Annotated in this window: 242 protein-coding genes, 16 pseudogenes, 2 riboswitches and 2 other annotated features (1 of these 262 cut by a window edge); of the genes and pseudogenes, 155 read left to right on the forward strand and 103 right to left on the reverse strand. The window is 32.5% G+C overall.

Going from position 1 to position 230,686, the window contains the following annotated elements:
• Positions 1-11: 11 nt before the first annotated feature.
• A pseudogene (locus tag NLJ82_RS11895) lies at positions 12-212 on the reverse strand (hypothetical protein); the annotation flags it as partial.
• 22 nt (positions 213-234) lie between these two features.
• On the opposite strand from NLJ82_RS11895, the gene NLJ82_RS11900 reads away from it, so the two are divergent.
• The 3 genes from NLJ82_RS11900 to NLJ82_RS11910 all read left to right on the forward strand — a co-directional run bounded on the left by NLJ82_RS11900 (position 235) and on the right by NLJ82_RS11910 (position 2,383).
• Positions 235-504 (forward strand): hypothetical protein, encoded by a 270-nt coding sequence (locus NLJ82_RS11900; protein WP_000054541.1) that lies wholly within the window; start codon positions 235-237, stop codon positions 502-504.
• 73 nt (positions 505-577) lie between these two features.
• On the forward strand, positions 578-1,942 hold the full coding sequence (locus NLJ82_RS11905; RefSeq protein WP_041185176.1) for a DEAD/DEAH box helicase: 1,365 nt from the start codon (positions 578-580) through the stop codon (positions 1,940-1,942).
• Positions 1,943-2,122: 180 nt separating this feature from the next.
• Positions 2,123-2,383, forward strand: coding sequence for a hypothetical protein (locus tag NLJ82_RS11910; protein WP_001177682.1), 261 nt, complete (start codon positions 2,123-2,125; stop codon positions 2,381-2,383).
• Positions 2,384-3,260: 877 nt separating this feature from the next.
• Here the strand turns inward: NLJ82_RS11910 and exsF are convergent.
• Both exsF and NLJ82_RS11920 read right to left on the reverse strand, forming a co-directional pair.
• Entirely contained in the window at positions 3,261-3,764 is a 504-nt protein-coding gene (exsF, locus tag NLJ82_RS11915) for an exosporium protein ExsF (protein ID WP_001257912.1), read from the reverse strand.
• 586 nt (positions 3,765-4,350) lie between these two features.
• Positions 4,351-4,563: a hypothetical protein gene (locus tag NLJ82_RS11920; protein ID WP_000033168.1), complete on the reverse strand. Its 213-nt coding sequence runs from the start codon at positions 4,561-4,563 to the stop codon at positions 4,351-4,353.
• Positions 4,564-5,048: 485 nt separating this feature from the next.
• Here NLJ82_RS11920 and NLJ82_RS11925 point away from each other — a divergent pair, with 485 nt between their 5' ends.
• From NLJ82_RS11925 to NLJ82_RS11950, 6 genes are all read left to right on the forward strand, one after another.
• On the forward strand, positions 5,049-5,684 hold the full coding sequence (locus tag NLJ82_RS11925; RefSeq protein WP_001223569.1) for a TetR/AcrR family transcriptional regulator: 636 nt from the start codon (positions 5,049-5,051) through the stop codon (positions 5,682-5,684).
• Positions 5,685-5,745: 61 nt separating this feature from the next.
• Positions 5,746-6,993: an MFS transporter gene (locus tag NLJ82_RS11930; protein ID WP_000623648.1), complete on the forward strand. Its 1,248-nt coding sequence runs from the start codon at positions 5,746-5,748 to the stop codon at positions 6,991-6,993.
• A 6-nt stretch (positions 6,994-6,999) separates the two neighbouring features.
• Positions 7,000-9,339 (forward strand): FtsX-like permease family protein, encoded by a 2,340-nt coding sequence (locus NLJ82_RS11935; protein ID WP_041185177.1) that lies wholly within the window; start codon positions 7,000-7,002, stop codon positions 9,337-9,339.
• 11 nt (positions 9,340-9,350) lie between these two features.
• Positions 9,351-10,112 (forward strand): ABC transporter ATP-binding protein, encoded by a 762-nt coding sequence (locus NLJ82_RS11940; protein WP_000721676.1) that lies wholly within the window; start codon positions 9,351-9,353, stop codon positions 10,110-10,112.
• Between the two features lie 97 nt (positions 10,113-10,209).
• Positions 10,210-10,920, forward strand: a complete 711-nt coding sequence (locus tag NLJ82_RS11945; protein ID WP_000787475.1) for a class I SAM-dependent methyltransferase — start codon at positions 10,210-10,212, stop codon at positions 10,918-10,920.
• Between the two features lie 119 nt (positions 10,921-11,039).
• Entirely contained in the window at positions 11,040-11,447 is a 408-nt protein-coding gene (locus NLJ82_RS11950; RefSeq protein ID WP_000072484.1) for a VOC family protein, read from the forward strand.
• 319 nt (positions 11,448-11,766) lie between these two features.
• Here NLJ82_RS11950 and NLJ82_RS11960 read toward each other — a convergent pair whose 3' ends face one another.
• Complete coding sequence (locus NLJ82_RS11960) at positions 11,767-13,452, reverse strand: alpha-keto acid decarboxylase family protein (RefSeq protein WP_002027713.1); 1,686 nt, start codon at positions 13,450-13,452, stop codon at positions 11,767-11,769.
• A 106-nt stretch (positions 13,453-13,558) separates the two neighbouring features.
• On the opposite strand from NLJ82_RS11960, the gene NLJ82_RS11965 reads away from it, so the two are divergent.
• From NLJ82_RS11965 to pepD, 6 genes are all read left to right on the forward strand, one after another.
• Positions 13,559-14,041 (forward strand): MarR family winged helix-turn-helix transcriptional regulator, encoded by a 483-nt coding sequence (locus tag NLJ82_RS11965; RefSeq protein WP_000191904.1) that lies wholly within the window; start codon positions 13,559-13,561, stop codon positions 14,039-14,041.
• Between the two features lie 167 nt (positions 14,042-14,208).
• Entirely contained in the window at positions 14,209-14,946 is a 738-nt protein-coding gene (gene gpmA / locus NLJ82_RS11970) for a 2,3-diphosphoglycerate-dependent phosphoglycerate mutase (protein ID WP_000594123.1), read from the forward strand.
• A 188-nt stretch (positions 14,947-15,134) separates the two neighbouring features.
• Positions 15,135-15,872: a type II toxin-antitoxin system SpoIISA family toxin gene (locus NLJ82_RS11975; RefSeq protein WP_002027714.1), complete on the forward strand. Its 738-nt coding sequence runs from the start codon at positions 15,135-15,137 to the stop codon at positions 15,870-15,872.
• A 112-nt stretch (positions 15,873-15,984) separates the two neighbouring features.
• A complete protein-coding gene (locus tag NLJ82_RS11980; RefSeq protein WP_000588712.1) occupies positions 15,985-16,110 on the forward strand; it encodes a hypothetical protein in 126 nt (41 codons plus the stop codon).
• Between the two features lie 75 nt (positions 16,111-16,185).
• The gene (spoIISB, locus tag NLJ82_RS11985; RefSeq protein WP_000852623.1) at positions 16,186-16,362 is read left to right on the forward strand and encodes a stage II sporulation protein SB; all 177 of its coding nucleotides are present in this window, start codon (positions 16,186-16,188) and stop codon (positions 16,360-16,362) included.
• 143 nt (positions 16,363-16,505) lie between these two features.
• Entirely contained in the window at positions 16,506-17,975 is a 1,470-nt protein-coding gene (pepD, locus tag NLJ82_RS11990; RefSeq protein ID WP_000287524.1) for a beta-Ala-His dipeptidase, read from the forward strand.
• A 76-nt stretch (positions 17,976-18,051) separates the two neighbouring features.
• Here the strand turns inward: pepD and NLJ82_RS11995 are convergent, their stop codons facing one another.
• Positions 18,052-18,423, reverse strand: a complete 372-nt coding sequence (locus tag NLJ82_RS11995) for a DUF5065 family protein (protein ID WP_000670601.1) — start codon at positions 18,421-18,423, stop codon at positions 18,052-18,054.
• Positions 18,424-18,565: 142 nt separating this feature from the next.
• On the opposite strand from NLJ82_RS11995, the gene NLJ82_RS12000 reads away from it, so the two are divergent.
• From NLJ82_RS12000 to NLJ82_RS12010, 3 genes are all read left to right on the forward strand, one after another.
• Entirely contained in the window at positions 18,566-19,159 is a 594-nt protein-coding gene (locus NLJ82_RS12000) for an SGNH/GDSL hydrolase family protein (RefSeq protein WP_000265892.1), read from the forward strand.
• A gap of 221 nt (positions 19,160-19,380) precedes the next feature.
• Positions 19,381-19,914, forward strand: a complete 534-nt coding sequence (locus tag NLJ82_RS12005) for an RNA polymerase sigma factor (protein WP_000438320.1) — start codon at positions 19,381-19,383, stop codon at positions 19,912-19,914.
• Positions 19,904-20,731 (forward strand): hypothetical protein, encoded by an 828-nt coding sequence (locus NLJ82_RS12010; RefSeq protein WP_001060777.1) that lies wholly within the window; start codon positions 19,904-19,906, stop codon positions 20,729-20,731. The genes NLJ82_RS12005 and NLJ82_RS12010 overlap by 11 nt, the downstream gene beginning before the upstream one ends.
• Before the next feature lie 11 nt (positions 20,732-20,742).
• Here NLJ82_RS12010 and NLJ82_RS12015 read toward each other — a convergent pair whose 3' ends face one another.
• Positions 20,743-22,509: a peptidoglycan D,D-transpeptidase FtsI family protein gene (locus NLJ82_RS12015; protein ID WP_000903318.1), complete on the reverse strand. Its 1,767-nt coding sequence runs from the start codon at positions 22,507-22,509 to the stop codon at positions 20,743-20,745.
• Between the two features lie 364 nt (positions 22,510-22,873).
• Between NLJ82_RS12015 and NLJ82_RS12020 the strand changes: the two genes are divergently transcribed.
• The 7 genes from NLJ82_RS12020 to NLJ82_RS12050 all read left to right on the forward strand — a co-directional run bounded on the left by NLJ82_RS12020 (position 22,874) and on the right by NLJ82_RS12050 (position 30,326).
• Positions 22,874-25,006 carry a peptidoglycan D,D-transpeptidase FtsI family protein gene (locus NLJ82_RS12020; RefSeq protein ID WP_000662963.1) on the forward strand — a complete coding sequence of 711 codons (2,133 nt, stop codon included), beginning with the start codon at positions 22,874-22,876 and terminating at the stop codon, positions 25,004-25,006.
• Between the two features lie 228 nt (positions 25,007-25,234).
• A complete protein-coding gene (gene bla / locus NLJ82_RS12025) occupies positions 25,235-26,164 on the forward strand; it encodes a class A beta-lactamase Bla1 (protein WP_041185218.1) in 930 nt (309 codons plus the stop codon).
• Positions 26,165-26,412: 248 nt separating this feature from the next.
• Positions 26,413-27,255, forward strand: coding sequence for a metallophosphoesterase (locus NLJ82_RS12030; RefSeq protein ID WP_000827832.1), 843 nt, complete (start codon positions 26,413-26,415; stop codon positions 27,253-27,255).
• A gap of 215 nt (positions 27,256-27,470) precedes the next feature.
• Positions 27,471-27,722, forward strand: a complete 252-nt coding sequence (locus tag NLJ82_RS12035; RefSeq protein ID WP_000548624.1) for a hypothetical protein — start codon at positions 27,471-27,473, stop codon at positions 27,720-27,722.
• A 184-nt stretch (positions 27,723-27,906) separates the two neighbouring features.
• On the forward strand, positions 27,907-28,632 hold the full coding sequence (locus tag NLJ82_RS12040; protein ID WP_000812702.1) for an ABC transporter ATP-binding protein: 726 nt from the start codon (positions 27,907-27,909) through the stop codon (positions 28,630-28,632).
• Positions 28,629-29,648 (forward strand): ABC transporter permease, encoded by a 1,020-nt coding sequence (locus tag NLJ82_RS12045; RefSeq protein ID WP_001266738.1) that lies wholly within the window; start codon positions 28,629-28,631, stop codon positions 29,646-29,648. Before NLJ82_RS12040 ends, NLJ82_RS12045 begins: the two co-directional genes overlap by 4 nt.
• Positions 29,649-29,672: 24 nt before the next feature.
• A complete protein-coding gene (locus NLJ82_RS12050; RefSeq protein ID WP_001168200.1) occupies positions 29,673-30,326 on the forward strand; it encodes a TetR/AcrR family transcriptional regulator in 654 nt (217 codons plus the stop codon).
• Between the two features lie 136 nt (positions 30,327-30,462).
• Here NLJ82_RS12050 and NLJ82_RS12055 read toward each other — a convergent pair whose 3' ends face one another.
• Positions 30,463-30,762, reverse strand: a complete 300-nt coding sequence (locus tag NLJ82_RS12055) for a WGxxGxxG family protein (protein ID WP_000728163.1) — start codon at positions 30,760-30,762, stop codon at positions 30,463-30,465.
• A gap of 232 nt (positions 30,763-30,994) precedes the next feature.
• On the opposite strand from NLJ82_RS12055, the gene NLJ82_RS12060 reads away from it, so the two are divergent.
• From NLJ82_RS12060 to NLJ82_RS12120, 13 genes and pseudogenes are all read left to right on the forward strand, one after another.
• Positions 30,995-31,963, forward strand: coding sequence for a YbgA family protein (locus NLJ82_RS12060; protein ID WP_001248653.1), 969 nt, complete (start codon positions 30,995-30,997; stop codon positions 31,961-31,963).
• 216 nt (positions 31,964-32,179) lie between these two features.
• Positions 32,180-33,325 carry an acyl-CoA dehydrogenase gene (locus NLJ82_RS12065; protein WP_000397274.1) on the forward strand — a complete coding sequence of 382 codons (1,146 nt, stop codon included), beginning with the start codon at positions 32,180-32,182 and terminating at the stop codon, positions 33,323-33,325.
• 15 nt (positions 33,326-33,340) lie between these two features.
• Entirely contained in the window at positions 33,341-34,678 is a 1,338-nt protein-coding gene (locus tag NLJ82_RS12070; protein WP_000486740.1) for an acetyl-CoA carboxylase biotin carboxylase subunit, read from the forward strand.
• 26 nt (positions 34,679-34,704) lie between these two features.
• A complete protein-coding gene (locus tag NLJ82_RS12075) occupies positions 34,705-34,920 on the forward strand; it encodes an acetyl-CoA carboxylase biotin carboxyl carrier protein subunit (RefSeq protein WP_001985297.1) in 216 nt (71 codons plus the stop codon).
• 21 nt (positions 34,921-34,941) lie between these two features.
• A complete protein-coding gene (gene mvaB / locus NLJ82_RS12080; protein WP_000775430.1) occupies positions 34,942-35,853 on the forward strand; it encodes a hydroxymethylglutaryl-CoA lyase in 912 nt (303 codons plus the stop codon).
• Positions 35,854-35,857: 4 nt separating this feature from the next.
• A complete protein-coding gene (locus NLJ82_RS12085; protein WP_000939790.1) occupies positions 35,858-36,646 on the forward strand; it encodes an enoyl-CoA hydratase in 789 nt (262 codons plus the stop codon).
• A 2-nt stretch (positions 36,647-36,648) separates the two neighbouring features.
• The gene (locus tag NLJ82_RS12090) at positions 36,649-38,190 is read left to right on the forward strand and encodes an acyl-CoA carboxylase subunit beta (RefSeq protein WP_000886751.1); all 1,542 of its coding nucleotides are present in this window, start codon (positions 36,649-36,651) and stop codon (positions 38,188-38,190) included.
• A 49-nt stretch (positions 38,191-38,239) separates the two neighbouring features.
• The gene (locus NLJ82_RS12095; RefSeq protein ID WP_000806496.1) at positions 38,240-40,180 is read left to right on the forward strand and encodes an AMP-binding protein; all 1,941 of its coding nucleotides are present in this window, start codon (positions 38,240-38,242) and stop codon (positions 40,178-40,180) included.
• A 169-nt stretch (positions 40,181-40,349) separates the two neighbouring features.
• Positions 40,350-40,679, forward strand: a complete 330-nt coding sequence (exsK, locus tag NLJ82_RS12100; RefSeq protein WP_000535714.1) for an exosporium protein ExsK — start codon at positions 40,350-40,352, stop codon at positions 40,677-40,679.
• A gap of 115 nt (positions 40,680-40,794) precedes the next feature.
• Positions 40,795-41,334 carry a GNAT family N-acetyltransferase gene (locus tag NLJ82_RS12105; RefSeq protein WP_000990081.1) on the forward strand — a complete coding sequence of 180 codons (540 nt, stop codon included), beginning with the start codon at positions 40,795-40,797 and terminating at the stop codon, positions 41,332-41,334.
• Between the two features lie 51 nt (positions 41,335-41,385).
• Positions 41,386-41,946 carry a nucleoside/nucleotide kinase family protein gene (locus NLJ82_RS12110; protein ID WP_002092032.1) on the forward strand — a complete coding sequence of 187 codons (561 nt, stop codon included), beginning with the start codon at positions 41,386-41,388 and terminating at the stop codon, positions 41,944-41,946.
• A 49-nt stretch (positions 41,947-41,995) separates the two neighbouring features.
• Positions 41,996-42,064 (forward strand): annotated as a pseudogene (locus NLJ82_RS12115) (alpha/beta hydrolase); the annotation flags it as partial.
• Positions 42,065-42,066: 2 nt separating this feature from the next.
• Entirely contained in the window at positions 42,067-42,525 is a 459-nt protein-coding gene (locus NLJ82_RS12120; protein WP_000288276.1) for a DinB family protein, read from the forward strand.
• Between the two features lie 58 nt (positions 42,526-42,583).
• Here NLJ82_RS12120 and NLJ82_RS12125 read toward each other — a convergent pair whose 3' ends face one another.
• From NLJ82_RS12125 to NLJ82_RS12135, 3 genes are all read right to left on the reverse strand, one after another.
• On the reverse strand, positions 42,584-43,600 hold the full coding sequence (locus NLJ82_RS12125) for a D-alanyl-D-alanine carboxypeptidase family protein (protein WP_001160078.1): 1,017 nt from the start codon (positions 43,598-43,600) through the stop codon (positions 42,584-42,586).
• Between the two features lie 181 nt (positions 43,601-43,781).
• Entirely contained in the window at positions 43,782-44,939 is a 1,158-nt protein-coding gene (locus tag NLJ82_RS12130) for a sensor histidine kinase (protein WP_001243301.1), read from the reverse strand.
• Entirely contained in the window at positions 44,929-45,624 is a 696-nt protein-coding gene (locus tag NLJ82_RS12135) for a response regulator transcription factor (protein ID WP_001038811.1), read from the reverse strand. The genes NLJ82_RS12130 and NLJ82_RS12135 overlap by 11 nt, the downstream gene beginning before the upstream one ends.
• 192 nt (positions 45,625-45,816) lie before the next feature.
• Between NLJ82_RS12135 and yqeK the strand changes: the two genes are divergently transcribed.
• The 14 genes and pseudogenes from yqeK (at position 45,817) to NLJ82_RS12205 (ending at position 58,270) form a co-directional block, all read left to right on the forward strand.
• The gene (gene yqeK / locus NLJ82_RS12140; RefSeq protein ID WP_088296502.1) at positions 45,817-46,425 is read left to right on the forward strand and encodes a bis(5'-nucleosyl)-tetraphosphatase (symmetrical) YqeK; all 609 of its coding nucleotides are present in this window, start codon (positions 45,817-45,819) and stop codon (positions 46,423-46,425) included.
• Between the two features lie 12 nt (positions 46,426-46,437).
• Positions 46,438-46,931, forward strand: a pseudogene (locus tag NLJ82_RS28765) (DUF3885 domain-containing protein).
• Positions 46,928-47,665, forward strand: a complete 738-nt coding sequence (locus tag NLJ82_RS12150) for a phosphorylase family protein (RefSeq protein WP_000218297.1) — start codon at positions 46,928-46,930, stop codon at positions 47,663-47,665. The pseudogene NLJ82_RS28765 and the gene NLJ82_RS12150 overlap by 4 nt, the downstream one beginning before the upstream one ends.
• Positions 47,666-47,680: 15 nt before the next feature.
• Positions 47,681-48,316 (forward strand): SDR family oxidoreductase, encoded by a 636-nt coding sequence (locus tag NLJ82_RS12155; RefSeq protein WP_000446322.1) that lies wholly within the window; start codon positions 47,681-47,683, stop codon positions 48,314-48,316.
• Between the two features lie 93 nt (positions 48,317-48,409).
• Positions 48,410-49,258: a GNAT family N-acetyltransferase gene (locus tag NLJ82_RS12160; protein WP_000617044.1), complete on the forward strand. Its 849-nt coding sequence runs from the start codon at positions 48,410-48,412 to the stop codon at positions 49,256-49,258.
• 251 nt (positions 49,259-49,509) lie between these two features.
• Positions 49,510-50,052 (forward strand): hypothetical protein, encoded by a 543-nt coding sequence (locus NLJ82_RS12165; RefSeq protein ID WP_002163643.1) that lies wholly within the window; start codon positions 49,510-49,512, stop codon positions 50,050-50,052.
• A gap of 442 nt (positions 50,053-50,494) precedes the next feature.
• Positions 50,495-50,869, forward strand: a complete 375-nt coding sequence (locus tag NLJ82_RS12170) for a hypothetical protein (RefSeq protein ID WP_001059029.1) — start codon at positions 50,495-50,497, stop codon at positions 50,867-50,869.
• Positions 50,870-51,039: 170 nt separating this feature from the next.
• Positions 51,040-53,715, forward strand: coding sequence for a M4 family metallopeptidase (locus NLJ82_RS12175; protein WP_000791140.1), 2,676 nt, complete (start codon positions 51,040-51,042; stop codon positions 53,713-53,715).
• A gap of 23 nt (positions 53,716-53,738) precedes the next feature.
• Positions 53,739-54,116 (forward strand): annotated as a pseudogene (locus tag NLJ82_RS12180) (class I SAM-dependent methyltransferase); the annotation flags it as partial.
• Positions 54,117-54,386: 270 nt separating this feature from the next.
• Positions 54,387-54,866, forward strand: coding sequence for an SRPBCC family protein (locus NLJ82_RS12185; protein WP_033693450.1), 480 nt, complete (start codon positions 54,387-54,389; stop codon positions 54,864-54,866).
• A gap of 214 nt (positions 54,867-55,080) precedes the next feature.
• The gene (locus NLJ82_RS12190) at positions 55,081-55,386 is read left to right on the forward strand and encodes a PadR family transcriptional regulator (protein ID WP_001992369.1); all 306 of its coding nucleotides are present in this window, start codon (positions 55,081-55,083) and stop codon (positions 55,384-55,386) included.
• Entirely contained in the window at positions 55,383-55,913 is a 531-nt protein-coding gene (locus tag NLJ82_RS12195; RefSeq protein ID WP_001992340.1) for a hypothetical protein, read from the forward strand. Before NLJ82_RS12190 ends, NLJ82_RS12195 begins: the two co-directional genes overlap by 4 nt.
• Positions 55,894-57,351 carry a serine hydrolase domain-containing protein gene (locus NLJ82_RS12200; RefSeq protein ID WP_012644418.1) on the forward strand — a complete coding sequence of 486 codons (1,458 nt, stop codon included), beginning with the start codon at positions 55,894-55,896 and terminating at the stop codon, positions 57,349-57,351. Before NLJ82_RS12195 ends, NLJ82_RS12200 begins: the two co-directional genes overlap by 20 nt.
• A 109-nt stretch (positions 57,352-57,460) precedes the next feature.
• On the forward strand, positions 57,461-58,270 hold the full coding sequence (locus NLJ82_RS12205; RefSeq protein ID WP_000472614.1) for a MerR family transcriptional regulator: 810 nt from the start codon (positions 57,461-57,463) through the stop codon (positions 58,268-58,270).
• A gap of 90 nt (positions 58,271-58,360) precedes the next feature.
• On the opposite strand, the gene NLJ82_RS12210 is transcribed toward NLJ82_RS12205, so the two are convergent.
• Positions 58,361-59,587 (reverse strand): MFS transporter, encoded by a 1,227-nt coding sequence (locus NLJ82_RS12210; RefSeq protein WP_000772537.1) that lies wholly within the window; start codon positions 59,585-59,587, stop codon positions 58,361-58,363.
• A 419-nt stretch (positions 59,588-60,006) separates the two neighbouring features.
• Here NLJ82_RS12210 and NLJ82_RS12215 point away from each other — a divergent pair, with 419 nt between their 5' ends.
• The 6 genes and pseudogenes from NLJ82_RS12215 to NLJ82_RS12240 form a co-directional block, all read left to right on the forward strand.
• On the forward strand, positions 60,007-60,699 hold the full coding sequence (locus tag NLJ82_RS12215) for a hypothetical protein (RefSeq protein ID WP_002092039.1): 693 nt from the start codon (positions 60,007-60,009) through the stop codon (positions 60,697-60,699).
• Positions 60,693-60,935, forward strand: coding sequence for a hypothetical protein (locus NLJ82_RS28895; protein ID WP_226805551.1), 243 nt, complete (start codon positions 60,693-60,695; stop codon positions 60,933-60,935). The genes NLJ82_RS12215 and NLJ82_RS28895 overlap by 7 nt, the downstream gene beginning before the upstream one ends.
• On the forward strand, positions 60,932-61,684 hold the full coding sequence (locus NLJ82_RS12225) for a class I SAM-dependent methyltransferase (RefSeq protein WP_001003855.1): 753 nt from the start codon (positions 60,932-60,934) through the stop codon (positions 61,682-61,684). Before NLJ82_RS28895 ends, NLJ82_RS12225 begins: the two co-directional genes overlap by 4 nt.
• Positions 61,685-61,971: 287 nt before the next feature.
• Positions 61,972-62,766 (forward strand): VOC family protein, encoded by a 795-nt coding sequence (locus NLJ82_RS12230; protein ID WP_000627955.1) that lies wholly within the window; start codon positions 61,972-61,974, stop codon positions 62,764-62,766.
• Positions 62,767-62,882: 116 nt separating this feature from the next.
• Positions 62,883-63,158: pseudogene (locus NLJ82_RS12235) on the forward strand (protein kinase family protein); the annotation flags it as partial.
• Positions 63,154-63,924: pseudogene (locus NLJ82_RS12240) on the forward strand (AraC family transcriptional regulator); the annotation flags it as partial. The pseudogenes NLJ82_RS12235 and NLJ82_RS12240, both read left to right, overlap by 5 nt.
• A 14-nt stretch (positions 63,925-63,938) precedes the next feature.
• On the opposite strand, the gene NLJ82_RS12245 reads toward NLJ82_RS12240, so the two are convergent.
• On the reverse strand, positions 63,939-65,630 hold the full coding sequence (locus NLJ82_RS12245; RefSeq protein WP_001189370.1) for a M3 family oligoendopeptidase: 1,692 nt from the start codon (positions 65,628-65,630) through the stop codon (positions 63,939-63,941).
• Between the two features lie 169 nt (positions 65,631-65,799).
• On the opposite strand from NLJ82_RS12245, the gene NLJ82_RS12250 reads away from it, so the two are divergent.
• The 3 genes from NLJ82_RS12250 (at position 65,800) to NLJ82_RS12260 (ending at position 68,171) form a co-directional block, all read left to right on the forward strand.
• Positions 65,800-66,393 (forward strand): DUF4030 domain-containing protein, encoded by a 594-nt coding sequence (locus NLJ82_RS12250; RefSeq protein WP_000820256.1) that lies wholly within the window; start codon positions 65,800-65,802, stop codon positions 66,391-66,393.
• Positions 66,394-66,463: 70 nt separating this feature from the next.
• Entirely contained in the window at positions 66,464-67,834 is a 1,371-nt protein-coding gene (locus tag NLJ82_RS12255) for an aminotransferase-like domain-containing protein (RefSeq protein ID WP_000280088.1), read from the forward strand.
• Between the two features lie 133 nt (positions 67,835-67,967).
• Positions 67,968-68,171, forward strand: coding sequence for a hypothetical protein (locus NLJ82_RS12260; RefSeq protein WP_000290885.1), 204 nt, complete (start codon positions 67,968-67,970; stop codon positions 68,169-68,171).
• 27 nt (positions 68,172-68,198) lie between these two features.
• On the opposite strand, the gene NLJ82_RS12265 is transcribed toward NLJ82_RS12260, so the two are convergent.
• Positions 68,199-68,441: a hypothetical protein gene (locus tag NLJ82_RS12265; RefSeq protein WP_000582702.1), complete on the reverse strand. Its 243-nt coding sequence runs from the start codon at positions 68,439-68,441 to the stop codon at positions 68,199-68,201.
• 111 nt (positions 68,442-68,552) lie between these two features.
• Here NLJ82_RS12265 and NLJ82_RS12270 point away from each other — a divergent pair, with 111 nt between their 5' ends.
• From NLJ82_RS12270 to NLJ82_RS12285, 4 genes are all read left to right on the forward strand, one after another.
• Entirely contained in the window at positions 68,553-69,479 is a 927-nt protein-coding gene (locus NLJ82_RS12270; protein ID WP_000437339.1) for an alcohol dehydrogenase catalytic domain-containing protein, read from the forward strand.
• A gap of 223 nt (positions 69,480-69,702) precedes the next feature.
• Positions 69,703-69,870, forward strand: a complete 168-nt coding sequence (locus NLJ82_RS12275) for a hypothetical protein (protein WP_001004886.1) — start codon at positions 69,703-69,705, stop codon at positions 69,868-69,870.
• Positions 69,871-70,083: 213 nt separating this feature from the next.
• Positions 70,084-70,581 carry a DUF421 domain-containing protein gene (locus NLJ82_RS12280; RefSeq protein ID WP_001055960.1) on the forward strand — a complete coding sequence of 166 codons (498 nt, stop codon included), beginning with the start codon at positions 70,084-70,086 and terminating at the stop codon, positions 70,579-70,581.
• A 243-nt stretch (positions 70,582-70,824) separates the two neighbouring features.
• Positions 70,825-71,454 (forward strand): class I SAM-dependent methyltransferase, encoded by a 630-nt coding sequence (locus NLJ82_RS12285; RefSeq protein ID WP_000397618.1) that lies wholly within the window; start codon positions 70,825-70,827, stop codon positions 71,452-71,454.
• 252 nt (positions 71,455-71,706) lie between these two features.
• On the opposite strand, the gene NLJ82_RS12290 is transcribed toward NLJ82_RS12285, so the two are convergent.
• Positions 71,707-72,408 carry a class I SAM-dependent methyltransferase gene (locus NLJ82_RS12290; protein ID WP_001079466.1) on the reverse strand — a complete coding sequence of 234 codons (702 nt, stop codon included), beginning with the start codon at positions 72,406-72,408 and terminating at the stop codon, positions 71,707-71,709.
• Entirely contained in the window at positions 72,405-73,307 is a 903-nt protein-coding gene (locus tag NLJ82_RS12295; RefSeq protein ID WP_000377987.1) for an SMP-30/gluconolactonase/LRE family protein, read from the reverse strand. Before NLJ82_RS12295 ends, NLJ82_RS12290 begins: the two co-directional genes overlap by 4 nt.
• Before the next feature lie 143 nt (positions 73,308-73,450).
• Between NLJ82_RS12295 and NLJ82_RS12300 the strand changes: the two genes are divergently transcribed.
• Positions 73,451-73,666 (forward strand): DUF2197 domain-containing protein, encoded by a 216-nt coding sequence (locus NLJ82_RS12300; RefSeq protein WP_041185178.1) that lies wholly within the window; start codon positions 73,451-73,453, stop codon positions 73,664-73,666.
• 26 nt (positions 73,667-73,692) lie between these two features.
• Positions 73,693-73,949: a binding site (T-box leader), on the forward strand.
• Between the two features lie 83 nt (positions 73,950-74,032).
• Positions 74,033-75,586, forward strand: coding sequence for a lysine--tRNA ligase (gene lysS, locus NLJ82_RS12305; protein ID WP_000558604.1), 1,554 nt, complete (start codon positions 74,033-74,035; stop codon positions 75,584-75,586).
• Positions 75,587-75,633: 47 nt separating this feature from the next.
• Here the strand turns inward: lysS and NLJ82_RS12310 are convergent, their stop codons facing one another.
• Positions 75,634-76,062, reverse strand: coding sequence for a cell wall hydrolase (locus tag NLJ82_RS12310; protein WP_001128419.1), 429 nt, complete (start codon positions 76,060-76,062; stop codon positions 75,634-75,636).
• A gap of 155 nt (positions 76,063-76,217) precedes the next feature.
• On the opposite strand from NLJ82_RS12310, the gene NLJ82_RS12315 reads away from it, so the two are divergent.
• The 3 genes from NLJ82_RS12315 to NLJ82_RS12325 all read left to right on the forward strand — a co-directional run bounded on the left by NLJ82_RS12315 (position 76,218) and on the right by NLJ82_RS12325 (position 78,946).
• Entirely contained in the window at positions 76,218-77,132 is a 915-nt protein-coding gene (locus tag NLJ82_RS12315; RefSeq protein ID WP_000285748.1) for an acetamidase/formamidase family protein, read from the forward strand.
• A gap of 126 nt (positions 77,133-77,258) precedes the next feature.
• Positions 77,259-77,966, forward strand: a complete 708-nt coding sequence (locus NLJ82_RS12320) for a response regulator transcription factor (RefSeq protein ID WP_000238971.1) — start codon at positions 77,259-77,261, stop codon at positions 77,964-77,966.
• Positions 77,963-78,946, forward strand: coding sequence for a sensor histidine kinase (locus NLJ82_RS12325; protein ID WP_001992193.1), 984 nt, complete (start codon positions 77,963-77,965; stop codon positions 78,944-78,946). The genes NLJ82_RS12320 and NLJ82_RS12325 overlap by 4 nt, the downstream gene beginning before the upstream one ends.
• Before the next feature lie 297 nt (positions 78,947-79,243).
• Here NLJ82_RS12325 and NLJ82_RS12330 read toward each other — a convergent pair whose 3' ends face one another.
• Positions 79,244-79,870 carry a DUF6518 family protein gene (locus tag NLJ82_RS12330; RefSeq protein WP_000376253.1) on the reverse strand — a complete coding sequence of 209 codons (627 nt, stop codon included), beginning with the start codon at positions 79,868-79,870 and terminating at the stop codon, positions 79,244-79,246.
• Between the two features lie 532 nt (positions 79,871-80,402).
• On the opposite strand from NLJ82_RS12330, the gene abc-f reads away from it, so the two are divergent.
• The 5 genes and pseudogenes from abc-f (at position 80,403) to NLJ82_RS12350 (ending at position 85,847) form a co-directional block, all read left to right on the forward strand.
• A complete protein-coding gene (gene abc-f, locus NLJ82_RS12335; RefSeq protein WP_000661375.1) occupies positions 80,403-82,031 on the forward strand; it encodes a ribosomal protection-like ABC-F family protein in 1,629 nt (542 codons plus the stop codon).
• A gap of 20 nt (positions 82,032-82,051) precedes the next feature.
• Positions 82,052-82,150 (forward strand): annotated as a pseudogene (locus NLJ82_RS28770) (acetyltransferase); the annotation flags it as partial.
• 282 nt (positions 82,151-82,432) lie between these two features.
• The gene (locus NLJ82_RS12340; RefSeq protein ID WP_000404258.1) at positions 82,433-83,203 is read left to right on the forward strand and encodes an ABC transporter ATP-binding protein; all 771 of its coding nucleotides are present in this window, start codon (positions 82,433-82,435) and stop codon (positions 83,201-83,203) included.
• Positions 83,178-85,109, forward strand: coding sequence for an FtsX-like permease family protein (locus NLJ82_RS12345; protein WP_000144174.1), 1,932 nt, complete (start codon positions 83,178-83,180; stop codon positions 85,107-85,109). Before NLJ82_RS12340 ends, NLJ82_RS12345 begins: the two co-directional genes overlap by 26 nt.
• 66 nt (positions 85,110-85,175) lie before the next feature.
• Entirely contained in the window at positions 85,176-85,847 is a 672-nt protein-coding gene (locus NLJ82_RS12350) for a lipoprotein BA_5634 family protein (RefSeq protein WP_000722813.1), read from the forward strand.
• A gap of 74 nt (positions 85,848-85,921) precedes the next feature.
• Here NLJ82_RS12350 and NLJ82_RS12355 read toward each other — a convergent pair whose 3' ends face one another.
• A complete protein-coding gene (locus NLJ82_RS12355) occupies positions 85,922-86,263 on the reverse strand; it encodes a DUF3914 domain-containing protein (RefSeq protein WP_001167179.1) in 342 nt (113 codons plus the stop codon).
• A gap of 253 nt (positions 86,264-86,516) precedes the next feature.
• Here NLJ82_RS12355 and NLJ82_RS12360 point away from each other — a divergent pair, with 253 nt between their 5' ends.
• The 11 genes and pseudogenes from NLJ82_RS12360 to NLJ82_RS12410 all read left to right on the forward strand — a co-directional run bounded on the left by NLJ82_RS12360 (position 86,517) and on the right by NLJ82_RS12410 (position 97,656).
• On the forward strand, positions 86,517-87,758 hold the full coding sequence (locus NLJ82_RS12360) for an esterase/lipase family protein (RefSeq protein ID WP_000517053.1): 1,242 nt from the start codon (positions 86,517-86,519) through the stop codon (positions 87,756-87,758).
• A gap of 87 nt (positions 87,759-87,845) precedes the next feature.
• Positions 87,846-88,889 carry a homoserine dehydrogenase gene (locus tag NLJ82_RS12365; protein WP_000695915.1) on the forward strand — a complete coding sequence of 348 codons (1,044 nt, stop codon included), beginning with the start codon at positions 87,846-87,848 and terminating at the stop codon, positions 88,887-88,889.
• Positions 88,890-89,010: 121 nt separating this feature from the next.
• Positions 89,011-90,444, forward strand: coding sequence for a MocR-like pyridoxine biosynthesis transcription factor PdxR (gene pdxR, locus NLJ82_RS12370; RefSeq protein WP_000471618.1), 1,434 nt, complete (start codon positions 89,011-89,013; stop codon positions 90,442-90,444).
• 167 nt (positions 90,445-90,611) lie between these two features.
• Positions 90,612-91,526, forward strand: coding sequence for a D-alanine--D-alanine ligase (gene ddlB / locus NLJ82_RS12375; protein WP_001219731.1), 915 nt, complete (start codon positions 90,612-90,614; stop codon positions 91,524-91,526).
• 74 nt (positions 91,527-91,600) lie between these two features.
• Positions 91,601-91,706, forward strand: a riboswitch (TPP riboswitch).
• A gap of 123 nt (positions 91,707-91,829) precedes the next feature.
• Positions 91,830-92,519: a thiaminase II gene (gene tenA / locus NLJ82_RS12380; protein WP_000144496.1), complete on the forward strand. Its 690-nt coding sequence runs from the start codon at positions 91,830-91,832 to the stop codon at positions 92,517-92,519.
• A gap of 213 nt (positions 92,520-92,732) precedes the next feature.
• A pseudogene (locus tag NLJ82_RS12385) lies at positions 92,733-92,903 on the forward strand (helix-turn-helix domain-containing protein); the annotation flags it as partial.
• Positions 92,884-93,003: pseudogene (locus NLJ82_RS12390) on the forward strand (TenA family transcriptional regulator); the annotation flags it as partial. The pseudogenes NLJ82_RS12385 and NLJ82_RS12390, both read left to right, overlap by 20 nt.
• A gap of 393 nt (positions 93,004-93,396) precedes the next feature.
• Entirely contained in the window at positions 93,397-95,784 is a 2,388-nt protein-coding gene (locus NLJ82_RS12395; protein ID WP_000413145.1) for an RNaseH domain-containing protein, read from the forward strand.
• Positions 95,785-95,992: 208 nt separating this feature from the next.
• A complete protein-coding gene (locus NLJ82_RS12400) occupies positions 95,993-96,763 on the forward strand; it encodes a DUF3959 family protein (RefSeq protein WP_000732167.1) in 771 nt (256 codons plus the stop codon).
• Positions 96,764-96,904: 141 nt separating this feature from the next.
• Positions 96,905-97,321 carry a DUF3995 domain-containing protein gene (locus tag NLJ82_RS12405; RefSeq protein WP_000469990.1) on the forward strand — a complete coding sequence of 139 codons (417 nt, stop codon included), beginning with the start codon at positions 96,905-96,907 and terminating at the stop codon, positions 97,319-97,321.
• Between the two features lie 131 nt (positions 97,322-97,452).
• A complete protein-coding gene (locus NLJ82_RS12410) occupies positions 97,453-97,656 on the forward strand; it encodes a hypothetical protein (protein ID WP_000878376.1) in 204 nt (67 codons plus the stop codon).
• A gap of 244 nt (positions 97,657-97,900) precedes the next feature.
• On the opposite strand, the gene NLJ82_RS12415 is transcribed toward NLJ82_RS12410, so the two are convergent.
• Positions 97,901-98,113, reverse strand: a complete 213-nt coding sequence (locus NLJ82_RS12415) for a hypothetical protein (RefSeq protein WP_000416564.1) — start codon at positions 98,111-98,113, stop codon at positions 97,901-97,903.
• A gap of 177 nt (positions 98,114-98,290) precedes the next feature.
• On the opposite strand from NLJ82_RS12415, the gene NLJ82_RS12420 reads away from it, so the two are divergent.
• From NLJ82_RS12420 to NLJ82_RS12445, 6 genes are all read left to right on the forward strand, one after another.
• Positions 98,291-99,295 carry a DUF1835 domain-containing protein gene (locus NLJ82_RS12420; RefSeq protein ID WP_000565678.1) on the forward strand — a complete coding sequence of 335 codons (1,005 nt, stop codon included), beginning with the start codon at positions 98,291-98,293 and terminating at the stop codon, positions 99,293-99,295.
• 148 nt (positions 99,296-99,443) lie between these two features.
• Positions 99,444-99,848 carry a hypothetical protein gene (locus NLJ82_RS12425; RefSeq protein ID WP_000282708.1) on the forward strand — a complete coding sequence of 135 codons (405 nt, stop codon included), beginning with the start codon at positions 99,444-99,446 and terminating at the stop codon, positions 99,846-99,848.
• Positions 99,849-100,007: 159 nt separating this feature from the next.
• Entirely contained in the window at positions 100,008-101,243 is a 1,236-nt protein-coding gene (gene cypA, locus NLJ82_RS12430) for a cytochrome P450 (protein ID WP_002027768.1), read from the forward strand.
• 268 nt (positions 101,244-101,511) lie between these two features.
• Positions 101,512-102,795 (forward strand): MFS transporter, encoded by a 1,284-nt coding sequence (locus tag NLJ82_RS12435; RefSeq protein ID WP_000106379.1) that lies wholly within the window; start codon positions 101,512-101,514, stop codon positions 102,793-102,795.
• Positions 102,785-103,414, forward strand: a complete 630-nt coding sequence (locus tag NLJ82_RS12440) for a Vat family streptogramin A O-acetyltransferase (RefSeq protein ID WP_001069217.1) — start codon at positions 102,785-102,787, stop codon at positions 103,412-103,414. The genes NLJ82_RS12435 and NLJ82_RS12440 overlap by 11 nt, the downstream gene beginning before the upstream one ends.
• 73 nt (positions 103,415-103,487) lie before the next feature.
• Positions 103,488-103,643 carry a DUF1540 domain-containing protein gene (locus NLJ82_RS12445; RefSeq protein ID WP_000046091.1) on the forward strand — a complete coding sequence of 52 codons (156 nt, stop codon included), beginning with the start codon at positions 103,488-103,490 and terminating at the stop codon, positions 103,641-103,643.
• Between the two features lie 102 nt (positions 103,644-103,745).
• On the opposite strand, the pseudogene NLJ82_RS12450 reads toward NLJ82_RS12445, so the two are convergent.
• A pseudogene (locus tag NLJ82_RS12450) lies at positions 103,746-104,197 on the reverse strand (PadR family transcriptional regulator).
• A gap of 92 nt (positions 104,198-104,289) precedes the next feature.
• On the opposite strand from NLJ82_RS12450, the gene NLJ82_RS12455 reads away from it, so the two are divergent.
• The 5 genes and pseudogenes from NLJ82_RS12455 to NLJ82_RS12475 form a co-directional block, all read left to right on the forward strand.
• Positions 104,290-104,868 carry a cysteine dioxygenase family protein gene (locus NLJ82_RS12455; protein WP_000954453.1) on the forward strand — a complete coding sequence of 193 codons (579 nt, stop codon included), beginning with the start codon at positions 104,290-104,292 and terminating at the stop codon, positions 104,866-104,868.
• A 176-nt stretch (positions 104,869-105,044) separates the two neighbouring features.
• A complete protein-coding gene (locus NLJ82_RS12460) occupies positions 105,045-105,896 on the forward strand; it encodes a Cof-type HAD-IIB family hydrolase (RefSeq protein WP_000766401.1) in 852 nt (283 codons plus the stop codon).
• 458 nt (positions 105,897-106,354) lie between these two features.
• Complete coding sequence (locus tag NLJ82_RS12465) at positions 106,355-108,142, forward strand: PAS domain-containing sensor histidine kinase (RefSeq protein ID WP_000994083.1); 1,788 nt, start codon at positions 106,355-106,357, stop codon at positions 108,140-108,142.
• A gap of 214 nt (positions 108,143-108,356) precedes the next feature.
• Positions 108,357-110,450: a peptidoglycan D,D-transpeptidase FtsI family protein gene (locus NLJ82_RS12470; protein ID WP_000744298.1), complete on the forward strand. Its 2,094-nt coding sequence runs from the start codon at positions 108,357-108,359 to the stop codon at positions 110,448-110,450.
• A gap of 371 nt (positions 110,451-110,821) precedes the next feature.
• A pseudogene (locus tag NLJ82_RS12475) lies at positions 110,822-111,082 on the forward strand (glycosyltransferase); the annotation flags it as partial.
• 49 nt (positions 111,083-111,131) lie between these two features.
• Here the strand turns inward: NLJ82_RS12475 and NLJ82_RS12480 are convergent.
• Entirely contained in the window at positions 111,132-111,812 is a 681-nt protein-coding gene (locus NLJ82_RS12480; protein ID WP_000864406.1) for an aspartate/glutamate racemase family protein, read from the reverse strand.
• Positions 111,813-111,965: 153 nt separating this feature from the next.
• Positions 111,966-112,081, forward strand: a riboswitch (SAM riboswitch).
• A gap of 138 nt (positions 112,082-112,219) precedes the next feature.
• On the opposite strand from NLJ82_RS12480, the gene NLJ82_RS12485 reads away from it, so the two are divergent.
• From NLJ82_RS12485 to NLJ82_RS12500, 4 genes are all read left to right on the forward strand, one after another.
• Positions 112,220-112,768 carry an ECF-type riboflavin transporter substrate-binding protein gene (locus tag NLJ82_RS12485; RefSeq protein WP_001038199.1) on the forward strand — a complete coding sequence of 183 codons (549 nt, stop codon included), beginning with the start codon at positions 112,220-112,222 and terminating at the stop codon, positions 112,766-112,768.
• A 10-nt stretch (positions 112,769-112,778) separates the two neighbouring features.
• Positions 112,779-114,479 carry an ABC transporter ATP-binding protein gene (locus tag NLJ82_RS12490; RefSeq protein ID WP_001182473.1) on the forward strand — a complete coding sequence of 567 codons (1,701 nt, stop codon included), beginning with the start codon at positions 112,779-112,781 and terminating at the stop codon, positions 114,477-114,479.
• Positions 114,472-115,272: an energy-coupling factor transporter transmembrane component T family protein gene (locus NLJ82_RS12495; RefSeq protein ID WP_000282912.1), complete on the forward strand. Its 801-nt coding sequence runs from the start codon at positions 114,472-114,474 to the stop codon at positions 115,270-115,272. Before NLJ82_RS12490 ends, NLJ82_RS12495 begins: the two co-directional genes overlap by 8 nt.
• Positions 115,273-115,407: 135 nt before the next feature.
• Complete coding sequence (locus NLJ82_RS12500) at positions 115,408-115,515, forward strand: YjcZ family sporulation protein (RefSeq protein ID WP_000120182.1); 108 nt, start codon at positions 115,408-115,410, stop codon at positions 115,513-115,515.
• A gap of 92 nt (positions 115,516-115,607) precedes the next feature.
• Here NLJ82_RS12500 and NLJ82_RS12505 read toward each other — a convergent pair whose 3' ends face one another.
• Both NLJ82_RS12505 and NLJ82_RS12510 read right to left on the reverse strand, forming a co-directional pair.
• Positions 115,608-116,876, reverse strand: coding sequence for a sensor histidine kinase (locus NLJ82_RS12505; RefSeq protein WP_001012257.1), 1,269 nt, complete (start codon positions 116,874-116,876; stop codon positions 115,608-115,610).
• A gap of 88 nt (positions 116,877-116,964) precedes the next feature.
• The gene (locus NLJ82_RS12510) at positions 116,965-117,846 is read right to left on the reverse strand and encodes a protein kinase family protein (protein ID WP_000651951.1); all 882 of its coding nucleotides are present in this window, start codon (positions 117,844-117,846) and stop codon (positions 116,965-116,967) included.
• A 128-nt stretch (positions 117,847-117,974) separates the two neighbouring features.
• Here NLJ82_RS12510 and NLJ82_RS12515 point away from each other — a divergent pair, with 128 nt between their 5' ends.
• From NLJ82_RS12515 to NLJ82_RS12565, 11 genes are all read left to right on the forward strand, one after another.
• On the forward strand, positions 117,975-118,487 hold the full coding sequence (locus NLJ82_RS12515; RefSeq protein ID WP_000437689.1) for a GrpB family protein: 513 nt from the start codon (positions 117,975-117,977) through the stop codon (positions 118,485-118,487).
• A gap of 167 nt (positions 118,488-118,654) precedes the next feature.
• Positions 118,655-119,644, forward strand: coding sequence for a zinc-binding dehydrogenase (locus NLJ82_RS12520; RefSeq protein WP_000644320.1), 990 nt, complete (start codon positions 118,655-118,657; stop codon positions 119,642-119,644).
• A 261-nt stretch (positions 119,645-119,905) separates the two neighbouring features.
• A complete protein-coding gene (locus tag NLJ82_RS12525) occupies positions 119,906-120,505 on the forward strand; it encodes an undecaprenyl-diphosphatase (RefSeq protein ID WP_001104979.1) in 600 nt (199 codons plus the stop codon).
• 311 nt (positions 120,506-120,816) lie between these two features.
• Positions 120,817-122,955: a penicillin-binding protein gene (locus tag NLJ82_RS12530; RefSeq protein WP_000549343.1), complete on the forward strand. Its 2,139-nt coding sequence runs from the start codon at positions 120,817-120,819 to the stop codon at positions 122,953-122,955.
• 189 nt (positions 122,956-123,144) lie between these two features.
• Positions 123,145-123,741 carry a TetR/AcrR family transcriptional regulator gene (locus NLJ82_RS12535; RefSeq protein WP_001042675.1) on the forward strand — a complete coding sequence of 199 codons (597 nt, stop codon included), beginning with the start codon at positions 123,145-123,147 and terminating at the stop codon, positions 123,739-123,741.
• Between the two features lie 84 nt (positions 123,742-123,825).
• Entirely contained in the window at positions 123,826-124,647 is an 822-nt protein-coding gene (locus NLJ82_RS12540; protein WP_000344379.1) for an SDR family NAD(P)-dependent oxidoreductase, read from the forward strand.
• Positions 124,648-124,701: 54 nt separating this feature from the next.
• Positions 124,702-124,960: a binding site (T-box leader), on the forward strand.
• 65 nt (positions 124,961-125,025) lie between these two features.
• Positions 125,026-126,264, forward strand: a complete 1,239-nt coding sequence (locus tag NLJ82_RS12545) for an MFS transporter (RefSeq protein ID WP_000793385.1) — start codon at positions 125,026-125,028, stop codon at positions 126,262-126,264.
• Between the two features lie 111 nt (positions 126,265-126,375).
• Complete coding sequence (locus NLJ82_RS12550; protein WP_000850784.1) at positions 126,376-127,398, forward strand: serine hydrolase domain-containing protein; 1,023 nt, start codon at positions 126,376-126,378, stop codon at positions 127,396-127,398.
• Between the two features lie 4 nt (positions 127,399-127,402).
• Positions 127,403-127,996, forward strand: a complete 594-nt coding sequence (locus tag NLJ82_RS12555) for a GNAT family N-acetyltransferase (protein WP_000350641.1) — start codon at positions 127,403-127,405, stop codon at positions 127,994-127,996.
• 254 nt (positions 127,997-128,250) lie between these two features.
• Positions 128,251-128,757 carry a DUF3189 family protein gene (locus NLJ82_RS12560; RefSeq protein ID WP_000576331.1) on the forward strand — a complete coding sequence of 169 codons (507 nt, stop codon included), beginning with the start codon at positions 128,251-128,253 and terminating at the stop codon, positions 128,755-128,757.
• Between the two features lie 199 nt (positions 128,758-128,956).
• Entirely contained in the window at positions 128,957-129,763 is an 807-nt protein-coding gene (locus NLJ82_RS12565; RefSeq protein ID WP_000831947.1) for a DegV family protein, read from the forward strand.
• Between the two features lie 125 nt (positions 129,764-129,888).
• Here the strand turns inward: NLJ82_RS12565 and NLJ82_RS12570 are convergent, their stop codons facing one another.
• Complete coding sequence (locus tag NLJ82_RS12570; RefSeq protein ID WP_000684436.1) at positions 129,889-130,461, reverse strand: DJ-1/PfpI family protein; 573 nt, start codon at positions 130,459-130,461, stop codon at positions 129,889-129,891.
• 482 nt (positions 130,462-130,943) lie between these two features.
• Here NLJ82_RS12570 and NLJ82_RS12575 point away from each other — a divergent pair, with 482 nt between their 5' ends.
• Positions 130,944-132,167, forward strand: a complete 1,224-nt coding sequence (locus NLJ82_RS12575) for a MerR family transcriptional regulator (RefSeq protein WP_000690080.1) — start codon at positions 130,944-130,946, stop codon at positions 132,165-132,167.
• Between the two features lie 112 nt (positions 132,168-132,279).
• On the forward strand, positions 132,280-133,584 hold the full coding sequence (locus NLJ82_RS12580) for an MFS transporter (protein WP_000202838.1): 1,305 nt from the start codon (positions 132,280-132,282) through the stop codon (positions 133,582-133,584).
• A 40-nt stretch (positions 133,585-133,624) separates the two neighbouring features.
• On the opposite strand, the gene NLJ82_RS12585 is transcribed toward NLJ82_RS12580, so the two are convergent.
• Positions 133,625-134,323: a hypothetical protein gene (locus NLJ82_RS12585; protein ID WP_000035797.1), complete on the reverse strand. Its 699-nt coding sequence runs from the start codon at positions 134,321-134,323 to the stop codon at positions 133,625-133,627.
• A 506-nt stretch (positions 134,324-134,829) separates the two neighbouring features.
• On the opposite strand from NLJ82_RS12585, the gene NLJ82_RS12590 reads away from it, so the two are divergent.
• Together NLJ82_RS12590 and NLJ82_RS12595 are read left to right on the forward strand one after the other, a co-directional pair.
• On the forward strand, positions 134,830-135,630 hold the full coding sequence (locus NLJ82_RS12590) for a GNAT family N-acetyltransferase (RefSeq protein WP_001009760.1): 801 nt from the start codon (positions 134,830-134,832) through the stop codon (positions 135,628-135,630).
• 45 nt (positions 135,631-135,675) lie between these two features.
• Positions 135,676-136,539 (forward strand): glycerophosphodiester phosphodiesterase, encoded by an 864-nt coding sequence (locus NLJ82_RS12595; RefSeq protein ID WP_000725554.1) that lies wholly within the window; start codon positions 135,676-135,678, stop codon positions 136,537-136,539.
• 185 nt (positions 136,540-136,724) lie between these two features.
• Here NLJ82_RS12595 and NLJ82_RS12600 read toward each other — a convergent pair whose 3' ends face one another.
• Entirely contained in the window at positions 136,725-137,186 is a 462-nt protein-coding gene (locus tag NLJ82_RS12600; RefSeq protein WP_000021740.1) for a DUF2306 domain-containing protein, read from the reverse strand.
• Positions 137,187-137,359: 173 nt separating this feature from the next.
• Here NLJ82_RS12600 and NLJ82_RS12605 point away from each other — a divergent pair, with 173 nt between their 5' ends.
• Complete coding sequence (locus NLJ82_RS12605; protein ID WP_000495178.1) at positions 137,360-137,890, forward strand: DUF4269 domain-containing protein; 531 nt, start codon at positions 137,360-137,362, stop codon at positions 137,888-137,890.
• A gap of 44 nt (positions 137,891-137,934) precedes the next feature.
• Here the strand turns inward: NLJ82_RS12605 and norG are convergent, their stop codons facing one another.
• Positions 137,935-139,371 carry an efflux pump transcription regulator NorG gene (gene norG, locus NLJ82_RS12610; protein WP_439974464.1) on the reverse strand — a complete coding sequence of 479 codons (1,437 nt, stop codon included), beginning with the start codon at positions 139,369-139,371 and terminating at the stop codon, positions 137,935-137,937.
• Between the two features lie 145 nt (positions 139,372-139,516).
• Here norG and NLJ82_RS12615 point away from each other — a divergent pair, with 145 nt between their 5' ends.
• From NLJ82_RS12615 to NLJ82_RS12680, 14 genes are all read left to right on the forward strand, one after another.
• A complete protein-coding gene (locus tag NLJ82_RS12615) occupies positions 139,517-140,428 on the forward strand; it encodes a DMT family transporter (protein ID WP_001107014.1) in 912 nt (303 codons plus the stop codon).
• A 106-nt stretch (positions 140,429-140,534) separates the two neighbouring features.
• Entirely contained in the window at positions 140,535-140,993 is a 459-nt protein-coding gene (locus tag NLJ82_RS12620; RefSeq protein ID WP_001025603.1) for a GNAT family N-acetyltransferase, read from the forward strand.
• Positions 140,994-141,023: 30 nt separating this feature from the next.
• Positions 141,024-141,362: a divalent cation tolerance protein CutA gene (gene cutA / locus NLJ82_RS12625; protein WP_001160783.1), complete on the forward strand. Its 339-nt coding sequence runs from the start codon at positions 141,024-141,026 to the stop codon at positions 141,360-141,362.
• Positions 141,363-141,387: 25 nt separating this feature from the next.
• Positions 141,388-141,834: an NUDIX domain-containing protein gene (locus NLJ82_RS12630; RefSeq protein ID WP_000790757.1), complete on the forward strand. Its 447-nt coding sequence runs from the start codon at positions 141,388-141,390 to the stop codon at positions 141,832-141,834.
• Between the two features lie 203 nt (positions 141,835-142,037).
• Positions 142,038-142,304 (forward strand): heterocycloanthracin/sonorensin family bacteriocin, encoded by a 267-nt coding sequence (locus NLJ82_RS12635; protein ID WP_001071388.1) that lies wholly within the window; start codon positions 142,038-142,040, stop codon positions 142,302-142,304.
• A 101-nt stretch (positions 142,305-142,405) separates the two neighbouring features.
• Positions 142,406-143,422 (forward strand): serine hydrolase domain-containing protein, encoded by a 1,017-nt coding sequence (locus NLJ82_RS12640; protein WP_000288915.1) that lies wholly within the window; start codon positions 142,406-142,408, stop codon positions 143,420-143,422.
• A 31-nt stretch (positions 143,423-143,453) separates the two neighbouring features.
• Entirely contained in the window at positions 143,454-143,597 is a 144-nt protein-coding gene (locus NLJ82_RS12645; RefSeq protein ID WP_000653680.1) for a hypothetical protein, read from the forward strand.
• Between the two features lie 284 nt (positions 143,598-143,881).
• Positions 143,882-145,090 (forward strand): L-lactate MFS transporter, encoded by a 1,209-nt coding sequence (locus tag NLJ82_RS12650; RefSeq protein WP_000815152.1) that lies wholly within the window; start codon positions 143,882-143,884, stop codon positions 145,088-145,090.
• A gap of 253 nt (positions 145,091-145,343) precedes the next feature.
• Positions 145,344-145,970 (forward strand): cadmium resistance transporter, encoded by a 627-nt coding sequence (locus NLJ82_RS12655; RefSeq protein ID WP_000237130.1) that lies wholly within the window; start codon positions 145,344-145,346, stop codon positions 145,968-145,970.
• 189 nt (positions 145,971-146,159) lie between these two features.
• Entirely contained in the window at positions 146,160-146,585 is a 426-nt protein-coding gene (locus NLJ82_RS12660) for a GNAT family N-acetyltransferase (protein WP_000706729.1), read from the forward strand.
• Between the two features lie 214 nt (positions 146,586-146,799).
• Entirely contained in the window at positions 146,800-147,243 is a 444-nt protein-coding gene (locus NLJ82_RS12665; RefSeq protein WP_000757633.1) for an NUDIX hydrolase, read from the forward strand.
• 30 nt (positions 147,244-147,273) lie between these two features.
• Complete coding sequence (dnaN, locus tag NLJ82_RS12670) at positions 147,274-148,404, forward strand: DNA polymerase III subunit beta (protein WP_000394450.1); 1,131 nt, start codon at positions 147,274-147,276, stop codon at positions 148,402-148,404.
• A 22-nt stretch (positions 148,405-148,426) separates the two neighbouring features.
• On the forward strand, positions 148,427-148,948 hold the full coding sequence (locus NLJ82_RS12675) for an NUDIX hydrolase (protein WP_000276539.1): 522 nt from the start codon (positions 148,427-148,429) through the stop codon (positions 148,946-148,948).
• Between the two features lie 45 nt (positions 148,949-148,993).
• On the forward strand, positions 148,994-149,827 hold the full coding sequence (locus tag NLJ82_RS12680) for an alpha/beta fold hydrolase (RefSeq protein ID WP_000269899.1): 834 nt from the start codon (positions 148,994-148,996) through the stop codon (positions 149,825-149,827).
• Positions 149,828-149,881: 54 nt separating this feature from the next.
• Here the strand turns inward: NLJ82_RS12680 and NLJ82_RS12685 are convergent.
• Positions 149,882-150,300: pseudogene (locus tag NLJ82_RS12685) on the reverse strand (MBL fold metallo-hydrolase); the annotation flags it as partial.
• A gap of 249 nt (positions 150,301-150,549) precedes the next feature.
• Here NLJ82_RS12685 and NLJ82_RS12690 point away from each other — a divergent pair.
• The 3 genes from NLJ82_RS12690 to NLJ82_RS12700 all read left to right on the forward strand — a co-directional run bounded on the left by NLJ82_RS12690 (position 150,550) and on the right by NLJ82_RS12700 (position 153,253).
• Positions 150,550-151,527 (forward strand): LAGLIDADG family homing endonuclease, encoded by a 978-nt coding sequence (locus NLJ82_RS12690; RefSeq protein WP_001165403.1) that lies wholly within the window; start codon positions 150,550-150,552, stop codon positions 151,525-151,527.
• 135 nt (positions 151,528-151,662) lie between these two features.
• Positions 151,663-152,748: a hypothetical protein gene (locus NLJ82_RS12695; RefSeq protein WP_001142882.1), complete on the forward strand. Its 1,086-nt coding sequence runs from the start codon at positions 151,663-151,665 to the stop codon at positions 152,746-152,748.
• 109 nt (positions 152,749-152,857) lie between these two features.
• Positions 152,858-153,253: a RidA family protein gene (locus NLJ82_RS12700; protein ID WP_001169713.1), complete on the forward strand. Its 396-nt coding sequence runs from the start codon at positions 152,858-152,860 to the stop codon at positions 153,251-153,253.
• Between the two features lie 644 nt (positions 153,254-153,897).
• Here the strand turns inward: NLJ82_RS12700 and NLJ82_RS12705 are convergent.
• The 5 genes and pseudogenes from NLJ82_RS12705 to NLJ82_RS12730 all read right to left on the reverse strand — a co-directional run bounded on the left by NLJ82_RS12705 (position 153,898) and on the right by NLJ82_RS12730 (position 158,360).
• Positions 153,898-154,713, reverse strand: a complete 816-nt coding sequence (locus tag NLJ82_RS12705; RefSeq protein ID WP_000799820.1) for a YwqG family protein — start codon at positions 154,711-154,713, stop codon at positions 153,898-153,900.
• A 78-nt stretch (positions 154,714-154,791) separates the two neighbouring features.
• A pseudogene (locus NLJ82_RS12715) lies at positions 154,792-156,417 on the reverse strand (DnaJ family domain-containing protein).
• Positions 156,418-156,505: 88 nt separating this feature from the next.
• Positions 156,506-156,871, reverse strand: a complete 366-nt coding sequence (locus tag NLJ82_RS12720; RefSeq protein WP_000428033.1) for a hypothetical protein — start codon at positions 156,869-156,871, stop codon at positions 156,506-156,508.
• A 253-nt stretch (positions 156,872-157,124) separates the two neighbouring features.
• Positions 157,125-157,496: a YxiJ-like family protein gene (locus NLJ82_RS12725; protein WP_000765970.1), complete on the reverse strand. Its 372-nt coding sequence runs from the start codon at positions 157,494-157,496 to the stop codon at positions 157,125-157,127.
• Between the two features lie 12 nt (positions 157,497-157,508).
• Positions 157,509-158,360 carry a patatin-like phospholipase family protein gene (locus NLJ82_RS12730; RefSeq protein ID WP_000789262.1) on the reverse strand — a complete coding sequence of 284 codons (852 nt, stop codon included), beginning with the start codon at positions 158,358-158,360 and terminating at the stop codon, positions 157,509-157,511.
• 179 nt (positions 158,361-158,539) lie between these two features.
• On the opposite strand from NLJ82_RS12730, the gene NLJ82_RS12735 reads away from it, so the two are divergent.
• A complete protein-coding gene (locus NLJ82_RS12735) occupies positions 158,540-158,917 on the forward strand; it encodes a PH domain-containing protein (RefSeq protein WP_000522480.1) in 378 nt (125 codons plus the stop codon).
• A gap of 121 nt (positions 158,918-159,038) precedes the next feature.
• On the opposite strand, the gene NLJ82_RS12740 is transcribed toward NLJ82_RS12735, so the two are convergent.
• From NLJ82_RS12740 to NLJ82_RS12760, 5 genes and pseudogenes are all read right to left on the reverse strand, one after another.
• Positions 159,039-159,512, reverse strand: a complete 474-nt coding sequence (locus NLJ82_RS12740) for a GNAT family N-acetyltransferase (protein WP_000406649.1) — start codon at positions 159,510-159,512, stop codon at positions 159,039-159,041.
• 1 nt (position 159,513) lies between these two features.
• Positions 159,514-160,030, reverse strand: a pseudogene (locus NLJ82_RS12745) (YfiT family bacillithiol transferase).
• Between the two features lie 16 nt (positions 160,031-160,046).
• On the reverse strand, positions 160,047-160,574 hold the full coding sequence (locus tag NLJ82_RS12750) for a GNAT family N-acetyltransferase (protein WP_000708334.1): 528 nt from the start codon (positions 160,572-160,574) through the stop codon (positions 160,047-160,049).
• A 63-nt stretch (positions 160,575-160,637) separates the two neighbouring features.
• Positions 160,638-161,960, reverse strand: coding sequence for an FAD-dependent monooxygenase (locus tag NLJ82_RS12755; RefSeq protein ID WP_000482048.1), 1,323 nt, complete (start codon positions 161,958-161,960; stop codon positions 160,638-160,640).
• Positions 161,961-162,042: 82 nt separating this feature from the next.
• The gene (locus NLJ82_RS12760) at positions 162,043-162,822 is read right to left on the reverse strand and encodes an undecaprenyl-diphosphate phosphatase (RefSeq protein WP_001104267.1); all 780 of its coding nucleotides are present in this window, start codon (positions 162,820-162,822) and stop codon (positions 162,043-162,045) included.
• 132 nt (positions 162,823-162,954) lie between these two features.
• Here NLJ82_RS12760 and NLJ82_RS12765 point away from each other — a divergent pair, with 132 nt between their 5' ends.
• Positions 162,955-163,161, forward strand: coding sequence for a hypothetical protein (locus tag NLJ82_RS12765; RefSeq protein WP_001225587.1), 207 nt, complete (start codon positions 162,955-162,957; stop codon positions 163,159-163,161).
• Positions 163,162-163,214: 53 nt separating this feature from the next.
• Here NLJ82_RS12765 and NLJ82_RS12770 read toward each other — a convergent pair whose 3' ends face one another.
• The 4 genes from NLJ82_RS12770 to NLJ82_RS12785 all read right to left on the reverse strand — a co-directional run bounded on the left by NLJ82_RS12770 (position 163,215) and on the right by NLJ82_RS12785 (position 166,448).
• The gene (locus NLJ82_RS12770) at positions 163,215-163,595 is read right to left on the reverse strand and encodes a nucleotide excision repair endonuclease (protein ID WP_001048949.1); all 381 of its coding nucleotides are present in this window, start codon (positions 163,593-163,595) and stop codon (positions 163,215-163,217) included.
• Between the two features lie 77 nt (positions 163,596-163,672).
• Positions 163,673-164,236, reverse strand: a complete 564-nt coding sequence (locus NLJ82_RS12775; protein ID WP_000282920.1) for a GNAT family N-acetyltransferase — start codon at positions 164,234-164,236, stop codon at positions 163,673-163,675.
• 27 nt (positions 164,237-164,263) lie between these two features.
• A complete protein-coding gene (locus NLJ82_RS12780) occupies positions 164,264-164,836 on the reverse strand; it encodes a YybS family protein (protein ID WP_001079218.1) in 573 nt (190 codons plus the stop codon).
• A gap of 181 nt (positions 164,837-165,017) precedes the next feature.
• The gene (locus tag NLJ82_RS12785; RefSeq protein ID WP_000169981.1) at positions 165,018-166,448 is read right to left on the reverse strand and encodes a PQQ-dependent sugar dehydrogenase; all 1,431 of its coding nucleotides are present in this window, start codon (positions 166,446-166,448) and stop codon (positions 165,018-165,020) included.
• Between the two features lie 136 nt (positions 166,449-166,584).
• Here NLJ82_RS12785 and NLJ82_RS12790 point away from each other — a divergent pair, with 136 nt between their 5' ends.
• Together NLJ82_RS12790 and NLJ82_RS12795 are read left to right on the forward strand one after the other, a co-directional pair.
• Positions 166,585-166,842 (forward strand): hypothetical protein, encoded by a 258-nt coding sequence (locus NLJ82_RS12790; RefSeq protein WP_000173555.1) that lies wholly within the window; start codon positions 166,585-166,587, stop codon positions 166,840-166,842.
• Between the two features lie 90 nt (positions 166,843-166,932).
• Entirely contained in the window at positions 166,933-167,112 is a 180-nt protein-coding gene (locus NLJ82_RS12795) for a hypothetical protein (RefSeq protein WP_000026322.1), read from the forward strand.
• A 113-nt stretch (positions 167,113-167,225) separates the two neighbouring features.
• Here the strand turns inward: NLJ82_RS12795 and NLJ82_RS12800 are convergent, their stop codons facing one another.
• From NLJ82_RS12800 to NLJ82_RS12835, 8 genes are all read right to left on the reverse strand, one after another.
• Positions 167,226-167,885: a protein kinase family protein gene (locus NLJ82_RS12800; RefSeq protein WP_000026513.1), complete on the reverse strand. Its 660-nt coding sequence runs from the start codon at positions 167,883-167,885 to the stop codon at positions 167,226-167,228.
• 340 nt (positions 167,886-168,225) lie between these two features.
• Positions 168,226-168,666 (reverse strand): NUDIX hydrolase, encoded by a 441-nt coding sequence (locus NLJ82_RS12805; RefSeq protein ID WP_001202593.1) that lies wholly within the window; start codon positions 168,664-168,666, stop codon positions 168,226-168,228.
• A gap of 205 nt (positions 168,667-168,871) precedes the next feature.
• Entirely contained in the window at positions 168,872-169,987 is a 1,116-nt protein-coding gene (locus NLJ82_RS12810; protein WP_000844368.1) for an NAD(P)/FAD-dependent oxidoreductase, read from the reverse strand.
• Between the two features lie 125 nt (positions 169,988-170,112).
• Complete coding sequence (locus NLJ82_RS12815) at positions 170,113-170,766, reverse strand: YdeI/OmpD-associated family protein (RefSeq protein ID WP_000022240.1); 654 nt, start codon at positions 170,764-170,766, stop codon at positions 170,113-170,115.
• Between the two features lie 156 nt (positions 170,767-170,922).
• Complete coding sequence (locus NLJ82_RS12820; protein ID WP_000202760.1) at positions 170,923-171,690, reverse strand: arylamine N-acetyltransferase family protein; 768 nt, start codon at positions 171,688-171,690, stop codon at positions 170,923-170,925.
• A gap of 138 nt (positions 171,691-171,828) precedes the next feature.
• The gene (locus NLJ82_RS12825) at positions 171,829-172,332 is read right to left on the reverse strand and encodes a MepB family protein (RefSeq protein WP_001058774.1); all 504 of its coding nucleotides are present in this window, start codon (positions 172,330-172,332) and stop codon (positions 171,829-171,831) included.
• 108 nt (positions 172,333-172,440) lie between these two features.
• Positions 172,441-172,809 (reverse strand): DUF4180 domain-containing protein, encoded by a 369-nt coding sequence (locus NLJ82_RS12830; protein WP_000403460.1) that lies wholly within the window; start codon positions 172,807-172,809, stop codon positions 172,441-172,443.
• A 137-nt stretch (positions 172,810-172,946) separates the two neighbouring features.
• Positions 172,947-173,639 carry an HAD family hydrolase gene (locus tag NLJ82_RS12835; RefSeq protein WP_000540743.1) on the reverse strand — a complete coding sequence of 231 codons (693 nt, stop codon included), beginning with the start codon at positions 173,637-173,639 and terminating at the stop codon, positions 172,947-172,949.
• A gap of 264 nt (positions 173,640-173,903) precedes the next feature.
• On the opposite strand from NLJ82_RS12835, the gene NLJ82_RS12840 reads away from it, so the two are divergent.
• Together NLJ82_RS12840 and NLJ82_RS12845 are read left to right on the forward strand one after the other, a co-directional pair.
• Positions 173,904-174,440: a DinB family protein gene (locus tag NLJ82_RS12840; RefSeq protein ID WP_001167114.1), complete on the forward strand. Its 537-nt coding sequence runs from the start codon at positions 173,904-173,906 to the stop codon at positions 174,438-174,440.
• A 147-nt stretch (positions 174,441-174,587) separates the two neighbouring features.
• Positions 174,588-174,770 carry a hypothetical protein gene (locus NLJ82_RS12845; protein ID WP_000333407.1) on the forward strand — a complete coding sequence of 61 codons (183 nt, stop codon included), beginning with the start codon at positions 174,588-174,590 and terminating at the stop codon, positions 174,768-174,770.
• Between the two features lie 169 nt (positions 174,771-174,939).
• Here NLJ82_RS12845 and NLJ82_RS12850 read toward each other — a convergent pair whose 3' ends face one another.
• The 6 genes from NLJ82_RS12850 to NLJ82_RS12875 form a co-directional block, all read right to left on the reverse strand.
• Complete coding sequence (locus NLJ82_RS12850; RefSeq protein WP_000010587.1) at positions 174,940-175,539, reverse strand: undecaprenyl-diphosphatase; 600 nt, start codon at positions 175,537-175,539, stop codon at positions 174,940-174,942.
• 424 nt (positions 175,540-175,963) lie between these two features.
• Positions 175,964-178,522 (reverse strand): type I pullulanase, encoded by a 2,559-nt coding sequence (gene pulA / locus NLJ82_RS12855; RefSeq protein ID WP_001178493.1) that lies wholly within the window; start codon positions 178,520-178,522, stop codon positions 175,964-175,966.
• A 482-nt stretch (positions 178,523-179,004) separates the two neighbouring features.
• Entirely contained in the window at positions 179,005-180,708 is a 1,704-nt protein-coding gene (locus tag NLJ82_RS12860) for a M4 family metallopeptidase (RefSeq protein ID WP_012644437.1), read from the reverse strand.
• Between the two features lie 454 nt (positions 180,709-181,162).
• Complete coding sequence (locus tag NLJ82_RS12865; RefSeq protein ID WP_000128540.1) at positions 181,163-182,140, reverse strand: DUF4179 domain-containing protein; 978 nt, start codon at positions 182,138-182,140, stop codon at positions 181,163-181,165.
• Positions 182,141-182,671, reverse strand: coding sequence for an RNA polymerase sigma factor SigX (locus NLJ82_RS12870; RefSeq protein WP_001193473.1), 531 nt, complete (start codon positions 182,669-182,671; stop codon positions 182,141-182,143).
• Between the two features lie 250 nt (positions 182,672-182,921).
• Positions 182,922-183,401 (reverse strand): AraC family transcriptional regulator, encoded by a 480-nt coding sequence (locus tag NLJ82_RS12875; protein WP_000864416.1) that lies wholly within the window; start codon positions 183,399-183,401, stop codon positions 182,922-182,924.
• Positions 183,402-183,849: 448 nt separating this feature from the next.
• Between NLJ82_RS12875 and secY the strand changes: the two genes are divergently transcribed.
• Complete coding sequence (gene secY, locus NLJ82_RS12880; protein WP_000490140.1) at positions 183,850-185,154, forward strand: preprotein translocase subunit SecY; 1,305 nt, start codon at positions 183,850-183,852, stop codon at positions 185,152-185,154.
• A gap of 19 nt (positions 185,155-185,173) precedes the next feature.
• Here the strand turns inward: secY and NLJ82_RS12885 are convergent, their stop codons facing one another.
• Positions 185,174-186,205, reverse strand: coding sequence for a DnaA N-terminal domain-containing protein (locus NLJ82_RS12885; RefSeq protein ID WP_000405253.1), 1,032 nt, complete (start codon positions 186,203-186,205; stop codon positions 185,174-185,176).
• A 421-nt stretch (positions 186,206-186,626) separates the two neighbouring features.
• On the opposite strand from NLJ82_RS12885, the gene mleBCA reads away from it, so the two are divergent.
• Complete coding sequence (gene mleBCA / locus NLJ82_RS12890; RefSeq protein WP_000136574.1) at positions 186,627-187,490, forward strand: BCA family alpha/beta fold macrolide esterase; 864 nt, start codon at positions 186,627-186,629, stop codon at positions 187,488-187,490.
• A gap of 110 nt (positions 187,491-187,600) precedes the next feature.
• On the opposite strand, the gene NLJ82_RS12895 is transcribed toward mleBCA, so the two are convergent.
• Both NLJ82_RS12895 and NLJ82_RS12900 read right to left on the reverse strand, forming a co-directional pair.
• Positions 187,601-187,936 carry a hypothetical protein gene (locus NLJ82_RS12895; protein ID WP_001257754.1) on the reverse strand — a complete coding sequence of 112 codons (336 nt, stop codon included), beginning with the start codon at positions 187,934-187,936 and terminating at the stop codon, positions 187,601-187,603.
• A gap of 11 nt (positions 187,937-187,947) precedes the next feature.
• A complete protein-coding gene (locus NLJ82_RS12900) occupies positions 187,948-189,117 on the reverse strand; it encodes a ParM/StbA family protein (RefSeq protein WP_000025610.1) in 1,170 nt (389 codons plus the stop codon).
• A 209-nt stretch (positions 189,118-189,326) separates the two neighbouring features.
• On the opposite strand from NLJ82_RS12900, the gene NLJ82_RS12905 reads away from it, so the two are divergent.
• Entirely contained in the window at positions 189,327-189,731 is a 405-nt protein-coding gene (locus NLJ82_RS12905; RefSeq protein ID WP_001015806.1) for a DUF2178 domain-containing protein, read from the forward strand.
• Between the two features lie 44 nt (positions 189,732-189,775).
• Here the strand turns inward: NLJ82_RS12905 and NLJ82_RS12910 are convergent, their stop codons facing one another.
• The 7 genes from NLJ82_RS12910 to sleB all read right to left on the reverse strand — a co-directional run bounded on the left by NLJ82_RS12910 (position 189,776) and on the right by sleB (position 195,256).
• Entirely contained in the window at positions 189,776-190,312 is a 537-nt protein-coding gene (locus NLJ82_RS12910) for a DUF1697 domain-containing protein (protein ID WP_000158239.1), read from the reverse strand.
• A 16-nt stretch (positions 190,313-190,328) separates the two neighbouring features.
• Positions 190,329-191,396, reverse strand: coding sequence for an aromatic acid exporter family protein (locus NLJ82_RS12915; RefSeq protein WP_001077570.1), 1,068 nt, complete (start codon positions 191,394-191,396; stop codon positions 190,329-190,331).
• A gap of 109 nt (positions 191,397-191,505) precedes the next feature.
• Positions 191,506-192,003 (reverse strand): GNAT family N-acetyltransferase, encoded by a 498-nt coding sequence (locus tag NLJ82_RS12920; protein ID WP_001020864.1) that lies wholly within the window; start codon positions 192,001-192,003, stop codon positions 191,506-191,508.
• A 25-nt stretch (positions 192,004-192,028) separates the two neighbouring features.
• Entirely contained in the window at positions 192,029-192,385 is a 357-nt protein-coding gene (locus NLJ82_RS12925) for a hypothetical protein (RefSeq protein WP_000976537.1), read from the reverse strand.
• 112 nt (positions 192,386-192,497) lie between these two features.
• Positions 192,498-193,094 carry a YhcN/YlaJ family sporulation lipoprotein gene (locus NLJ82_RS12930; RefSeq protein WP_000670280.1) on the reverse strand — a complete coding sequence of 199 codons (597 nt, stop codon included), beginning with the start codon at positions 193,092-193,094 and terminating at the stop codon, positions 192,498-192,500.
• Between the two features lie 26 nt (positions 193,095-193,120).
• The gene (gene ypeB / locus NLJ82_RS12935; RefSeq protein WP_000943713.1) at positions 193,121-194,461 is read right to left on the reverse strand and encodes a germination protein YpeB; all 1,341 of its coding nucleotides are present in this window, start codon (positions 194,459-194,461) and stop codon (positions 193,121-193,123) included.
• 15 nt (positions 194,462-194,476) lie between these two features.
• Positions 194,477-195,256, reverse strand: a complete 780-nt coding sequence (gene sleB, locus NLJ82_RS12940; protein WP_001249040.1) for a spore cortex-lytic enzyme — start codon at positions 195,254-195,256, stop codon at positions 194,477-194,479.
• A gap of 143 nt (positions 195,257-195,399) precedes the next feature.
• Here sleB and NLJ82_RS12945 point away from each other — a divergent pair, with 143 nt between their 5' ends.
• Complete coding sequence (locus NLJ82_RS12945; RefSeq protein ID WP_000734898.1) at positions 195,400-195,732, forward strand: DUF3889 domain-containing protein; 333 nt, start codon at positions 195,400-195,402, stop codon at positions 195,730-195,732.
• Between the two features lie 112 nt (positions 195,733-195,844).
• Here the strand turns inward: NLJ82_RS12945 and NLJ82_RS12950 are convergent, their stop codons facing one another.
• From NLJ82_RS12950 to kynU, 4 genes are all read right to left on the reverse strand, one after another.
• Entirely contained in the window at positions 195,845-196,762 is a 918-nt protein-coding gene (locus NLJ82_RS12950; RefSeq protein WP_000346259.1) for a serine hydrolase domain-containing protein, read from the reverse strand.
• Positions 196,763-196,879: 117 nt separating this feature from the next.
• Entirely contained in the window at positions 196,880-197,719 is an 840-nt protein-coding gene (gene kynA / locus NLJ82_RS12955) for a tryptophan 2,3-dioxygenase (protein ID WP_000661965.1), read from the reverse strand.
• 33 nt (positions 197,720-197,752) lie between these two features.
• Entirely contained in the window at positions 197,753-198,382 is a 630-nt protein-coding gene (kynB, locus tag NLJ82_RS12960) for an arylformamidase (RefSeq protein WP_000858056.1), read from the reverse strand.
• Between the two features lie 2 nt (positions 198,383-198,384).
• Complete coding sequence (gene kynU / locus NLJ82_RS12965; protein WP_000287843.1) at positions 198,385-199,671, reverse strand: kynureninase; 1,287 nt, start codon at positions 199,669-199,671, stop codon at positions 198,385-198,387.
• A gap of 159 nt (positions 199,672-199,830) precedes the next feature.
• Between kynU and NLJ82_RS12970 the strand changes: the two genes are divergently transcribed.
• Complete coding sequence (locus tag NLJ82_RS12970; RefSeq protein WP_000799603.1) at positions 199,831-200,442, forward strand: TetR/AcrR family transcriptional regulator; 612 nt, start codon at positions 199,831-199,833, stop codon at positions 200,440-200,442.
• A gap of 35 nt (positions 200,443-200,477) precedes the next feature.
• Here the strand turns inward: NLJ82_RS12970 and NLJ82_RS12975 are convergent, their stop codons facing one another.
• Positions 200,478-200,915 (reverse strand): NUDIX hydrolase, encoded by a 438-nt coding sequence (locus NLJ82_RS12975; protein ID WP_000062940.1) that lies wholly within the window; start codon positions 200,913-200,915, stop codon positions 200,478-200,480.
• Between the two features lie 96 nt (positions 200,916-201,011).
• Between NLJ82_RS12975 and NLJ82_RS12980 the strand changes: the two genes are divergently transcribed.
• Positions 201,012-201,314, forward strand: coding sequence for a hypothetical protein (locus NLJ82_RS12980; RefSeq protein ID WP_000076719.1), 303 nt, complete (start codon positions 201,012-201,014; stop codon positions 201,312-201,314).
• 27 nt (positions 201,315-201,341) lie between these two features.
• Here NLJ82_RS12980 and NLJ82_RS12985 read toward each other — a convergent pair whose 3' ends face one another.
• From NLJ82_RS12985 to NLJ82_RS13020, 8 genes are all read right to left on the reverse strand, one after another.
• Entirely contained in the window at positions 201,342-201,800 is a 459-nt protein-coding gene (locus NLJ82_RS12985) for an SRPBCC family protein (protein ID WP_000006421.1), read from the reverse strand.
• Between the two features lie 115 nt (positions 201,801-201,915).
• Positions 201,916-202,155, reverse strand: a complete 240-nt coding sequence (locus tag NLJ82_RS12990) for a DUF3953 domain-containing protein (protein WP_001080081.1) — start codon at positions 202,153-202,155, stop codon at positions 201,916-201,918.
• Positions 202,156-202,290: 135 nt separating this feature from the next.
• On the reverse strand, positions 202,291-202,548 hold the full coding sequence (locus NLJ82_RS12995) for a DUF3977 family protein (RefSeq protein WP_000873834.1): 258 nt from the start codon (positions 202,546-202,548) through the stop codon (positions 202,291-202,293).
• 112 nt (positions 202,549-202,660) lie between these two features.
• Complete coding sequence (locus NLJ82_RS13000; protein ID WP_000881418.1) at positions 202,661-204,511, reverse strand: sigma-54-dependent Fis family transcriptional regulator; 1,851 nt, start codon at positions 204,509-204,511, stop codon at positions 202,661-202,663.
• 123 nt (positions 204,512-204,634) lie between these two features.
• Entirely contained in the window at positions 204,635-204,802 is a 168-nt protein-coding gene (locus NLJ82_RS13005) for a hypothetical protein (protein ID WP_163170588.1), read from the reverse strand.
• A 23-nt stretch (positions 204,803-204,825) separates the two neighbouring features.
• Positions 204,826-205,164, reverse strand: a complete 339-nt coding sequence (locus tag NLJ82_RS13010; protein ID WP_000499961.1) for an NIPSNAP family protein — start codon at positions 205,162-205,164, stop codon at positions 204,826-204,828.
• 27 nt (positions 205,165-205,191) lie between these two features.
• Complete coding sequence (locus NLJ82_RS13015; RefSeq protein ID WP_000584346.1) at positions 205,192-205,734, reverse strand: GNAT family N-acetyltransferase; 543 nt, start codon at positions 205,732-205,734, stop codon at positions 205,192-205,194.
• 12 nt (positions 205,735-205,746) lie between these two features.
• Positions 205,747-206,517: a DeoR/GlpR family DNA-binding transcription regulator gene (locus NLJ82_RS13020; protein WP_000493630.1), complete on the reverse strand. Its 771-nt coding sequence runs from the start codon at positions 206,515-206,517 to the stop codon at positions 205,747-205,749.
• 251 nt (positions 206,518-206,768) lie between these two features.
• On the opposite strand from NLJ82_RS13020, the gene NLJ82_RS13025 reads away from it, so the two are divergent.
• Positions 206,769-207,260, forward strand: a complete 492-nt coding sequence (locus NLJ82_RS13025) for a hypothetical protein (protein WP_000838800.1) — start codon at positions 206,769-206,771, stop codon at positions 207,258-207,260.
• 320 nt (positions 207,261-207,580) lie between these two features.
• Positions 207,581-208,177, forward strand: a complete 597-nt coding sequence (locus tag NLJ82_RS13030) for a hypothetical protein (RefSeq protein ID WP_000914456.1) — start codon at positions 207,581-207,583, stop codon at positions 208,175-208,177.
• 82 nt (positions 208,178-208,259) lie between these two features.
• Here the strand turns inward: NLJ82_RS13030 and lpdA are convergent, their stop codons facing one another.
• From lpdA to NLJ82_RS13055, 5 genes are all read right to left on the reverse strand, one after another.
• Positions 208,260-209,639 carry a dihydrolipoyl dehydrogenase gene (lpdA, locus tag NLJ82_RS13035; protein ID WP_000041190.1) on the reverse strand — a complete coding sequence of 460 codons (1,380 nt, stop codon included), beginning with the start codon at positions 209,637-209,639 and terminating at the stop codon, positions 208,260-208,262.
• Between the two features lie 15 nt (positions 209,640-209,654).
• The gene (locus NLJ82_RS13040; RefSeq protein WP_000257753.1) at positions 209,655-210,854 is read right to left on the reverse strand and encodes a dihydrolipoamide acetyltransferase family protein; all 1,200 of its coding nucleotides are present in this window, start codon (positions 210,852-210,854) and stop codon (positions 209,655-209,657) included.
• A gap of 27 nt (positions 210,855-210,881) precedes the next feature.
• Positions 210,882-211,916: an acetoin:2,6-dichlorophenolindophenol oxidoreductase subunit beta gene (gene acoB, locus NLJ82_RS13045; protein ID WP_000198903.1), complete on the reverse strand. Its 1,035-nt coding sequence runs from the start codon at positions 211,914-211,916 to the stop codon at positions 210,882-210,884.
• 17 nt (positions 211,917-211,933) lie between these two features.
• Positions 211,934-212,932, reverse strand: a complete 999-nt coding sequence (acoA, locus tag NLJ82_RS13050; RefSeq protein WP_000921306.1) for an acetoin:2,6-dichlorophenolindophenol oxidoreductase subunit alpha — start codon at positions 212,930-212,932, stop codon at positions 211,934-211,936.
• Positions 212,933-213,101: 169 nt separating this feature from the next.
• A complete protein-coding gene (locus NLJ82_RS13055; RefSeq protein ID WP_000951611.1) occupies positions 213,102-213,581 on the reverse strand; it encodes a DinB family protein in 480 nt (159 codons plus the stop codon).
• Positions 213,582-213,766: 185 nt separating this feature from the next.
• Here NLJ82_RS13055 and NLJ82_RS13060 point away from each other — a divergent pair, with 185 nt between their 5' ends.
• The gene (locus NLJ82_RS13060; RefSeq protein WP_001041244.1) at positions 213,767-214,612 is read left to right on the forward strand and encodes an oxidoreductase; all 846 of its coding nucleotides are present in this window, start codon (positions 213,767-213,769) and stop codon (positions 214,610-214,612) included.
• 41 nt (positions 214,613-214,653) lie between these two features.
• On the forward strand, positions 214,654-215,163 hold the full coding sequence (locus tag NLJ82_RS13065; RefSeq protein ID WP_000901193.1) for a GrpB family protein: 510 nt from the start codon (positions 214,654-214,656) through the stop codon (positions 215,161-215,163).
• Between the two features lie 35 nt (positions 215,164-215,198).
• Here NLJ82_RS13065 and NLJ82_RS13070 read toward each other — a convergent pair.
• The 9 genes and pseudogenes from NLJ82_RS13070 to NLJ82_RS13110 all read right to left on the reverse strand — a co-directional run.
• Positions 215,199-215,294, reverse strand: a pseudogene (locus NLJ82_RS13070) (uridine kinase); the annotation flags it as partial.
• Positions 215,295-215,386: 92 nt separating this feature from the next.
• Positions 215,387-215,767 carry a DUF4181 domain-containing protein gene (locus tag NLJ82_RS13075; protein WP_001260750.1) on the reverse strand — a complete coding sequence of 127 codons (381 nt, stop codon included), beginning with the start codon at positions 215,765-215,767 and terminating at the stop codon, positions 215,387-215,389.
• A 19-nt stretch (positions 215,768-215,786) separates the two neighbouring features.
• Positions 215,787-216,227 carry an NUDIX domain-containing protein gene (locus NLJ82_RS13080; protein ID WP_000828563.1) on the reverse strand — a complete coding sequence of 147 codons (441 nt, stop codon included), beginning with the start codon at positions 216,225-216,227 and terminating at the stop codon, positions 215,787-215,789.
• A gap of 35 nt (positions 216,228-216,262) precedes the next feature.
• Positions 216,263-216,598 (reverse strand): DUF4181 domain-containing protein, encoded by a 336-nt coding sequence (locus NLJ82_RS13085; RefSeq protein ID WP_000270096.1) that lies wholly within the window; start codon positions 216,596-216,598, stop codon positions 216,263-216,265.
• A gap of 44 nt (positions 216,599-216,642) precedes the next feature.
• Positions 216,643-217,479, reverse strand: a complete 837-nt coding sequence (locus NLJ82_RS13090; protein WP_001027908.1) for a PP2C family serine/threonine-protein phosphatase — start codon at positions 217,477-217,479, stop codon at positions 216,643-216,645.
• Positions 217,463-217,948 carry an HIT family protein gene (locus NLJ82_RS13095; protein WP_029141132.1) on the reverse strand — a complete coding sequence of 162 codons (486 nt, stop codon included), beginning with the start codon at positions 217,946-217,948 and terminating at the stop codon, positions 217,463-217,465. The genes NLJ82_RS13090 and NLJ82_RS13095 overlap by 17 nt, the downstream gene beginning before the upstream one ends.
• 102 nt (positions 217,949-218,050) lie before the next feature.
• Positions 218,051-218,221 carry a glycine zipper domain-containing protein gene (locus NLJ82_RS13100; RefSeq protein ID WP_001992228.1) on the reverse strand — a complete coding sequence of 57 codons (171 nt, stop codon included), beginning with the start codon at positions 218,219-218,221 and terminating at the stop codon, positions 218,051-218,053.
• Positions 218,222-218,517: 296 nt separating this feature from the next.
• Positions 218,518-219,354 carry an ABC transporter permease gene (locus NLJ82_RS13105; RefSeq protein ID WP_001084762.1) on the reverse strand — a complete coding sequence of 279 codons (837 nt, stop codon included), beginning with the start codon at positions 219,352-219,354 and terminating at the stop codon, positions 218,518-218,520.
• Positions 219,347-220,552, reverse strand: a complete 1,206-nt coding sequence (locus NLJ82_RS13110) for a quaternary amine ABC transporter ATP-binding protein (RefSeq protein WP_000370623.1) — start codon at positions 220,550-220,552, stop codon at positions 219,347-219,349. The genes NLJ82_RS13105 and NLJ82_RS13110 overlap by 8 nt, the downstream gene beginning before the upstream one ends.
• 171 nt (positions 220,553-220,723) lie before the next feature.
• Here NLJ82_RS13110 and NLJ82_RS13115 point away from each other — a divergent pair, with 171 nt between their 5' ends.
• Positions 220,724-221,581, forward strand: a complete 858-nt coding sequence (locus tag NLJ82_RS13115) for a glycine betaine ABC transporter substrate-binding protein (RefSeq protein ID WP_001227648.1) — start codon at positions 220,724-220,726, stop codon at positions 221,579-221,581.
• Positions 221,582-221,625: 44 nt separating this feature from the next.
• Here the strand turns inward: NLJ82_RS13115 and clpP are convergent, their stop codons facing one another.
• Together clpP and NLJ82_RS13125 are read right to left on the reverse strand one after the other, a co-directional pair.
• A complete protein-coding gene (gene clpP / locus NLJ82_RS13120; protein WP_000991618.1) occupies positions 221,626-222,207 on the reverse strand; it encodes an ATP-dependent Clp endopeptidase proteolytic subunit ClpP in 582 nt (193 codons plus the stop codon).
• A 21-nt stretch (positions 222,208-222,228) separates the two neighbouring features.
• Positions 222,229-222,915 carry an RNA polymerase subunit sigma-70 gene (locus NLJ82_RS13125; protein WP_000337484.1) on the reverse strand — a complete coding sequence of 229 codons (687 nt, stop codon included), beginning with the start codon at positions 222,913-222,915 and terminating at the stop codon, positions 222,229-222,231.
• A gap of 143 nt (positions 222,916-223,058) precedes the next feature.
• On the opposite strand from NLJ82_RS13125, the gene NLJ82_RS13130 reads away from it, so the two are divergent.
• The 3 genes from NLJ82_RS13130 (at position 223,059) to NLJ82_RS13140 (ending at position 224,586) form a co-directional block, all read left to right on the forward strand.
• Positions 223,059-223,379 (forward strand): 2Fe-2S iron-sulfur cluster-binding protein, encoded by a 321-nt coding sequence (locus NLJ82_RS13130; RefSeq protein ID WP_001125397.1) that lies wholly within the window; start codon positions 223,059-223,061, stop codon positions 223,377-223,379.
• A gap of 4 nt (positions 223,380-223,383) precedes the next feature.
• Positions 223,384-224,046, forward strand: coding sequence for a ribose 5-phosphate isomerase A (gene rpiA / locus NLJ82_RS13135; RefSeq protein WP_001050000.1), 663 nt, complete (start codon positions 223,384-223,386; stop codon positions 224,044-224,046).
• A 105-nt stretch (positions 224,047-224,151) separates the two neighbouring features.
• Complete coding sequence (locus NLJ82_RS13140; RefSeq protein ID WP_000555726.1) at positions 224,152-224,586, forward strand: GNAT family N-acetyltransferase; 435 nt, start codon at positions 224,152-224,154, stop codon at positions 224,584-224,586.
• Between the two features lie 248 nt (positions 224,587-224,834).
• Here the strand turns inward: NLJ82_RS13140 and NLJ82_RS13145 are convergent, their stop codons facing one another.
• The 8 genes and pseudogenes from NLJ82_RS13145 to NLJ82_RS13180 form a co-directional block, all read right to left on the reverse strand.
• Complete coding sequence (locus NLJ82_RS13145; protein ID WP_000124907.1) at positions 224,835-226,028, reverse strand: macrolide family glycosyltransferase; 1,194 nt, start codon at positions 226,026-226,028, stop codon at positions 224,835-224,837.
• 55 nt (positions 226,029-226,083) lie between these two features.
• A complete protein-coding gene (locus NLJ82_RS13150; RefSeq protein WP_012644441.1) occupies positions 226,084-226,728 on the reverse strand; it encodes a formylglycine-generating enzyme family protein in 645 nt (214 codons plus the stop codon).
• Between the two features lie 65 nt (positions 226,729-226,793).
• The gene (locus NLJ82_RS13155; RefSeq protein ID WP_000755803.1) at positions 226,794-227,312 is read right to left on the reverse strand and encodes a DNA topology modulation protein; all 519 of its coding nucleotides are present in this window, start codon (positions 227,310-227,312) and stop codon (positions 226,794-226,796) included.
• A pseudogene (locus tag NLJ82_RS13160) lies at positions 227,308-227,444 on the reverse strand (aminoglycoside phosphotransferase); the annotation flags it as partial. The pseudogene NLJ82_RS13160 and the gene NLJ82_RS13155, both read right to left, overlap by 5 nt.
• 15 nt (positions 227,445-227,459) lie before the next feature.
• On the reverse strand, positions 227,460-227,855 hold the full coding sequence (locus tag NLJ82_RS13165; RefSeq protein WP_001093433.1) for a ribosomal maturation YjgA family protein: 396 nt from the start codon (positions 227,853-227,855) through the stop codon (positions 227,460-227,462).
• A gap of 65 nt (positions 227,856-227,920) precedes the next feature.
• Positions 227,921-228,628 (reverse strand): class I SAM-dependent methyltransferase, encoded by a 708-nt coding sequence (locus NLJ82_RS13170; protein WP_000655497.1) that lies wholly within the window; start codon positions 228,626-228,628, stop codon positions 227,921-227,923.
• Positions 228,629-228,649: 21 nt separating this feature from the next.
• Positions 228,650-229,003: an MmcQ/YjbR family DNA-binding protein gene (locus NLJ82_RS13175; protein WP_000994637.1), complete on the reverse strand. Its 354-nt coding sequence runs from the start codon at positions 229,001-229,003 to the stop codon at positions 228,650-228,652.
• A 13-nt stretch (positions 229,004-229,016) separates the two neighbouring features.
• On the reverse strand, positions 229,017-229,421 hold the full coding sequence (locus NLJ82_RS13180; RefSeq protein ID WP_000288939.1) for a GNAT family N-acetyltransferase: 405 nt from the start codon (positions 229,419-229,421) through the stop codon (positions 229,017-229,019).
• 253 nt (positions 229,422-229,674) lie between these two features.
• Between NLJ82_RS13180 and NLJ82_RS13185 the strand changes: the two genes are divergently transcribed.
• On the forward strand, positions 229,675-230,686 hold the 5' portion of the coding sequence (locus tag NLJ82_RS13185; RefSeq protein WP_000714656.1) for an S-layer homology domain-containing protein. 374 nt of this gene lie beyond the right edge of the window; 1,012 of the gene's 1,386 nt are visible here — the first part of the coding sequence; it begins with the start codon at positions 229,675-229,677; its stop codon lies beyond the right edge, outside the window.

A 230,686-nucleotide genomic window follows, 5' to 3' on the forward strand; every position in this document is an offset into this window, starting at 1 on the left:
AGATCGGTTTTTTAATTCATAGATTCTGCAATTTGAATTAAAGCCTTTACGTTATATTTTCCTTGTATATAGCGTTTGTTACCAACTGCAAGTATATATTGAAAACCATTCTTCTGAAAGATAAGTTCATATGCTGAATCAAAATGAGGATTATATAATGCTTTTATATTATTTTTTAAGCTGTAGAGCTTAGCTCCCCTATAACATTGAAATATATGTATTGGAGGGGAGAAGATGAGTTTATTGTTTGATGTAATAATGGATATAATTACATTTTATCCTCGAAATGACATGAAATTAAAACATCATATTGCCAAATTAAGCGAATTTGAGTGGTTTCGAAAGTTACACGAAGATACAAAGTATACAAGATTAATTTGGAGTAATAGAAAAGTTAAGAAGTTCATTTTGTCTTCTGCTAACATGGAAGCATTAATAAATTCTGAGAAAAAACAAAAAGAACTTGTCCAACTAGTACATGATGAATATAAAAAAAGAAGATAAGAATTTTTTTATTTTTCATATTTGGGGAAACAAATGGTACAATGAAAGCTAATGTGAAAAATAAGGAAAAGAAGTGGTCAATGTGAAAAACTTTTTAGAATTAGGAATTAGTGAAACGTTTAATCATACATTACGTGAAAATGGAATTACAGAAGCAACCCCAATTCAAGAGCAGGCAATTCCTGTTATACTGTCAGGTAAAGATATTATTGGGCAGGCGAAAACAGGAACGGGTAAAACGTTAGCATTTGTGTTACCAATTTTAGAAAAAATCGATCCAGAATGTAGCGATGTTCAGGCTTTAATTGTTGCACCAACAAGGGAACTAGCACTGCAAATTACAACTGAAATTAAAAAAATGCTTGTGCAAAGAGAAGATATTAATGTATTAGCGATTTATGGCGGTCAAGATGTAGCACAGCAATTGAGAAAATTAAAAGGAAATACACATATAGTTGTTGCGACACCAGGACGATTATTAGATCATATACGACGTGAAACGATTGATTTAAGTAATCTTTCAACGATTGTACTAGATGAAGCGGATCAAATGCTTTATTTCGGTTTCTTATATGATATTGAAGATATTTTAGATGAGACACCTGATAGTAAACAAACGATGTTATTCTCAGCAACGATGCCAAAAGATATTAAAAAATTGGCGAAGCGTTATATGGATGAGCCACAAATGATTCAAGTACAAAGTGAAGAAGTAACGGTAAATACAATTGAGCAGCGTGTCATTGAGACGACAGATCGTGCAAAGCCAGACGCACTTCGTTTTGTTATGGACCGTGATCAGCCATTTTTAGCAGTTATTTTCTGTCGTACAAAGGTTAGAGCAAGTAAGTTGTATGATAATTTAAAAGGACTAGGTTATAATTGTGCTGAACTTCATGGTGATATACCTCAAGCGAAACGTGAAAGAGTTATGAAGAGTTTCCGCGAAGCAAAAATTCAGTACTTAATCGCAACGGATGTAGCAGCTCGTGGACTTGATGTAGATGGTGTAACGCACGTATTTAACTATGATATCCCTGAAGATGTAGAAAGTTATATTCACCGCATTGGCCGGACAGGACGTGCAGGTGGATCAGGTCTTGCAATTACGTTCGTTGCAGCGAAAGATGAAAAACATTTAGAAGAAATTGAAAAAACGCTTGGTGCACCAATACAAAGAGAAATAATCGAACAACCGAAGATAAAACGTGTAGATGAAAATGGAAAACCGGTACCAAGGCCGGCTCCGAAGAAATCAGGCGAGTATCGTCAAAGAGATAGCCGTGAAGGTTCAAGAAGTGATTCAAGACGTGGTTCGAGAAATGGCTCAAGAAGTGATTCAAGAAATAGTTCAAGAAATGAAAACAACCGATCATTTAATAAGCCAAGTAATAAAAAAGGTAGTACAAAGCAAGGTCAGCAAAGACGTGGCCGTTAAATAGTTATAATTGTAAAGAGTCGCAAAATGTTGTGGCTCTTTTTTTGTTTGTATAGAACAAGGATGATAGCAAGAAAAAACGGAAATTTCATTCACCGTATTTAAAACTTACAAAGGAAAGTTTATAGTCCAAAACCAGTAGAACAAGGGTATTACAACCATGTCGTAATTCAAGAACAAGTGCAACTTACGTATGGACAATATTTAATCGAAAAAAATCGAGAGAAAGCAATTCGTACTAGCTCCTCTGATGATGATACGAATTATGAAAAAATCAATTGGTATAACGATATAAAAACATCTTTTGCAAACAAAGAATTGGCCGATTTGGTGAAAGAAATTTGTAACTTTGTTAGTTTTGTTCGATGGGAACTCGAGATGCACAACTGCCATCCTTATTGGGAAGTTACTTACTACGGCGATGAAGGTAATGTAGTGTGAAGTTAACAGAAGGGATAGTATGCGAAATAAGAAAAAGGACTAGCAGTCGTACCTGCTGTCCTTTAATAGGAGAAAAAGTAATCTTGTTTAGAACTACGCATAAACAGAAAATCTGCTTGTGATTAGTTTTACCCTAAATATAAGTGTCTATACAAAAAAAGGGATAAGTAAAAAATACTTATCCCCGGAAGGGAAATCCCAAGCACCAAAATGGCTCGTATTGGTCTGCAGGTTCAAAAGTAGTATATGTAAAACAAAAAATCTCATACAAAAAGCAGACAACGATTTTGGTTGTCTGCCAGTGAGCTCAATGAGTTAGCTAATTGTGATAATTTGCATCCCCATTGCGAGAAGAGTGAAGCTGCTAGTTCAAACAGCTTGTTCGTATTATTTTCGATTCCCTAAAAAATATACAGAGAAAGCAGATAAGTGAAAAATCTATCTGCTTCTGCTGTAACAAAAGAAAGAAGTATTAGCCGTGGACACGGCGGCTTGAAAATAGTATGTATTTTTATTTGGAAAATATTCAGGGGGTGAAGAAACATGGAATGTTTAATAAATGGTGTTTGCGAAATTAATCAACTAATTAGTAAAACAAAGTAGAAAAAGAATGAGCAAATATAACAATAAAAAGGTAAATGTTCAAAAGAGTGATGAGTATAAAGTAAAACAGAATAGCTATATTAAAGCTTGATTTTCATAAAAAATAAAGCACACATATAAGTGTGCTCTTATGAACGCTTTAGATTTGTGTGACTACATAGTCACCATACAATAAAATATGCTTGTTTGATATAAATGTGTGTCAAATCTATAACATATATTTTGGGGTGTATAAGGAATATTAAATGTTAATTAGCCAAGCATATTGTTTTTATTAACGAATTTGTGCAACTGTTAAAGCGGCAGAACGAATATCTACTGTACCAATTACTTCAACGGGTACAATTTGAATTAAATCACCAGGGTTTAAGTTTATTAGAATGACACCGCTGGATACATCTACTTCACCAGTGCCAATGATATTAGAACGGACTGCGGTTCCTGATCCTGCAATAATATTAGTTGATGAGTTTAGTGTTAAGAAAAAGCGCGCTGCTTCCGGGGCTACTGGAACATTATCGAGGCTGATTGTTAATGTATAACTGATTTGATAAATACCAGCTACTTGAATTCTAATACCAGTTCCTGTACTAATTGTATCATTGATTACAGGGACAGTAATGTTTGGATTTGGGCCCGTACTAGGTAGTAGTAGTGGCGTGAATAGTGTAGCAAATTGAGGTGAAGTAGCATTAAAAGCAAAACCGAGAGCTGGTAGTGTACTGGGGGCTTGTGCTCTACAATTAAAGTTCGTGAGCTTACGACTAGATGATCGCATATTTTCACTCCTTTCTTTCATTTAGATTGCGTGAGTAACAACCTCACGTTTTGGACAAGCACAATACAATATATGAAAATTTATAGTGAATAGTGCAGAAGTGTACTGTTATGGGTAACACTAATTGCCTATTGTACAAAGGAGATACTACGCTTACAGAAATAGTTTGTAACCTAAAGTTGAAAAAATAGTATGAATAGAGTTGAAAATGCTATTTAGAAATGAAAGGAAACATAATAAAAAGGAACATACATATAAGCATGCTCTTTGACAAGAAAGGTAGATTTTTATGAGTGGATTCCTCCATACAATAATATATGCTTGTCCGGTTAATAGTTGAGAAAGGGAGAATGCATATGGAACGAATGGAAGCGTATAACAAAATAAAGATTTCATTTTATAGTAAAGGGGAATAAATATGTGTATTTATTGGGAAAGCGTAGTTAAAGACTTCTTTAAGAGGTAAGGACTGGATCAAAATAAAAGAGCAGCTAGCAAAAGCTAACTGCTCAATACAAGGAGATACAGAGAAGAATACTTTACATGAATGTTGGCATACAGCCTACATTCAGTATTGACCGAATATTTATTTTAAATCCAATTTATTTAAAGTAAACATCCCAACAGATAAAATAGCTGCGCTTGCTACAGAACCTAGCCAGTCTCTCCAGCTTAATGTATTTAAAGATGCATCTGTTAAATCCATAATTAAGAAGATAGCAAACATTAATACACCAAATGCTAAGCATCCCCAAAATGTTTGCAAATATTTAATCATCTTATTTCGGAACTTGCTCATATAAATCACCCTTATTAATAATTTATATTTTTATAAATAAATTATCGCATGTGCAAAAATTAAAAGTATGAAATATGCAAAATTACATATTGGAACTTAACAAAATAATCCATTCATAAGTAAATAGATCGAACAGAGGGAAACCGTTTCGTATGAATCAATTTTCATTTTTTGAAGTCATCGATGAAAAGGAGATGCGTAGATTTGTGGTAAAGGTGCTGAAAAACTACAAAGTATTGTGCGTTTGAATGAAGAATCAAGAAAAATAGGATCAAGCGGGGGCATCGTTCTTTTCCTCAAATGAAAGGTGACGGTAAGAAACATGAGATACATTTTAAACAAATTAAACGGACGTTGAAAAATAAAAATTTATAAAGGAAATAGAAAGTAGGGAGTTGTATATATACGATAATAGGAAACTTTTTACTAACTAAGCATATAATTTAAATAGACCGACAGTCGGTCTGATGGGAAGGGGAACTTGAATGCGAATAGTAAAGGAATATGAGGAGCGTAGAAAAGAAATTTTAGAAACGGCTGAACGTTTATTTATTACGAAAGGTTATACGAAAACAACAGTAAATGACATTTTAAAAGAGATAGGGATAGCAAAGGGGACTTTTTATCACTATTTTAAGTCAAAAGAGGAAGTAATGGATGAAATTATTATGAGGATTATTAAAGATGATGTTGCTAAAGCGAAAGTAATCGTCTCTAATCCCAATATCCCAGTATTAGAAAAGTTATTTCGAGTTTTAATGGAGCAATCGCCAAAATCAGGGGATGTAAAAGATAAAATGATTGAGCAATTTCATCAACCAAATAATGCGGAAATGCATCAAAAAAGTATAGTGCAATCCATTATTCATTTATCTCCTGTTTTAGCAGAGATTTTAGAACAAGGAATCGATGAAGGTGTATTTTCTACACAATACCCACAAGAAACGATTGAATTATTACTCTCTTCAGCGCAAGTGATATTTGATGAAGGTTTATTCCAATGGAAGCCAGAAGAAATGATGAGAAGAGCGAAAGCTTATATTAAAATGATGGAAGTATCTGTTGGAGCGAAAGAAGGATCCTTTGATTATATGATGGAGGTTTTAATGAAACAGAAATAATGTTTTTCTGTTTGTTTATTATAGACCGACAGTCGGTCTAAATTAAAGGAAGGGTGTGATTATGATATCTATTAGTATAAAACCTTCGATGAAAGATTTTTATTTAATGGTGAGTGGGCAAATTATTACTATTTTAGGTTCGACACTTTTACGTTTTGCTCTGTCATTATATGTGCTAGATTTAACAGGGCGTGCTGATATATTCGCAGGATTATATGCGATAACGAGTATTCCGTTTTTGTTAGCTCCTCTTGGCGGAGCGATAGCAGATCGTTTCAATCGTCGAAATGTAATGGTTATTTTTGATTTTATAAATACTGCGATTGTATTAAGCTTTATAGTTTTGTTATTTACTGGATTTGTATCTATTCTATTGATTGGAACAATTATGTTTTTACTGGCGATCATTAGTGCAATGTACGCACCAGTTGTAATGGCAAGTATTCCGCAATTAGTTCCAGAGAAAAAGTTAGAACAAGCGAACGGTATCGTAAATGGTGTGCAAGCATTATCTAATATAGTTGCTCCTGTATTAGGAGGAATATTGTACGGCATAATTGGTTTGAAAATGCTCGTGATAATCAGTTGTCTTGCTTTCTTTTTATCTGCGATTTTAGAAATGTTTATTACAATACCTTTTATAAAGGGAGTGCAAGAAAGCCATATCATACCGACAATTGTAAAGGATATGAAAGAAGGGTTTATATATGTTTTAAAACAACCATTTATTTTGAAGGCTATGTTACTTGCAACTTTACTAAACTTAATTTTGACACCGTTATTTATTGTTGGAGGACCTATTATTTTACGAGTAACTATGCAGATTAGCGATACGATGTATGGAATTGGGATGGGGTTAATTGATTTTGCCACCATATTAGGTGCATTGTCAATCGGTTTCTTTGCTAAAAAGTTACAGATGAAAACATTATATTATTGGATGCTTATTATAGCTCTATTAGTAATACCGGTGGCGCTATCGGTCACACCATTTATTCTTAATTTAGGACACTATCCACCATTTATCCTCTTTATACTTGCTTCTATTTTAATTGCAATGATCATGACAATTGTATCCATCTATGTGATTACTGTAGTTCAAAAGAAAACACCAAATGAGAACTTAGGAAAAGTAATGGCAATTATAACAGCGGTATCCCAATGCATGGCACCGATTGGGCAAGTCGTTTATGGTTTTATGTTTGAAGAATTCAGTATGAAAATTTATTTACCTATATTAGTTATTAGTTTCATAATGTTATTAATAGCAGTTGTGACGAAGAAAATACTATCCAATGAAGGGAACTAGCTTTATATGATTAGGAGAATGTTAAAAAGAGATTTCTCTCAAAATAAAATGATAATTACTATTTTATTTATGTTTATCATGTTATCAAGTCTTTTAATGGCTAGTGCTTCAAGTAATGTTATCAATCTATTGAACTCAATGGATCAATTGGTTAAAGTATCAAACGCACCGCACTTCGTACAAATGCATGCAGGAGAAGTAAATCAAAAGTCAATTGATTCCTTTGTAGAAAAAAATCCGTTTGTAAAAAAACAGCAAACGGCTGAGATGGTTCAAATAAATGGATCTAACATTTTTATTAAAAAGAAAAATCAAGCAGAACATAATAGTGTAATGGACATTAGTTTCGTGAAACAAAATAGTAAGTTTGATTTTTTATTAAATTTAAATAATGAAGTGGTCGATGTTAGGAAAGGGGAAATAGGTGTACCCATTTATTATATGCAAAAATATAATTTGCGGATGGGAGATAAAATATGGGTTATTAAAGATAATAATGAACTGGAATTTACGATTTCAGCATTTGTTCGTGATGTTCAAATGAACCCATCAATCGTTAGTTCAAAACGATTTGTAATAAGCAATAAAGATTTTGAAAGAATAAAAAGAAATTTTGGAGAAAGCGAATATCTTATTGAATTCCAGCTAACAGACGAAAATAAAATAAATGAATTTGAAAATCTATACGAGTCATCGAACTTACCACAAAAAGGTCCCTCTATTACGTATTCACTATTTAAAACACTCAATTCATTAACAGATGGAATAATAGCTGCAGTACTTATCATAATAAGTGGATTATTAATGTTAATTGCAATGTTATGTATTAGATTTACGATCATTACTTCGATGGAAGAAGATTATCGAGAAATTGGTGTTATGAAAGCAATTGGGATTCATAACAAAGATATTCAAAAATTATATATAACAAAATATATTGTGATTTCAGCTGGTGGATGTATAAGTGGATATATACTCTCACTATTTATTACAAAAATCTTCACTTCAAATATCACCCTTTATATGGGGGCGGCAAATAAAAGCATTTTACACAATATTGTGCCATTCATAATTACAACATTGTTATTTTTAGTCGTTATCCTGTTCTGTCGTATTATTTTGCGGAATTTTAGGGGAATTACAGCAATAGACGCTTTACAATCAAGAGATAAACTAGGAAAAAGAAAGATTAGAAAATCCTTTTCACTCAAACAAACTAAATTTACAAATGTAAATATATTTATTGGTATACAAGATGTTATAAAAAGATTTAAGTTATATCGCGTATTAAGTATCGTATTAATAATAGCTGTGTTTATGATTGTTGTACCTATTAACTTTTTGTATACGATTCAGTCACCGAAGTTTGTTAATTATATGGGAACAGGAAAAAGTGATATTCGAATAGATTTACAGCAAACTGAAAATATAGAGAAACGATTTAAGGACGTTATATCATATTTACGAAATGATGATGAAGTAGAAAAATATGCAACATTTGTAACGAGTACATTTAAAATGGTAAGCGCTGATGGTACACATGAAAACTTACATGTAGAAGTGGGAGACTTCACTACATTTCCATTAGACTATATGCAAGGTAGGGCACCAAAAAATGAAAATGAAATTGCTCTTTCTTATTTGAACGCAAATGAATTAAAAAAGAATGTAGGGGATTCTATCGTTTTATTTGTTGATGGGAAAGAGAAAACACTTACGATTAGTGGTATGTATCAAGATGTAACAAATGGCGGGAAAACAGCTAAAGCTAGTTTTTCGAATAATAATGAAAATATATTATGGTATGTAGTAAATGTAGATATGAAGCCTAAAGTGGATTTGCAAGAAAAAGTGAAGGAGTATAAACAGAATTTTAGTTCTGCAAAAATAACAGATACAAATGATTATGTAACGCAAACTTTAGGAGAGACAATTAAACAATTAAGACTCGTGACGCAAGTGGCTATTTTAATTGCGATATTGATATCAGTTTTAATTACTGCGATGTTTTTTAAACTGTTATTAGCAAAAGATTCTTCGCAAATTTTAATTATGAAAAATATCGGTTTTTCTAGTAAAGATATTCGTATACAGTATATAACACGTTCTATCTTCATTGTATTATTAGGCATTGTGATAGGGACATGTATAGCTGCTACATTTGGTGAAATGTTAGTAAGTTGGTTAGGGTCATTTATGGGAGCAGCTCATATAAAGTTTGTCGTAAATCCTATCGTTTCTTATGTAATATGTCCAGCTATATTATGTATATGTGTGACTGCAACAACACTTTTCAGTAGTTTTACTATGAAGCAAACAAACGATGTAAAGCCAAATGGGGAGTAGGGGTGTATCACTTGAAAAAAATTTTAGAAGTCAAGGAATTAAATAAAACATATTCAATAGATGGAAATACAAATTATTATGTGCTAAAAAATATAGATTTAGAGGTTTATGAGGGAGAATTTGTATCAGTTATGGGGCCTTCTGGTTCTGGGAAATCGACGTTATTATATAATATTAGTGGAATGGATCAAATGTCGTCAGGAAGTGTGAAATTTGGTAGTAAAGAAATATCTCGTATGAAAGAAGAAGCGTTAGCCAAGTTGCGCCTTACTGAAATAGGATTTATTTTTCAGCAGAGCAACCTTCTTAGAAACTTGAACCTATTTGATAATATCATCTTGTCAGCATATTTAGCGAAATGTGAGAGTAAGAAAATAGTAAATAAACGTGCTCTAGAGCTAATGGAGAATATGGGGATAAGTGATATAGCGTCTCATTATATAACCGAAGCATCTGGGGGGCAATTACAAAGAGTCTCTATTTGTAGAGCACTCATTAATAATCCAAATATTATTTTTGCAGATGAGCCGACTGGTGCTTTAAATTTAAAATCAACAGAAGAAGTAATGCAAATATTATTAAATATTAATCGTGGTGGAACGACCATTATGTTAGTCACTCATGATGTGAAAGTAGCAGCAAAAACAGAAAGAATTCTTTTTATGGCGGACGGAGAAATTGTTAGTGAAATACAGTTAGGTAAGCTTAGGAACGATGATTTAAAAGCGCGAGAAGAGAAGTTGTTAAACTGGTTAGCTGTACTTGGATTTTAAAGAGAAAAACTCCTATTGAATGTAGGAGTTTTTCTTTGTCTTAAAGTTCTAAAAGATATATAATAATTTTCTGAATATTAAAATTGGAGGGGTGCAAATGAAAAATGAAACGTTGCACACGCAAGAAGATATTATTAAAATGCTGGATTCATTATTAAGACCAGCAGAACCATTTTGGAATGAATTTTATGCGAATAGAGAAAAAGATGTTCCGTTTTTTGAAAATGTTCCAGATGAGAATCTAGTTTCGTATATACAAAAAAAGCGGGTTTCAAAAGGAAAAGTACTGGAACTTGGATGTGGTCCGGGTAGAAACGCAATTTATCTAGCAAATGAAGGGTTTGATGTAACAGCAGTAGATTTATCTATAGAAGGCATTAACTGGGCAAAAGAGAGGGCGTTAGCAAAAGGAGTAGAAATTGAATTTATTTGTGATTCAATTTTCAATTTAGAGGTTCAAAATGAATTTGATTTTGTATACGATTCGGGCTGTTTACATCATATTCCACCACATAGAAGAGTCAATTATGTGGATTTAATTAAAAACGCATTGAAATCAGGTGGTTATTTCGGATTAACGTGTTTCGCGGCAGGTGATTTAGATGAGCGAAATGGATCAGAAATAACAGATTGGGACGTATATAGAGGATGGAGTTTACAAGGAGGTCTTGCTTATTCGGAAGAAAAACTAAGAGAGATATTTAAAGGATTTGAAGTGATTGAAATTAGAAAGATGGAACAGATTGAACAACCAAATACTATGTTTGGAGAATCATTTCTTTGGACAGCATTATTTAAGAAGAAATAAGAATGTAGATAATTGACAAACTCATCGTTTTTATAGACAATACACTTATGAGAATGTATGTTCGTTTTTGTTAACCGATGTATATTTTGCATAAATACATAACAAGGGGTTGTCTCTAAATGAGTAACACAAATCAAAAAATTACTACGTTTTTAATGTTTGAAGGAAAAGCTGAGGAAGCGATGAATTTTTACACGTCGCTATTCGATCAATCAGAAATTGTAAGTATCTCTCGTTACGATGAAAACGGACCTGGTAAAGAGGGTACTGTCATTCATGCAACGTTTACATTACACGGGCAAGAGTTCATGTGCATAGATAGTTATGTAAATCATAATTTTACATTTACGCCAGCTATGTCTCTTTATGTAACTTGTGATACGGAAGAAGAAATTGAAACAGCTTTTAATAAACTAGCGGAGGATGGAGCAGTACTTATGCCTTTAGGTGCCTATCCGTTTAGTAAAAAATTTGGTTGGTTAAATGATAAGTATGGTGTGTCTTGGCAGTTAACACTTGCTGAATAAAAAAGAAAAATTGTAGCTTATTTGTTTAATGGGTTCGGTTAAGAGCTTGAGAAATTAAATAACATTAATAAAGGTATTCCAACTGTCAACAGGTTTGTAATGCCTTTTTATGAGGATGATTTTGGTGGAACAAGGATATTAGATAAGCATATTAAAACATTTATTGCTACAAAAGCTATAAAGTTAAAGGTTGATTAAGAATTTTGACTTGTCACACGAGACTTTAGTCGAAGAAGGTTCTTAAAATAGTATATATAAAAGGAAAAGGGTGGCACTTTCCATCCTTTTCTTTTTATATAATTAGGTTATGCTTTTTATATTAAGAATTTTGTTGGCCGAATCTTTTCCCAAGTTTAGCTAGCAGTTCAGGCTGATCCCCTTGGCTCATTACAACTTCAACAAAGGTAAGTTGATCCTTATCATTACTTATTTTAGTTAAGACTTCTTGTAACTCTATTTCATTTTCCACTTTACATGTTAGGCTTTTTTCTTCTGTTCCGAATACGTTCGCTAGTTTTGTGTAATCCCACATTTGTATGTCATTATACGGTTCGTTTTGACCATGAATTGCACGTTCAACAGTATAACCATTGTTGTTAATTAAAAATATAATTGGGTTTAAATTTTGACGTAGTATAGTTGATAATTCTTGGACAGTTAATTGAAAAGAACCATCACCAATAATTAAAATGTTGCGCCGCGATAAATTAGCGAGCTGTGTACCAAGTAGAGCAGGTAATGTATAGCCGATCGATCCCCATAATGGTTGCGCTACATATGTAGTGTCGTTTGGTAAAGGGATAGTGGCACTACCAAAGAAAGGTGTTCCTTGTTCTGCAAGTAAGACGTCCTTTTCTTGTAAGAAATGGTATATTTGTTGACAAAAACGTTTTTGTGTAACCATTTGTGGCTTTGGATTAAACTTTTCAGTAATAGATAGTGATTCTGAAATAAATGGCTTAATATCAAGCGTTTCCCCATTGCGATGCTCAATTAAGTCACTTAAATGTTGTAAAACATCTTTCATTACAACTGGTCCATATTTTTTATCTGTAATTTTCACAGTGTAGGGATGAATTTCAATAACTTGTTCTTTCATAAAACCTTGTGTGAAGCCACCTGTAATAGTATCAGTTAACTTCACACCAATACTAATAATACAATCAGATTCATCAATTCGTTTACGCAAGTATGGAGAACTTACATCACCAGTATAAATCCCTATAAATTGAGGGTGTTTTTCTGGGAATATTCCTTTTCCCATACTTAACGTTGCGATGGGAAACCCAGTTTTTTCTACGAATTGATATAAATATTCTTTAGCGTGAAATCGTTCTACTTCAAAATCCGCTAAAATTACAGGTTTTTTGGCACTGTTTATTTTTGAAGTGGCATGTAGAAGCATTTTATCCAGCGCATCTTTATTACTTACAACTGGTTTATGTAAAATCGGTTCCGTAGGTTTATTAATTGGTTTATTATACACATCAATCGGTAATTGAATATGAACAGGGCGTTTCGCACTCCAACATGCACGTAACACACGGTCAATTTCTTCAGCGGCATGCTCAGGTGTTAATTTTGATTGTGCCACCGTGATTTCTCTATACATATTAGAAAAATGATCGAACTTTCCATCACCTAACGTATGATGAACGAGTGCTCCATTTTCCATTACTGTTGTTGGTGGTGTCCCCGTAATTTTTATAACAGGTACATTTTCGGCATATGATCCAGCAATACCGTTAATGGCGCTTAATTCTCCAACACCGAAAGTGGTAATAAGAGCAGCGATTCCTTTTATACGAGCATATCCATCAGCAGCATATGCCGCATTTAATTCATTACAATTGCCAATCCACTCTACATTTTCATGTGCTATTACATCATCTAAAAAAGCCAAATTATAATCACCAGGGACACCAAAAATATGTTCAATTCCTAATTCGCTTAGTCGGTCTAATAAATAAGTACTAACAGTATATTGCGTTTTCAAGTGAATCATCTCCTCATTGTTTTGCTGTCTTGTAATAAACGAAAGTAGCTCTAGAGTATGGATTTAAAAATTCATTACGAGAATGTGGTATAATTTACATACAGGGGGAAAGTAGATGACACAACATAAAGAAGAACAGATGAATGAAGCATTAGCCTTATTTTACTTTGCATATAAAACATTTACTGAAAAGCCAGATGAAATTATAAAAGAGTATGGCATACAACGAGTACATCACCGAATTTTATTTTTTATCGCACGCTTTCCAGGTATAAGCGTAAATGAGTTATTATCACTGTTAGAAATAAGTAAACAGGCTCTACACGGACCATTACGACAACTTGTGGAAAAGGGCTTAATTGAGAGTAATGAAGCTACACATGATCGCCGTGTGAAACAGTTATCTTTAACAGAACAAGGTGCCGATTTAGAGAAAAAACTGAGCGATGTACAAAGACAACAAATGGGTGCTATTTTTTTAAAATTTGGTGAATCGTGTGAAGAAAATTGGCATCAAGTTATGAATGAAATGGCACATAGCCGATCAGGTTTTGACGCTTGGCTATCGAAACGGGAAGTTGCAATCGATCAAAAATAATGAGAAATATATCTGTTTTTATAGTTTGAAAAAGAACAAAATTTATCCATACATTTGGCAACTATGGAGCTATCATAGAGTGAATGGATAAAAAGATACATTACTAGATACTTTATACGTGTACGCAATGGAACAATAAAATTCACATTTCCGAGAGGGGAATTATAATGATAAAACTTGTACTTATTCGTCACGGACAGAGTTTATGGAATCTTGAAAATCGCTTTACTGGATGGACAGATGTAGATTTATCAGAGAAAGGATTAAGTGAAGCGAGAGAAGCAGGAGCGATATTAAAGAAAAACGGATATACTTTTGATGTAGCTTATACATCTGTATTAAAACGAGCAATTCGGACGTTATGGATTGTACTTCATGAGATGGATCTTGCCTGGGTGCCAGTACATAAATGTTGGAAGCTAAATGAAAGACATTATGGTGCATTGCAAGGGTTGAATAAAGATGAAACCGCGCAAAAATATGGTGAGGAGCAAGTTCATATTTGGAGAAGAAGTATTGATGTAAGACCACCTGCTCTTACTGAGGATGATCCCAGGTATGAAATGAATGATCCAAGATATAAAGCACTGAAAAAAGGTGAGTTTCCATTGACAGAATGTTTAGTGGATACGGAGAAAAGAGTACTTGCTTATTGGCATTCAGAAATTGCGCCGAAATTAAAGAATGGTAACAAAGTAATCATTTCATCACATGGTAACACAATTCGCTCGCTAGTAAAATATTTAGATAATCTTTCAAGCGATGGTGTCGTTTCATTAAATATTCCAACGAGCATACCACTCGTGTATGAATTAGACGAAAATTTACGTCCGATTCGCCATTATTACTTAAGTATGGATGGAGAAGTACCTGAAGGAGAAATTCCGAAACATATTACTTTTTAACATGAAAATTTGAAACCCATGCTTGTCTACATATACAATGTAGATTCAGGATAAAAGACGTGGCACCTTCTAATGTATATGCAATGTAGCTAAATTTAGAAGCTTGTCCACGTCTTTTGTCATAAAGAGAGTTGCTTGTGCATGTAATGATATCGTGAGTAGTTTTTGAATGGAGGGTGATGTCATTGGTGATCTCTAACATTCGAATCGGCTTATTTATTTTAGCAATCGTTTTTCTAATACTTGTTTTCTTTTATTGGAAAAACGAAGAGTTGTACGAGGAGAAGAAGCAACGTATTAGAAAGACTTGGTATGGGTTGTTTATAATATCAGTCACCGTGTATTTCATGATAAAAGGAATTGATTTAACCCTCTGGAAAAATCTTTTAATGTTCACTGCAATGGTTATTTTCGTTGATATTGCATTTATTTTAACACCTAATATTTCAGAAATATGGGGAGCGAAATTTAGCGATATCGGCAAGACGGTTCAATCGATAAAACGGTCATTAATTGCTTCTAAAGCAAGAGGAGAAATATACACATCAATCATTCAAAATGTCAATCCAGTAGTGTTCGGTACGATGGAATGGCATACGGAGGAAGAATATACAAAAAGCTTAAACGTATTTTTAGATTCGTATGGGGAAAAGATTGGAGCAAAAATTGTTGTATTTGAAGCGGCAAAGGAATTAAATACAAACTTTCGTGGTATCCGTTCTCAATTTAGTACGATTATTCCGTTAGAGTACATTGAGCAATTGAATGAGCAGAGAGCAGTACAAGTAGAAAATGTCGGAATTATACCAGCAAAAATAGTGAGTGATGTTTTCATTGTTATTGATGGAAAGAAAAATAACCTGCAAGATCGAGATTTTGAAAATGTATATAATTTAACAATACATCATAGTTATTTTAGTAAATAAGGACAGAAATTTTTTCTGTCCTTTTCACTTATACATAAAGGTAAAGCGAATTTAGACAAACTTGTATAAAATCGGACAATCATTCCTACACTAGCACGTAGAGGTGATTGTAGTGATAAAAGATTATGACAATGATTTTTTTAAAGAAGATAATGAAGATACAACAGATTTCTCGTTAATAAAAGGAGATACATTACAGCAAGTAGAAGAATTAGAAGAAGAATTAAAAAGAAAATGATACGTGTACATGCTATTTACATTTACGATATAATATAAATAGAAGATTGTATCTTTTTGAAAAGGGGGAGAAGAGATGGCTGAAGTAAATGTACAAAAGTCTTCATTTTTTAAAGAAAAAAAAGAAGAACCAAATACAGATTTCTCTCTTGTGAAAGGTGCATTGACGGAAAATATAAATCGGTTAGAGAAATTAATGAATAGTGGTACTTCAAAATATATGAGAGCAAAAAAAGAGAAAGAAAATGCATAGTGCATTTTCTTTCTCTTTTTATATGCAATTTAAATGTTTAACAAGCAGATATTAAAGTATGAAATAGAAAGTGAAAATAATGAATCATGGTATAATGATAAAAGACTTACATATTATTTTGTTATTTTGAGAGGAGCTTAAAAATGTATTCTACTTTAGAACAATTAACAAAGCACCCTGTGTTTTATCATTTTGCAGAAATTTCAAAGATTCCTAGAGGATCAGGTAATGAAAAGGAAATTAGTGATTTTTTAGTTGGCTTTGCGAAAGAGCGTAATTTAGAAGTGATTCAAGATGAGGCATTAAATGTCATTATTAAAAAAGAAGCGACTGCTGGTTATGAAAATGTACCAGCTATTATTATTCAAGGGCATATGGATATGGTTTGTGAAAAAAACCAAGCAACCGTACATGATTTTGATAAAGATCCAATTGAATTGCGAATTATTGGGGACATGTTATATGCAAATCAAACGACTTTAGGTGCTGATAATGGTATTGCAGTTGCATATGCATTAGCTTTATTAGATTCAAAAGACATTCCGCATCCAGCACTTGAAGTAGTTATTACTACTGAAGAAGAAACGACAATGGGCGGAGCTTTCGCTGTTGATTCAAATCATTTTGAAGGAAAGATTTTTATTAATATTGATTCTGAAGAAGATCATAAATTGCTTGTAAGTAGCGCAGGTGGTGCAAAAGCTGTTGAAACGATTCCAGTAATTTGGGATGAAGCACCAGCGAATATGGATGTATACCGTCTATATGTTGGTGGTTTAAAAGGCGGACATTCTGGTATGGAAATTGATAAACAACGCGGTAATGCGAACAAAGTATTAGCAAGAGTATTACATGATTTATCAGTAAATATTCAATTTGATATAAGTGAAGTTCACGGTGGATTAAAAACGAATGCAATTCCGCGTGAAAGTGTAGCTACAATCGTATTACGTACAGAAGATGTAGAGAAAGTAGAAGAAAAACTAGAATCATGGACACGAGTATTACAAGAAGAAATGCGTGCTGTTGATCCAGATGTTCATGTTACACTTACAAAATTGGATGAGAAAGTAGAAAAAGTATTTGCTAAAGAAACACAAAAGCAACTTATTTCATCATTATTCTTAATTCCGAACGGCATTCAAAGTATGAGCATGGATATTAAAGGTCTAGTAGAAAGCTCAACAAATTTAGGTGTTATTGAAACGTTGCAAGATGAAATTAAATTACGTAACGAAGTGAGAAGTTCTGTAAGTAGTTTAAAACAACATATTGCAGATGAGATTAAATGTATTGCCGAATTAGTTGGTGCAACATTTGAAATCGAGTCAGAGTATCCAGAATGGCCATACAATCCGAATTCACAAATTCGTAATTTATTTGAAAAAGTGCATCAAGAAAAATACAACAAAGATGTTGAAATCTTCGCTGTACATGCAGGGATTGAATGCAGTGTATTCGTTCAAAAGATGCCTGAATTAGATGCAATTTCATTCGGTCCAGATATATTCAATGTTCACACTCCAGATGAACATATTAGTATTTCTTCTGTTGTGAATAACTGGGGATTCTTCGTTGATGTAATGAAGGGTACGAAAGAATTAGCTAAGTAATAATGATGAAATGAAAAGTAGCCTATAAAATTTTATAGGCTACTTTTTTGTATAGAGTTTTATTAGAAATTCGTTTTTATGTAAGTATTTCATTTTTGCTTTTATTTCTAAAAGAGATTGTAGCAAAGATTGCTCCGGATATCGCTCCGATTAAAGTCGTAAAAATTGCACTCCATGCTGCAAATGACATTATTACAATACCATTATATATAGTAACATTGAATGTATCTCCATGCTTTAAGTCACCAACTGCTAACTCTTCTATAAAATCTGCATTATGATGTAATAAAAAATAGTTTTGCCACCGCCAAGTATCTAAAAATCGTGATTCTTTTTGTGTAGGTTGCGATTCAGCAGAGGCAGGTGGGAGCGTACCAATTGTATTTGAATATAAAAATACTCCAACAGTCAATGCGCCAATAATGGTTGATTGCCTTAAAAATTTCATCTTTTAGACCTCCTAATTAATAAGGAATTTAGAAATCGTTTTTGTAAAAAACTAGCTGTGAAATCTAAAGGATGATAATATCTTCTATAATCATATTAACATTTATAGTAGAGATATGGTTCATAATAAAGGGGGAATACATATGTGGAAGCGATTTGTAGCGATTGGTGATAGTTTTACAGAGGGGATAGGGGATGAAGTTGAGGGTATAGCATTAAAAAGCTGGGTAGATCATTTTGTTCAACTGTGTGTAAACGATATAGAATATGCCAATTTTGCAAAGCGTGGGTTAGTAACGAAAGAAATTCGCTCGCAACAATTGGAAAAGGCGTTAACTTTTAATCCAGATTTGGTTAGCCTCATTGCAGGTGCAAACGACGTATTAAAAGGACGTTGGAATCATTATGCATATAAGGAAGATATGAAATGTATGATAGATACATTAAGTAAAACAGGTGCTGATATTATGATAGCAAACCTTCCAGATTTTACAGTCAGACTTCCATTTTCTACAGAAAAAAAACAAGTGTTAAAAGAACAATTATTAGAGGCAAATGAAGTTATACTTTCATTGAGTAGAGAGCATCAGCTTCATCATATTGATTTTTGGAATCATCAGTTAGTTAATGACAATACGCTTTGGTCTAAGGATTTCATTCATCCAAACTCAAAAGGATATGTAAAAGTTGCTGAACTGATCTTTAGTAGTTTGCCTGTACATGATGCTTCTAAATAAGCTTTTGAATGAACTAATCCCTTGCGCAGGGGGCTTTTCATATTTTCTGTTGCAGAACCCTTAGTATAAGGGTTCTTTTTTGTATCAAAAATCTAAAAAAGATACAATTGGAGAACTCGAACTAAATGGAACAAATGAAACTTGTATCTTGTCTATATATTGAAACCATAATAAAAGTGAGGGTAGTTTTACGTTTATTCAAATAAGTTTGAGGTGTGGAAATGGAACAGACGTTTATTGAAAAGTGTAATCATGATGAGCTGGACGATGTTATAAAAGACTATTGGCAAGATGTATGGAATTATTCATTTATTATTACGAAAGATCCACACTTATCAGATGATATTACGCAAGATGTATTTATAAAGGTATTTAAAAATTGGAATTCATTTCGAAAGGAGTCATCTATTAAAACGTGGATATTAAAAATCACAAGAAATACGGCAATAAACTATTTGAAATCATCTTATTTTAAAAGAATATCTTTAGTAGGATTTTTTAGTGACGACAAGCAAACTGTGTCGGCAGAACAAGAATTTTTTAAGCAAGAAGAAATGAATGATGTTTGGAAAGTTGTATTAAAACTACCTAAAAAGCACCGCGAAATAATAATATTGGATGCAAAATATGAATTATCTTATGAAGAAATGGCTGAAACACTAGGAGTATCCATTGGAACTGTAAAATCTAGATTAAGTAGAGCAAGAAGTAAGGTTTCAAAATTAATAGGGGAGGGTAGTAGTGATGAACAATAAACAAAATCCTGACTGGTATAGAAAATTAAAAAAAGGCCCAATGGAACACCGTAAAAACGAAGAAGAATATATTTATAAAATAAAGCAATCTATATATGAAAGTAATGAGGGAGGTTCTCAAAAACATACAAGACTGTTTCGTAAAAAAGCATTGCCAATTGTAGTGGTTTTAGCTTGTACATTTTTATTTTTTATTGTTCAACAACCTTGGCTTGATGATAATAAATCACCAGTACAAAGTAGTACACAAATTAAGCCTAAAACAAAAGATGAGTCTGCTCAAGATCCATCACTAAAACAATTTATGAATGAACTATATCAAAGTACGAACTCAAAAAATGAAAATGAGCTATACAAAGCGTTAAATGATGAAGTTCTATTTAAAGGGAAGAGTTATAAGAAGGATGAATTGAAGTTTGATGAAGATATTTTTCATGAGTTGCAAGTCGCTCTTACAATGGGAGGAGAATTTGCGAATGATACAAAACAAGTATACAGAGTACCAAGTGGATTGACAGAAAGTAACCAACCAAAGCAAGCACACTTTATATATGCAACTGTTACTGGAAATAAAACGAAAATTTTAGCTGAACCAAAGCGAGAATCACAAGTTTTATATGAAGTATCTAACGAAATGGTAAAAGCTTGGATTCCAGAAAAAGTGCAGAATGATGAATATATAAAAATTTCGACAATTAACGGTAATACTGGATATGTACAAAAAGAGTATGTTTTAACTGACATTAAATACTCATTTATGTTTGAAAAGAATAATGAAGGTGAATGGAAAATAATAAATATAGATTCTATTTGGTAAAAAAGGAAGGTTCACTTTAATGAACCTTCCTTTTTGTTTTTATTCTCTTTTTGAAGAGTATTCCAGGACTCTAAAATTTCTGATGTAACGAGAGCAGCAATGTTTTTTTCTGAATTACTACCAGGAATAACGACAGAAACGGCAATCTGTGGATCTTCGGTAGGAGCATATGCAATGAATAGAGAATGATTGATCATTCTTGCTTGCTCATTTGGAAAACCTGTAATACCTGTTTTACCAGCGACGTCGAAGGGCAACTTTTTAATCTCCTCTATATTTTGACTCATTCCACCTTGCATGACACTCCAAAAGTTCATTGGGTAACGATTTGAACTTTCTAAAATTGGTTTAAACTTTTTTGTTTCTTTACCATCTTTACCAATAATAGCACTTACGATTTGTGGTTTATATTTATCACCTTTACTTGCTAAAGTTGCTGCATATTGAGCAAGTTGAAGAGGAGTATGCACTTCATTTCCTCCCCAAGAGGCATTTAATAAAGCGGAAATTCCATTTTCAAACTTATTAGAGGGATGGAATTCATATTGTCCGTCTTCTTCAAAGGGTAAATCAATCCCGGTTTTAGAACGTAGGCCGAATTGCATTAAATAATCTGTCCATATATGTGCCACTTTTTCTACATTTCCATTATGTTGGTTAAATAATGGTAGAGCTACTTTTGCTGTCATAAATGTGTTAGATGAATTAATGATAGCCTGCCTCGGTGTAATCTCACCTGTTGGCGTTCCGGGTGCATTTGTAATGTTATTTTGATTATCATACTCAAAAGTACCGTTATCTAAATACGTATCTTCAGGTTGAAAAAGCTTTTCGTTTAATCCAATTAAAATAGTAAGTGGCTTTATAGTAGAAGCCATATTTACATAAGACTCACCATATTTTAATTTTTGAATTGCTTTATTTTGCGAAAGTGATTTTATGTTATTTATTTTAGTTGTTACATGTGTATGTAATATATTTGGATCAAAAACTGCTGAGTTGGCCATAGTTAAAATCGCGCCAGTTTTTGCATTGCTCACTACAGCATAACCACCTTTAGCATCAGGTAATTTCTTAATTTGTGATCGTAATGCTTCCTCTGATTTTTGTTGCAATTTAGAATCTAAAGCTAGCCTGATATCCTTACCTTTTTGTACTTTTTGAATGTTCCATAAGAACTCTTTGTTATTCATTTTAAAAATAAGAGTTTTACCCGGTTTTCCTTTTAAATCACCTTCATATTGCAGCTCAATCCCACTTTTTCCAACCGGCATATGCTTTGAATTAAGGTTACTTTCTACATACCCAATTACCTGTGAACCAATTTCATGTTTAGGATAATATCGAATCCATTCATCTTTAATTATTACATTATTCGGTTTGTTTTTGTTTATGAATGCAAGTTCATTCTCAGCTATATCAGAGTATAACGGTATATCATGCATAGTCTGTTTTTTACAAGATTGTTGTAATTGAGATTTTATGCTCTCTGAAGAAATATCATGTTGAAACTTACTTGAAAATTGATCGAAAAAAGCTAATGTGTTTGATGTATCTTGTTTCGATAACTTTTCATCATTAGAAGTACAATATAGAGACTTAACTTTCTTATTTGTAGCTAGTATTACACCATTTTGATCAAAGATTTTTCCTCTTTCGGCTGAAGAAGTTGCGATAGTAATTGAAATGAAGTTGATTTTAAATAAAATTAGTAAAATCAAACCTACAATAGAAAGAACCGCAAAAAATCCCCATTTTTTTATTTTTGTATGTAACATAAAATCCTCCCTTTTGTAGCCTACTTCATCTTATAGTTAATTATTTTTTTTGTAAATGTGGAACAACTTTATTATTTAGATTGTCTATTAAGTACTACAGCATGAAGAAAGGAATAATCAGTATGAAAAGTTACTAGTCAGCCTATGTGTAAATATATTATGAGTCACATTGCAAGCGACAAAAAACAAGTGAGAAAAAAGGAAGGGAGATGTATTAATTACGCGGCTATACAAAAAGGAATTAATACTTACAAAGATTTAGAAAAAAAGATAAGACACTATTTATAACCGAATAATGGTTTGTAATATATAGGGAACGTTTAAGTATTAGTGAGGAGTTCCGGAAGAATTATATGGAGGATTTATGAAAGAACAAAAAGGAAAGAAGCAGAAGACATATATATCTATTCGATTAAATATAATGTTCCTTTGTATATTTTTACTATTCTCAGCTATTATTATGCAGCTAGGAAAAGTACAAATCGTTGAGGGAGAGGCTTATAAGAATCAAGTGGAAAACAGTCAAAATGCAACAACTAGCATACCAGTTCCGCGTGGACAAATTTTAGATCGAGAAGGGAAAACGGTCGTTAATAATAAGTCTCTTCGTACAATTACGTATACAAGGGTGAAGGGGATTACGAGTGACGATATTTTAAAAACAGCAAAAGACTTGGCGAAAGTACTAGAAATGCCTGAACAAGATATTAATAAATTAACTGATATCGATAAAAAAGATTTTTGGATGCAGTTGAATACGAAACGTGCGGATACAAAGATTACTAAAAAAGATATAGAAAAGTTTAAAGAAAAGGGAATAGAGGGAAAAGAGTTAGATAAAAAAATAGAAGATTTAAGACGAAATCGCGTTACAGAAGTAGAATTGGGTGAATTAACAGAACAAGATTTAAAGGTGTTAGCTATTAAAAGTAAAATGAGTTCGGGTTATCAACTAACACCACAAATTATTAAAAAAGATGTAACAGATGAGGAGTATGCACGGATAAGTGAAAATCTTGCGAATTTTCCAGGAGTAGATGCAACGGTTGATTGGGAACGTAATTATGTAAATGGTAATTTGTTTCGTTCCGTATTAGGTAATATTACGAGTAGTGAAGAAGGTCTGCCAAAAGAAAATTTAGATTCTTACTTAGTACGTGGATATAACCGGAATGATCGTGTCGGAAAAAGTTATATTGAACAGCGATATGAAGATGTATTACATGGTACAAAAGAAGAAGTGAAAAATGTTACTGATAAAGCAGGAAACATTGTTAGCACAGAAATAATCTCTAAAGGAAAAAGTGGTAACAGTATAACATTAACGATTGATATGGAATTACAAAAGAAAGTGGAAGAAAGTATAGAGAAAAACTTGAGAGCTTTTAAGAGTTCTGAGCCGCTGCTCGATCGAGCTTTTGTCGTCATGACGAATCCAAATAACGGACAGGTTTTATCGATGGCAGGCAAAAAGATTGTAGAAAAAGAAGGAGTACTAGAGATTGAGGATTTGGCATTAGGTAACATGACAACTTCGTATGAGCTAGGGTCTGCTGTAAAAGGTGCTACTTTATTAACGGGATATGAGACAGGAGCAATACATCCAGGAGATCAATTTTATGATGCACCGATGAAATTTAAAGGTACACAAGCCAAGAAATCATGGAATGTATCCGGATTTGGTAATATTAATGATTTACGTGCTTTGCAAGTATCTTCGAATGTATACATGTTCCAGACAGCTTTAAAAATTGCGGGAGTTAATTACGTACCAAATGGCTCATTGGACATTAAACAAGGAGCATTTGATACGATGCGCTATTATTTCAAGCAATTTGGTTTAGGTGTCCCAACAGGTATTGATTTACCGAATGAAATAATTGGACAAACGAGAAAAGTAGATAGTCAACCTGGTTTTTTACTAGATTTTTCTATCGGTCAGTATGATACGTATACGCCCTTGCAATTAGCTCAATATATTTCAACGATTGCGAATGGTGGTTATAGAATGCAACCTCAAATTGTACAAGAAATACGAGAACAATCAATTAAAGAAGAGGTTGGTAAAGTTATTCGTTCTATAGAGCCTGTCGTATTAAATCGGATTGATATGAAGACAGAATATATTGATCGAATAAAAGAAGGGTTTAGATGGGTATTCCAAGAAGGGGATGGAACTGGCGTAAAGCATTTCAAAAATGCTCCATATAAACCAGCAGGAAAGACAGGGACAGCCCAAACTGTGTATGGTGGAGATGATCCAATTGGTAGAAATGCAAAAGGAGAACGTATGGAATGTTACAACTTAACGTTAGTTGGATATGCTCCATATGATAATCCAGAAGTAGCATTCTCAGTAGTAGTTCCGTGGCTTCATAATGATAAAAGTGGAATTAATTCTATAATCGGAAAGGAAGTTTTAGATGTATACTTTGATTTGAAAAAGCAGCGTATGCATGATGAAGCTGCTAGTACAGATAATTCGAATCAAAATTAGTAAAATTTGTGTACTTTTCTCAGGGAAGAACCCCCTGTTTGTATAAAGGCATTTATAAGTAAAAAGATGAAATGTGAAATAAGAGATAGCAGCGGTCATAGTTGTTATCTCTTATTTTATTAATAACTGTGATACGAGCGATAAAAATTTTTAAGTTTATGGAACAAATTTGTTTCGGTGATTGTCTATTATGTGTACGTATAAAAAGGTATTAAGTATTTGAAAGGAATGATAGTTTTGAAAAACAAGAAAATGCTAAAAATAGGGATGTGTGTTGGTATATTAGGTTTAAGTATTACAAGCCTAGTAACTTTTACAGGAGGTGCATTGCAAGTTGAAGCGAAAGAAAAGACTGGACAAGTGAAACATAAAAATCAGGCGACGCATAAAGAGTTCTCTCAACTTGAAAAAAAATTTGATGCTCGATTAGGTCTATATGCGATTGATACTGGTACAAATCAAACAATCGCTTATCGACCTAACGAAAGGTTTGCCTTTGCATCAACTTACAAGGCTTTAGCGGCAGGGGTATTACTGCAACAGAACTCTACTAAGAAATTAGATGAAGTTATTACTTATACGAAAGAAGACTTAGTGGATTATTCACCTGTTACAGAGAAACATGTAGATACTGGAATGACACTAGGAGAAATTGCGGAGGCTGCTGTTCGTTACAGTGATAATACTGCAGGGAACATTTTATTTCATAAAATAGGCGGACCGAAAGGATATGAAAAAGCGCTTAGAAAGATGGGGGATCGGGTTACTATGTCTGATCGCTTTGAAACAGAGTTAAACGAAGCTATTCCAGGAGACATTCGTGATACTAGTACAGCAAAAGCAATTGCTAGGAATCTTAAAGATTTTACGGTCGGAAATGCGCTTCCGCATCAAAAGCGTAACATTCTTACAGAATGGATGAAAGGGAATGCTACAGGAGACAAACTTATTCGTGCAGGCGTGCCAACTGATTGGGTAGTTGCAGATAAATCAGGAGCTGGAAGTTACGGGACAAGAAATGATATTGCTATCGTTTGGCCGCCAAATAGATCACCAATTATCATCGCAATATTATCTAGTAAAGATGAGAAAGAGGCTACCTATGATAATCAACTAATTAAAGAGGCGGCTGAAGTTGTAATTGATGCTATTAAATAATAATCTCTTAGTTATTTCAGTTCTTTACCATATGTTATTGGATGTATAAAATTAGAAAACGATTCTTTTTCGTATGAAAAGAATCGTTTTTGTATTTTGATTATTAAGAGGATAAAGGTAAAATAAATATATATGACGTATCCGATGTGAAATTTCATGTACTGTACTATATTCAATAAAAATCAAAAATGTATTATATAATTCTGTTAACATAAAATAAGTGTTTTATAAAAATAAAAGGAGAGAATATGAAGAGAAATATTAATAGAATCATATTGTTTATTGGCATATTAGTAGCTTTTATTACTTTTTTATATTTACAGAACAATTTAATAGGTATAACTGAGGTTAAAATAACCTCTAGTAAAATACCCTCCTCTTTTAAAGGGTATAAAATTCTACAAATTTCAGACTTACACAATAAACAATTTGGCAATAAGCAAGGTGTGTTAATTCAAAAAATTGAAAGTATAGACCCAGATATTATTGCGATTACGGGTGATTTAATTGACAGTAAATCATACGATGCAGAAGTTAGTATGCAATTAATACGAGAAATTGTAAAGAAGTATCCTGTATATTTTGTGACAGGAAACCATGAACAATGGTCTGGAAAGTATAACCGTTTAGAAAAAGAGTTGAAGAAATATGATGTCAATGTTTTAAGGAATGAACATGTAGGCATTCGAAAGGGTGAGCAAGAAATAAACTTGCTAGGTATTGATGATCCGGAGTTTGTAACTGGAAACCGTGATGAAGGAAATATTATAATAGATGAAATTAAAAAAGCGAAAATTGAAATGCAGCCAGATAAATATAATGTATTATTATCCCATCGGCCTGAATTTATAAAGGAATATACGAATGAGAGGTTGGATTTGGTTTTATCGGGACATGCTCATGGAGGGCAAGTTAGATTGCCATTTATCGGAGGATTAGTTGCGCCAAATCAAGGTGTTTTACCTAAATATACAGCGGGTTTATATGTAGAACAAAATACATCAATGGTAGTGAGTAGAGGATTAGGAAATAGTATCATTCCGCAAAGGATTTTGAATAGGCCAGAAATTGTAGTCGTGCAGCTAAATTAAGCTGTACGATTTTTTTTATACAAAAATGAGTAAAGGGGCTTTCTGTATTTTGCAGGAGTAAACATTACAATTTTGTTAAAAATTTTCTACGTTACATAAAGTAACAAAATTTGACCCTCAGTGTTTGTTATAGTGTAAATAATCAAAAAACTTAAAATTTGTCGAGTGAAAAGTGTGATAAGTAATTCATGTAAAAAACTTAAAGGGGTGTACACATGCATAAAGAATACGAAATTGAAGAGTATACGGCGATTGAGGAACAAATACATTATTATTGTAAATGTTTATTAGTAACTCATCCTGATCAAATTATAAAGTATTTAGAAAAAAGATTAGAAAAATATGCAGAAACATTACAATATGCACATTTATATCCCGACACAGTTATATTACCGTTACAGCAATTAGTTATCGAATATTCTTTAGATGTTGCTAGAATTAGGAAATATATGAATTTAAAAACGTAAAGCAAATTATATAATTTAAATGAAACAGAGTCGACTTTAAGAAAGGATATTCTAATGTCGACTCTGTTTCATTGTTTAATATTATTGACGGAAAACCATACTAATCAATGAAGTTTGACATATAATTACGCAAGAGTAAAATAAAAGTGAGTACTCACTCATTTTAGAGAAGGGGGAAGAATACGTGAAGCAGCCTGCCATTATTTTACGGACTGTATCAAAAAGTTTTGGGAAAAAAGAAGTTTTACACAATCTTTCATTACAAGTTGAAAAAGCAGAGATATTTGGTTTAGTTGGGCCTTCAGGTTCTGGGAAAACGACTCTTATTAAATTGATTGCAGGTATTAACGAAGCAACGGAAGGTGAAGTGCTTGTTTACAACACGAACATGCCTAATTTAAATGAAATGAAAAGAATTGGTTATATGGCTCAAGCTGATGCATTATACGAAGAACTATCAGCATATGAAAATGCAGATTTTATGGCAACGATGTACGGATTAAAGGGAAAGCATAAAAAAGAAAGAATTGAAGAAGTTTTTGACCTTGTACAATTATCACAACATATGAAAAAGCAAGTGCAGCATTTTTCAGGCGGGATGAAGAAGCGTTTATCATTAGCAATAGCACTCCTTCATGAACCAGAAATATTAATTTTAGATGAGCCAACAGTGGGGATAGATCCGCTTCTTAGAAAAACGATTTGGGAAAAATTTTATGATTTGAAAAAGAAAGGCACAACGATAATTGTAACGACACACATTATGGACGAAGCTGAATTTTGTGAACGTCTAGGGTTAATTAGAGAAGGAAAGCTAGTTGCGACTGGTACAACTGAAGAATTGAAAAAGCGGGTATCATCAGGAAGGATTGAAGATGTCTTTTTGTTGGAAGAGGTGGCTGAATTATGAGAGTTACCGGTGTAATCATTCGTATTATTCGCCAATTTTTTCGAGATAAACGTTCGTTAGCGATGATGTTTGGGGCACCTATGTTATTACTTTGGTTATTGTCGCTAGTGTTTACACAAAAAGACTATGTACCGCATATTGCTGTTGTTGATATGCCCGCTCAGTTAGTAAAAGTGATGAAAAATCAGGAAGCGTCAATTTATGAATATAATATAGAAAAGGCAATGTCTGAGCTGGAAAATCAAAAGGTAGATGCAGTCATTCGTTTAGAAAATGGAAAAAAGAATATTGTATTAGAAGGTAGCGATTCGTCAAAAAATCGTGCTGTACTTCAAATATTACAAAAAAGTACAGAGAAGAACGATATATCGATTATGAAACCTGAAGTGAATTATTTACATGGCTCTAAAAACTTTACAATGTTTGATGGACTTGGTCCTGTATTAATCGGTTTCTTTACCTTTTTCTTTGTATTCATTTTATCAGGGGTATCTTTCGTAAGAGAACGTTTAAGTGGTACTTTAGAAAGGTTATTATCAACTCCAATTAAAAGATGGGAAATAGTTGTAGGATATATTATTGGTTTTGGGATCTTTGCATTTATACAATCCATTATTATCGTAAGTTTTTCAGTTTACATTTTAGACTTGTATGTAGCTGGCTCCATATGGCTAACGCTACTTATTACATGTATGCTTTCTTTAACGGCATTAACTTTAGGGACGTTTTTATCGGCATACGCAAATAATGAATTTCAAATGATCCAGTTTATACCGCTTGTCATTGTGCCACAAATTTTCTTTTCGGGTTTGTTTCCAATTGAATCGATGAATAAGTGGCTTCAAATGTTAGGGAAATTATTTCCACTCACATATGGCGCTGACGCAATGAGACAGGTGATGATTCGAAATCAAGGATTTACAGAGATTGCATTAGATCTTACCGTATTATTACTTTTTTCAATATTATTTGCAGTAGGAAATGTATTTGCTTTAAAGAAACATCGCAAAATATAAAAATGACAAAAAGGGGCTTTATAAATGCAGAAAGATTGGCTGGAGGAATTAATAGCTGCAACTAACACAGATAAACGAAATCAACGTCAAATGCGTATATTAGAGGCGGCTGTTGATATGTTTGGAGAAAAAGGATATGCTTCAACTTCAACAAGTGAAATTGCAAAGCGTGCTGGTGTAGCGGAAGGAACAATCTTCCGCTACTATAAAACGAAAAAAGATTTATTATTAGCAGTCGTCATGCCGACATTAACAAAGTTTGCTGCACCATTTTTCGTACAAGCCTTCGCAAAGGAAATATTTAAATCGGAGTATGAATCGTATGAAGGGCTTCTAAGAGTTGTTATTCATAATAGATTTGAATTTGCAAAAAAGCATTTTCCAATGATAAAAATATTAATTCAAGAAGTGCCATTTCAGCCAGAACTGAAAAATGAAATACAACAGTTAGTTGAAACAGAATTACTGTCACATTTTAAAAAGTTGATTGCAAAGTTTCAAGAAGAAGGGGAAATTATTGAAATGCCTCCATCTTCTGTTTTACGACTTACTTTATCAGCTGTATTAGGTTTATTATTAACACGATTTTTATTATTGCCCGAAGAAAAATGGGATGATGAAGTGGAAATTGAACATACGATTCAATTTATATTGTTTGGATTAACGCCACGAATTTAATTATAGGCAAAAATGTGATGCAATGTGAAGTACATTTTTTACATTTAAGAAAATAATAAATCGCCTTTAAAAAGGCGATTTATATACAATATATATTTTTGATAAATAAGTACTTGTTTACTAAAAATCTTCTAAATTAACGTGTTTCTTTGTCTCTTCTTCTAAGACCTAATAATCCTGCTAGTCCTAATAAACCGAGCCAAGCCCAATTATTATTTCTATCACGATTATCATTTAAATCATTTGTTGTATTTACATTTCGAGTTCTTACATCATTATTAACTCTGTCTAAGTTATTGTCATTAACTCGAGTTGAAATGTCAGTGTTATTAACTCTATTCATATTAGTTCCATCATATTCAGCTTGGGCAGATGTACCTAAAAACATAATAGATAGTGCTAAAACACTTACAATAGATGATAATTTCTTTTTCATAACGCTCCCTCCTTTCTTACGTGTTAATTTCTCCAGAGTATGTGTATATTATTCGTTTCACAGTATCTAAACCATCATTATAGAGCGCACATTTATAGAAAATAGAGTTGAACGATTGCTAATATATTATTTGATATATATTTGTCATAAAATTAAATGAATCAAACTTTGCTTAAAATGTTAATCTTAGTACAATTTATATTATACGGACTAGCACTAAGGAGGTAATGAGATGCGACAATTTGCAAAACCAACAATCGTCGTAAGTAAATGTTTAGAATTTGATGCTTGTCGTTATAATGGAGAGATGATTCCAGATGTAACAATACGAAATTTGCAGCCATTTGTTACATTTATACCTGTCTGTCCAGAAGTCGAGATTGGATTGGGGACTCCTCGTGAAACGATACGCATTGTAGAAGAAAGTGGTGTGAATAGGCTTGTGCAACCGTCTACAAGAGAAGACGTCACTGAAAAAATGAATCAATTTTCAAATGAATTTTTACAAACGATATCTGATGTAGATGGTTTTATTTTAAAGAATCGCTCACCAAGTTGTGGTACGCGTGATGTGAAAATTTATTCTGGTTTTGAAAAAGCACCAGCAAAAGGAAAAGGACCAGGCTTATTTGGTGGTGCAGTATTAAAAAATTTTTCGCATCTTCCAATTGAAGAAGAAGGTAGATTGTCGAATTTTATTATTAGAGAACACTTCTTTACAAGGCTATTTACAATCGCATATTACAAGATGATTAAACATAATAAAAATATGAAAGATCTTGTATCGTTTCAGTCGGATAATAAATATTTATTTATGGCATATAATCAGGTGAAACAAAAGGAATTAGGGCGTATAATTGCAAATCACAAAAATGAAAAGATTGAAGTTGTATTTGAAAACTATGAGAAGACTTTATATGAATTGTTTATGCGCACACCCCGCTATACATCAAATGTAAATGTATGTGAGCATATTTTTGGATACTTTAAAACAAAGCTGAAAAAACAAGAAAAAGATCATTTTTTAAATTTAATACAAAAGTATATAGAAAAGAAAATTCCGCTTAGTAGCTTACTTGCGATTTTAAAATCATGGGCTCTTCGATTTGATGAAAAGTATTTATTAAGACAAACATATTTCGAACCATATCCTGAAGCTTTAGTAGAGATTTCAGATTCAGGTAAAGGTAGAGATTATTAAACATAAAATTACATAATTCGACAAGAAAACTCCTATGTTGTTGTAGAACAATGTAGGAATTTTTTTGTGCATTAGTACAGAATCTGTTTTAAAATTAAATTATGACAGAATTATAACAATTATCTAACTAATGTTCTTGTCTTTTCATTCGTAATGTTTGTAGTAGAAACTCGCACGCTGTCGAAACTCAATATTCGATAAGGGGTGTGTAGCGGAATGGAATTTACTCTAACTCGCGAAAAACAAATGATTAAAGAAATGGTACGTGACTTTGCTGAAAAGGAAATCGCACCGAAAGCTGTGTATTATGACAAAACTGCAGAGTTTCCATATGAAACATTTCAAAAAATGGGCGAACTAGGATTATTAGGCATCCCATTCCCAGAAGAGTATGGAGGTTCAGGTGGCGATACAGTATCGTACGCGTTAGCAGTTGAAGAAATTGGTCGTGCTTGTGGTGGAACAGGATTAAGTTACGCTGCAACAATTTCATTAGGTGCTTCTCCAATTTATTATTTCGGTACAGAAGAACAAAAACAGAAATATTTAGTTCCAATGGCATCAGGCAAAACGTTAGGTGCTTTCGGACTAACTGAGCCAAATGCTGGATCTGATGCAGGTGGCACACAAACGAAAGCTATATTAGACGGAGACGAGTATGTTATTAGTGGTGAGAAGTGTTGGATTACAAATGCAGAGTATGCAAATACAATTATTGTAACCGCTGTCAACGGTGTTGAAGAGAATGGTAGAAAACGTATTTCTGCATTTATCGTACCGACTACTAGTGAAGGGTTAACGATTTCAAGCCCTTACGATAAGATGGGCGTACGTGCTTCTAATACTTGTGAAATCGTACTTGATGGTGTACGTGTACCGAAAGAAAATATTCTTGGTGATGTAAATAAAGGATTTAAACAATTCCTATATACACTTGATGGAGGACGTATTTCAATCGCAGCATTAGCTGTTGGTATTGCGCAATCTGCATTTGAACGTGCATTGCAATATGCGAAAGAACGTCAACAATTTGGAAAGTCAATTTCTAATTTCCAAGCGATTCAATTTAAATTAGCTGATATGGCGACTGAAGTAGAGCTAGCGCGTAATTTAGTACATAAAGCAGCTTGGTTAAAAGATAACGATAAACCGTTCGGTAAAGAAGCGGCTATGGCAAAACTTTTCGCATCTGAGGCTGCTAGTCGTATTGCAAATCAAGCGGTACAAATTCACGGTGGATACGGCTATATGCGTGAATATGAAGTAGAACGACATATTCGTGATGCAAAACTATTAGAAATTGGTGAAGGAACTTCTGAAATTCAACGTCTCGTAATTGCTAGACATTTAGGATGTAGATAAAAAGGAGGAATCACTATGTTTCAAAAAATATTAATTGCTAATCGCGGGGAAATCGCAGTTCGTATTATGAAAACTTGTCAAAAACTTGGCATTCGCACTGTTGCTATTTATTCTGAGGCAGATGAAAATGCCTTGCATGTAAAAATGGCAAATGAAGCTTACTTAGTAGGTGGGCCACGTGTCCAAGAAAGCTATTTAAACCTTGAAAAAATTATTGAAATAGCTAAGAAGACAAATGCTGAAGCAATCCACCCGGGGTATGGATTATTATCTGAGAATCCATCTTTTCCGGTTCGTTGTAAAGAAGAAGGAATCGTATTTATCGGTCCATCAGAAGAAATCATTACGAAGATGGGAAGTAAAATCGAATCACGTATTGCGATGCAAGCTGCAGATGTGCCAGTAGTTCCGGGTATTACTACAAATATTGAAACTGCTGAAGAAGCAATTGAAATTGCTAAACAAATTGGTTACCCATTAATGTTGAAGGCATCCGCAGGCGGCGGAGGCATTGGAATGCAGTTGATGGAAACTGAGCAAACGCTCACCAAAGCATTTGAAAGCAACAAAACGAGAGCACAAAACTTCTTCGGTAACGGAGAAATGTATTTAGAGCGCTATATTGCAGATGCACATCATATTGAAATTCAGCTTTTAGCAGATACACATGGTAACACAGTGTATTTATGGGAGCGTGAATGTTCAGTACAGCGCCGAAATCAGAAAGTAATTGAAGAAGCACCTTCACCATTTTTAGATGAAGGTACACGAAAAGCGATGGGTGAAGTTGCTGTACAAGCTGCCAAAGCTCTAGGGTATACAAATGCTGGTACAGTTGAGTTTCTAGTAGATGATCAGAAGAACTTCTATTTCTTAGAGATGAATACGAGATTACAAGTAGAGCATCCAGTTACAGAAGAAATTACAGGTTTAGATCTTGTAGAACAACAACTTCTAATTGCATGTGGTGAAAAATTATCGTTTACACAAGATGATGTAAAACGTAGTGGTCATGCCATTGAGGCACGTATTTATGCAGAAGATCCGAAAACTTTCTTCCCATCACCTGGGAAAATTACAAATTTAACGCTTCCAACAAATGTACGTATCGATCACTTTTTGGAGAATCAAGTAACGATTACACCTTTCTATGATCCAATGATTGCGAAAGTCATTGCTCATGGTGAAACGCGTGAAGAAGCAATTTCGAAATTACATGATGCTCTGGAAGAATTAAAAGTAGAAGGTATTAAAACGAACACGCCAATGCTGCTTCAAGTATTGGAAGATGATGTGTTCAAAAGTGGTATTTATACAACGGGTTTTGTAACGAAACAACTTGTTAAAAAATAAGATTTAACAATACTAAGGGGGAAAAAATGATGACGAAAGTATATGCATCGATGGCAGGAAATGTATGGAAGATTGTTGTAGGAGTAGGAGATACAGTAGAGGAAGAGCAAGATGTCGTCATTTTGGAATCTATGAAAATGGAAATTCCAATCGTTTCAGAAGAAGCTGGCACAGTTATGAAAATTAATGTGCAAGAAGGCGATTTTGTAAATGAAGGAGATGTATTACTAGAAATTGAATAGGGAGATATAGGGGGAAGCGAATTGAAACTACCTAATTTTGCTGTCATTAAAGAAGTCGGGCCACGTGATGGCTTACAAAATGAAAAAAAGATTGTTGGCACAAAAGATAAAGTAAAATGGATTCAACTACTTACAGAGGCTGGATTATCGTACGTTGAAGTTTCCTCATTCGTTCACCCTAAATGGGTCCCTGCATTAGCAGATGCAAATGATGTGTTTTCTGAGCTGAAAAGGGATCCCAATGTTACATATGCAGCGCTTGTTCCAAATCAAAATGGTTTGGAACGAGCTTTTTTGCAAAATGTAGATGAGGTGAATGTTTTTTTATCAGCAAGTGAATCTCATAATAAAAGTAATATTAATAAATCCATTAAAGAAGCATTAGTTGTAATTGAAGATATAACAAAACAGGCATTATTCGAAGGGAAAAAAGTAAGAGGCTATGTTTCTACTGTATTTGGATGTCCTTATGAAGGGGATATAAGTCTCGTAGCAGTTGACGAATTATGTAATCAACTATTTTCATACGGCATTTATGAAGTATCTCTTGGCGACACAATCGGAGTAGCAAATCCACTACAAGTAGAGCAAGTTTTAGAGCATTTATTAAAGAAATATGATGCTTCGCAGTTTGCAATGCACTTCCATAATACGTACGGAATGGCTCTTGCGAATGTAGTAAAGTCTTTAGAATATGGTATTACAACATTTGATAGTTCTTGTGGTGGCCTTGGGGGATGTCCATATGCACCAGGAGCATCAGGTAATGTTGCAACTGATGACTTAGTTCATATGCTCCATAAGTTAGGTATCCAAACGAATATTGATGAAGAGAAGTTATTGAGAGCGAGTCAATTTATTCAGAGTAAATTAAATATCCAATTACCGAGTCATGTGTATAGAGCGCTTCAACATAAAACGATAAGTAGGTGAGAAGATGCTACAATTACAAAACATTTCAGTTGATTATGTAACACCTCACGTTGTAAAGATTTCCTTAGATCGTGAAAGACAAGCCAACTCATTATCTTTAGCTTTATTAGAAGAGTTACAAAACATTTTAACTCAAATAAATGAAGAGTCAAATACTCGTGTAGTTATTCTAACAGGTGCTGGTGAAAAAGTGTTTTGTGCTGGTGCTGATTTAAAAGAACGTGCTGGCATGAATGAAGAACAAGTTCGCCATGCTGTTAGTATGATTCGCACTACTATGGAAATGGTTGAACAATTACCACAGCCAGTTATTGCTGCTATAAATGGAATCGCACTTGGTGGTGGTACGGAATTAAGTTTAGCTTGTGATTTTAGAATTGCGGCTGAATCTGCAAGTCTTGGTCTTACTGAAACTACACTTGCAATTATACCAGGAGCAGGTGGTACGCAGCGTTTGCCAAGATTAATTGGTGTTGGTAGAGCGAAAGAATTAATTTATACAGGTAGACGTATTTCAGCACAAGAAGCAAAAGAATATGGTCTAGTAGAATTTGTTGTACCACCTCATTTACTTGAAGAGAAAGCGATTGAAATAGCAGAGAAAATTGCTAGTAATGGTCCGATTGCTGTTCGATTAGCGAAAGAAGCAATTTCAAACGGTATTCAAGTTGATTTACATACCGGATTACAAATGGAAAAACAAGCGTATGAAGGTGTAATCCATACGAAAGATAGATTAGAAGGATTACAGGCATTCAAGGAAAAACGCACACCAATGTATAAGGGGGAGTAAATATGTTAGACCAAAAACAACAATCGAATACATTTGAAGAACGAGTTGAAACGATTAAACAAGGCGGCGCACCAAAATATCATGAACAAAACAAAGCGAAAGGTAAACTATTCGTTCGAGATCGCTTAGCTCTTTTATTTGATAATGGTGAATATGTAGAAGATGCATTATTTGCAAATTGTGAACAAACAGGATTACCTGCTGATGGTGTTATAACAGCAACGGGAAAAATACATGGTCGTACTGCATGCGTAATGGCAAATGATTCTACGGTAAAGGCTGGTTCATGGGGCGCACGTACAGTTGAAAAGATTTTACGTATTCAAGAAACGGCAGAAAAATTACGTGTTCCTTTATTTTATTTAGTTGACTCTGCTGGGGCGCGTATTACTGATCAAGTTGAAATGTTCCCAGGGCGCCGCGGGGCAGGAAGAATCTTCTATAATCAAGTGAAATTATCAGGTAAAGTCCCGCAAGTATGCTTATTATTTGGACCTTCTGCAGCTGGTGGTGCTTATATTCCAGCCTTTTGTGACGTTGTAATGATGGTAGAGGGAAATGCATCTATGTATTTAGGATCTCCTCGTATGGCTGAGATGGTTATCGGTGAGAAGGTAACTTTAGAAGAGATGGGCGGAGCTCGTATGCATTGCTCTGTATCAGGATGCGGAGATGTTTTATGTAAGACAGAAGAAGATGCGATTACACAAGCAAGACAATACATTTCATATTTTCCAAATAACTACTTAGAAAAGACTCCATTGGTTACACCTCAAGAACCGAAACAATTCGATAAAACGTTAGAAGAAATCATTCCAGAAAATCAAAATGCTCCTTTCAATATGAAAGATCTTATTAATAGAGTTATTGATGAAGGTTCTTTCTATGAAGTGAAAAAATTATTTGCTCAAGAACTCATTACAGGTTTAGCACGTATTGATGGTAAGCCAGTAGGTATTATTGCAAATCAACCGCGAATGAAAGGCGGCGTATTATTCCACGATTCAGCTGATAAAGCAGCGAAGTTTATTAATTTATGCGATGCATATCATATTCCGTTATTGTTCCTTGCAGATGTACCTGGATTTATGATTGGTACAAAAGTAGAACGTGCTGGTATTATTCGTCACGGTGCAAAAATGATTTCCGCAATGAGTGAAGCAACTGTACCGAAAATTTCTATCGTTGTTCGTAAAGCATATGGTGCTGGTTTATATGCGATGGCAGGTCCAGCCTTTGAGCCAGATTGCTGCCTAGCATTACCGACAGCTTCTATTGCGGTAATGGGTCCAGAAGCCGCGGTCAATGCTGTATATGCAAATAAGATTGCAGCTTTACCAGAAGAAGAGCGTGATAGCTTCATTGCTGAAAAACGCGAAGCGTATAAGAAGGATATTGATATTTACCATTTAGCATCAGAGATGGTCATTGATGGTATTGTTCATCCAAACAATTTAAGAGAAGAGTTAAAAGGACGATTCGAAATGTATATGAGTAAATATCAAGTATTTACGGATCGTAAACATCCTGTTTATCCAGTTTAAAAGCCCTATTTAGGGCTTTCTTGCTCAAAAAGTTAAGGAGGGGAAAACATTGAAACAAGCAGTTTGGTTTCCAACAGAAGAGTATAAAGAAAAAACACGCTTATATGGTTGGATGAAATCATTGGGGTATGAAGACTATGAAACGTTTTATAATAAATCTATTGAAGAAACAGCTTGGTTTTGGGGAGAAGCTGAGAAAGCGGTTGGCTATCAATGGATGAAACCTTATACAGAAGTGTTAGACCTGCAAAATGGTACGCCGTTTGCACAGTGGTATAATGGCGGAACATGTAATGTTGTAGAATCGGTTTTATCACGCTGGCTTGCAGACGATGAAACAAGAACACAACCAGCACTTCAGTATGAAGGGGAAAATGGAACTTCAAAATCATTTACATATGAAGAGCTTGATAGCTGGGTAAGTCGCGTTGCAAACGGTTTGAAACATGCAGGTATTGAAAAAGGTGACCGTGTCACAATTTATATGCCGATGATTCCAGAAACAGTTGTTGCGATGCTAGCGGTTATGAAGATCGGAGCAATTATTTCACCAATATTCTCAGGATTTGCGTCTGATGCAGTCATGACACGTGTGCAAGCGGCAGGATCTAAAATGATTATTACTGCAGATGGTTTTTCACGCCGAGGTAAAGTTGTTTCATTAAAAGACGAAGTAGATAAGGCTTGTGAGCATTGTCCAACTGTTGAAAAAGTTGTTATCGTGCGTCATGCAGGAAATGATTTTACACCGCATAATTATGATTTCTCATGGAGTACGTTAGAAAAAGAAAAGCCATTTGTACATGCTGAAGAAATGCATAGTGATGATCCATTAATGCTCATTTATACATCAGGTACAACTGGAAAACCGAAAGGGACAGTACATACTCATGCTGGATTTCCCTTAAAGGCAGCTTTTGATGCGGGGTTCGGAATGAATATTAAACAAGGTGACCGCGTATTATGGGTAACTGATATGGGATGGATGATGGGACCATTTTTACTATTCGGTTCTCTTATTAATGGGGCAACAATGGTTATGTACGAAGGCGTTCCGGATTTCCCAGAAGCAGATCGTTTATGGGAGACAGTTGATAAATATGAAATTACACATCTCGGTATATCACCAACATTAATTCGTGCGTTAATGGCAAAAGGTGATGAGTATGTAAATAAACATTCGCTTAAGAGTTTAGAAGTATTCGCCTCAACAGGCGAGCCTTGGAATCCAGATCCTTGGATGTGGCTATTTGAAACGGTTGGAAAAAGTAATGTACCAATTTGTAACTATTCAGGCGGGACTGAAATTTCTGGTGGAATTTTCGGAAACGTCCTTATTAAACCAATTGCACCGATTAGCTTTAACGCTTCTTTACCAGGAATGGCAGCGGTTGTGCTCGATGATCAGGGCAATCCGATTCGTGATGAAGTTGGAGAATTATGTTTAGAGAAACCTTGGGTTGGTATGACGAAAAGTTTCTGGGAAGATGATGAGCGTTATGTGAACACATATTGGTCACGTTTTGAAAATAAATGGGTTCATGGTGACTGGGTGGTTTATGATGGTGAACAATATATTATTACAGGACGCTCAGATGATACGCTAAACATTGCTGGAAAACGCATTGGACCTGCTGAATATGAATCTATTCTTGTGAAGCATAATGATGTCATAGAAGCTGCTGCGATTGGTGTACCAGATGATGTAAAAGGTGAAGTTTGTCATTGTTTTGTAGTATTAAGAGACAATGTAACATTCTCAGGTGAATTAAAGAAAGAATTAATGAGTTTAGTAAACTCTCATATTGGAAAAGCATTATGTCCAAAAGATATTCATGTTGTAGAAGATTTACCGAAAACGCGTAATTCTAAAGTAATGCGACGTGTCATTAAAGCTGCTTATTTAGGGAAAGAATTAGGTGATTTATCGTCACTTGTGAATCCTGAGGTAGTTCCGTTTATTCAGGGGTTGCAGTCTAGTAAATTATAAAATTAAAGCATGTATAATGTGAACTGACCTCTAATTGTTAGAGGTCAGTTTTTATGTATACAGAATAGTTTAGTACATGTGTTTGTTTTTTCTTTTCTATGTTTTTGCCTCATACACTTTGAAGCTAGTGGACATACTATATTAATAGAAATGACTAGGGGGTGAGATTTTGGGATCTCGTTATAGTAATTCTAGAAAAAGGTGTTCATGTAAACAGTGTTCAGGCAAACAGGATGATTGTTGGGATGTTTTTGAAGAGTGTAAAAAAGAACATGAAGAGCAAAATAAGGCATGTGACTGTTGCTGTGTACAAGGAATTAGAGATGAGCTGAGAAAGTTAGTAAACAGATCAGTGCGTATTACAACAGGAAGTAATAATTATGCAGGAACTGTTTCTTCCGTCACTTGTGATGTTGTAAAGCTTGCTAATAGTGCTGGGGTAGTTACAGTAATTATTTCAGTTTGTAAAATTGAAGCGATTGAACCATTATTGACATAGGGAAAAGAGTAATTTCGCTTTTTTGTAAAGCCATTCTTAAGAATGGCTTTATTTTAATTTTTCATATAAAGGAGAATATATTATTTATATAGAAATAGGTTTGGGGCTATAAAGTATGATGTATGAAAGGAGCATAAAAGTGGTTAAACTGGAAACTTTTAATAAGTCTGATTTCAAACAATTAATGGGTTGGATTGACTCTGAAGCGTTTTTAATACAATGGTCAGGAAATGCATTTACATATCCTCTAAATGAACAACAATTAGAAAATTATATAGAAAGCTCAAATACACTTGCATTTAAAGTAATAGATGAGGAGTCTAAGAAAGTAGTTGGTCATATTTCACTTGGGCAAATAGACAATATTAATAAGTCTGCAAGGGTTGGAAAAGTGCTAGTTGGTGATACAAAAATGAGAGGACGTTCTATAGGGAAACATATGATGAAGGCAGTACTTCATATTGCATTTGAAGAATTAAAACTACATAGAGTAACACTTGGTGTGTATGATTTTAATACGTCCGCCATTTCTTGTTATGAAAAAATAGGATTTGTAAAAGAAGGTTTATTAAGGGATTCAAAAAAAGTAGGAGAAACGTATTGGAATTTATGGGAAATGAGTATGCTAGAATATGAATGGAGAGCTAAAATATAATTGTTTTCTATAATTATGTTATGTTAATTAAAAGGGGATTGGGGGAAAATGATGAATAAAAAGACGAAAATCATTACAATTGCAGCTATTTCAGGAGGAGGTAAAACGACTGTTACAGAAAGATTAACTGAAAAGCTAACAAATTCAAAAGCACTATATTTTGATAGCTATCACTTTGAAAACTGTCCTACTGATATTTGTAAATGGATTAATGAGGGAGCAAATTATAATGAATGGGTACTCACACCATTAATTAAGGATATTCAGCATCTTATACGAGATAGTAATGTAGAATATATTATTGTAGATTATCCTTTTGCATACTTAAATAGTGAAATGCGACAATTCATTGATGTAACCATATTTATCGATACACCTTTAGATATTGCGATGGCTAGAAGAATTTTGCGAGATTTTAAAGAAGATGCAATGAGTGAAATACATAATGATTTAAAGCATTATATAACATATGCTAGAAAAGCCTATTTGGAGGCGCTTCATACTGTAAAGCCAAATTCAGATATTGTTTTGGATGGAGCTTTATCTATAGATGAAATAATTAATCAAATTGAAGAAGAACTTTATCGGAGAGAAGTGATCGTTCATGGTTAAATGTATAGAGGAATATGTACAAGTTGATGATTTTAAAATGTATTCAAGTATTCAAAAAGATGAGCCGCAATATATAATAGATGCTGTAAAGTGGATAATCGAGGTAGGGGAGAGATAAATGTGTACACTTTATTTCGATACAATTGGCAAGTAAGAGATGATTGGTTTAAGTGGTGTGAGCAACTTTCAGAGGAAGAATTACTCCGCAAACGTGTTGGTGGTGTTGGAAGTATTTTAGAAACATTATTTCATATTGTTGATGTTGAGTATAGCTGGATTAATGCGCTTCAAGAAAAAGAAGATCGGGCACCGCAGTTTAAAGAGTATCAATCTATCCAAAAAGTGAAAGCGTTATCTGATTTATATAAAAGAGAAATAGAAGATTTTTTACAAGTATGGTCAGCTAACTTAGAAGGTAAAATATTAAAAGCTTCATGGACAGATAAAACATATACATATGGTGAGGTCTTAAGGCACGTAATTGTACATGAAATTCACCATATCGGTCAGTTATCTATATGGGCGAGGGAGTTAAATCTTCAGCCTGTTTCAGCGAATTTAATTGGGAGAGGACTATAGATTTAGAAAACGGCTTGCATTGTAAATGTAAGCCGTTTTTTATATATAAGAAGATTTCCTAGTTGAAATCCTCGGATTTTTTTTGACGTATATGTAAGAACATTAAAATTGTAATAATAAAGAAAATCAACAATGTTTGTATGATCAAATTTTTAAACTGAAGCAAAACTGTCCAAGATGTAACAGCATCTTTAAATGCTTGGAGTGCAGAGTACGAGGAGGGGTCAAAGCCGTACTGTAGTAATTTTTTAGTTTCAATAAAAGTGCTGTTTTCATTATCGGCGTCTAATATTACTGAAATAAGTCTAGTATCTCCTCGTTTTGCTGTACTGACAAAACTATAATTACCATTAGTTGAAAAACTAGTTTGTAAGCCATCAACACCTTGGTGTTTAATGTTTTTATTAAGGGAATATATCATTTTATTGGTGTTGAAAACTTTCGTATCTTTGAAGGTGAACTGGTAAGAGGTTAGTTTTGTAACGTTCAGTACATCTGGAAAGTCTGTTACTAATTGTGTTGCTAGTTTAGCAACTTCAATTGCTGTTGTAGTTGAAAGTTTATTTGTATCGTTATTCATTCCAGTAGCGTTTAGAAACGGAGATGATTGTGATAACTTTAGGTGTTTTGCTTTTTCATTCATTAACTGTGTGAATTTATCTTCGTTTCCAGCGATGTGTTCTGCAAGAGCAAGTGCGGAACGATTATTTCCTGTCAATAACAGTGTATGAAGTAAATCACGAACCGTCGTTTTATCTTTCGAAGTTACTTGTATAGGACTCGTTTCTGCTCGGAAAACTTCGTTACTTATTTTTACTACTTCATCTAACTGTATAGTTCCTTCATTTAGTTGTTCCAGTGTGATATATTCAGTCATTAATTTAGATAAAGTAGCCGATTGTATAGGAGTTTCTTCATTTTTTGTATAAACAACTTCACCTGAATGAGCATCTATTAAAATAGCTGATTTAGCTTGAATAATTGGGCCATTTACATAAAGATAAAAATATAAAACGATAAGTGCAGTAATAACAAAAGATAATAATAAAATTGTGAATTTTTTTAAGAATTGCATAAGCGATCCTCCTATTATGACATCGATAATAATATTGTAAAAAGGAATGCTTAATTAGGAAGAAAGAAAAGGTAAAGAATTTCTAAAGAATTATAAAGGATTATTAAATTTTGGATGTTACTGGAAAATAAAAGGTCCAATTTCTTATATCGTAAGAAATTGGACCTAAAATTAAGCTGTATTAACATTTATATGGTTGTAGTTTTACAGTGAATGTTGTTTTTTTGTCATCACTATACACTTCGATTGTTCCTTTATGCAATTCGACAATACTTTTTGCAATTGCCAATCCGAGTCCAGATCCACCAGTGTTTGTAGAGCGCGATTTCTCAACGCGATAAAAACGTTCAAAAATATGAGGTAAATCGGTACTTGGAATAGGTTGGCCGTAATTGGTTATATCGATTGCGATCATATTATTACTTTCATAAGCAGTAATATCAATATAATCACCATCGTTACCGTAAGCGATAGCATTAATAATTAGATTTTCAAATACGCGTACTAATTTGTCTCCATCAGCTAATACCATTAGCTTCTTTGATGGGAAAAAGGGACGACAATCAATATTAGCCTCTTGCAGCTGTATTCGAAATTGAACTGTTAATTGTCCAAGAAGCTCCACAATATCAATAGGGACAGAATATAAACTTAATTCTTTATTTTGAACACGTGTATATTCAAACAAATCATTCATTAATGCGTTAAGACGAGTTACTTTATCGTAAATGACCTGTATATAATGACGTAATTCTACTTCATCTCTATAATTATCATGGTGGATTAAATTCACGTATCCAACTATAGAGGTAAGTGGAGTACGTAAATCATGCGATACATTTGTAATCAGTTCGCTTTTTGCTTGTTCTGCCTGTCTTTCTTCATCAATCGAGACTTTCAATTGTTCAACAATTTGATTAACCCCGCTTGCTAACTCTTCTAGATAATTATGGTTTACGATAGAAACTTTATGATTGAAGTTTCCATTTGCAATATAGCGAATCTCTTCTATCATTTTTTTTATACAAGTTTCATAGTAAAGCTTTCTTTCATGACGATAAAAAATGTATAGGTAAGATGAGAAAATAGAAAATAAAAATAAATAAGAGACAATCATCATCCATAGAGATTCTTTTATTCCTTTATATTTTTCATAACCAAAAATTCTAATGAATTCTTTGCCAAGTTCGCTTAACGTAAGCGAACTCTCAATTACACTCGTAACGAGGCGATATATAATTAATTCAGTAATAGGAGTGAGTGTGATAGCTAATAAGAGCCAAAAAATAAGTTTCCATTTCGGGATATCTTTTAATATATCAAATGCTTCATTTCTCAATTTTATAGCCTACTCCCCAAACAGTATGAATAAATTTTTCTCCATTCATTCCTGTTTCAAGTTTGTCCCGTAAATTACTAATGTGGACCATTACAGTTTTATTTGAACCATAACCATCTTCATTCCAAACACGTTCAAAAATTTCTTCGGAACTAAATACTCGTCCTGTATTACTCGCAAGTAAATATAAAATATCAAATTCAATAGATGTAAGTTTAATATATTCTCCATTTACTTTTACAGTATGATTATGTTTGTGAATTTCAGCAGAACGAATGCGAATCATACCATCTTCATTTTTGGGAGAAGTAGCATTTTGGAAAGATGATCTTCGTAGTAAAGCTTTCACTCTAGCTACTAATTCTAATGGATTGAATGGTTTAATCATATAATCGTCTGCACCAGTCATAAGACCTAATATTTTATCCATATCTTCTGCTTTTGCACTCAGCATAAGAATAGGTACAGTATTATTTTCACGAACTTCTTGGCAAACTTCTAATCCATTTCGTTTTGGCATCATAATATCCAAAATCATAAGGTCAATTTCATATGTAGAAATCATTTGTAATGCTTCATCGCCATCATATGCTTTATAAATGTTATAGCCTTCATTTCGCAAATAAACAGCAAGTAATTCAACAATTTCTTTATCATCATCAATAATTAATATATTTTTATTCATTATGTAGTTCCTTTCCTTACAAATCATTAACATTACTATAATATCAAACATTTATGTACTTGTAGCGATGATTCTGTATAAAATTTCATGTAACGTATTAAAAAAGGGATTACAACATTTATAACGAATACAAAACACAAGGATATTAAGATTATATATTATATTGAAAGTTAGTTTTAAGGAGGATTTACTATGTTATATAAGGAGATATATTCATTTTCTCCAACTGGAAAAATAGAAAATGATATTAAAGATTTTTTATTAAAATATAATCAGAAGCCTACATATAAACATTCAATTCGTGTAGCAAATGAGGCGAGGAAAATTGCAAAAATGTTTTATGAAGATGAAGAAAAAGCAGCGATTGCGGGATATTTACATGATATTAGTGCAATTTTTCCAAATGAAGTACGGATTGTAGTTGCTGAAGAATTTGGAATAGAGATATTAGAAGAAGAACGAAAATTCCCAATGATTATTCATCAAAAACTTTCGAGAGTAATCGCAAAAGAGATATTTAAAGTGCATGATGAAGAGACTTTAAATGCAATTTGTTGCCATACCACACTGCGTAAACATGCAACGAAGATGGATTTAGTGTTATTTGTTGCTGATAAAATAGAATCGGATCAAAATGGGACACCACCATACTTAGTAGAAGTAAAAAAGGGGATAGAAAAATCTTTAGAACATGCAACTTTTGCATATATTTCATATTTGTGGGATAGAAAAGATACGTTGAAAGTTTTACACCCTTGGCTAGAAGATGCATATTGGCAGTTAAAAGAAATTGTAGAGTAGAAAGAATATAAAATACAGTTAAAAGAATATATGAATGAAATATTTACTGGGGTTACATTAGTACCATACATATAATAAACACTTATTTGAAGATATATTTTCAAAAGAAGATAAAGTGTTTTTAATAGCAAATGTTTATTGACTTAAAAAGGGAAATGTAAAAAATCCACACTTTTTTTTTGAAGATGAAGAAACTGACTTGTATTGTACATATCAATTTTCATTAAAATATTTCGCTGGTGATATAAAGTATAAACGACTTATTAAAGCGGCGAATCATGAAGATTTACCAGGTCTTTATCCCCGTTTAGGACGCAAAAAAAGAAATTTCTTATCCAGATGTATTTCTCATAAATGCAACAAAAGATATTATCATGTTTATGCATGATGATAGAGGAAGTGAAGTAATTTCGAAGAATAAAGAAACAATACGAAATTTATATGAGAAATATAAAGAGTGGATACCAGATTATAAAAGAGAAAGCATAGATAAATTATTTAAATGACAGTGAGGGAAGTGAAGTTTGTAATGAAACGTATTGCAATCGTAGCCGCTTGGGAACCTGAACTTACGTATTTGCATCAATCTTATCCAAGTGAACGCATTGAAAAAAAAGCCGCTTGGGAATTTCATTTTCATACTATAAATGATCTGGAAATTATTTCAGTTATAACTGGTGTTGGGAAGGTAAGTTGTGCTAGTTGTGTACAATTATTAATTAGTGAGTTTCAGCCGGATGAGTTGTTTATGACAGGGATATGCGGGAGTTTATCAAATAAGGTGAAAAATGGTCATATTGTAGTGGCACTGAACGCAATACAACACGATGTCACTGCTGCTGGTTCGGGTGAAGATGTTTTTAACTTATATAATGGTAGAACAGCACCTATTGAAACAACAAAATCACTTGTAAGAAGAATAAAAAAAATACGATCGTATGATCCGATTCATTTCGGGACATTTTTATCTGGAGATCAACGTATCCGTAGTTCGGAAATGAGATATTTACTCCATACTGTATATGGGGCATTGGCAGTTGATCAAGAAGTGGCAGCTTTTGCTTATGTATGTCAAATCAATAAAAAACCTTTTTTATGTTTAAAAGCTGCTTCAGATCAAGCAAATGATAAAACGAAAGAGGAACAAAAAATCTTTAAAATGTTAACATGTGAACGAGCGTGTGAGCATTTAATTGCTTTTTTACGTGTATATGAGATTAATGTAGTAAATCATAGATAGTAAGAGGGGTTAATATTGGAAAGTACAAATAAAATAGCTATTTTGGGTGCAAACGGAAAAGCTGGAAAAATTCTTGTAAATGAAGCGTTAGAAAAGGGATATCAAGTAAAAATATTAACGAGAAACTCTACAAATACAGAGAAAATAAATGAAAATATAGAGACTATTATTGGGGATGCACGTAACTTTTCAACGATACAAGACTTACTTCAAGGTTGTAGTGCTGTAATTAATGCAGTAGGTCAACCGAAAAATGAATCTTACATTTTTAGTACAGTAACGAAGCATATTTTAGAAGCGATGAAGGAGTCTAAAATAAAAAGATATATTGTAATTTCCGGAGGTTCTTTAAATGTTACGGGAGATCAGAAGGGAATTGTAAATAAAATAGGAGCTACTTTGTTTAAATTGTTTTTACCAAAAATGATGCAAGATAAATATAAAGAATTACAAATTATCCAAAATAGTGAGGTAGATTGGACAATTGTTAGATTACCATTTGTTATAGAGGGAAATGGTATTGGAAGTATAAAAGAGAGTTTAGTTGATATGCCAGGAATTAAAATACAAAATGGCGATATTGCACCGTTTGTTATAAAACAAATTAATAGTGATAGATATGTAGGGAAGTGTCCGTTCATTTCAAATTAAGCAGTAGAATTCAAAATTAAAGTATGATGTGACTAGTAGATCTTATGTATTTGAACGTTAAGTTTAACACGAGTAAGTGGGGGATAATTTTATATGATTCAATATAAAAGATGCAGTGAAATAAATATAGATTTAGTGTATGAAGCTTTTAGGGATGGGTTTTCAGATTATATTATTAAGATGGAAGTTTCAAAAGAAGATTTTATAAAAAGGTTTTTTGGAGCTGAAGGGAATTCGTTAGAACACTCGTTTCTTTCTTTAGACGGTGACAAACCAGTTGGTGTAATACTTGGTGGTATTAAGATTTATGAAAGTATAAAAACAATGCGTTGTGGAACATTAGCTATTCACCCTAAGTATCGCGGTATTGGTGTGAGTCAAAAGTTATTTGAACTGCATAAAGATGAAGCGATTCAAAACGGGTGTAAGCAACTTTTTCTTGAAGTCATTGTAGGTAATGACCGGGCGATTCGTTTTTATAATAAATTAGGCTATGAAAAAGTGTACGATCTATCTTATTATAATTTAAAAGATATGACTAAAATAATGCTTAAAGAATGTAAAGGAATTGAAGTAAAACAATTAGAATTTGCAGCTTTTAAAGTTGAAATTCAGAAATGGTTACACTTCCATATAAACTGGCAAAATGATATGGATTATATCGAAAAAACAAATCATACATTTTATGGTGCATATGTCGATAATGATTTAAAAGGTTCTATATGTATGAATGAACAAGGTAAAATCAGTTTTATTTTTGTAGACAAAGATTATAGAAATATTGGTGTTGGGACGAATTTATTACAAGTAGCAATTGAAGAATTGAAGTTGTCCACGTTAACTATTGGCTTTCCTAATAATAGTTTGCTAGAAGGATATTTGAAAAAAATGGATTTCGAAAAGAGTTCATTAGAACAATATGAAATGTACTTTTTATTATAATAAGCGAAAGGAGATATTCTTTTCGCTTATTATTTTTTTATTTTAAATAATATAAGAATCACATTAAAAATGTGTGCAAAGATAATAAAATTTTTAAAGTAAAATAAAATTGTAAAAAATGCAACTTGCTTTATTGAAAGAAAGGACCATATTCTTGAATAAAGAAGCAAATAAATAACTTCTGAAATGTACAATCGTTGTATAGTTTTTAAAAGGAGATTCATTTCTTATATGAGAAGGGAGAGGGGATTTTGAACTTAAAATATGAGAAGGGTATGGGCTCAGAAATAAATGATAAAGTTTATTTGAGTAAAGGATGGGGTTATGTTGCAGCTGTTTCCCTGTTACCATATGCAATTTTAAAATCTCTTTGGGCATGGGGATCAACGGTAGGACTTACAACAAAGCAAGCTGTTCAAAGTGTGACAGGATTTGGTGAAACATTACAGGAAGGATCCTCCTTTTTATATACGCTATATACCATTGGAATAGACTTCACAGCTCTCTTAGCAGTACTTGCATCTTTATTTGCTATAGCGCTCGTTACTTCATGGGGAGAGAAGCTACCGAGATGGTTATTAATCATATCAGGATGGGCAGTTGGAGTATTCACAGTTATAGTTAGTTTCTTAACAGTGTTTCAATTTTTAGGAATACTTCCTAAAGGATACACCGAAGGATTGGCTATTTGGGTATATGTGGTGACATATGGCGGATTATTCTTGTGGGGGATAACTGTATTTATGGCGACTCTGTCGTTCCAGCATCGAATGAAAACTAAAAGGAAAAAATAAATAATTTACTATTATTGTATATCTTAAATATTTTAACTATGGCGGAAGTTTTTTATAAATAGTTGAGGCTGAAGTATTCTGCTTAGTCGTAGGCATGTAGTTTATTTGTTTTTATACTACTGTTTACTATATTAAGATTTATGTTAAGTCGGATGATAAACTTTGCACCATAAATATGTGGAGAAGAGCGAATGTAGATTCGTTCTTTTTTATGTATAAAAAGTAAAATACCTATCAAATTTGAAAGGAGTGTATATGCATCTAGACTGTCGTTTTGTTTGATATGTTTTCCTCTCGTGGACATATTGAACTTTCTATTAATGAAAGAGCTTTGAATTTGTTTATTCTTAAGTTGATTTTTAAATTATTACTTTTATGATGATATTATATTTTGTATAATATTCTTTTTTTATGTAGAATAGATAGGATGGGAGGGGATGAAATGAATAATGGATTAAAGTTTAAGATTTTTGAATTGCATTCTTTCGTTCAAAGAACTTATTCTGATATGAAAATAGCATGCGATATTGCTATTTATCAAGAAAACACTTCTAAATATTTAATTTCATTAGGTTTTTTAAATAAATCATACATGACTTATATAGAAACAAAAAGATTTTATCGTGAAAATGAAGAGCTTGTAAGTGTAGAATTTGATAATTTCTTTGATACATATGATATATTAGAACAGGAGTTAAAAAAAGTTATTTCAACTGAAGATAAGAATCCTTCATTGTTACATAGTAGATTTGATCAGTTTCAGCAGAAAGTTGAAAATATAAATGACCTAATAAAAGTAATGCAAAATGCTCGTTAATGAATGCTTTTTCTGTTTTATATAGAAATTATGCATTAAAAATATATTAGGGGTATTACATATTGAAGAGGTGACTTTTGTTGATTACAGAAGTCATCTTTTTACATTAGAAATAGATTGTATAAATTTTAGTAATTTCATATTTTAGGAAATCATAAGAGGGAAATAACATGAAAAATAAAAAAGAAATAGCTATAGTTGCATTAACAACAGGATTAGCTTTGACAAGCATAGTACCATACGAGAAAGGTTATGCGGAGGAAACGGATCAAATGCAAGTTGATATTCAAGAGGATTCGTTCCGTACAGGTGAACTTACAAAATCATCACAAAAAACGCCAGAGAACGTAGTGAAAGATGCACTTAAGGAAAAGACGGAACATGCTTTGTCTCCAAAACAAGTTAGTGGAGACAAAGGGGTAGATTACAAGGTTCTTCAAAAACGTGGTTCATATGATGGGACTACACTTGTTCGTATGCAACAAATATATGAAGGTAAAGAAGTATACGGACACCAATTGACTGCTCATGTAGATAAAAAGGGTATTATTAAAAGTGTTTCAGGGGAAAGTGCACAAAACTTAGAAAAAGAAGATTTAAAGAATCCTATTAATTTATCAAAAGAAGAAGCAAAACAATATATTTATACGAAGTACGGAAATGATATTCAATTTATTTCTGAGGCAGAAGTTAAGGAAGTTATTTTTGTTGATGAAAATCGTGGGCAAGCTACAAATGCATATCAAGTTACATTTGCAGCTGCCACACCAAACTATGTATCTGGAACTTATTTAGTGGATGCTCATAGTGGTGATATGTTGAAAAATATGGTGCAAGAGTCAGATTTAAAAGTAAATGAAGAGCGTGTTGAAGCTATTCAGGAGAGTAAAAAAAGTAATTTTAAATCATTAACCGGGACTGGAAAAGATGATTTAGGAATAACTCGTACATTCGGTATTTCTGAACAAAGTAACGGGAAATATGCGCTTGCTGATTATACAAGAGGGCAAGGAATTGAGACGTATGATGTAAATTATAGAGATATTACTTTTGAAGAAAAATATTATCCTGGTATATTAACAACTAGCACATCAACAACATTTAATGACCCAAAAGCGGTAAGTGCTCATTTCTTAGCGACAAACGTATATGATTTTTATAAAGACAAATATAAGCGTAATAGTTTTGATAATAAAGGGAAAAAAGTAGTTTCAGTTGTACATGCATGGGATTCTGGAGAAACAAGTGATCCTAAAAATTGGGGGAATGCATTTAGCGCTAATATTAACAATGTTAGTATGCTTATATATGGTGATCCAATGGTTAGATCGTTTGACATAGCGGGTCACGAATTTACACATGCGGTTACATCTAGTGAATCTAATCTTGAATTTTTTGGAGAATCTGGAGCAATTAACGAGGCGTTATCTGATATTATGGGAACGGCTATTGAGAAATATATAAATAATGGGGAATTTAATTGGACAATAGGAGAACAAAGTGGATCAGTTCTCCGTAATATGAAAAATCCATCTTCAGTCAAATTTTTTAATGGAGTACCGTATCCAGATGATTATAGCAAATACAGTGATTTAAACGGAGAGGATAATGAGGGCGTTCATTTCAACTCAAGTATTATTAATAAAGTCGCGTATTTAATTGCACAAGGTGGCACTCATAACGGTGTAACTGTAAATGGTATTGGTGAAGATAAAATGTTTGATATTTTCTATTATGCAAATACTGATGAATTGAACATGACTTCTAATTTCTCTGAATTAAGATTAGCGTGTCTTAAAGTTGCAACAAATAAATATGGGGCAAATTCCATTGAGGTTGAAACGGTCCAAAAAGCTTTTGATGCAGCAAAAATTAAAGGAACAGTGAAAGAAAACGAAAAAACTGAGGCAAACCAAGTCCCAGAGCTAACAGTACCGCCAACAATTACACTACGTGTCGGTGATAAGTTTGACCCAATGAGCAATATAAAAGCTATTGATAAAGAAGATGGTGATTTAACAAATCGAGTAGAACATAAAGGTGATGTAGACACTTCTAAACCAGGCAAATACATTGTGGATTACTCTGTCGTTGATTCTCAAGGTGGGAAAGCAACGGTAACACAGACCGTAATTGTAGAGAGGGATGGAGAAACATCAGATCTAAAACCTACATTAACAGTTCCTATTGCAACGACAATTACTGTAGGAGAATCATTCGATCCGATGGAAAAAGTAAAAGCTATTGATAAAGAAGACGGCGATCTTACTTCTAAAGTAAAAGTTGAGGGGGAAGTAGATACCTCTAAAGTCGGTACTTACATAGTAACGTATACAGTTACAAATTCTAAAGGCCATGAAGAAATTGCGAAACAAACTGTAACAGTCACAGGTAGAGAAGAAGTTAAGAATGACATACCAATACTAAAAGTACCTTCTACAACTACAATTACTAAGGGAGATGAATTCAATCCAATGGTAGGTGTATCAGCTACGGATAAAGAAGATGGTGATCTTACTTCTAAAGTAGTATATAAAGATATTGGAGATACCACTAAAGTTGGTACTTTTGAAATAATATATAGTGTCACAGATTCTGTAGGTAATAAGGTACATGCCATACAAAAAGTATTAGTGAAGGATACAGACGCTAGCAAAGCTAAAGGTAGTACTAATAACAGTAATAGCGGTAATATCCAAAACAACAGTAATTCTGATAAAAAAGAATCTACATATAAAGAGCTTCCAAACACGGGGGGCAGTACAACTAATAGTACAACAATGGGCTTATGGATGGTTTTTGCAGGTATAGTGTTCACTTTAGTTCGCAAATTTAGAAAAATATAAAAGTAGATAGTACAGCTTATTTGTTTGAAGAAGGTGTAAGAGCTGCTGAAATTTGCTATGAATTTTTAAAGCAAGGGGGGCATATTCGGTGCGGTGTTCCTGATGCATTTTTCCGAGATGAGACGTACCAAAAGATAGTTCAAATAGGTGGACCTGGCCCAAAAGATCACCCAGCAGCAAGTCATAAAATTGTCCATACCTATAAAACACTAACGAAAATGTTTGAAACTGCTGGATTTGAGGTAGTTTTACTTGAATATTGTGATGAAAATGGTCAGTTTTATTACAATGAATGGGATGCAAACGACGGTGTGATTTTCCGCTCGAAAAGATATGATTCTAGAAATAAGGGCGATAAACTTGGTTTTCCGTCTTTAATTGTTGATGCGATTAAGAGGTAAATCATTCAACAAAAGCAGGAGTTAATTTTATAATTTCATGAGTCGCAAATGCGGCTCTTTTTATTTGTGCGTAAGTCTATATTTAATAGAGAAACGTACATACATGATAATTAATTCTCACGATTATATAACTCGATTTAGAAAATATTTAAGTTTTTCTCATCACCATTAACTTTAAATTAATACTTCATTGACATAAAGATTTATTTTATATTTATATTCGTGTAAAATGAAATAAGAACATACATTCTATAAAAGGGGGCAATCAATATAATAGCTGAAATTGGAAAACTAACTAATGGATATATTGTAAAATTTGAACGCGAATTTCCATATACAATAGAGGAAGTTTGGTCTGCTTTAACAGAAACCAGTAAGCTGAAAAAATGGATGTCTAATTTACAGGTTGAAAGCCTTAAAACAGGTGGAGTCATAAAGTTTGATATGATGGATGGTTCATTCATAAATATTGATATTTTAGAATGTCAATTAAACTCAGTACTTGAATTTACTTGGGGTAAAGATCGTGTCCGATTTGAAATACATAAAGAGGAAAATGGTTCTCTTTTACTTCTTAAAGAATACATTCATGAATTAACTGATCATACACCGAAAGATATAGCAGGTTGGCATATTTGTTTAGATCTTTTTTCTGCCGTTCTAGAAGGAGAAGAAAAAGAATTTTCTAAAGATGAATGGCAACAATGGTTTGAAATATATAAAGATAAGGTTATTGAAGTAAGAGGATAATTACCTTAAAGGTTATATTCATTGTGTAATTATTATATTATAAAAGTGATTATTAAGATTAAAAACAGTTGATAAGTGGTATTGTTGTTTGTTAATCTTTTCGTTTTATTGTCTGTTTTTTTGCATTTAACAGAAATATATACTTGAATGAAGTATATATTTCTGTTAAATTTATCCTATGGATAGAACAAGCTTAATTAAAGGTCATTTAGAAATGTGTGTATTATCTATTTTGTCGAAAAAGAAAAGTTATGGTTATGAGATTATGAAAGAACTTGAAGTATACAATTTAAAATTGAAAGGAGTAGGAAGTATTTACCCCATTTTAACTAAGCTGAAAAATCAAGAGTGGGTTAATACTTATCAAGAAGTAACAGACAGTGGTAAAGTTAGAATTTATTATGAAATTAATGAAAACGGTAAAATACGTCTTGAGAAGAAAATTAATGAGTGGTTAGAATTGCAATCGGATATTCAAACATTATTAAAAAGCGGTTTGAAAGGAGACCTTCTGAAATGAGGAATAGATTGATAGGTAAAGAAAAGCAATTTTTAACAGACGTACTAAAGGAATTAAAGCAATACGATATTAGTTTAGAAGAAAGGGAAAATATTAAGCGCCAAATATTAGAACATATTCAAGAATGTCGTGAACATGGTGAAGACAGTATAGATGATTTAGGTACCCCTCAATTATTTGTTCAAGATTTTATAGAAATAAATGAAATTGATTTACAAGTTAAAATGAAACAATTTCAAAATGAAAAAGGAAAATACAACACATTTGTCTTACGTGGCATATTCATCGCATTTATTACTTACCTCATCTCGCAAACTACATTTTCAATATTTTTAACTGAATCATTTAATTCAACTAATAGTAAAAATACATTTAATTATAATATTTTATATCGCATATCAGAAAATCAATGGTGGAACGTATTATTAATAATGCTTAGTTTTACGCTCTCTGTAGCAGTGTTTATTAGCTTAGTAAGTTATAAAAAAAGAAAGCATCTAAAGTATAATGAAGAATACGATCTATAAACTGTCTCTAATTTGTATGCTTTGTAATGTATTAATATTATGTATCACACCTTCAAAAGTTTACGCTCAGCAAAATATTAAAGCTACATTAGATAATTATGTTGAAAAGTTTATAAAGGAGCAAAATATTCCAGGAGCTGCTGTTGCAATTGTACATAATAAAGATGTATTCTTCACAAAAACGATGGGGATTACTGGAGAATCTGAAAAAAAGGTAACTAGTAAAACTCCATTTGCAATCGGCTCAATAAGTAAATCTTTAACAGCTTTAGCTATCGTGAAATTAATAGAAGATAAAAAAATAAAATTAGAGGATCCTGTTCAACGATACCTCCCCTGGTTTAAACTAAAAGATTCTCAAATATCCTCAACTATAACAATCCAACATCTACTAACTCATACAAGTGGAATAAGCACATATGAGGGCTTATTATTATCAGATAAGCAATCCAAAAGTTCTACAGCATTAAAAGAAAATGTAATGAAGCTTTCAAATGTAAAAGTAACTGCTCCACCAAGTGAAAAATATCAATATAGTAATGTGAATTATATGGTTTTAGGTGCACTTATTGAAGAAGTTACAAATGATACATATTCCTCATATATGCAAAAACATGTTTTTCGGCTATTAAATATGAATGGTGCGGCAGCAAGTAAAGAAATTGCATATGAAAAAGGCTATTTAACAGGTTATCAGTCGTGGTTTGGCATACCAAGAAAAAGTGTAGTGTCCTATGATAATGCCGGGGCACCATATGGCTATATTACCGCGAATTTGGAAGATATGATTCAATTCATTATGTTTTTGAATCGCCAAGAAAATCCTCAATTTTTAAAGCAAGAAAACATGGATCTTTATCTTTCATCACTTTATAAAATAAATTCAGAAAAAAGTTATGGTTTTGGATTAAGAACAACAAATATAAATGAAAGCGAAACGATGATTTGGCATTCAGGATCAACGCCCGATGCTCGTGCAGAAATATTTACTTTAAATAAAAGTGGCTGGAGTGGTATGATTTTAACAAATAAAAATCATGTATTAGAAGAAACCGCACTATCAGAATTGAAAAAGGGGATTATTAGTATTTTGAATGGAGAAGAACCGGTTGATATCCCTAAAAACATCCCATTAATACAAATTGTTTTGTTGCTAGTTACACTTATACTTTTCATAATATCAATTATGTTAATTAAAAAGTATAAACATATGAAAAGCGTAAAAAAGCTAATTTGGTTATTCATAGGGAGTCTATCCCTACTATTATCTATTATTTTCATCCCACTTCTTACTTATAGTACAAGTTCACCATGGCGTACGATAAAAATATTTGCGGCAGATATAGGTTTACTTACAAGTATTATAGTAATTTTATTAGCTGTGAACGGATTATTATCAATCTTCATAGGTTTAAGACGAAAGAGGGTATACGAGTAAATAATTGAAGAAATATAATTCAAGTGTTATAAACAGTTGACTCTCACACGATGTCATTGTTTAAGATAAAGTTGAGCTTCGAAGTAGATGTAATTTATAGGAGGAAAATATGTTTAAAATAGGGGATTTTTCAAAACTATCTTCCATTAGTATTCGTATGTTGAGGCACTACGACAAAGTGGAATTATTACAACCAGTAAAAGTCGATGAGCTGAGTGGATATCGATTTTATTCAGCAGACCAATTAAAAAAAGTAAATCAAATTCAAACATTAAAAGGTATGGGGTTTAATATTGCTACCATTAAAGAAATAATAGAATGCAATAATATAGATAGCATAAAAGAGCAATTTTTAAATCGTAGTGTTCAAATTAAAGAAGACATGACTAACCTCCAAAAACAATTACGTCTCCTCGAAGATTCAATGAAATCGATGAGAGAGGATGTAGTTGAGATGAACTATCATGTTTCAATAAAGGAAATTCCAGAAAGAAATGTAGCTAGTGTTAGAAAGATTATTCCATCTTATAATTGCGAAGAGGATTTATGGGGTGTATTAATGCAAGAAATACAAATGAAAAATATTAGTATTGCCCATCCGAGTTATAGTATTGCAGTTTTCCATGATCGTGAATACAAAGAAAATGATGTAGATGTAGAAATACAGCTAAGTATTTTAGGGAATCAAAAAAATACAAAAGACGTTACATTTAAAAATGTAAAATCAACCAATGTAGCTTCCATAACGGTTAATGGAAGTTATGAACAAATGACAGCTGTAAATGAAGCTGCGGCAAAATGGATTGAGACAGAAGGTTACGAATTAGCAGGTCCAATGTTTAATATTTATCATGTGAGCCCAGCGATGGAATCGGATGCTAATAAATGGGTTACAGAAGTTTGTTATCCAGTTAAATGATTGTAAAGAAAAAAGGCATTATAATATGCCTTTTTCTTTATAAACTTATCCATAATTGCAATTAACCAATCATAGTTATCTTTCCTTCTATTATAGTTTTCGTATCGGACTATATAAAGCAATAAAGACTTCAATTAATTTAGTAAAAGCAGCTAAAGCAAATACAAAGACAGGATTATAAGCTGAAATAATACCTCCTACTAACGCTCCAAGTGGCATAGCTAATCGTGTAAGTACACGTGAAAACCCTAAAACTCTCCCTTGCATATTTGATGGAACTGTTTCCTGGCGAACGGTGGCTACAATTGTATTCCATGCAATATTGCAAGTCATTGCAATACCGAAAGCAATTCCGGGAGCAAGCCAATATCTACTCCAAAGCGCAAAAGTTAAGCCAATTGCTCCAACAAATAGGAGTAATGGAATTAGAAGACCGCGTTGCAATCTCTTTTCTAAAGGAACTGCAATCAAGCTTCCTAAGAGCCCGCCTATTCCAATTAGTAAATAATTAAAGCCACTTTGTTCGGGCGTAAGTTGCAATGTGGATAGTAAATAATACATGAACACACCTAAAACCGCACTTGCTCCAAAGTTTCCAATCATAGCTTGAAAAGATAAAGCTAAATTTAAACGGTCATTTTTGAGCCATTTACATCCATTAACCAAATCAGCTAGTACATTTTGAAGTGTATTTTTATCTTGGCATTTCTTGTTTACGGTTTTCATAGACGGTAATAATATCACAGCAATTAATGTTGCAATAAATGAAAGAACATTAATCCAAAGCATCTGAAAGCCACCAATAAAAGAAATGAAAACCCCAGCTATCATTGGACCAAATAAACTAGCCAATTGATTAACCATTTGATAGAAAGAATTGGCCTTCGTTAAGGATGCTCCAGCAATTTGCGGAATGACTGTAACAGTTGTTACATCAAAAAGCATGGACATAACTGCTAACATAAAAGTAATTATGTATAAATGCCAGATTTGTAATAGATGTAATGAATGTAGTATTGGAACAAGACTTACTAAAATAATATTAGTAATATCCGCTACCAAAAGTAACTTTTTTCGATCATAACGATCAATTATTACACCAACTAAAGGGCCAAATAAAACGATTGGCAATACGTTAATAGCAAATAAAGAACTCATAATTACAGCTGAACCGGTTAGTTGATAGGCAATCCAAGGTAACGCAAAAGTATACAATGAGTCCCCAATTCGTGAAATGAGTAAACCCAAAATAAAAATCTTGTATTCTTTAGTAAAAGTTGTCTTTACGGTAAGGCTACGTTCTTGCATAAGTTTCACACTGTTTATACCACCTTTATTATAGAGAAATTTGAAAATAATTCGTCCAATACTTGTCATATATAGAATTCTTTAATTTTTTGGTTAATCCTACTTTTTACATGTATTTTAAGGAGGAAATAAAAATGAAGAATGTAAAAGTCTGTACTGTTTTAAATAGTATGTGTGGTTGGGGAGAGATGTAGATTACATACATAAATAAACCATAAAAATGTTATGTAAACTATTTGTGCATATGGAATATATTTTCCTTATAATTTGTATTTTATAATATATAATAGAAAGTAATTAAGGGCGGTTATTTGAAAGGAGTGATGTTTTATGAACAAACAGAAGAAAATCAAGCATGAGGTAAAAATAATTTGAGTATGCGTATCATACCTCTATCAACTACGTTCGCTCAAAGCTAGGAGCAGCACATGATAAATATTAAAATTGGAAAAAATCAATACCCATTAACATTGGCTGAGGAGCATAATTTTGATTGGTTAAAGGATGTAGAAGTGTTTACTGTGTTTGATCAGCAAGATTCAGGAAATATTAGCTTTGGTATTATTGAAAATGGAAAACGTTATTTTTTGAAGTATGCAGGTGCACGCAATTTAGAATACAAAGGCAAGATAGAGGGCGCGATCCAACGATTAATGAAGGCAAAAGAAGTGTATGAACAAATTCAATATCCTTTACTAGTTCCATATATTAATCTTATTCAAATGCAAAACGGATTTTGTTTAAGGTTTCATTGGATTGATGGGGAATGCATGCACAATCATTGGGACTTTACACCGTTTGAAAAGCACCATGCACCAAATTCGCCTTTTGTTAAGCTAAGACAATTATCAGTGACGGAGAGACTTAACATATTGACACAAATTTTTGAGTTTGCAGCCTATGTGGAGTCATTAGGATATGTCATGGTTGATTTTTATGACGGTAGTATTTTATATAATTTTGAGCAATCAAAACTTACGATCTGTGATATTGATTTCTTTCAAAAAAACCTGTATTCAATAAAGTTGGGGAGGATTTTTGGGGAGCAGGTCGTTTCAAAGCACCTGAAGAATATGAACTGCATGCACAAATTACAAGCGAAACGAATGTGTATGTGTTAGCCGGAATTGCTTTTGCTTTTATTGGCGAGAAAAATGATAAAAGCTATGAGAAATGGGAGAGCACACTAGAATTATATAATATATGTAAAAAAGCTCTACATAAAGAAAAAAATAAAAGATATCGCACTGTTCAAGCGTTTTATGAAGATTGGCTGGCATATATAGGGGAAATTGGTGGATCTTTTTCACAAAGAATCAATAGCATAAGCGTTAATAGAGGGGAAAATACAAAATGAACGAATTAGAGTACAAAAACTTTTATGATAAAGTAGGAAGAGTAAATGGTTGGGATTTTAGTAAAATAAAATGTGAAACTGTAGGAGATTCATGGGACTTTTACGGGGAAGTGAAAGAAAGATGTAAACTTTCAGACACCCTACTTGATGTTGGTACAGGTGGAGGAGAAAATGTACTTAATATAGCATCTTCAGCTAAACTGTTAATTGGAATTGATAATTCTAACGGCATGATTGAAACGGCACATTCCAATTTAAAAAAATCAGGTGTACAAAATGTTGAGTTTTTTCAAATGAATTCTGAAGCGTTAACGTTTCCGCCTGCCCATTTTGATATCGCTTCTAGTTGTCACGCACCGTTTATAGCATCTGAATTAGCAAAAGTAATGAAACAAGGTGCTTTTTTCTTAACACAACAAGTAAGCGAACATGATAAATTAAATCTGAAAGAAGTATTTGGCAGAGGACAATGCTTTGGTGAAAGAGACGGAACTTTAAAAGAAAAGTATATGAGGGAACTTATTAGTGCGGGATTTAAAATCATACAAGTACGTGAATATGATGTTACTGATCATTACAGTACGCCTGAGAATCTTATTTTCTTATTAAAACATACGCCTATTATTCCTAATTTTGGAGAAGAGGAAGAGGATTTTAATATTTTGCAAAAGTTCATTAAAGCTAATAGTTCTGAAAAAGGTATTCGTACAAATTCAAAAAGGTTTATGATTATTGCTGTAAAATCTTAATGTATTTTATTGTAAAAGCTGCTTTTCGTTTAAGGCAAGGCAGCTCTTTTTATATAGAAACAATGCAGGGGAAACTTGAAAAAATAAAATTAAGTAAAGTGTTAATCAAAAAAATGAAATATGGAGGATAATGGTGTTGAAATGTTACTGTACTAGCAATGAAAGAAGCTAACATATTCATACTAAAGTTGTAGCTTTTATATGAAAAATCCATCCTTCCGTTTGATTTTATCTATTTATAATTGTAATACAATACGAATAGATAGTATGAAATAGGGGGACGTAAAATGATTACACATATTTCTGATATAAAACTACAAACTGTTTCCATAGAAGGGGTAAAACAAGTTTATAGGGACGTATTATCTTTTCCAATAAAAAAAGAAACAGCATCATTTATTCAATTTGAAGTAACACCGTATACAACAATTAGCTTTCAAGAAGTATATGAACCAATTGCACCTGCACATTTTGCTTTTGAGATCCCATATTCAAAATTTCATGAAACAGCAAAATGGCTTGAAAAGTCTGGGTTACTCATTGTGAAATGGAAAGATGGAAATATAATTGGTGAGGAGAATAATCTATTCAATTTATACTTTAAAGACGGAGATGGAAATCTTCTCGAAATTATTGCACATAGTTATGTTAAAGAAGATGTATTAATACCGCATTCACCATTAAACGTTTTATATGTAAGGGAAATCGGTCTTCCCGTTAAAAGTGTACCTGTATTTACGGAATGGTTGAAATTAAATTTAAATTTGCAAACAATGGAAGATGGAGATATTTTTAACTTTGTTATAGGTGGCACTGCATACATTGTCGCAACTTGGTGGCAGCGACCATGGATTCCGATTGCGATGAAAGCTTTACCACCGAAAGTACATGTTTCTTTTGGAACACCAGATCAAGCATTTTTACAACGCATACAAAATAACTTGAAGAAAAATAGTGTTCCATATGAATGTAAACATAATGAAGTATCATTTATTCAGCAAGGATATTCATTTACTATCTTGCATACACCAAATCTCCATGCTGATATTCCAAGTAAATTAAACTTACCGCTTTCTATTTAATGATGGAAAGCGGTAAGTTTTTTGTATAGTCGTGAAGAAGGTTTTAGCTAGGGGTATAGTGAATGTAAAGAGAGGTATAAGATGTTATTCTAATTTATGTTAAGGGGAGAAATGAAGTGGTTTTAGGTAATCCAATTGCAAAAGGGAACACAGCGGAAATTTATCTATATGATAATAAGATTATGAAATTATTTAAAGATTACCTCCCGAATACAGAGTCTATGAATGAAGCAAAAAAACAAAAATATGCTTATTCATGTGGGCTGTCAGTTCCAAACGTATTTGAAGTGATAAAGATACAAAATAGACAGGCAATTATTATGGAATACATAAAAGGGGATAGTATTGGTAATCTCCTGCTTAATAATTTAAATAAAGCACAGCATTACATATGTTAAACTCAATATAAATAAGGAAGGAGAGTTTAATATGAATATTTCTAGAAAAATAGAGGTTGAGCAATTACGAAATGCGAAGAGCGAGCTGTTTGATAAAGATGTATTAAACATATTGAATGGTCAAATGATGTATGAAGAATTTAAAAATGAAAAGCTAATGGGTGATTCTGATTACGCACCATTTAATGAAGCGATGTGTGTAAACCAAGTTACTACACTAGTTTTTGATAAAGAATTTATTAAGACAAGGGCAGCAGGACATAACAGTTCAGTAGAAAGTTACACAAAAAAGGTTATAGATCCATTAAAGAAACTTTTTACGAAAGAGTATAAATGTATTGTTTTATGGTTTGGTGAAGATATGTTTTGTCAAATGAACTTACTTACAATACTTTCATACCTTGAACAGTCTCGTTATGAGGGGAAGGTATACTTAAATAGCTTCAGAGAAGATGAATTTAAAGTAAATCAAATTGAACTTGAATTAGGAAATTATTCTTCGGTATACAATGAAGTATTAGTAAATCATAAAAAGACTTTCTATAAGGTACCACCTGTAATGTATCAGGCTATAGATCTATATTTAAAAATGCTAAAAGAAGATAATGCTGTAATGAAATTTATCTCTAAAAATAAAGATTTATCAACTCAAGAATTATTAACAAAGTTGTTTCAACTATTTCCAACAATCGGATATGGTGATTCTCAGTATATAGAGCTGATTAATAAAATAAAGAAGAAAGCTACACCAAAAATATAGGTGCAGCTTTCTTCTTATAATTGCTCAAGTAATTCTAATTCTTTTTCTACAAATGCCATTAGTTCCTTAATTGTTTCGCTAGAAAAATCAAAACGAATTCCAGCAGCTTCATATACTTCTGTTAAAGATTTAGAGCTACCTAATGATAAGGCCTTTTTATAATTTTCAAGTGCTTGTTTAGGATTTTCTTTATATTGTTTATACATTTGCAGCGCACCAAGTTGTGCAATTGCATATTCAATGTAATAGAATGGTATTTCGAATATATGTAGCACAGGTAACCAGCCAGTTGCAACCCAATTTTCATACCCCTCAATATTTACTACATTCGATTGATAAGTGTTATGTAATTCTAAATATTTTTCATTTCTTTCTTTAGCTGTATGATTAGGATTTTCATACATCCAATGTTGGAATTGATCAACTATAAGCATTTGTGGCAAATATTTAACAATATCTTTAAAGAACTCTAATTTTACTTCTATAAATTCTTCTTTATTTTCATAAAAAGTATCCCAATACTCCATCGAAAACAATTCCATTGTCATACTAGCTAGTTCAGCTGATTCTGAAGGGATTTCTAAATACTTTTGAAGTTCTAACTGCTTCATACAATCATTATGAATACTATGGCCCATTTCATGGAGGAAAGTAGTAACATCATAATGTGTATGATTGAGATTCATGAAAATAAAAGATAATTGAGATGCAGGTAAATATTCGCAAAATCCTCCTGGTCCTTTTCCTTTACGACTTTCTAAATCTAAGCAATTATTTTTATGCATACGTTCCAGTAATGCGGAAAATTCAGGGGCAAGTTTGTGTAAAATATGAGAACTTTTTTCGATTAAATCACTCGCTTTTTCAATAGGTTTTAATACTTTTTGATTTGGTGCAGTTGCTTTTAAATCCCATGGATGAAGACTTACTACTTGAAGTTCAGATTTTTTCTTATTATATATTTTATCGATAAGTGGTACTACGTATTTACGAATAGATTCAGCAAGCTCATAGCAGTCTTCAGGTGTATAATCAAAACGTTCATGTTTTTTAAACATATAATCACGATAATTATGTAATTGAATGTTTTTTGCTTTTTGGTCACGGATTACGATTAATTCATTTAATATATGTTGTAATTTATCTTCAACAGATAAGAATGTTTCAGAAATGAGCGTTTTTGCTTTTTTTCGTATATGACGATTCGGATCTTGTAAGTAAGATTGTAGTTCAGTAATTGTTTTTTCTTCACCGTTCCATAATGCAGTTAAACCACCTGTGATTTCGAAGTATTCGGTTACTAATTTGTCTTCGTTCACTTCTAAATCAATATTCTTTTCACAAAATAATGTTTGCGCATTCTTAATTTTTTTATCTAGTAAGCTGTACGTTTTTGGATCAAGTTCCATTCGAAAAGGGGACTCTAAATATTTAGTATCAAATGAATTTTGATAACGTTTCAAAAGAGGTCGTACATATTTTTGATCATATTCAAAAGTATCTTTTATTTCTTTATTATCTGTATTACATTGAAAAGCGATATAGTGCGACCTTAATTGTTCTTCAATTCCCCAAATGAAAGTAGACTGTTTTTTTAACCAGTTTTCAAGTTCTAGCTTTGAAGAAATCATTTCATTCAATAAAGTAGAAAGAGTATTTTCTAATTCTAGAACGTTACTAATATCAATCGTATTTAAACGCTGCATGACATATCCCTCACTTTTTATTTATTCATGAAGATATTCTATTTATTAATTATAATTTCCTTTTTAAGAGGAGAAAATGTGAAAAAATGTTAAATTTAAAAATTATAGAAGGTATTTATATGTGAAAGTAAAAGTTTATCGTAAATGAAAATTTACGGAGGGAAGTGCAATGAAAAGAGGAAAGAAGTTGATTGTATTTTTATTTTCAATTGCTGTATTGTGTGCTTGTGAGCCTGAAATGGAAGAATCCAAAAGTGAAGATTCTATAGTTATGGATATTGCTACAGCGACAGTCAAGGAGGAATCTTTTTTTAGTGCTGCTATATGGGATGAAAAGGAAAGAATAGTAGATTTAGAGATTGCTGATAGCGAAAATGCTAACGAAATAAAAAAAGAAATTAATAAAAGATTGCAAATTCAAGGCATTATGTCCTATAAAGTAAATATATCTCAAAGAAACAAGGAGATTGTAAATGCAGAACATAGATGGGAGTTAGTTTTTGGACAGATATTTGATGATGTATTCAGAAAGAATGGATATGAAGGGTTTGGGATTCAGCAAATAAATTATAAAAAGAATCAACCTGTTACCATAGATATAAAAACTAAGATTAGCGATGATGAAGTAGGAGCGAGAGAACTTGGACAGAAAATAGAAAAAGAAGTTGAAGGTGTACTTAAAACAGAAGCAATAAAGAAATGGATTGAAAATGATTCATATGCTATTGGGATTTACGATATAGAAAATCGGAAAATTAACTAATTGAGGAATGGATGGTATATAAATGAAAAATTGATGTAATTAAATATAGAATTGCTGAAGGAGATGTAATATGTATAAGTATTTACATATTTTAAATGATATAGAAAAAATGATTCAACATGGAGAGATAAAAGAAGGACAGAAATTACCATCAATACGGTCACTCGTTGCGCAATATGAATGTAATAAGGCAACAGTTATACGTGCGCTTCATGAATTAGAAAAGCGTCACATTATATATTCTGTCCCTCAAAGTGGATACTACGTTGTTAAGAAATCTGGGAGTACTATAGAAAATAAAGAGATAATTGATTTCGCTTCTTCGGCACCAGATCCAGATGTGTTCCCATATTTAGATTTTCAGCATTGCATTAATAAGGCTATTGATACTTATAAAAATGATTTGTTCGTATACGGAACACCGAAAGGGTTACCATCTTTAATTCCAGTCATTCAAAAACAGTTGGCAAATTATCAAGTGTTCACGAAAGAAGACAATATTTTTATAACGTCAGGCGTGCAACAGGCACTTGCAATATTAACTTCTATCTCATTTCCAAATGAAAATGAAACAATATTAGTTGAACAGCCAACGTATCATTTATATATAGAATATCTAGAAATAAATAAAGTTCCAGTAATCGGTATTAAACGTACGAATGAAGGTATTGACTTAAATGAATTGGAACGTATTTTTCGAACAGGTAAAATAAAATTCTTTTATACAATACCAAGATACCATCATCCACTTGGAACTTCTTATTCTAAAGATGAGAAAGAAGAAATTGTACTATTGGCTAAGAAATACAATGTATTTATAGTAGAAGATGATTATTTAGCAGATCTAGAAACAGATTCAAAAGCCGATCCGTTATATAGCTTGGATCATAGTAATCATGTCATATATTTGAAAAGTTATTCTAAAATTATTTTTCCGGGTTTACGAGTTGGTGTAGCAGTTACTCCACTGGTTATTTCGAGTGCTTTCCATACATATAAAAAAATTTTAGATATAGATAGCCCAATGATATCCCAAGCTGCTTTAGAAATTTATATAAAGAGTGGCATGTTCGAACGCCATAAAAATAAAATTAAATCTTCCTATAATAATAGATCTAAAAAACTAGCAGAAGCATTAGAAAGAATGCAAAGTGAAACCCCGCTTTTATTCACATATAAAAAGCAAAATACAATTGGAATCCATACTTGTTTAGAAGTACATAAAACAAGTATTTCGGATATGTTGATACAAAGACTAAGTGAAATGCAAATCAGTGTTGATACGATTGATAAAAATTATTTGAAAGGTTTTCCGAAACAAAGACTATTAAAGTTGAACGTATCGAATGTAAAGGAAGATAGGATTGAAGAAGGAATTCGTAAAGTAATGGAGGAAATCAAACAAGTGGAACGTCTAAATTTTCAATTTAAAAAAGAATAAAATGATATTTTTAGAGCACTCAATAGCTGAGTGCTCTTTTTATTTTTGACATAAGTAATTTAAATGGAAATAAACTACCAATAAATGTTAACCTTAAAGTATATTTATTTTGAATAGGAGGGTGATGAAGTCTATGGCGGTACGTATAGTCGATGATTTACAACAATTATCGTTGTTGCTTATGTTTTTAAGTACTTTTATATTTTACAGATACTTAAAGAAGGTTAAACGAGATAGGAAATTGACTGGTTTTGAATGGACAATGTATTTTGTCACGCAATTTGCGACATTAATTTGGGCAATGACCTATTTTATTAAACACTTAGCTGAATCCTAATTTCTATTCATTTAATCTAGTTTACTGTTATCTATTAGGAATATAAATATAGTCCGTATCTAAATCAATAACAACATCGCTCAAGACGTTTTCTTGTAATAACTTTGGGATTTGTTCGTAATGATATCGTACACAAAATAAGTTTAGAAGATCTTCATTAGATATCTCTTCATTTTTTACATTTAAATACATTATTATTAACTCGTTAAGAGAACAGTTACGGCCAAAAACATACTCATTAATTCCATATCCATCAAATTCAATTATCATATTATCACTGTTGGATGCTAGCCAACGTTATAGCTTAAATTTTAGATGAATTTATTATACATTGTTTGAAATGTAGTGAGAATATATTTTTATAAAATGTGAGGGTTATAAATGGAACAAAATAAATTAGTTTTAGAAGGACCAAAACGTCTTAAGTGGGAAACGCGCGAAATTAAGTCTATACAGAATGATGAAATTATCGTTAAAACAATTGCAGGTGCAATAAGCATTGGAGCAGAGTTACCTCAGTATAATGGATCCGATGTTACAGATACACACCCTATTTATCCAAGAAAAACTGGATATGAAAGTTACGGTGAAGTGATTCAAGTTGGTAATAAAGTAAAGAATTTAAACATAGGCGATAAAGTAGTTTCTTTTTATGGACATGAAACGATAGGAGTAGTTAATGGGTATAAAGTAATTCGAGTACCTAGTTATATAAAACCTAAAGTAGCTTTATTATCTATTCTTTCGTGTGATGCTGCTAAAGGTATATTGAAACTAAACCCGCGACAGGATGAAAAGGTACTTATAGCTGGAATGGGAGTTATCGGTTTACTTACTTGTTATTTCTTAAAATACTATATAGGTGTTGAGCATGTGGATATTGTTGAACCTGATAGAAATAGAAGGGAATTTGCACAGAAATTTAGTGTAAAAAACACATTTGATGCAGAAGAACAGATAGTAGAAACATATAATTATGGTTTCGAATGTTCTGCTACAAATAGTGGATTCCATACATTACAAAAAACACTTAAAACTAATGGACAAATATGTATACTTTCTGATGGTAATATTGAAGAACTAACATTAACCGCTGATTTTTATGAGAAAGAACTGCGGATCATTGGTTCAAGTGACGGATATAATTATCAACAACATGCAGATTGGTTTTTTAGTCAAATAGAAAAAACACCATGGATAGAAGAGATTTTTCAACATGAAATACAACATACAGGACTCATTCAATGTTTTGAGGAATTAAGTCAAGGAATAATTACCCCTTTAAAAGTATTTGTCTCATATGAATAATGAACAAAATGACCAGGTACTTGTCACATAGCCCACATATGTTTAGACACTAATATGATAGCAGAGCGCGGAGTAACATGTACGGGGATTCTTTAATAGGTACAACGGGTTGTGAAAACAGAGAATGGTTTTTGCTCTTTCATTATGTACAAATAGTATATTATCTTTCTCAGTGTACATATTAAGTAAAGAGTTTAATATCAAACATAAAAGGGGGGATAATATGAATGAAAATAAGAAAAATGAAGAATTGATTAAATTTAAGAAACAATGGTTTAATGAAGATAATCAACCAATAGCTGGAATAGAGTTAGCTTTACCGCCTGATATAGGCAGCATGTTAGACTCCAAATCAGTTGATGATGAAAGTGAAGAAAGTAATAATGAATAAGTTTAATCTATATGCATCCATTCGGGTGCTTTTTATTTTTTTGATAATGGAAGATGGATTATCAAATCCTTATTGAAAAAAGGTTGGTTAAAATAGATTCTTTTTCAGTATATGTAAGTTTAATTTTTACAAAAAAGTTTAATTAAAATACATTTAGAATGCTATATGAAATGGGAATGCTAGTAACATTCACCATTAAAGGATTGGGCTATTATGAATATGATTTTTGAAAGCATTATTTTAATTCTGACTGGAATTATTGCATTAAAAATGACAGGTAGTAAATCTGTTAGCCAAATGACAAGAGCTGAAATTATTATAGTAGTATCAATTGCACGTATTATTGTGGAGCCTGTATTAAGTCGGAAAGTAGGCCCATCTATATTTGCAGCTGTAATATTTGCAGGCGTCCTTCTTATCATTCATTTCTTTGAATTGAAATCAAAGAAGATGGAACAATTCCTAAATGGCAGTAGCATTATAGTAGTAGAAAATGGAGAGATTGTAAAAGAGAATTTGATGAATGCGAAAATGTCGGAACAACAACTATATATGCAATTAAGAGAAAAAGGGATTCATGATTTAAAGAGTTTACAGCAAGTTACAGCTGAACCGAATGGGCGAATTGGTTACCAATTAATAGAGAAAGCTCAACCGATAACTTTAGAAATGTTAGAAAAAGTAATAGATCAGTACAATATAAAAAGATAATTTATCTTAAGAAAAATCAATACTACAACGGAAGTATTGGTTTTTCTATTTTTTACACACTAATATAGGGGAAATAATAAGCCAATCTTAAAATTAGATATAGGCTTATTATTATGCTATATTCAATGAACCTATAGTGAATGTGGTAAAAAATTAATTTGGCATAGGTAACCGCAGCACTAAAATTTATAAGTTTTTAATGTGATACTAAAAATAGGATTAGAACAAGGAGATAGAATCATAATGGAATTTTGGGAATCAAGCTTTATTGAGAAGCAAACAATGTGGGGGTTTGAACCTACAGAATCTGCAATTTTGACAAAAGATTTTTTTGTGGAAAACAATGTTAAAGACATATTAGTTCCGGGTATTGGCTATGGAAGAAACGCAAAGGTATTTATCGAAAATAGTATAAATGTAACAGGTATTGAAATTTCGAAAACAGCGATCGATTTAGCAAGAGAAAACGGACTAGAAGATGTTAGTATTTATCACGGTTCAGTAAACGAAATGCCTTTTGATAATAAACTGTATGATGGGATATTTAGTCATGCACTTCTTCATTTGTTGAATGAACAGGAAAGAGAGAATTTTATTAAAGATTGTTATAATCAGTTAAAACCTGGTGGATATATGGTTTTTACAACTGTTTCTAAAAAAGCTCCAATGTACGGAAAAGGAAAACAGTTGGATAAAGATTATTATGAGATAATGGAAGGCGTAAAAATGTTTTTCTATGATTCTGAATCTATAAAAAAAGATTTTAATCAATATGGATTAGTACAAGTTTCGGAAATTGATGAACCAAATAAGAACATGGCAAATAAACCTTCAATCAACTTTTTAACGATAAAATGTAAGAAAGAACTATAACTAAAAGTTATTAAGAATGATTAAATATGTTTATATATTAATTATGCACAAATAAAGAGGACAAGCATATAATAGAAATACCTTTTAACTTTAAGTAACCTTAACTTTCGTTAATAGGGTATCTCAAAATCCCCAAAAGAGCACTTGCGGAAACAAGTGCTCTTTTATTTTTTGTTTAATAAATATTAAAAGGTAAAAATCTCATTCAATAAAAATAAATTAGAAGGAAAGAGTCAAATCTTGATTATATGATTATTTCTGAACAACAAACGTAATAGCATTTGTTTTTAATAGAATGTGTCTTTCGTTTCGGATTATATCATAAGCTAATTCTTTTATTTCAACTTTCATTTCCTTCCAGTCTTCATAAATATTTTTTAATAGATATATCATATCTTCAGTAGGAAGGTTAATTTCAATTAAAGCATCTAACTCTTCATTTGTATGTAAGTCAATTTCTTGTATGTTCGAATTAATAATTAAACAATTCATACCGCCGCTTTTTATACCTTCTTTCATAGAATGGAGCACTTTTTTTAAATCTTCTTCTGATTGAACATGCTCTAAACTGGATACTGCAACGATATAATCATAAGTATTACGTTGGATGTAGTAGTTTTCAATTGCTGCTTGTTCTGTTTTCATATTATTAATTACACCATATTCTTTACTATAAGTTTGTAATTTTGTTAAAGCAGAATCAAGTAAATCCACACATGTAACAGTACCACTCGCATTTTGAATCTTTTGGGCAATGGGAATACTATTTCTTCCAACGCCAGAGCCGAGATTAAGTACTTGCAAGTTGTTTTTTCCTTCAAAATAATCCATTAAATCCATAACTGTTTTAACCGGTTTGTACAGCCAAGAACCAGTTTCAAATAGTTTGTATTGTTCATAGCAAAGGTCATGATATTTCTTTTCTTCTTGTCTTATGTAATCGATACGATTCATAGTGTTTCAGCTCCAATATTATTATTGCAAAATGAATGGGTAGGACAACCTTTTACATTTGTTTGAATTCGAAAAATACCACCAGCATGTGGATATTGCTTTAATTCGTCATCCGTCATTCCTGTTCTGGCTGTTGTAACATATAGGTCGGTTAAATTAGGCCCTCCAAATGTACAAGATGTTACATATAGCGCTGGAATCGGGATACTTAATATTTGTTCACCAGTTGAAGGGTTCCATCTAGTAATCTTTGAACCTCCCCAATGAGCAATCCATAAGCAACCTTCCTCGTCAATTGTCATACCATCAGGTAGACCGTCATTTTCGGGGAAAATAATTACATCACTTGGATTACGAATTACTCCAGAGCATATATCATAATGAAAACGAACTACTTTTTTAGTAGGTGTATCGATATAGTAAAGGTATGTATGGTCAGGTGACCAAGCTATGCCATTTGATGTATTTACATGTGAAACTTTTTTCTCTACCTTTAAATTATTATTTAAACAATACAAGGAGCCAGCAGCATTAATACCGTATGTATCTGTAGTACCTGCCCAAAAACGTCCTGCCGGATCGCATTTTCCATCATTAAAACGATTTTTAAATAAATGTGGTTCAGGGTCAAAAATATGTGTCAGTTTTTCTGTTTCTACATTAATAGAATAAAAGCCATTTTCCATAGCTAGGAGTAGTATGTCATCTAAATATGGAACAACACAGCCAATTTGTTGATTGAGAGCAATTACTCGGTTTGTATTATCGGTAGGACTAAATATGCATAATTGTTTCTCCACAATATCAACCCAGTATAAAAGTTGCTTTTTTTCATTCCAAGATGGTCCTTCAGCTAAACTTGCTTTCGCATCTAAAACTAATTCTATATTACTGTCCAAGATGTTCACCTCGCTTTATAAGATATTTATATAATTCGATAAGAATAGAGGCAAACCTTTTAATCAGAAAATATTAAGATTTGTACCATGGAAAAACTGATTTTCTCGAGTGATTAAAAAAATGTATAAATATTGAGAGGAAAATGCATATGATGTTTTATGAATTTGTTTGTTTTTCTTGTAAAAATATATTTCGTGTTTATGAAGGCAGTGAAAAATATAAGCGATTTAAAGAGAAACCAAAAGGGGTATATTGTTGTGATGAGTGTAGCCACAAAATTCAATTAGAGGCGATAAAGAATTTTTTAGATAAGTATACGCTTTTGATTCGGAAAAGTTTGACAATAAAACTATTTTAAATTATCATATGAAAAAACTAATATGTAAAATGGCATGGAAGAGAAGAGTAGTTAAGAAAGAATACGTACAGAGAGCTCTGGTAGCTGAGAAAGAGCAGTATACATCTTAATGAAAAAAGACTTGGAGCTGCGCAAGGAACTAATTTATTTAGGGATGGTGCGACGGGATCTCCCGTTATAGAGATAGGGTATAAGCATATTTTGCCGTACCTGAAGAGGTTAATATGGCGACATATTAACAAACTGAGGTGGTACCACGAAGCTAATAACTCTCGTCCTCAAGATGAATAATCTTGGGGGTGGGAGTTTTTTTAGTGCAAAAAAATGAAAATGTGAGAACAAAAATATAATTGAGGTGAGTAGTATATGCATTGGGCGTATGAAGTAGCACACGAATTAATTAGAAAACATCCAAACAAAGAAACTTTTGTTTGCGCATCTGGAATTAGTCCATCTGGTGCTGTTCATATTGGGAACTTTCGTGAAATCGTAACGACTTATTTTGTTGTAAGGGCGCTTCAAGATTTAGGGAAAAAGACTCGTTTTATATTTTCATGGGATGATTACGACAGATTTAGAAAAGTCCCTAAAAATGTTGATTCATCTTTTGTAAAGTATATCGGAATGCCATACTGTGATATACCAGATCCGTATGGATGTCATAATTCATATGCCGAGCATTTTGAAAAAGAGTTTGAGGAATCGCTTCAAGTATTTGGGATTGAAGTGGAATTCATATATCAACATGCTGAATATAGAAGTGGAAGATATAACAAAAACATATTGGAGGCTTTATATAAAAGAAAAGAAATATATGATATTTTAATGAGTTTTAAAACGGGAGAGTGTAGTGAAGAAGAGCGAGAGGGCTTTTATCCGGTTACATTATATTGTGAGAAATGCGGGAAAGATGCGACAACGATTACACATTTTGATGAAGTATTAAAAACAGTTCGGTATGAATGTGAATGCGGAAATCAAACTGAATTATCGGTATTAAATACAAATGAAATGAAACTGAATTGGAAAATCGATTGGCCGATGAGATGGATGATAGAGGATGTTGTTTTTGAGCCGGGCGGAAGAGATCATTCATCAGAAACGGGTAGTTATAATGTATCAAAAGAAATTGCGAGAAAAATATTCAATCGTGAAGCGCCTCATTATATTGCTTACGATTTTATTGGAACTAAAGGGCATCATGAAAAAATGTCTAGTTCCTCAGGGAATAGTATTACACCTAGCGAGTTGCTAAAAGTGTATTTGCCCGAAGTGATTCTATTTATGTTTGCAAAATATAGGCCAGACGCAGCGTTTCATATCGGTCTTGATGAAGATGTAATTCGCAATTATACAGAATATGAACGATTGAAAGATAGTTATGAGAATAAAACGCTCAAAAATGAAGATTTATTTGATGCAATTAAGCTTTCTAGAGTAGATAGCGGATTTAAAGAATATCCGAAATTTAATCAAGTAGCAGGAATATTGCCGCTATTAAATTTTGATTCATCTATTTTACAAGGTACATTAGATGAAATAGATAGAAGTTATGCATTAGATGCTATGATTGCGATATGTAATCGTGCAGAATATTGGATAAGAAACTTTCAATCTGAAAAATTAATTGCGGTAAATCAAGAGAGAAATACAGAGTTTTACAACACATTAAATGAAAGACAGAAAGAACGGCTAGTAGAAGTCTGCAACATATTTCGTTCTAACAAAGATTACTCTAACTTAATGGAACAATTGTACGCGCTTTATCATCATGAAAATAAAAAAATAATGAAAGAAAATCAAAAACAATTATTTATTATAATTTATAGGCTTATTATGAATCAGTCCAGTGGCCCTCGTATACCGTTATTAATACATGTTGTAGGTATCGAAAAATTTATCGAATTATTAGATTTCTAAAAAAAGCAACGCAAGTACTCAGCTAAGTACTTGCGTTCCAAATTTTACTACCGTGAATACAATTTCGGACATTCGTCACCACTAGGTTCATAAAAACAATGACTTTTAAACTGTCCTACAAACGGCTGATTATACCACTCAGGCGGACAAGCTCCAACTGGACGGAAATACCAAAGAGCCCATCTTGCTGGCCAGCGCCACTCACCTTGTAAAACTTTTCGTGCGATTTCTTTTTCTGATTCACGAGCCCGTTGATAAAAATATCCGTATTGCACAGCTTCGAATCCACCAGGGCTTTGATACACAGCGTCACGTACGGTACGGAGTTGTTTAAAGTCTAAACAATCACAAAATACACGATTTACTACAACGCAGCCAACAAGTTGTTCACCTTGTCGACCTTCGCCTTCAGCTTCAGCACGCATTAAACGAGCTAGTAAATCAACATCGCTTTCGTTATATGGAATAAGGGGCATAGTGATACCACCTTTCTTTACCTGTTATAGTAAAGAGTGTATGTATGAAAATAAGCTAAGTGCTTTTCTATATGTAAATTTATTAATTATTAAAAGGAGCTTTTATGAAAAAAGCTAATTAGTAATTGTAGACAAATATAAAGAGGAGAGATAATATGTATCGAATTCAGAAAGAACATATCATTTACGCAATGTCACCAGAAAATAAACCATGTATGGAAGTGGAAATTGGGAGTCGCCTTATATTTGAAACATATGATTGCTTTGAAAATCAAATTGATTCTGAAGATGTTGTGTTTCAAGAGTTAGATTGGAACCGGATTAATCCAGCGACTGGTCCGGTATATATTAATGGTGCAGAACCTGGTGATATATTAGTTGTTACGATTGAAAAGATAAAAATTGCAGAGAAAGGCGTTTTAACTACAGGTGCAAATCTTGGTGTAATGGGTGAAGAGCTACATGAAAATACAGTGAAAATTGTCTCAGTACATAATGAACATGTTTTGTTTTCAAATGAACTACAAATCCCGATTAATCCAATGATCGGTGTAATTGGTACTGCGCCGAAAGAAGAGAGCATTTCATGTGGCACACCGCATGATCACGGTGGGAATATGGATTGTAAAGAGATAAAAGAAGGGACAACATTATTATTACCTGTAAATGTTCCTGGTGCTCTATTAGCATTAGGTGATTTACACGCAGCGATGGGCGATGGTGAAATTGGGGTTAATGGAGTAGAGGTTGCTGGTGAGGTGACGGTAACAGTTCAGATTATAAAAGGAAAGAAATGGCCATTACCAATGGCTATTCAAAAAGAAAAAATAATGACGCTTGCTTCAGAGAAATTGTTAGATGATGCAGCGAATCGTGCTGTACGTAATATGGTGACATTTTTACATGAAGAATTAGAAATGTCTAAAGCTGATGCCACGCTTTTATTATCAGCTGCCGGTGATTTAAAAGTTTGTCAAGTGGTTGACCCGCTGAAGACTGCTCGAATGGAATTAGAGATGAATTATGTGGAGAAATTGGGGTTTACTATGAGTGAATTCCATATTAAATAAGAAATGATAGAAGAAGGATGATTTTGTATAAAAGTATCTTTTTTGATTTACGGATTATATAAAAAAAGGTAGTATTTATTTTATATAATTGAATATAAGATTGTGGATCGAAAAAGGAGTAAACACATGGTTAAAATTATGATTGTAGAAGACGATATGAAAATTGCAGAACTATTATCAACACATGTTGCGAAATATGGGTATGAAGGGATTATTGTATCGGATTTTCATAATGTATTAAATATTTTTTTAGAAGAACAACCAGAGTTAGTTTTATTAGATATTAATTTACCGAGTTTTGATGGTTACTATTGGTGTCGTCAAATTCGCGGAGTTTCTACATGTCCGATATTATTTATTTCAGCTCGTGAAGGTACGATGGATCAAGTTATGGCGCTAGAAAACGGTGGCGATGATTTCATTTCAAAGCCATTCCATTACGAAGTTGTAATGGCTAAAATTCGAAGTCATTTAAGGCGTGCTTACGGAGATTATGCACCGAAAGTAGAAGAACGGATGGTTGAGCAACATGGTCTTTGTTTATATCCTGAAAGGCTTGTATTGAAGCTTAAGAATCAAGAAATTGATGTAACGAGAAATGAAGCTATTTTATTAGAAATGTTAATGAAAAATTATCCGCGTGTTGTGAGTAGAGAAGTACTATTAAATAAATTATGGGATAGCGAATCCTATGTTGATGATAATACATTGAGTGTAAATACAACACGTGTGCGAAAAAAGTTGAAAACGTTACAGATTGAGGATGCGATTGAAACGATTCGTAGTGTTGGATATAGATTGCATATTACTTGGGATACTGGTAAGGAAAAATGATAAGGCTGTTTATACGTGATCATATACCTCTTATTTGTTTTACAGTCATCCAACTATTATCCATATTTCTCGTATATTGGTTTGATGGGCATAAGCATATCGCGACGGCATTGTATGCAATGTTTTTAGGTGCCTTTTTTATGGTAGGCTATTTAGTACTTCGTTACTTTACTCATCGTACTTTCTATGAACGATTAGCAAACCCGATGCAATCTTTAGATGAATCTGTTCAAAAATCTGATTTTGCAGCTATATCTGCTGCGCTTCAAGACTTACTTGAGGTACAATATCGCCATTATCAAAATCAGCTCCACATACAAGAAAGAAAAAATAATGATCATTTAACTTTTATGAATCAGTGGATTCATCAAATGAAAACACCTTTATCTGTAATAGAATTAATTACACAGGATGAAGTGGATCCACGTTTTGAAAGTATAAATGAGGAAACAGATAGGCTGAAAAAGGGTCTAGAGATGGCACTGTATGTCGCACGTTTAGAAGCATTTACACAAGATTTTTATGTGGAAAGAGTACAATTACATAAAATAGTGAATGATTCTGTGCATGAACATAAACGCTTCTTTATCCGGAATTTTGTATATCCAGAGCTTAAAATTGATAAGGACATTACAGTAGAAAGTGATGCGAAATGGTTACAATTTTTAATTGGACAAATACTATCAAATGCGATTAAATATTCATCTGGTAGTCGAGAGAAGATTAAAGTGAAAGCTTGTAAGGAAGGTAATAATGTTATACTTGAAATTGCTGATAACGGTGTAGGCATACCGAAGCAAGATTTGCCGAGAGTGTTTAAACCTTTCTTTACAGGAGAAAATGGTAGAGATTTTAAAGAATCAACTGGAATGGGGCTATATCTCGTATATGAAATTACGAAGCAATTAGGACATAGTGTAGAAATCCATTCAGAAGTTGGTAAAGGTACGGTTGTACGAATTAAATTTTATAATGTATAAATAAGTGATCTAGGCTAAAGAGCGTTGGAAATAAGTTTTTTAGCCTTTTTTTGCGGTTATATGAAATGGTAAAACGTAATATTAGTATGTATAATGACACACTAATAAATACGATTGTTAAATTTGAAGGATTTAATAAAAAGCTGATAAATATTTTTGTAAGAAAAAAGCCACCCCTTTGAAAGAGATAGCTTCATGGATCCTATCCTATGTATAAGTATAATGTTCGAATACGTGATATGTTTTGTGGACTATAATACAATTAGTCTTTTGTTTTTTCATGATACAGTATTGTAATTAAGTAAACAAACTTAATAATTTATACCCAATTAATCCTAAAAAAGTGATAGGAATCATCATTAAGAAAGAAGACACACGATAAGCATTAGAGCGTTCTAATACAAGAATCAAGATAATTCCGACTATCACTTCCGTATATCCAACAGGTAACATGTGACTGTAATCTTCAAAGTTTAATAGAATGTGAAGTCCGTCTGTTACAAAAACTCCACTTAAAAGTGCGCTTCCGAATTTATGAAGTGGATTTGTAGTATCTTTCCATAGAAAACCTGCAATTCCAAAGATCGTTCCTCCTATACATGCACATACAATCCATACAGATATAAAATAAATAGAGTGAGCTACATTTTTAATAACTATTGCATAACCATAATAGCCTAATACCATACCGAGTAGTGTAAGGATACCAGAAAGCATAGCTGTACGCTTAGAATAACTAAGGCTAGCCACGAAAAAGGATGGAACTAACCAAACGCTTCCTAAGTTAGCTAATGAATGCCAATTTCCTGGAAGTATACCTTGCCCCAATTTCGTTAGTATACCAACAAGTATCCCTACTATAATCGGGAGGATAAAAACCCTTACAAACATATTTAACTTTGTGATTTCTAATGTCCTGTCCATAAATTCAATCCTTACATTAATATTTTCTGTAAAGATATAATAGCTTATTACAAGGGGATAATCAACAAAAATTTATCGAAAAACAATAAGTGGTTATTGGATAACGAATAAGATTTTGTTTTTATATAAAATGTATTGCTGGGGAAACCTAAAGGACGTATTACAATCAATGTAATTTGTGCTTATTCAACATGAAGTTAAGGAATGATAAATAAATCTAAAAGAAAGCAATCTTTTTAACAGCACATATAATTACATTTACTCATACAGTACTAGTATGGTACAATATGGTTATTAACGACGGAAAGGAATGATGGGTGGACGATGATTAACTAATCTTATTTTTAAATGTTGAAATTCAATACATTTCAATTTCTAAAAAATAGGATTAGTCTGCCCAATTTCCATACAACGGTATTGCTATTTATGTTGCGCAATAGCTTATTTGGGTATAAATATTTTAACGACTAATCCTGCCAAATTTATTTGGGAGGATTTTTTTATTCTCCCTTTAACGAAAGGGATCGGTATTATGAAAGAACTATTAAAATTAAATGATGTTTATGTTGAAATAAAGGAAAATATGTTGTTAGAGAAAATGAATGTGACAGTAAAACAAGGGGATGTTATCGGATTAATTGGTAAAAATGGTGCCGGTAAATCAACGTTACTTCAATTAATAAATGGGAAGATTGAGCCTTCAAAAGGTACTGTTGAATGGATGCAAATGAACATGACAACAGCATATGTTGAACAAGAAAAAGAATCTTTTGTTAGTAAGGATATAATTGCAAAAGAAGCAGAACTTCTTGCGAAATGGGGCGTGCCAACGAATGATTTCCTTACTTTAAGTGGTGGTGAAAAGCTAAAAGTTCGATTAGCAAAAGGATTTGCTGAAAATCCTAATGTCTTAATATTAGACGAACCGACAAATCATTTAGATGAGATGAGTACGGAATTTCTTATTAAACAAATAAAAAATATGAAAGGTACAGTTATCGTCGTATCGCATGATCGATATTTTTTAGATGTTGTCGCGACTAGAATATGGTCAATTGAGGATAAGAAATTAATTGATCATAGCGGGAATTATACGAGTTATATGAAAGCACGTGAGCATAAAAGAATGACGCAGCAGCGTGAATATGAAAAACAACAAAAGAAGATAGAACAAGTAGAAACTCATATAAAAGAATTAAGCTCATGGTCACAAAAGGCACATGCGCAGTCCACAAAACAAGAAGGTGTGAAAGAGTTTTATCGTGTAAAGGCGAAGCGAATGGATGCGCAAGTAAAATCGAAACGAAAACGTCTTGAAAAAGAGCTTGAGAAAACGAAAGTTGAACGTGTGAAAGAAGATTATTCGGTTGAATTTTCTATTCAAGCGAGTAAAAAAGTAGGGAAACGTTTCTTAGAAGTAAAACAATTGCGGAAAGAATTTAATAATCGAATATTATTTGAAAACGTTAATTTTACAATTCAACACGGTGAGAAGATTGCGATTGTTGGACCAAACGGTAGCGGGAAAACAACTTTACTGAAGATGATTATGGGAAACGAAACTGCTGAAGGAGAAGTATGGATTTCACCTTCAGCAAACATCGGTTATTTAACACAAGAAGTATTTGATTTACCGCTGGAAAAAACACCAGAAGATTTATTTTTCAAAGAGACGTTTGAAGAAAGAGGAAAAGTCCAAAATTTAATGAAACATTTAGGGTTTGAATCTTCCCAATGGAAAGAGCCGATTCGATATATGAGTATGGGTGAACGAGTAAAATGTAAGCTAATGGTTTATATTTTAGATGAAAAAGATGTACTTATTTTAGATGAACCTACGAATCACCTTGATCTTCCTTCACGTGAACAGCTTGAAAATACATTAGCTGAGTATAACGGAACGCTCGTTATCGTTTCTCACGATCGATATTTTCTGGAGAAAACAACTAATACAAAGCTTGTGTTTGTAAACAATACAATACAAAAGCAGCTCGAAGAACCTACGAAAACAAGAGACGAAATCGAAGAGCTACGTTTAACATTAGAAACAGAAAGACAAGAAGTATTAGGGAAATTAAGCTTTTTAACTTCTAAAGATAAAGAATATAAAGCTCTGGATGAACGATTTATGGAACTTACGAAGCAGATTAAGGAGCTTTAATGTAAGTAAGGGGGATTAACATGGGAGAAGAGAGTTTGACTAAGTTATTTAGAATAGATTGTGGAGATCTATACCTACAAGAGTTTACGGTCAAAGATGCAGAGAGTATTTATCAAATACATTTCAATTAAAGGCGTAAGTTAAAAATATAACTTTGGGAAGGAAAAGACCATTATCGGTCTTTTCTTTTTCGTATAATAAAGATAGGAGATTGTATTTCCTACCACTATACAATTATTATAAGATAGTTATGCGTTAATTTTAATTTGTAAATAGTGTTATTATCAGTTTTTTTAGAAATCTTACAAGCGTGTAAGATAAATGAAAGATGAATCAATATGAGCTATAAGAGAATTCATTTACACTCTATTGTGAGAAGTGCAAATGAAGGGAGAATAGAAATGGAAATTTTACATGCGAAAAATATTAGTAAAGTATATAAAGGGAAAATACCTTTTAAAGCATTAGTAGATATTGATTTATCAATTCAAGAAGGTGAATTTATAGGGATCATGGGGCCATCTGGTAGCGGGAAAACAACGTTATTAAATATGGTATCTACTATCGACTCTCCAACATCGGGAGAAATAGTAATAAATGGTACGAATCCTTTCCAGTTGTCATCTGAAGATTTGGCTTTATTCCGTAGAAAACAATTAGGATTTGTATTCCAATCATTTAATTTACTTAGTACGCTTACAGTGAAGGAAAATATCGTATTACCGATGACATTAGATGGTGTTTCTGTGCAAGAAATGAATAAACGAGTAGAAGAAATTGCAGAGAAATTAAATATTACAGATATATTAAGTAAAAGAACGTTTGAAATTTCAGGGGGACAAGCTCAAAGAACAGCAATTGCTCGTGCAATTGTTCATAAGCCGCAATTATTACTTGCTGATGAACCGACCGGGAATTTAGACTCTAAATCTTCAAATGATGTAATGGAGATGCTGGATACGCTTAATAAGGAAGAAAAGGCAACGATGATGTTAGTTACACATGATCCGTATGCAGCTAGTTTTTGCAGCCGAGTAATCTTTATTAAAGATGGTCAACTATATAACGAAATTTATTGCGGTGAAAGCAGGCAAGCGTTTTATCAAAAGATTATGGATGTCCTTTCTTTGTTAGGAGGGAAAAGGCATGACTTTTCGTCAGTTCGCATTTAATAATATTTTTCGAAATAAGCGTACATATGCTGCCCATTTTTTAAGTAGTGCATTTTCGATTATGATTTTCTTTACATATGCCCTTTTATTATTCCATCCTGATTTACAGGGGGAGTTGAAATCGACAAGTAAAACAATAAGTACATTTGGTACATTAGGATTTCAAATATCCCAAGGTTTGATTTTTGTCTTTTCATTTTTCTTTATTTTATATTCAGTGAGCTCGTTTTTAAAAACGCGTAAGAAAGAATTTGGCATTTTAATGATGCAAGGTATGTCAATGAGACAGCTTAAGCAGCTATTGTTAATTGAAAATATGTTAATCGGACTTGGTTCGATTTGTATTGGGATCCTTATTGGCCTCATATTTTCTAAACTAGTTTTACTAATCAGTGCCAGTGTATTAATGATTAGTAATGGTTTACCTTTTTATATACCAGTGCAGGCTGTATTATTAACAGTTTTCACGTTTCTTGTCTTATTTTTAATCGTTTCGTTAGTTACATTTAAAACGGTTAAAGTAACCGAACTTGTGGAACTTATTCAAGCTGGAGAAAAGCCAAAGCCTGAACCGAAAGCTTCAATAGTATTATCGTTACTTTCTTTAATTAGTATAGGGTATGGATATATTTCAGTATTTCGCTTTATTCAAAATCATAGTTTTATCATGCTCGTAATGGGTGTGCTCTTAGTAATTATAGGAACGTACTTTTTATATACACAATGTAGCGTTTATATATTGCATCTTGCGAAAAGGAGTGAATTTTTCTTTTTAAAGAGAACAAATATATTAACGTTTTCAGAATTAATTTACCGTATGAAAGACAATGCAACTATGTTTTTTATAGTGTCTATTATTTCAGCAGTTGCTTTTACAGCAATTGGAACTACAGCTGCTATTGGGAATAAAGAATTGGTAAGAATGACAAACCCATATACGTTTCTTTATATAGGTCCTGAAAAAGACAAAGTGGTGGATAAACATCTCTCTATTATAAAAAAACATCTTGCTGATGCGAATATTCCATATCGAACAGCTTCATCTTCTTATAAATATACAGAAAGTAATGTATATGTAATGAAATTAAGTGAATATAACGAACTTGCGAGAGCGCTAGGGTATCAACAAGAAACAATTGAAAAAGAAGATGAAATATTACTAATCCCTGGAATGGTATCACAAAAACAAGAATTTAAAAATGGTGATTATAAAAAGAATATTGAAGTCATTGAAGGAGATTGGATAAAGACATTTCGTGTGAAAAAAGCTGTAGAAAATTTAGTTTTACCACATGATACTAGCGGTATTTTTATCGCAGTTCAAGATCGTGTATATGATGGTATTCCTTTTAATATCAATCAAGATGATGTAGTTATTCAACATCGTACATACGGATTTGTTGTAGATGACTGGATAAAGACGAAAGAAATTTCAAATCAATTAAATAGTATATTCAATGCAGATGGAAGAGAAGGTAATTTCTATTTTCAAGCTTTGACTTTAAGCTTGTTAGAGGCAAAACAAACGAATGGATTATTACTTATGGCAAGTGTTTTAGTTGGAATCGTCTTCTTCACATTTGCCGCTAGTTTTATTTACTTCCGGTTATATACTGATTTGGATCGGGATCAACAACAATATAAAATGATTTCGAAAATGGGATTAAGTAAGCGAGAGTTGAAAAAAGTTGTAACGAGACAGTTATTATTAATGTTCTTTTTACCGATTACCATTGCAGTAATACACACAGTGGTTGCTTATATGGCATTGCAACAATTAGTCGATTTTTCTATTTTAAATAGTTCTATTGTAATTTTAATTTCATTTATCTGTATACAAGTTTTATATTTCTATATAACTCGTTGGCGTTATTTACAAAAGCTTTATAAAACTATGGAACAGTAGGGAATATGAGTAAGTAAGACTGCATAAAAGCATGTAAAAACAATTTGAGTTATGAAAGGAACTGTGATGAAGAAAATATTATCTATTTTCATTTTAAGTATATTAATGTTAATAAGTTTAAGTGCATGCTCTAAAAATGAAAACAGATTTCCAGCTAACGGTGTATTAATCATTGGAGATAAAAATAATACTTTATCAATTATGAATCGTTATCAGGAAATCACGAAAGAAAATGAAGTGTTTTCTGTGAAAACGGGTACATTTGGAAATGGACAAGTTTTAATTTTAAATGAATCTACAGCACAAGCATTGATTAAAACAAAGATTTTTCGTGAAAGAGAGAATGGATCCAAATTTAGACCTATAGATACGTTACCTAAGTTACCAAAAGAAGGCTCGATTTTGTTGGCACAAGAAGATGAAAAAAATTTAAAAAGTATTGAATTAGAAGGAAAGGAGTTTGCTGTTAAATACGGTAGTGATGCTTGGATAGGTAACACTCGTAAATATCCAACACAAGCGTATGTAATTGTAGCAAAAGATAGTGTGTATAAAGAATTAAAAGCAAATGAAACGAAAATGCATCTTCTCCACCTGAACAAGTCTTTAGGTGATGAAAAACCTAAAATGTCAACAGATAATACATTAATAAATGAAAAAGTAAAAGTAGAAAAGTTAATTAAAGATCATCAAGGGGAAGTATCATTTCAGTTTGTAACGATTGGAGAAAAATCTTAAAAAAGAGTTCGAGGTTGATAGAAATTTTATCAATCTCGAACTCTTTTTACTTTAGAGCATTCATATAACATAAATTACATTACTTCATTTAATCGAGTCTCACTTGTTTCTTCAATTGCATTTGAATTTTGAACTGAATTATTTTGTGCTTCTTTTTCTTTACGAGCCTTTTGTAGCATTTCAAGTATAATCCATAAAGGAACACCTTTATCTTTTAGCATCTTCCATAAATCTAATTCATTAAATTTATGCTCAGGTTGTTTCATCTCTTTTTCAGATGAACGAATATCAAATTTGATGGGATCATTTGATTTTTTATCTTCAAGTTTAGTAGAAGAGATAGTATTATGCTCAAGATTAGACGGAGTTATTTTAGTAGGTTGAGATAATGTATGAATATTTGATCTGATTTGCATGATTTTTCCTCCTTTTGAAGCAATGAGATTAGTTTTCTTATGGTTTTTAAATCTTTTTAACATGAGGAAACTATATCTAATTATAAATTCGAATAAACAGATTTACAAGTTGTATTGTAAAAAGTAAATATTTATCAACATTTGTATATGTTTTCTATATATACAACGTATATAAAATACTTTACATTATGTTTAAGTTATTAAAGCATGCTGTAAAGTGAAAAATGTAAACGTTTTATCAGGGGGAGGAAATATGGGGAAGTTATTTTTAAAAATATGTTTTTTTGCATTAGTGGCTGTTTGTTCATTGGTAGCGAAAATAACATATGCTGAAGAGAGTCAACAAAATAATTATCCGATCATTTTAGTAAATGGGTTTGCCGGATGGGGTAGAGAGGAAATGCTAGGGGTTAAATATTGGGGGGGTGTTCATGATATACAAGAAGATTTGAAACGTAATGGTTATACAGTTCATACTGCAGCTGTTGGACCAGTTTCTAGTAACTGGGACCGTGCATGTGAATTATATGCCCAAATTAACGGTGGAACAGTAGACTACGGTGCCGCACATGCTGAGAAACATGGACATAATCGTTTTGGAAGAACTTATAGTGGTTTCATGCCGAGTTGGAGTGAAACAAATAAAGTACATTTAGTCGGACATAGCATGGGTGGACAAACGATTAGAACATTAGTACAGCTATTAAAAGAAGGCAGTTTTGAAGAAAAAAATTATGTGAAAAATCACCCAAACACCAAAATATCACCATTATTTGAGGGCGAGAAATCATATGTTCATAGTGTTACAACATTAGCAACTCCTCACAACGGTACAACACTTGCGGATGGTAGTCTTCTACTACCGTTCGTTAAAGATTTACTCATTACAGCTGCAAGTTTTGGAGGAAACGATAATTTATCACTATATGATTTTAAATTGGATCAATGGGACATAAAGAAAAATGTTGGAGAGTCCTTTTTCCAATACAGTAATCGTATTCTAAATAGTTCACTTTGGAAAAATACAAAAGATATAAGTCAATGGGATTTAAGTACAGATGGTGCAAAGGAGTTAAATAATTGGGTAAAGACGCAACCAAATGTGTATTACTTATCCTATAGTGGACATGCATCACAAGCGGCACCTATAACAGGTTTACATTTGCCTCATATAACGATGAATAAAGTGTTAATGGGGAATGCATTTTTCTTAGGTTCCTATGCAAGGTATGAAGAAAATCGTCCATTAATTGATACTACTTGGTGGCAAAATGATGGTGTAGTAAATACTAGTTCTATGATTGCACCTTCTTCTAATGCTACCGTAAATAATAATGAGTCATTACAGATTGGGAAATGGAATCATATCGAAACGAAAGCAAATTGGGACCATCTCGACATGGTAGGATTAAGTATTTCAGACACGTTAGGTTTTTCTAACATTCAAGAGTTTTATAGAACAATTGCTGAAAAGCTATCACGTTTACCGAAATAGGTAATAATAAAGCGCTCTCGATGGAATTCGAGGGCGCTTTATATTATATTGAAAGAGGGATTTGGTAGAAAAATATGGGGGGATATTATGAAAATTAAAGTTGTACTATCAGGATATGGAACAGTAGGAAGAGAGTTTATAAAATTACTACATGAAAAATGTTCATATATATATGAAACATATGGTATAGAGTTAGTTGTAAGTGGCGTATTAGGTAGAAATGTTGCAATACATAATGAGGATGGTTTATCTATTCAGGACTTATTAACGTATGGTAGCAGTAGCGCAGCAATTGAGAAGTATATAGAATATCATCCGGAGGAACGTGCAACAGATAACATAAGTGGTACAGTGCTTGTAGAATCAACAGTTACAAACCTTAAAGATGGAAATCCAGGGAAACAATATATAAAACAAGCGATTGAGAAACAAATGGATATAGTAGCAATTTCAAAAGGTGCGCTTGTTACAAACTGGAGAGAAATAAATGAAGCAGCAAAAATTGCGAATGTACGAATTCGATATAGTGGTGCAACTGCGGCCGCATTACCGACACTTGATATTGGTCAATTTAGTTTAGCTGGTTGCCATGTTGAAAAAATAGAAGGAATATTAAACGGGACAACAAATTATATTCTTACGAAAATGAATGAGGAAAATATTACGTTTGAAGAAGCACTGAAAGAAGCGCAACGTAAAGGAATTGCTGAAACGAACCCAATATTAGATGTAAGTGGTTCTGATAGTGCGTGTAAATTGTTACTTTTGACAAACAGTTTAATGGGAACAGAGCATATGCTTACAGATATACATATAAAAGGAATTGAACATGTTACAAAACAACAAATTCGAAATGCTAAGGAACAAAATAAATTTATTAAATTAATTGCATCAGCATATAAAGATGAGGATGGCAATGTGAATTTAAATGTTGAACCGTGCGAAATAGATAAAGATCATCCGCTAGCAAATGTAAATGGGACAGAAAAAGGGATTACGTTCTTTACAGATACGATGGGCCAAGTTACTACAATTGGTGGTGCATCAAATCCACGCGGAGCCGCAGCAGCAGCTTTAAAAGATATAATTAATTTATATCGTAAAGATTTGTCACGTATTAACGGGGGGTAAAGTTACTAATTGATTAAAGTTGTATTTTATAAAACCGTACCGCCCTTTATAAAAAATACATATGTAGTGGACCTTTTGAGAATGAAATAATTATGCAAAAATGATTGCAGGGGGTAAGGAATTGTTTAAAGATTTTAAAGTTGTGAAAGATCGTCCCGTTTATATTCAATTAAAAGATTATTTAAAGAAGATGATTATGAAAGGGCATTTGCTCGGGGATCAAAAAATTCCTTCAACAAGGGAACTAAGTGAATTACTTAGTGTAAGCAGAAACACTGTACTCGCTGCTTATGCAGATTTAGAGCAAGAAGGGCTCATTTATGCAGTTAAAGGAAAAGGGAATTTTGTTGCGAAGGTTGATATATCGAACACTTCGTCTGTTGAAATAGATTGGAAAAATAAACTTAATACAGTTACTTTATTAGCGGATGAATTAGATTTAATGAAACATGGTGTTCGTTGGGAAAAAGGAATGATTGTTTTTAACAGTATTGCTCCGGACGAAAAGCTATTTGATGTGGAAAATTTCAAAAGAGCTTTTCTTACTCGTATGTCCATTGAAGGTGATGTCGTATTAAATTACGGATACGCAAAAGGCTATAGACCGTTAATGAAATATCTACTTCATTATATGGAAATGAAAGGTGTAGATATTTCGAACAAAGATATTTTAATTACAAATGGATTTACAGAAGGATTAGACATTGTAATATCCTCGTTGTCAAAGAAATCAGGTCGAGTTATTTGTGAGAATCCAACTCACCATGCTGCGCTGAAGCTATTCCGCTTACATGGCCTTGAAGTTCATGGTATTGATATGAATGAAGATGGTATTGATACGAATCAAGTTGAAAAAAGCTTGCGTGAAAAAGAGTTTGATTTTGCGTATTTAATTCCTTCCTATCATAATCCAACTGGCATTGTGACGAGTTCAGAGAAAAGAACGGAACTGATGAGATTATTTTCAAAATATAAGATTCCTATTATAGAAGATGGATTTAATGAAGAATTACGTTATTCAGGTTCACATTTAGCACCATTATTAACTTTTGCTGGTGCTGGTAATAATGTGATTTATATTAGTAGCTTTTCAAAGGTACTTTTCCCTGGCTTGCGTGTAGGTTGGATTATTGCAGATAAAGAACTAATTCATTATTTAGAAAGTGTGAAAAGAGCAAGAACTATTCACACATCTACTTTAGATCAAGCTGTCCTATTTCAATATTTACATGAAGGATATTTTGAAAAATATTTAAAAAAGGCAAGGTCTGTTTATAAGAAAAAATATGAGTTAGCTGTTGGGGCGTGTAACGAGTACATTCCGTTTCAAAGAATGACCGGTGATGGTGGACTTCATTTATTTATAGAGTTAGAAGAAAAAATTCATGCCCGCACACTTTTGCAAAAGTGTTATGAGCAAGGGGTTACTTTTTCTCCTGGAGATGTGTTTTATTCTGATGGAGGAGGAGCGAACACGTTTCGATTAGGATTTTCACGTTTGAAAGAAGAAGAAATAGTTCGGGGAATCAAAATAATCGGTGATACAATAAAGTGAAACTTTAATCAGGGGGGGTTCATTCCCCACTGATTATTAGCCCTCACCAATCGGGCTTTTACGGGCAGTTGATCCCCCACCTAACTGCATTGCTTCCGCTGAATTTTGAGGTGGGGGTCTTACTGCTCGTTAATGCGGGATAAAAAACGAAATTTGGAGTTGAGGAAATGAGAATTGGCGTTATTATGGGAGGAGTATCCTCTGAAAAACAAGTATCCATTATGACTGGAAATGAAATGATTGCAAATTTAGATAAAAATAAATATGAAATTGTCCCAATTACATTAAATGAAAAAATGGATTTAATCGAAAAAGCGAAAGACATTGATTTTGCGCTGCTCGCATTACACGGAAAATACGGAGAAGATGGAACTGTTCAAGGAACGCTTGAAAGTTTAGGTATTCCTTATAGCGGAAGTAATATGTTATCTAGCGGTATATGTATGGACAAAAACATGTCAAAAAAGATTTTACGTTATGAAGGAATAGAAACACCAGATTGGATTGAACTTACAAAAATGGAGGATTTGGATTTTGATGAGTTAGATAAGTTAGGATTTCCATTAGTGGTAAAACCAAACTCTGGTGGTTCAAGTGTTGGGGTAAAGATTGTCTATGATAAAGACGAATTAATTTCAATGCTGGAAACTGTGTTCGAATGGGATTCTGAAGTAGTAATAGAAAAGTATATTAAAGGTGATGAGATTACATGTTCCATTTTTGATGGAAAACAGTTACCTATCATTTCAATTCGACATGCAGCTGAGTTCTTTGATTACAATGCGAAATATGATGATGCAGGTACTATTGAAGAAGTTATCGAACTTCCAGCTGAACTTAAGGAACGTGTAAACAAAGCGTCACTGGCTTGCTATAAAGCATTAAAATGCAGCGTTTATGCAAGGGTGGATATGATGGTGAAGGATGGTATTCCATATGTAATGGAGATTAATACATTACCAGGGATGACGCAAGCGAGTTTACTGCCAAAAAGTGCAGCTGCAGCGGGAATTGAATATAGTAAACTATTAGATATGATTATTGAAACTTCATTAAGAGTAAGAAAAGACGAAGGATTTTAAGTAGTGGTATCATGAATAACTTTTGACAGTTACATGAAGTATGTTATGATGAATACAATACGAAAATTAAATATTTTATCCACTAGGGGGGCCTATTATAGGCTGAGATCAAATGGGAATTTGAGACTCTTAGTACCTGATCTGGTTAATGCCAGCGTAGGGAAGTGGGAAAGACATTGCTGTTTCATGTATAAATACTGTCAATTTCACTTTCTTTACGCTTGTAAAGAAAGTTTTTTTGTTTTACAGATTTAATAATGGTGGGTAAATACTTAAATTTCATACATAATTGGAGGGATTTACATGACTTTTTCACAATCATTACGTAAAGAAGTAGACTCAATTTGGGAAGCTAGTTTTCATCATCCTTTTGTAAAAAAACTTGGTGAAGGAACGTTAGATTTAGCTAGTTTTCGCTATTATGTGCTTCAAGATTCGTATTATTTAAGTCACTTTGCTAGAGTACAAACTTTAGGAGCTGCAAAAGCACTAGAATTAGAAACGACAGCTCGTATGGCACACCATGCTCAAAATACATATGAAGCGGAATTATCTTTACATGAGAATTTTGCGAAGAAATTAGGGATAACACAAGAAGAAAAAGATAATTTTATCCCTGCTCCAACTGCATATGCGTACACTTCACATATGTATCGTGCTGCGTATGAAGGACATTTAGGCGATATTATTGCAGCAATTTTACCTTGCTATTGGTTGTATTATGAAATTGGTGAGCGTTTAAAAGAGTGTAAGCCAGAAGAGCCAATTTATAAGGAATGGATTTCTGCTTATGGATCCGATTGGTTCCGAACACTAGTTGAAGAGCAAATTACACGATTAGATGCAATAGCTGAAAAAGTAACAGAGGCAGACCGAAATCGAATGAAACAACATTTTATTATTAGCAGTCAATATGAATATTCATTTTGGGAAATGGCTTATACATTAGAAAAGTGGCCGGTAAGTACAAAAGAGAAAAACGTAATAGGATAAAGAGAAGAGGTATTGCTATTTACAGGTATGAATCATACTTATGTATATGATTTAACAAAAGAAGTATCGCAAAAAGGCGCATCAATCTAAATGCGTCTTTTTTTAATTTGACGAATTGTATTATTAAGTGCGACACCTAAAAAAACAAAAAAACTCACCTTGCTTCGTGTAAAGTAGAAGTTACCACCCCACTTACTTACACGGAGGACGAGTATGAGCTATTCCCATTTTACCACGTTTAAATGTGGACAACTAGAAGCACTTCATAAATTAGGTCATTCAACGAGAGAAATTGGTGCCATTCTGAAGCGACATCACTCCTCTATTGCACGAGAATTAAAAAGAAACGTACAGAAAGATGGTACGTACCGCAGTGAAACAGCATTTTATTATTAGCAGTCAATATGAATATTCATTTTGGGAAATGACTTATACATTAGAGCAGTGGTCAGTGAATAAAGAAGCGAAAAAGGTAATAGGATAGTGAAAAGAGGCTGTCCTAAAAGGTGCTTTTTAGCCAAAACCGAATAGAAAGTGAAAGGAAGAAACGTTGATTTAATAACGTTTCTTCCTTTTCAATTTCATGTGATTTTACTTCGAAAGAGACTTATGAGACAACCTCTTTTATAATCTTTTGTAAAATTATTGTAAATCCCAAATACAATACGTGACTAATATTGTATAATCTTAATATATTATATTTGTTGTATAAAAGGAGGGATATGTATGAAAATTTCTTTTAACTTTTATCAGAGTCATGTCATTAATATATAAGTCGGATAAGCGGTATTTGCTATTCTTTTAAATAATTAAATTATGTGATAATACTTTAGTTTTTTTGTGATCAAGAAAAATGAAGAAAGGAAGTAATCATTTTATGGAAAAATTAAAGTTGTTAACATTTGAAAATATAGTAGAACCTCTTTTAAACGAAAGTGTATCATTTATATATTTTCCTATTGATTGGCTCGATATTGTAGAGATACATTATAAGACATTTTTATTAACGAGTAAGTTGAAACGATTGAATGAAAGATTATATGATATGTTTTCTGATATATTATTTATTCAACATAATCCATATGTATTGAATGAAAATACACCGTGGATTGTGTGTAAAGAGCCTATTAGAAAAGAACAACTCGATTATATTTTCCAAAGTTGGTATGAGATTATTCATGATTGGAAACCTAATAAATTAATAGAATCGCCAAAATATGAATGGCATTACGATTTAATTTCTAATTTAACAGTACTACATGATAAGGAAGTATATTCTAAATGGGTGCCCGCTTTAATTTCACATATTTTTTGTGAACGTCCTGTACAATTAGAAAATATAAATGAAGAATATATATATTTTTCTCCTCTTAGATCACAAAATATTTGTGAGGCGATGTCAGAGCCTATTAAAGATGAAAAAACACAAGACTATTTCGCCTATGTATTTCGGTTCGAATATATAACGCGCGGAGGAGAGAACATTCCATTATTAAATGTTTCAATAGGAATTCGGAGATTTTATCAAGAATATAACCATCCAGACATTCCTTTGCTATTAAGACGAAAACGGGGCATGATATTAATTTCTACTCCAGAATTTGCATTGAATAATAAGAAATTACGATTTGTAAAACTAAAAGTTCAGCAGGCTACAAACGGCATCAAATGGATTAAGATATTTAGAAATTTAAAAGATGATTTTCGTATAGGTGGAGAAGTTGAATTAGATCATATTCTTCAATATCCGAAAGATTATATGCTAGGAGCAAATCTTAGGGTACTTCTTCCATACAATGAGAGAATATATAAAGTTCAAGGTACTAAAATAAGATCTGGTATAAAAGCAAAAGAAAGAGAGTATCTATTTAAAGGGTTTCAGCAAAAATTTTCTTATTTCACATTACTACCAGAATGTAAAAAGATTGAAACAGGCAATAGGAAAGAAGTATTCCCTTTAATTGCACCAAAAGGATTAGAGACTATAACGCTAGAAATATGGTCTGAAAAAATATCGCTGGGAGTAGAACAAGCGTTATTTGAAAGTGAAATGGTGTTAGCTCAAATCAGTGAGTCATCATATATATTAAATGCAGATTCTCCAGTGTTGTTAAAAATAGTAAGATGTAATATTGAAAAGGTATTGCAAAATCCATATAAAATGCAATATTGCCAGAAGTATAAAACGAATTTAGTAGAGGATGTTATGAAAGCGGTTTATGCTACTGCAGGTAAGCGTAATGATGCGACATTGGCGTTAATTGCAATGAAAAATTGTGATGGACGTGAAAAAATTGATCCAAAGCAAATTGTTAGAGAAGGATTTGCACGAACAAACCGTATTTCAGCATTTATTAATTTATTTATAGGCCAAAGTGTGTCTCGTAAAACGATTATAAATGGTATTTTGAGTTTATTAGAACAAAAAGGATTTTTAAAACGTAGTTGGAATAAGATAAATTTACCTTGTACATATGTTAATTTATCAATTGAACGAATCTCGAAATTTGATTTCTTACCCATTTTTTCAAAAATAAAAGGAAAAGAAATTTCATATAAATTATATGGGAATATAGAGTGGCAAACGATTGATCGTTTATTATTAAATGTAGACAAACATAACATCTTTTTGCCGCAGCCTTCAAAAAGAAATGATATGGGCATTCAATTTAAACAATTTGTTTCTGAAACATTAGCGGAAATTTTACAACCTGCAAAAGAGCAAAATGAGCAAGTATACTTCATTATAGATGCGAATGTAAGAAAACATTGGATAAAAGAGTTACAAAATGAAAAAATTGATATAGATACTTTCCCTGACATTGTTCCAGATGTGCTAAAGGTTCCAAACTTAAATGCTGTAAGAATAAATACATCTTTTGATGTACCCAAATACGGTGTGATAGAATGTGATGACGTACTAGATAGTACGAGTTTATATATAGATCAAAAGGGAATGTATTATAGCACTGGTGAGTATCTGTGTAATGATAGTGAAACATTGCATCGATATATACTTGAAATATTACCTCTAGGTGTAAAAGCTGTTGAAAGGAACTATATTGCCAAAATGGTACATTACATGTGCTGTAATTCAAGTATGCTTTTGGAAAAGAATATACACATGCCATATTCTATGCATATGGCGAAAGTAATAAAGAGCTATATGACTGATATAGATGCAAGAGAGTTTAAAGAGTTTGATGATGAATTGGATGTAGATATTATAAAAATAGAAAAGAAAGATTCAATTATTCTATTGTAAATAATAATAAACAAATCCTGCTCATTATATCGATCAGGATTTGTCATTTTTTCATGTAAATAAGGATATCTTTTGTCATGTATCTTCTCTTTTATATATTTACTTTATTTCCATACAGGATTAAGATGTTTTTTAGAAATAAAAAACTACACCATGTGGAAAAGCAATATGAATGAATTCAAAAGAACTTGGAAAGGAATGAGGAATTGTGAAGAAATTAGATGTGCTATTCATGCTATTGAGCGGCCTCTTTCCAGTTGCAGGAATTATGAAACAAATCCCACTAGAACAATCTTTATATATTGGAGGCCTTTTATTTTTCACCAGTTTCGGTAGTTATTTTGCGAAAAAAATATATTCACGTATATGTAGCTGGATAGCATATGCGCCATTTATTACACTATTGTTAGTTATTTGGCATCAAGATATTTCAACAAGTTCAATCATAGCGAATGCGAAAATCGCTGCTTGTATCGCTTTAATCCCATGTTTATTCCGTTTTCGTACATATGGGCTTACTTTCGGTTTATTCGCATTATGGGCCGCTTTACTATGGGATATTAAAGAAGTGCAATCGTTAGTCATACTTGAACGTATGTCGAGTTTAATGACAAGTAATTTCAAATATCTTATGCTTTTAGTTGGTGGACTTATATTAGGTGGATTAATTGCTATGTTATTACACCGTAAAGAAGAGGATTATAAAGAAAATATAACTTTATTTCAACAAAAAAAGAAACGTAAAAAGCAATCATTTCAGATTCCGATCCCAAGATTACCGAAATTTAAGTTAAAATTATTTAAGTTTGGTGGCAAAGTATCGAAACAAAAAACGCCTGAAGAAATACGTGAGCATAATTACGAAGAACCAACTGCAGTTGCAACATATGAAATGGCAGAGCAAATACCTCAATATAAAGAAGAGACTGCTCAAGGACAAACGAGGATGGAACGTCGTAGAAATCGGTATAATGCATAATAAAGTTAAAAGCCCCTTAATGATTAATCAATTTTAAGAAAAATCATTAAGGGGTTTTATGTTATTAAAAATAGATTGCTAAGGTGAAATTTATAGCATACTCTAAAGTTGAGGGCTTAAATAAAATAATAGGAGGACAAAATGTTTATTATTACATATATTTCTGTCTGTATATTATTTTTAGTTAGCTTTTTACATGTTTATTGGGCTTTTGGAGGTAAGTGGGCGACAAATAGTGTCATTCCAACAAAAGCTGGAGAAAAGGCATTTACACCAGGTACAGGGATGACTTTGTTCATTGCGTTATTACTAAGTATGGCCGCAATAATTTTATTACAACAAACAAATATTGTTCATTTCGCATTTCCTAATATTATTGTTCAAATGGGATCCTGGGTTTGTATGGTTGTTTTTTTTATAAGAGTAATAGGTGAATTTCATTATTTTGGTATCTTCAAACGAAAAAAAGATACGCGTTTTGCTAGAATGGATACTGTTTTATTTATACCACTTTGTGCATTTCTATCTTTATCATTTTTACTCGCAATTATAATGTGAATAAAAAATAGTTTCAGCTTTTTTTATATTAAATATAAACGTAAATTGGCAAGTGTAAAATCTAGTATTAATAAGAAGGATGTAAGCGCCTTTTTATCGAATTATAGATTATTATGAAAGGCGGGTGCACGATGAAGTATGTAAAAGTCAGTATGAATGGCGGAAGTGAACATAAATTCTCGATGACTTTAGAACGGTTTGAAGAACTGATTACAACAGAGAATGGACTATTAGAAAATAAATTAGTTAGTATTGAAAATGTAATGATTAATCCTACTAATATATCTTCTGTAGTTGAAAAAAATGGTGTACCGGCTAAGTTTATGGAAGCTTAAAAATCGGTACATAAAAAAACATCCACGGGGGATGTTTTTTTATGTATAAATATGTTAATTGTACAAGGAATTTATGAGGAGAATTTATAGTGATACTTCGTACATGCACAAAAAATAAGTACAAGCATATATTAGATAGTGGGACAAGACCTTCGTGTCCTACTTAATACTCAGAAAAACCTCTATCACATGAGAGCATCTGATTGCAGGGTGCTCTTTTTTTTATCCCACTTTATCCGGATCTTTAACTTTTAATTTTAAACATATCTTTGATGCTCATAAATATTAAAAATAAAATAATAGCAAAAATTAAGTTAGATAAATAGAAATCTTGATGAAATATTAATTCAAAGATGACATCAAAAGCAAATAAAAAGGCGATAGTAGGTAATATACAAATAAATATAAATCTCCAATTTTTTAGATAATGTTTATAATTAGGAAATACTTTCTCCATAAACATAGCTCCTATATTTTTTATTTTCTATATAATTATACATTTAAATAAAAGGATTTACAAAAGGTTATTTAGCAATCTTTCTAATACATGATTTGACTAAAAAACTTTTAAAGAGTAACACTTAAATGATACACTATAATCCACGTTATTTTTGAAATGAATTGAGGGGTTTACATGATAGATAAAATTAAAAATGCTGTAGAGGATATGCACGAAGATGAAGCAAAACATTTACTTCAAAGTATTCTAATCCAATTAAATTTATTAAAAGAAAACTATAGTGAAGATACTATTAAAAATTTGATGGATATTCCTAAGCAACTAACGAGTAATACATCTTATAAAAGAAGTGTAAAAGAAGTCTCACACGTACATATTGCATTTGATGATTCAACAGCTGGATGTTTAAAGCATATGCTTGGTCAAGAAGAACGATTGGAAGAGATGGTTGTTGCTTTTTCTGAATTCTTTTCAATTGGGCCGATAAATAAGTTACATATGAATGAAGGGCAACTAGCAAGACAGGAATGGTTAGTAAACAACTTAAATGCTTATGAAAATTATTTTGAAGAAGAGTATTTACCAAGGTTTTTAGAAACTATGAAAGAACTATACGCTATTCCTAGTGAAACGCCTATTACAATTTGGAAAGCCGATAACGCACATGAACATGTAGGTCTATGTTTTGCAATGGCGCAATTAAAAGATAAGAAAAATATTCGCGTTATGAATACATCTGAAGCAAGTAAAGAAATATTAAAACTAGAGTATGTGATTCGTGGAACAGGAGAGTTACCACCTGAAAGTTTAGCTCTAATTCAAAAAAGTTTTGTAAAATTGCCGTATTTAACTGTAGAGAATCGTCTGCAGTTTGAACATGAGTGGGATAGTCTCTCGAAAAGTACGGGGTTTTTAAGAGTTTGGACAGACAATGAAGTGCGTTCTGTACAAGAAAATTATTTTGATCAATTTATTATTGAATGCGCGAAAAGTATAGGTGCTGATCAAGAATTCCTAAAAGCTCCTAGAGTAATTGGTGAAGCACTTGGTCTTGTAGAGCAATCAGTTGGCGATACGTTTTTAGAATATCGCTTAAAGGAATTAATTAAACAAGAAGTATTTGAATTTGAAGGTTCATTAGATGAAATGCGTTTCTATAGTGTGAAATTAAGAAAATAATACATCTATTCCGTTTATGAAAAAGCTCGTATTTTTAAAATACGAGCTTTATTTTTTGTTGAATTTAGGCTATACATAAGATTCCCAGAGAGGGCATATCACATATGAATGGTAAAGGTAATGAACAAAAAGAAGGTGATTTATTAATATGTATAACCAACAAAATTATCCATATGGTCAAGCGATGTATTATAATCCACAAAACTACGGGTATGAACCTACAAATGAAGTGAGAGATATGGAGCAAGAAGATTATAGACCAGATGATGCGGAAGATGCTCCAACGTCACCACCACCGTCCCAAGTGCCATCGTTACCATCCACATTTGCTTCACCTGCACAAGCTGGTAATATGAAATCATGGATGTGTAACTGTCTAGGAAGATGGGGCTATTTACGTTTGCATCGTTCAGGACCTTTCGGAAGAGACTTATGGTTCTTTCCGACTGAAGTGAGAAGAAATGGAGTATCAGGTTACACTTGGCAAGGTGGTCGTCGTCGTAAAGTAAGTTATCACTATCAACAAATTAGTAATTTCATGTGCTTCGCATAAAGAAAAGTGAGAGAGTAGAAAGATTTTACTCCCTCACTTTTTTATTTTTCAATATACGAAGTAAGATTTCGTGTAAAAATTTACAATTTTCTCGTTTTTGTTAGCGTATAATGCATATGTTGGTTGATTTTCAAAAACAAATGAGAGTGAGGGGATACAATGTCAATGAAAAATAAAGTTGGGCTAAGAATAGAGAATGGCATCAATTTAGCTTCAGCTCAGTTTAAAGAAGATGCATATGAAATTTATAAAGAATCTCGTAAAATGCAACCTATCTTATTTGTGAATAAAACGGAATTAGGTGCAGAGTGGCTTATTACAAGATATGAAGATGCTTTACCACTATTAAAAGATAATCGCTTAAAAAAAGATCCGGCCAATGTGTTTTCTCAAGATACATTGAATGTGTTTCTTACTGTTGACAATAGTGATTATTTAACGACGCACATGTTAAATTCAGATCCACCTAATCACAATCGTTTACGATCACTCGTACAAAAAGCTTTTACACCGAAGATGATCGCGCAATTGGAAGGAAGAATTCAGCATATCGCAGATGATTTATTGAACGAAGTCGAGCGAAAAGATTCATTAAACCTTGTTGATGATTATTCATTTCCTTTACCGATCATTGTGATAAGTGAAATGCTTGGCATTCCAAAAGAGGATCAAGCGAAATTCAGAATTTGGTCTCATGCTGTCATTGCTTATCCAGAAACACCAGAAGAAATAAAAGAAACTGAAAAGCAACTATCTGAGTTTATTACATACCTTCAATATTTAGTTGATATGAAACGAAAAGAACCGAAAGAGGACTTGGTTAGTGCTTTAATACTTGCAGAAAGTGAAGGACATAAACTTAACGCTCGGGAACTATATTCAATGATAATGTTACTAATTGTTGCAGGGCATGAGACAACGGTAAATTTAATAACAAATACGGTATTAGCACTTCTTGAAAATCCGGATCAATTACAGTTATTAAAAGAAAATCCAAAGTTAATTGATGCAGCAATTGAGGAAGGATTACGATATTATTCCCCGGTTGAGGTTACAACTTCAAGATGGGCAGATGAACCTTTTCAAATTCACGATCAAACAATTGAAAAAGGAGATATGGTTGTCATTGCCTTAGCTTCTGCAAACCGTGATGAAACAGTATTTGAGAATCCGGAAGTTTACGATATTACTCGCGAGAACAATCGCCATATTGCCTTTGGACATGGTAGCCATTTCTGCCTAGGCGCTCCACTTGCTAAGTTGGAAGCAAAAATTGCTATTACTACGTTATTTAATCGAATGCCTAAACTACAAATAAAAGGAGATCGAGAAGAAATTAAATGGCAAGGTAATTATTTAATGCGTTCTTTAGAGGAATTACCATTAACATTCTAGAATATTTGTTGTAAGACATGCATACATAGAAAATGATTTACATAGAGTATGTATGTGTAATTTAAATTCGAAACGGAAGGGTGAATACATCCCAATGATCAACTAATTCTATTTGTAAGAGATCTTCGTTAAAAAACGAAATATTCTTCTGAATAGGATTAGTCTGTACATTTATAGAAAAGGGATGTATTTCGCTCTGCGAAAAATATAGTCTTTTCATATGATTTGTGCTGCCTCCTGTTCAGAAGATGAAATAGGAGGCTTTTTTATGTCGACAAATGTAGAAACGAAACAAAATAATGGGGTATCACAAGTATTAAAAAACCGGTTTGTACAAGGGATTTTAGCATCAGCATTATTTTTACAAATTGGAATATGGGTTCGGAACTTTGCTGTATTACTATATGTAATGGAAATGACAAAAGGCGATGCTTTTGCTATTTCGATGATTTCAGTTGCGGAGTTTGCTCCAATTTTCATCTTTTCCTTTATTGGTGGAACGTTTGCTGATAGGTGGAAGCCGAAGAAGACAATGGTATGGTGTGAAACGTTAAGTTCTATTTCGGTATTTGCTGTATTAATTACTCTAATGTTTGGAACGTGGAAAATCGTATTTTTTGTAACGCTTATTTCTGCAATCCTTTCGCAGTTTTCTCAACCATCAGGGATGAAATTATTTAAACAGCATTTATCGGCAGAACAAATCCAATTAGCGATGTCTATTTATCAAACAATATTTGCGATATTTATGGTGTTAGGACCAATTCTTGGAACATTTATTTTTCATAGTTTTGGAATTTATATTTCAATCATTATTACAGGTATCGCTTTTTTACTTGCAGCAGCTGTGTTGTTATTTCTTCCGAAAGATCTTGAGAATGATAATGAGAAGAAAGAAATCACTCTATTACAGGAAATGCTCGATGGAATTAAATATGTGAAAAAGAAAAAGGCATTAACTTTGCTAGGGCTTTGTTTTATGGCAGCAGGACTAGGAATTGGTTTAATTCAGCCGTTAGGTATTTTTATTGTGACTGAGCAGTTAGGATTATCAAAAGAGAGTTTACAATGGTTACTAACAGTAAATGGTGCAGGAATGATTGTTGGCGGTGCTTTAGCGATGGTGTTTGCAAAAAACGTTGCGCCGCAAAAGATGTTAATTATCGGTATGCTTGGTCAGGCAATCGGCATCGGTATTATAGGTTATTCCACCAATTTATGGGTAACACTCACAGCACAACTTTTTAGCGGTTTAGCTCTTCCTTGTATTCAAATAGGTATTAATACGCTCATTATTCAAAATAGTGATACTGATTTTATTGGTCGTGTAAATGGCATTTTAAGTCCGCTATTCACCGGTTCAATGGTAGTAACAATGAGTATTGCTGGTTCATTAAAAGAAATGTTCTCATTAAGTACGATGTACGAAGGCACAGCTTTACTATTTATAATTGGATTATTATTTATTTTACCTATATACAATTTAAAGCCAGTTATAGCAATAGAGAGTGAAATGAATAGGAAAGGAAGTGCTGTGCAACATGAATCCTAATCCAAATGTTAAATACCCTATTGAAGGAAATAAAAATGTTCACTTTATAAAAAATACAATAACGAAAGCTAATATACTCGCCGGAGATTATTCATATTATGATGCGAAAGATGGAGAAACATTTGAAGATCGAGTATTACATCATTATGAATTTCTTGAAGATCGCCTTATCATTGGAAAGTTTTGTTGCATTGCAAATGGAGTTACCTTTATTATGAATGGAGCGAATCATCGGATGGATGGATTTTCGGCATATCCATTTAATATATTTGGAAATGGGTGGGAGAAGTATACACCTAATTTGTCTGATTTACCTTACAAAGGTGATACAGTTATAGGAAATGACGTTTGGATCGGTATGGATACAACAATTATGCCTGGAATAAAAATAGGGGATGGTGCAATAATAGCAGCTAAATCGGTTGTGACTAGAGACGTTGCACCATATACAATTGTTGGTGGAAACCCTGCAAATAAAATAAAGGAACGATTTACAAATACAATAATAGAGGAGTTATTGCAAATTCAATGGTGGCATTTTGATATTGAAAAAATAACTGAAAATATAGGTGCTATTGTACAAGGAGATATAGAGCCATTAAGAAAGCTAAAAAGGTAATAAAAAATGCATAACAAAAAGTATCATACCTCCGAATTTTGTTAATGATAATAGAACGAGGAGGTGTGATACTATGGCACAAGACGTTTTATGTGAAGTAAACAACTGTAAATTTTGGGCTAACGGCAATAAATGTAGCGCAGACGCAATTTATGTAGTAAGTCATAAAGGAAAACAAGCATCGACTACAGAAGAAACAGATTGTAAAACTTTCGATCCGGAAGTATAAATTTTTGAAGGGTAGCCAAATCGTGGTTGCCCTTTTATTAATTATAGTATTGATAATAAATCTCATTTTCATTCATTGTTTTTAACTTTTATTGTTATTTTTTCATATTTTCTTCATAAGTGATGTAATCCAGAGCAATTCATGTTCGATACGTGATTTACTAAATTCAATGACTTCTGTAATAAAAGGTGAACTAGCATTAAAGATTGAGTAGTAGTAAGTTGTTTATGTAGTATGTCTTGGCGTATTGTTAAAACTTCTTTTCTAGCTTCATAATCAAGCTTTTCAAAAAGCGCGATACGAACAAGAAATTCTATATTGTTTGTCGCGAGTTTTTCGGGAAACTCGCGCAACATTTCAGAAAAGATTTCTTCTCCTGTTTCAGTTATGTCGTACATATTTCGATTTGGCTTACCGACTTGTGTATGTACCTTTTTCGTTATAGCCCCCATACTCTCAAAACGTCGAAGAGAAGGATAAAGCATATTATGATTTAATTCAAAATTCTTACCTATTCGCTTAACACTCAATAAACTGTTCAGCAAGGTACAAATTTACTGTACCTTGTTTTTTTATTTCTCAATTGTAAAATTTTAGTTGGTTATTTAGTATGGAAGTGTGTGAATAAGAGTAGAGGAGGATGCTTATGTTAACGTGTAATGGAAGTAAGACGTTCCAAACATTTATTAAAGCTGTAACGGATTTAATAAATAGTAATTTGTTAGAAGATCAAATTGTTTGTGGGATTGAAAAATTATTAGAAGAACTTTTAGAAAAGAAAACATGGCTTCCGTTAGAAAAACAGAAGGCGAATTCGGCTCAATATGCACGACACTTGCTTTATGAAGATCCTTTAAATCGTTTTGAAGTATTAGCTCTTGTATGGAAAGATGGACAATCGACTCCTTTGCATGATCATGATGGCACATGGGGAGTAGAAGGCGTATTTACAGGAAGAATAATGGTGCAGAACTTTATACAAACGAAGCAGTTTGAAAATTCACTTGTTTATTTAACTCATACAGGAAATCTTTATTTGGGAGAAGGAGAAACAGATAAAGTCATTCCACCAGCTGATTGTCATATTCTTGAAATAGCAGAAAATGAAAGCGTTGTCACTATTCATGTTTACGGAAAACGTTTAGAAAAGTTTAAAATATATGTCCCAACTGAAGAAAAGAATGTGTACATGTGTGAGACGAAATATATTAGTTATAGTTCATAGTTTAAAATCAGAAGCTTTTCTTTAAAAAGAAAAGCTTCTGATTTTATTTTTAATTATTTCTTGACCTGAAACGCTTTTCATAAATTATAACTAAAGAGAACCTCACGAGACCAGTGTGAAAACGATACCTTGAATATAGGTAGAACTCGTGTATTTTAGAAAGTGGTGAAGAAATAATGAAATTAATAGCAATTGATTTAGATGGAACCCTTCTTTCAGGGAATAAAATGATTAGTACAGAGAATGCAAAAGCAATTCGAGCATGTCAAGAAGCGGGCCATGTTGTAGCGATTTGTACAGGACGTTCTATTGTCGATATTGAACGATTATTGTTAGAAGCTGATTTAGAGTGTCCGATCATTGCAGAAAATGGTGCACTTATATATAAAGATAAAAAAATGATGAAAAGATATCCAATTCAAAATATGCAGGCACTTAAAATAGTAGAATATCTTGAAGAGAATGGTTTATATTATCAACTTTATACAGATAAAGGCGTATATGTTCCAGAATATGGAGTGGAAAGTGTACGCAGGGAAATTGAGGATTTGAAAAATTCAAAAACAAATGTGGATATACAAGAATTAGAAACAATTGCAGCATTATACCTTGAGCATACAGCATTTCATAGTACGGAAAGTTGCAAGTCAATTGTAGAAACAGAAATACACGTGCATAAATTGTTGCCATTTTCTTATGATATAGAGAAATTAAAAAAACTAAAAGAAACATTTCTTCATAATTCAGATTTAGCAATTACATCTTCATATTGGCACAATTTAGAGATTAATCATCGAGATGCTCAAAAAGGGAATGGATTATACACTTTAGCTGAATATCTTAATATTTCAGTTGAAAATACTGTTGCGATAGGTGATGGGCTAAACGATGTTTCTATGATGGAAAAAGCGAACATTTCAATTGCAATGGGAAATGCTGTTGAAGAAATAAAAGCGATGTGTAAATATGAAACATTATCTAATGAAGAACATGGTGTTGCACATGCTTTATATAAATATGTAATGTAACATAAAAAGAAAAAAAGAATCCAATTGGATTCTTTTTTTCTTTTTATTAGGGGTAAGGTATTCTATGAGATTCATAGAAGCCTTATTACATTTTATTATATAGAATATATTGGAATAAATGTTTATATTTTTCATGATAATTGTGAAAATTTTATGAACTTTATATGTAATGTATTTTTATATTGCTACTAGTGTGTATAAAACTATGTCAAAACTTAACGAATGTAAGGATGTTAAGGAGAGTTCATGCAACATAAAAGATCATGATTGGCTTAGCTAATAATCAGTCGGAGATGAATAAAACTTACTAATTAGAGTTTCAATTTGCATGCATATATTTTTTGTTTTTAATTGAAAAATAAAATTTGTTCGAATAATTATTCTTCAGCTATATACCTACAGGCACATTCTTCGTATAATGGAGAAGTATGAATTTTACATATTGAGGTGAAAAAGGAATGAATGCGCGGCTAATGGAACTTATTGATGTGAGTACAATAGAAACCATGGCAGAACAATTTTATCAATTAACCAACATATCACATCAACTTCTTGATGCTGAAAAAGAATGTATATTTTCATTTGGAATAAATGAAAAGAAAATATGTAAACTTCCCAAAATTGAAATCCCCATTTTTTTATACAATCAATATTTAGGATCTTTTGTTGTATGGTCTCAGAAAAGCGAAATTTTCAATTCCCAAAAATACTTTGAAATGCTTTCAAATCTAATTATAGGTGGAGTAATGAAAGGATTTCAAAGTAAAAATACAACGTTACTTACTCGAAAAGAGGAGGAACTACATACAATCTTACAAAACATGCCTATTATGGTTGATGCACTTGATTATAATGGAGATTTTGTTTTGTGGAATCGCGAATGTGAAATTGTAACAGGATATACTGCGGAAGAGGTAATTGGAAATCCAAACGCACTTCGCTTACTGTATCCTGATCATAATTATCGTCACGAGATACAAAAGAAATTTTTGACTCGTGGAAAGAACTTTAGAGATTGGGAAATGCGCTTAACATGTAAAAATGGTGAAATTAAAACGATAATGTGGTCCAATATATCAGAACAGTTTCCTGTAAGTGGATTTAGTTATTGGGCTGTTGGTGTAGATATTACACATTTAAAAGCAATAGAAGAGAAATTAATACAACAAACGTCTGAATTGGAATTAATTTTTCAAGCTTTACCAGACTTATGTTTCTTAACAGAAGATGACGGCACAATTATTGATTATAAAGCAGGATCCCCTACAAAATTTTACGTACCCGCAGAAGCTTTTATGGGAAAAAAGTTTTACGAAGTATTACCAACTTCAGTAGCACAAAAATTTCAAGAAGCAATTTTTCAAGTGAAAGAAAAAGGAACAAATGCAATTGTTGAATATCCGCTTACAATTAATGAAAGTATCGATTTCTTTGAAGCTAGATGTTTACCGTTATTACATGATAAAATTATGATTATTGTACGGGATATTACAGAGCGGAAAAAGACAGAAGAATTGCTAAATAAATCAGATACACTTGCAGCAATTGGTCAATTAGCAGCTGGTGTAGCTCACGAAGTTAGAAATCCATTAACAGTCATTAAAGGGTTTATACAGTTATTCCAAATTAATAAAGAAGATCAAGAAAAATATTTTGATTTAATGCTTTCTGAAATTGAAAGAATAGAAGCGATTCTTCAAGAATTTTTGTCGATTGCTAAAACAGACGAAATAAGTACCGAAAAGAAAAATATTTATCAAATATTTAAAAATGTCGTCTCATTAATGAATACAAAAGCAATTATGACAAATATTCAAGTTGAATTATATACAAATTCCAAGGATATAATCATTGAATGCTCAGAAAATCAACTGAAACAAGTATTTATTAACATTTTGCAAAATTCAATCGAAGCTATGCCAGATGGTGGGGAAATTTCAATTCACATAAAAGAAATTGGTAAAGATGGTATCATTATTAGTGTAATTGATAAAGGAATAGGAATACCTGAAGAAAGAATTAAAAGATTAGGTGAACCATTCTATAGTACGAAAGAAAAAGGTACCGGTATTGGATTGATGTTAAGTTATAAAATTATTGAAAGTCATCAAGGGAATATAAGTATTATGAGTGAGGTTGGTGTCGGGACAACAGTAACGATTTACTTGCCAAAAATTCAGAGTAAAAAGCCTTTATCAAATTATGATGATAGATTAGAATCAATACGTTCAATTATTAATTCTTAAATACCCAATAACGAAAAGTCAAGCTTTTCGTTATTGGGTATTTTTGTATTTAATTTAGAAAACTTTACCTTTTCTTTAGATTTGCTTTAATTTCTATTAAGTTTTTATCAATATATTAGTATTTGTGCAAAGTAATGTATAGAAAACGTGCATTACTTTTAATATATAGATTCAATTATTAATAGAAATACAGTAAGGAGGAGATTATGACAAGGTGAAAAAACAAAAGAAAAAAAGCGATAGAGCAGTACCGATGCGGTTAAACATTTTATTCTTATGTGTATTTATATTGTTTTCTGCCATGATTATACAATTAGGTAAAGTACAAATTATCGATGGTGAGACGTATAAAAATGAAGTGGAGAAGAGAGAAAATGCAACCGTAAGCCTTTCTGTGCCGCGGGGAAAAATATTTGACCGAGAAGGGAATCCAGTAGTTGATAATAAGTCTTTACGTACAATTACATATACAAAGATGAAAGGTGTAAAATCAGAAGAAATATTAAAAACAGCAAGACAACTTGCAGAGATAATTGAAATACCACAAGAAGATATAGATAAACTAACTGAGACGGATAAGAAAGATTTTTGGATGCAATTAAATCCGACACTAACCGAAAAATTAGTATCTAAAAAAGAAATAAATAGGTTCAGAGATAAAGATATTACCGGGAAAAATTTAGATAAAAAAATTGAAGAGTTAAAAAGAAAACGAGTTACGGATAAAAATCTTCAAGATTTAACAGATAAAGATGTAAAAGTGTTAGCTATTAAAAGTAAGATGACTTCTGGTTATCAAATGGCTCCACAAATTATTAAAAAAGACGTTAGTGAAAAGGAATTTACTATAATTAGTGAAGGTTTAGCAAATCTCCCAGGTGTAGACGTGTCGGTTGATTGGGAGAGAGTGTATGTGAATGATGGATTATTCCGATCCGTTCTTGGAAATGTTTCTAATTCTGATGAAGGATTACCAAGTGAACGATTAGATTATTACTTAGTACGTGATTATAGCCGAAATGATAGGGTTGGAAAAAGTTATATCGAGCAGCAATATGAAGATGTACTTCATGGTACAAAAAAAGAAGTAAGAAGCGTTGCAGATAAACAAGGTACTACAATTAGAACGGAAACAATTTCTGAGGGAAAGAGCGGTAAGAACTTAACTTTAACGATAGATATGGAATTACAGAAAAAAGTAGAAGAAAGTATAGAAAAAATATTAAAGGCATATAAAGGATCTGAATCTATGTTGGACCGTGCTTTCGTTGTAATGATGAATCCGAAAAACGGACAAGTATTATCAATGGCTGGGAAAAGACTTGTAGAAAAAGACGGGAAAACAGAAATTGAAGACTATGCATTAGGTACAATGACTAGTTCATATGAGCTGGGATCAACAGTTAAAGGTGCCACAGTTTTAACTGGATTTGAAACGAAAGCTATAACACCAGGTACTTATTTTTATGATGCACCTATGAAGTTTAAAGGTACTAGGGAGAAGAAATCTTGGAAAGAGTTTGGAAACATTGATGATTTAAGAGCGTTACAAGTCTCTTCAAACGTTTATATGTTTCATACAGCATTAAAAATTGCAGGTGTGGATTATGTGAAAAATAGTTCATTAAATATTAAACAGGAATACTTTGATAAAATGAGGTACTATTTCAGACAATTCGGATTAGGTGTTCCAACGGGTATTGATTTACCGAATGAAACAGCTGGACAAATTGGTAAAAAAGATAATCAGCCGGGTTTCTTATTAGATTACTCAATTGGTCAGTATGACACGTATACACCACTTCAGCTCGTACAGTATATTTCAACAATTGCAAACGGTGGATATCGAATGAAGCCACAAATTGTACAAGAGGTAAGAGAGCAAACGTCGCAAAAAGATGAGATTGGTAAAGTGGTGCATGCAGTAGAACCAATTGTTTTAAATAAAATTGATATGAAAGAGGATTATATAAATCAAGTAAAAGAAGGATTTAGAAAGGTATTCCAAGAGGGTGATGGAACAGGAGTAAGGGCGTTCCAAAAAGCATCTTATAAACCAGCAGGTAAAACAGGAACAGCACAGACAGTTTACGGTGGAGAAAGCGATATTGGAAGAAATGAAAAGGGCGAGAGAAGAGAATGTTATAACTTAACGTTAGCAGGGTATGCGCCATATGATAATCCAGAAGTAGCATTCTCTGTAGTTGTGCCGTGGGTTATGAATGATAAATCTGGTATTAACTCTGATATTGGAAAAGAAGTTTTAGATGCTTATTTTGAATTGAAAAATAAGAGAATGACTGGATAAAATTTACAAATAGATAGCTCTCAAGAAGGTTAAAACATATGAAATAATATAGAAACTAGAGTCATTTAATTTAGGGATAGATTCAAAATGGGTGATAGAAAGGTAAAATCATTCTATCAATTGTTCACGTTTTATAAAATAAATCATATATTGATAGCATAGGACAAGCTGAAAAGCTTATTCTAACCTCACAGAACACTCCTTATCACGGTTAGGCATCTACTTATGTAGATGCCTTTTTTAATTAAATAACTGACAATTATTTATCAATCTAAAGTAGCAAGTATATTAGGACTATTAGGGGAAGATTGACGGTAATTATTACAGTATGATTATTAAGAGCGTTGAAATGTAAGGAGTGAGAAAGAAGTGCTAAATATTTTAATGTCCCATTTGTCATCATTCCACACGATAAAGACCAGCCAATGATAGCACAAAGATTAACTGAGCTTGAAGCCGCGCATCGGTTATTGAAAGAGAATGTTAATGTGCAAACGTTAAAAGAAGCGGTAACCGATGTTCTTTCAAATGAAAAGTATAAGCATGGAATACGAAAACTGAAAGATAGTTTTTTAGATTGTGGTGGTTCAAATGAAGCAATTACAGTGATTACATCTCTTTTAAATAAATAGTGTGGGGAATATAAAAGCATAGAGGCTCAACCTTTATGCTTTTATATGATTATCCCGCAAACTGCACAGCAGTATTTGCATGTAAAAAAGCAGTATCAAAAACAGGAACAGTAAGGTCGTTTTGGGAAATGAGCAACGGTATTTCGGTGCAACCTAGTAGTATACCTTCTGCGCCATTTTGAATTAATGATTTTGTAATTTGTAATAGCTTTTCTTTTGATGTTTCTGAAATAATTCCTTTACTTAATTCATTTAAAATAACATGATGAATAAAATTTCTTTCCTCTTCATTTGGGATGATTGTCTCAATGTTATAGTTTGCTAGACGTGATTTATAGAAGTCTTGTTCCATCGTTTGTTTCGTACCCAATAATCCGATACGCTTTATATTCTGTTCTACCATTTCTTTAGCACTTACATCACCTATGTGAAGAAGTGGAATGGATATTGCACTTTCTACTTCTTCAGCAAATAAATGGACCGTATTGGAACACATTAATAAACATTCAGCTCCGGATTTTTCAACCTTCTTTGCAACAGTAACTAATTCGTTTTTCACTTCTTCATATTGATGATTTTGTAATAAAGTCGTTACTTCACCAAAGTCCATGCTATATAAAACAAGCTTTGCATTTTGGTCGTATTGAGAGAGTGTAAGTGTATTAATATGTTTATAATATAATGATGTAGATTCCCAACTTAGTCCGCCAATTAAACCAATTACTTTCATCGTACATTCCTCCCGTAACTATTTTAAATTTATTATTTCATAATTCCGATAAGAATACAATGATTTAAACGTGCCGTTAAATAAAAAATAAAAATAATTAGAAAAGTGTTGAAATTTATACTTCTTAATGCCATAATACGAATTACAAATTAATACTTATCCAGAGAGGTGGAGGGAACGGCCCTATGATACCTCAGCAACCCCTATGTAAATGTATAGGAAGGTGCTAATTCCGCGGAGAACACGATGTGTTTTTTGGAAGATAAGAGGATTCTTAAACGTGAAAGAAAATGACCTCTTATGTAAGAGGTCATTTTTTGTTGTATAGAAAGGGAGTGTCGATGCATAATTCATTTTCAAAATAAATATAGAGTAATAAAAGTTGACTATTAAGAGGGGGAATTGTTATGAACAAATTATCAACAAAATTAGTAGTGGCAATCGGAATTGGAGCAGCATTATACGGGATATTAGGACTTTGGGGATTTTCTATTGCACCAAATACATTTATTAAACCTGCATTAGCTATTTTAACCGTTTTTGGAGCGTTATTTGGTCCAGTGGCAGGACTGTTAATAGGACTTATCGGTCATACCGTAACAGACACAATCGCTGGCTGGGGTATTTGGTGGGGATGGGTTATTAGTTCAGGCATTATTGGCTTTGCAATGGGGTTCATTCAAAAAAGAGTTGGCTTTAGTGTGAAAAACGGGACATATAATAAGGGAGATATTTCTTATTTAGCCATTACTGGCTTAATTGGAATTGTCATTGCTATTATATTTGCTGGGGCATTCGATATTATTGTAATGGGAGAACCGTTTGACAAAATTGTTATACAAGTGTTAGGTGCAACAATTGCTGACGTTATTGTATTTTTAGTTCTTGGATTGCCAATTACAATAGGCCTAGCTAAATCGAATAAGAAACATGCACATTTAAAAATTGAAAAGTAGGGATATTAAAATGCAACCAATTATTTCTTTTGAACAATTCAACTTTCAATATAAGCATGCAGCGCAGCCTACTGTGAAAGACATTACATTTCATATATATCCTGGGGAAAAAGTGCTAATTGCTGGACGAAGTGGTTCAGGGAAATCAACGTTAGCTCATTGTATGAATGGGCTAATCCCATTTTCTTATGAAGGGACTAGTACTGGTAATATTTTAATTGCTGGAAAAGATCCGAGGAAAAAGAGTGTTTTTGAACTGAGTAAACATGTAGGCACAATTTTACAAGATCAAGATGCACAATTTATTGGTCTTACAGTAGAAGAAGATGTAGCCTTTTATTTAGAAAATGAATGTGTAAATCAGGATGAAATGAAAAAGATTGTCTCGGAGTCATTAAAAAAGGTAGGGATGCATACTTTTCATAAACAAAGTCCGCATGAATTATCTGGAGGGCAAAAACAAACTGTTTCTTTAGCGGGTTTGTTAACAACAAATGCTCCTATATTATTGTTCGATGAACCGTTAGCAAATTTAGATCCAGCTAGCAGCTTACATACAATTGAACTTATTAAAAATATACATAAGCAATATAATAAAACAATTGTAATTATTGAACATCGAATAGAAGAAATGTTAAATCTGGATTTAGATAAAATTATTTTAATTGATGAAGGGGAAATTGTTGCGATAGGGACACCAGATGAGATTTTAGCGTCAAATATATTACCCTTAATCGGATTAAGAGAACCTATGTACATAGAAGGATTAAAAAGATTACATTTTGATAGTAATAATGACGTAATATATCCACTTGAAAATCTTCATAAGGAAAGTATTAGTGGCGTAATAAAAGAGTGGATGGAGAAAAAAGCTTTTTGTAAAGATACTCCTACAAAAAAAGAATTATTGAAAGTAGAGAATTTATCATTTTCATATCCTAATAAACAAAAAGTATTAGAGAATGTAAATTTATCCATATATGAAGGAGAAATTGTAGCACTTTTGGGCCATAACGGAGCTGGAAAATCAACATTAGCTCATAGTCTTATAGGAATAAACAAAACAAAAAATGGCAGGATTTTAATTGATGGAGTAAATATTAATTCTTGGTCTATACGTAAACGCGGTGAGATTATATCTTATGTCATGCAAAATCCAAATCACATGATTACACAACCTACTGTTATAGAAGAGGTTTCATTCACATTAAAATTACAAAAGGTTTCAAAGGAAGAAATTAAGTTTAGAGCGGAGGAAGCGTTAAAAATTTGTGGTTTGTATCCATTTCGAAATTGGCCAATTCAGGCGTTAAGTTATGGACAAAAAAAGAGATTAACGATTGCATCTGTACTAACAGCAAATCCAAAACTTATCATATTAGATGAACCGACAGCGGGACAAGATTATTATCATTATAAACAGTTTATGTCGTTTATTAGAAAATTAGCTAAAAAGGGAATATCATTTATTTTTATCACACACGATATGAATCTCGCATTGGAATATGCAGACAGGGCGATAGTTTTACACGAAGGGAGGATTATTGCGAATCATACCGCATCCATTGTATTAGGACATCCAGAAACGTTACAAAGAGCGAACTTAAAGGAGAGCTCTTTATTCAAACTCGTTAAATTTAGTGGTATTGCAAATCCTGAAAAATTTATGGAACTTTATTTTAATGATATTAGGAGGGAGGAAGGTGTATAATACATATTTTCATCGCATGAACGGAGCAGTGAAATTGTTGTTATTTATTTTTTGTATGACGCTTACCTTTTTATTTTTTGATTTTCGCGTATTGCTATTCGTATTTATAATTGGATGTATCGGACTTTTAGTTGCTAAAATTCCATTTCGTAAAATTTTTATTGTTTTTACTGTTATATTTACATTTAGTTTATTAAATTCTGTCATGATCTTATTTATTACACCAACCCATGGATCTGAATTAACTGGATCGTATACTTCATTTATGTATATTGGATATGCAACAATTACATACGAAACATTATTTTATGCAGCTACACTTTCGTTAAAATATTTTACGTTATTACCATTTACACTTATTTTTATTTATACGACTGATCCAAGCAAATTTGTGAGTAGCTTAAGTAAATTTCGAATTCATTATAAAATTACTTATGCGATAAATATCGCATTACGTTATATACCTGATATACAGTCCGAATATAAAGTTATTAAACATGCCCAAGAGGCGAGAGGAGTAGCTTTTGAAAAAGGAGAAGCAAGTTTATGGATTCGCATGCAAAACCGTGTCTTAATTTTCTGGCCTTTAATTATTCATTCTTTAGAGAGAATCGATACAGTTTCAAACGCAATGGATTTAAGAGGATTTGGAAAGAAGGATACACGTACGTGGTTCTATACAAATAAAGCGAAAATCGGAGATTTCATTGCTTTATTTGTAGGTGTTTTTATTTTAATTGCTGCAGTATATGTAAAGTTACATGTATTTCAAAATTTTTGGTATCCATTTTAAAGCACTCTCAAATGAGTGCTTTTACTTATTTTTATATAGACATGCTCAAAAAAGGGATATTTACATAATGTATAATACGAACCAGTTAAAATGATCAACTACCTATTAGTTTTCAAACCAAAAGGAGGAGAAAATATGAGTTACGGTGGTTCTTGTGGTTTTGGTGGAGGTTTCGCTTTATTAGTTGTGTTATTTATTTTATTAATTATCGTTGGATGCAGCTGCTGGGGCGGAGGGTACTAATTTTTAATTAGTCTCCACAAATGTAAACTAAAAAAACATAGAAGATACTTCTGTATCGAAACAAATAAAAAAGGAGCGATTATGCTCCTTTTTTATTTGTTGTTAGATGCGTTTTTATTACATTTCGGGAATGTAATTGTCAAAGTAGTTCCTTTATTCATAACGCTTCGGATTTTTAAACTACCGTGCATCGTTTCAATGATTTTCACAGCAACCATTGTACCTAAACCTGTACCTTTCGTTTTTGTACTAAAATACGGTTCGCCAAATCGATTTATTTGCTCTTGTGACATACCAATTCCGCTATCTTCAATTCGTATGATAACTTTATTATTACTAATAGAAGAGGAGATATGTAAAGTACCGCCATTAGGCATTGCTTCAATACCATTTTTTAATAAGTTTAAAAAACATTGCTGAAAGTGCTGTTTATTACCAACTATTGTTGCCGTAGAGAAATCTTTTGTAATATGTATTGTATTCATATTACATAAAGGTAAGATCATATTAATAACTCGATTTAATTCTTGTTCTACTGAAATCTCATCTAACTTTTCTGAAGCAGGTTTAGCAAACGTTAAATAATCATCAATAATCCCTTGGGCATGATGTAATTCTTCCAGTATATGCTTAATATACTCGTCTCTTGATTCTGGAGTTAAATTTGGTGTTTTTAAAAGTTGTGTAAATCCTTTTACAACAGTTAAGGGATTTCTTACTTCGTGCGATATACTAGCAGCGAGTTGGCTAACAATCTCCATTTTTTCCATTTTAATTAACTTCGATCGCATGCATACTGCATCTTTTAAAACTTCATTAAAATAAACTACAAACAACATTAAAACGGTTGGTAATATTATGAAATAAATGATGTACAAATTATTCACTTCAAAATCTGATAAAGTTAATACAATTACAGTTGTAAATATTGCTAAGAAAAATGTTAAAAACATTGCATAAGCTACTTTAATTTTTCTATTATACGTATTAAATTTTGCGGATGCGAATGCTGTAATGATAAACATTGTTCCATACACTACTATTGTTAATATACTAAATCCATAAAATGAAAATCTTGTAATTAATAAAATAGCAAACAATGTTATACCGACAGGGAAGCCACCATAAAGCGTACCTACTATAACCGGTATTTGTCTTAAATCATGAATACAATTTTCATCCATATAGATAGGATAGCGCATACATAAAATAAGAGGGATACTCGTACAAAGTATAATAAGTAGTTTTTTATATTTCTTCAAATTGCGCCCGCTATCATATATAAAATAAAAAATAAATATGCTACTTAAAATGTATAGAAGGTTATTTAACACGTGTTGATTGATATACACAAAGTTCATAATATTTGCCTCGTTATTTTTAATTTCCTTTTCATATATATTATCATGATAATAGTATAAACTATATATTTGTTTGAATAATATAGATTTATATCTTTTTAGTATTCGACACGTTTACCCACTCTTCATAAAATTCTTTAACTGATGCATATCGTTCGGTTCGGTTTTCATTTACTGCGCGATACGCTATTTCATATAAATCCCTACTTGCTTCCCATTTTGTAAAGGAGCGATCTTTTCCACCACCTAAAATCGCGAAAGCCATTGCCCCCATATTAAATACATTTGTTCTCGAATCAATTATAGCGTTTAGTTCAAATTCTTCAGGAGACATAAAACGTGAGGAACCCCATAATCTTCCCATTTTATTTACGTATGGTTTTTTAGAATATAAATCAATATCACAAATTTTCGTTTCATTTGCATTAAAATTATACATAATACTACCATCATAAAAATCTATCGCTACATATTTTTTCTTTTCGACATATGTATGGAAAGAAAAAATGGAATTTAAGGATTGAACTCGTTTTCTAACAGGTAAATGCTTAAATTTATAAAATGGAGAGTTTGGATTTTTATATTTTTCAGGAGGCGGGAAACTCCAGTGCGAATGAAGACATTCACCATCAAACCAATCGAAAATTAATACATATCCAGATTGAACTGGAAAGTGTTCAATTAGTTTTATAAGCGAGTTGTGTTTTAATTCCTTGTATAGGAAAACTGAATTTTTCAAACGTTCAATAGCGTCGTTTATTGTTCCTTCGTATGCAATTGTTTGTGCCCCTGCGTATTTAATGAATTTTTTATGGCCATTTTTTTCAACACCAAAACTTATATTACCTGAATCTTGCTGGTCAAAAACTGCAAATACGGTTCCTAATTTCAATAGCCAATCAAAATTATGATGTTCTTTTAACTGGAATGTAACTTGATTTAACTGAATTTCAACTGGAATATCTTTCATATTATACCTCGCATTTATTATAATTAAGTTATATATTTCAGTATTCGACACGTTTTGTAAAAATCCTATGTGAATCACATGAAATTTATATAAATATAATAATAAATAATTATAAAAAGGTGGATAAAATGGAACAACAAATCGTTATTAAACCATATGAAAAAGAGTGGAACGAAGAGTATTTAATAGAAAAAGAGAAATTTATTTCTTTATTCGGGGAAGATTGTATTGCTATTGAACATATAGGGAGCACATCTGTACAAGGGTTAGGAGCGAAACCTTTAATTGATATGATGATTGGCGTAACAGATTTGCAAATTATCAAAAAGTGGATTGAAGATTTATTAAAAATTGGATATGAGTATGTTCCAAAAGAAACACCTAATTGGCGTTTTTTTAGAAAGGGAAAATGGAGAGCGGGTACTCATCATTTACATGTTTATATTTATAATAGTGACGAATGGAAAAACAATCTTTTATTTCGAGACTTTCTAATAAAGCATGAATGGGCACGTAAAGAATATAGAGAACTAAAAGAGAGACTTGCAGCTACATATCCTTTTGATCGTGTTTCTTATACAAATGCAAAAGCACCATTTATTCAAAAGATATTAGAATTAGCTAAAACTCAAAAGAATTAACATTACAGATTTTTATCTGAAAAAATTTAAAAAATCCCTTCCTACGTTATTTATAGGGAGGGATTTTTTCTTTTGTCATAACGATATACATCTAATTATTGGAGACAGATTAGTTTATTTATTTCGATATTTCTAGTACATTGAAAATATTAAGGGGGAATGAAGCAATGAAAGCAATTTTACATCAATATAAAAAAGGGGTAGAGGGGTTAGAATATAAATTTTTATCTGAAACAAATCCTAATGCCGGGGAAGTAAAAGTAAAGTTAAAAGCAGCAGGATTAAATCATAGGGATTTATTTATTATAAACAATAGAAAAGAAATGGATCTACCGTTAGTAATAGGGTCAGATGGTGCAGGTGTTGTTACAGAAATAGGAGAAGGTGTTTCAGCTGATTTATTACAAGCCGAGGTTATTATTAATCCTAGTATTGGATGGGAGAATATTGCCGAAGTACCAGAGTTACCAGAGGTGTTAGGGGGACCAAAAGATGGAACGTTTGCTGAATATGTAATAGTGCCCGCTGAAAATGTAGTAGGAAAACCGTCATATCTTACTTGGGAAGAGTCTGGCGTTTTGGCTTTATCGGCACTGACTGCATATAGAGCGCTTTTTACAAAGGGTAGATTGAAGTGTGGAGAACATGTTTTAATTCCGGGGATAGGCGGCGGTGTAGCGACATTTGCTATGTTATTTGCAAAAGCAATTGGCGCAAAAGTAAGTGTTACTTCAAGGGTAGAGAACAAAAGAAAATTTGCCGAAACATATGGCGCAGATTTTTCTTTTAATAGTTCTGGAAATTGGGAAGAGAGTTTATGCGGAGGAAAAGTAGATTTAATAATTGATAGTATAGGTCCAGCAACATTCTTAAAATACTTTGATGTATTAAAACCAAATGGGAGAATTGTTAATTTTGGTGCAAGCTCCGGAGATAAAATTGAATTACCTTTACGAGCGTTATTTTATAATCAAATCGATATTATGGGGACATCTATGGGTAGCAGTGAAGAATTTAATGAAATGATTAAGTTTATAGAGAAATATAAGATTAAACCAATTATGGATAAAGTTTATTCGTTGGAAGAAGCGATTCAAGCGTTAAGACGTATGGAGCAGGGAGAACAGTTTGGTAATATCGCTCTACGTATGGAATAAAAATAGGATTTAATAACCTATGTTTTTATATGTATATGTTATGTAATATATACACTTTTAGTTAGTGGGTTATATGATTTTAAAGGTTTTTCCATCATATATATTTTTAATGCGTGTAAATAGTTACATAATTGTCAAATGAAAATTAGTAACATGAATAAAGTGAAAATCTAAATGTGTGTAAATGTTGTATACTGTGTAAATCAAGTAAACTTGTATCTTAATTTCAAGTGAAATAAGAAATTATAAGGAGAGAGTAATGTGAATTACGCAGTATTTCAATGGATAAACAATTTAGCAGGTACATCTGTACTCTTAGATAAGGTAATGATTGCTATTACAAATAGTGCTGCATATGTGGCTATTCTATTCATGCTTATCTTATGGTTTCATAACGGAAAGAAAGAGAATGCGATAAGAAAACAATATACAGTGTTGTATACGACACTTTCAGTAATAATTGCATTGCTAGTAAATGTTTTTATTCATTTAGTATACTATCATCCACGTCCTTTTGTATCATATGATGTGAATCAACTAGTACCCCACGCAGAAAACTCATCCTTTGTTAGTGATCATTCTGTACTTGTATTATCGATTGCATTCATGTTTATTCTTAGAGGAGAAAAGTTAAGATATATCGCACTTTTGTGGGCAGTATTAGTTTGTATATCACGTTTGTATGTAGGTGTTCATTTTCCTTTAGATGTAATGGGTGCGGCTGTCATAACGATTTTAACAAGCTGTTTATTATTGCAGAAAAAACGTATTTTTGAACCAATAGCAAAACTTGTTTTCAAAATGTATGCATTCGTAGCGAAACGAATTCGTTTTTTAGAGAAATATAACCATGTAGCTTAAATTTCATAACTAGCCTTTTATAGCTTAGGAAAAAATCCCCCTTTGGAAATTCAGAGGAGGATTTTTTGTTGTATACAAGTGAATAGATTACTTGCAATAACAATTTGAGTGTTATACAAAAAGAGTGAATATTCTTAAATTTCACGTACTGTATTTTAAGTATTTAAATAACTGACAATAACTATAACTAGTTTCACACTGTTTTAAAGGAATTCATACGAAAACTTCGAAACATATAGTATTGAAAGTAAAAATTACATATTTTAAAGCACATCCTTGCATGTATCAATTAAAAAAGAAAGGAGCGAAATATGCATAAACTTCAAACGAATAAAGGCGCGCGGTATTTTATGATTGCTTTTATTGTTTTGTTTCTAATTATGCTTTTGCGTTTTTTCTATATTCAAGCAGTAGGAGTCGTGCATAATGTGAATGTAAAGGATTTAGCAAATGAACAACATAATAAAAATGGTGTTTTGGAAGCGAATCGTGGCACGATTTATGATCAAACTGGAAAAGTGCTCGTTCAAGATTCAACAACGTATCGTGTTGTTGTGAATTTGAAAGGTAATGGCAAATTGAAAAATAAAGATGAAACCGCAGCGCAATTAGCTGATGCGCTTGAAATTAATAAAGAAGATGTGTTAAAGAATTTCCATGAAGGGCGTACGCAAGTTGAAATCGGAAAAGTTGGCCGGAATCTGTCTAGGGAAAAGAAAGAACAAATTAAAAAATTGAAAATCCCAGGTGTTTCTTTTATGCCTGAGAAAGCAAGAGTGTATCCAAATGAAGATTTTGCATCTTATATACTTGGTTTTGCTAGACCAGACGATAAAGGAAATACAGAAGGGAAGTTTGGGCTTGAAAAAAGTTTAGATAAATATTTGCGCTCGACAAATGGGAATATAGAATATGTGGGAGCGCGAGGAGGTATCCCGCTTACAAATGATATAGGAAAAATAGAACCCGCTAAACATGGAAATAACGTATATCTTACGCTCGATAAACAAATTAATAGTTTTTTAGAAGAAGCGATGAATAAGGCGCAAGAGCACTATGACCCTTCTATGTTAGTAGGTATTATAGCGGATCCAAAGACGGGGAAAGTTTTAGCTATGTCTAGTAAACCTAGTTTTAATCCTAATAAAGGGGATATTGAATACTTTTTAAATGATCCAATCGCAAATGCATATGAACCAGGTTCAACGATGAAAGTATTTACGTTAGCTGCAGCAATCAATGAAGGTGTATATAACGGGAAAGAATATTTTCAATCCGGCAAGTATTCAGTAGGTTCATCGGATATAAAAGATCATAATGGTGGGTTTGGATGGGGATCTATAACATTTGATGAAGGTTTTGAAAGGTCATCAAACGTAGCTTTTTCTATTTTAGAAGATCAGTTATTAAAACCAAATAAATTTAAGCAATATATGAATAAATTTGGTTTTAACCAAAAAACGGGAATAGATTTACCTGGTGAAAGTAAAAATACTTTATTATTAAATACACAAATTCAACAAGTAACAACTTCTTTCGGACAAGGTTCTACAGTAACTCCAATTCAATTAATCCAAGCTGCAACCGCTATAGCAAATGACGGGAAAATGATGCAACCATATATCGTTGACAAAGTTGTAAATCCAACAAACAAGCAAGTTATTATGGAAAATCAACCGAAAGAAGTTGGCAATCCGATAAAAAAAGAGACTGCGGACAAGGTAAGAGACTTAATGGAGCGTGTTATTACGTCTTCAAAAGGTACAGGTACAATGTATAAAGTCGATGGTTACCCAATAGGAGGCAAGACAGGAACAGCGCAAATTCCGAATCCTGAAAATGGACGATATATGGAAGGAAAAGAAAATTATATTTTTTCATTTTTAGGTATGGCTCCAATTGATGACCCAGAGTTAATTGTATACTTAGCTATTAAGCAGCCAAAGTTAAAGGGAGATGAATATGGAGCTCAGCCACTCGCTGAAATATTTAAACCAGTTGTGAAAAATAGCCTTGAATATTTAAAGGTGAAACCATATACAGAACAACAAATGACCAATGCAACGAAAAAATCCCAATTAAAAGTGCAAAACTATGTGAATCAATCAATAGATACGGTAGAGAATAATGTAAAAAAAGAGAAACTCCAACCGATAATTTTAGGAGAAGGAAAAATTAAAAAACAATATCCGCAGTCTGGTGAAGTAATGAGTGAAGGTGATCGTATATTTTTATTAGGAAACAACGCAACAATGCCCAATTTACAAGGTTGGTCCATGCGTGATGTTATGTATTTTTCTAAACTATTAAAATTAGATTTAAAAACTTCAGGTACGGGTTATGTAACAAATCAAAGTATTGAAAAAGGACAAGCTATACAAGAAGGCGATATATTAGAACTAGAATTAGAACCACCGTTACAACCGTTAGTAGAGGCAAATACAAATTAATTCAGGAAATATGAAGGGTCTATATATAATAGACTCTTTTTTTAATGATTCAAGTAATTTCACGCACCGTAATTTTTAGAAAAAATAATAAATAAGATTTTTAACAGTTACTAAAACAGAAAAACCTACATATATTGAAATTAGAACGATTGTTCAAATTTTTGTATGAAACGACGGAAGGAGTCTACATTGAATAAAAGACGATACGATAGCGATTTAGCCAAAGAAATAATAGCAGAGAAAGCGATAGAGTTATTTTCCTTAAAAGGATATACAAGAACCTCAATTGATAACATTGCGAAAGCTTCTGGTTACAGTAAAGGACATATATATTATCATTATAAAAATAAAGAAGAATTATTTGTTTATTTAGCTAAAGACAGTATGAGAAACTGGCACGATAAATGGGAAATAGCAGAAAAACAGTATACAAACGCTACTGGGAAATTATATGGGATAGCTAAATTTGTACTTTATAATTACAAAACGCCATTATTAAGAGCAGGACAAGAACTTGCCTCTGATCCGAGCGCGAACCCTTCTACAATTCAACAACTCTATGGTTTAGCTGTTATCCCTTTAAAAACATATCAAAAAATTTTGGATGAAGGTATACAAAGTGGTGAATTTTATATAGAAAATGTTGAGGATTCAAGTCTTTTATTAGGTTCATGGCTAGGTGGATTATGTCAATTCATTCATTCATTTGAAACAGAGAAATTAGAAGTTTTATTTAATGAAGCCATTACGATTTTTTTACTTTCTATTTCAAACAAACATGCGTAGCATTACAAGCGAATTAGAACGATTGTTCAAATCTTTACACTCGTCCGTTTTCATTATATGTATTAACAACAGGAGGTTTTTTATATGGATGAACAAAGAGTCGCAATTATAACTGGCGGAGCTTCTGGTATCGGTAAAGCTTTAGCTATTCGATTAGCAAATAAAGATATATTTGTAATTATCGCAGATATTAATGAAACAAGTGGTCAAGAGCTTGTGAATAATATAAAAAATAATAATCAACTAGCTAGGTTCGAATATTTAGATGTTACTAACGCTGAATCCGTAGAGGAACTTATTATAAAAATAGTCAATGAGTTTGGTAGAATTGATTATATGTTTAATAATGCTGGAATTGCTATGTATGGAGAAGTATTCGATATGTCTTTAGATAATTGGAAACATATTATTGAAATAAATTTATTAGGAGTAATTTACGGGACACAATTGGCTTACCAATTCATGAAAAAACAAGGATTTGGTCATATCATTAATACTGCGTCTGCAACAGGTTTAGGACCTGCTCCACTTTGTACCGCGTACGCAACAACAAAACATGCTATCGTCGGTTTAACAACGTCATTACATTATGAGGCAGAAGAATACGGTGTAAATGTAAGTGTACTTTGTCCAACTTTTGTAGATACACCCATATTTGAAAAATCAATTGCAATTAATATGAATAAGGGCCAAATTATAAAACAACTAAAAACAAATAAGCCGATTTCAGCAGACAAGTTTGCTAAAATTGCACTGAAAGCTATTCATAAAAATAAATTAGTTATATGTCCAATGCCGTTTAAAAAAACAATGGACGTATTCTTTACCTTATTTCCTTATCTTCATAAAAAGCTAATGCGTTTCATATGCCGAATTGGTCGAAAAGCAAAAATGACCCAACTATAAATATCTGATTATTTTTTATTTACAGTTAAATGCAAATGTGATAATATGGAAAAATCAAATGCAGTGAAGAGAAGAGTAAATAAAATGAATTTTTCACAGAGAGCTCCATTTAGCTGAAAAGGAGTAAAAATTCTTTATTGAACCAAGCCTCTGAGCAGCGCATCGGAACCTATAATTAGGGGGTAGTGTGACGGGAGCTCCCGTTATAGAGCTATGGTATAAGCATGAATTAGAATGCAGTACCAGATAAGGTTAATATGGTGACATATTAACAAACTAGGGTGGCACCGCGATGATAAATCTCGTCCCTAAGACTAAAAGTCTTGGGGGTGGGATTTTTTTATTGGTTTAAAACACTTTGGAAAGCGGGGGCCTAAAATGAAAAACTTACTTAACGATTGGAAATATCCTTTATTACTACTGTCCGGAGTTGGTATTGCAAATTTAGGGGCATGGATTTACTTAATAGCACTGAATGTACTTGTCTATCATATGGGTGGCTCAGCCTTAGCTGTTGCTACTTTATATGTAATTAACCCATTAGCTACTCTATTTACAAACGCTTGGTCAGGAAGTATGATTGATCGTTTAAATAAACGGAAATTAATGATTTACCTCGATATATATCGCGCGGTATGTATCGCTATTTTACCATTACTTCCATCACTTTGGATCGTTTATGTATTCGTATTCTTTATTAGTATGGCCAATGCAATTTATGAGCCAACTGCGATGACGTATATGACGAAATTAATACCAGTTGAACAAAGACAACGTTTCAACTCATTGCGTAGTTTAATAGGGTCTGGTGCCTCTGTAATTGGACCATCGATAGCGGGAGCATTGTTAATAGCAAGTACATCAGAGGTTGCAATATATATAAATGCTATAGCGTTTCTCTTATCAGGAATAATTACATTGCTATTACCTAATCTTGATAAAAAACCTGATATTCATACATCAAATGACAGGTTGTCTTTAGCTGTACTAAAAAAAGATTGGACCATCGTTTTAAATTTCAGTAAAAAGTCTTTGTATATCGTTTTCGTGTACTTCTTATTTCAAGGGATGATGGTGTTAGCTGCCGCAAATGATTCACTTGAATTGTCATTTGCGAAAGAAGTTTTATTGTTAACAGATAGTGAATATGGTTTTTTAGTTAGTATTGCTGGAGCCGGATTTATTTTAGGAGCAATAACAAATACAATTTTATCAAAAAAATTAACACCTTCATTTTTAATTGGAATAGGATCATTTTTCATCGCAATCGGTTATATAATTTATGCTTTTTCAAATGAGTTTTTAATAGCTGCTATCGGATTCTTTATTTTATCTTTCTCTATGGCATATGCAAATACAGGATATTATACCTTTTATCAAAACAACGTTCCCGTTCACATAATGGGACGGATTGGAAGTATATATGGACTAGTAATTGCCGGCATAACCATTTTGATTACGATTCTATTCGGAGTTGCAACTCAATTTATTTCTATACAACTTGTAGTTATTGTAGGATCATTGGTAATGTTACTTATAACTATTATATTGTGTGTGTTTACTTTATTGCCATCACATTCTAAAGTGCATTCTTCTGAGTCAATACATTCGAAATAATTCTCTTAGTTTTGATTTGAATCTTACGATGTTCAATAGGAGGGTTATCCCTCCTATATATGGAAATATAAAAAAGGAGAACAATATTGATAAACGAGGGTGATTTTTGTAATGAAAACAAAAAATCAAATAGATAACATTGTAAAAGAAATATATCGTCATATAGATTTCTCTGGGGTAATTTTAGTGAAAGAAAAAAAGGGCATAGTTTATGAAGAAGCGTTTGGTTATGCAAATCGAAATGAGTATATAAACAATACGCTACAAACTAGGTTTGGAATTGCCTCCGGCTGTAAAATATTCACAGCAATTGGCATTTGTCAACTTGTTGAAAGAGGTGTAATTACTCTTCATACAAAGTTAAAAGATTGTTTAAGTATTGAATTTTCAAATTTCAATGAAGATATTACAATACATCACCTTCTGACACATAGTTCGGGTATTCCGGATTATTTTGATGAAAGTATTTTGGATAACTTTGAGGATCTTTGGAAAGAAACTCCTATGTATCTATTAAAAAATTTAAAAGACTTTTTACCATTATTTCAAAACAGAGATATGATGTTTGCGCCTGGAAGTAAGTTTCACTACAACAATGCTGGTTTTATCATACTGGGGTTAATAATCGAAGAACAGACAGGACTTAAATTTACCGAGTATATAGAAACAAATATATTTAAATTAATTGGTATGAATGATTCTGGCTATTTTTCTTTAGATAGATTACCAAAGCAGACAGCTCTCGGATATATAAAAGATGAAATTAGCCAGACATGGAGAACAAATGCTTACTCTATTCCGATAAAAGGTGGTTCTGATGGTGGAGCTTTTATTACTGCGCCAGACATGATGAAGTTTTGGGAAGCGTTATTTAACTATGAAATCATAAGCCAAGAATATACAAAAATACTTTTAACTCCTCACATCCAAGTAAATAGTTATCAATCTTACGGCTATGGAATATGGATTGAAATAAGAGAAAACAAGATATTCAAATATCATGTAATGGGATATGATCCAGGCGTTAGTTTTCGCTCGGCCGTATATCCAGACTTAGGGATTACATTAGTTATTCCGTCAAATAAAGGGGCAGGACCCGAAAAATTAATGATAGAAATAGAAGGAGCTTTTTAATTATATGGATATAGAAATTAGATCGTATAGAAAAGAGGATGAAACCGGTTGGGTACGTTGCCGTGTGTTATCTTTTCTAGATACAGCATATTACGATAACGTATTTAGAGAGAAAGAAAAATATGAAAATCCTGCAATTGAATTAGTAGCTGTATACGAAAATCAAATTGTGGGTTTAATAGATATTGAATATGAATTAGAAGAACGTACGGTATGTTCAAGAGGGACAGGTCTTGGCGGCATGATTTGGCATATTGCAGTTCATCCGGATTTCCGTAGAATGAAAATTGGTAATCAGCTATTAAAGGAAGCGGAGAAGTTAGCGAATGAACGTAACCTAAATCGCCTAGAAGCATGGACTAGGGACAATCTATGGGTACATGGATGGTATGAAAAGAACGGATTTGTAAAAGTAGATTCCTATTTACACGTATATAGCGATCATACAGACGAGATAAAAGGTGTAATGAAAAGTAATATAGATCAGTTATATCCAGTTCAAACATTTGCTCATTATACAGGTGAAAATAAAGAAGACATAAGAAAACAATTTAAACGAGTGCATGATTGTTTTTGTTTTGAAAAGTATTTTAACTAACAATTCATACGTGTTAAAGTATACATTTATTTTGAATAAAGATGATAAAAGACATACGAGTCAAAAGTACGTCTTTTTACTTTTATAAATAAGCTTATGGCTATTACATGGTGTAACATAATAAATAGACAATAGTATAATTGGAAATGAATAATACATTAATAAAAAAGTATAAATACATTCATCCCTTGTTTATCAATGCTGTGAACGGTAATACTAAATAACATTGAACTTTTATAACAAGGGATGATCATATGATATTCATTTACACGGATTTCGGCGGAACGCATTCAACTGCACTTGCAGCAGCCTATCATTTAAATAAATTACCAACGGATCGTAAGCTAACAAAAGAAGAAATATTAAATGTGGATTACTTTAATAAATTGAAAACTGAAGATATGGGGAAAATTATTTTTCATGGAGTAGATGAAAATGGTAACCCGGTTTATACGATTGGATGCGGCGCATCAAAAATCGTTGTACCTGCGATGAAGCATTTAGGAGAGATTCTGCAAAAACATTATCAAAGTCATGAAAAGATTGTTTTTTCTAATACATCACCAACAGTACCTTTACCAATGACTTTTGGCGGTCTGTTTTCTAGAAGGTTTCACATCGACTTTATCGGTGTACCATTACTCGTATGGGGTGCAAAACTTAGCTGTGATAATGTACAAAGACTTGTTAGTTATACGAAAGAAGCCGGACGATTAACAAATGATTATGTTGTGATTTTAGATAATGAAACTTTTAAATAATGTAGGATAAAAGGAAAATCAAGCAAATTTCTTGATTTTCTTTTTAATTTGTGAAAAAGACAAGAAATATTCACATTTATCATCTATCTACTATAGCCAAAACAATAAAGTCCTGTTACTATTACAGGGATATTCTCTTTTCATAACATAAATATATAGAAAAATTAGAAAAGAGGAATTGAATTAAGGGAGGAACAACATGAAGCGTGTTGCTTGGATTACTGATAGTACAACTGCGAGTTTTACAACAGAAGGAGATAACTTTGTTATCCCAATTGAAGTTATTATTGATGGTGTGTCGTACAAAGATTGTGAAGAAGGTGTGCGTGAGCGCGTTTATAATGCTTTAAACGAAGGTAAAACTGTCACTACATCACAACCTAACATAGGGGAAATGGTAGAGTTATTTTCGAAATGCAAAGAAGAATATGAAGAAGGATTTGCAGTTGCTATTAGCGGAAAAGTAAGTGGAACCTATCAAAATATGAAGTTAGCTGCAGAAATGGCAGGTTTCCCATTAACGGTATTAGATAGTGAAACAACAAGTTATCCAATGGACGAACTAATTAGAAAAGCAAAATCGTTATACAATGATGGTATGACTTTACAAGATATACACAAAACATTAGTAGATGAAAAAAGAAGACCTTTCCACGTATTCCCGAAAAGTTTAAAAGGCCTTTATGCAAGTGGACGTGTAAAGGGAGTTCAATTTTTACTTGGAAGTTTATTAAGTGTCAACTTAATATTAGAAGTAAAAGGTGGAGAGCTTTTACTTGAAAAGAAAGTACGTAAAATCCAAAAATGTCGAGAATACATTAAAAATGAACTTGAAAAAGAATTGCCAAAAGTACTTCACATGTTCCATGCTAACGATAAAGATGGAGCTGAAGAATGGATTTCAGATATTAGACAAGCATTCCCTGAAATAGATTTCAAATTATATCCATTACCAATTTCATTTGCGGTACATGCAGGTGAAGGTACAATAGCAATTAGTTATTAAGAAGAAAACCCGTGAATGATACGCGGGTTTTTTTATTTGAAAATGGGGGTACATCATGTCTCCGTTAAGCAACAGAATTCATTTATCGTTTCCGGGATTAACCGATCACTCGACTTGATTTAAAATTAAAAATATAAACCTTTACCTACTGGTTGAACAGTTTCTAGCACAATATCAACCATTTCTTCATTAAGTAGGGTCCTTATAATCCAAGCTGAGAGTTCTTGAGCAGCGAAACAACCCGCAGCAGTCGAGATATTTCCTTCGTTTACGAAACTTTGCTCAATAACGTCTACACCAAATTCTTTAAGTTGTTCTACTGCTGAGGGATATGTAGTAGCTTTTTTACCAGTTAGTAATTTTTTAGCTCCTAATAGTAGTGAACCAGAACACATAGATCCTATTAATTGTCTTTGAGGGTCTATGTGAATGCTATTAATATATTGTTGATTTTTATATAAATCTTGTATACCTTTACCGCTTGCAAATATTACAGCGTCAGCAGAAGGAAGATTAGAGATACTTCCTGTCATGGGAATACGCAAGCCAGACATAGATATATGAGTTTCTTCCGTTCCTAAAAGCTGGACATCCCAGTCAGAAATACCGCCGACTAAACGTACACGATTTAATAAATCCCATGGTAGAAAAACATCTATATCAGTAAAGTTATCGAAACAGACGATTGCAATTTTCATTTCCTAACCCTCCACTTATGTATATCATTTTATTTATAATATAAACATCTCCTTTTTATGTTCTATATCAAGTTATAAATCCCTGTATATTACACGCAGAGGAAGGAGAAGAGGTGTAGTGATTTTTTAACTCCTCTAAACATAAACAGGTATAATATCTTTTTCTTTGTTTCTATCGATTTTTTGTACAAAACCAAGATCTGTAGTAATAACTAGTAAGGTATTTGGGATGAAAATCTTTAAAATTCTCAAGGAAATAGGTGTAATTTATTACATATACAAATTACTGGAGTGAAGAAATTGATCAACCTATCTCGGAAAGAATTGACCAAGCTTTAAAGCTTGGTACTATATTATTAGGCACACCTATATAAAAAATACCCTCTTTTCATTCCATAAATAATGTTGATAAAAAAGAGAAAGGGTTTTTAAAGGTAAAAATAGAAATCTATATAAAAAAATATTTAAATGGTAGGGATATTATGAAAATCGGTAAGTTTGGAGAAGTAAATAACATAAGTATTGATACGATTAGACATTATATGGATCTCAGTCTTATTATTCCTGAAAAAAAGGGAGGACACTATTTTTTTGATGAGTATTGTCAAACAGATTTAGAACTTATAATATATTACAAAGATCTAGGATTTAGCTTGAATGAAATCAAAGAACTATTTTTTTATAAAAATTTAGCAAAATCTATGAATTACGAAAAAGATACCTTTTACCAATCTTTATTTAAACTAAAATATGACAAAATGGAACAGGAAATAGAACTTTTGGAGAAGAAACGGGATAAATTAAAGGGAGTGTTACATGATTTATTATTAACAAATGAAACTTCCAATACAATTATAGGGATAGATTTAAGTATACTACATTTATTTACATGTTCTAAGTGTAGACAAAAACTAATTCTTCAAGATGGAATTATTAATAACAATCAAATTACCGAGGGAAAGTTAATTTGTAATTGTGGTGAAGAATATATAATTACTTCAGGAATAATAACTGCTGGTAAATCATTTAAAGCAAATGAGCGAACGTCACTTGAAGATACTATTTCGAATTATATTCATGAAACTGATAATGCATATTTGGAAAATATGCTTAAAGAAGGGGAATGGGCGAAAAAGAAACTAATACATTTAGATTTAAATAACAAATTAATACTAGATATAGGATCAGGACTTGGGTTCTTTTTGAGGAGCATTTATGAAGAACTACCCGAAGATTGCCTATACATCGCAGTAGATAGAGATTTCAATAAACTTTTATTTTTAAAAGACGTATTAGCGAGAAAAAATCCGAGAAGAAATATTCTCTTTATCTGTGCGGATTTTTTGAACATCCCTATTCAAAATCGGTCAGTAGATATTGTAATTGATCACTCTGGTACGAGCAATTATAGTTTTGAACATGCGGATTTTTTACTTCACGAATTAAACCCACTTTTTAAATCCAATTGTTATTTATTAAGTTTATTTATTTTATTTAAAAATTTCAGCTTAAATAGCCAAATTACAAATAATTTTCGAGCAAATTTTACACTTTCAAAAATAAAGAAAGAACTCCAAAATCTACAGTTTCAATCCATTGATGAAAGTACTTCAAATTATTTGAAACGAGGCGGAAAGTACGAGGATTTCTTTGTTCAAGGTGAAGAAATTTATACATATTCATTTTTCGGAAAAAGATGGGGTTAACCCCATCTTTTATTTATTTCCCCTTAAAATTATTCAAATCGTACATATTGCGATTGGGTTGACCCAAGAACTTACAATGTACGTGACACAAAATTAGGCAGGGGGAAAAGTTATGACAAGTTTACGGTTACATATAGAAAATAAAAAAAGAAACCAAGAACTAAGGAATATTTGTTTATATTCAATTGCAAAAACAGTATCAATATTCGGTAGCTCTATTTATAGTTTTGCATTAGGATTGTATGTATTACAAATAACCGGATCTGCTTTAAATTTCGCGATTACGCTTATTTTAGGAACGATTCCAATGATTGTTATGAATCCATTTGCCGGTGTAATTGTTGATAAGGTTGATAAAAAGAAACTCGTCGTTTGTATGGATGTACTAAGCGGATGCTTATTAATAACTGTTTATATAGTAAGCAACTATTATGGGTTAAACTTATTCATCATTTATACTACTACCTTTCTGATGACAGTATTTACAACATTTTTTGTAATAGGTTTAGAGGCTGCAAAACCAAATATCGTCTCTAAAGAGAGACTAATGAGTCTTAACTCTATAAGCAAAATTATCGATTCTATATCTTTAATTCTAGGGCCTATGTTAGGGGGCATTGTTTTTGCAGTCTTTGAGATGAACACTTTTATAATCATTAACGGTATTTCATTTATCCTTTCGGCTATATCCATATTGTTTATCAACTTTAAATTGTGCGAGCAATACATAAATAAGGAATGTTCAATAAGGGAAATTAATTTTATGAAAGATATAAAGGCGGGATACTCTTACTTAATGGAGCGGGAGAGCTTAAAAAATACATTTCGTATTTTAATTTCACTTAATTTTTTTCTAGGATTTTCTGTAACTGTTCCATTGCCATACATTATGAATACAGTTCTCAACATTAGTTCTAAACAATTTGGTTTGATCCAAGGGACTTTTCCAATAGGTATGATAGTTGGTGCAATAATAGTAAAAAAGATAACGAATCGTTTTTCTTATTCCTATCTATTGAAAAAAACAAGTTTTATGATGGCAATTTTTATGATAGTTTCAGGTGCACCTGTTCTATTCAAAAGTATTGAAGTGAATAAAATTGTATTTGTGACCATGTACTGCGCCATTATGTTCTTTTTAGGGTTAATGATAGCATTAATCGATATCCCTTTAATTTATTTTATGCAAAGAGAGATTCCAGATGAATATAGGGGCAGAGTGCTTAGTATTGGATTAAGTTTAGGTAAAATGATGCAGCCGATAGCACTGGCATTATCAGGTCTATTATTAAATCATATTCCATCCTACACGCTTCCAATTGGAGGAGGAATCGTATTTCTTATTTTAAATCAGGCTTACTCAAATAAATTGAATTTAGAAATTCATTCAAAAGGGTATAGTGTTGAACGTAATTAAATAATATCGAAATAGCGCAGGATCATCATCCTGCGCTTATCTATCGTAATTCAGCTGTTTTTCTAATAACAATCTTATCAATATCGTCTTCTTCATCACCAATAAATAACCCGCGCTCTTTTAAATACGCTTCAAAATATAAATCTGCTTCTGCACGTTCATCATATGGTTTTACAGATAGAACGAAACCTAATTTGTTTTGTTCCTCTAGATGAGAAGTGGAAATGTATGCCGGTACATTGTGGCGTAAAAAGAGTTCTTTAACCGGAATAATCATATCTTTCATTAATTTCGTTAACATACCCATTTCAAACTCGAAATTAAAACGATCTATACTACATAAATCGGCGAATACTACACCAATAAAACCTGTATTATATACTTCTTGATATTCTACTTCCTCGTTACCGTAAAAATTCTTTTCGATTAAATAGTTTATAAAGTAAGCAACACCGTCACTTTGTTCAAAAGGCTTCGTTGAAAGAACAAATCCGATTTTCTTTTGTTTATGTAAATATACACATGACATGTATGCTGAAATGTTATGCTCTTTAAATAGAGAGCTTGTTGCCCCAGATAGACCATCTAATACGTGATGAACAATTTGAAGTTTTTTACGGGCGAAATAATAGGATTTCTTTTGTAACTCCAATGTATCAATAAAGACAGAGCCGATAAAGCCTGTATTTGAAATGATAGGTGTTTGCTTTTTTCTTCCTCTGCGCTTTGCTTGAGCCATTGTAAAAATCATCCCTTCATGTACAAGTAAAATAAAAAGAACGTTTGTTCGTATATTTATATTTTACTATTAAAACGCTCTAAAGTAAAGGGTTTTTGACGAAAAAACAACAAAAAAGACACCTGTAAGAGGTGTCTTAAACGCTGTAGGGAAGAGGGTTCATCCATACAATTTATATTATGATACAGAAACAATCTCTTCTGTATCTTCTACATCTAAATGACAGTCCATAGTACGAACATCTTGGTCTTCATGACTTCCGAAATAAATAGTAATTTTCATATGTATCGCTCCTTTATTCTAGGAATACCTAAAATAATTACTAGTAATGTTAATATTTATTATATACCACTTTTTTCATTCCGACAACGTTATATCGTTTTTTATTCTTTTAGGGCGCAAAGAGTGATGTAAAGAGATATTTTTATAGAAATAAGTGCATTTCTTATATGTTATATTTAATACTGAAGTATTCGAATACAAATTTTATGAAAGGAGCAAAATGAATGAATTTTAAACAGTTACTAATTGATAATTTTACATATAAAACTTCATATATTGCGCGGCAGGCACAGGGAATGAATGTAAAAGAAACGAAGGATTACATTGCTGTCGACTGTGGTTTACCTGCAGATACATTTAATATCATTACTTTACTAAACAATAATGTAACGGAAGATATCGAGAAATTATATAAGGAGGTAGCGTACTATAATCAAAAGAAATATCCAATGAGTGTTTGGTTTTGGGATGATAGGTACGAGCAGACTATAAAAAGCGAATTAATAAAACTGGACTTAAAAGAAGCAGAACAGAATATTGCAATGGTCGCAGAATTAAATACAATTCATCCGACAATAAACATGCCAGTAGGTTTTACAATACAAAAAGCATCTTCACCAGAACAAATTAAAAAGTTTGGAGATACGTTAGCTAATTTGTTTGGTTCATCAGAGGAAGGTATACATGTACAAGCATTCTACAATCAAGCTGCGTCTTTCGACTTATGGAATAGTGGGAATATGAACCTGTACTTAGGACTTTATAAAAATGAAGTCATATCGGTTGGTTCATTAGTGTGTACACAAGATAGTATTGGTATTTATGATATAGCAACGAAAGAAGAAATGAGAGGAAAAAGATTTGGTTCTACTATGTTTCATTACTTGCTGCAAGAAGCAAAGGAATTAAACGTTGCTCAATGCGTATTACAAGCTTCACCTGATGGGATTAATATTTATAAAAAAGCTGGTTTTCAATCTGTTGGACAAATGACTGTATTTGAAAATCGACATTTATTTGAATAAATTATCCAAGCCAAATTGCTTTTATGTAGGAGTCAATACATCATTATGAAAAAGATATATATCGTTACAATCATTTTCGCCTTTATAGCAATAGGTACTTTTGTTTATCATAAAGTAAATGAACTTAAGTACACGAAAGCTATTAATCAATCAAATCACATGAAAAATATTGCACATAGAGGCGCCTCTGCCTATGCGCCGGAACATACAATACCAGCTTATACATTAGGACAACAATTAAAAGCAGATTATATAGAAATTGATCTTCAAATGACAAAAGATGGACATTTAGTAGCTATGCATGATGAAACAGTAAATCGTACTACAAACGGTACAGGGCTAGTTAAGGAACATACATTAGAAGAATTAAAGCAATTAAAGGCAGGTTCTTTTTTTAATGAAAAACATCCAACTTTAGCAAAGAAAGAATATGAAAATGCTAAAGTTCCAACACTCGAAGAAGTAATTGAAGTGTTTGGGCATGACGCGAACTATTATATTGAAACCAAATCACCTGATGAATATCCAGGAATGGAAGAAAAGTTATTAGAAATTATCAATCACTATGAAATACAGGATAAAGTTATTATTCAATCATTTAGTGAAGAAAGTTTGCAAAAGCTACATAGTTTACATGTTAATATACCTCTAGTCCAATTACTATCTTACAAAAAAGCAGTTCAATTAACTGAATCAGAAATAGAGAAGTATAGTACATATTGCATAGGTCTTGGTATGAACTACAAATATATTGATGCAGCTTATGTAAAGAAAATAAAGAAACACGGATTAGAAGTTCATCCATTTACTGTAGATAATGAAGCAGACATGAAAAAGCTAATTTTATGGGGAGTGGACGGGATGTTTACGAATTATCCGGATCGTTTACATTCATTATTAAAGTCTTAATTAAAAGATATTATTTTTAACGTAATAGTTTATAGAAGAAGAATCCAATACTTTTATTGGATTCTTTTTATTTAGCTATAAGTGACTAACTTAAAGCAGTACAATTTTGAACTTATTAATAAAATATTACATTGAGTATAATTTTTTATAATAATCATCAGAAAGTAACGAAAATGTAATGAATTTTAACTACGCTTTTTATATTTTTTTGATACACTGGCTACGAGAGGAATACCGATTAATGTAGGTAAAAACCAAAACCATATAGGCGGCAATAAATTAATAATAGGAATATGAATACCGATGTTTACTAATAACGCGGTAACGGCACCAATATAAGAACCTAACATACCTCTAATATGGTGGTGAAGCCAATTTTTCCAACGTTTTTTTCGTGCAAGGTAGCCATAAATCGCAAAAGCATAAGAGAAAATTGCTACATAAAATAAATATGCGATTTTATCCCAGTTTATAATGGATAATATAATTGCAGTAAGGGTTATGACCACATAGGATGCATGATATATTTCACCCCATTCCGTATGTTTTCCTTTCTTCTTTTGAGCAACCATCGCTACAATACCGGTGATTAAGCATATTGTCCCAAATAATATGTGGATGGTTAAAAGAATGTTAAAAATGCTCATAATAATTCCTCCTTTTTTATTTTTATAGTATTGCAGTATAGGAGAAAAGTTGAAAAACATCGTTTGTTCGTCTTAATATATTGAAATAAAGGTACTCTTAGAACAAATTTAAACGGACAAATTTTCTTGAATTTAGTGAAACACGTATTACGTGAAATGAAGGAGAGACTTCCATGTTTACATCTATTACATATTTACAATCAGGGAATGACAAGCAACAAAAGGTATATGATGTTTTGAATAAACTAAACATAATGGAGGATTTAGCTTTGTATAGTCCCATTCTTTGCGGGACAATACCTATAAGAATTGACACACTTCAATCTGACTTAGATATAGTAATGGAAGTACATAACTTTGATGTTTTTGAACAAGAAATGAGATCTTTATATGGCTCTTATGAAGGATTCAAAATAAAAAAGAAAAAAATTAAAAATACTGAATCGATAAAAGTAAATTTTGAATTTGAAGGTTTTAAATTTGAATTATTTGCTCAGCCTAAGCCAGTGCGCAACCAAAATGCATATAGACATATGATAGTAGAGCACATGTTATTAATGCAACATCCACATATAAGAGAAGAAATTATTCGCTTAAAAGAGAACGGTTTAAAAACAGAACCTGCTTTTGCTCAAGTATTAAACATTGACGGGGATCCTTATGAAGGACTTATTGTGTTGGGGCAGGAAATGCGGTTGTGGTAAATAAAATACACAAAAACTCCTCTATGGAAAAAGAGGAGTTTTTATTATGTCATTAACTTACGAATTAATTCGCTTAACAATTTAATACCGTTAGTCATTTGCTCTGGAGAAGCATATCCATATGATAAACGAATGTATCGATCTGATTCCTCTTCATAGATACGTCCCGGGTTTAATAGAATCCCTTTTGATAGTGCCTTTGAAAATAATTTCTTCATCGGAATGCTAGGTACTACCTTTAGCCATATAAAAAATCCACCACTAGGAATATCCCAGGTGGCAATATCTGCACAATACTTATGTAAAGCTCGTATCATTATTTGTCTTCGTTCTTTTAGTTTAATTCTTACGTTTGCAACATGTTCCTCATAAAATCCTTTATTTATCCATTCAGCAGCAACTCTTTGAGATAATGAACTCGATCCATAATCTGTTTGCATTTTTATATCTGATAATCTATCAATAACGGGTTCTGGACCGATAACCCATCCAATTCTAAGTCCTGGGGTAAGCGTCTTAGAGAGACTACCAATATATAATATATGTCCATGTTTATCTCTCGATTTTAAAGGATCTGGGGGCGGTGCATCAATCCATAACTCGCGGTAAATATCATCTTCAATAATAGGTAACTGTTCCTTTTCACATATTTTTAATATTTCTTTTCTCCGCTCTTTAGACATTAATATACCTGTTGGATTTTGAAAACAAGGAATTGAATATAAGATGTTTTTCTTCTGACTGTATTTAATTCGTTTTAATAACTCGTTAGGTAATATACCGTGAGGATCCATAGATATACCAGATAGATTTATATTTGCTGATTGAAATACATGAAGTGAATATAAGTAAGAAGGTTGTTCAAGTAAAACGGTAGACTCTCTATGTAAAAGACCAATTGATATTAATTGCAATGCTTGTAATGCACCCGAGACGATTAATATGGAACCCGGTGATGCATGTATTCCAAATGATTTTACGTATTTACTTATTGCTTCACGTAACGGATAAAACCCTTTTTGTTCCTCATATCCAAAATAGTCTAATTCCTCACTTACTTTCTTCATAATGGACTGCATCGTTTCTAATGGAAAAAGATGAGGAGAAAGTTCGCCTTTACTAAGATGGATAAGTTTGTTATTTGCTTCTGCTTCATTTATTTCTCGTACCATTAACTTGCTTGGTTTATGAATACCAGCCTTTACATATTCACTCCAATCAGGTGGTGGATTTGTTGCTAATAATGACCATGTATTATTCGTTACAATTGTTCCTGCTCCAATTTTCCCTTGAATCAATCCATCAGCCATAAGTTCATCTAGTGCAGTTATTACAGTACTACGATTTACTTGAAATAATTTCGCTAACTGCCGTTGACTAGGAATCTTACTTCCTATAGGCCATTCTCCATTTTCAATTTTTTCTTTCATATAGTCTACTATCTGCTGATACTTAGGTAGTTTTTTACTAGTGGTCATCAAAAAACTCCTTCGCTCACTTGAAAAATGCCAAGTGGTTGGTTTTTACGATAAAAAACTGGTTGAAGACATTGTATCAACTATTAAATATGATGGGAAGAAATAATTGGTAATTATAAAGTGGTTGGTTTGAAGGGGGAGAGAAAACATGAATTATAAAAAATGGGATTATCGAATTATATGTGCTCATTCTTTTACAATTTTAATTTGGGGAACGGCCTTTCCGGCAATTCGTATGGGCCTTGAATCTTACACACCTGAACATCTTACTTTACTTCGTTTGTTAATCGCTTCATTCATACTTCTTTTGTTTTCGTTTTTATACAAACTACGATTACCTAATCTAAAAGATATTCCAGCGATTTTTTTATTTGGTGCTTTAGGATTTACTTTTTACCACATTGCATTAAACTATGGTGAAAAAACAGTAAATGCTGGATCGGCAAGTTTAATCGTTTCAGTTACTCCTATAGTAACGGCAGTTCTTGCTTTTGTTTTTTTTAATGAAAAAATGAAAGCAAATGGATGGATCGGTGGTGTAATTAGCTTTATAGGAATTGCTTTCATATCATTTAGTCAAGGGGGGTCTATTCAATTTAATAGCGGGGGATTATTTATATTATTAGCAGCCGTTTCAGAAAGTCTATTTTTCGTTTTTCAAACATCGTACTTAAAAAAGTACGGCTTCTTGCCATTTACCATATATACAATTTTATCTAGTACTGTATGTATGCTTATTTTCTTACCGGGAATGTATCAAGAAATACTGGTGGCTCCTCTTGAAGTGAATTTGAGCGTTATATATTTAGGTTTATTTCCAACAGTACTCCCGTATATTGCATTGGCCTATATTATATCTCATACTGGTGCTTCCGAGGCAACAAGCTCTCTATATTTAACGCCAGTAATTGCTTGTTTTATAGCTTGGGTATGGTTAGGTGAAGTACCTACTTTTATTTCGGTAGTTGGTGGAGTAATTACTATACTTGGAGTTTTAATAGCGCATGTATCATTAAAGAAAGATATTCGAAGTGAAAAGTACAACGATATAACTGGATAAATTCTATTTAGAAATGATAATTCCCTGTTTTTTATAATTAAGAAACAGGGAATTATTTCACTACGTTGAATATGTAAATATATTCTTAATAAAGGGGTTTAAAATATTGAATATCCAGTTAAAGGTTGTTACGAGAGAGAATTGGGAAGATGCTTTAAAGCTGCAAGTTAAAGATAATCAGACGAAATTCGTTCCATCTGTAGCAGTTTCACTTGCTAAAGTATATATAAAACCAGATGGGGACGCTGTAGAATACCAACCATTTGCGATATACAATGGCGATCTAATGGTTGGTTTTGTTATGCATGCTGTTGTAAAAGAAACAACTGATATGTATTGGATAAACGGATTTATTATCGATCAAAAGCAGCAAGGTAACGGTTATGGAAAAGCGGCATTACAAGAAAGTATATATTTAATAAAAAATACGTTTAAGGCGTGTAAAGAAATTAGATTAACAGTACATAAAGATAATATCTCTGCAAAGAAATTATATGAAAGTTACGGTTTCCAACCATTGGGACATGATTATGATGGTGAGGAAGTTTATCGTTTATTCGTTTAATTATTATGTAGCAAAGGTGTGAAATGAATTATGCAATTTACTGAAGTCAAAATTGAAGTATTTATCCCTGAAGAATACATTGAAATGTTGAGGAATGAGTTAAATAAAATTGGTGCTTGTAAAACGGGAGAATATGATCATTGTCTGTCCTATAGTTCTGTGAAAGGATACTGGAGACCGTTAAAAGGCGCATCACCTTTTAACGGGGAAATTGGTCAGATTTGTGAAGGGCAAGAATGTAAAATTGAAATAAAGTGCAAACGGGATCTTGTAAAGGATGCACTTGAAGTTATTAACGAAATTCATCCGTATGAAACACCTATGATTTATATTATCCCGATATTAAATGACTATTTTAATCAAATATAAAATAAATGAATGGGAGGAATAACAATTGAAAAATAAATTTCATCATATTGTACGAGCTGTTATGATTAAGGATAAAAAATTGTTAGTGGCTGAATATATTGGCCATCACTATTTTTTACCAGGTGGTCATGTTGAAGTTGGCGAATCAGCTGAGAATGCATTAATAAGAGAACTAAGGGAAGAGCTCGGAGTAAATTGTAGTATAAAACAATTTTTAGGAGTCATAGAAAACCGATGGCAAGATCGAGAAGTTCTTCACCATGAAATCAATCATATTTTTGAGATAGATTCACAAGAGCTACATATTGATTTCATACCAAAATCTAAAGAATCTCATTTGGCGTTTCACTGGATAGATTATAATCAAGAAGCTTTACATACTTATAAAATCATGCCAGAACCTTCAGTTAAAGAGTTACTAGAAAGAAAATTAAGTGATGAACTACTAAACTGTTGGATTAGTAATTTTTAAAAACCTCTATTAATAATAAATTCGTCCAGCAAAAAGTGATTAAGAAAATAGGCTGAAAAACAAGGTACATCACCTAGTGTAAGTTCATATTTTGTTGATGTACGTATTCAAGTATATAGCCATTTGTTTCTACTTTGTTTATTAAAATTTATTAACTTCAATATGTGGACGGAATTTATATTTATAAATGGAGGGGTTTCATAATGAATCAGTTTCAACAAGAACTACAATCATTAAACCTTAATGATTATCAAACTGGTAATGTTGTGTATTGGGATCAACAACAAAGTCAATATCCATACTACTACATTCAAGACGATGCACGTCGTTGCGGCGGATGCGGAGGTTGTGGTGGACGCTGTGGCGGATGTGGCGGCAGATGTGGTGGTTGTGCAGGTCGTTGCGGCGGATGCATAGGATGCGCTGGATGTTTCGGTTGCTTTAATTGCTGGAACTGGTGGATCATTTAAGTATAGAACATCAAAGATATTTTGCTTGAAGGAAAGGTGTGAAAACTATTTTGCACTTTTCTTTCAAGCTGTAATTTTTATGTGTATTAAGGGGGATTTATTTGTATACATATGATAAGTTGATTTCTTGGGTAGAAAATATAAAAGAACAAAACCATAGCTCTGCAGCAGCGCTTTGCATAATGAAAGATAACAAAATTGTACTGGAGCATTATAGTGGCTATCACTCAAATACATCTACAAGCAAGAAAGTAACAGCATCTTCACAATTTAACGTTGCTTCTACTAGAAAAAGTTATTTAGGATTAATGATAGCGTATGCGCTTTACGAGGGGAAAATAAACTCTATTGATGATGAAGCGATAAAATATTTTAAAGACTTTGATCCTGTATTGCTTAGTAAAACGACGATAAGACATTTAGTAACACATTCGCACGGATTAGAAGAAACGAATGACGGGATAATTTTTCGTGAATTTGAACCGGGGCAAGGATGGGCGTATAGAGATATTAATGTAAGAATGATGACACGTCTTATTTATCAGCTATATAACAAAAGTTTTCCTGAATTGTTAAAAGAGCGTGTGTTTAAACCTGCTAATTTCCAAGAAACAGGATGGAGAATACAGCAAGATGATAATTTAGTTGCAGTTGTTGATGATCCAAATAAAGACGCAATTAGTGAAATTGGTACAGTAGATGACGGTACTGAAAAAAATCTGTTTGTCTCCGCTAGAGAATTTGCACAGTGGGGCAACCTTCATTTAAATCAAGGTATGATAGATGATAAACAAATTGTTCCAAAAGAAGTTATAAAAATCGCTACGAGTTTGCAGAGTCCAACATATGCAAATAAAGAGCTACCACAAAATGGCTTGTTTTGGTTCGTTCAAAATGAACCTGCACAATTAAGTGAACTAGGCGAACGTGTACCAAAAGGCTCGTATCAGATATTAGGAATTACGGGACCAACTATATTAGTAATACCTGAATATAATGTAGTTGTTGCGAAAATGTATAATAAAAGATACAACTACGGCGGTGATAATTATTTATATTATTTACGTGAATTTAGTAATTTAGTCGTTGATACATTTCGTAACAGTAATAGGGCATAATTACTCCTATAACAAAAAGGAGTGATTGAAAGTGAAAGATAAAGTGAACAAAAATAAAAAGCAAAATATAAAAGATGTAAATACAGAGCAAAATGCGATCTATAGCGATCCAAAAGATGCAGCTAATATGCAAACGGTACCGCAGCCGAAAGATTTTGATGAAATTGAATATTAATTTTTCGTTTATCCGACCATATGATGAATCAAAAATACATCTTAAGTCCCATCACATGATTGAAAACTTTTGGTACTCTATATACATAAGCATTTGAAAATGTCTTATCTTAACAAAGCTTTCTTTAAGTAAACCTAATATAACCTGCAAAAAGACACTTCATAACGGAGTGTCTTTTTGTGTACATGAATTCAATTTCCATTTTTCATGCAGTATCTTGCTTTTTATGATGGTTATACTAACTGTGAAAATTCATGTCACGATAAAAGAAGGGGACAGTTAGTATGAAACAAACTTCTATAAATCCGTTACTAATTGTTCTAGGTACAATCATTGTTCAAATTGGCCTTGGAACAATTTATACATGGAGTTTATTTAATCAGCCCCTTGTAAGTAAGTTTGGATGGAACCTTAATTCAGTTGCTATAACTTTCTCCATTACAAGCTTCTCTTTATCATTTTCAACATTATTTGCAGGAAAGTTACAGCAAAAATTAGGGCTTCGAAAACTCATCGCTACTGCAGGGATTGTGCTGGGACTCGGTTTAATACTAAGTTCACAAGTTTCCTCCTTACCATTACTATATTTATTAGCTGGTGTAGTAGTTGGTTATGCCGATGGAACTGCTTATATCACATCACTATCTAATTTAATTAAATGGTTTCCGAATCGGAAAGGGCTTATTTCAGGTATATCTGTATCAGCATATGGAATGGGCAGCTTAATCTTTAGATATATAAACGGAAATCTGATCGACAGCCTTGGTGTATCACAAGCCTTTTTATATTGGGGCATTATTGTTTTGCTTTTAGTATTAATTGGATCGTTCTTCTTACGTGAGGCAATTGTAAGTAATGCTGTAACGGAAACATTACACAATGACTATAATCCGCGTGAAATGATGCGGACGAAACAAGTATATCTTTTGTTTTTTATGCTATTCACATCGTGTATGGGCGGTCTATATTTAATCGGTATGGTAAAAGATATCGGAGTGCAGCTCGTTGGACTTAGCGCAGCAACTGCCGCTAACGCCGTTGCAATGATTGCAATTTTTAATACAGTAGGTCGTATTGTTCTTGGAACGTTATCAGATAAAATAGGTCGAATGAAAATCGTTTCTGCAACGTTTATTATCATTGGATTGTCAGTCTTTACATTAAGTTTCATTCCGCTAAATTACGGCATATATTTCGCATGTGTAGCAAGTGTTGCTTTTTGCTTTGGCGGTAATATCACTATATTCCCAGCTATTGTTGGAGATTTCTTCGGATTGAAAAATCATAGTACAAATTATGGGATTGTATACCAAGGTTTCGGATTTGGTGCACTTGCAGGATCATTCATCGGGGCGCTTCTTGGAGGATTTGAACCAACCTTTATTATAATCGGCGTACTTTCTGTTATCTCTTTCGTTATATCTATTTTAATTCGTCCACCAAAAGCAGAAAAGAAAAAAGAAACACAACATTTATATCGAAAAGTAGCTTAAGTTTAAAAAGAGTCCTCATAAAGGGCTCTTTTTATATTACACAACATTTGATTTTCCCTTTTTAGCCATTGTGTAGGAAGAATACACTTACTTAATATTTTAGAAGCAATAAAGTGGTTTATTAACGAATCAAGTAGCAGATAAGTAAAATATTCATATTGTTTTATAAAAGAATCAAAATATTGATAAAAAACTACAGTTAATCCGCTTCGCTAGTAGGCATACATTTCATTATAAAGGTAGTTGGCTTATTTTGGTTATAACTATAATTTCTTCTTTTATTGCATTTACTTCAACAAATATTGATGATATTTTTATACTCCTTGTTTTATTTTCACAAGTAAAGACAGGAGTATGTAAGGAAGAAGATAGAACTTTCCAGGGGAAAACTAAGATAAAAGAACTTTATATTGTTATTGGACAATATTTGGGGTTTAGTGTAATTATTTTTCTAAGTATTATTGGTTCCTTAAGCTCTTTTTTCATTCCTATATCGTGGATCGGATTATTAGGATTCGTGCCAATTTATATGGGGATTAAAGGACTATTCTCGCTTCGTTCTAACAAAAGTAATGAAGTCATTGATAACACTTCTGGCTCATTATTTAAAGTAGCTGCGATTACATTAGCTAATGGAGCTGATAATATCTCAATTTATATACCAATGTTCACTAGTCAATCCTTGGAAGCAAATTTTGTTACATTAATTATCTTTTTTTGCATGATAGCAATATGGTGTTTTATTAGCTACACATTGTTAAGAGCTCCTATTTTAGCTAAAGTACTTGAGAGAAATTGTCATATTATCGTTCCAATTGTTCTAATTGGTTTAGGAATGTTCATTCTTTTTCGCAGTAATACAATTGAATTATTGTACTAATACGTTCAAACTAACGGAAGTTTTAAGTAAAAAGAATCAAACGCGGTAAAAAGCTGTACTACAAATAAAATGTAGTACGGCTTTTTTAAATTTTAGTGAAATGAAACAGTGCACTACGACAATTAAGTTAGACAGGATATTACGATTATTAAATTGAATAGATACTTTAAAAGGAGCGTGATAATTAAAATGAAAATAGTAAAACAATGGGTCCAAGAAGATAGTGATTACATAAGAGAAAAAGTAATTGAATATAATCAAAAATATATTTCAGATGAAGAGAAAAAGCCTTCAGAAAAAATTAGTTTTATAGTGAAAAATGAAAATGAAGAAATAGTAGGCGGAATAACTGGAATTACATTTTGGCACCACGTACATGTTGATTTCTTATGGGTTTCTGAAGAATATAGACACGAAGGTTATGGAACCAAGTTAATAAAACTTATTGAAGAATTTGCACTTGAAAAAGAGTGTAGCCTAATCAATTTAGATACTTTTAGCTTTCAGGCACCTGCTTTTTATAAAAAACATGGATATAAAGTAATTGGAGTAAGTGAAGATCACCCTAAAGGGCATAATCGATACTATTTGGAAAAAAGGTTAGAAAATATATAGAATCCCAAAATGAATCAATCAAATCATAAAGAGCGTACGTTGAATAATTACTTTCAAAATACGTTCTTTTTATTTAGAAATGAAGGGGGATCAATTATTACCTTTACTAAGGGTAGATAAATGAAATACTCTATTAATTTTTTTATATTTTAAAACGATTAAATGGTAGAATGTAACAAAGATAGAAAATTCCCATTATTAGAGGTGGACTTAGATGAAGAAAGTAAATGTTACATATGCACTTTTATACGATAAAACAAACGAAAAGATCTTAATGGTTAAAAACAAAGGGAAGAATGGTTCTTATTACACACTACCAGGTGGCGCGGTTAAATTGGGAGAAACGTTAGAAGAGGCAGTAATTCGGGAAGTGAAAGAAGAAACCGGTCTACATATAACTGTAAAGGGTATTTGTTACATTAGCGAAGCTTTTTTCGAGGAGAGAGGACACCATGCAATATTCTTTAATTTTTTAGGTGAAATAATCGGCGGGGAAACAAATATAACAAGGCCAAAAGAAATTGAAGAGATTACTTGGATGGAATTACATAGAGCAGAACCGCATTTACGTATACCAGAACACTTATTAAATATATTACAAAGGAAAGAAACAGTACCTTACTTTTTTAACGGAACAATCATTCATCAATCTTCATAAAACTATCATTTCATGTAAGGCGGGGAAAAAATGGAGTTTATCGTTAATCATAAACATTTCACTCAAGCACTTTCAGAAGTAAGTAAAGCAATATCTACCAAAGCTATAATTCCTATACTATCCGGTATAAAAATAACTGCAGATCAATCTGGAATTACTTTAATCGCAAGTAATTCAAATATTTTCATCGAAAAATTCATCCCTAGTTCCATGGATGACGAACAAATTACGACTACCTTAAAAGCAGGAACAATTGTTGTACCTGCAAAATACTTCATTGAAATTATAAAGAAAATGCCAAGCGATATAGTAATAAAAAGTAAGAATGAGCAAACAATTACCATACAATCAGAAGAAATCACATTAAACTTAAATGGCTTTCCAGCGAATGAATTTCCTAACGTACCACAAATAGACGATCATGCAGAAATACAAATAGAAACAAAACAATTGATTGATGCGTTTAAACAAACAGTCTTTGCAGTAGCGAAAAATGAATCTAGACCCGTTCTTACTGGAGTACATATCGAGTTAGACCATAACAAATTAATATGCGCTGCAACTGACTCTCATAGACTAGCTATACGTGAAACATTAATTTCTACTAATATGAAAGCGAATTGTATTGTACCAAGTGCAACCATTAATGAGCTTTTAAAATTAATGAACAGCAATTTAGAATTCGTTTCTATTTATCTATCAGAAAGTCACATTATTTTTACATTCGGCACAACTACGTTATATTCACGACTAATTGAAGGGAAATATCCTAATATTTCTACTCTCATTCCAAATGAATTTCAAACCGTCATTAACATAGATAGACAAAGAATGTTACAAGGGGTAGATCGATCAAGCTTATTAGCAAGTGAATGGGCAAATAACAATGTTAACTTAGAAATTGTAAACGAATCTACAATTCAAATTTCTTCTAATGCTTCTCAGATTGGAAAAATATCTGAGACACAACAGATAGATGCAATTCAAGGTGAAAAACAATTCAATATATCTTTCGATGGACGATTTATGTTGGATGCTTTAAGGGCAATAAAAGAAGAAACGGTTACTTTAAGTTTCAGCGGTTCTATGAGACCAATATTAATTGAAGCAGGGACACAATGTGCAGCAATCCATCTTATATCTCCAGTTAGAGCTTATTAAAAACGGAGGAAGGAATCACATTATGTACAAGCACACTTTATGTTTTATAAAAAGAAATGAAGAGATACTTATGCTAAATAGAAAATATGACCCTGTAAAAGGATTGTGGAACGGGGTAGGAGGAAAGATAGAAAAAGGAGAAACACCGTTAGAAAATGTGATTCGTGAAATAAAAGAAGAGACTAATATAAAAGTTACGCATGATCAAATTCAATTTAAAGGCATTATTAAATGGGAGGATTCTTCATATTCTGGCGGAATGTATGTTTATCTAGTAGAGTTACTTCATGAATTTATATATCACACTCCAAAAAAAGTCTCAGAAGGAATTCTAGATTGGAAAGAGATTTCTTGGATTCTTAGTGATTATAATTACGGCGTAGGAGAGATGATACCTAAATTTTTAGTTGAAGTGCTCCACAATGAATTCATATTAGAGCATAATTTTATTTTATCTAATCATAAATTAATAAATTATAGGAATCAGAAATTAGTTAAGCAGGATAGGTTACTTACTTCTTTATATAATACTATTCGCTTATAAATAACAAACTAAGAGAAAATGAAAATTTCAGATAGGAGATTCGATATGTGGACAACAAATATTATCAAAACTCCAAGAGGAAAGTTTGAATATTTTCAAAAGGGAGAAGGACCTCCACTTTGCGTTACTCATTTGTATAGTGAGTATAATGATAATGGAAATACTTTTGCAAACCCATTTACTGACCATTATAGTGTTTATTTAGTTAACTTAAAGGGATGTGGCAATTCAGATTCGGCTAAAACTGATTCTGAATATAGTATGACCGAAACGATTAAAGATTTAGAAGCGATTCGAGAAGCTTTATATATTAATAAGTGGGGGTTTGCTGGTCATTCGACAGGAGGGATGTTAGCTCTTGTATATGCGACTGAAGCACAAGAAAGTTTAACGAAAATAATTGTTGGTGGCGCAGCGGCGAGCAAGGAATATGCATCTCATAAAGATAGTATATACTGTAGTAAAAATGTAAAATTTAATAGAATCGTATCAATTATGAATGCATTAAATGATGATAGTACAGTACAAGAAGAAAGAAAAGCATTAAGTAGAGAGTGGGCACTTATGTCTTTTTATTCTGAAGAAAAGCTTGAAGAGGCATTAAAATTGCCGAATAGCGGAAAGACAGTTGGCAATCGGTTAAATTATTTTAGACAAGTTGAATATAAAGATTATGATGTTCGTCAGAAACTTAAATTCGTAAAAATCCCAAGTTTTATATACTGTGGTAAGCATGATGCGCAATGTCCCTACATATTTTCTCGTGAAATAGCAAATTTAATCCCGAACGCAACATTAACTAAATTTGAAGAAAGTAATCATAATCCATTTGTTGAAGAAATAGACAAGTTTAATCAGTTTGTCAACGATACATTATAATCAATAAGTAAAAAGCGAATCTTTTATATAAGACAGATTCGCTTTTTATTATAATTAGACTTTTTGCCACCAAGCATACCTAGGATAGTCTGTAGATTTTAACGTAATAGATTCGCCAATTTGAGGCGTTGTAATTTTAACTCCTAAACGGTTAGCTTCTTTCGTAACACGTTCTATCGGGTCACTCCATTCGTGTAACGCTAATGTAAAAGCACCCCAATGAATTGGAAGAAGTAATTCTCCTTGTACATCAATATGAGCTTGTACTGTTTCTGAGCTTGTACTGTTTCTTCAGGCAACATATGAATTGCAGACCACCTTGGATCATATTGCCCGCATTCCATTAACGTAAGATCGAATGGACCGTATTTTGCATCAATCTCTTGAAGATCTTCATGCTCTAAAGAAAAAGCACCACTATAACGTTTACTATTAAACAGAGGAAACGGGGAAGAGGCATCTCCAAACTGTGGCTATTTGTAGTTTAAACGAAATCATTTTATCTTTCACCGTAATTGCAGTACATTTAATAAATTTGTCAAATTCATTATTTTTATATACAAAATAAAAACCATGCAGCAGCAGATAAAACGAATACTAAGTAAATGTAAATTGTTTTAATTTAGTAAATTTCTTCTTACAAGTAACAAAGAACATACGTTTCGTTGTATGTTAAAGAAGAAAATATGTCTCTAATTAGTAAAAGAAAGGAGAGGATGTAAGTGCAAATAGAGAGAAAAAAGAAATCAAAATGTAAACTATCGAAATCTGAAATAACTCAGCTATATACAGAAGGGAAGAGTACCTCAGAAATAGCTACGCTTGCCAATGTGTCTGCTAGGTATATACGTATGGTTTTAACAGACAATAACGTTCCAAGGCGTGCTATAGGGAGTTGGAAGAGGAAGTATGCTATAGCAGAAGATTATTTTAAAACGTGGTCAAATAACATGGCTTATATTTTAGGATTTATAGCAGCTGACGGTGTTATACCAAAAGAAAATCAATGCGTCAGTATATCACAAAAAGAAAGTTATATTTTAGTAGACATAAAAAAAGAACTAAAAACAAACCAGCCACTTTACCAAAACAAAAAGACCGGCGTATATATGCTAAACATTAATAGCAAAACAATAAAAGACGACCTTATGAACATACATGGAATTAATCCATGTAAATCTTTTAACATTGAATTTCCTTTTGTACCAGAAGAATATTTACATCATTTTGTGCGAGGGTATTTTGATGGGGATGGTTACGTCAAGTATGAAACTTATACAGTAAGCTTTGTAGGAGGATCATATAGCTTTATGAATTCTTTACATCAAATTCTTCAAAATCGCAATTTACGAGTCGATTTACTAAAACAAAACAAACATTATCGCGTTATTTTATCTGGAAGAAGATCAATACAACTATTTTCAAATTGGATTTATAAAGACAAAGATATTTATTTGCATAGAAAATATGAAGTGTTTCAGAAAGAAAGTCTGAGTTTAGACCAATTACAAGACCGAAAATTAAAACAAACTCAAACTGCCGTTAAACAAAGAAAACAAAATTTCCTTAAAGAATATATGAAAAATAAATGTAGTGCTACAGCTTGCTCTAATTTAAAAATAAGCGAATCCACTTTTAAACGTTGGTTAAAAAATGATAATCAATTTAAAAAAGACTATGAAAGAATTCATTCATTATAAAAATGCAAGAAACCTTAGTATATCTATGCTAAGGTTTCTAACTTGATATTATTAGAGGATATTTATTTTCGTTTATAGAACTTAGTAAATACATAGATTTTACAATAAATTTACTCGTAAGGGAGGGAATATGAAATGCCCACTAATAATAGTCCGGAGAATATATTACATACAGCTTATGAAACTAAAATGATTTCATCTGGAGATAATTCACCATCTATAAAAATAAAAGGAACGAAACTTCAATATTTACTTGTATTGATTCATCTTGGTTTTGAGTCAAATGCTATAAAAATGATGTTAAATTGGACGAATGATGAATTTGAAAAGCTCGTTAATTTATTAGAAGCAGAGGGGCTATTGAAACAAATAGGAGGGAGGTACTATCCAACGTGTATGATTATAACAGCTTGTGAAGGAGAAAAGCTTTATAACCTTTGTGAACCTCTAATTAAACCAACACTTAAGATCATTGAAAATCATTCAAGTCATATTGAAGATATTTCAAAAAGAATCGACACGTTTAATCATTTATCTAGAGAATCTTATAGTCTTTTATTGTATAGTGGTGTGTTATTAGATTTTGGACAAATAAATTACATTGAAGGAAACTATTTAAAAAAGAAACGACCTTTAAGAAATAAGAATCGATATTATTATGCTATTCAAGAACAAGAACTAACAGATATAGAGGCTTTCGGGATGTATGGTAATACATATTTAGATTTAGGAGAAGTTCAAATTGGTCTTTATGGAAATTCTCGATATTCAACATTAAATTTAATAACAGCAAACAACGAAATATTTGAAGAATATTTTCAAAACACTAATACTGATATTAATTATAAGAAAAAGCAATTAGTAAAAGGTTTCGTAGCAGCAGATAGACAAAAAGACTTACATTTAAACGTAGTTTACGAAAAATTAGGCTTATATCAAAATTCACAACCTGTTATCCCGGTGTTTAAAAGAACAGACTTATCTACGCTTAACGAAATTGCAAACACAATCAGTGAAGATTTAGTCTTATTGTTTAATGAAAACGATAAACTTTTAAAACAATACTTTGCCGGCAGCAGATACTCAAAAGAAATTACTTATGAAGAGTTTTTTATCTGGTGGTATCACTTTTTCTATACAAAAGTAACTGAAGAATTAATAAAACAAGGTGTAATTATAACAAGCACCCCAAAAAATCAAACGTACATAATCCATCAATAACTTTAAATTAAAGTGTTAATATACTTTTACAAATGTAGCAGCTGAACGGTAAAACCTGAATTTAAAATCTAATATAAAGAAAACAAGATATTTAAAGAGGAGAAGAGCCATGCAAAAGAAATTTATCAATCCAGAAACGATGCCACCAACTTTTGGATACTCACATGTTGTCGAAGTTAGTAACACTAAACGAACAATTTATATATCTGGACAAGTAGCGATCAATACTGATGGTCAAATAGTTGGCATTGGTGATTTAGCTACACAAACGCGACAAGTTTTCGAAAATATTAAAAGCGCATTAGAAACATCAGACTTAAACTTCAATGATGTAGTAAAACTAACATTTTTCTTAACAGACATTTCTCAAATGGCCATTGTTAGAGATATTCGAGATCAATACATTGACATTAATAATCCACCAGCAAGTTCAGCTGTCGAAGTTAGAAAGTTAATTAACGATAACTTATTAATTGAAATTGAAGCAATTGCTGTAGCAAACTAATTTTAAAAACGTATTTTTATTATTTAAAGTCTAATTTATATAGCGGATAAAGCGAATAACTACACAATCAGTCACACATTACTAATTCAGTGAAAAAGGGGAGCATAACACCTAAAACTAACATTTAATAAGTTTATTATTTTTAGTAAGTTAACATAATATATATTATAGGCAGTTATAGAAACAAAGTAACATCAGGTATCAAAACCCAAGTAAACTATACTTAATGAGACGAAACAGAGATTTTTAGTGAGATTCACATAAAATCTTCTTTAAACGCATTTATACAGTTTTTTATCTTTTTTTTATTTATAAATTCATCACAGCAAATCTTAATCGATTATTGATTAAGATTTAACGAATCAAAAACATTTTTGATCAGTAACAATTTTTTTATGCGGAAAAATCTTTTTACAAAATATAAATTAATAATTTTATTTTATGTTGTACTTTATAAATTTATTGCTATTTACACACGTTTTACAACTTTACATTATTTCTTGTTATTTCTGTTATTTACGCTTGACTTTTATTATTCGTATTATCTTACACTCTAGTTAACATAACGTTTATTTTTAACATAAAAAAATCTCCCTCACCTTCAGGAAGATTTTTTAGCTTGCTAATATTTCATTTATATCTTTTTAGTAGCAATCCCAGTTGTAAATAACATTGGAAAAATTTAGATTTAACAAATCTTCTTTTTTAATAAAGAAATTAGCAACACCAGAATCTCCCCACATAATATTTAATGAGTCGTCTGTATCGATTTGTAGTAATAATATATCATGTTGTTGGTATTTTTCTTCCCATTCCCTTGGATCTGTCTGTGTAAAAAATGGATAACCACCAATTTTATGTCCGAAATCTTTACATAAATCATCATACAGTTCGCCTAATTCTGTATTATTTTCTTCATCAACAATTTCTTCCCAATCAATATCCTCACTAAACATCTTTTCAAATCGATAATCTCTAGATGTTATGGGTTGATAATCTAATTCAAATTGTAATTTTGCTGCTTCAGGTATGATAAAGTCTTCTATTTCTAAAATGTTTAAATAACTAAAATCAGTAATTACCTTATTTAAATCTTCAGTAATTGTAGAATGATAAATAATTCGAAAGTCTTTTTGGATTGTTGGATGATCAAAATCTGCTCCATAAAGCTCATCATCAGTACTTATGAAAAACTGTAACATTCCCTTTTGAGGCATATATTCAACATGCGGAATTTCTTCAAAGTTTAGCTGTGCAAGTAACATCATAGGTTGTCCATTTGAATCTTTAGGATGCTCTTGATCTATAGGTAAATACGGATAACCACCAAACTTACTCTCAAAAAGAGTTGTCTCTGCTTTCGTTCCAGTCACTTTAATATACGGTTTCACACTTTCTTCTAAAATAGTACGATACTGTTCTAGTTCTTTCGGAATTTGAAGTTGATACGTATTTTTCATCACATTTGCCTCCCTTTCATAATGAATTGAAAATGCCTTACTTAATTATATAGCAAGAGATAGCTTCATGAAAAATTGTTAAAAGTCCGTTTTCACCCTCGTTTTTTGCGCACTTGGTGGACAAAGTAGGTTATGTTCTAAAACCTTTTTATTAATAGTTCGAATTAAATTCGCTGCTTCTGCAGTATTTGTATTTTCTTTTAGCTTTTCTTTTAAATCATCAATTTCTTTTGAAAGCTCAATCCACCTTGGTAAAACATGATTATTCTTTAACGTTCTATACAGTTGCTTTTCAGGATTGTACGAAAGGTCTTTATCTAGATTTAGAGGTTTCCCTTTACCAGGCATATTATCAAAAGACCCTTTCTTTTCTGCTTCTTTAATGATAGAACTAATATGATCCTCATATGTATAGGACCAAACTTTCTCATCTTTTACTAAAATCTCTTGCTTTTTTAGTTTCTTATCTAGTTCTTCTTGATTCATAGATTCTCTCTCCTTTTTATTTTATAGTGTGTTTTTTGTAAGTTTTAAAGCTTTCAACCCGTCAAACAAATTTTCTCGCCACCAAATACCGTCATGTCCGCCTTGGAACTCTTCATAAGTGGTTTGGTATCTATTTTCTTTTAAAGCTTTATATAGGCGCCTATTGGCCGTTAAAAGAGATTCGTTTTCAAGTTCACCTACTGCTATGTAAGAATAGAGATGAGTCGTATTAGAATCTATTGATGAAATTTGATTTTCAATCCAAGGAATTTGATTTTCATAACCATCTTTTTTCCAATGTACAGATCCAGACATTGACAACACATTCCCGAAAATATGCGGATTTTGAAGTGCTGCATAAAAAGCTGCTAGGCCACCAAGACTGAAACCTGCAATTGTTGTATGTTTCGCTTCTTTATGCACACGATACTTAGCCTGAATCCACAGAAGTAATTCCTTCGTTAAAAATGCGTTCATTTTATCGTTATAAGTTAGCTCTTCTAATCGATCAACAGGATCTATAGCAACAGCAATACACGATGGGATTTCTTTTTCGTAAATTAAATAATTAAGTGTTTTTGTGATTGAAAGGTCATTAATGAATGAATTCCCATCAAATACAATGAGAAGTTCTTGAAGATGTGAAGTGTGAGAATAATCATGAGGCGTATAAATATGAATTTTACGTGTGTTATTTAAAATCGAACTATAAAAAGAATATGTTTCAATCTTTCCGGATGGATAATCATTTGAAGGAAAACGACTGCTATATTGCACCTCCATTCCTATGTTTAACACAGACGCTTTATTGGTACCTTCTCCAAATGTATTTCGATTAAATTGGTCTATTTCGTACTGTTCACTACGCTTTATCCAATCATTTTCGAAAACATCGTTTACTGAAAAATAGTACGTTGAAATAAAACTCTTATTCGTCTTAAACGTTACATACCAAATATCTGTCTGTAACAATCGTTGTAATTGATTTACAGACAGATCCCAACCAGGAAAACTACCGACTACATAAACATTTTCAGTATTTTGATCACCTAACCATATATACGTTATAAGTTTATACTGATTATCTATAGGACATTGTTCTACTAGTGGTGTATGATTTGACTTGATTTCATCCAAAAAAGTATAAAGAGCTTTTTCGTTTCCATTCTTTAATTGATTTTTAAGCTTCTCTAACTTAGGACTGATTATTGTAGTCACCTCTCTTCCTCCTTTGTAGTATTCTATATGTAGTTTTTTCATTAGAATCCCTATATAAAAGCAGTCGTAAGTTATGTGTTTAGAGAAGTTATTGATTAGAAAAATGATCAATTGCTTGAATAGAAAGTTCCAATGATTTTATTCTTCTTTCTAAAAGAGTTCTTTGAGGACTCCCAAGCTTTGACTTAACATAAATCTTTTCAATTGATGGAAGCAAACCAATTAGAACATTTCGAGCGTCTGCTAAATCCTCTTTCGTGTAATGATGTGTTTCTTGATCCCAAATACTTTCTAACATAGCTAAGCCGATACTAGCTGCTTTGAGTCTTTTTTTCACTAAAGTAGTGTTTGAGCCTTTTTGAGTCATCTGAGATAGCGCATTTTCAAGTTTACGGATTGTTGACTGTAAAGATTTAATTGATTCTACTTTATCTACATTTGATATATTTTCCATATTAAACCTGTCCCTTCTTCGTTTCTAAATTAGTTTTCTTGATATTTGATAATACCATTTAGAAGCGAATTTTACTCGAAATATTTGAGTTGGACATGAATTGAAAGGAAAACAGCTAACAAACTTCTATCTCCTCCCTCACACATTCTCTATATGTACTTCTTTTTTCTCGTTAAAATACCTACATGGACAAGTTGTTAATATTGAATATTTTATGAACAAAAAACGTACAAGTAGCATCACTTGTACGTTTTTAATCAGTAAGGTAATAAAGTAATAACTTTCGAGTCTTTTCATAATTCATGAAATCTCTATACAAAATGGGATACTTCATAATCTCTGTTTCTAAAAAACGATATTGTGGAAACCATTCAAAAAAAGATTTCCTTAGCCACTTTATTTGATTGAACACAATCTCCTGTTCATTATTATTAAGCACGTAACTTAAAGTACCTGTTGTATGCATCCAATAATAATTTAAATCAGCGCTTATACAATCATCTTCTGTAAACATATTATTAAAATCTTTTCGTATTTTTCGAATGTCACAATTCGGAAACGGTTTATACAGTGGACTAGGCATTTTCTGCAATTCATTAAAAATAACCCTTTTTCCTAACTTCAACTTTCCACCCCTTTAGTTCTCTATCCAATTTAATAAGTTTTCATAATGATATTGAGCATCCGTATAGCCAAGATTATATAAATTAACGAGCTTTTCTTTACTTCTTTCTATTCCGCTTATTGGAAGCTGTACGCTAGGCTGAATAATATAAAAGTTGTCTTTTTGTTCTATTTGATTCATATAAGATATCGTCTCATTATAAAAACGATAATGTTCTACTAAAGATTGTGCGATATTCGGATATTTCCTATATAAAATTTTAGCTAGGCCAGAAAATTTATTTCGTTGCTTCTCATATCCTTCTGGTTTTGTCATAATTACAACGTTCTTTTCATAACCATCAGTTTGCGCTTTTAAAACCGGAATAGGATCTATAATTCCTCCATCTAGTAATTTTCGATTATCATATTCTACAGCAGGCGCTATAAACGGTACTGAGCTAGATGCACGAATGATTTTTAAAATATCATTTCCGTGTTCTGCTTTATTATAATAAATAGCTTTTCCTGATTCGCAGTCAGTCGTTCCTATAACAAACTGTTCATTTGAGTTTAAGAAAGTTTGAAAATCAAACGGTACAATTTTATTCGGTACTTCATCAAATAAAAAATCCATTCCAAATAATTCACGTTTTCGAATTAAATTTCGATAAGATATATAACGATGATCTGCTACTAACTCTGTATTTACTTTTTTATTTCTCCCTTTTTGACGTGATAAATAAGTTGCTCCCATACAAGCTCCAGCGGATACGCCAACTACATAAGGGAAAAATAAGTTCTTTTCCATAAAATATTCGAGTACGCCTGCAGTATATAAACCTTTCATTCCTCCGCCTTCTAATACTAAACCGATATTTTTCATGCTATATCCCTCTGCTTCTTTTTTTTTACTTACATATTAGCATAAGATATTAAGATGAGGTTATATAAAAGGATTACAACAATAGCCAGAAACTACTACTGTAATATCATAACTTCACACCGAGTTGCATGGTACAATATAAGTAACACATTCCACAAATAATGGAGGAGGAATTTCCTATGGGTTTATTTAGCGGTATTTTAGGAAATGCATCAAATACGAGTACAGAAAGTGTAGAACGTGATTTAGAGAAGATTATGTTAGACGATGAGAAAGTTGAACATGCTTATAAATTAATTCGTGATTTAATTGTATTCACAAATCGTCGTCTTATTTTAGTAGATAAACAAGGAATATCAGGTAAAAAAACTGAGTATCATTCAATCCCTTATAAAAGCATTACACAATTTAGCATTGAAACAGCTGGGCATTTTGATTTAGATGCAGAACTTAAAATTTGGGTATCTAGTTTGAGTACGCCAATTACGAAAGAATTTAAAGGTGACGATAGTGTTTTAAGCATTCAAAAAGCGTTAGTAACATATACGACAAAATAACTTATTTTTGCATTTTTATTCATATATAAAATTACTAACCCGAGTATTTTGGAAGAATATTCGTCGTTTTTGTATATTTAATCTAGAATAACATAAAAAGGTAAAGCGTATTTTAAACGCTTTACCTTTCTTTTTTGTAATAAATAAGTGTAGTTTTATCATTTAATTTCTTAGTTTCTTCTGTTCTTTTATATCCCATCTTTTCGTATAGAAAACAATTTCTTTCTTCTTCTAAAATCGTAGCAAGTTCAAAACTTCGTGCTTCTGGAAACATCTCTTCAATTAAAATAAGTACCTTCTGAGCAATTCCTTTCCCTTGATAGATTGGATGAATAAACATTGGACTAATCCAAAATTTATAAGGTAGTTCTTTTTGGGATATACATATCGCTCCAACAAGTCTCGAATCTATTATCATCTTATAAAAATTACTGCTAGGATTATTTATTCTAAAAATAGTTTTTTCAATAGGTTCATTTGCTGGGTTTGTTTCGTAGTCTTTATATTTATGTAATAAAGGGCTAAATGAGTCTATTTGCATTTGAAATAAATCTGTTGCATCACTTTCTGTTGCCTTCTCTAATGTAATCTCCATGTTACCAATTTAGTCGTTTTCTTAATGAAGTTATATGAGCTGTATGATGACGACCATGCATATAGTCCAATTGCAGCAGCAAGTTTTGTTTCACCAGTCTCTGGATGGTTAAATGTCTTTTCTAAATCTTCAAGTTCTAAAGAATATAAAAGGTTAACCCATCTTTTATGTAATGACTCTAACATTACTAATGAAACATCTACTGGTAATTTAGAATCAGGTAATTCTGCCCACTTTTCTTCTTTATATGGTTTAATCGTTGGATTCTTTTCTGTTAGTGCTAATTTAAAGCGTATGTAGCTATTCATGTGGCTGTCAACAACGTGATGGACTACTTGACGAACTGTCCATCCACCAACGCGGTACGATGTGTCTAACTGCTTCTGATCTAAATCTTTAATTGCCTTCGTTAGTTCATTAGGTAAATCTTCAATTTCTTGAATCCATGTATCTATCATTTCTTCCGTTATAGGACGTTTGTATGTAAATTGTCCAATTGGATAACGTAAATCATTCATGAATAAGTCCCCCTTCTTATAAGCGCGAAGTATTTCTCCAAATATAATGTACAAAATTTACTTGTTCCCCATTCAATTGTACAGATGTTGTATCTGCTTCGTTTTGATAAGAAGAAAACCCGCTTTTTTCTAGTACAATTTGTGATGCAAGATTATTAGAAGTTGTTTTAGCATGAACCTCATTAATTTCATTATTTTTTGCTACGTCTAAAATTAATTTTACGGCTGCAGTTGCAACTCCTTTTTTAGTAAATTTTTCTCCGACCCGATAACCTAACGAACTGATTCGAGTCTCCGAATCTATATCTACTAAATTTATTCTCCCTACAATTTCATTTTCTTCGTTACGAATTAAATAAAAATAAGATTCTCCATCCGCCTGTTCTATTAATAAATTATCTAGTAGTTTTTGGAAATATTCAAAATCAAAATATTGCGAGCCACGATTAGGTACCATTGTTTCAAAAAAAGACTTATTCGTAAGTTCAAACGTAAATAAATCCTTAGCATCGTGTTTCTTTAATTGTTCTATGTATATTTTCATCTCGATTACCCCTTCTATATCTACTAACTGCTATATATTCGTTTTTAATCAACTAATTTCCTGCTATTTCTTTCGTTTCAGTAACACAGCAAGTAGCACTTTCGGATGAAAAAGATGAAATGGACTACGAATTAAATTCATCACTTTTACTAATCGAATATAAACATCAGAATCAGTTGCAGATAGTTGATATATTTGTTTCGTATACCATAGCTGAAATTTTTGTTTTATCGTTAATTCTCTTTTTAGCTGTGGATGACGTGATATTTCCGTTGTTGTCATTTCCCAAGGAGTTTGTATGATATGAGCGGTCTCTTTATAAAACTGCTGTGTAAATGCATGATCGAGCTTTTGTCTCCTTTGTAAAAGTAACTGCAATTGGTGAGCTTCCATAGCTGCAACTGAAACACCTTGCCCGAAAACAGGATCAAAACGACAATGTGCATCTCCAACTACTAACAATTTTTCGGGTAGATTATTCACTAAATCAAATCGCCGACGTACTTGATACGGAATTTTGTACGTTTTGATATCTGAAATTGCCTCCGCTTTATTTAGGAAATCTGTAACATTGGAGATTGATAGATTTTCAGCAAAATTATAAAATTCCTCATCTGTTTGTGGTGCTTTCTCACTTGCATACCCGCTGAAAGTAACAAAATAACGATTATCCTCAATCGTTTGAATAAGGACACCATGCGGATTGTCAGGGAAACTTGGAGACATTAGCATATTACAACAGTCTAACTCCTCATTTTCTTTAAGTTTAAACATTTTCGTTGCGTAAAATAAATCAATACGAACTTTCTCTTCTTGTACTTCAATTTCGTATTCTCGTAGCCACTCTATACTTTTTGAACTAAATCCACTTGCATCAACAACAATATCTGCATGTATTTCTTCTTGTGTGTCTGTCTCTAAACATTTAACTTTTACACCACATACTTTGTTAGCTTTTCTGTCTACTATTAACCCTTCCACTAGTGTTTTAAATTTACTGGTGATATTTGAAATTTGATATATTCGTTTTTGAATATGCCATTCAAGCAAAAACCTACTTTGTTGAATCATATGTACTTCCCCTATGAACGGCTGTTTCCATAGACCAAATTGATGCCATTTTAAATCACGAGTAAAGTTATTTACGATACTACCTGCTTTTATTAATTCATTCATAATATTAGGAAACAATTCTTCAATTGCGTTTTCTCCACCTTTTAATAACACATGAGGATGATTACTTTGTGGAACTCTTTTTCTCGAAGACTTTCCATCCCATCTTTCACCAGCTTCTATAATGATTACTTCTTTAAAAGAAGTTGATAATGCTTTTGCTGCGAACTTTCCTGCCATACTTCCACCAATAACGATAGCCTTATTAAACATGTTTTCCCCCTTAATAAAAAGAGATCCTGCCTTGTATGAATGAAACAGGATCTTAAACAAATTAACTTCTTTATCATTATACTTAAAATACATCAGTAAATTGCAACGTTAAAATTAAAATACCTAATCCCCATACGTAATACGCGAATACTTTTAAAGAGTGACGTTTTAAATATTGAATCATCCATGAAACGGCTATGTATCCAAAAAACGCTGCTGATAACGTTCCGACAATTAAAGATGTACTAGAAATAGATTCTGCTTTCCCTTGAAAAACGTCTGCAAATTGCAAAATGATAGCTCCGACAATAGCTGGCGTTGATAATAAAAAAGAAAAGTAAGCAGCGGTTTCGCGGTCTAACTTCCTCCATAATGCAGCGACGATTGTCATACCAGAACGAGAAATAGCCGGAAAAATAGCCGCTGCTTGAAATGAACCGATGATAAATGCATCTTTATATGTAATGTCATCCATTTTTTTACGACCATTCTTTTGTTTATCCGCCATGTAGAGGAAGAATCCGGTCACTAAAAACTCCCAACCAATCGTAATACCTGTTTTTGAAATATCCTCAAAAAAGTCTTTAAATAACAACCCGATTACAACCGCAGGTATCGTCCCAACAATAAGTAGTAGCATCAGCTTTGAAAACGGATTTTTGATTAAATATATAAATTCTTTTTTGTAATAAATAAACACCGCAAGTAAAGTCCCAATGTGCAGCATCGTATCTAAAAACAATCCTGCTTCATCTAATTGAAACAAATGCCTTCCTAAATAAAGATGACCTGTACTACTTATCGGTAAAAACTCTGTTAAACCTTGTATGATCCCTAATATAAAAGCTTCTAACCAATTCATGATGGGCCCCTTTCTTGTTTGCTTGTACCAATATATGAAGGTTAAATTTTCGATATGAAAAAAACTATATTTCTCTATGAATTTACTTTCAATTCATGGATATATATGTAAAAAGGGATGAGGAGGCTTACTATGCGGAAACATACAAAATTCGGCAATGTATTACTGTGGATAGGACCTATCCTTGTATTTGTAGGGTTATGTATGACAAATGTTATTTCTGATATTCCTTTCTTTTTTGGAAAACATAAAACAATTGGAATTGTACTTATATGTATAGGTGTAGTTTGTTTTATTGCTGCTAATCATTTAAAAAAAGGAGAAAAATATGAGGGATAAATCTAACTAAAAAAAACAATCCCAGTATATGTGCTAGGATTGTTTTTTATTGCTTATTTATAGAATACTTTATCAACGTTATATTTTGCTTTGTATTCATTAATGATATATGTTTCGTAAATTTCTCTTTCTGTTGGATCTTCTACGATACATGCATCAATGCGGTATACTTCATCACGGTGATTTTTAATTGGAGAAACATTGTCTTCGAAATGCTTCTTAATACGTTGTCTAATTTTACGAGCTTTACCTACGAAAAGTAGTTCGTCATTAATATTGTAAAACATAAAAATGCCGCCTTTATCTCTAGGGAACAAGTGGAAGTCGATAAAACCATTGATTGGCGTAATTCTTGGCTCGTCTCCTCTAATAACTTGTTTACGTTCAGTAATTGTAACATCAACTTCAGGGATACTAATTTTAATCAAGTTCATTCACGTCCTCTTTTATTATAAAGATAAATAATAGCATACATATGTAAGAAAAGCTACGTTCATAGCCATATTTCATTTTATAATTCAAATATTATAGGTGTATCATGTAAACTCTTCTTCCAAATCATATGATCACTTGATTCTCCCCAATAATCTTTCAGTACATAACTAGGCTCTCCAAACTTCTTTGTCCATATACTTTGCGCTTTTTTGTATCCACTATCTAAACAGTACTCTGTTATACCCTTGCTAAGTAACGTAAGAAATATTGCATTTAGTAGTAAACTCCCGATACCCTTTTTTTGATACTCCGGCAGTATAAAAACAGTTCCTATTTCATACAAATCCTTAAGTACACCGCCTGTACAACTATTAATCAATGTACTTGCTGGACCAACTTCAATTGTACCAATGATTTTATCGTTATTTGTATCTATTGCTAATAAAAAGTAACGTTTTTCTCCATTACTATCAAAATCTGTTTTCAAATATTGCTTTTTCATGTTAATTTCATTTTCTATGTCATCCAATAGTTGTGATAATCCTTCGTCTTTATATGTATTCGTAATAACTATACGGAAAAATAAGTGTAGTTCCTCTAAATCATCCGAATTTGGTCTCCTAATTGCAACGTTATACATGTTTTAAGTCTCCATTCTATACAAGTGTTAAAACCATACTCTATATACTCTATTCAACAATATTCTACAAAGCCCTGCATAGATCCAGCAGTATAGAAAACTCAGTATAAATATTGATAAAATCATTTTTATATCCATAGTTGTATGAATAGTAGGACCAAGTACTGGAAAACGGAAAATATCGAGAACTATCATAATTCCTATAAGTAGACAAATTGCAGAAAAGGAAACAACCCAAATTCTCCTCTTGAATTGTATAAAGGAAAGCCCTAAGGCTATACCTAATAAACCTGTAGTAAAGGGAAAAACAATTAGTTCACTTGGCTCAATAATAAATAATAGGAGAATAGTAAGGAAATAAGAAAGTACTCCCTCACGAATAGAGTAGCAAATCGCCAAAAAAATTGGTAACGTCGCAAAAGGGCTAATAAATAACCCTATACCAGGAATTAAGTTACCTGCTGCTTGAAACATGGTGGCCAAAGCACTCATTAAAGCTGTAATGACTACTTTATTTGCTAGGGATAATTTTCTTTTATGAACAAAGTCCTCATTATTCTTTATCATAAGTTGACACCAATAACGTACAAATCGATTCATCAAAATACCCCCTAAAGATATCTCATCCATCACTTTCTATCTTATTCATACACTAGTGGTTTATGAGCTGTGTTCTACTTGTAATGAGTTACTATACAATAAAAGGATTTTAGGGGGAGAACTTGTACGTTTTAAAACAAAGGGAATTCCTTGTATGATTAAACTACGAGTGTATATCGTATTAAGGGATAATTTCAAAAATGGTACCTTTGTTAAAATCAGTTACTTTCATAGAACCGTAAACTCCTAAATATAACCTAGTTTGATCCAAATTTGTTCCTAAACTCATATAATAAGCTGCTTGCGTACCAAAATCATAATTGGTTTCAATAACATGAAAATCAGTATGTTTACCATCTGTACCTGCTCTAGTATATGCTAATACACCTTTAACTGGCGGCCGAGACTCTTCTTTTCTAGCAAGGTCAGTAAACACAACACTACCATGTAAATTCGGGATTGCAGTTCCCATATATGGTTGAACGCCTGTTAGTGAAGTTCCTCCAAACTTATCCGGTCTTGGATCTTTATGAAAATAACTAATGAGTGGCTGAATTCGCTTCACTGATGTTTCTATTGTTTCATTATAATAAGCCATTGTTCTCTCATCAAAAGTAGGATTTTCAGAACAGTGTTTTATAAAAGAAGTAGGCAATTCTCCTTCCCATCCTCTCCAACCAAAATTAATAAATCCATCTTGATTGGGGGTGAGTCTCATTACATGCATTTGAACAAGTTCGGTAACCCGGATTGGTTTATATTGAACAAATGAAAAAATAGACTCTACAATATCCTGTCCGACATTACCCGCATATTTAATATACTGATTATAAAACCTTTGGAATGAAATACCGGTTATATTACGAACACCTTTCGCAATTACTGTAAGTGTTTCTTGTATAGATAGAGGAAGTTCATTAAAGCGTGTAACGACTGGAGGATTATTTATGAATGTATTTTTACTTACATCGATTTCAATAATTTTACCTGCTATTTCTAAATCATCTTGGCTTAAATTGAACGGATCATAACCCGAGCCACCATCTCCATTTGTAAAAACAAGTTTCCCCGTCTCTGGAGAAAAGTTTAAAGTATTTACTCCATTATGATTAAAAAATGGGCGTTTTATATGAAGTAATGTTCTACGTTTTTGAGGGTGACCGTTTGATTGTAAAATCCATTCTTCAATTGTATCGATATGATCATATTGCGTATCTCTATTTAGCCATTTTAAATTTAAAGTTTTCGGGTCACAAGGATTCGGTTTAAATTGTTCAGAAAGTGCACTAGGTCCTTGAGTGCCAGCGACAGAATAATGAAGATAAAATAAACCGTTTTGATAAAATTGTGGATGAAATGTTAGTCCTAGCAATCCTCGTTCATCATAACCACTACTAGAGACACCTTCTTCAGATGTGCCTAATTTTATAATTCGCGGACGAATATTTAAAAATGTTTTTATGACGCCATTTCCTATGTAGAAAACCTCTCCTAATTGCGTTGCGATAAATAGCCTTTCAGTCGATTCACCTGGAAGAATTGCTGTTTTTATTACAGTGGGTAAATTTATGTTATGAACAATGGGTCGTAAACGAACTTTAACTTTTGTCAATTAACTTTACACCCCTTTATATTCTTTTTAATAGAAGAGTATGATTAGAGTGATCTTATTAGTATCAAATAAGTAGCATTCCTTTTTATTACATTTTTGTATATAATGTAATTATAAATAAACTAGGGGGCTACTTATGACACTTTTACTACAAATCATCTTACCACTTATATTTGCGCTATATTTATTTACCCTCTATCGTAATACAACTATTGGAAAAGCTGCTTTTCTTTTAGCGATCATTATTGGGATTTTTGGATTAGAGAACATTTTTCAGCATGCTAATCTAACAGATCATGCTATTTATCCATATTGGGGCAGTTTGAAGGCTGTTGTTATTATTTTATCAGTCGTATTTCTATTTAAAAAAGATGGTTTAACAGGAAAATATTGATTTATAATGCTGTACATATTTTATTGTTAAACTGCTTTTAATTTATAAAAAAGAAATGTTTATGTAAAAACACGAAGGGATGTGTTACATATGTCTATAAATATTATTTCTATAGTTTCTATCATAATATGGATTGTGTTGATTACAGAACTTATAAAACCTTCAAAAGAACAGAATGGACGAAAAATAGTAATGTTATTAACTGCTGGTTCCGCATCAACACTTATTTTGACGGTTTCATTTATTCAAAATATCCCGTTTTGGAATTGATAGTGAAATAACTAATAAAAAAATATATAAGATTAGGACCGTACATTTTAGAAATGTCTAATATGTACGGTCCTTTTGTTTACTAGTGGTCCACTTATAAGTATGTGATCTTTTTACAATTCGAATTTCTTTTTAAGTTTCTTATATTTTCTATACGAACGTCTAACAATGTTTAACATAAAATACGGTATTTTAACAGGGAAAGGCAATTTATAAATGAAAGGCAAATAAAATGTAAAATATGCCTTTTCTAGGTCTCTCCACTTACTATCTTCTTTTGTTTTTAAGAAATCAGATACATCGACTACATATCCCCTTCCTTTTTCCATCATCACATTTTTCCCGTGAACATCACAAGGAGTTAATCCTTGTTTCCTTGCATACTCTAAAGCTTTATTTATATCAAGGATTACCTGCTTAGGAATTTTAATTCCCTTATGAATAGCATCGTATAAGGTAATTTCTTTTAAACGTTTCAATACTATGAAATTTTCTCCTTTATATATAAGCTTTGAATAAGAAGGATGATTTCCGATTCTGCGGTATACTTCTGACTCTTTTTCAATGCCTTCTCCTTCTCGCGCGTAAACTTTCACTACCCAATCTTTGAATTCTCTGTGCATGAATACTGCAGCATAATTACCTTTCCCTAAACACTTCCAAAGTCTAGGAATATCTTTAACTACTACAGGCTCGAATTCGTCCTCACTTCTTATGATTACCTCTTTTAATAATTCATCCTTTATCAATCCCACAAAACTATTTATACTCATCGTTTCCACTCCGGTTTTGCTAAAAAGGAAGGCTTACCCACATTTTAACGAAAATATACACTAAGCGAATTTTAGCATAAAACTGCTCATCTTTCTTCTTCAAATAAAAAGATAACTCGTTTTATTTGAACTGTTGAATACTTAATATGTATTCCGCTATTCAGAGCCAAAAACCATACAATAAAAAAATATTTCTAACTATTTTTATTTTTTCAGAAGCAACTGTATAAGGCTTTTCTAAGTGCAAGTTCTCTCAGTTCATTGGTCATGCCAAATCTATATTTGATTTTTTTAAATTGTTCAATTCTTGTTCTACTACTATCTTTGTTAGCTAACACTTTTATTGTTTTAATAGTCTTTTGTTTAATTCCCACAATGCTGTTTTGTTACTATCCCATTTCAAAAGCGTTACTGCTTCTTCAAAGGATAACCATTTATAATGTAAGTGTTCTTTAGATAATGAGATGTTTTTTGTAGGGACGTTAACTCCAAAAGAAAATTCTTTTATTACATAAACCTCTTCACCCCAAAGGAATTCTCCAACTACATCCTCTACTGGTAGTGAAGACACAGAATCTAATTGTATATATGAACATTCTCTTGTAATACCAGCCTCTTCAAACGCTTCACGTTTTGCTGATTCAATAGGAATCTCACCGTCTTCACCACCACCGGCTATCCCTTGCCAATAAGCATAATCACTTCGGTTGAAAATCGCGTATTGAATAGAATCGTCAGTTTTTATATAAGGAAATATCAATACTTGATACGGTGCTCTCATTGCTTAACCTCCTCTCGAAAATAAGCTTTAAATAAATATAAATAAAGAGCAAACATCACAATTTCACCTTAATAATGCAGGTTTATGGTGTCAGCTCTTTATTTTTAAAGTATTTTATTTTTCATAAATAGTCTTACTCTTAACAGAGAAAAAAACTGCTTATTTCCTATCGAATTTGCTTAGCGTATTTTTTCTATATCTTATGTTATTCAATTGCGCCTGCAACGTCATAATCATTTAAATCTAATTCAATTGGTTGTCCCAGCGCTAACTTAGCAAGTTCTGATCCTAAATATGGACCTGCAGTTAAACCTGAGGCACCTAATCCGTTTGCAACGAGAATACCTTCAAAGTTAGGAAGTGGGCCAATTACAGGTAAGAACCCTGGAGTAAATGGTCTGAATCCAACTCTCGTTTCAAGCATAGTAGCATTTTCTAAGCCAGGTGCAACTGTTAATGCTTTATGGAATACTTCATTTAAACCACCAGCCGTTACACGATGATCGAAGCCAGTTTCATTTTCATGGGTAGCACCAATTACGACATGGCCATTATCAAATGTTAAAATGTATTGATCATTTGGCGGCATAACAACGGGCATATTTTCTGTTGCTGTATTTTCCATTTGCAGGTGAACAATTTGTCCTTTTTGAAACGTAACTAAGAAATTAATTCCTAATGGGTTTAAGATTTCGTTCGCCCATGCACCTGCAGTTACAATAACCTTTTCTGCTAGAATTGTTTTATCGTTTACTTTAACACCCGTAATCTGACTACCTTCACAGACTAATACTGCATTGCCTTTTATAAAAGTTGCACCATGTTTTTTCGCAGCGCTTATTAATGCGTTGCGTAATAATCTTCCATTTACTCGTGCAGCACCACTAATATGAACAGAACTATATTCTTCTGATAATGCTGGGAATAATTTTTTCGTTTCTTCAACTGATAAACGCGTAATTTCACCAATCTCTGGTGCATCTTCACGGCGCTTATAAGCTCGCTCTTCCATTTGATCTAGTTTTTTCTCATCAGTATGTAAACTAATTGCACCTACACGGTTATAACCTGTATCCGTTTCACCGTCTTCTTCTAATTGCTGAATTAACGAAGAATAGTAACGTGCACCGCCTTTAACGATTTTATACCATGCTTTATTACGACGTTGTGAAAGCCATGGGCAAACAATACCAGCTGCTGCATCTGTTGCTTGACCTACTTGTTGACGATCCACGATAGTAACGTTCGCGCCAGCCTTAGCAAGATGGTAAGCAGTAGACGCACCTAAAATTCCCGCTCCAACTACAATATACGATTTCATTTCAAACACCTTTTCTCTTTTACTAATTATATAAATATAAGAACATCCCTTAGTATAATGGAAGGAATACTTTTTTCAATGTACTCATCGCAATTAATTGTTGCATCATTGTGACTTTCCTAATCTTATTTTTTCTTTTTGCGGAATAAATCAATTGTTTTATAGCCTTGTGATAGAACCTCAATCATCTTTTCAAAACGTTTTTCACGTGTTTTTTCTTGTTTGACAGAAAACAGATTACGTGCCCAATCTTTTTTGTATCCAGGTGTTAAACTTTGATAAAACTTAAGTTCATTTGGATGATTAGCTAATAAAGCTTCAACATCTTGAATTCGATCTGCATAATCAGCTACACATTGGCTCATTGCAGGCGTTTTCGTCGCTTTTTTCTTCTCACGCTTTAAACCTACAACAGTAAAGATGTCATCCATACTTACCATTCGCGCAAATTTAATATCGCTTTCTCCCACATATCCATCTTCTCCAACGTTTAATGCTGGAAACATCTCATCACGGTGAATAAACGTACTGTAGCGAGAATTACCTTTTTTCGGATATGCGAAGAATATGTATCCTTTTTCAATTAATAATTCTTTATTACTAATAATATAATTCGTTTGTTTCACCATTTCATCCAGTGTTTCTACAAAAATAAAAATGGCATCGTGTTCTTTTGAAAATACAGTTTCTTTTCCTGTAAAAACTTCGTAATCACTTGGTTCATTAATAACAACCATATTCGTATACTTATTAAGTTTCAATTTATCGATAATTGACATGAAGATCTTCCTTTACATTCAAAATTCATTGTTTATACTTTTTCATACTGTTCTAGTGTATTATATCTATTAAGAAAATCAAACTTTAATAGTTGTTTTAAATTAAATTAATAAAATAGCCGGTTCTTATTCAGAACCGGCTAGCTATTCGCGTTATCATAACTCAATAGCAAATAAAGTATATAAAAGATCTCTATATTGCTCTTCTGTAACTTCACGTTTCGTTTTTTCACCGTGAATCATTGTAGTTAAACTAGTATTTGTTAAAGAGACATGGCCAGATTCCGTCAATTTGACTGCAATCGGTCCTTTATTAAAAATAGATTTCTCATCTTCTATTACTCTTTTTTGAACATCATTTACTACTGCCTCATCAATGATACGATTATAAAAAGCATGACACACTTTCCACTCACCATTCGTATCTTTTCTTTCTAGAACGTAATTCCCTTTACTCGTATCTTTTCGTATCACTCGATACGTACCATTTTTAGAAGAAACAGGCTCACTAGTAAAAGGTACCGGGACTAGAGGTACTAATGAAGCAATACCTACATCAATTACGTATCGTGCTTTATCATAATTTAGAATAATCGTTATATGTCCATTCTCAAGTGCCCATGCGTTTATATCATTTTTATATACGGTACCTAATGCGAGTTGTACATCATAACCACAATCTTTTAAAAAGTAATAAAAAAGCGTATTTAATTCATAACAAAGTCCACCGCGGGATCTGCTTAAAATTTTATTCTGTAAATTTTCCATAGTAATTGTATTCGTGTTACTTGCTATAACATCTAAATTCTCAAATGGTATAGTGTGTGCAAATGCAAAAAGAATTGTATTTAATTCTTCAAACTTCACTTTATTACGCTTTGCAAGATTCAATCTTGTAAAAAGCTTATGTTGTAGACTTGTCATAGTCAGCACCCCTTAAAATGTATAAGTTAAACTAGTATATGCTGATTGTAATTTTGATGGGGTACTGAAACAATGTACATTTCGTTTAACTGTACCGGTACAAAAAGTCTAACCAACAAGATTACTTAAGATAAGAAGCTACGAATACAAATGTAATAGTTTGTCTATAGGTAAATTATTATGATCGCTTAAATCAACAAAATACTGAAGCTGCCACATTTGGCTCTTTTTAGCTTGGTTGCTAACAGGGGTATCCCAGATCGGATAAGTCCTCATAGCCATCTTGCCTTTTTGATTTTGTGTTCTCAAGATTTTTTCTTTAAGAAGAATATCTTTAGGGAAAATAAATTGTCCTAGTTTGTTATCATCTATACAAGTAATAATTAATAAGTCAGGAGCAGCGTCATAAGAGAATGCTTGATTTTGCATATCGTCATCTTTCTCCCAAAAAGAAACAAATTGACCAATTTTATTAGGAGTAATTTTTGATTTTCTAAAACGAATGGTTTTGTTATTTAAGTGAAATAAACATCCTGCATATTCTGCGTTTTGCTTTTCTTCTTTTAGATTCGTAATTATTAAATTGTTAGGTTTGTAAACTATATTGTTTAAATGTCGGATTGTATCATTAAAATTGTTCAAGAAAACTCCCCCTTTATTCATTTCTTAGTTTACCACAAACGTCAGTTCTTCTATATCGTATATAATCATGAACTAAGTGAAATCGGGGGATTTAGCAGGATATAATTATTACTTTAATGTACTTAGTTTTTCAATTGCTTGTTGTTCAGTTGCTAAGTAAAAAATATCTTTACCTTTATTACATTCATAAATAAAATCCTTTAAGCTTTTACTAGTATACATAGAGAAATCTCCAACAATAGCAAATTTCACCTTGTAGTTTATAAACTTTTGAAGAATATCGCCCGCAAGACGTGTTTTTAGATCAAAGAAATCTTCACTTATTAAAGATTTATGGATAATAATATGCTTCGCATCTACCTCATATTGAACAGTTGCCATAGTATCTAATGCAGATTGAACATCGGATATTAATACCTTATCATTTCTAATGACCGCAATATTGATTCCATCGATTACTACTTTCTTTATTTCCATAGTCTCCCCCCCTTTATAATTTACACAGTATAAGTAAAATTGTTTTACAAAACTTCGTATGAATCATAGATTAAATTAACCGCAGCTATTAAAATTGCCTCTATTTTTTATTGCTAATACGGTCAATGAAATTAATTTTACTTGTTAAAAAAATATTGTGGCGTAACATAACTTAACAAGCTATCCAAAGTGTTAATCTCGGCATATGGTTGTATTTTGGTAGTATTCTTGATTTTCTGAGGGTTAAACCACACACCTTTTATATTTGCATTTTGAGGACCAGCAATATCCTTTTCTAAGTCATCTCCAACAAATAATACATCTTCTGGTTGCACATCAAGTTTATTTAATGCTAGTTCAAATATACGTTTATCCGGTTTACTCAATCCTACTTCTTCAGAAATAATGATCGTATCAAAGTAATTGTTTAAATTCGTGTTAATTATTTTAGCCCTTTGCCTCTGACTTGAGCCATTTGTTATAATTCCAACTTCAAAGTGCTTCTTTATATGATGTAAGAAATGAATAGTATTTTTGTCTATTGAAAAACATTTAGGGAAATTTTTATTCCAAAAATCTTGGATATAATTGCGTTGCAACCTATACTTCGGCGGGAATTCATCAAACAACGATTCTAAAACTATTGCTTTATCACTCATGCCGTATTCCCTTTTATCATATTCTTTAAATTTCCGTAGCATATTGTTTTTAACTGTATCACTAACATCTTCATAACATTTTTCTAAAACAAATAAAAACAATGTATCTACTGCCATATCCCTATTAAGTAACGTATCATCTAAATCAAACAGCATAGCTTTATAACCCATCAAATAAATTCACAACCTTTCTATATTTCCTAGATATCATCAAAAGTAATCAAAAAAACAATTCATATGAAAGAGCTCGTAATAGAACGATATTCTAAGAGTTAAATCAAAAATCCTTTTTCTATTTGTTAATTGATGTGAAAATAAACAATTTCAACTAAGGTAGTAGGTGAATTTTTTAATCGTAATCTCGAACTTTCAGATTAATTTGAAACTCTTTTGTGATAAGCTGTACGTAAAGATTAAATATAAAGGATGATTCGTATGCAAATTAGACCAAAGGCAAGTGAATATAACTCTTATTATGCAACGTATGTTAACTTAGTATCAGACGGAAATATTATACATATTTTAGAACAACAAATAGAGGAAACGAATCTTTTATTAAAAGAGATTTCTGATAGTGAGGGACTTTTCCGATATGCTCCTACTAAATGGAGTATAAAAGAAGTAATCGGTCATATTGCAGATACAGAACGTATTATGGCGTATCGCTTATTATCTATTGCTCGAGGCGAGACAGCAGAACTTCCAGGCTATAACGATGATATGTATGTTCTTAAAGCTGCTTTTGATAAGCAATCTATGCAAGATCTTATTGATAATTTAATAGTTGTTCGCCACTCTACCGTGCATTTACTGAAAAGCTTAGATCAAGACACTTGGTTACAAAGAGGAAATGCGAACAAATCTGAAGTTACAGTTCGTGCATTAGCATACATCATAGCTGGACATGAGCTTCATCATCTACAAATTATAAAAGAACGTTATCTAGGTTCTAATGCATATCCAGTAAGTTAATGCTTGAAGAAAAAGAGTCCCATTTATGTAGGACTCTTTTTTGCTATTTATAAAATTCACCACGCAAGATGCAAACGAGCCCTTATACATAATTTTCTTCAGACTGATATACTATAAACACAATAGTTCTAGAAAGGTGATAATATTATGTGTGAACAACAAAATAATAGGGATAGAGATCAAAAAATGATGTTTTTTATGCAAGGAGTTCCCACAAATAGAGTTAACATGAATCAATTGCCAAAATGGATTAGAATCTTCGGCTATTGTGCCTTTGGTTGGATGATACTATTTAGTTTCATTATGATTGTAGGTTTAATTCTGCAATAACGATACATTCAAAATGTTAACGGAACAGCATTTAGATTATACATCTAGGTAATAAAATAGCTTGTTACCTAGATGTACTACCCATTCCTTTTCATCTTCATGAATGTAAATAAGTGCATTGAACATTCAACTTTTGAAGAATAGTAATGAGGGTGATAAAGGTTTATACTCACAATCCTTTTGATTTGTTTTTGGATGGTAAAACATGTTTCTCTACTCTTTCATATTGAGTAAGTAATTGCCTAATAAAAGATAATTTCGGTACTAACCAATACGAAATTATCGCTGAAATACACCCTATTAAAGCCCCTGCTGCAATATCAAAAGGATAATGAACCCCTACCCAAATACGAGAAATCGCTACACAAAATGCAAGTATAAGCCATAGCCATCCAGCTTTTTTACGCACAAGCGAAAATGAAAAACAAATTGAAAAAAAGAGAATCGTATGGTCACTAGGAAATGAATTATCTACAGCATGGTCGACAAGTTTATTAACATGAGGCAATACTGCAAACGGTTGATAATTCAAATGAAATTTCCCTGCTACTTTTCCAATCACCTCAGCAATTACAAAAGCAACCATCGCTTGAATAACCATCATCCTACTTTTTCTAGATCCAATAAACCAATAAGCTAAAATAATTAAAGCTAAAATATATACCATATATTCAGCCAAAAATACTATGGTCGGGTTTAGGAATGAATATTGTTTACCTAAATCATTAATGGCTCGAAAAATATCGATATTGAATTGAGAAAAAGACATTTCAAATCCCTCCTTATTAGTAAGGTGTCTTACTGATTGCCATATACTTTTATTACATGGATAGTGTTGGTTATTGTACCCACCTAAAAATACCGACCTCTTATGACACCGCTTTCTTCTTTTTCACTTTAATAAAAAAAGAAAAAGGAAAACATCGAACTTTCTTACAATCATTCATGCATTCTTACAGTTTTGTCATTTTCTCGTCACTTTGAAAATAGATTCATCGTCTTGCCTTTTGCTATATTCATAAACTCGTATATCTGCAATTACGGAACCCCTAATCACACATAAAAAAGAGAAGAACCTTGGCGAGTTCTTCTCTTTTTTATTGATTAAATTGTAATACAATTACAGTATGTGAAATTATACTATTTTAACTTTAAAAGCGAAGCGAAAACAATCTTTCGTTCGCTTTTGGCATTTATTTAATCGGTTTCTCTGTTTTTAAAACAAATGAACTTAACGCAGGAACTTTAATTTTATTGTCATGCACAACATAAAGGGATTTACTTCCCGCCTGCTTCCCGTCTACTAGTACTTTCCAAGGACCTTTCGATGGAAGTGTTATTTCAACAGTTTCTCTATTTGCATTGTGAGCCACCGTAAAGTATTCATTTTTATTCCCCTCTATTGTATAAGCTATAGTATTTTTCGGAGCATCAATAAATGATACATGTGTTTTTATTTGCTCTGCAGATGTCATTCGAAAAGCTGAGTACTTTTTGCGTAATTCTATTAAACCCTTCATATAATCCACTTCATTATTAAACGTTGCACGGCGCAACCAGTCCATCTGGTTAATTGAATCTGGAGATTTGTAACTGTTATGATCACCATATTTCGTGCGCATAAACTCTTGTCCCGCATGTAAGAACGGAATACCTTGTGATGTTAATAAAATCGAAGAAGATAATTTATGCATTTGTTTTCGCACTTCTTCACTGTCACTTGGATTAGTCAACTCAAGTTTATCCCATAATGTATGATTATCATGTGCTTCCACATACGTTAGTACCTGCTCTGGATCTTGGTAAGTCGACGAATTTGTATCATAGTCAATGCCTGCGGTAATACCTTTTTTAATACGGTCTTCCATGTGTTCCTTTCCATTTACAAACCCATTTTCTTTCTCTTCAAATACACTACCTTTTAATCCATCACGTATATTATCGTTAAAATGAGCAATCCCTTTCATTTTCTCTGCATTTTTTTGATTTGCTTTCAACTCTGCTGCAAGAGGTGTATTTAAATCCCAACCTTCTCCATGCAGTATAATAGAAGGGTCAATTTGATTAACAGCTTTACGTATTTCATTCATCGTTTCATAATCATGAATACCCATTAAATCAAAACGGAATCCGTCTAAATTGTATTCTTTTGCCCAATATGTGACGGAATCTATCATAAATTTCCTCATCATTTTTCTTTCTGAAGCCGTATCATTTCCTACACCGGTTCCATTTGCAAATGTTCCATCTTCATTGTAACGATAATAATAACCGGGAACTAACTTATGAAAATTAGATTCAGCAGCATTATACATATGGTTATAAACTACATCCATAACAACACGAAGATTATTATCATGTAGTGTTTGAATCATTTGTTTTAATTCAGTTATTCGAACAGTTGGCTCGTATGGATTTGTAGAATAGGACCCCTCTGGTACGTTAAAGTTTTTTGGATCATATCCCCAGTTATATTGTGGTTCGTTTACATTCTCTTCATTTACTGAAGCATAATCAAATATCGGCAAAAGCTGAACGTGTGTAACACCAAGATCTTTTATATGATCAAGTCCTGTTTTCACATCTTCAGGCCCTCTTGTTCCTTTTTCTGTTACACCTAAATATTTTCCTTTCTGTTTAATGCCACTTTCGGGCTGAATAGAAAGATCACGTACATGCAATTCATAAATAATAGCATCTTCCGGATTTTTTAATTTAGGCTTTTTGTTCGTGTTCCATTTTTTCGGATTTGTTTCTTCTAAATCAATAACCGCACCTTTATCTCCATTTACAGAAGCAGCACGTGCATACGGATCAACTGCTTCTTTCCACTTATCACCAATTTTTACCTTATACGTATAATAGAGACCTTTTTGATTCCCTTTAAGTTCTGCTTTCCAGGTGCCCTTTTCACCTTGTTGCATATTTATTTCAGTACCTATTTTATCGTTCCATTTTTTATATGTAACTAACTTCGCTTCACTCGCAGTAGGAGCCCATACACGGAACTTTGTATGTTGCACGGTATATGTATTTCCTAAATCGTTACCACCATAATAAAATAAATGATCAAATTCCTCACTACGAATGACTTTACCAATTTCAGTATTCGTATCAGCTAAGTTTTCTATTTTAACTTTGTATGTTTGTTTTAAATCAATTTTCTGTTCCGTAATTATTTTCACCTTATTCGTAATATCTCCACTGTTTATATCATAAGGAGTAATATTCTTAATTTTAATACCTTCAATTTCGATTTTCTGTTCCTTAATATGAAATGGAGCATTCGTCGTTACAGTGATTTCATTGAAACTATCAATAGTTGCTTTTTGAATTGATAGATCCGAAGAAGGCTTAGCGTTATATACCTTTTCATCACCAGAAAGAATCCATACTTCAGCACGACCGTCCTTTATATTTTCAATCCAACGATCCCCACCATCTTTTTCCCACTCATTTGTACGAATGATGAATCCTACACGATTATAGTCACCATCTATATTAATCTTAGCGTACTTTCCAAATTCATCTTCACCAGTAAATTCATAAGATGTACCATTTGCATTTTCTCCCCATAACCAAAGATTCCAGTCTTTTGTATTTCCAAGCTGCTCTTTGTAATGAATGATAACTTCAGTTGTTTTCGAATTTGAAACTGCCTTTACACTTTGAATAGAGAAAATAGATGCGAACATAACAATTATAGTAAGTAATAAAACTGATTTGTTAATTAATCTTTTTGTCATTTGCACTACATACACCCTTTCTTTAAATAGTACGGACGATTTATTATGCCCGTACTACATTACACAATTTAAATTAATCTAGAAATCTCTTTTGCCTCCCCCCGTATTGGTTATTTTCACATATGTATTTCAATGATCTTTCCAATACGAAAACGTTTGCATTGATTGTTAAAAAAATAGTTTATTTATGTCTTCATATATCTGTAAATACGAAAAGATCAGGGAAATTATTTTAAAACAATCGTTTGTTATCGCTTTCATTTTATAGCACTTCCCATTAAGGGGTCAATATATTATTAATTTTCTGTTTTTATATACTATAAACCTAAAATCTTTGTTGCAACTTCTTAAAGGTAGAGTACCTAATGATTGCTTAGTAAGTTTATTTTTCAAATACATTGGTATGAAAAAAACAGCTAATATCCTTAAAACGACATTAGCTGTTTTTCATAATGTAATAATATATGAATAAGAACTATATTTCTAACTTACTTAATTTTTGCTGCATCAAATGCCTTTTGTACTGTTTGAACTTCAGCTGAATTTGCACCATATTTGTTAGTTGCCACTCGAATACATGCTGATCTTAATTCTTTGAAATTAGAAGTCATGTTTAACTCATCTGTATTTGCGTAATAGAAAATATCAAACATTTTATCTTCACCAATTCCTTTAACAGTTACACCGTTATGAGTTCCGCCTTTTGCGATGAGATACGCAACTTTATTGATAATGCTTGAATTAAAATGAACGCCACCTTGATCCCATCCATTAAAATCATTAAATTCGCTGTAATCATCTGGATAAGGTACTCCAAGTGAAGATGGAACAGAGGCTGGGTTTTCCATATCACGGAAGACAGATCCAGTTTGTTCTCCCATCGTCCAGTTAAAGCTTCCATTATTTACGTATTTCTCAATAGATGTTCCCATAATATCAGATAGTGCCTCATTAATCGCACCAGATTCACCGTAATATTCAAGATTAGATTCACTAGAAGTAACAGCATGTGTAAATTCATGGCCAGCTACGTCATATGCTTTGACGATAGGATCACCATATACAAGCATACTTCCATTATTAGCACTCAATGCATTCTGCCAATTTTTCGGATCATTCGTCTCTTCAGAATCCCAAGCGTGTACAACTGAAACTACCTTTTGTCCCTTATTATCAAAGCTATTACGGTTGTATTTATCTTTATAAAAATCAAAAACTTTTGTTGCTAAGTAATGAGCACTTACTGCTTTTGGATCGTTAAATGTTGTCGAAGTACTAGTTGCTAATGTACCAGGATAATAGCTTTCTTCTTTCGTAATATCTCTATAATTCACATCATATGTTTCAATTCCTTGCCCTCTTGTATAATCAGCCAGAGCATATTTGCCATTACTTTGTTTAGAAATGCCAAATGAACGAGAGATCCCTAAATCATCTTTTCCAGTGCCCGTTAATGATGTAAGACTGCTTTTTTTACTTTTCTTTAAGGCTCCAACTAGTTTTTCACTTGCTTTCAAGTTAGACTCTTGTACCATATTTTTTAACATATCACCATTTTGTGCATTTACTAAATATGTTCCGGAAACATATTTTGGTGTTGCCGCTTCAAATGTAACCTGGTATGCATTGCTAGCCTGTCCATTATTTTCATCAACAAAAATAACTTCCTTAACTTCTGGCTCAGAAATAAAATTGATATCGTTCCCGTACTTCGTATAAATATATTGTTTCGCTTCATCTTTTGATAGATTGATAGGCTTTTTCAATTCTTCTTGTTTTAAATTTTGCGCGCTATCGCCTGAAACACTTTTAATAACACCGTTATGATCTACGTGTGCAGTTAATTGATGGCCATATACTTCTTTTCCTTCATATGTTTGCTGTATACGTACAAGTGTAGTCCCATCATATGAACCACGTTTTTGAAGAACTTTATAATCTACTCCAGTTTCTCCATTGACTTGTTTTGAAGAAAGGGCTTGTTCTGTTTTCTCCTTCAGAGCATCTTTTACTACATTCTCTGGTGCCTTTTGTGACGGTTGTGTAAGTTCACCTGAACGGAATGATTCCTCCTGAATTTGAACTTGTAGTTGATCTGTTTCCTCTGCATGACCTACTCCGTATGGTGCTACTGCTGTTAAAGCTAAACCTGTTGTTAATGCTACCTTAGTTAACGTCTTTTTGTTTTTCATTTTGTCACCTCGTATAATTTTGAAATAGAAAGCTTGTACAAAGTATACTTGCTGTTCCTGTCGAAAAAAAGGGAAAATACACAATTTATGTAACATTATGCAAAATTACATAATATAAGGACGATGATTCAAATTAAGAACAACTTATATAAGTGCATGAATTTCAATAAAAAAAGAGCACTTTAAGGTGCTCTTCAAATACGATTATAAATTATGCATTGTGTCATTTATTAGTATATGCTCGTCTCATTCAATTGTTTATTTGGTGATTTCGCTGCACAATAACTTATAAAAATTAGTTATCTCATACATTGAAATTCTTCGTTACTATTTGATTAGTAGATAAAAGAGATAGTTAAAATAATGTAAGAAATAAGCATTATAAAAGCAAACCAATAGATAAAGATATCACTCGACATGTATTGTGTTATTCTTTTTTTCATATAAATTTGTTTTACTTATTTACTTTTTCAGGATTAATTTGAAATTGACCTTTCCAAGATCCAGCTATTTTTCCTATTTTATTTATGTTTACATCTAATGTTAAAGGCTGTTTAAAGGAACCTTTTCCTTCAAGACCTTCAACAAATGTAATGACGCCTTCTGGTCTGTCTTTATCACGAATGCCTACATGCTCTAACTGTTTTCCTTCTGACAATAATTCAAATGGTGAATTGTCTTCACCTTGAATAAATGATAATTGTGAAAACATACCATTTCCTGTGTTATATTCAGGATTTTCTTCTTGTTGTCCATTTACTTTTCCATCGCTTTTTATATCTAATCCATTTGTATCAAATTCAAATGGCATTAGAGTTCCATCGGCTTTCTCCACTCTATAATGAACAGATATACGTGCATCTGCCACATATAATTCTTTAAAATGTACAGTTATCCCTTGATCTGTTATCTTTTCATCAATAGGTATAAACTGCCCGTTCAACATACCTTCTTGTTGTACACCGTTTTCATCTTTACTTCCTTCATTCACAACCGTATCATTTAATACTTCATTAGCAAAGTAAGAAGCAATATTAGTTGCTGCAACTTGAACTTGCGGGATCATAGCTATAGTAAAAATGCCTACGGCAGCAACCGACGTATACATGAACCGTTTTGATTTTTTATTCATATTTGAAAATACTCCCTGCTTTCTTTCTATCGTTTGATTTGTACTAAGTACATTATTAGTCTGGTTATAACCATTAAATGTTTGCCATGCTTTTTCGACATCAATATTTATTTCTGGAGCCTCATGAAGCTTCTCCTCGGCTAGTGTTGAATGTTCCCATTGATTTAATTCTGTTAGCTCAATTAATAAATTTTGACACTTCTTACATTTGTCTAAATGCTTTATAAATTGTTTTCTTTCCTCACGCGAAAGTTCGCCATCAATATATGATTGAATGGATCCCATTTCATAACAAGTCATTTATTTCCCCTCCATTTGTTCAAAAGTTTTTCGGAACTTAAGTTTAGCTCGTGCCAACAATGTTCCAACAGACGAATCTTCAATCTGAAGTACTTGCGCGATTTCTTTATATCGAAACCCTGAAAATTTCATTAATAATATTGTTCGATCTTGTTCTTTCATTTTTCGCAAAACCCTTTGTACTTTTGTAATTTCTTCTTTTCTGATCCATTCATCATCTAGTGACGAATCAATTTGAACTTCTTGATACTGGGTTTCTTTATCGATTCTTGCCCGATGTCTCTTTTCAGAGCGAATGTAGTTATAGGCGACATAAGTAGAAGACTTTATAAGCCAAGCACGTAAATTTTCTATTGCTTTCCAATCTGAATGATACAGTTGCAAAAACACCTCTTGCGCTAATTCCTCAGCAACCGTCTGTTCTTTAATGATCCATATTATTTGTTTAACAACATACGCATAGTTTTGTTTAAACAACGCTTCAAATGTTATATGTGAAACATTCCTCTCTCCACTTTTTATTGTTTGCATGTGAATAAAACCTCTCTCTCTTTTGATGCCTGCATTATAGAGAAACCAGAATGCTCATTTTTGTGACAAAAAAATAATATTTTTATTATGTACTATTACGTACATTCATCATATAAACAAATATTCATATTAATTAAAGTAAACTTTTTTCTCAATAACAACATAAAACCCACTCTCAACTATTTTTAAGAGTGGGTTTTATACTATTAAAAAACAATTTTTTAATACCGCTTATAATTTATACTACTTATTATTTGTTCTTTTTTATTGACACAAATAAATCAACCTTTAATTTTCCTTCTAGGTCTTCTGCAACATTGTTCATACAAAACTCTAAATTATCCCTATCATAATCTGCACTATATTCACTATTTGGTAACCACACTGCGTACATATATCGATACACTTCACTTAATTTATGAGGTTTATCATAGAATTCGTATAGAGCGTATAGACCTCCATCTACACTTTTAAATTGCACATCCTCATGTTGTTCTTTTTCAAAGTTTTTAGGTATGGTAACGCAAGCATCATGTCGGCACATATGACTTGCAACAAGTTCAGGGTTATCTAATGAAATTCCGATAAATGATTGCTCAGGTGGATAAAGCTTATTTTCAATAGACCAGTTCAATAACTTCCCCCAATGATCTTGTGGTTCAAAGTAACTACCAGTTCTTCTTATGAATGCCACTTCTAATGATGGTAAATTTTTTATAATCACTTTCATATACATCACTCCCCTTAACAAATCTCTACTCAAATTATTTAGCCTTTATTTTCATATATTCCTTCATAAATAAAAAATACCCTGCCACTTTTATACTAAATAACATAATAGAATTCCTTTCATCGTCCTAGCAAATTTCTTGAAATACAATAATTAAAAGCATCCTTCTTTCGATTATCATTAAATAAATGTAAAAAATGACCCTATTTATTCATTTTTCATGCGTATGTATGTACATTTGTTAATTTATTCGATATATTATGTGTATTGAATGATTACGAAAAACTTATAGCTCGCTAAAAATACCTTATATTTTTATATCCGTGAAAACTACAAAATGTATAAAATTCCATTTGTCAAATGAATTTAATGCGGAAGGAGGTTTGTGGTTACTTCATCGGGATATAATAATCAGTTTTAAACTGATAAAAATATAGGAGGCGATATAATGTTTCGTACGATTTCAAATTTCATGAGAGTAGCTGAGATAAGAAGGAAAATCCTTTTTACATTAGCGATGTTAATCGTTTTTCGAATTGGCACGTTTATTCCAGTTCCTCATACTAACGCAGAGGTATTAAAAGTACAAGATCAAGCTAACGTTTTAGGTATGCTAAACGTATTTGGCGGAGGAGCATTGCAACACTTCTCAATCTTTGCTGTAGGTATTACACCATATATTACAGCTTCCATTATAGTACAATTACTACAAATGGACGTCATACCAAAATTTTCGGAATGGGCAAAGCAAGGAGAAATGGGCCGTAAGAAATCAGCTCAATTTACTCGATACTTTACAATCATTCTCGCATTCATACAAGCCATTGGGATGTCTTATGGCTTTAATAATATAGCAGGTGGACAATTAATTACAGATCAAAGCTGGACTACATACTTATTTATTGCGACAGTTTTAACTGCAGGAACTGCATTTTTACTTTGGTTAGGTGAACAAATTACCGCTAACGGAGTAGGTAATGGTATTTCGATGATTATCTTCGCAGGACTTGTTGCAGCGATTCCAAATGTTGCGAACCAAATTTATTTGCAACAATTTCAAAATGCAGGCGATCAATTATTCATGCACATCATAAAGATGGTCTTAATTGGTCTTATAATTTTAGCGATAGTTGTTGGCGTTATTTACATACAACAAGCGGTGCGTAAAATACCGATTCAATATGCAAAAGCTGTTTCAGGCAACAATCAATATCAAGGAGCAAAAAACACTCATTTACCTCTTAAAGTAAATAGTGCTGGTGTAATTCCAGTAATCTTTGCTTCCGCATTTTTAATGACGCCGCGTACAATTGCGCAGCTCTTCCCTGATTCAAGCGTATCAAAATGGTTAGTTGCAAACCTTGATTTCGCACATCCAATTGGAATGACCCTATATGTAGGTCTTATCGTTGCTTTCACATACTTCTATGCATTTATTCAAGTAAATCCTGAACAAATGGCAGAGAATTTGAAAAAACAAAATGGATATGTACCTGGTATTCGTCCTGGTAAATCAACAGAACAATATGTAACGAAAATTTTATACCGTTTAACATTTATCGGTGCAATTTTCTTAGGTGCAATTTCAATTTTACCGCTTGTATTCACAAAGATTGCTACATTACCACCTTCTGCACAAATTGGTGGTACAAGCTTACTGATCATTGTCGGTGTGGCACTTGAAACAATGAAAACGTTAGAAAGTCAGCTTGTAAAACGTCATTATAAAGGGTTTATAAAAAAAGCGAATTAAGTAAAAAAAACACAGTTGGTTATTTTTCCAACTGTGTTTTTAATTCTACTGCATCTAATTTTTCTACTAATGTACCAATGATCTTTTCCAAGTTCATTATTTTTTCTTCTAGGGCTCGAATGCGTTTATTGCTCTCGTCTACATCATTATATTTTAAACTGTTATTGGATACTTTGAACTGCTCCCCTAATTCGGAAGTGATATCTTTAACAGTTGATTTTCCAGCATTATCTAGTGCATTTGTATTTGATTTTAATTCAAATTGAAGCTCATATGTATTTCCAGTTAACTCTTTAGCTATTTGCGAAATTAAATCTTTATAAGACTTTTTAACCCACTCTTGTTGGAATTCGTTTTCAAAATAAATGATTAATGAATCTTCATTTATTCTAGCTGTCGTTTCTTTGACCCAAGTTTCATATGACGCTCTCGAAATTTTCAATTGCATTTTATCTTTTATTTTATTCCAAATTGTTTTTGATTCCTCTTGTCCGGAAGTACGTTGATTATTTTGCACGTGATGGATCTGTGCTTTAGAAGTAGCGCTTGATCCTATTTCGAACCAAATTTGATATTCTTCATCAGTAAGTTTCTGTACGGTACTTGAAATTATATTTTTATACTCACCTTCAAGCAAATCACGATGAAACGCATCTTCACAAAAGATTATTACTTTATTATCTTTTATCGTAGCATTTGTATTTCTAATCCACGTCATAAATGTTTTCTCTGCTAATTTTGGTCTTAACGCTTTCTTTACTTCATCCCAGCTACTAAGCTTTTCTTTTTGGACATCTTTCAAGTTAGATGGTTCGCCATTACATAGATCAAACTGAATTTCAAACGTCGTATTAAACATTTCTCTTAATGTATTAAATACTAATTCTTTATAATGAGATTCTAACCAGTCACGTGCAAATTCATTTGGACAATAAATTGTTAATATATCATCCTCTAAATAAACAGTAGTATTCGTAAACCAAGTTTCATATGATGGTTTTGAAATTTGCGGTCGAATTTTTTCCTTTACTTCAGTCCAATTTATTTCCATAATAACTCCCCTCTTCTTACAGATCTCTTTCATATAGCTTGATAATATTACGCCTTTCCAATAAATAAAGTCAATCCGTATCATGAATAAAATGAAACATGTTTATATTCACTCAAAATATAAGCTTCTCTAACGCCTTCTTCATTTTAATACCTCGTTATTCTTAACAACTGGTTTTAAAACTGGTCTGTCTTTTCATTCTTCAACACTACTATATTGATCTATAACAATTGCTTTCATGTCCTCTCCCTTGCTGTTTATTTTAATAACATACAATTATTTCTCAAAATTTTTCCCCTTAAATTATCATAAACTTATTTTTGGGGGTAATTACGCAAAAAACAAAGCAAATCTAACACACAACTTAGAGTCATTCAAAATTTTATGTTTAATTACATTCAAAAGAAATGGAGAGAACTCTATGACTGAAAAGATATTTAAAATAAACGAGATTGATATATGTACAGAAAGCTTTGGAAACCCTAAAAATCCAGCTATTTTATTAATTATGGGTGCTACGTGTTCAATGGTTTATTGGGATGAAGAATTTTGTGAACAGTTGGCTAACACGGGGAAATTTGTTATTCGTTTTGATAACCGTGATGTGGGACGCTCTGTCGCATATGAACCTGGAACTTCTAATTATTCCGTTACGGATATGGCTGAAGATGCAATTGGGGTACTAGATGCTTATCATATTGACAAAGCGCATCTATTTGGTATGTCTTTAGGCGGTATGATCGCTCAAATTGCTGCTGTAAAACATCCCGAAAGAATATTAACATTAACATTACTAGCTACAAGTGTGATAGGCTCTGACAATAACACACGTGACTTACCCCCGATGGATGAAAGAATTTTAACACATCACGCAAATGGCACGCATTTAGATTGGACAAATGAAAATATTGTAGCAGAATATTTAGTTTCAGGGTCCCGTCTATTATGCGGGTCCAAACGCACATTTGATGAAAAAAGAGTCTATAATCAAGTAAAACAAGAAATTGAACGAGCTAACAATTTATTAAGCATGTTTAATCACGCTTTACTTCAAGGCGATGATGCATATGAAGGGGTGCTTCACTCCATACAAGCACCTACATTAGTCATTCACGGAACAGACGATACCGCACTCCCTTTTGAACATGGTCTCGCACTTATCGATGAGATTCCTAACTCAGCTCTATTAACTCTTGAAGGCGCTGGACATGAGATTCATCCTGATGACTGGGAAGACATCATTCATACTGTTACTGAACATACAGCCAAAATAATAGAAAAATAATGAATAGGAGGGGCACGCCGCAATTTGTGTCCCTCCTATCTTTACATGTAAAAACGCCCATCACTGTATCCGTATGTATAGTGATGGGCAATACTTATATTTTTCTATGTTTAAAAAAACGGACAATCTAATTGATCAACAGCTTCCCATGATTTTTTTTTTATATTATCGGTGGATTTATTTGCTTCTAGTGGTAAGCTTTTAAAAGGATTAACTTCTACTTTTAATAAAGATGATGGCTCAACGTATAACGAGAAAACATGGCTACTTGGTATAGCTTTTGACACATCAATATCTCCTACTTGTTTAAAAAGTTGCTGCGCTGCAAAGAAAAAGAAGTTGGTTGGATTTGATTGTTTATTCAGCCATGCAAGCATTTCAGGTGATACTGACTTATGAATATTAATTTTTACTCGGTCACCACGTTTATATCGCCTAGATCGCATACTTCCACCAACTAACTTATTGTTAAGTTTGTAAATCCTAACTCTTTTTGCTTATGCTCTCTATATTTTGGCGAACAAGTGTAGACTAATAACCCACGTGCATTTGTAAATAATGGATTATCTACAAAGATTACATTTGTTAAACGCCCTTTTTGTTTTAAAATCATTTTCAGGCTATTTTTTATGATAACTGCGCCCCCGCCATAAATAAAAACATATGGATCGTCTTTCATATCATCAATTTTGTTAATAATATCCGTTGCAACGCGCGCTGCTAAACCTAATAGTGCTGGTTGTGATTCCTCAACTAATAATGCATTTCTAGGGTGTTTATCATTTAAATAAATTTGATTGAATTCTGTAATACTATCAATTGTCTTTGTTGGATACTTCCGGTTCCATCTCGTAATAATTTGTAGTAACGTTTCTTTCACACCGTACGATAAACCCTTACTTAGTTGTGGTCTAAAGTTTACACCTAGTGAAACGACTTCTTCTGTCGTTCCTGCACCAATATCAAAAGATAATAATGTTTTATCAACAAAATCAATTTCTGACACTTTATTTTGTTCACATTCTATTTTATGTTTTACAACATTTCCTTCTTCATCATATACAATGCCCCACGTCCCAGAAGCACCCTCAGGTAGGCATTTGCAATATTCGATGGAAATATTAATTGTAACATCACGTCCGTTTGGATAATGGAACACAACCTTATGATTCCCCATATAACGTTTCGCATTTTCCGCCGCTATTTCTTGTGTAATAAGCTGCATAGGGAGAGCAACAGATAAATCATATCGAATGTTAATATGGCTAGAAGTTGGACTTTGACGCATAGCACTTACGGCTAAACCAGATAGAATCGTAATAACCATTAACTCATCAGTTGACTTATTCGATTTCTTCTCAACCTCAGTACCTTTTAATTGATCTTGAATGACTTTTTCTCCAACGATATACCGCACATTATTTAACATTAACGATGGAGAACTAATGGTCACGTCAATGTGATTTTCTAATTCAGATAATGAAACATCTTCCTCATCTAAAAGTCCTGTAGGCTCTCCTATATATAAAGCATATATACTCGGAATAAAAATAGGATCTTGCCCTTTCACCATTAACTTCAAACCATTATTTCCTGCATCAGCACCAGCTTTTAAAAGAATAGACATAACTACCCCCTAAATTAATCTGACATCCCTTCCAAATATATGCGAGCCCATTCTTTTACATTCAAATGTAATATAATTTTTTATTAACCGTACATACAAAATATCATTTTCGCGGCTCTGTGTGTAAAAAGTATTTGACATTAAACTTTCCCAATTTTATACTATAGTTGTAAAGAGTTTTTTACAACAATGGAGGTGCCATTTTTAAATTGAACCATAAAAAATTTATTTTCATAATTATCGTTTTATCATTACTTGGAGTGCTTATACATGGAGTTTATAAATACATCGCTGAAGGTGAAATTTTAGGTGGCACAATTTTCACTAGTGCTATAATAATTAGCTACCTTATCAATCATATTACATGGGGAGATCCTCACGGTGTATCAGAAGAAAGTCAAGATGAAATGGGACAACAAATTACATATAAAAGCTCTAAAATTGCATATTTTACGCTCGTAGTTGTAATGTTCCTTATATTACTCTTCTCTGAAGGGTTTTCTATGGGAGCTAATTTAGATGGGGTTAAAAACTTCCCTCTTTTTATTGCACTGTGCTCTTCATTCTTTATTTATCCTATCATTGAACTCATTGTAGCGAAACAATATAAATAAAAAGAAGAGGTTTTCTATAGACAGAAAACCTCTTCTTTTTATAGTTATATACTCTCTACAATCGCTTTTAATTTATTCACAGTCCGCCAATTTCTTACTGTAGCTGGTGTATGCAACTTCTGAAACTGGTTCATTAATTTAGAGTTTCGAATGCTATTTTTGAAAAATAAATACACAACTTTTTCATGTATATAACAATCTTCAGTCTCATTTTTTTGCATAAGTAGCTGATCTTCTTCTATTTCAGAAAGTTCATTTGCTAAGAAGGCAACATGTATACTTTCGCCTTCTCGCAATGAATTGACTTCATAGGGGCATCTTTTTGTAATGTTTATAAATTCCTCATGTGTTCTTAACATAACCGGAACATCAAAACCAAAAACATTTTTAATTTCAGACTGTATTCGTTCCTTTAGAAATGTTATATCTTCCTCAGATTTGAATACGATATTCCCACTTTGAATATATGTTTTCACTTGTTTCAACCCTATTGATTCAAACGCTTGTTTTAAATCAGCCATTTTGATTATCTTATGCCCGCCTACATTGATTCCTCTTAGTAATGCAATATAAATTGTCATATCAATCCTCCGCATTTTAATGAACTGAGCAATTAAGTTGATTTTCACTCTCATATTTCTCGAATATTTGTTTTAATTCCTCTAACATATCATGTATAGATAATATCTCAAATAAAATGATAGATTCACTTGAAAAATGATGATGATATTGATTCGGTTTACAATGTGCTAAATCATTTTTATTAGTCCAAAATTGCTTATCTAATTCATCAATCAGTTTAAAATGTTCCTCATCTATTTTTTCACAATGATTTCTTAATATAGAAATTACAGAATGAATTGTTCGTCGTAAAATTTCTTTTTCATTTTGTGACCAATCACATGTTTCAATTGGTGCTCTAGCTAAATTATCTATATGATAAATAATTTGCTGTAATAAATGAAGTTGCTTTTGTACAAGTAAAAAGCTTCTCATTTCTTTTTTTGTATGTCGATGGTATTTCCAATCTTTTTGCTCATATTGAACAAATTGTACTGCTTTATGTAATAATATAGTTAATTTAGAAAGAGTATAGGTTGTCTCCTTTTTTATAACTTTCCCATCCATTAACGCAGTAAGCCATTCCTCCATAACATTTGCCGTTTTAACAAATAGCTCTTCTGTACATCCCGAAATTGTTTTAACATAGTGTGGTGGTAAGATGAAAAAATTCACTGCAGTAGACACTATAATACCAGTAGATGTAGTAGCTAATCGAATTAAAAATGCAGTAAAATAATGATCTGCCGTAATGGGAATCATTGCAACAGCAGTTAAAGTTGCGACTAACGTTCCTGCGTGTAGCCTTAGTTTTTGACATGTAACGATTGTAAACATTGCCGCTAACGCATAAGAAAGCGCCTGATGACCTAGGAAAAATGTGAAAGTCATTGCATACGCCGATCCAATTGTTGAAGCTGGAAAACGAACTAGTCCTTTTTTTATAGAATCCGTTGCGGTTGGCTCAATTGTTACAATTGCTGTAATAACAGCAAAAATAGTTGGGATATTGAAAAATTCACAAACTAGAACTGTAAGAAAAACTGCAATTCCTGTTTTTATCACCCTTCCACCAATAATATTCCACTTTTTAACTTGATTCATTTTGTATTTCCTTCATTTCTATTTCGTTTATTTATATATTCTACATCATATATCGTATTAAATAAAAAAACTTACTACTTTGTTATGCAAGAGTAAGTTTTTCTTCTCATTATTGTATGATAGGTAAATGCATTACGATTTGTTGACCAATTGGTCCCATTCTTCTAAAACCTTTATCTTGGAAGCCAACTTTTTCGTATAAATTTTGTGCTGGAATATTTTTTTCATTCACAGCAAGTACAACTTCATTTTTCATCGGAAAATAACGTTGTACAAACGCTTGTAATAGTGCCAGTGATTTTTTAGCGTATCCCTTCCTTTGTCTATTGTGATTTATAGAAAATGAAGTTAAAAGTAAAGCGTTCTCATTTTCTGTGAATTCCTGCACTCTATCTCCTGTTTGCAATGCAAAAAGACCAACAGGTACCCCATTGTAATCTAAAATAACAATGACATTTTTTGTACGATCATTTTTTGCTTTTTTCAATAATTCAGCTGGGTCCGACGTAAATTGAACTTGTTCACTTGGTAAAGTAAATGTTTCTATAACTTCTTTATATTCCTCTTTATACGGAACTAATTGAATCTCCCCTGTATGTATGTTCATGATAAACTCTCCCATTTTTTACTTATTAACTTAAACCTTGCTGCACTTTAGAATGTACTTTGCCATCTAAAAATGTAATTTCAACTAATGCAGTTGGATTGCTTCCCTTCCAAGCAAAAATTTGCTTAATTTGTGTAGAATGTTCCACCCCTTCTTCTATGAGTAAATCCCCTTCAAAACCAATTAAATCTTTCACTTCTTTATAAGTCATTCCTTCATTTATATTGGAGAAATGATTTATATTGATAGATTTTTTCTTTTGATTTTCCATCACAGTAGAAGAAGTCGCTGTGTGCTTTTTTACTTCTTTCTTCTGTTCACACGCTGTCATACTGAAACCTAAGCATAAACTACATAATATTAATGTGCTTTTTTTCATCATAACAGTTGTCCCTCCCATCATAATTAAACCATATATTCCCTTAAAAATAAACTGAATATTTAATATTATATTGAAAAACCCTGTACAATTTAGTACAGGGTTACTGTTAAATTTATTTATTTAAATGATTATTTGATTGGTCATTCTGTTCTTTTCTCAGTTCTTGCTCTTCATCTTTTGGTAATTGTTTATCATTATCTTGAATTGGATTCGTTTCTTTATTTTCAATCATGTCATTTGGAACTTGTGGCATTACACGGCCAACAATTGCTGCTAATTCATCCAGTATACCTTCGCCTGTTTTTCCTTTTTTAATTTGCTTTCCAATTTGTTTCAGTCGTTCATACGTATCAACATCTGCTACAACGACTGCATTAGCACCATCAGGATCGTTTTTCAAACTTTCTGCAACAGAGTATTTAATGGATTCAACACGAGTTCGATCGAGTTTCGCTTTTACATCAATTCCTACGATAGCATATTTCCCAACTACTACCGCTGTCGCATCATTCACACCTGGCACACTTGCCGCTAAAGATGCTAAATGGTCCGCTGCTTTTTCATTTGGCTTATTTGACTTATTTGTATAATTAACATTTTTCATTGAAACATTTTTTTGCTCGGGCTTTTCATTTGGATTATCTTTTTTTCCAATACTGCATCCAGTTATTAATAAACAAACCATCAATAGATATATTAAAAACTTCATTATTCTCACCACTTTACCATTCAAGTTTAATCATAAATTTTTTCAACAGCTTGCATTTTCTTCACTTTTTCTTCTGCTCCGCTATTTGCATTAATGAAAATTTGGTACGTATCTTTCCCTAAAGTACCTACAAATTCATAGCAAAGTACTTCGTTATGCAAATCGTTTACTACCATTGCTTTTCGCTCTTCCATTACCTTTACATCAGGGTTTATTTTCTTTCTTGCTTCTGCTGCAGTTAGTTTTGCTGATGGAACTGTTCGTTTTTGATGTGACGCTAAATATTCTTTTGCGGAGAATCCAACGATAGAACCGTCATCTAAAGCAATTTTCATTTGAATTGCCTCTGGATAAATTCGTACGCCATTCTCATTTACTACATACGTAAATACTCCAACATTATCATATTGTGAGCTATCATAAAGCTCCATATTATGAAACTTATGGTCCTTTAAGAATTTCAAACCTTTACTTCCTGCATCGTTTAAACTAATTTTCTGTTCTTTAATTTCTCGATTATTCATAACCCAAATTGGATATCCGCCTTTTCCGGTAATATCCATATAAAACTCATTATTCGTTGCCTCGTCTTTAATTTTCACACTATAGAAAGATTCTTTCGCACCTTTTCCGCTTTTCTCGACTTCTACTTTTTCATTTCCTTTTAAATTTAAAAACGATTTTGCAATTTTCGCCGCTTCATCTTTTGAAATTGCTTTTCCTTCTGCTGCAAATCCACCTTTTTTATTTTTTTGTGCACTTGTAAAGGTCGGTCCGAAGTTTGTAGATGAATACGATGTTACATTTTTTTCTACTGTCTTTAATCCGTCAATAATTGTATTGTCTGCAGGATCACGATTTGATGCGAGTGCCATCTCAACATCCATCCAGCGTAAATTGTTTTTCAAAACAAGATGTTGCACTTTTCTTAGTTCATCTTGTATATTCCCTGCATTGGAATATAAAGTTTGCAACGTTTTGTATTCTTGATCATTTAACGGTTCTTTTTCTAAATCACGAATGGCTGCACGGTAACTAAAATCACCGATATTCGCTAAAAATTCTTCCGTTTTATTAAAAGGCATTAATGTTAAAGGAAGTTGTCCTACATCCGAACGAGCTTCCGATGTTAATCTCCATACATCTGCTAATGCAGGCGATAAAGATGCGCGCGAATTCATCGCAAGCGTTGTTCCAATTTTATCGTGCAATAAATCAACCTCATACGCTAAATCATGAAACGCACGTTGATAGCTATTTTCTGCTCGAATTAATACTGCATTCTTTTCTTGGTGCTCTTTATAGCCCCAGTATCCAGTTCCAACTACACCAACTGTTAATAATACGATTATAATACCTCGTAACATAGTTCCACCTCCGCTCTATTTACAGAAAATATGTTTCCCGATCTTTTTAATTTGTGGACGAGTCCAAATCCATTTACTTGTTGCAGTATCTGGATTGAAATAATACAATGCGTTTCCTGTTGGATCCCATCCATTAATTGCATCTAATACAGCTTTTTTCGCTGTTTCATTTGGTGTTAAATATATTTGTCCGTCTGCTACCGCTGTAAATGCTCTTGGCTCAAAAATCACACCCGAAACAGTATTTGGAAATGATGCACTTGTAACACGATTTAAAATAACTGCAGCGACTGCAACTTGTCCTAAATACGGCTCACCACGTGATTCTCCGTATACTGCGTTTGCCATGAGCTGAATATCATTTTGAGAATAGCCATTTGGAACATTTGTCCCTTTATTTTGAGGTGGTTTATTCTCTTGTGCAGTGCCACCACTATTTCCTTTATTCGTTGTCGTTCCTTTATTAGCAGTTGACTTATCATACTTCGTTGCCTTCACGAGCATTTGCTTCGTTTTAGCTCCGGCTAAACCATCAACAGGTAAACCGAATTTCTCTTGAAAATTTCGAAGTGCCCAGTATGTACCCCAGCCGAAAACACCATCCACTTTTCCTGTATAAAATCCGTTATATTTCAAACGAGATTGCAGTTCAATGACATCTTCGCCAGATGCTCCCCTTTGAATGACTTGATTAGAAAAGGCTTCTACATTTTTTAGTTGTATACTACTGACCATGAAAGATAGTCCTATGAACGCAAGTAAAACTGCTATTTTAAAAATAGCTTTTTGGCGCATAATTTTCCCTCCTTAATTACGGAAATGATTTCTTGGTTATGTTTTGTAAAAGGCTCGCTTTTATGTAATGAAGACAAAAAAATCCAAACTAATATCGTTGAAAAAGTATGTAAACAATATAAAAAAGGTAAAAGGAGTTCATTATGAAAAAATTGTTAAAGCGTGTCGCACTCGTTATTCTGTTCCTAACAATATGTTCAAATGTATATACAGGCTCAGCAATTGTTCATGCACAGCCGCCGTATGCGAAATGGGGTAAGCTTGCTGTAGAAAAAACGAAAGAACAATACCCAAAAGCAGAGATTATTGATTACCTTCATATAGGTAGAAAACCAAAAACCGTTCAAATAACAGTTGAAAAATTTAAATTATGGCTACGTGAGGACGGAAAAGAATATGGCGTTTTTGTTGATGTAGAATTTGAAACGAAGACGGAGAAATTTATTAAGGTGTCATTTCAGAAGACGAGTAGATAAAATGAAAACCTCACTGTTTATAATATAAACAGTGAGGTTTTCATTTCTAAATTACTTTCAATTGTGAAGAAATGAAACAATTGAACTGGATTAAATGGATTTACTTGTGCCCTTACTGAAAATTACAATTCTCTTGTATATGTTCAATAAATAATTTTAATGGAACAAGTCCACGTTTAGGCATATGACTACTTATTACAGCAGCTACCTCTAACTGCGGAATGATAACGATATATTGCCCGCCATATCCCATAGCAAAGTACATACAGTACGGTATGTGAAATCTTTCGTTATTCAATACCCACCAGTGATATCCATACGCCCCGACATGTTCATACGTTTCAAATAGAGGTGTACTTGATTCTTCTAACCATTTCGATGATACAATTTCATTCCCCTGCCAATATCCATTTTGTAAACATAATATTCCTAGCTTTAATAAGTCTTTTGACTTCATTTTCATACCGAAGCCGCCGACATGTATTCCTTGTGGGTCTTGTTGCCACTCATATTCGGTAATTTCTAATAGATCAAATACATATTTTTTCGCAAACTGTTCTGTCGGCATTCCAGTAGCTTTTTGGATAATGTAGCTAAGCAAATGCGAAGAACCTGAGTTATAATTCATTTTTGTAGCGGGTTCTTCAATTATTGGTTTTTCTAATATATATTGCACCCAGTTCGCTGATTCTACAAAGTCATTCGGGAATACTACTCCATTTCCAAACTCTTTCCACTCCTCACCAGTAGTCATTGTTAATAAGTGATAAAGCGTCAAATCATGTTTTCCCTCAGGTATATTTTCAATCCACTCTGTAATGGGTGTATGTATATCATTTATATAGCCTTTATCAATTGCAATACCTATTAATATAGATACAATGCTTTTTGTAATCGAATTTATTTTATATAAATTACTTGCACATTCAGGTGTTTTATAATACTCAGTTGTTAATTCCCCTTTTTGATAAACAAGAAATGTATTTACTTTTTTCTTTTCAAATTTATTTTCTAGCTGCTTGAAATCCAATACTTTACCTCCAATTAAATCATTACCTAATTTATTATATCTTGTAGCTTTAATTAAAACATACTTGTGTTCAAATAAAAAACAAACCTGCCAGTAATGAACTGACAGGTTTGTTTTTTATAATTTTGTGCGAACATTCCAAAGCTCTGGGAAGAATCGTTGATCAAGTACTCGTTTTAAATAAGATACACCTGAAGAGCCACCTGTTCCCATTTTATGTCCGATAATGCGTTCTACTGTTTTCATATGACGGAAACGCCATTGTTGTAGCCAATCTTCAATATCAATTAATTTTTCAGCAAGTTGGTATAAATCCCAATATTTTTTTACATCCGCATACACTTCAAGCCATGCCGCTTCTACTGTTGCGTCTTCTTCATAAGGCTGCGTAATATCACGATTCAACACATCTTTATGAATAGGAAATCCTTCTTTTACAAGTGCTTGAATTGCGACATCATACAAACTTGGTGCATGTAGCGCCGTATGAAGTCGAGCGTGTAATTCTGGATCTTTTTCATAAATTTTTAAGGCATGCGGCGTTTTATAACCAAGTGCATACTCAATCATACGATATTGATACGATTGAAAACCTGAAGCTTGACCGAGCGAGTCACGAAACTCAATGTACTCTGACGGCGTTAATGTCGCAAGAATATCCCAAGATTGAATGATTTGTGATTGAATTTTTGATACACGTGCTAACATTTTAAAAGCTGGTTGTAATTTGTCTTGTTTAATAGATTCAATTGCTGCGTTTAACTCATGTAAAATAAGCTTCATCCAAAGTTCGCTTGCTTGGTGAATAACGATGAACAACATTTCATCATGGTGGTCTGATAATCTCTTTTGAGAAGATAGTAAACTATCTAATTGTAAATATTCCCCGTACGTCATATTCTCTTTAAAGTCCGTATGAATCCCTTTTTCCATAATTACCTTTTCATTTTCTTTCATATTAGCAAAACGCCCCTTTATATATATTTCTACTTATATTGGTCTAATAACTGCTCGAACTGGACTTCCATCTGCATCTGATAAGGCAAGTGGTAATGCGATTAGTTCGTAATCGCCATCTGCTACATGATCTAGTACGACATTTTCTAAAATGTGTATACCATGTTTAAACAATTGATGATGCGCTGCTAATTCTTTATCATCTAATGGATCAACTGATGGTACATCCACCCCGATTAAACGTATACCTTTTTCTGAAAGAAACGGTGCTATATCCGCACGTAAATGCGGGATTATATCTGGGAATTCATTCGCTTTACCATGTGAAGATGTGCGTAACAACAAGCGTTCTACGCCTTCTAAATGAAATTTCTCTAATTCCTTTTTCCCAATGCTTTCAAGATTAGAAACGTCAATGATTCGCGTAGGTCCGACATAAACTTGGATATCTAAATCTAACACTTTCTTTCCATCATTATCAAAATGAAACGGTGCATCAATATGAGTGCCTGTATGAATACTCATCGTTAACTTTCCGACATTTACTGAGCCACTCTCTTCTTTTGACCATGATACTTCATACGAGAACGGTGTATCCCCTGGCCAAGTAGCAATATCATTATTTAGCGGTTGTGAAATATCAATCCACTCTGATGTTTTCATACTTATGCCACAACCTCTCGCTTATTTTCAAATTGCTTATACTCTTCATCTTTCATGATTTTCTTTAAAATCATAACAGACTGCCATACTTCTTCGTACGTATTATATAAAGCAACTGGCGCAAGTCTCACTCCATTTGGCGCTCTAAAATCTGGAATTACTCCATTTGCTTTTAACGCTTTACATATACGTGCTGCTTCTGCATGCTCTAAATAAATATGCCCGCCTCGTTTTTCATCCTCAAATGGATTTCCAATTGTAAATCCGAAATTTTTTAATTCATGATCAATCAAATTAAGCATGTATCTTGTAATATGTAATGATTTTTCGCGTAAACGTTCTATACCAGCATCTTTAAATATTTCAAGAGAACCGATTAAAGGTGCAGTACTTAATACGTGTGGTGTACCAATTTGATAAGCACCTGCATGATCAGCAGCTGTTAATGTATGTTCCATATCAAACTGCTTATCTTTTCTAGAACTAAACCAACCTGATAATCCAGGAAGTCTATTAAAATGCTTTTTATTCACATAAAGCCCTGCAACGCCACCAGGTCCCGCATTTAAGTATTTATAATTACACCAAATCGCGAAATCAACATCCCACTCTTTGAAATGATGCGGAATAGAACCGATTGAGTGACATAAATCGAACCCGATATGAATACCACGCTTATGCGCTTCCGCTGTTAAACGTTTCATATCAAGAATTTGGCCGCTTCTATATAGTACAGAAGGTAATAAAATTAACGCGATATCATCTGTCATTGCATGAATAATATCATCTTCAGAAAGTGTTCTACCATCTCGGCTCTTTACTCGTACTAAATGCTCATCTGGATCTAATCCTTTTAAACGAATTTGACTTTGAAGTGCATATATATCGGATGGGAATGTTAACTCATCCGCAAGAATTTTTGTGCGAATTCCTTTCGGCTCATAGAAAGTTGCGATTACTTGATGAATATTTGTTGTCGTGGAACCGGTTACAATAGTTTCTTCTGGTAAAGCTCCAATAAGAGGTGCAGTCAATTCACCTAATTTCTCCGAAAGGAAAAACCACGGATGCTCACCCTCGGTCCAGCCGTCAATGCCAGACTCTTTCCATGAATCTAGCAAAGTAAGTAATGATTTCTCTGCTCTTTTTGAAAGTAGCCCTAATGAGTTTCCATCTAAATATATTGTTCCTTCTTTTTTATAAAATTCAGTTTGAAAATCTTTCAGTTCATCATGTTTATCACATTCAAGCGCATACTCATAAGTTGGTTGAAATGGTTCTGTATACATGGTGTCACCTTCTCTTAATTTTCTTTTTATTCTAACTAATTGAAATATATCACCTTAGTTGATATAACGTCAATGATATTATGTCAGTTGACTTTATATATGAATTTCTTTTACAATACAGTTATATTTTCAGATATTTCAGTATAAAGAGGTGATTCTTTGAAAAACACTACTCTTTCATCAAGAAAACACCGCTCCTTAGAAACAAAGAAGAAACTATTACACTCTGGTTACACTATTTTTATTCGTAACGGATTTCAAAAAACGACAATTACACAAATTATTAAACATGCAGAAACTGGTTATGGCACGGCATATGTATACTTTAAAAACAAAGATGATCTCCTCATCGTTTTAATGGAAGATGTTATGAATCAATTTTATGATATTGCTGAGCGCTCTTTTTCGCCTCAAACGACAGAAGAAGCACGTATAATGATTCAAAATCAAGTTAAAGCATTTCTACAATTAGCAGAGAAAGAACGAGCAATTTTACAAGTTGTAGAAGAAGCAATTGGGTTATCAAAAGAGATACGTCAAAAATGGGACGAGATACGGGAACGCTTTATAAACAGTATTACGCAAGATATTACATACTCTCAAGAAGGTGGGTTAGCACATTCTGAATTGAATAAAGAAATTGTAGCACGTGCTTGGTTTGCGATGAATGAGATGTTTCTTTGGACGATTGTGCAAAATGATAAAAAGATCGACCTAGAAGAAATTGTGCATACATTGACGAAAATGTATACGACTGGTTTATATAAATAGCACACCTTCAATACATAAGGTGTGCTATTTTACATCTATAAAAATATATTATTTGGGTATGGTAGCGCTAAAGAAGGCTTTTCAGATAATGAGAAATATTGTAGTTTTAAAGATTCACCATCTATTGATTTTAGTTTTCCACTAGTAATTTCACATTCAAACACAACAACAATATATTCTACTTGATCGCCATTCGGATATGTATGGCGATACTCTTTTCCTCCAAACACCCCTTTTTGTTTTTTTACTTGCACTTTCAATCCTGTTTCTTCCCACACTTCACGAACTACCGCTTCTTCTGGAGTTTCTCCAGGCTCAATTGCTCCAGCTGGCAAGCTCCAGTATTCTCCACCAGGATATTGAAATAAGATTTCCCCTTGCTCATTTTTAATAACAGCAGCTACACTCGGTATAAAAATTAGTTCATGACCTAATTGCTCACGGATTTGTTTATAATATAGCGACATCGACATATAATTCTCTCCCACTCTATTAATAAATAACTGTATTTTCTGATATCTATTGTATAATAATACCAAAAACGATTTCTATATAGAAAGGATCAGAAAATGTCTCAAGAAAAACTAGTAAATAGCTTTCTATCATTTTTAGGTATGACAAAACAGCCTACTAGCTTAAAGTTTTTAAATGAGCTTATTAAAGCTCATCAAGAAAAAATAAAATGGGAAACCCTCACTAAAATAATTGACTGGGAAAAGGGTAAGAAAAGAGAACAAAGCCTTACATCTTCTGAACTTAATTATTGGATAACAGAAAGATTTTGTGTTGATAAAGAAATATATGAAAGAGCTATTGAGATTTTCAATAAAAAATCTTCAAACAGTAAAAGCGTTACTCACGAGATTGAGTAACGCTTTTACCTTAATATATTTTTAATCTTAATCTTCTTTCTGATAAGCAGCTTCTACACATTCTGCTAGACGCTCAATTTGTTCCATAGTTAAACCTCGTGAAATCCAGCCTGTTAACTTATACATAATTTTATAGTAAAGATTACTAGGTTCATATTCTGAAATTAATGTAAGTGCTGTACCCTCCTCATCTTCTTCTAACATATAAGTCATTGCCGAATAACCTTGCTTCATTTCACTGCCAAGTGAAATAATATAGGGTGCATCGTATTCAAGAATTTCTACTTCTGCCTCCAATATTTTCTTACCGACTTTTTGAACAGTAATATATTTATCTCCCACACGTGGATTTTCTTTATCCATATTTGAAGGATAGCGATTTTCTATTATAAACGTATTCCATTCTTTTATTTTTTCATCTTCTATTATGTAGTCACATACAACATCCATTGGTGCTTTTATTACTATTTCAATTGCAAAACTCATTATACTGCCCCTCTCAAATACCCTATCCATTTCTATTTTAACTAAATCATTATGCCATATTTTATATAGTGAAATACAAGTAGAATTTTAATTTTTTATTAATTTAAAAACTTATTCATACAAAATATTTTATTAAAGATACAACAATTAAAAACAAAGCCACAAGTAATAAAGCTATCCCTATACTTCTATTTTCTTTTTCGTTATTTTTTAAATTTTGCACCCCTAAGCTAACTAACATAAAACCTAAAAGCATTTGTAAAATTAGCATACTCATTTCCGAAGTATTATTCCAACTATAAATGGAATACCCCATTATAATAATTGCAAGTAAAACCGTTACGATCCTATTCATACGAAAATCCCTCCTTTTTAAAAGAAACCGCTAAGTTTCCTTAGCGGTTTTATTAACAATTTATATTTAGTAAAAGTGCTTTTCATGAATTTGATATAAGTGAAAAGAATTTCCTGTCCAATATAACTACGCATGTTAGCCCACTTTTTCTTTATCCAGTCTACTTACAATTCCAACTATAAATTTATATTCAATCCTCCTCTTCTTAACTTTTTTAAACCCTTCTTTCGTATCAAAAATTAAACACGTTTTTCGAAACCACACTCGTACATATAATGACTCAAAATAAATAGGTTTTATAATTCCTCGTTCTTCAAATTCAGTTCCATCTTTATTTTCGGTTTCTGTTCGAACGAACCACTTATTTCCGATGCCAATTTCAATATACTTCACATAAGTCCTCCTTCCGGAAATTAATTTCTAACTATTCTATTATTTCCCCGGTAAGCGCACATTCCGACAGAACATGAGCCCACAAAGAAAAAGTAGATTACAAAAATCTACTTTATAACTTATATTTTTGCATTCGTTTATAAAATGTACTTCGAGGTACATCTAAAAGTTTTGCAGCTAATGAAACATTTCCATTTGTCTTTTCTAACGCTTCAATCATGCTATCACGCTGTATTTTTTCACGGAAATTTAATGTTTTCTCTGTTTTATTTTCTGCTTGCAATTCAAAATGAGGTTGATTTCCCATCATTGTTTGTAATAAAAAAGAGATTTGTTTTTCGCATATTTCTCGTCCTTGCGACAAAATGTATATGCGTTCTAATACATTTAATAATTCTCGAATATTTCCGGGCCATGTATGCTGAGAAAATTGATTACAAATACTTTTTGGAAATACAACATTCCAATTCTTTCGTTTGCAAAAATGTTTTATGAAGTACGGAATATCCTCTTTTCTTTCTATTAACGATGGGACATATAGTGGATAAACATGTAAACGATAATATAAATCTTGACGGAATTTTCCTTCTTCTACTAATCGCAATAAATCTTTATGTGTCGCAGTAATAATACGAATATTTACTGGTATCTCTTTTGAACTGCCAATTGGGTTTACTGTTCGTTCTTGTAAAACACGCAATAATGCGACTTGCATCTCTGGTGGCACTTCACCAATTTCATCTAAAAATATTGTTCCTCCGTCTGCTTGTTCGAATTTCCCTTTATATCCTTGGCGCCGTGCACCTGTAAACGCTCCTTCAGCATAACCGAACAATTCACTTTCCATTAATTCTTTCGGTAATGAACCGCAGTTAACAGCTATAAATGGACCATTTTTTCTTGGACTATTTTCATGAATCGCTCTCGCTACATATTCTTTTCCTACACCTGTTTCACCACAAACATATACACTTGCGTCAGTTGGTGATACAAGCTTAATTTCTTCTAATGTATGTTGAAATGCACTACTTGTCCCAATCACTCCAGGAAAAGTGATGCCATTTATAAATGGGGACGTTGAAAATGATTTTACTTGTTTATTTCCCTTTACATAAATACATTTCCCAATCATTCTATTATTACTGTATACTGGAACTTCTAATTTAGTTTTCAATCCATAGTGCATTAAATCTTCAAGTTTCATCCGTGACCAATTACATACTCGTTCCCGAACCCTCTTGCTTGCAGAAACGATAACATCACGATGATTACAAATTACAACTTGTTCATCACTATCAATTACATCTAAAAAACGATGGATTAAATGCAGTTCATTTTGATGTACTCGAATACTACATTCACGTTCAATCGCATGTGCGATCGAAGTTACCATTCCGAGCATATATGGATGCGAAAATTCAATTGGACAGGAGAAATCTAGAACGCCAATTAATTTCCCATCATCGTTATGAATAGGAGCGGCCGCACAGCTCCAGCTATGAGATGCGACAGAATAATGCTCCGTACCACTTATCATAATAGCCTCTTCAATCTCAAGCGCGGTTCCTATCGCATTTGTACCAACAGCTGCTTCCGTCCATTTCACACCTTCAATGAAATTAATCTGTTTCGCTCGTTGCAACGTTTGTTTATTTCCACTTAACGATAGAACGTAACCGTCTGGATCGATTAATAATGCCATCATTTGCAGTTCATCAATGGTTTTTCTCATATTTTGTATTTGAGGTATTGCTATATCTAGGAAGATTTCACTCTTTTTCTTTTGGTCTTGAAAAATATTAGAAGACAAAATTTTCTGACCTTTATTCATATGAGGATTCACATTTGCTTGTTTACATCGATACCATGACTCTGAAATTCTTTCGTTTATACGGTTCGAATCAAGGACACCTTCATCAACAAACTTTTTCCATGTATGTAAGTAAAACGGTGAAGCTAGCATTGTATCATCTCCCTATTCATTATTTTGGAGATTTGTAAAAACATACTTTTATTATAAAACTGAATAAAAGCGTTTTCAACAAAACTAGAAAGACGACACAAATATGTTAATAATTTGAATATCTTAATGCACTTCTTTATTCTTTTTTAGTAGCACTATATTTTGTATAATAGAAGCAAAGAAAATACATAACCAAAACCACTCTTGTGGATTTCCATTTATAAAGAAAACACTCACGGCTATTGCAAATAAAATTGTGGATGCTACACTAAAATATAATTTTGTTTTCATTCCCATTATCCCTCACCTCTCTATCACTTTACAGTACACACTAACTCTTCATTTTTCATCTCTACTATGTACTCCTGTAAAACATATTCTCTTCCGCCATGTTTTTCATACCATTCATGTATTCTTCTAGCATGTTTCTCGTCATTTCTAATCTTTGATTCTATTTCTTTATACTGTTCATAACTATCATATTCCCATATGGCAAACACTTCGGTCGTACCATTCTTATTATCTTTCATCCAGCGTCCTATTAGCCTAGAGCCATGCTTTAACTGATTAGGTAAGTTCGTATGATTGAAATGATCATTAAAAATTTTAATAAATTCATTTTTTAGTATATAGTACTTTCTTCTATAAAACATACATTTCCACCTCTTTAATGAACAGACTCAAATACACCTTCCCATTACAACCGTATTATAATACTTCCCATCCGACAGCCTTTTATCATTTTTTAAAATACCTTCTACTTCAAAACCTAATTTTTTATATAGCTGAATGGCTTTTTCATTTGTTTCTAATACTTGTAATGATATCTTTTTAATCTCATTTTCATCAGCCCAATGAATAGATTGTTGCAATAGACTCTTACCCATTCCATATCCCCAAAACTCTTTTAAAATACAAACGCCAAATTCTACTTTATGAGATAACCTCTTCAGATTTGAACCTTCACATCTAGAAAACCCAACGATTCGGTTGTGCACTTCTGCAACTAAAAACAGATTCTTTGTCTCGTCACTATCTGTTTTTATTATTTTTTGAAACCCTATCTTATCTATAAATCCCTCTCCAGCTTCTCTATCCATATTTTCAGTTTCTCCATCGATCTGAACTCTAATTTCCGACAACTGTTCCGCATCTGTTTCAGCTGCAGAACGAATTGTATAAACTAATCCATTTATGTGAAACTCTTGCCCTTTTATAATCATTTCAAACTCCTTTTAAATGCAGTCTATTGGTGCTATTATAATTTTTTTACCTTGTTTCTTAAATTCTTGAATTGTTTCTTTACTAGCCTCCGAATCTGTTATTATAATGTCAATTTCAATCAGTGACTCTCCTTTTATAAAGTAGTCTATTCCAAGTTTATTGTGAGGAGCTAAACAAATATTTCTTCTAGCAATCTTACTTACTGTTTTACTAAAAAAAGCAACTTCAGGCGTTGCAGTACTTATACCATTCAATGAAATGCCACCACCTGTAGAGAAATACAGATCAATAGAGAGTCTACTTATCAATTCTGAGGCAAGTGTATCTGTCATATTTCCTGATGGTTTCACCTTTCCACCAATTAAGTACGTATCAATGTTCTTATATTCCCGTAACGTACTAGCAATTTCTAAAGCATTCGTAACAACTGTAAATGATGTTTCAGGTAAATATTTTAACATGGCATAATGAATAGAAGCTCCACCAATAAAAACGGAATCTCCTTCTTGTATATAAGAAGCTGCGATTTTTGCAATTGCGTCTTCATATACAGAACCATTACTATAACGTTTCAATGGCTTGGTAGCTAAATTCCGTACTCTAGCAAGTTCAATTGCTCCTCCATGTGTTCTTTTTAACAAGCCACCCTTCTCCATAATAGACAAATCTCTTCTTATAGAATCGATAGACATATCGAAACTTTCCGCAAGATCCTTTGCAATTACCCTTCCATTTTTCTTAAGTAATTCCAAAATTTTCTCTCTACGCTCTTCAGTAAACATGTTCTCACCACCATCATTGAATATTCGGAAAATTTATCCATCTTTTAATTATATGCATGTTTTTTCTATTTTACAATATTTTCAATACTTCTTTATTCAGCTCTATACAGGTTTTTTCCCTTTTTCTACCCCATTAAATTAACAAATAAATAAATGTATATTTGCATATTCCACAAACACACTTCCATTTATCTTCCTATTGATGTAAAATTATTCCTATGTTTTACTTTTTAATACAGAAAGGAATTACTATGAAATCTTTAATGAAAGTAACTTGTACAGCATTATTATTTACAGGGATAACGGCAGGATGTAGTGGAAATGCTACACCAAAACAAGAAAAAAGCACTCTAGCAAAAAATGCAATGCACTATGGGGAAATCTTTAAAAACGAATACTATAGAGCAACTGTTGAAAATGCTAAATTTGAAAAAATAGACAAAGAGTGGCGTCTCACAGCTCGCGTTACTATAAATAATGCTCGTGTTGACGGACAAACGATAGATCTTTCAGAAATAAAATATTTCATAAAAGATGAAAAAACGGGTAAAAAATACAAAGGTGAAGTTATACAAAATGAAAATGCTAAAAAGGTTCCATCTGAGTTTTCTTTAACTACCGACATTGTATTTAATATGAAAGATTCTCCAAAAGATTTAAATAATATGTATTTATACATAGATAGCAAAGCTGCGCCATTAACAGATACATATTGGAAACTTGATAATTTAGCAATTAAATAAAAAACAGTCAAATACGACTGTTTTTTTGTTTGTAAAGTAATCAAGTTTACTAGTAATCTATCTCCAGCAATACATCTTTTGCACAAATCGTTACTTCTTCAGCTTCCCTCCTAAAACATTTTAACATCCAACAAAAGTGATATATCTATTTATTATATCATTCTAATAACCATTTTTTCTAAAGAAAAAATGCAAAACTGTAAATATTCCGCCTTTTATTTCTAAAACTTCAGAATATTTACAATAGTTTATAATTAGAATACATTTTACTAGTACAAATATTCACCTGTACAAAAATCTAAACAAAAAGGGATGGTTATATGTTGAAAAAATTAGTAGCAGGTACATTAGTAGCGGGATTTGCATTAACTGGAGGACTAGGAGTAGCAAGTGCTGAAGAAAAAAGTAACACAATTAAGTCTTTTGATTATTTAAAAGTGGATGAACAGAATGTTAATTCACTTACAAAATTAAGTGATCAAGATAAGAAAGACATCCAAATTACTATGGTATTACCAGAGCAAAATGAAAATGGAGATTGGTTAGCTTACGGTTTTACTAGTAGAGAAACATTAGATGCTTATATTGAAAAGGATAAAAAAGTACTTAAAAATAAAATTAATCCTTTAGGTAGCGGTGCTGGTAGTACTGATTTTTATGAACATAAAGATAAAGGTGGTCAATATATTTACTGGAGCAGCGGCTTTAAAAACTTACCATCTAGCTGGAACGACAGAATTTCCTCTGTAAGTACAGCATCACCTTCAGCAAGTTATTCAACGACACTTTGGGAGCATACTTCAACACAAGGCTATGGAAAAGGTGTTGTATTCAAACATGCGGATTGGTACGGTAAAACTGCTAATTTAGCTGCTGATTGGAACGATATTACTTCAGCGATTGACGTAAAAAAATAATAGGATATTCAATTTCTCCCGTAAAAATTCAAACCACTATTCTCTTATTCATTTAGAGAATAGTGGTTTATTATAATTCCATTTAAGCGTGTACAGCATGTCCTACCGCTTGCAATAAAGCTTCATGAATCGCTTCAGATAAAGTTGGATGCGCTGCAATATAATCTCTCATAATATCGGCAGTAACTTCCGTATGAATCATTACAGTTCCTTGACCAATTAGTTCTGTTGCACGAGGACCAATAATAGAAATTCCAACAATTTCTTGATATTTTGGTTCCACAATAACTTTTACTTTACCTGTTTGTTCGCCAATAATAAGCGCTTTTCCGTTTGCTGTAAAAGGAAATTCTCCAATTTGTATGTCACCATACTTCTCTCTTGCATCTTTTTCTGTTAAACCGACACTAGCAATTTCTGGAGCGGTATAAATACAGCGAGGTACAGCATGGTAGTTTACTTTTACATCTTCTCCACTCGCGTGTAATGCTGCCGTCGTTCCTTCATGGAATGCAACGTGAGCAAGCTGGATTCCACCAATCACATCTCCTGCTGCATAAATATGTGATACATTGGTTTGCATATGTTCATTCACAGAAATTCCTTTATTTGAATATTGAATGCCTGCTTTTTCTAAATCTAATTGTTGTACACGTGGTTTTCGGCCGACAGAAACGAGAACAAATTCTGGATTAACTTCTTCGATACTTCCTTCATATTCAAATGAAGCCTGCTTCTTATAATTATTTAATCCTTTTAAAGCTGCTCCTGTAAATATTTCTACACCATCATTTTCTAGTTTCCCTCTTAAAATGTGTGCGATATCTTCATCTTCACCTGGTAATAATTGCGGTGCCATTTCAACAATCGTAACTTTTGTTCCAAGACGACTATAAATACTTGCAAACTCGCATCCTATTACACCACCGCCAACGATTAATAATGATTTTGGTATATAATCTATGGACATTGCATGGCTACTATTTAAAATCCACTTTCCGTCAAATGGAGCAAAGGGTAATGCAGTCGGTTCTGAACCTGCCGCTATAATGAACTGTTCTCCATCTACTACATCTTCTTTATCACCGTATATAACTCGCACACGATGATCCGTTTCAAAGTTCGCTTTACCTTGTATAACTTTTATTTTATTTTTCTTCATTAAATATTGAATTCCTTGAACGAGCTGCGTTACAATTTGTGATTTCCTCGCCTGCATTTGCTTCCAATCAATTGATATACTTCCATTATTGAGTATAACTCCATAATGATTCGCTTTTCTCACAATGTCATGCACTTCTGCACTTTCTAACAATGATTTTGTAGGCATGCACCCAACATTTAAACAAGTCCCGCCAAGATCAGCTTCATCAATAAGAGTGACATCTTTTCCATTTTGAGCTGCGGTAATTGCCGCTACATAGCCAGCAGGTCCGCCACCAATAACGACTAGTTTACTCATTCTCTCACCTTCTCTTTATAAAAGAATTGTTACAGGTTCTTCTAAATAACGTTTAATTGTGCGTAAAAATGCAGCTGCTGGTGCACCATCTAATACACGATGATCGAATGTTAAACTTAAAGGTAACATACTGCCTTTTTTTATTTTCTTCCCTTTATATACTGGAACATGTTCAATTGCACCTACACCTAAAATACCAGTTTCAGGTGTATTTAATACTGGCGTAAAATATTCAATACCGAAGCTACCTAAATTACTAATTGTAAAGGTTGTCCCTTGCATATCATCACTACTTAAACTACCTTCTCTTGCTTTTTGTGCAACGTTTTTAATTTGTTTAGATAACTCTACTAAAGATAGATTATTAGCAAAGCGAATAGCTGGAACGACTAATCCTTTTTCTAATGCGACTGCCATGCCTAAATGAACATGTTCAAATTGATGAATTGTATCATCCATATAAGCGCTGTTCATTTCTTTATGCTCTCCAAGTGCTAATACAACAGCACGAGAAACGAAATCCGTAATAGTTAGTTTGTTATCGTATCGTTTTTGTACAACTGCCGCTATTTCTTTATGTAAAGCAACTAAATCTGTCACATCTACTTTCATCGTTAATGTTAATTGCGCACTATTTTGTAAACTTGCATGCATACGGTTTGCGATTGCTTTCCGCATACCAGTAACAGGAATTACTTTACTTTCTTCTTGTTCAAGTACTTCTGGAATTGTTACTCTTTCTTCAATCGCTTTTAATACGTCTACTTTTGTAATCCTTCCGCCAGGGCCTGTACCAACTAATGCTTTGATATCTAGATTTTCAGACTTTGCAATTTTCTTCGCTACAGGTGAAATTTTGATTCTTTGCTTCGCCACTTCTTTCGCATATGGTTCTGGATGTTGGACCTTTTTAGGCTCTAGATTAGGTGCTTTTTCTTCTACAACATTTATACTTTCATTGATTTCTACTTTTTCGTTCAGCTTACCGATATAGCAAATGACAGTGCCAGGTGGAACTCCCTCATCTTCACTAACAGCTATATCAAGAACAGTTCCATCAGCTGGTGCTTCTATTTCCGTTTCGATTTTTTCCGAATTAATACTAGCAATTAGTTCACCTTTTGAGACATGATCGCCTGCTTTAATATTCCAGCTCGTAATAATACCTTCTTTCATCGCCATACCTAACTTCGGCATTACAACTTCTACAGCCATGCTTCTCTCTCCCTTCTCATCGTTTTATTACACATGTAATAAAGTTTGGTCTCCGATCATTTCTGATACAGTTTCAATTACTTTTTCCGGCGTTGGTAAATATAACTTTTCAAGTGGTGGAGAGAACGGAACTGGTGTATGTGGTGCTGTAATTCGTTTAATAGGTGCATCTAACAAATCAAATCCTTTATCCGCTACAATTGCCGCAATATCTGTTGCGATACTACATCTTGGGTTTGCTTCATCAATAACAATAAGGCGATTTGTTTTTTCAACTGATGCTAAAATCGTATCTTCATCCAGTGGTGATAAAGAACGTGGATCAATTACTTCTACTTCAAGTCCTTTTTTCGATAATTGCTCAGCAGCTACAAGTGCTGTATGAACTTGTTTTCCAATGGCGACGATTGTTACATCAGAACCTTCTCGTTTAATATCTGCTTTACCTAATGGAATTGTATAATACCCTTCCGGCACTTCACCTTTCATATTGTAAAGTGTTTTATCTTCAAAGAAGATTACTGGGTCATCATCTTCAATTGCCGCTAATAATAAGCCTTTTGCGTCATATGGAGTAGAAGGAACGACAACTTTTATACCTGGAATGCTCGTAAATAACGCATACAAACTTTGTGAATGTTGTGCAGCTGCGCTAAAACCTGCACCATGCATCGTACGTACTGTAACTGGCACTTTCGCTTTACCACCGAACATATAGCGGAACTTTGCACCTTGGTTTAATACTTGATCAAGACAACTACCGATAAAATCATTAAACATTAATTCAGCAATCGGACGTAGTCCTGTTGCCGCAGCTGCCATTGCTGCTCCCATGTAACCCGCTTCTGAAATTGGTGTATCTAAAATACGATTTCGGCCAAATTCTTGTACCAGGCCTTTCGTAACACCAAGAACACCGCCCCATGCTTCATCATCTTGCAAGTGATCAACTTGTGCACCACCTGCAACGTCTTCTCCTATTAAAATTACATTTTCATCACGGCGCATCGATATTTTCATCGCTTCATTAATTGCAGTTGACATACTTACTGTTCTAGTCATTATTTTTCACCCTCCTCTTATTTGTAAGAAACGTATACATCTTTTAATAACTCTTCATCCTCTGGATATGGACTATTTTCACTAAATTCAATTGATTTTTGAACCGCTTCATCTACTGCCTTTTCCATATCTACAAGCTCAGATTCAGTTAATAAAGCTTCATGAATTAAATGCTTACGGAAATTCACAATCGCATCTTTTTCATTTAAATGTTCTTCTTTTTCTTCTGAAGTTTTATACGTTTGTGCTTCACCTTCGAAATGACCGTAATTACGATATGTCATACATTCAATTATTGTTGGACCACCGCCATTACGCGCACGTTCTACTGCTTCTTCAGCAGCTTTATATACAGCTAGCAGATCTTTTCCATCCACTTGAACACCTGGAATGTTATAAGCTTTCGCACGATCCGCAATAGAATCACAACTTGAAGCATATTCAAATGTCGTTGCTTCACCGTAACCGTTATTTTCAGCGATAAAAATAACTGGTAACTTCCAAATCGCCGCTAAGTTAACCCCTTCATGGAATGTTCCTTCATTATTTGCTCCATCACCGAAGAAACAAACACTTACATCTTTCGTTCCTTTATATTTAGCTGTTAATGCTGAACCGCAAGCAAGCGGGAAACCACCACCTACAATGCCATTTGCACCAAGCATTCCTTTATCTAAATCAGCAATATGCATGGATCCGCCTTTACCTTTACATAATCCTGTCGCTTTCCCGAAAAGTTCAGCCATCATACCGTTTAAATCACAACCTTTTGCGATACAGTGTCCATGTCCTCTATGCGTACTTGTAATACTGTCACTATCCGTTAAGTGGGCACATACACCAACTGCTACCGCTTCTTCCCCAGCGTATAAATGGACGAAACCTGGCAGAACGCCTTGCGCGAATAATTCATGCACCTTATCTTCAAACTTACGAATCTCTAACATTTTTTCGTACATCCAGCGAGCTTGTTCTTTCGTAATTCCATTCCCTTTACTTTCAGTTGTTTTTAACATGTTCAGCCCTCCTATTTTCTTGTTCATCTTTTATATTGCAAGTACCGTGCCAATTTCCAATCCTTGATTTAATAGGTTTTCTCTCTATGTTGAAAATAAAAAAGTGGACAAAATGAGACATTAGTCTCGTTTTGTCCACTTTTGTTCACCTAATTTGAAAATTATTATCTTATTCACCATCAAAACTCTTCTGTAATTTTCGGATGTAAATAATTTGACCGATATGATATGCATTATGAGTAGTTACATTGGCTAGCACTTCCCACCACTTTGCAGAAACAGGAAATCCCACTACATCACTTTCAACCTTTTCTTCATTTATGAGATTTTGCCATAGTAACAGTTTCTCTAGTAGTTTTTCTCGTAATTCATCGAAAGTTTGATTATTTGAAAGCATAAAACTTTTGTTATTATCTCCAATAGAGGGCACAGCATTCACATTCGATTCTTTATATCTAGTTTGCCACGTAGAATTCCAATACAATAAATGTTGTACAATTTCAGCTATACTGTTACTCTCTTCATTCGGTTTCCAGAAAGCTTCCCTCTCAGATAAACCCTTAACTGCATCTGAAAACGGAATATACCAACTAGGATCGTTCGCATTCGCTAATAACTGATCTGCTAATACATCTTTCACATGGGCCATCTCTCTTCCCTCATTTCATAAACGTATTCATACTCACTTCTCTATATATGATAAGTCCGTATAATTCCCTCTTTAAAAACCATAGAATATAGAATTAACATGAATAGCTTTCAAAGAAAGTGTAAGAATAATAGATTTTCTTATCATAACTCGTTATGATAAAAGAAAAAGAAAGCTGGCAGAAAATGAATAAACAAATCGCGGTTATTACAGGAGCTTCAAGTGGATTTGGACTATTAACTACACTCGAACTCGCAAAAAAAGATTATTTAGTTATCGCAACAATGAGAAACCTTGAAAAACAAGGAAACTTATTATCTCAAGTTACTCAACTCAACTTACAGCAAAACATAAAAATTCAACAATTAGATGTAACCGATCAAAACTCTTTACATAACTTTCAATTAGTTTTAAAAGAAATAAACAAAGTGGACCTCCTCATTAATAATGCAGGATATGCCAATGGTGGATTTGTAGAAGAAATTCCAGTAGAGGAATACCGTAAACAATTTGAAACGAACTTTTTTGGAGCTATATCGATTACTCAGCTTGTTTTACCATATATGAGAGAACAAAAAAGCGGAAAAATTATTAATATAAGCAGCATTAGTGGTCAAGTTGGATTTCCTGGTCTATCTCCTTACGTTTCTTCCAAATATGCATTAGAAGGATGGAGTGAATCCCTTCGTTTAGAAGTAAAACCGTTCGGAATAAATGTTGCTTTAGTGGAACCTGGTTCTTATAACACGAATATATGGGAAGTTGGTAAACAATTAGCAGAAAATCACTCTGAAACTACCTCTCCATACAAAGAATATATGGATAAAATACAAAAACATATTAATAGCGGCAGTGATACATTTGGTAATCCGATAGATGTTGCTAATAAAATTGTAGAAATTGCTGAGTCTAAGCGTACGAATTTACGTTATCCAATCGGTAAAGGTGTAAAATTTATGATCTTTGCAAAGAAAATTCTTCCTTGGAGATTGTGGGAATATCTTGTTTTGAGAAGCTTTAAGAAAATGTAATTACCTTTATTGAAAAACATTTTGAAAGAGGCGCTAATTAAATGTTAGGTTTACCATATGGTAAAGTGTTTTTAGTTCCGTGGACTGAAGAGTGGGCAATTGAATTTGTAAAGGAGAAACAATTCATTGAGGAACAAATTGGCGAACATATTTTAGCGATACACCATATTGGTAGTACTTCTATTCCACATTTAAGTGCAAAGCCCATTATTGATATAGCAATTGAATTAGAAAATTATAGGGAAGGTATACATTGTATTAAAAAATTAGAACTACTAAACTATAAATATAGAAAAGATGTATTGCCTGAACGATATTACTTTAATAAAGGTGAGCCAAGAACTCATCAAATTCATATGTATGAAAAAGGGAATACACATTTAATAGAACAATTGCAATTCAGAGATTACTTAATAGTCAATAAAACTGCTCGTATACAGTATGAACAGTTGAAGATTCAACTTTCACAAGCTAATCCTAATGATAAACATCAATATGCAGAGGATAAAACAAATTTTATTACATCGATATTAGCTAAAATACATGCTTAAATTACATAAGAAACCATTTAGTAGTAAATGGTTTCTTATTTATTAGTTACCTCATTATTTGTACCATCAATAATAAAATCTGCAAATTCATGTGGCTTATGACTTTCTACATACATATTTTCAGCAATCATCAACACCTATTATTAGTAGTGATTGCTCTACAGACTTCACTCGAATTTGTTCTAATATTTTATCCCCTTATTTTATATCTATAAACTTACTTTTACGCTGAAATCGGATCAAAGTAAAGTAGTAATGAAATCATAATTACAAATGCAAATAAACCGATTATCGAAAGAATGTATTCTTTCGATTCCCTATCAAATTTCCACTCCATCCATGCCCGTAACGTCCATAACGTTCCAAAAAAAATGAAAAGGGCATACCCTACATTTGCATTTTCATTGCTAGTAACATAAATCATACTACTAACAAAATAAATAATAAACAAGACTATTTCCAATTTTACATGCAAGCTATTTACATGCTTATATCCAAAGAAACCCCTCTTCTCCATATTCAACTTTCTTCTTAAAAATTGCTCAAAAAAATAGCCAGCTATACAAAAAACAAAAATTATAATCCAAAACGTAGAGGTTCTCATTTACATCCCTCCTATTCCTTCATTTGCTTTTTGAAATAAAGTGAACTATATTACGATTATCTTCTTCTAAATAATCTACAATCCCTTCAGGATATGTTGACTTCATCTTTAATTCTTCTATACTTTTCCATATTAATATAATATTCTCATGTTCTTTATGCCTTATCTCATTTGTAATCATCTCTTGAACAGCTCCCCAATGCATCAATGTACAATGGTGACCTTTTTCGTTGTTCCACTCGAAAATATGCTCATTTACAACAGCTAGCTCTTGGACATCAATCTTCAAATCGTATTCTTCCATTAATTCTCGCATTATTGCTTCTTTTGCTGTTTCACCGAATTCAATAGAACCACCTGGAAAACGATAAAATGATTCATTTTCATCGCATTGAACGAGCACTTTAGAGTTATCTCCATTAAAAATAATGACTTCTACACGCAATACAGGTCTTTTCATTACTTTCCTCCATTACATTTTTAATTAAAAATTTATTAAAGAAAGAAATATATGATTAATCCAGTTATTATTAGCGCTGCAACGGCAAATAATGAAATCAAGAACTCGCGCGATTCCTTATCGTATTTCCACTCCATATATGATTGAAATCCGTATAACGTAATAAAAAAGAAAAGAGGTACATACCCCATAAGCATACGGTTTGGACAAAAAGCACTTATTGCAATAACAACTATATAAGAGAAAATAATAATTCTATTCCCCCACTTATGTGTTTCATTCACATATTGATTACCCCATCCTTTTTGTTTCGCTATGTTTAATTTTTTTCTTGCTACTCTTTCAAAAACGAATAAAGATAGTACCCACAAAGTTAATAGAACTATTTTTATAATTGACAGAAAATCCTCTCCTTTTATTTTCTTATTTTAACTTTCTCTGGTTGATCACTCGGATACGTAGCATGTATTTTATTTTCTACGTCCCAACTAATAATTGTCGCACTATCTCGTCCGAATTGATGATGAACGTGCTCTAATACATGATGAACACTTTCTTCAAGTTTTATATTATTTCTATTCATATCATTATATAGATTTAATGGTGTTTCATATCGACGTTCTCCGTATTCTAATACCCCATCTGTCACCATTACAATTCGATTGTTGCCAGTACGTAATTCACGAATTCCTGATGAATAGCAAGGAACAGGTAAATCAAAAGTATTTACGTTACCAATCCATTCGTAAAAATGACGTTGATTTAACGCATATTGTCCTAATTTGTGTAATTCATCATGAAATACATACACTAAACAGTCGCCGATAGATAACCACCATATGTAGTTTTCTTTTCTTACACATAGTAAGCAAGCTGTTTCACCTTTAATTCTTTGGCACTTTTCCTTAAATGAAGAAGATTGAAAGATAGTAAGAATACGATTTTCAATAGATCGAAATACTGTATCAATCGATTCATTCATCATTTCTTTTATATTTTCATATTCTTTTTGAATTGTATTTACTACTAAATCAACACTTTCTGCACTATTATGTCCATCTAATATAGCTGCAAATTCCCAATCACCATTTGACCAAACTAACGCACCATCTTCGTTCTTGTTTGCTCCGGCGCTTATATTTCCGCCGTATTTACCAATTACGATTTCACCATATTGCTTTATCGAAATTTCGTCTAAGCACATTTCTCTACTTCCAACCCATGAATATTGTCTATTATTTGTTATATTCATATTCACTCACCATATACTTTCGTATTCTTTCGCATAGTTTTTTGATTTTTTCTGTATCACCATAAGGCGCACCCATCCATTTCGCTACTTCAGTCGGTGACCAAAACTCTTTTGGTGTATTTGCATAACGCGGTATGATGTGCATATGCATATGTGGTACACCATTTCCTGAAACAAAAGTGTAAATATGTTCTGCACCTTCACTTTCTTTTAGTGCTTTACTTACTCTACTTGATATAAGTCCGAACCTTTTCGCTTCTTCATCTGTTAGTTCAGCAAGACCAGGTACATGTCTTTTTATATCTATCATTACATAACCAAGATACGTTTCTTCGCTATCCCAGTGGACATGTCCAACGTAAACGAGTTCATCTTCGTAAATAGCTCCACCTGGAACTGTAATATTTCCTTTATGTTTTTCACAAATGAAGCAATTTTGTTCTTCTTGATTATTTGTTGGCATATCCATCACCATCCTTTTTATATATAATATCATAAAAAAAGGAAAAATAGGATTTATATTCCGAAAATTCATTCTTTTAATGCAACAATTTTGAATTGAATTTACAACTCATTTTTTCTTCAAAACTACAACTCCAATTACAATCCCAATCACAATTCCGATTACTAAATTATTTGTAAAATAACCTTGGACTACACCAATTACAACCCCTATACCGACGCCTATTGCCAAGGCATCATTGCTTTTTTTCTTTTTAGACAAAATAGCATCTCCTCTCATAATTTTTTCTAAAATAATATCTATTTACATGACTTCACTGTCTCCTAATATATTCGCTATTCCACTTAATAATTTCCAAAAAATGTACTTTATTACTTATACTTTTCCACCACATAATCCTTTTCTTAAGAAGAGATTTTCAAGTCGCTATTAAACAAACATATCGTTATTCATTGAAGAATTAAATCAATGAAATAAAAAAACAAGTTTTTGTGTCAGCTGACGGTTCTGTTATCGTTCGAATATAATTTATTCAAACAAAAAACACACTTTGTATAATAAAGTGTGTTTTTTGTTTATCTTCTTTTTTGATGAAATCCTTGTGTAATGCGGTCTAATATAATCGCAATGACAACAATGGCTAGTCCGGCTTCAAATCCCATTCCGATATTAACTTGTGTTACAGAACGGTATACATCAACTCCAAGACCTGGAGCTCCTACAAGCGATGCTGTTACTACCATTGATAAAGAGAGCATAATACTTTGGTTCACACCAGCCATGATCGTTCCAGTTGCGAGTGGTAATTGTACTTTAAATAATTTTTGTGATGCGGTAGAGCCAAACGCATTCGCTGCTTCTATTAAATCTTCTGGAACTTGTCTAATTCCTAAGTCAGTAAAACGAATTGTCGGTGGCATAGCAAAGATTACTGATGCAATAATCCCAGGTACTACACCTACTCCAAAAAATGTAATCGCGGGAATAAGATATACGAAAGCCGGCATTGTTTGCATAAAATCTAATGTCGGTTTTAAAAATTTTGAAAACCGTTCATTTTGCGAAGCTAAAATACCAATTGGGATACCTACAATGATTGAAATAATAACAGATGTAAGTACAAGGGCTAATGTTTGCATCGTTTGTGCCCAGTAGTTAATATTTAAAATAAATAATAACCCGATTAGTGTAAAAATAACTAAAGATACTTTTCTCGTTGTGTACCAAATGAGGAAACACAAAATAATAATCATCAATATAGCCGGTATTATTGTTAAAAAATTAGTGAGTAAATCAACGAATCCGCCGATAATATAAGAGAATCCTCGGAATAAGCCTTCAAAGTGCTCATATAAACTTGCAACAAATGAGTCGACCCATTCCCCTAAAGGAATACGTGGTATACTATTCATCGTCTTTCACCTCTTCCTCAATATTACCTGCAAGAGCTTGAATGACACTTTCACGTTTAATAATTCCTCTTAACCTTTTCTTTTCATCAATTACTGGTAACGGATATTTCATCTCCGCCATTTTCGCATACGTTTCTTCCAGTAAAGTATCTAAATACACGTGTGGGATATCGGTAAGTAATAAATCAGCAATTGGCCACTGTTTTTGAACTGCTTTACTCGCATCATCTGCCGTTAATATTCCTAAAAACTCATACTTTTTGTTAACAACATACACTGTAGAAACACCGGCATTTCTCATAATTTGAAGTGCTACACGTGGTCCACGGTCAATTAATAACGTCTCTGGTCGTTTTAATATAGATTCCGCCGTTATTACTTTTCCTAAATTCACATCCGCCACGAATTTCTCTACAAATTCATTCGCAGGACTCATCATAATTTCTTCTGGCGTTCCAATTTGGACAACTTCTCCATCTTTCATTAACGCAATTCGATCACCAATTCGAAGGGCTTCATCTAAATCATGCGTAATAAAAATAATTGTTTTTTCCATTTTATCTTGTAATTCTAACAGTTCATCTTGCATTTCTTTTCGAATCAGTGGATCTAATGCACTAAATGACTCATCCATAAGTAGAACATCCGGATCATTCGTAAGCGCTCTCGCAATGCCGACACGCTGTTGCATACCACCACTCAGTTGACTTGGATAATTATCTTTATGATGGTCTAATCCAACTAATTTCAAGGACTCTAACGCTTTTCTCTCTCGTTCCTCTACTGGAACTCCTTGTATTTCTAAACCATATGCAACATTTTGCAAAACGGTACGATGAGGGAATAGAGCGAATTTCTGAAACACCATGCTCATCTTCGTTCTTCTCACTCTTCGCAACTCTTCTTTGCCCATCGTTGCGATATCTTCTCCATCTATGTATATATGCCCCGCTGTTGGTCTAATCAGTTGGTTTAACATACGAACTAACGTCGATTTCCCGCTACCAGACAATCCCATAATAACGAAAATTTCTCCCGTATATACTTCGAACGTCGCCTTTTTTACGCCAACGTTCATTCCTGTCTCTTTCAAAATTTCCGATTTACTTTTTCCTTCTTTTAATAAGGTAAGCGCTCTTTGCGGGTGTTTCCCAAATACTTTTGTTACGTTTTCAACACGTACCTTTGTATTATCCATGTCACTACTCCTTTTCTACCCATCTATTCACATAGTGTTGCGATTTTGCAAAGAAATATTACATAAAAATAACATTTATAAGATTTCTTTAAAATTCTCGTTTCCGTTCATAATAAGAATGCTTACTTATACATTTATTTAAAAAGGCAAACGTTTCTTAGGAGGTTTTTAATGAGAAAGAAAATATGGCTCATATGCCTTGCATTATTTATTACTATGATTTTCTCTTCATGTAATGCAACAAATGCAAATTCGAAAGGAAAAATTAAACTAGGTGTAACAAGTTGGAAAGAAAACATTGCAACAGCAAACATGTGGAAAGTTCTATTAGAACAAAAAGGCTACAAAGTTGAGCTTATGTATTTAGAAAAAGCGGCAATTTGGACTGGTGTTGCTCGCGGTGATGTTGATGCTAATTTAGAAGTATGGCTACCCGTTACGGATAAACCACTAAATGATCGTTATAAAGATGATATTGTCTTAAAATCAAAATGGTATGAAGGAACCGGACTAGGTTTAGTTGTCCCTTCTTATGTGAAAAACATAAACAGCATTGAAGATCTAAATGCACATAAAGATGAACTAGATAATAAAATTGTCGGAATTGAACCTGGCAGCAGTCTAATGAATTTAACAAATAAGGCGATGAAGGAATATGATATTAAACTAAAACTTGTCCAATCTTCTGAAGCGGCGATGATGAGTGAACTAAAGAAAGCATATACGAAAAAGAAACCAATCGCTGTTACGCTTTGGAATCCGCATTGGGGCTTTTCAGAATTTGATTTAAAATATTTAAAAGACCCTAAGAAAGTATATGGTGAAAAAGATGACATTTATTACTCTGTTCGTAAAGGTTTCGAAAAAGATCATCCAGATATCATAAAATACTTTGACAAATGGAAAATGAACGATGAACAGCTCGGTACATTAATGGTCGAGTTAAATAAAACGAAAGATCCCGAAGAAGCGGCGCGAAAATGGATTAAAAAGAACCAAACGTTAGTTGATGAATGGATTAAAGATTAAAAAACCAGGCTAGAGAATGAGCATATTCTCTAGCCTGGTTTATGTTATTTTTTCTCAACGACCCCATCAACAATCCCATATTCTTTAGCTTCCTCTGCTGTCATAAAATAATCTCTTTCCGTATCATGTGCTATTTTTTCGATTGGCTGTCCTGTTCTATCAGCAATAATCTTATTAATGTCATGCTTCAATTTCAATATTCTTTTTGCTGTAATTTCGATTTCTGTTGCTTGCCCTTTTACACCGCCAAGTGGCTGATGAATCATGATTTCACTATTAGGAAGCGCGAATCTTTTTCCTTTTGCACCAGCTAATAGTAAAAGGGCACCAAATGATGCAGCTAAGCCCATACAAAGCGTTTGCACATCCGGTCTAATAAGATTCATTGTATCTAATATTGCAAATCCTGCTGTCGTTGAGCCGCCAGGACTATTAATATACAGAAATATATCTTTCTCCGCATCTTCCGCTTCTAAAAATAATAATTGCGCTACTACACTGCTCGCAACCTGATCATTAATCTCTGAACCGATTATAATAATGCGGTCTTTCAATAACCTTGAATATATATCATAGGAACGTTCTCCTAATTTTGTTTGTTCTACTACATATGGAATTGCATTCATTTTAAATCCCTCCAATAATTTTTATGCCGCGCAAAGCATACAACTGTAGGAAGAGGATTGTTTCACATTAAATAATAAGACTGGCTGTTTAGATGGTAACTTAGTAAAATCTATTGTCGGAAGCAGTTTCGTTAATAATTCCGGTCTCTCCTCTCGAATAGACGTCACTACAACTTCCATATCATCTGTGAATTCAACTATCTCAATCCCTTCTTCACTTACAGTTTTCAACCTATTTCTACTCCGAAACAAAGAAGCTTTTACTGCCCCTTCCGATACGGAACATACTTTAGCAATATCAGCGATACTATATTGAAAAACATCCTTTAATAATAAAATCGTGGATTGCTGTACAGTTAATGAAGATAATACTTTCCCTACCATTTCATGCAAATCTGCAATATTCTCTTGTGGCTCTTCAAAAGTGATTTGTTCTCTTATTTTTTCATGAACAGACTTAGACTTCATCTGATCTAACCAACGATTTCTTGCTATTTTATAGACGAGTGCCATACAAATATCTTTATTTCTATATTTTTGAAGTACTTTACACACTGTTTCTTGGGCGAGATCTTCCCCATCCCATTTGTTTTTCGTTAAAAAAGTACAGTATCTTTTTAACTCTCCATATTGCTCAATTAAAAAATTTATATTTGAATGATTCATATCGATATGATTCTTTAAAATATGAGTAACTTTTGTGCACAAAATAACCACTCCTTTTCAGCGCTTACTTAATTAACGATTCAACAAATAAAAAAGTTACGGGGCATATAAAAAAATTATGTTTATGTTCAATAATTCGCGGTCATAAATATGTTATGTACCATTTTACGTGAGGAGGAACAAATTTGCCAAAATTAACAATTGAAGGTACGGGAACTTTTGATGTACAAGAAGGCACAAAATTAGTATTAGCAATTGAAGACAACGGTGTAAACATACTCCATCGTTGCGGCGGAAAAGCACGTTGCACAACTTGTAGAGTAGAAATTATAGCAGGTGATTTTTGTGAAGCGAATGCAAAGGAAAAAAATGCGATGACAGAAAAAGGGATTGAAGATCATTTACGATTATCTTGTCAAATGCGTGTACATAAGGATATAGTAGTTCGTCCGGTACTTACAGTTGAAAATTCAGGTCTTGATGCTGGACCACGCCCGGCGGAGTAAATCGATGAATTTAAAACAACTCGCTGGTGAATATGCTGCAACTTTCGTAAAAGATGGAATGAAGATTGGGCTTGGTACAGGTTCTACCGTATACTGGACGATAGAAAAATTAGGTGAACGTGTAAAAGAAGGACTATCATTTCAAGCTGTCCCGACATCAAAAGAAACTGAAGTATTAGCTCAGCAACTAAATATCCCACTAATTTCATTAAACGACATACAAAGTCTTGATCTTACAATTGATGGAGCGGATGAAATTGATTCAAATTTACACCTTATAAAAGGAGGGGGTGGCGCATTACTTCGTGAAAAAATCGTTGCCTCCTCCTCTAAAGAACTACTTATCATTGCTGATGAATCAAAACTTGTAACGCATTTAGGTACTTTTCCATTACCTGTTGAAATCATACCTTTTTCATGGAAACAAACCGAAAGTAAAATTCAATCTTTAGGTTGTCAAACAACGTTACGCTTAAAAAATAATGAAACATTTATAACCGATAATAATAACATGATTATTGATTGTGTATTCCCTCATAACATAACGAATCCTGCCAATTTACACAATCATTTAAAAATGATTACTGGTGTAGTTGAAACCGGATTGTTTGTTAATATGACTAGTAAGGCGATTATTGGAACAAAAAACGGGATACAGGAATTATAATGGATGCTGACTCTTACAGTCAGCTTTTTATATTTCTCTTTACTACGTATCATTATGATATACTATGAAAATAAAAGTACATTACACTAGAAAGGGCTGAACAAATTGCACTCCAAACTCATAACAGAACGTACAGATTTAGAAACTGCCTTCTACATTCGAAAAGAAGTATTTGTAAAAGAACAAAATGTCCCTCTTGAAGACGAATTCGATACATTCGATGAAATTGGTGAGACATGTAAACATATTTTAGTTTATTATAATGAGCTTCCCGTTGGTACAGGTCGCATACGATTTGTTGATGGAGCTGGAAAATTAGAACGTATTTGTATTTTAAAAGACTATCGTAAATATGGATTAGGAAAAGTAATTATTCAAGCGTTAGAAGAAATTGCTCGTGAAAAAGAATCTACAAAAGTAAAACTACACGGTCAAACACAGGCTGAAGGATTTTATAAAAAATTAGGTTATCAAACTTCTTCTGATATATTTATGGAAGACGGTATTCCACATATACTTATGACAAAAATATTATCATAATAAAAAGGGCAGTATATGAAACTACATTATGTATTCATATACTACCCTTTTTATTAATAGAAAAATGAATTCTCAAGATGTCCTTTTGCATCAAAGCCCATTATCTCTTAGTTTATATCTTAGTAAAGCTTATACTGTTTTCCATAATGATAAGGCATAAATCCAGTTTGGATCCCCATTTCCTTTATAACTCTGGACTATTTCATATAGACACTCTTCTCATAAATAATCTTCTATTATTACTGATATTACTGACCTACAAATGTAGAAATTTCATCAACAGCTTGTTTATGCCCACTAGATTTTCGAAATGACTCCTTCAAATGCAACGCAGCTTCTTTATATGATGGATTATTTAATACAAGTTCTACACTTTCACGTAGTTGTTCTACAGTTAATTCTTTCATAGATAACTTAATCCCAACTCCTAGATTCTCTACTTGCTTTGCAATTACTGGCTGATCTGCACTTTGCGGAATTACAATGAGTGGAATCCCGTAATTTAATCCTTCATGTGTACTGTTCATTCCGCCATGTGTAATAAACAACTTTGTATATGCAAGTAGTTTCGTTTGTGGCACATAATTTTTTACAATGAAGTTTTTAGGAATTTCACCTAAATCACTTATGTTCGTTTTATTACCAATAGACATCACAATTGTATAATCACTATTCTCGAACGCCTTCATACAAAGTTTATAAAAATCAAGCGCTTCATTAAAAACAGTGCCTAGCGAAATGTAAATCGGGCTTTTTTCTTCAATTGAAATAAAATCAAAGTCTTCATTTTTTACTTGTGCAGAAATAGATGGGCCTACAAATTTATATGTTTCATTAAACGTATCACCGAAAGGTTGAAACTCTTTAACCGTATACACAATAGTGAGTGGTGCTGGGTTACAAAAAACTTCATACGTTGAGTTTATTTCAACACCATATTTCTCTGAAATTCCTTTTGTTAAGCGTTCAAAATCATTATGTATGTTATCTTGAACTTCCACTGGTATATTTTTAGACAAGTGATCTAACATTTGTTCAAACGATCTTTCATCCTGCGCAAAAGATGTACAAGAATTTATTGCTGGAAGCTTTAGAATTTGAGCAATTAAACGACCACACCCAAACATCGAATCGTGAATGATGTAATCAAACTGCTCTCCTTCAATTTGCTCTAAAACACTAGGTATTACCACATCTGCTGTATATAAGAGACCGTTTATTCTTTCTTGCAAATAATTTCGACCACCGGAAAGAAATGCTTTTATAAATCTTTGGTCGTCAATTGTTCTTACAATAGCCCCTGTTTTTTCAATACGTTCTCTGAAAGCTTCTATTGAAAAATAAACTACCTCTTCCCCGCGTGAAACTAATTCTTCTACAACTTGCAACGTTGGATTTATATGTCCTTCTGATCCAGTATTAATGAATAAAACACGTGCCACTTTAAACACTCCTTAATTTAAATCTTCTCTACATTATTTTGCACTTATAATTCTTCTAAATGGACTTAGCGAGCCTAAATCCAAGGTCATCTATATAAAATGTTGGATGACTACGGCGACGACAAGTCGCGCCACAACCTCTAGCTTCTTCAGCCCAACTACCACCTCGAAAAATCCGGTATGCTCCATACACCTTTTCATCATACAAATCATAACACCATTCCCAAACGTTCCCCAACATATCATACAAACCCCATGCATTCGGCTCTTTTTTACCGATGTCTTGAATTTGTCCGTTTGAATTTTCATTATACCAAGCAATCTTTTTCAATTCACCATATATGTATCCAGTAGTTCCTGCTTTACACGCATATTGCCACTCTGCTTCTGAAGGTAATCGGTACCCATCTGAATCTAAATTACAACTAACAATTTGACCACCGTCATTAATAGAATAATATTCTTTTAACCCCGCTTTTTTTGAAAGCAGATTACAAAACATAATGGCATCATTCCATGAGATATTTACAACTGGTTTGTATTTATCTTTGGATAAATTTGATGTATGATTCGTAATCGCATCATACAATTCCATCGTTACAACATACTTTGCAAGAAGAAACGAATTAACTTGGACTTTCCATTCTTTCTTTATTCGATCATCTCTTAATTCTACTTTTCCTGTTGGAATTTTCACCATATTAGAATCAACTAGCCTAATAAATCTATCCAATTCTATCCCCCCAGGTTATTTCTTTTTATAATCTAACTATTTATAGCATCGTACTTCTCTAAAAATAGTCTTACTTCATTTGTAGATTTTAAAATAATAACATCTTTATCCTTACTCAATTGATTTAACTTCTTTAAAATTGTAGGTCGCTTCGTCTTAGGATATTCCCATATCCATTTAAAAAATTGTAAATCAAATCTTTCCTTACATCCCGCGCCCATATCTGGTCTTGTTTTATTCCGATATTGTATAACTCTTTTAAAAGCACGATAAACACATATTGTTCTATGAATATCAAGAAAAATAATTGTATCAGCTGCGTTCATTCTTATGTCCATTGTCCCGCCATAATTCCCATCAATAATCCACTCATCTTCTTTCACTAATTCATTCTGAACCGTTCTTTGCTCTTCTTTCGGTACTCCTTCCCAATTCGGTTTCCAAAATAGTGCATCAAGATGATGTACTTTAATATTTAATTTATTGCCTAACTGCCTTGCTAATGTAGACTTCCCTGAACCACCAGAACCTATTAATATAACTTTTTTCATTTATCGATCCCTTTTCCTTCAAAATATAGGATTTATTATTACAATGAATCTTTGTTACGTTTGCTTTTATTTCAGTAGCTGTGACATCTTTATCTTCAAACCAAAAATTACAATTTCTAATATACCCTCCATAATAAATACCTCCATTTAAAATCGCTTATTCGTCCTTAATATAAACTCAAAAAGAAATCCTACCCCAACACCAATTGTATAAGCAACTAAATCACTCCACAAAAATCCGTACCCTAACACAAGTCCACCTAAAGTCGTTGCACGAATACTATCTATCCATTCAGCATGATACAATTGGCTCACTTCAATCCCGTAGCAAAACATTAAACTAATAAAAGCCAATTTCTTCGTTTCTATTTTAGGAAATAAAAATCCAAATCCAATGAAAATCATTAACGCCCATAAAGCATCACCTAAATAATCATTTAATAGAGCCGGCAGCGCAAAAGCAAATTTTCTTGAACTAAGCCCTAAAATAATAACAAGGATTGTAAACATTGCGTATAGTAATCTATTTCGTTTCGTATTCATTTCAAAACTCCTAATTCATCATTTATAACTGCAAAATAGCTAGTAAAATATAATCATTTTACTAGCTATTTATTAACTGCTTTAACAATAAGAAAATGTGGATTTGTATTTAAATAGTAATAAGATTTTTCATTTACTTCTTTCATCTTTTCAACTGGCCTTGGTTCGACCATTTTTTCTAACATAAAATAATTTGTTGTTTCATTAATAATATCTTGAAGCGACCTTCTAAAAAATTCAACTTCAATTGTAATGTTTGGTTTAACCCAAGTATCTACTAATAATTGTTTTTCGAAATAATTTTTACAAGTAAACTTTGTAAAGTCCATAAAAGGATGATGAACGGAGTATATAAATTCTCCACCTGGCTTCAGTACTCGACGAAACTCCTGAAATACTTGATTCCAATTTTCTAAGTAATGAAGAGTTAACGAACTTACAATTATATCAAAAGTATGATCTTCAAACGGTAATACTTCTTGCAAGTCATGACAAAGAAACGTTGCTTTATCCCCCATACTATCCTTTGCAGCTTTTACCATTTCATAACTTACGTCAATTGCAGTAACATTTGCTCCTCTTTCTACAAATTGAGAAGTATACCATCCAGCTGCACATCCGGCATCGAGTATACTCTTCCCTTCTAATTTCTTTGGAACCATCTCCATCATCGCTGGTCTTTCATAATAGCTGTTATATGGATTTGCCACATCTAGATTTTCTTTATATGTACTCGCTAATTTATCATATGTACCTTTGATCGTGTCTTTCAATACATCCACCCCTTATACATATTAATATAATAACTCTTGCTGCTTTCTCTTTGAAAATGACTGCAGAACTAAATCATACGACCAATCAATCATCTTATTAATTTGCACTTGTTCTACATCTTTATGTATATACACCGTATTCCAATGTTTTTTATTCATATGATAACCCGGAATGATTGTTTCTGGATACTCTTCTCTTAATCTTAGCGCAAGTTCTGGATCACATTTTAATGTAATTGTCGCTTTTTCGCCTTCTTCATGGTTCAATATCGCAAATATTTTATTATTAAGCCTCATACATGTTGCATTCCAACCATCTGGTGAATCTTCTGTCGCTTTTCTTTTCGATAAACAATATTCCCTTGTTGCATTCATTCTAATTCTCCCCTTATTCTTTCACTATTTGATTACGATGCATCACAATTTGTTTCGTCGCTTGAAATTGTTTTTGACCATAAAACTTTATAAGCTTCTCTCCACAAAATAAGCTCACAATATCGATATGAGATATTTCTTCAAGTAACATTGTAAGCATCTTCTCTCCAATACCTTTATTCCTTACCCTCTCATGCACAACAACATCTTCTAAGTACGCTCGAAAAACACCATCTGAAACAACTCTAGCAAAACCAATTAACTCATTTTCTTTCCATACCCCAATTGCTATACTGTTTTTTAACATTTTTTGAATATCGATTTCTTTTCTTTCTGGCCACCAACCGACAGAATCGTAAAGCCTCTTTAATTTTTCTGAACAGATCGGTTTCTCATCTTGTAATTTATATGTATACATTTTCTTTCTCCCATTTAACATGATATAAATTATTATAAATGATTTTATAAATTTATAATATGGATTTTACAATTGCAATATAAACAATTCTCTAATATCTTTCCTATCTCCTCTATTAAGTTAGATTATTTCAAATTAACGAATTTATGGAAATACAAAACAACTAATGAAATATTTACCTATTAAACTTTGAATTACTTGTAAGAAATGGTAAAATTAATAAGGTAAAAAATACATTAAGTGAGGCGATTTTTTGAAAAAGTTTAGTTTATTACTAACAGCATTTGTCATGATTTTAACATTGTTCATTCCAAATCTTACAAGTGCTAAAGCTTTCCCAGATGTCCAATCTAATCATTGGGCAATTAAGGAAATTAACTATTTATCGGATAAAGGTATCATTAATGGTACGCCAGAAGGAACTTTTAAACCGGGTGATGATGTAACTCGTGGACAAATGGCCTTAATGCTAGATTTATCATTAAAATTAGAAAAACCATCTAGCTATAATCATATTTTTTCCGATGTAGCCAAAGGTATCTATTACTATGATTCTGTACATAAGTTAGCACATAATAACATTGTACAACGTGAAACAAACTATTTTCCTGACCGTTCATTAACTCGTGCAGAAATGGCAGTAGTTTTAGTTAAAACTTTTAATTTGCAACCTACAGGTGCAGACGTCAATTTCCCTGATGTTCCATCTACTCATTGGGGTTACAATTTTGTCAAAATTTTAGCTCAAAATAATATTACGGCTGGGTTTCCTGATGGTACATTTGGTCCAGACGTAAAAGTAACTCGTGAACAGTTCGCCGCATTTTTAGCTCGTGTATTAGAACCTAGTTTCCGTCCGGCTCTTCCTAATCCTAAAGGCGAGTTAGAAGTTCATTATATTGATGTAGGACAAGGTGATGCTACTTTTATTAAATCTCCAAGTGGCGAAACGATCCTTATTGACGGTGGTAACAACGGAAAAGGTAAAGTAGTAGCAGATTATTTAAAAGGATTAAGATTCCAAACTATTGATTATATGATCGCCACTCATCCTGATGCTGATCATGTAGGCGGATTAGATGAAGTCTTATATTCTATGAATGTAAAAAACGTTTACGCACCTAAAGTAAGTCATACGACACAAACGTTTAAAGACTTTTTAACTGCAGTAGCTAACAAGGGGTTAACTATTAAAGAAACGAAATCTGGAGTAACTTTACCAATTAATGGTTTAAACTCACAATTTTTAGCTCCTGTAAAAGAAT

It is taken from the genome of Bacillus paranthracis (genome assembly GCF_024296885.1).
Lineage (GTDB): Bacteria > Bacillota > Bacilli > Bacillales > Bacillaceae_G > Bacillus_A > Bacillus_A paranthracis.

What these genes read in the sequence shown, in the direction of transcription:
- NLJ82_RS11900 (WP_000054541.1), top strand. Translation starts at nt 235, where the DNA reads ATGAGTTTATTGTTTGATGTAATAATGGATATAATTACATTTTATCCT.
- exsF (WP_001257912.1), bottom strand. Translation starts at nt 3,764, where the DNA reads ATGCGATCATCTAGTCGTAAGCTCACGAACTTTAATTGTAGAGCACAA.
- NLJ82_RS11920 (WP_000033168.1), bottom strand. Translation starts at nt 4,563, where the DNA reads ATGAGCAAGTTCCGAAATAAGATGATTAAATATTTGCAAACATTTTGG.
- NLJ82_RS11925 (WP_001223569.1), top strand. Translation starts at nt 5,049, where the DNA reads ATGCGAATAGTAAAGGAATATGAGGAGCGTAGAAAAGAAATTTTAGAA.
- NLJ82_RS11930 (WP_000623648.1), top strand. Translation starts at nt 5,746, where the DNA reads ATGATATCTATTAGTATAAAACCTTCGATGAAAGATTTTTATTTAATG.
- NLJ82_RS11935 (WP_041185177.1), top strand. Translation starts at nt 7,000, where the DNA reads ATGATTAGGAGAATGTTAAAAAGAGATTTCTCTCAAAATAAAATGATA.
- NLJ82_RS11945 (WP_000787475.1), top strand. Translation starts at nt 10,210, where the DNA reads ATGAAAAATGAAACGTTGCACACGCAAGAAGATATTATTAAAATGCTG.
- NLJ82_RS11950 (WP_000072484.1), top strand. Translation starts at nt 11,040, where the DNA reads ATGAGTAACACAAATCAAAAAATTACTACGTTTTTAATGTTTGAAGGA.
- NLJ82_RS11960 (WP_002027713.1), bottom strand. Translation starts at nt 13,452, where the DNA reads ATGATTCACTTGAAAACGCAATATACTGTTAGTACTTATTTATTAGAC.
- NLJ82_RS11965 (WP_000191904.1), top strand. Translation starts at nt 13,559, where the DNA reads ATGACACAACATAAAGAAGAACAGATGAATGAAGCATTAGCCTTATTT.
- gpmA (WP_000594123.1), top strand. Translation starts at nt 14,209, where the DNA reads ATGATAAAACTTGTACTTATTCGTCACGGACAGAGTTTATGGAATCTT.
- spoIISB (WP_000852623.1), top strand. Translation starts at nt 16,186, where the DNA reads ATGGCTGAAGTAAATGTACAAAAGTCTTCATTTTTTAAAGAAAAAAAA.
- pepD (WP_000287524.1), top strand. Translation starts at nt 16,506, where the DNA reads ATGTATTCTACTTTAGAACAATTAACAAAGCACCCTGTGTTTTATCAT.
- NLJ82_RS11995 (WP_000670601.1), bottom strand. Translation starts at nt 18,423, where the DNA reads ATGAAATTTTTAAGGCAATCAACCATTATTGGCGCATTGACTGTTGGA.
- NLJ82_RS12000 (WP_000265892.1), top strand. Translation starts at nt 18,566, where the DNA reads ATGTGGAAGCGATTTGTAGCGATTGGTGATAGTTTTACAGAGGGGATA.
- NLJ82_RS12005 (WP_000438320.1), top strand. Translation starts at nt 19,381, where the DNA reads ATGGAACAGACGTTTATTGAAAAGTGTAATCATGATGAGCTGGACGAT.
- NLJ82_RS12010 (WP_001060777.1), top strand. Translation starts at nt 19,904, where the DNA reads ATGAACAATAAACAAAATCCTGACTGGTATAGAAAATTAAAAAAAGGC.
- NLJ82_RS12015 (WP_000903318.1), bottom strand. Translation starts at nt 22,509, where the DNA reads ATGTTACATACAAAAATAAAAAAATGGGGATTTTTTGCGGTTCTTTCT.
- NLJ82_RS12020 (WP_000662963.1), top strand. Translation starts at nt 22,874, where the DNA reads ATGAAAGAACAAAAAGGAAAGAAGCAGAAGACATATATATCTATTCGA.
- bla (WP_041185218.1), top strand. Translation starts at nt 25,235, where the DNA reads ATGATAGTTTTGAAAAACAAGAAAATGCTAAAAATAGGGATGTGTGTT.
- NLJ82_RS12030 (WP_000827832.1), top strand. Translation starts at nt 26,413, where the DNA reads ATGAAGAGAAATATTAATAGAATCATATTGTTTATTGGCATATTAGTA.
- NLJ82_RS12035 (WP_000548624.1), top strand. Translation starts at nt 27,471, where the DNA reads ATGCATAAAGAATACGAAATTGAAGAGTATACGGCGATTGAGGAACAA.
- NLJ82_RS12045 (WP_001266738.1), top strand. Translation starts at nt 28,629, where the DNA reads ATGAGAGTTACCGGTGTAATCATTCGTATTATTCGCCAATTTTTTCGA.
- NLJ82_RS12050 (WP_001168200.1), top strand. Translation starts at nt 29,673, where the DNA reads ATGCAGAAAGATTGGCTGGAGGAATTAATAGCTGCAACTAACACAGAT.
- NLJ82_RS12055 (WP_000728163.1), bottom strand. Translation starts at nt 30,762, where the DNA reads ATGAAAAAGAAATTATCATCTATTGTAAGTGTTTTAGCACTATCTATT.
- NLJ82_RS12060 (WP_001248653.1), top strand. Translation starts at nt 30,995, where the DNA reads ATGCGACAATTTGCAAAACCAACAATCGTCGTAAGTAAATGTTTAGAA.
- NLJ82_RS12065 (WP_000397274.1), top strand. Translation starts at nt 32,180, where the DNA reads ATGGAATTTACTCTAACTCGCGAAAAACAAATGATTAAAGAAATGGTA.
- NLJ82_RS12070 (WP_000486740.1), top strand. Translation starts at nt 33,341, where the DNA reads ATGTTTCAAAAAATATTAATTGCTAATCGCGGGGAAATCGCAGTTCGT.
- NLJ82_RS12075 (WP_001985297.1), top strand. Translation starts at nt 34,705, where the DNA reads ATGATGACGAAAGTATATGCATCGATGGCAGGAAATGTATGGAAGATT.
- NLJ82_RS12085 (WP_000939790.1), top strand. Translation starts at nt 35,858, where the DNA reads ATGCTACAATTACAAAACATTTCAGTTGATTATGTAACACCTCACGTT.
- NLJ82_RS12090 (WP_000886751.1), top strand. Translation starts at nt 36,649, where the DNA reads ATGTTAGACCAAAAACAACAATCGAATACATTTGAAGAACGAGTTGAA.
- NLJ82_RS12105 (WP_000990081.1), top strand. Translation starts at nt 40,795, where the DNA reads ATGATGTATGAAAGGAGCATAAAAGTGGTTAAACTGGAAACTTTTAAT.
- NLJ82_RS12110 (WP_002092032.1), top strand. Translation starts at nt 41,386, where the DNA reads ATGAATAAAAAGACGAAAATCATTACAATTGCAGCTATTTCAGGAGGA.
- NLJ82_RS12125 (WP_001160078.1), bottom strand. Translation starts at nt 43,600, where the DNA reads ATGCAATTCTTAAAAAAATTCACAATTTTATTATTATCTTTTGTTATT.
- NLJ82_RS12135 (WP_001038811.1), bottom strand. Translation starts at nt 45,624, where the DNA reads ATGAATAAAAATATATTAATTATTGATGATGATAAAGAAATTGTTGAA.
- yqeK (WP_088296502.1), top strand. Translation starts at nt 45,817, where the DNA reads ATGTTATATAAGGAGATATATTCATTTTCTCCAACTGGAAAAATAGAA.
- NLJ82_RS12150 (WP_000218297.1), top strand. Translation starts at nt 46,928, where the DNA reads ATGACAGTGAGGGAAGTGAAGTTTGTAATGAAACGTATTGCAATCGTA.
- NLJ82_RS12160 (WP_000617044.1), top strand. Translation starts at nt 48,410, where the DNA reads ATGATTCAATATAAAAGATGCAGTGAAATAAATATAGATTTAGTGTAT.
- NLJ82_RS12170 (WP_001059029.1), top strand. Translation starts at nt 50,495, where the DNA reads ATGAATAATGGATTAAAGTTTAAGATTTTTGAATTGCATTCTTTCGTT.
- NLJ82_RS12175 (WP_000791140.1), top strand. Translation starts at nt 51,040, where the DNA reads ATGAAAAATAAAAAAGAAATAGCTATAGTTGCATTAACAACAGGATTA.
- NLJ82_RS12190 (WP_001992369.1), top strand. Translation starts at nt 55,081, where the DNA reads ATGTGTGTATTATCTATTTTGTCGAAAAAGAAAAGTTATGGTTATGAG.
- NLJ82_RS12195 (WP_001992340.1), top strand. Translation starts at nt 55,383, where the DNA reads ATGAGGAATAGATTGATAGGTAAAGAAAAGCAATTTTTAACAGACGTA.
- NLJ82_RS12200 (WP_012644418.1), top strand. Translation starts at nt 55,894, where the DNA reads ATGAAGAATACGATCTATAAACTGTCTCTAATTTGTATGCTTTGTAAT.
- NLJ82_RS12205 (WP_000472614.1), top strand. Translation starts at nt 57,461, where the DNA reads ATGTTTAAAATAGGGGATTTTTCAAAACTATCTTCCATTAGTATTCGT.
- NLJ82_RS12215 (WP_002092039.1), top strand. Translation starts at nt 60,007, where the DNA reads ATGATAAATATTAAAATTGGAAAAAATCAATACCCATTAACATTGGCT.
- NLJ82_RS12225 (WP_001003855.1), top strand. Translation starts at nt 60,932, where the DNA reads ATGAACGAATTAGAGTACAAAAACTTTTATGATAAAGTAGGAAGAGTA.
- NLJ82_RS12230 (WP_000627955.1), top strand. Translation starts at nt 61,972, where the DNA reads ATGATTACACATATTTCTGATATAAAACTACAAACTGTTTCCATAGAA.
- NLJ82_RS12245 (WP_001189370.1), bottom strand. Translation starts at nt 65,630, where the DNA reads ATGCAGCGTTTAAATACGATTGATATTAGTAACGTTCTAGAATTAGAA.
- NLJ82_RS12250 (WP_000820256.1), top strand. Translation starts at nt 65,800, where the DNA reads ATGAAAAGAGGAAAGAAGTTGATTGTATTTTTATTTTCAATTGCTGTA.
- NLJ82_RS12255 (WP_000280088.1), top strand. Translation starts at nt 66,464, where the DNA reads ATGTATAAGTATTTACATATTTTAAATGATATAGAAAAAATGATTCAA.
- NLJ82_RS12260 (WP_000290885.1), top strand. Translation starts at nt 67,968, where the DNA reads ATGGCGGTACGTATAGTCGATGATTTACAACAATTATCGTTGTTGCTT.
- NLJ82_RS12265 (WP_000582702.1), bottom strand. Translation starts at nt 68,441, where the DNA reads ATGATAATTGAATTTGATGGATATGGAATTAATGAGTATGTTTTTGGC.
- NLJ82_RS12270 (WP_000437339.1), top strand. Translation starts at nt 68,553, where the DNA reads ATGGAACAAAATAAATTAGTTTTAGAAGGACCAAAACGTCTTAAGTGG.
- NLJ82_RS12275 (WP_001004886.1), top strand. Translation starts at nt 69,703, where the DNA reads ATGAATGAAAATAAGAAAAATGAAGAATTGATTAAATTTAAGAAACAA.
- NLJ82_RS12280 (WP_001055960.1), top strand. Translation starts at nt 70,084, where the DNA reads ATGAATATGATTTTTGAAAGCATTATTTTAATTCTGACTGGAATTATT.
- NLJ82_RS12285 (WP_000397618.1), top strand. Translation starts at nt 70,825, where the DNA reads ATGGAATTTTGGGAATCAAGCTTTATTGAGAAGCAAACAATGTGGGGG.
- NLJ82_RS12290 (WP_001079466.1), bottom strand. Translation starts at nt 72,408, where the DNA reads ATGAATCGTATCGATTACATAAGACAAGAAGAAAAGAAATATCATGAC.
- NLJ82_RS12300 (WP_041185178.1), top strand. Translation starts at nt 73,451, where the DNA reads ATGCATATGATGTTTTATGAATTTGTTTGTTTTTCTTGTAAAAATATA.
- lysS (WP_000558604.1), top strand. Translation starts at nt 74,033, where the DNA reads ATGCATTGGGCGTATGAAGTAGCACACGAATTAATTAGAAAACATCCA.
- NLJ82_RS12310 (WP_001128419.1), bottom strand. Translation starts at nt 76,062, where the DNA reads ATGCCCCTTATTCCATATAACGAAAGCGATGTTGATTTACTAGCTCGT.
- NLJ82_RS12315 (WP_000285748.1), top strand. Translation starts at nt 76,218, where the DNA reads ATGTATCGAATTCAGAAAGAACATATCATTTACGCAATGTCACCAGAA.
- NLJ82_RS12320 (WP_000238971.1), top strand. Translation starts at nt 77,259, where the DNA reads ATGGTTAAAATTATGATTGTAGAAGACGATATGAAAATTGCAGAACTA.
- NLJ82_RS12325 (WP_001992193.1), top strand. Translation starts at nt 77,963, where the DNA reads ATGATAAGGCTGTTTATACGTGATCATATACCTCTTATTTGTTTTACA.
- NLJ82_RS12330 (WP_000376253.1), bottom strand. Translation starts at nt 79,870, where the DNA reads ATGGACAGGACATTAGAAATCACAAAGTTAAATATGTTTGTAAGGGTT.
- abc-f (WP_000661375.1), top strand. Translation starts at nt 80,403, where the DNA reads ATGAAAGAACTATTAAAATTAAATGATGTTTATGTTGAAATAAAGGAA.
- NLJ82_RS12340 (WP_000404258.1), top strand. Translation starts at nt 82,433, where the DNA reads ATGGAAATTTTACATGCGAAAAATATTAGTAAAGTATATAAAGGGAAA.
- NLJ82_RS12345 (WP_000144174.1), top strand. Translation starts at nt 83,178, where the DNA reads ATGACTTTTCGTCAGTTCGCATTTAATAATATTTTTCGAAATAAGCGT.
- NLJ82_RS12350 (WP_000722813.1), top strand. Translation starts at nt 85,176, where the DNA reads ATGAAGAAAATATTATCTATTTTCATTTTAAGTATATTAATGTTAATA.
- NLJ82_RS12355 (WP_001167179.1), bottom strand. Translation starts at nt 86,263, where the DNA reads ATGCAAATCAGATCAAATATTCATACATTATCTCAACCTACTAAAATA.
- NLJ82_RS12360 (WP_000517053.1), top strand. Translation starts at nt 86,517, where the DNA reads ATGGGGAAGTTATTTTTAAAAATATGTTTTTTTGCATTAGTGGCTGTT.
- NLJ82_RS12365 (WP_000695915.1), top strand. Translation starts at nt 87,846, where the DNA reads ATGAAAATTAAAGTTGTACTATCAGGATATGGAACAGTAGGAAGAGAG.
- ddlB (WP_001219731.1), top strand. Translation starts at nt 90,612, where the DNA reads ATGAGAATTGGCGTTATTATGGGAGGAGTATCCTCTGAAAAACAAGTA.
- tenA (WP_000144496.1), top strand. Translation starts at nt 91,830, where the DNA reads ATGACTTTTTCACAATCATTACGTAAAGAAGTAGACTCAATTTGGGAA.
- NLJ82_RS12395 (WP_000413145.1), top strand. Translation starts at nt 93,397, where the DNA reads ATGGAAAAATTAAAGTTGTTAACATTTGAAAATATAGTAGAACCTCTT.
- NLJ82_RS12405 (WP_000469990.1), top strand. Translation starts at nt 96,905, where the DNA reads ATGTTTATTATTACATATATTTCTGTCTGTATATTATTTTTAGTTAGC.
- NLJ82_RS12410 (WP_000878376.1), top strand. Translation starts at nt 97,453, where the DNA reads ATGAAGTATGTAAAAGTCAGTATGAATGGCGGAAGTGAACATAAATTC.
- NLJ82_RS12415 (WP_000416564.1), bottom strand. Translation starts at nt 98,113, where the DNA reads ATGGAGAAAGTATTTCCTAATTATAAACATTATCTAAAAAATTGGAGA.
- NLJ82_RS12420 (WP_000565678.1), top strand. Translation starts at nt 98,291, where the DNA reads ATGATAGATAAAATTAAAAATGCTGTAGAGGATATGCACGAAGATGAA.
- NLJ82_RS12425 (WP_000282708.1), top strand. Translation starts at nt 99,444, where the DNA reads ATGTATAACCAACAAAATTATCCATATGGTCAAGCGATGTATTATAAT.
- cypA (WP_002027768.1), top strand. Translation starts at nt 100,008, where the DNA reads ATGTCAATGAAAAATAAAGTTGGGCTAAGAATAGAGAATGGCATCAAT.
- NLJ82_RS12435 (WP_000106379.1), top strand. Translation starts at nt 101,512, where the DNA reads ATGTCGACAAATGTAGAAACGAAACAAAATAATGGGGTATCACAAGTA.
- NLJ82_RS12440 (WP_001069217.1), top strand. Translation starts at nt 102,785, where the DNA reads ATGAATCCTAATCCAAATGTTAAATACCCTATTGAAGGAAATAAAAAT.
- NLJ82_RS12445 (WP_000046091.1), top strand. Translation starts at nt 103,488, where the DNA reads ATGGCACAAGACGTTTTATGTGAAGTAAACAACTGTAAATTTTGGGCT.
- NLJ82_RS12455 (WP_000954453.1), top strand. Translation starts at nt 104,290, where the DNA reads ATGTTAACGTGTAATGGAAGTAAGACGTTCCAAACATTTATTAAAGCT.
- NLJ82_RS12460 (WP_000766401.1), top strand. Translation starts at nt 105,045, where the DNA reads ATGAAATTAATAGCAATTGATTTAGATGGAACCCTTCTTTCAGGGAAT.
- NLJ82_RS12465 (WP_000994083.1), top strand. Translation starts at nt 106,355, where the DNA reads ATGAATGCGCGGCTAATGGAACTTATTGATGTGAGTACAATAGAAACC.
- NLJ82_RS12480 (WP_000864406.1), bottom strand. Translation starts at nt 111,812, where the DNA reads ATGAAAGTAATTGGTTTAATTGGCGGACTAAGTTGGGAATCTACATCA.
- NLJ82_RS12485 (WP_001038199.1), top strand. Translation starts at nt 112,220, where the DNA reads ATGAACAAATTATCAACAAAATTAGTAGTGGCAATCGGAATTGGAGCA.
- NLJ82_RS12490 (WP_001182473.1), top strand. Translation starts at nt 112,779, where the DNA reads ATGCAACCAATTATTTCTTTTGAACAATTCAACTTTCAATATAAGCAT.
- NLJ82_RS12500 (WP_000120182.1), top strand. Translation starts at nt 115,408, where the DNA reads ATGAGTTACGGTGGTTCTTGTGGTTTTGGTGGAGGTTTCGCTTTATTA.
- NLJ82_RS12505 (WP_001012257.1), bottom strand. Translation starts at nt 116,876, where the DNA reads ATGAACTTTGTGTATATCAATCAACACGTGTTAAATAACCTTCTATAC.
- NLJ82_RS12510 (WP_000651951.1), bottom strand. Translation starts at nt 117,846, where the DNA reads ATGAAAGATATTCCAGTTGAAATTCAGTTAAATCAAGTTACATTCCAG.
- NLJ82_RS12515 (WP_000437689.1), top strand. Translation starts at nt 117,975, where the DNA reads ATGGAACAACAAATCGTTATTAAACCATATGAAAAAGAGTGGAACGAA.
- NLJ82_RS12520 (WP_000644320.1), top strand. Translation starts at nt 118,655, where the DNA reads ATGAAAGCAATTTTACATCAATATAAAAAAGGGGTAGAGGGGTTAGAA.
- NLJ82_RS12530 (WP_000549343.1), top strand. Translation starts at nt 120,817, where the DNA reads ATGCATAAACTTCAAACGAATAAAGGCGCGCGGTATTTTATGATTGCT.
- NLJ82_RS12540 (WP_000344379.1), top strand. Translation starts at nt 123,826, where the DNA reads ATGGATGAACAAAGAGTCGCAATTATAACTGGCGGAGCTTCTGGTATC.
- NLJ82_RS12545 (WP_000793385.1), top strand. Translation starts at nt 125,026, where the DNA reads ATGAAAAACTTACTTAACGATTGGAAATATCCTTTATTACTACTGTCC.
- NLJ82_RS12550 (WP_000850784.1), top strand. Translation starts at nt 126,376, where the DNA reads ATGAAAACAAAAAATCAAATAGATAACATTGTAAAAGAAATATATCGT.
- NLJ82_RS12555 (WP_000350641.1), top strand. Translation starts at nt 127,403, where the DNA reads ATGGATATAGAAATTAGATCGTATAGAAAAGAGGATGAAACCGGTTGG.
- NLJ82_RS12560 (WP_000576331.1), top strand. Translation starts at nt 128,251, where the DNA reads ATGATATTCATTTACACGGATTTCGGCGGAACGCATTCAACTGCACTT.
- NLJ82_RS12565 (WP_000831947.1), top strand. Translation starts at nt 128,957, where the DNA reads ATGAAGCGTGTTGCTTGGATTACTGATAGTACAACTGCGAGTTTTACA.
- NLJ82_RS12570 (WP_000684436.1), bottom strand. Translation starts at nt 130,461, where the DNA reads ATGAAAATTGCAATCGTCTGTTTCGATAACTTTACTGATATAGATGTT.
- NLJ82_RS12575 (WP_000690080.1), top strand. Translation starts at nt 130,944, where the DNA reads ATGAAAATCGGTAAGTTTGGAGAAGTAAATAACATAAGTATTGATACG.
- NLJ82_RS12580 (WP_000202838.1), top strand. Translation starts at nt 132,280, where the DNA reads ATGACAAGTTTACGGTTACATATAGAAAATAAAAAAAGAAACCAAGAA.
- NLJ82_RS12585 (WP_000035797.1), bottom strand. Translation starts at nt 134,323, where the DNA reads ATGGCTCAAGCAAAGCGCAGAGGAAGAAAAAAGCAAACACCTATCATT.
- NLJ82_RS12590 (WP_001009760.1), top strand. Translation starts at nt 134,830, where the DNA reads ATGAATTTTAAACAGTTACTAATTGATAATTTTACATATAAAACTTCA.
- NLJ82_RS12595 (WP_000725554.1), top strand. Translation starts at nt 135,676, where the DNA reads ATGAAAAAGATATATATCGTTACAATCATTTTCGCCTTTATAGCAATA.
- NLJ82_RS12600 (WP_000021740.1), bottom strand. Translation starts at nt 137,186, where the DNA reads ATGAGCATTTTTAACATTCTTTTAACCATCCACATATTATTTGGGACA.
- NLJ82_RS12605 (WP_000495178.1), top strand. Translation starts at nt 137,360, where the DNA reads ATGTTTACATCTATTACATATTTACAATCAGGGAATGACAAGCAACAA.
- NLJ82_RS12615 (WP_001107014.1), top strand. Translation starts at nt 139,517, where the DNA reads ATGAATTATAAAAAATGGGATTATCGAATTATATGTGCTCATTCTTTT.
- cutA (WP_001160783.1), top strand. Translation starts at nt 141,024, where the DNA reads ATGCAATTTACTGAAGTCAAAATTGAAGTATTTATCCCTGAAGAATAC.
- NLJ82_RS12635 (WP_001071388.1), top strand. Translation starts at nt 142,038, where the DNA reads ATGAATCAGTTTCAACAAGAACTACAATCATTAAACCTTAATGATTAT.
- NLJ82_RS12650 (WP_000815152.1), top strand. Translation starts at nt 143,882, where the DNA reads ATGAAACAAACTTCTATAAATCCGTTACTAATTGTTCTAGGTACAATC.
- NLJ82_RS12660 (WP_000706729.1), top strand. Translation starts at nt 146,160, where the DNA reads ATGAAAATAGTAAAACAATGGGTCCAAGAAGATAGTGATTACATAAGA.
- NLJ82_RS12665 (WP_000757633.1), top strand. Translation starts at nt 146,800, where the DNA reads ATGAAGAAAGTAAATGTTACATATGCACTTTTATACGATAAAACAAAC.
- dnaN (WP_000394450.1), top strand. Translation starts at nt 147,274, where the DNA reads ATGGAGTTTATCGTTAATCATAAACATTTCACTCAAGCACTTTCAGAA.
- NLJ82_RS12675 (WP_000276539.1), top strand. Translation starts at nt 148,427, where the DNA reads ATGTACAAGCACACTTTATGTTTTATAAAAAGAAATGAAGAGATACTT.
- NLJ82_RS12680 (WP_000269899.1), top strand. Translation starts at nt 148,994, where the DNA reads ATGTGGACAACAAATATTATCAAAACTCCAAGAGGAAAGTTTGAATAT.
- NLJ82_RS12695 (WP_001142882.1), top strand. Translation starts at nt 151,663, where the DNA reads ATGCCCACTAATAATAGTCCGGAGAATATATTACATACAGCTTATGAA.
- NLJ82_RS12700 (WP_001169713.1), top strand. Translation starts at nt 152,858, where the DNA reads ATGCAAAAGAAATTTATCAATCCAGAAACGATGCCACCAACTTTTGGA.
- NLJ82_RS12705 (WP_000799820.1), bottom strand. Translation starts at nt 154,713, where the DNA reads ATGAAAAATACGTATCAACTTCAAATTCCGAAAGAACTAGAACAGTAT.
- NLJ82_RS12720 (WP_000428033.1), bottom strand. Translation starts at nt 156,871, where the DNA reads ATGGAAAATATATCAAATGTAGATAAAGTAGAATCAATTAAATCTTTA.
- NLJ82_RS12730 (WP_000789262.1), bottom strand. Translation starts at nt 158,360, where the DNA reads ATGAAAAATATCGGTTTAGTATTAGAAGGCGGAGGAATGAAAGGTTTA.
- NLJ82_RS12735 (WP_000522480.1), top strand. Translation starts at nt 158,540, where the DNA reads ATGGGTTTATTTAGCGGTATTTTAGGAAATGCATCAAATACGAGTACA.
- NLJ82_RS12740 (WP_000406649.1), bottom strand. Translation starts at nt 159,512, where the DNA reads ATGGAGATTACATTAGAGAAGGCAACAGAAAGTGATGCAACAGATTTA.
- NLJ82_RS12750 (WP_000708334.1), bottom strand. Translation starts at nt 160,574, where the DNA reads ATGAAAATATACATAGAACAATTAAAGAAACACGATGCTAAGGATTTA.
- NLJ82_RS12755 (WP_000482048.1), bottom strand. Translation starts at nt 161,960, where the DNA reads ATGTTTAATAAGGCTATCGTTATTGGTGGAAGTATGGCAGGAAAGTTC.
- NLJ82_RS12760 (WP_001104267.1), bottom strand. Translation starts at nt 162,822, where the DNA reads ATGAATTGGTTAGAAGCTTTTATATTAGGGATCATACAAGGTTTAACA.
- NLJ82_RS12765 (WP_001225587.1), top strand. Translation starts at nt 162,955, where the DNA reads ATGCGGAAACATACAAAATTCGGCAATGTATTACTGTGGATAGGACCT.
- NLJ82_RS12770 (WP_001048949.1), bottom strand. Translation starts at nt 163,595, where the DNA reads ATGAACTTGATTAAAATTAGTATCCCTGAAGTTGATGTTACAATTACT.
- NLJ82_RS12775 (WP_000282920.1), bottom strand. Translation starts at nt 164,236, where the DNA reads ATGTATAACGTTGCAATTAGGAGACCAAATTCGGATGATTTAGAGGAA.
- NLJ82_RS12780 (WP_001079218.1), bottom strand. Translation starts at nt 164,836, where the DNA reads ATGAATCGATTTGTACGTTATTGGTGTCAACTTATGATAAAGAATAAT.
- NLJ82_RS12790 (WP_000173555.1), top strand. Translation starts at nt 166,585, where the DNA reads ATGACACTTTTACTACAAATCATCTTACCACTTATATTTGCGCTATAT.
- NLJ82_RS12795 (WP_000026322.1), top strand. Translation starts at nt 166,933, where the DNA reads ATGTCTATAAATATTATTTCTATAGTTTCTATCATAATATGGATTGTG.
- NLJ82_RS12800 (WP_000026513.1), bottom strand. Translation starts at nt 167,885, where the DNA reads ATGAGTATAAATAGTTTTGTGGGATTGATAAAGGATGAATTATTAAAA.
- NLJ82_RS12805 (WP_001202593.1), bottom strand. Translation starts at nt 168,666, where the DNA reads ATGAGAGCACCGTATCAAGTATTGATATTTCCTTATATAAAAACTGAC.
- NLJ82_RS12810 (WP_000844368.1), bottom strand. Translation starts at nt 169,987, where the DNA reads ATGAAATCGTATATTGTAGTTGGAGCGGGAATTTTAGGTGCGTCTACT.
- NLJ82_RS12815 (WP_000022240.1), bottom strand. Translation starts at nt 170,766, where the DNA reads ATGTCAATTATCGATAAATTGAAACTTAATAAGTATACGAATATGGTT.
- NLJ82_RS12820 (WP_000202760.1), bottom strand. Translation starts at nt 171,690, where the DNA reads ATGACAAGTCTACAACATAAGCTTTTTACAAGATTGAATCTTGCAAAG.
- NLJ82_RS12830 (WP_000403460.1), bottom strand. Translation starts at nt 172,809, where the DNA reads ATGGAAATAAAGAAAGTAGTAATCGATGGAATCAATATTGCGGTCATT.
- NLJ82_RS12835 (WP_000540743.1), bottom strand. Translation starts at nt 173,639, where the DNA reads ATGGGTTATAAAGCTATGCTGTTTGATTTAGATGATACGTTACTTAAT.
- NLJ82_RS12840 (WP_001167114.1), top strand. Translation starts at nt 173,904, where the DNA reads ATGCAAATTAGACCAAAGGCAAGTGAATATAACTCTTATTATGCAACG.
- NLJ82_RS12845 (WP_000333407.1), top strand. Translation starts at nt 174,588, where the DNA reads ATGTGTGAACAACAAAATAATAGGGATAGAGATCAAAAAATGATGTTT.
- NLJ82_RS12850 (WP_000010587.1), bottom strand. Translation starts at nt 175,539, where the DNA reads ATGTCTTTTTCTCAATTCAATATCGATATTTTTCGAGCCATTAATGAT.
- NLJ82_RS12860 (WP_012644437.1), bottom strand. Translation starts at nt 180,708, where the DNA reads ATGAAAAACAAAAAGACGTTAACTAAGGTAGCATTAACAACAGGTTTA.
- NLJ82_RS12865 (WP_000128540.1), bottom strand. Translation starts at nt 182,140, where the DNA reads ATGACTTGTTATGAAATGGGATCCATTCAATCATATATTGATGGCGAA.
- NLJ82_RS12870 (WP_001193473.1), bottom strand. Translation starts at nt 182,671, where the DNA reads ATGCAAACAATAAAAAGTGGAGAGAGGAATGTTTCACATATAACATTT.
- NLJ82_RS12875 (WP_000864416.1), bottom strand. Translation starts at nt 183,401, where the DNA reads ATGAAAGTGATTATAAAAAATTTACCATCATTAGAAGTGGCATTCATA.
- secY (WP_000490140.1), top strand. Translation starts at nt 183,850, where the DNA reads ATGTTTCGTACGATTTCAAATTTCATGAGAGTAGCTGAGATAAGAAGG.
- NLJ82_RS12885 (WP_000405253.1), bottom strand. Translation starts at nt 186,205, where the DNA reads ATGGAAATAAATTGGACTGAAGTAAAGGAAAAAATTCGACCGCAAATT.
- mleBCA (WP_000136574.1), top strand. Translation starts at nt 186,627, where the DNA reads ATGACTGAAAAGATATTTAAAATAAACGAGATTGATATATGTACAGAA.
- NLJ82_RS12895 (WP_001257754.1), bottom strand. Translation starts at nt 187,936, where the DNA reads ATGCGATCTAGGCGATATAAACGTGGTGACCGAGTAAAAATTAATATT.
- NLJ82_RS12900 (WP_000025610.1), bottom strand. Translation starts at nt 189,117, where the DNA reads ATGTCTATTCTTTTAAAAGCTGGTGCTGATGCAGGAAATAATGGTTTG.
- NLJ82_RS12910 (WP_000158239.1), bottom strand. Translation starts at nt 190,312, where the DNA reads ATGACAATTTATATTGCATTACTAAGAGGAATCAATGTAGGCGGGCAT.
- NLJ82_RS12915 (WP_001077570.1), bottom strand. Translation starts at nt 191,396, where the DNA reads ATGAATCAAGTTAAAAAGTGGAATATTATTGGTGGAAGGGTGATAAAA.
- NLJ82_RS12920 (WP_001020864.1), bottom strand. Translation starts at nt 192,003, where the DNA reads ATGAACATACATACAGGGGAGATTCAATTAGTTCCGTATAAAGAGGAA.
- NLJ82_RS12925 (WP_000976537.1), bottom strand. Translation starts at nt 192,385, where the DNA reads ATGATGAAAAAAAGCACATTAATATTATGTAGTTTATGCTTAGGTTTC.
- NLJ82_RS12930 (WP_000670280.1), bottom strand. Translation starts at nt 193,094, where the DNA reads ATGAAGTTTTTAATATATCTATTGATGGTTTGTTTATTAATAACTGGA.
- ypeB (WP_000943713.1), bottom strand. Translation starts at nt 194,461, where the DNA reads ATGTTACGAGGTATTATAATCGTATTATTAACAGTTGGTGTAGTTGGA.
- sleB (WP_001249040.1), bottom strand. Translation starts at nt 195,256, where the DNA reads ATGCGCCAAAAAGCTATTTTTAAAATAGCAGTTTTACTTGCGTTCATA.
- NLJ82_RS12945 (WP_000734898.1), top strand. Translation starts at nt 195,400, where the DNA reads ATGAAAAAATTGTTAAAGCGTGTCGCACTCGTTATTCTGTTCCTAACA.
- kynA (WP_000661965.1), bottom strand. Translation starts at nt 197,719, where the DNA reads ATGAAAGAAAATGAAAAGGTAATTATGGAAAAAGGGATTCATACGGAC.
- kynB (WP_000858056.1), bottom strand. Translation starts at nt 198,382, where the DNA reads ATGAAAACATCAGAGTGGATTGATATTTCACAACCGCTAAATAATGAT.
- kynU (WP_000287843.1), bottom strand. Translation starts at nt 199,671, where the DNA reads ATGTATACAGAACCATTTCAACCAACTTATGAGTATGCGCTTGAATGT.
- NLJ82_RS12975 (WP_000062940.1), bottom strand. Translation starts at nt 200,915, where the DNA reads ATGTCGATGTCGCTATATTATAAACAAATCCGTGAGCAATTAGGTCAT.
- NLJ82_RS12980 (WP_000076719.1), top strand. Translation starts at nt 201,012, where the DNA reads ATGTCTCAAGAAAAACTAGTAAATAGCTTTCTATCATTTTTAGGTATG.
- NLJ82_RS12985 (WP_000006421.1), bottom strand. Translation starts at nt 201,800, where the DNA reads ATGAGTTTTGCAATTGAAATAGTAATAAAAGCACCAATGGATGTTGTA.
- NLJ82_RS12990 (WP_001080081.1), bottom strand. Translation starts at nt 202,155, where the DNA reads ATGAATAGGATCGTAACGGTTTTACTTGCAATTATTATAATGGGGTAT.
- NLJ82_RS13000 (WP_000881418.1), bottom strand. Translation starts at nt 204,511, where the DNA reads ATGCTAGCTTCACCGTTTTACTTACATACATGGAAAAAGTTTGTTGAT.
- NLJ82_RS13005 (WP_163170588.1), bottom strand. Translation starts at nt 204,802, where the DNA reads ATGAAAACAAAATTATATTTTAGTGTAGCATCCACAATTTTATTTGCA.
- NLJ82_RS13010 (WP_000499961.1), bottom strand. Translation starts at nt 205,164, where the DNA reads ATGTTTTATAGAAGAAAGTACTATATACTAAAAAATGAATTTATTAAA.
- NLJ82_RS13015 (WP_000584346.1), bottom strand. Translation starts at nt 205,734, where the DNA reads ATGATTATAAAAGGGCAAGAGTTTCACATAAATGGATTAGTTTATACA.
- NLJ82_RS13020 (WP_000493630.1), bottom strand. Translation starts at nt 206,517, where the DNA reads ATGTTTACTGAAGAGCGTAGAGAGAAAATTTTGGAATTACTTAAGAAA.
- NLJ82_RS13025 (WP_000838800.1), top strand. Translation starts at nt 206,769, where the DNA reads ATGAAATCTTTAATGAAAGTAACTTGTACAGCATTATTATTTACAGGG.
- NLJ82_RS13030 (WP_000914456.1), top strand. Translation starts at nt 207,581, where the DNA reads ATGTTGAAAAAATTAGTAGCAGGTACATTAGTAGCGGGATTTGCATTA.
- lpdA (WP_000041190.1), bottom strand. Translation starts at nt 209,639, where the DNA reads ATGAGTAAACTAGTCGTTATTGGTGGCGGACCTGCTGGCTATGTAGCG.
- NLJ82_RS13040 (WP_000257753.1), bottom strand. Translation starts at nt 210,854, where the DNA reads ATGGCTGTAGAAGTTGTAATGCCGAAGTTAGGTATGGCGATGAAAGAA.
- acoB (WP_000198903.1), bottom strand. Translation starts at nt 211,916, where the DNA reads ATGACTAGAACAGTAAGTATGTCAACTGCAATTAATGAAGCGATGAAA.
- acoA (WP_000921306.1), bottom strand. Translation starts at nt 212,932, where the DNA reads ATGTTAAAAACAACTGAAAGTAAAGGGAATGGAATTACGAAAGAACAA.
- NLJ82_RS13055 (WP_000951611.1), bottom strand. Translation starts at nt 213,581, where the DNA reads ATGGCCCATGTGAAAGATGTATTAGCAGATCAGTTATTAGCGAATGCG.
- NLJ82_RS13060 (WP_001041244.1), top strand. Translation starts at nt 213,767, where the DNA reads ATGAATAAACAAATCGCGGTTATTACAGGAGCTTCAAGTGGATTTGGA.
- NLJ82_RS13065 (WP_000901193.1), top strand. Translation starts at nt 214,654, where the DNA reads ATGTTAGGTTTACCATATGGTAAAGTGTTTTTAGTTCCGTGGACTGAA.
- NLJ82_RS13075 (WP_001260750.1), bottom strand. Translation starts at nt 215,767, where the DNA reads ATGAGAACCTCTACGTTTTGGATTATAATTTTTGTTTTTTGTATAGCT.
- NLJ82_RS13080 (WP_000828563.1), bottom strand. Translation starts at nt 216,227, where the DNA reads ATGAAAAGACCTGTATTGCGTGTAGAAGTCATTATTTTTAATGGAGAT.
- NLJ82_RS13090 (WP_001027908.1), bottom strand. Translation starts at nt 217,479, where the DNA reads ATGAATATAACAAATAATAGACAATATTCATGGGTTGGAAGTAGAGAA.
- NLJ82_RS13095 (WP_029141132.1), bottom strand. Translation starts at nt 217,948, where the DNA reads ATGGATATGCCAACAAATAATCAAGAAGAACAAAATTGCTTCATTTGT.
- NLJ82_RS13100 (WP_001992228.1), bottom strand. Translation starts at nt 218,221, where the DNA reads ATGAGAGGAGATGCTATTTTGTCTAAAAAGAAAAAAAGCAATGATGCC.
- NLJ82_RS13105 (WP_001084762.1), bottom strand. Translation starts at nt 219,354, where the DNA reads ATGAATAGTATACCACGTATTCCTTTAGGGGAATGGGTCGACTCATTT.
- NLJ82_RS13110 (WP_000370623.1), bottom strand. Translation starts at nt 220,552, where the DNA reads ATGGATAATACAAAGGTACGTGTTGAAAACGTAACAAAAGTATTTGGG.
- NLJ82_RS13115 (WP_001227648.1), top strand. Translation starts at nt 220,724, where the DNA reads ATGAGAAAGAAAATATGGCTCATATGCCTTGCATTATTTATTACTATG.
- clpP (WP_000991618.1), bottom strand. Translation starts at nt 222,207, where the DNA reads ATGAATGCAATTCCATATGTAGTAGAACAAACAAAATTAGGAGAACGT.
- rpiA (WP_001050000.1), top strand. Translation starts at nt 223,384, where the DNA reads ATGAATTTAAAACAACTCGCTGGTGAATATGCTGCAACTTTCGTAAAA.
- NLJ82_RS13150 (WP_012644441.1), bottom strand. Translation starts at nt 226,728, where the DNA reads ATGGTGAAAATTCCAACAGGAAAAGTAGAATTAAGAGATGATCGAATA.
- NLJ82_RS13155 (WP_000755803.1), bottom strand. Translation starts at nt 227,312, where the DNA reads ATGAAAAAAGTTATATTAATAGGTTCTGGTGGTTCAGGGAAGTCTACA.
- NLJ82_RS13165 (WP_001093433.1), bottom strand. Translation starts at nt 227,855, where the DNA reads ATGAATACGAAACGAAATAGATTACTATACGCAATGTTTACAATCCTT.
- NLJ82_RS13175 (WP_000994637.1), bottom strand. Translation starts at nt 229,003, where the DNA reads ATGAATGCAACAAGGGAATATTGTTTATCGAAAAGAAAAGCGACAGAA.
- NLJ82_RS13180 (WP_000288939.1), bottom strand. Translation starts at nt 229,421, where the DNA reads ATGTATACATATAAATTACAAGATGAGAAACCGATCTGTTCAGAAAAA.